Annotated in this window: 212 protein-coding genes, 1 tRNA gene and 2 pseudogenes (2 of these 215 only partly in view); 112 read left to right on the top strand and 103 right to left on the bottom strand. The window is 70.6% G+C overall.

Annotated elements, in window-relative coordinates; translation table 11 throughout:
• On the bottom strand, positions 1–877 hold the 5' portion of the coding sequence (gene ligD / locus AB0J78_RS11635) for a non-homologous end-joining DNA ligase (protein WP_363788836.1). 686 nt of this gene lie to the left of the window's left edge; the window shows 877 of its 1563 coding nt (coding positions 1–877); the start codon lies at positions 875–877; the stop codon falls past the left edge of the window.
• A 124-nt stretch (positions 878–1001) separates the two neighbouring features.
• Between ligD and AB0J78_RS11630 the strand changes: the two genes are divergently transcribed.
• From AB0J78_RS11630 to AB0J78_RS11565, 14 genes are all read left to right on the top strand, one after another.
• Positions 1002–1520 carry a VOC family protein gene (locus AB0J78_RS11630; protein WP_363788834.1) on the top strand — a complete coding sequence of 173 codons (519 nt, stop codon included), beginning with the start codon at positions 1002–1004 and terminating at the stop codon, positions 1518–1520.
• Between the two features lie 79 nt (positions 1521–1599).
• Complete coding sequence (locus AB0J78_RS11625; RefSeq protein ID WP_363788832.1) at positions 1600–2352, top strand: lipoate--protein ligase family protein; 753 nt, start codon at positions 1600–1602, stop codon at positions 2350–2352.
• 210 nt (positions 2353–2562) lie between these two features.
• The gene (locus AB0J78_RS11620; protein WP_363788830.1) at positions 2563–2805 is read left to right on the top strand and encodes a Rieske (2Fe-2S) protein; all 243 of its coding nucleotides are present in this window, start codon (positions 2563–2565) and stop codon (positions 2803–2805) included.
• Positions 2806–2960: 155 nt separating this feature from the next.
• A complete protein-coding gene (locus AB0J78_RS11615; RefSeq protein WP_363788828.1) occupies positions 2961–3161 on the top strand; it encodes a heavy-metal-associated domain-containing protein in 201 nt (66 codons plus the stop codon).
• Between the two features lie 28 nt (positions 3162–3189).
• On the top strand, positions 3190–5418 hold the full coding sequence (locus AB0J78_RS11610) for a heavy metal translocating P-type ATPase (RefSeq protein WP_363788826.1): 2229 nt from the start codon (positions 3190–3192) through the stop codon (positions 5416–5418).
• An 87-nt stretch (positions 5419–5505) separates the two neighbouring features.
• Complete coding sequence (locus tag AB0J78_RS11605) at positions 5506–5742, top strand: hypothetical protein (RefSeq protein ID WP_363788824.1); 237 nt, start codon at positions 5506–5508, stop codon at positions 5740–5742.
• Between the two features lie 137 nt (positions 5743–5879).
• A complete protein-coding gene (locus AB0J78_RS11600; RefSeq protein WP_363788822.1) occupies positions 5880–6296 on the top strand; it encodes a CBS domain-containing protein in 417 nt (138 codons plus the stop codon).
• A gap of 1 nt (position 6297) precedes the next feature.
• The gene (locus AB0J78_RS11595; protein ID WP_363788820.1) at positions 6298–6954 is read left to right on the top strand and encodes a response regulator transcription factor; all 657 of its coding nucleotides are present in this window, start codon (positions 6298–6300) and stop codon (positions 6952–6954) included.
• A 26-nt stretch (positions 6955–6980) separates the two neighbouring features.
• Entirely contained in the window at positions 6981–10127 is a 3147-nt protein-coding gene (locus AB0J78_RS11590) for a HAMP domain-containing protein (RefSeq protein ID WP_363788817.1), read from the top strand.
• 152 nt (positions 10128–10279) lie between these two features.
• Positions 10280–11476, top strand: a complete 1197-nt coding sequence (locus AB0J78_RS11585) for a four-carbon acid sugar kinase family protein (RefSeq protein ID WP_363788815.1) — start codon at positions 10280–10282, stop codon at positions 11474–11476.
• Positions 11473–12465, top strand: a complete 993-nt coding sequence (gene pdxA / locus AB0J78_RS11580) for a 4-hydroxythreonine-4-phosphate dehydrogenase PdxA (protein WP_363788813.1) — start codon at positions 11473–11475, stop codon at positions 12463–12465. The genes AB0J78_RS11585 and pdxA overlap by 4 nt, the downstream gene beginning before the upstream one ends.
• A gap of 23 nt (positions 12466–12488) precedes the next feature.
• The gene (locus AB0J78_RS11575; RefSeq protein ID WP_363788811.1) at positions 12489–13271 is read left to right on the top strand and encodes a DeoR/GlpR family DNA-binding transcription regulator; all 783 of its coding nucleotides are present in this window, start codon (positions 12489–12491) and stop codon (positions 13269–13271) included.
• A 209-nt stretch (positions 13272–13480) separates the two neighbouring features.
• The gene (locus tag AB0J78_RS11570; protein WP_363788809.1) at positions 13481–14605 is read left to right on the top strand and encodes an MFS transporter; all 1125 of its coding nucleotides are present in this window, start codon (positions 13481–13483) and stop codon (positions 14603–14605) included.
• Between the two features lie 134 nt (positions 14606–14739).
• Positions 14740–15528, top strand: a complete 789-nt coding sequence (locus AB0J78_RS11565; protein WP_363788807.1) for an endonuclease — start codon at positions 14740–14742, stop codon at positions 15526–15528.
• 222 nt (positions 15529–15750) lie between these two features.
• On the opposite strand, the gene AB0J78_RS11560 is transcribed toward AB0J78_RS11565, so the two are convergent.
• The 5 genes from AB0J78_RS11560 to AB0J78_RS11540 form a co-directional block, all read right to left on the bottom strand.
• Positions 15751–16167, bottom strand: coding sequence for a nuclear transport factor 2 family protein (locus tag AB0J78_RS11560; RefSeq protein ID WP_363788805.1), 417 nt, complete (start codon positions 16165–16167; stop codon positions 15751–15753).
• Positions 16164–16706: a PadR family transcriptional regulator gene (locus AB0J78_RS11555; RefSeq protein WP_363788803.1), complete on the bottom strand. Its 543-nt coding sequence runs from the start codon at positions 16704–16706 to the stop codon at positions 16164–16166. Before AB0J78_RS11555 ends, AB0J78_RS11560 begins: the two co-directional genes overlap by 4 nt.
• Positions 16707–16720: 14 nt before the next feature.
• A complete protein-coding gene (locus tag AB0J78_RS11550) occupies positions 16721–17695 on the bottom strand; it encodes a nitronate monooxygenase family protein (RefSeq protein WP_363788907.1) in 975 nt (324 codons plus the stop codon).
• A 145-nt stretch (positions 17696–17840) separates the two neighbouring features.
• A complete protein-coding gene (locus tag AB0J78_RS11545; protein WP_363788801.1) occupies positions 17841–18617 on the bottom strand; it encodes an SDR family NAD(P)-dependent oxidoreductase in 777 nt (258 codons plus the stop codon).
• On the bottom strand, positions 18614–20203 hold the full coding sequence (locus AB0J78_RS11540; RefSeq protein WP_363788800.1) for a long-chain-fatty-acid--CoA ligase: 1590 nt from the start codon (positions 20201–20203) through the stop codon (positions 18614–18616). Before AB0J78_RS11540 ends, AB0J78_RS11545 begins: the two co-directional genes overlap by 4 nt.
• 220 nt (positions 20204–20423) lie before the next feature.
• Here AB0J78_RS11540 and AB0J78_RS11535 point away from each other — a divergent pair, with 220 nt between their 5' ends.
• Together AB0J78_RS11535 and AB0J78_RS11530 are read left to right on the top strand one after the other, a co-directional pair.
• Positions 20424–21641: an MFS transporter gene (locus AB0J78_RS11535; protein ID WP_363788798.1), complete on the top strand. Its 1218-nt coding sequence runs from the start codon at positions 20424–20426 to the stop codon at positions 21639–21641.
• Positions 21642–21757: 116 nt separating this feature from the next.
• A complete protein-coding gene (locus tag AB0J78_RS11530; protein WP_363788797.1) occupies positions 21758–22381 on the top strand; it encodes an HNH endonuclease family protein in 624 nt (207 codons plus the stop codon).
• 46 nt (positions 22382–22427) lie between these two features.
• Here the strand turns inward: AB0J78_RS11530 and AB0J78_RS11525 are convergent, their stop codons facing one another.
• Together AB0J78_RS11525 and AB0J78_RS11520 are read right to left on the bottom strand one after the other, a co-directional pair.
• Complete coding sequence (locus AB0J78_RS11525; RefSeq protein WP_363788796.1) at positions 22428–23408, bottom strand: TAXI family TRAP transporter solute-binding subunit; 981 nt, start codon at positions 23406–23408, stop codon at positions 22428–22430.
• The gene (locus tag AB0J78_RS11520; RefSeq protein ID WP_363788795.1) at positions 23398–25458 is read right to left on the bottom strand and encodes a TRAP transporter fused permease subunit; all 2061 of its coding nucleotides are present in this window, start codon (positions 25456–25458) and stop codon (positions 23398–23400) included. The genes AB0J78_RS11525 and AB0J78_RS11520 overlap by 11 nt, the downstream gene beginning before the upstream one ends.
• Before the next feature lie 155 nt (positions 25459–25613).
• On the opposite strand from AB0J78_RS11520, the gene AB0J78_RS11515 reads away from it, so the two are divergent.
• Positions 25614–26234, top strand: coding sequence for an L-threonylcarbamoyladenylate synthase (locus AB0J78_RS11515; RefSeq protein WP_363788793.1), 621 nt, complete (start codon positions 25614–25616; stop codon positions 26232–26234).
• A gap of 43 nt (positions 26235–26277) precedes the next feature.
• Here AB0J78_RS11515 and AB0J78_RS11510 read toward each other — a convergent pair whose 3' ends face one another.
• The gene (locus AB0J78_RS11510) at positions 26278–27390 is read right to left on the bottom strand and encodes an LLM class flavin-dependent oxidoreductase (RefSeq protein ID WP_363788791.1); all 1113 of its coding nucleotides are present in this window, start codon (positions 27388–27390) and stop codon (positions 26278–26280) included.
• 349 nt (positions 27391–27739) lie between these two features.
• Between AB0J78_RS11510 and AB0J78_RS11505 the strand changes: the two genes are divergently transcribed.
• Positions 27740–27943, top strand: coding sequence for a cold-shock protein (locus tag AB0J78_RS11505; RefSeq protein ID WP_125088080.1), 204 nt, complete (start codon positions 27740–27742; stop codon positions 27941–27943).
• Positions 27944–28087: 144 nt separating this feature from the next.
• Here AB0J78_RS11505 and AB0J78_RS11500 read toward each other — a convergent pair whose 3' ends face one another.
• Positions 28088–28645 (bottom strand): FABP family protein, encoded by a 558-nt coding sequence (locus AB0J78_RS11500; protein WP_363788789.1) that lies wholly within the window; start codon positions 28643–28645, stop codon positions 28088–28090.
• 130 nt (positions 28646–28775) lie between these two features.
• On the opposite strand from AB0J78_RS11500, the gene AB0J78_RS11495 reads away from it, so the two are divergent.
• The 4 genes from AB0J78_RS11495 to AB0J78_RS11480 all read left to right on the top strand — a co-directional run bounded on the left by AB0J78_RS11495 (position 28776) and on the right by AB0J78_RS11480 (position 34304).
• Positions 28776–29306, top strand: a complete 531-nt coding sequence (locus AB0J78_RS11495) for a hypothetical protein (protein WP_363788788.1) — start codon at positions 28776–28778, stop codon at positions 29304–29306.
• A gap of 417 nt (positions 29307–29723) precedes the next feature.
• A complete protein-coding gene (locus AB0J78_RS11490) occupies positions 29724–29849 on the top strand; it encodes a hypothetical protein (protein ID WP_281290238.1) in 126 nt (41 codons plus the stop codon).
• A 186-nt stretch (positions 29850–30035) separates the two neighbouring features.
• On the top strand, positions 30036–33194 hold the full coding sequence (locus AB0J78_RS11485; protein ID WP_363788786.1) for an arabinosyltransferase domain-containing protein: 3159 nt from the start codon (positions 30036–30038) through the stop codon (positions 33192–33194).
• A gap of 189 nt (positions 33195–33383) precedes the next feature.
• Positions 33384–34304 carry an AEC family transporter gene (locus tag AB0J78_RS11480; protein ID WP_363788784.1) on the top strand — a complete coding sequence of 307 codons (921 nt, stop codon included), beginning with the start codon at positions 33384–33386 and terminating at the stop codon, positions 34302–34304.
• A 7-nt stretch (positions 34305–34311) separates the two neighbouring features.
• Here AB0J78_RS11480 and AB0J78_RS11475 read toward each other — a convergent pair whose 3' ends face one another.
• The 4 genes from AB0J78_RS11475 to AB0J78_RS11460 are packed head-to-tail and all read right to left on the bottom strand — an operon-like array spanning position 34312 to position 39234.
• Positions 34312–36588 carry a molybdopterin-dependent oxidoreductase gene (locus AB0J78_RS11475; protein WP_363788783.1) on the bottom strand — a complete coding sequence of 759 codons (2277 nt, stop codon included), beginning with the start codon at positions 36586–36588 and terminating at the stop codon, positions 34312–34314.
• A 58-nt stretch (positions 36589–36646) separates the two neighbouring features.
• Positions 36647–37471, bottom strand: a complete 825-nt coding sequence (locus AB0J78_RS11470) for a hypothetical protein (protein WP_363788781.1) — start codon at positions 37469–37471, stop codon at positions 36647–36649.
• A 57-nt stretch (positions 37472–37528) separates the two neighbouring features.
• Entirely contained in the window at positions 37529–38287 is a 759-nt protein-coding gene (locus tag AB0J78_RS11465; RefSeq protein WP_363788779.1) for a CoA-transferase, read from the bottom strand.
• 8 nt (positions 38288–38295) lie between these two features.
• Complete coding sequence (locus AB0J78_RS11460; protein WP_363788777.1) at positions 38296–39234, bottom strand: CoA-transferase; 939 nt, start codon at positions 39232–39234, stop codon at positions 38296–38298.
• A 119-nt stretch (positions 39235–39353) separates the two neighbouring features.
• Here AB0J78_RS11460 and AB0J78_RS11455 point away from each other — a divergent pair, with 119 nt between their 5' ends.
• From AB0J78_RS11455 to AB0J78_RS11445, 3 genes are all read left to right on the top strand, one after another.
• Positions 39354–40247 carry a LysR family transcriptional regulator gene (locus AB0J78_RS11455; RefSeq protein ID WP_363788906.1) on the top strand — a complete coding sequence of 298 codons (894 nt, stop codon included), beginning with the start codon at positions 39354–39356 and terminating at the stop codon, positions 40245–40247.
• 99 nt (positions 40248–40346) lie between these two features.
• Complete coding sequence (locus tag AB0J78_RS11450; protein WP_363788775.1) at positions 40347–41687, top strand: MFS transporter; 1341 nt, start codon at positions 40347–40349, stop codon at positions 41685–41687.
• Positions 41638–42687, top strand: coding sequence for a cyclase family protein (locus AB0J78_RS11445; protein WP_363788773.1), 1050 nt, complete (start codon positions 41638–41640; stop codon positions 42685–42687). Before AB0J78_RS11450 ends, AB0J78_RS11445 begins: the two co-directional genes overlap by 50 nt.
• A gap of 98 nt (positions 42688–42785) precedes the next feature.
• On the opposite strand, the gene AB0J78_RS11440 is transcribed toward AB0J78_RS11445, so the two are convergent.
• Positions 42786–44081: a lactate racemase domain-containing protein gene (locus tag AB0J78_RS11440; RefSeq protein WP_363788771.1), complete on the bottom strand. Its 1296-nt coding sequence runs from the start codon at positions 44079–44081 to the stop codon at positions 42786–42788.
• A 137-nt stretch (positions 44082–44218) separates the two neighbouring features.
• On the opposite strand from AB0J78_RS11440, the gene AB0J78_RS11435 reads away from it, so the two are divergent.
• On the top strand, positions 44219–44614 hold the full coding sequence (locus AB0J78_RS11435) for a DUF5313 family protein (RefSeq protein WP_363788769.1): 396 nt from the start codon (positions 44219–44221) through the stop codon (positions 44612–44614).
• A 46-nt stretch (positions 44615–44660) separates the two neighbouring features.
• Positions 44661–45908, top strand: a complete 1248-nt coding sequence (gene ilvA / locus AB0J78_RS11430; protein WP_363788767.1) for a threonine ammonia-lyase IlvA — start codon at positions 44661–44663, stop codon at positions 45906–45908.
• Here ilvA and AB0J78_RS11425 read toward each other — a convergent pair.
• The 4 genes from AB0J78_RS11425 to AB0J78_RS11410 form a co-directional block, all read right to left on the bottom strand.
• Positions 45905–47488, bottom strand: coding sequence for an alkaline phosphatase D family protein (locus AB0J78_RS11425; RefSeq protein ID WP_363788765.1), 1584 nt, complete (start codon positions 47486–47488; stop codon positions 45905–45907). The two genes, ilvA and AB0J78_RS11425, sit on opposite strands and share 4 nt — an antisense overlap.
• Before the next feature lie 127 nt (positions 47489–47615).
• Entirely contained in the window at positions 47616–48137 is a 522-nt protein-coding gene (locus AB0J78_RS11420) for a lytic polysaccharide monooxygenase auxiliary activity family 9 protein (protein ID WP_132673427.1), read from the bottom strand.
• A 438-nt stretch (positions 48138–48575) separates the two neighbouring features.
• Positions 48576–50156, bottom strand: coding sequence for an NAD(P)/FAD-dependent oxidoreductase (locus AB0J78_RS11415; protein WP_363788763.1), 1581 nt, complete (start codon positions 50154–50156; stop codon positions 48576–48578).
• 78 nt (positions 50157–50234) lie between these two features.
• A complete protein-coding gene (locus AB0J78_RS11410) occupies positions 50235–51536 on the bottom strand; it encodes an MFS transporter (RefSeq protein WP_363788761.1) in 1302 nt (433 codons plus the stop codon).
• 110 nt (positions 51537–51646) lie between these two features.
• On the opposite strand from AB0J78_RS11410, the gene AB0J78_RS11405 reads away from it, so the two are divergent.
• On the top strand, positions 51647–51835 hold the full coding sequence (locus AB0J78_RS11405) for a hypothetical protein (RefSeq protein ID WP_363788759.1): 189 nt from the start codon (positions 51647–51649) through the stop codon (positions 51833–51835).
• A 25-nt stretch (positions 51836–51860) separates the two neighbouring features.
• On the opposite strand, the gene AB0J78_RS11400 is transcribed toward AB0J78_RS11405, so the two are convergent.
• The 5 genes from AB0J78_RS11400 to AB0J78_RS11380 all read right to left on the bottom strand — a co-directional run bounded on the left by AB0J78_RS11400 (position 51861) and on the right by AB0J78_RS11380 (position 59040).
• Positions 51861–52271: a hypothetical protein gene (locus AB0J78_RS11400; protein ID WP_363788757.1), complete on the bottom strand. Its 411-nt coding sequence runs from the start codon at positions 52269–52271 to the stop codon at positions 51861–51863.
• Between the two features lies 1 nt (position 52272).
• The gene (locus AB0J78_RS11395) at positions 52273–53679 is read right to left on the bottom strand and encodes an Nramp family divalent metal transporter (protein WP_363788755.1); all 1407 of its coding nucleotides are present in this window, start codon (positions 53677–53679) and stop codon (positions 52273–52275) included.
• A gap of 207 nt (positions 53680–53886) precedes the next feature.
• Positions 53887–56016 carry an acetate--CoA ligase family protein gene (locus tag AB0J78_RS11390; protein WP_363788753.1) on the bottom strand — a complete coding sequence of 710 codons (2130 nt, stop codon included), beginning with the start codon at positions 56014–56016 and terminating at the stop codon, positions 53887–53889.
• Position 56017: 1 nt separating this feature from the next.
• Entirely contained in the window at positions 56018–57244 is a 1227-nt protein-coding gene (gene frc, locus AB0J78_RS11385; RefSeq protein ID WP_363788751.1) for a formyl-CoA transferase, read from the bottom strand.
• 95 nt (positions 57245–57339) lie between these two features.
• On the bottom strand, positions 57340–59040 hold the full coding sequence (locus tag AB0J78_RS11380; protein ID WP_363788749.1) for a thiamine pyrophosphate-binding protein: 1701 nt from the start codon (positions 59038–59040) through the stop codon (positions 57340–57342).
• 299 nt (positions 59041–59339) lie between these two features.
• On the opposite strand from AB0J78_RS11380, the gene AB0J78_RS11375 reads away from it, so the two are divergent.
• On the top strand, positions 59340–60347 hold the full coding sequence (locus AB0J78_RS11375; RefSeq protein ID WP_363788747.1) for a 2-dehydropantoate 2-reductase: 1008 nt from the start codon (positions 59340–59342) through the stop codon (positions 60345–60347).
• A gap of 70 nt (positions 60348–60417) precedes the next feature.
• On the top strand, positions 60418–61539 hold the full coding sequence (locus AB0J78_RS11370) for an acyl-CoA dehydrogenase family protein (protein ID WP_363788745.1): 1122 nt from the start codon (positions 60418–60420) through the stop codon (positions 61537–61539).
• 249 nt (positions 61540–61788) lie between these two features.
• Here the strand turns inward: AB0J78_RS11370 and AB0J78_RS11365 are convergent, their stop codons facing one another.
• On the bottom strand, positions 61789–62475 hold the full coding sequence (locus tag AB0J78_RS11365) for a GntR family transcriptional regulator (protein ID WP_363788743.1): 687 nt from the start codon (positions 62473–62475) through the stop codon (positions 61789–61791).
• 257 nt (positions 62476–62732) lie between these two features.
• Between AB0J78_RS11365 and AB0J78_RS11360 the strand changes: the two genes are divergently transcribed.
• Together AB0J78_RS11360 and AB0J78_RS11355 are read left to right on the top strand one after the other, a co-directional pair.
• Positions 62733–63515: a hypothetical protein gene (locus tag AB0J78_RS11360; protein ID WP_363788741.1), complete on the top strand. Its 783-nt coding sequence runs from the start codon at positions 62733–62735 to the stop codon at positions 63513–63515.
• A 60-nt stretch (positions 63516–63575) separates the two neighbouring features.
• A complete protein-coding gene (locus tag AB0J78_RS11355; protein ID WP_363788739.1) occupies positions 63576–64919 on the top strand; it encodes an amidase in 1344 nt (447 codons plus the stop codon).
• On the opposite strand, the gene AB0J78_RS11350 is transcribed toward AB0J78_RS11355, so the two are convergent.
• The gene (locus AB0J78_RS11350; RefSeq protein WP_363788738.1) at positions 64909–65976 is read right to left on the bottom strand and encodes a tartrate dehydrogenase; all 1068 of its coding nucleotides are present in this window, start codon (positions 65974–65976) and stop codon (positions 64909–64911) included. The genes AB0J78_RS11355 and AB0J78_RS11350 overlap by 11 nt on opposite strands.
• Before the next feature lie 150 nt (positions 65977–66126).
• On the opposite strand from AB0J78_RS11350, the gene AB0J78_RS11345 reads away from it, so the two are divergent.
• The 3 genes from AB0J78_RS11345 to AB0J78_RS11335 all read left to right on the top strand — a co-directional run bounded on the left by AB0J78_RS11345 (position 66127) and on the right by AB0J78_RS11335 (position 68721).
• On the top strand, positions 66127–67092 hold the full coding sequence (locus AB0J78_RS11345) for a PHP domain-containing protein (RefSeq protein ID WP_363788904.1): 966 nt from the start codon (positions 66127–66129) through the stop codon (positions 67090–67092).
• Positions 67093–67211: 119 nt separating this feature from the next.
• Positions 67212–68207: a hypothetical protein gene (locus AB0J78_RS11340; protein WP_363788737.1), complete on the top strand. Its 996-nt coding sequence runs from the start codon at positions 67212–67214 to the stop codon at positions 68205–68207.
• 28 nt (positions 68208–68235) lie between these two features.
• Entirely contained in the window at positions 68236–68721 is a 486-nt protein-coding gene (locus AB0J78_RS11335) for a MarR family transcriptional regulator (RefSeq protein WP_363788736.1), read from the top strand.
• A 7-nt stretch (positions 68722–68728) separates the two neighbouring features.
• Here AB0J78_RS11335 and AB0J78_RS11330 read toward each other — a convergent pair whose 3' ends face one another.
• Positions 68729–70585, bottom strand: a complete 1857-nt coding sequence (locus AB0J78_RS11330) for an ABC transporter ATP-binding protein (RefSeq protein ID WP_363788902.1) — start codon at positions 70583–70585, stop codon at positions 68729–68731.
• A 209-nt stretch (positions 70586–70794) separates the two neighbouring features.
• On the opposite strand from AB0J78_RS11330, the gene AB0J78_RS11325 reads away from it, so the two are divergent.
• From AB0J78_RS11325 to AB0J78_RS11315, 3 genes are read left to right on the top strand one after another with little or no spacing between them, the layout of a single operon-like run.
• Positions 70795–71616 carry a GPP34 family phosphoprotein gene (locus AB0J78_RS11325; RefSeq protein ID WP_363788735.1) on the top strand — a complete coding sequence of 274 codons (822 nt, stop codon included), beginning with the start codon at positions 70795–70797 and terminating at the stop codon, positions 71614–71616.
• Between the two features lie 22 nt (positions 71617–71638).
• The gene (locus tag AB0J78_RS11320) at positions 71639–72394 is read left to right on the top strand and encodes a hypothetical protein (RefSeq protein ID WP_363788733.1); all 756 of its coding nucleotides are present in this window, start codon (positions 71639–71641) and stop codon (positions 72392–72394) included.
• A 33-nt stretch (positions 72395–72427) separates the two neighbouring features.
• Entirely contained in the window at positions 72428–73117 is a 690-nt protein-coding gene (locus AB0J78_RS11315) for a hypothetical protein (RefSeq protein ID WP_363788732.1), read from the top strand.
• Positions 73118–73170: 53 nt separating this feature from the next.
• Here the strand turns inward: AB0J78_RS11315 and AB0J78_RS11310 are convergent, their stop codons facing one another.
• Complete coding sequence (locus AB0J78_RS11310; RefSeq protein ID WP_132673410.1) at positions 73171–73383, bottom strand: hypothetical protein; 213 nt, start codon at positions 73381–73383, stop codon at positions 73171–73173.
• Positions 73384–73546: 163 nt separating this feature from the next.
• Between AB0J78_RS11310 and AB0J78_RS11305 the strand changes: the two genes are divergently transcribed.
• Positions 73547–74578 (top strand): DUF3616 domain-containing protein, encoded by a 1032-nt coding sequence (locus tag AB0J78_RS11305; RefSeq protein WP_363788730.1) that lies wholly within the window; start codon positions 73547–73549, stop codon positions 74576–74578.
• A 12-nt stretch (positions 74579–74590) separates the two neighbouring features.
• Here the strand turns inward: AB0J78_RS11305 and AB0J78_RS11300 are convergent, their stop codons facing one another.
• From AB0J78_RS11300 to AB0J78_RS11290, 3 genes are read right to left on the bottom strand one after another with little or no spacing between them, the layout of a single operon-like run.
• Complete coding sequence (locus tag AB0J78_RS11300; protein ID WP_363788728.1) at positions 74591–75226, bottom strand: LUD domain-containing protein; 636 nt, start codon at positions 75224–75226, stop codon at positions 74591–74593.
• A complete protein-coding gene (locus AB0J78_RS11295; RefSeq protein ID WP_363788900.1) occupies positions 75223–76650 on the bottom strand; it encodes a LutB/LldF family L-lactate oxidation iron-sulfur protein in 1428 nt (475 codons plus the stop codon). The genes AB0J78_RS11300 and AB0J78_RS11295 overlap by 4 nt, the downstream gene beginning before the upstream one ends.
• A gap of 17 nt (positions 76651–76667) precedes the next feature.
• Positions 76668–77402: a (Fe-S)-binding protein gene (locus AB0J78_RS11290; protein ID WP_363788727.1), complete on the bottom strand. Its 735-nt coding sequence runs from the start codon at positions 77400–77402 to the stop codon at positions 76668–76670.
• A gap of 150 nt (positions 77403–77552) precedes the next feature.
• Here AB0J78_RS11290 and AB0J78_RS11285 point away from each other — a divergent pair, with 150 nt between their 5' ends.
• The gene (locus tag AB0J78_RS11285; protein WP_363788725.1) at positions 77553–78314 is read left to right on the top strand and encodes a FadR/GntR family transcriptional regulator; all 762 of its coding nucleotides are present in this window, start codon (positions 77553–77555) and stop codon (positions 78312–78314) included.
• 113 nt (positions 78315–78427) lie between these two features.
• On the opposite strand, the gene AB0J78_RS11280 is transcribed toward AB0J78_RS11285, so the two are convergent.
• From AB0J78_RS11280 to AB0J78_RS11240, 9 genes are all read right to left on the bottom strand, one after another.
• Positions 78428–79228, bottom strand: coding sequence for an IclR family transcriptional regulator (locus AB0J78_RS11280; RefSeq protein ID WP_363788723.1), 801 nt, complete (start codon positions 79226–79228; stop codon positions 78428–78430).
• A 36-nt stretch (positions 79229–79264) separates the two neighbouring features.
• A complete protein-coding gene (gene pcaC, locus AB0J78_RS11275; protein ID WP_363788721.1) occupies positions 79265–79648 on the bottom strand; it encodes a 4-carboxymuconolactone decarboxylase in 384 nt (127 codons plus the stop codon).
• Positions 79645–80403, bottom strand: a complete 759-nt coding sequence (pcaD, locus tag AB0J78_RS11270; protein ID WP_363788720.1) for a 3-oxoadipate enol-lactonase — start codon at positions 80401–80403, stop codon at positions 79645–79647. The genes pcaC and pcaD overlap by 4 nt, the downstream gene beginning before the upstream one ends.
• Positions 80400–81725, bottom strand: coding sequence for a 3-carboxy-cis,cis-muconate cycloisomerase (gene pcaB / locus AB0J78_RS11265; protein WP_363788718.1), 1326 nt, complete (start codon positions 81723–81725; stop codon positions 80400–80402). The genes pcaD and pcaB overlap by 4 nt, the downstream gene beginning before the upstream one ends.
• A gap of 38 nt (positions 81726–81763) precedes the next feature.
• Positions 81764–82324 (bottom strand): protocatechuate 3,4-dioxygenase subunit alpha, encoded by a 561-nt coding sequence (pcaG, locus tag AB0J78_RS11260; RefSeq protein WP_363788717.1) that lies wholly within the window; start codon positions 82322–82324, stop codon positions 81764–81766.
• Entirely contained in the window at positions 82324–83076 is a 753-nt protein-coding gene (gene pcaH, locus AB0J78_RS11255) for a protocatechuate 3,4-dioxygenase subunit beta (RefSeq protein WP_363788715.1), read from the bottom strand. Before pcaH ends, pcaG begins: the two co-directional genes overlap by 1 nt.
• Positions 83077–83285: 209 nt before the next feature.
• Positions 83286–84041, bottom strand: a complete 756-nt coding sequence (locus AB0J78_RS11250) for a CoA-transferase subunit beta (RefSeq protein ID WP_363788714.1) — start codon at positions 84039–84041, stop codon at positions 83286–83288.
• The gene (locus tag AB0J78_RS11245) at positions 84038–84859 is read right to left on the bottom strand and encodes a CoA-transferase (RefSeq protein ID WP_363788712.1); all 822 of its coding nucleotides are present in this window, start codon (positions 84857–84859) and stop codon (positions 84038–84040) included. The genes AB0J78_RS11250 and AB0J78_RS11245 overlap by 4 nt, the downstream gene beginning before the upstream one ends.
• Positions 84860–84973: 114 nt before the next feature.
• Positions 84974–85459, bottom strand: a complete 486-nt coding sequence (locus tag AB0J78_RS11240) for an NUDIX domain-containing protein (RefSeq protein ID WP_363788711.1) — start codon at positions 85457–85459, stop codon at positions 84974–84976.
• Between the two features lie 206 nt (positions 85460–85665).
• Here AB0J78_RS11240 and AB0J78_RS11235 point away from each other — a divergent pair, with 206 nt between their 5' ends.
• Positions 85666–87111, top strand: coding sequence for an Nramp family divalent metal transporter (locus tag AB0J78_RS11235; protein WP_363788710.1), 1446 nt, complete (start codon positions 85666–85668; stop codon positions 87109–87111).
• Here AB0J78_RS11235 and AB0J78_RS11230 read toward each other — a convergent pair.
• The gene (locus tag AB0J78_RS11230; RefSeq protein ID WP_363788709.1) at positions 87108–88064 is read right to left on the bottom strand and encodes a DUF3048 domain-containing protein; all 957 of its coding nucleotides are present in this window, start codon (positions 88062–88064) and stop codon (positions 87108–87110) included. The two genes, AB0J78_RS11235 and AB0J78_RS11230, sit on opposite strands and share 4 nt — an antisense overlap.
• A gap of 166 nt (positions 88065–88230) precedes the next feature.
• Here AB0J78_RS11230 and AB0J78_RS11225 point away from each other — a divergent pair, with 166 nt between their 5' ends.
• Complete coding sequence (locus tag AB0J78_RS11225; RefSeq protein WP_363788708.1) at positions 88231–89559, top strand: carboxypeptidase regulatory-like domain-containing protein; 1329 nt, start codon at positions 88231–88233, stop codon at positions 89557–89559.
• Between the two features lie 66 nt (positions 89560–89625).
• Entirely contained in the window at positions 89626–90369 is a 744-nt protein-coding gene (locus AB0J78_RS11220; RefSeq protein ID WP_363788706.1) for an SDR family oxidoreductase, read from the top strand.
• Between the two features lie 226 nt (positions 90370–90595).
• Here AB0J78_RS11220 and AB0J78_RS11215 read toward each other — a convergent pair whose 3' ends face one another.
• From AB0J78_RS11215 to AB0J78_RS11185, 7 genes are all read right to left on the bottom strand, one after another.
• On the bottom strand, positions 90596–91720 hold the full coding sequence (locus AB0J78_RS11215; RefSeq protein ID WP_363788705.1) for an MsnO8 family LLM class oxidoreductase: 1125 nt from the start codon (positions 91718–91720) through the stop codon (positions 90596–90598).
• An 18-nt stretch (positions 91721–91738) separates the two neighbouring features.
• Positions 91739–93082 carry an NtaA/DmoA family FMN-dependent monooxygenase gene (locus tag AB0J78_RS11210; protein WP_363788703.1) on the bottom strand — a complete coding sequence of 448 codons (1344 nt, stop codon included), beginning with the start codon at positions 93080–93082 and terminating at the stop codon, positions 91739–91741.
• On the bottom strand, positions 93079–94224 hold the full coding sequence (locus AB0J78_RS11205) for an LLM class flavin-dependent oxidoreductase (protein WP_363788701.1): 1146 nt from the start codon (positions 94222–94224) through the stop codon (positions 93079–93081). The genes AB0J78_RS11210 and AB0J78_RS11205 overlap by 4 nt, the downstream gene beginning before the upstream one ends.
• 373 nt (positions 94225–94597) lie before the next feature.
• A complete protein-coding gene (gene selD / locus AB0J78_RS11200) occupies positions 94598–95596 on the bottom strand; it encodes a selenide, water dikinase SelD (RefSeq protein ID WP_363788699.1) in 999 nt (332 codons plus the stop codon).
• Positions 95597–95624: 28 nt separating this feature from the next.
• Positions 95625–95719, bottom strand: a tRNA-Sec gene (locus AB0J78_RS11195).
• 37 nt (positions 95720–95756) lie between these two features.
• Positions 95757–96740, bottom strand: coding sequence for a sigma-70 family RNA polymerase sigma factor (locus tag AB0J78_RS11190; protein ID WP_363788698.1), 984 nt, complete (start codon positions 96738–96740; stop codon positions 95757–95759).
• Positions 96741–96811: 71 nt separating this feature from the next.
• Positions 96812–97741: a siderophore-interacting protein gene (locus AB0J78_RS11185; RefSeq protein ID WP_363788696.1), complete on the bottom strand. Its 930-nt coding sequence runs from the start codon at positions 97739–97741 to the stop codon at positions 96812–96814.
• 60 nt (positions 97742–97801) lie between these two features.
• On the opposite strand from AB0J78_RS11185, the gene AB0J78_RS11180 reads away from it, so the two are divergent.
• Positions 97802–98809 carry an ABC transporter substrate-binding protein gene (locus AB0J78_RS11180; RefSeq protein ID WP_363788694.1) on the top strand — a complete coding sequence of 336 codons (1008 nt, stop codon included), beginning with the start codon at positions 97802–97804 and terminating at the stop codon, positions 98807–98809.
• Between the two features lie 147 nt (positions 98810–98956).
• Here the strand turns inward: AB0J78_RS11180 and AB0J78_RS11175 are convergent, their stop codons facing one another.
• The 3 genes from AB0J78_RS11175 to AB0J78_RS11165 form a co-directional block, all read right to left on the bottom strand.
• A complete protein-coding gene (locus tag AB0J78_RS11175; RefSeq protein WP_363788692.1) occupies positions 98957–99943 on the bottom strand; it encodes an LLM class flavin-dependent oxidoreductase in 987 nt (328 codons plus the stop codon).
• A gap of 144 nt (positions 99944–100087) precedes the next feature.
• Positions 100088–101110, bottom strand: a complete 1023-nt coding sequence (locus tag AB0J78_RS11170) for a LacI family DNA-binding transcriptional regulator (protein WP_363788690.1) — start codon at positions 101108–101110, stop codon at positions 100088–100090.
• Positions 101111–101179: 69 nt separating this feature from the next.
• On the bottom strand, positions 101180–103492 hold the full coding sequence (locus AB0J78_RS11165) for a glycoside hydrolase family 3 N-terminal domain-containing protein (protein WP_363788688.1): 2313 nt from the start codon (positions 103490–103492) through the stop codon (positions 101180–101182).
• Between the two features lie 300 nt (positions 103493–103792).
• Here AB0J78_RS11165 and AB0J78_RS11160 point away from each other — a divergent pair, with 300 nt between their 5' ends.
• The 3 genes from AB0J78_RS11160 to AB0J78_RS11150 are packed head-to-tail and all read left to right on the top strand — an operon-like array spanning position 103793 to position 106838.
• On the top strand, positions 103793–105091 hold the full coding sequence (locus tag AB0J78_RS11160) for an extracellular solute-binding protein (RefSeq protein WP_363788686.1): 1299 nt from the start codon (positions 103793–103795) through the stop codon (positions 105089–105091).
• Positions 105088–106020, top strand: coding sequence for a sugar ABC transporter permease (locus AB0J78_RS11155; protein ID WP_363788684.1), 933 nt, complete (start codon positions 105088–105090; stop codon positions 106018–106020). The genes AB0J78_RS11160 and AB0J78_RS11155 overlap by 4 nt, the downstream gene beginning before the upstream one ends.
• Positions 106020–106838, top strand: coding sequence for a carbohydrate ABC transporter permease (locus AB0J78_RS11150; protein WP_363788682.1), 819 nt, complete (start codon positions 106020–106022; stop codon positions 106836–106838). Before AB0J78_RS11155 ends, AB0J78_RS11150 begins: the two co-directional genes overlap by 1 nt.
• Positions 106839–107067: 229 nt before the next feature.
• On the opposite strand, the gene AB0J78_RS11145 is transcribed toward AB0J78_RS11150, so the two are convergent.
• From AB0J78_RS11145 to AB0J78_RS11125, 5 genes are all read right to left on the bottom strand, one after another.
• Positions 107068–108975, bottom strand: a complete 1908-nt coding sequence (locus AB0J78_RS11145) for a cellulase family glycosylhydrolase (RefSeq protein ID WP_363788681.1) — start codon at positions 108973–108975, stop codon at positions 107068–107070.
• Positions 108976–109212: 237 nt separating this feature from the next.
• Positions 109213–110052, bottom strand: a complete 840-nt coding sequence (locus AB0J78_RS11140; protein WP_363788680.1) for a carbohydrate ABC transporter permease — start codon at positions 110050–110052, stop codon at positions 109213–109215.
• Positions 110045–111016: a sugar ABC transporter permease gene (locus AB0J78_RS11135; RefSeq protein ID WP_363788678.1), complete on the bottom strand. Its 972-nt coding sequence runs from the start codon at positions 111014–111016 to the stop codon at positions 110045–110047. The genes AB0J78_RS11140 and AB0J78_RS11135 overlap by 8 nt, the downstream gene beginning before the upstream one ends.
• Positions 111013–112320: a sugar ABC transporter substrate-binding protein gene (locus AB0J78_RS11130; protein WP_363788677.1), complete on the bottom strand. Its 1308-nt coding sequence runs from the start codon at positions 112318–112320 to the stop codon at positions 111013–111015. The genes AB0J78_RS11135 and AB0J78_RS11130 overlap by 4 nt, the downstream gene beginning before the upstream one ends.
• 134 nt (positions 112321–112454) lie before the next feature.
• The gene (locus AB0J78_RS11125; protein ID WP_363788675.1) at positions 112455–113477 is read right to left on the bottom strand and encodes a LacI family DNA-binding transcriptional regulator; all 1023 of its coding nucleotides are present in this window, start codon (positions 113475–113477) and stop codon (positions 112455–112457) included.
• Positions 113478–113618: 141 nt separating this feature from the next.
• On the opposite strand from AB0J78_RS11125, the gene AB0J78_RS11120 reads away from it, so the two are divergent.
• The 3 genes from AB0J78_RS11120 to AB0J78_RS11110 are packed head-to-tail and all read left to right on the top strand — an operon-like array spanning position 113619 to position 115518.
• Positions 113619–113774 carry a hypothetical protein gene (locus AB0J78_RS11120; protein WP_363788674.1) on the top strand — a complete coding sequence of 52 codons (156 nt, stop codon included), beginning with the start codon at positions 113619–113621 and terminating at the stop codon, positions 113772–113774.
• Between the two features lie 38 nt (positions 113775–113812).
• Positions 113813–114565, top strand: coding sequence for an SDR family oxidoreductase (locus tag AB0J78_RS11115; RefSeq protein ID WP_363788673.1), 753 nt, complete (start codon positions 113813–113815; stop codon positions 114563–114565).
• Positions 114562–115518, top strand: coding sequence for an aldo/keto reductase (locus AB0J78_RS11110; protein WP_363788671.1), 957 nt, complete (start codon positions 114562–114564; stop codon positions 115516–115518). The genes AB0J78_RS11115 and AB0J78_RS11110 overlap by 4 nt, the downstream gene beginning before the upstream one ends.
• 21 nt (positions 115519–115539) lie before the next feature.
• Here the strand turns inward: AB0J78_RS11110 and AB0J78_RS11105 are convergent, their stop codons facing one another.
• Entirely contained in the window at positions 115540–116478 is a 939-nt protein-coding gene (locus tag AB0J78_RS11105; protein WP_363788669.1) for an NADP-dependent oxidoreductase, read from the bottom strand.
• Positions 116479–116563: 85 nt separating this feature from the next.
• Between AB0J78_RS11105 and AB0J78_RS11100 the strand changes: the two genes are divergently transcribed.
• From AB0J78_RS11100 to AB0J78_RS11060, 9 genes are all read left to right on the top strand, one after another.
• Positions 116564–117385, top strand: a complete 822-nt coding sequence (locus AB0J78_RS11100) for a PhzF family phenazine biosynthesis protein (protein ID WP_363788668.1) — start codon at positions 116564–116566, stop codon at positions 117383–117385.
• 233 nt (positions 117386–117618) lie between these two features.
• Positions 117619–118728, top strand: a complete 1110-nt coding sequence (locus AB0J78_RS11095) for an NDMA-dependent alcohol dehydrogenase (RefSeq protein WP_363788667.1) — start codon at positions 117619–117621, stop codon at positions 118726–118728.
• Between the two features lie 93 nt (positions 118729–118821).
• On the top strand, positions 118822–119775 hold the full coding sequence (locus AB0J78_RS11090; RefSeq protein ID WP_363788899.1) for a TIGR03560 family F420-dependent LLM class oxidoreductase: 954 nt from the start codon (positions 118822–118824) through the stop codon (positions 119773–119775).
• Positions 119772–120926, top strand: coding sequence for an NDMA-dependent alcohol dehydrogenase (locus AB0J78_RS11085; protein ID WP_363788665.1), 1155 nt, complete (start codon positions 119772–119774; stop codon positions 120924–120926). The genes AB0J78_RS11090 and AB0J78_RS11085 overlap by 4 nt, the downstream gene beginning before the upstream one ends.
• Before the next feature lie 17 nt (positions 120927–120943).
• The gene (locus AB0J78_RS11080; RefSeq protein ID WP_363788664.1) at positions 120944–122233 is read left to right on the top strand and encodes an AMP-binding protein; all 1290 of its coding nucleotides are present in this window, start codon (positions 120944–120946) and stop codon (positions 122231–122233) included.
• 11 nt (positions 122234–122244) lie between these two features.
• Entirely contained in the window at positions 122245–122790 is a 546-nt protein-coding gene (locus AB0J78_RS11075; RefSeq protein WP_363788662.1) for a UGSC family (seleno)protein, read from the top strand.
• Positions 122787–123854 (top strand): hypothetical protein, encoded by a 1068-nt coding sequence (locus tag AB0J78_RS11070; RefSeq protein WP_363788660.1) that lies wholly within the window; start codon positions 122787–122789, stop codon positions 123852–123854. Before AB0J78_RS11075 ends, AB0J78_RS11070 begins: the two co-directional genes overlap by 4 nt.
• On the top strand, positions 123851–124957 hold the full coding sequence (locus AB0J78_RS11065) for an alcohol dehydrogenase catalytic domain-containing protein (protein ID WP_363788659.1): 1107 nt from the start codon (positions 123851–123853) through the stop codon (positions 124955–124957). Before AB0J78_RS11070 ends, AB0J78_RS11065 begins: the two co-directional genes overlap by 4 nt.
• 18 nt (positions 124958–124975) lie before the next feature.
• On the top strand, positions 124976–125980 hold the full coding sequence (locus AB0J78_RS11060) for an amidohydrolase family protein (RefSeq protein WP_363788658.1): 1005 nt from the start codon (positions 124976–124978) through the stop codon (positions 125978–125980).
• A gap of 63 nt (positions 125981–126043) precedes the next feature.
• On the opposite strand, the gene AB0J78_RS11055 is transcribed toward AB0J78_RS11060, so the two are convergent.
• The gene (locus tag AB0J78_RS11055) at positions 126044–127546 is read right to left on the bottom strand and encodes an alpha/beta hydrolase (RefSeq protein WP_363788657.1); all 1503 of its coding nucleotides are present in this window, start codon (positions 127544–127546) and stop codon (positions 126044–126046) included.
• A gap of 268 nt (positions 127547–127814) precedes the next feature.
• On the opposite strand from AB0J78_RS11055, the pseudogene AB0J78_RS11050 reads away from it, so the two are divergent.
• The 3 genes and pseudogenes from AB0J78_RS11050 to AB0J78_RS11040 form a co-directional block, all read left to right on the top strand.
• Positions 127815–128729: pseudogene (locus AB0J78_RS11050) on the top strand (IS481 family transposase); the annotation flags it as partial.
• Positions 128730–128846: 117 nt separating this feature from the next.
• Positions 128847–129989: an IS30 family transposase gene (locus AB0J78_RS11045; RefSeq protein ID WP_363788655.1), complete on the top strand. Its 1143-nt coding sequence runs from the start codon at positions 128847–128849 to the stop codon at positions 129987–129989.
• A gap of 7 nt (positions 129990–129996) precedes the next feature.
• A pseudogene (locus AB0J78_RS11040) lies at positions 129997–130104 on the top strand (IS481 family transposase); the annotation flags it as partial.
• Here AB0J78_RS11040 and AB0J78_RS11035 read toward each other — a convergent pair.
• A complete protein-coding gene (locus tag AB0J78_RS11035) occupies positions 130101–130919 on the bottom strand; it encodes an IclR family transcriptional regulator (RefSeq protein WP_363788654.1) in 819 nt (272 codons plus the stop codon). The pseudogene AB0J78_RS11040 and the gene AB0J78_RS11035 overlap by 4 nt on opposite strands.
• A gap of 458 nt (positions 130920–131377) precedes the next feature.
• On the opposite strand from AB0J78_RS11035, the gene AB0J78_RS11030 reads away from it, so the two are divergent.
• The 7 genes from AB0J78_RS11030 to AB0J78_RS11000 all read left to right on the top strand — a co-directional run bounded on the left by AB0J78_RS11030 (position 131378) and on the right by AB0J78_RS11000 (position 138152).
• Entirely contained in the window at positions 131378–133009 is a 1632-nt protein-coding gene (locus AB0J78_RS11030; RefSeq protein WP_363788653.1) for an ABC transporter substrate-binding protein, read from the top strand.
• A complete protein-coding gene (locus tag AB0J78_RS11025) occupies positions 133006–134013 on the top strand; it encodes an ABC transporter permease (RefSeq protein WP_363788652.1) in 1008 nt (335 codons plus the stop codon). Before AB0J78_RS11030 ends, AB0J78_RS11025 begins: the two co-directional genes overlap by 4 nt.
• Positions 134000–134842, top strand: coding sequence for an ABC transporter permease (locus AB0J78_RS11020; protein WP_363788651.1), 843 nt, complete (start codon positions 134000–134002; stop codon positions 134840–134842). The genes AB0J78_RS11025 and AB0J78_RS11020 overlap by 14 nt, the downstream gene beginning before the upstream one ends.
• Positions 134839–135879 (top strand): ABC transporter ATP-binding protein, encoded by a 1041-nt coding sequence (locus AB0J78_RS11015; RefSeq protein WP_363788649.1) that lies wholly within the window; start codon positions 134839–134841, stop codon positions 135877–135879. Before AB0J78_RS11020 ends, AB0J78_RS11015 begins: the two co-directional genes overlap by 4 nt.
• On the top strand, positions 135876–136895 hold the full coding sequence (locus tag AB0J78_RS11010; protein WP_363788647.1) for an oligopeptide/dipeptide ABC transporter ATP-binding protein: 1020 nt from the start codon (positions 135876–135878) through the stop codon (positions 136893–136895). The genes AB0J78_RS11015 and AB0J78_RS11010 overlap by 4 nt, the downstream gene beginning before the upstream one ends.
• An 88-nt stretch (positions 136896–136983) precedes the next feature.
• Positions 136984–137211 (top strand): hypothetical protein, encoded by a 228-nt coding sequence (locus AB0J78_RS11005; RefSeq protein WP_363788646.1) that lies wholly within the window; start codon positions 136984–136986, stop codon positions 137209–137211.
• Between the two features lie 11 nt (positions 137212–137222).
• The gene (locus tag AB0J78_RS11000; protein WP_363788644.1) at positions 137223–138152 is read left to right on the top strand and encodes an SDR family oxidoreductase; all 930 of its coding nucleotides are present in this window, start codon (positions 137223–137225) and stop codon (positions 138150–138152) included.
• 106 nt (positions 138153–138258) lie between these two features.
• Here the strand turns inward: AB0J78_RS11000 and AB0J78_RS10995 are convergent, their stop codons facing one another.
• The gene (locus AB0J78_RS10995; RefSeq protein WP_363788643.1) at positions 138259–139020 is read right to left on the bottom strand and encodes a TetR/AcrR family transcriptional regulator; all 762 of its coding nucleotides are present in this window, start codon (positions 139018–139020) and stop codon (positions 138259–138261) included.
• Between the two features lie 67 nt (positions 139021–139087).
• Between AB0J78_RS10995 and AB0J78_RS10990 the strand changes: the two genes are divergently transcribed.
• Positions 139088–139465: a VOC family protein gene (locus tag AB0J78_RS10990; protein WP_363788642.1), complete on the top strand. Its 378-nt coding sequence runs from the start codon at positions 139088–139090 to the stop codon at positions 139463–139465.
• Between the two features lie 14 nt (positions 139466–139479).
• Here AB0J78_RS10990 and AB0J78_RS10985 read toward each other — a convergent pair whose 3' ends face one another.
• Together AB0J78_RS10985 and AB0J78_RS10980 are read right to left on the bottom strand one after the other, a co-directional pair.
• A complete protein-coding gene (locus AB0J78_RS10985; protein ID WP_363788641.1) occupies positions 139480–140820 on the bottom strand; it encodes an MFS transporter in 1341 nt (446 codons plus the stop codon).
• A 27-nt stretch (positions 140821–140847) separates the two neighbouring features.
• The gene (locus AB0J78_RS10980; RefSeq protein ID WP_363788640.1) at positions 140848–142077 is read right to left on the bottom strand and encodes an FAD-dependent oxidoreductase; all 1230 of its coding nucleotides are present in this window, start codon (positions 142075–142077) and stop codon (positions 140848–140850) included.
• Positions 142078–142374: 297 nt separating this feature from the next.
• Here AB0J78_RS10980 and AB0J78_RS10975 point away from each other — a divergent pair, with 297 nt between their 5' ends.
• Entirely contained in the window at positions 142375–143169 is a 795-nt protein-coding gene (locus AB0J78_RS10975) for an SDR family oxidoreductase (protein ID WP_363788638.1), read from the top strand.
• 254 nt (positions 143170–143423) lie between these two features.
• Here AB0J78_RS10975 and AB0J78_RS10970 read toward each other — a convergent pair whose 3' ends face one another.
• From AB0J78_RS10970 to AB0J78_RS10960, 3 genes are all read right to left on the bottom strand, one after another.
• On the bottom strand, positions 143424–144191 hold the full coding sequence (locus AB0J78_RS10970) for an IclR family transcriptional regulator (RefSeq protein WP_363788636.1): 768 nt from the start codon (positions 144189–144191) through the stop codon (positions 143424–143426).
• The gene (locus tag AB0J78_RS10965) at positions 144191–145426 is read right to left on the bottom strand and encodes a D-arabinono-1,4-lactone oxidase (protein ID WP_363788635.1); all 1236 of its coding nucleotides are present in this window, start codon (positions 145424–145426) and stop codon (positions 144191–144193) included. Before AB0J78_RS10965 ends, AB0J78_RS10970 begins: the two co-directional genes overlap by 1 nt.
• A gap of 69 nt (positions 145427–145495) precedes the next feature.
• Positions 145496–146047 carry an NADPH-dependent FMN reductase gene (locus AB0J78_RS10960; protein ID WP_363788634.1) on the bottom strand — a complete coding sequence of 184 codons (552 nt, stop codon included), beginning with the start codon at positions 146045–146047 and terminating at the stop codon, positions 145496–145498.
• Between the two features lie 117 nt (positions 146048–146164).
• Here AB0J78_RS10960 and AB0J78_RS10955 point away from each other — a divergent pair, with 117 nt between their 5' ends.
• The 4 genes from AB0J78_RS10955 (at position 146165) to AB0J78_RS10940 (ending at position 149815) form a co-directional block, all read left to right on the top strand.
• Entirely contained in the window at positions 146165–146821 is a 657-nt protein-coding gene (locus AB0J78_RS10955) for a helix-turn-helix domain-containing protein (RefSeq protein WP_363788632.1), read from the top strand.
• Between the two features lie 136 nt (positions 146822–146957).
• Positions 146958–147965 carry a TRAP transporter substrate-binding protein gene (locus AB0J78_RS10950; protein ID WP_363788631.1) on the top strand — a complete coding sequence of 336 codons (1008 nt, stop codon included), beginning with the start codon at positions 146958–146960 and terminating at the stop codon, positions 147963–147965.
• 9 nt (positions 147966–147974) lie between these two features.
• Positions 147975–148508 carry a TRAP transporter small permease gene (locus tag AB0J78_RS10945; RefSeq protein ID WP_363788629.1) on the top strand — a complete coding sequence of 178 codons (534 nt, stop codon included), beginning with the start codon at positions 147975–147977 and terminating at the stop codon, positions 148506–148508.
• A complete protein-coding gene (locus AB0J78_RS10940) occupies positions 148505–149815 on the top strand; it encodes a TRAP transporter large permease (RefSeq protein WP_363788627.1) in 1311 nt (436 codons plus the stop codon). The genes AB0J78_RS10945 and AB0J78_RS10940 overlap by 4 nt, the downstream gene beginning before the upstream one ends.
• Before the next feature lie 139 nt (positions 149816–149954).
• Here the strand turns inward: AB0J78_RS10940 and AB0J78_RS10935 are convergent, their stop codons facing one another.
• Together AB0J78_RS10935 and AB0J78_RS10930 are read right to left on the bottom strand one after the other, a co-directional pair.
• Positions 149955–151421 carry a CoA transferase gene (locus tag AB0J78_RS10935; protein ID WP_363788626.1) on the bottom strand — a complete coding sequence of 489 codons (1467 nt, stop codon included), beginning with the start codon at positions 151419–151421 and terminating at the stop codon, positions 149955–149957.
• Positions 151422–151491: 70 nt separating this feature from the next.
• A complete protein-coding gene (locus tag AB0J78_RS10930) occupies positions 151492–152112 on the bottom strand; it encodes a TetR/AcrR family transcriptional regulator (protein ID WP_363788625.1) in 621 nt (206 codons plus the stop codon).
• An 82-nt stretch (positions 152113–152194) separates the two neighbouring features.
• Here AB0J78_RS10930 and AB0J78_RS10925 point away from each other — a divergent pair, with 82 nt between their 5' ends.
• The gene (locus tag AB0J78_RS10925) at positions 152195–153007 is read left to right on the top strand and encodes an oxygenase MpaB family protein (RefSeq protein WP_363788623.1); all 813 of its coding nucleotides are present in this window, start codon (positions 152195–152197) and stop codon (positions 153005–153007) included.
• Positions 153008–153070: 63 nt separating this feature from the next.
• Here AB0J78_RS10925 and AB0J78_RS10920 read toward each other — a convergent pair whose 3' ends face one another.
• Positions 153071–153856 carry a DUF1932 domain-containing protein gene (locus AB0J78_RS10920; RefSeq protein ID WP_363788621.1) on the bottom strand — a complete coding sequence of 262 codons (786 nt, stop codon included), beginning with the start codon at positions 153854–153856 and terminating at the stop codon, positions 153071–153073.
• A gap of 289 nt (positions 153857–154145) precedes the next feature.
• Between AB0J78_RS10920 and AB0J78_RS10915 the strand changes: the two genes are divergently transcribed.
• From AB0J78_RS10915 to AB0J78_RS10885, 7 genes are all read left to right on the top strand, one after another.
• On the top strand, positions 154146–155450 hold the full coding sequence (locus AB0J78_RS10915) for an MFS transporter (RefSeq protein WP_363788619.1): 1305 nt from the start codon (positions 154146–154148) through the stop codon (positions 155448–155450).
• An 86-nt stretch (positions 155451–155536) separates the two neighbouring features.
• Complete coding sequence (locus AB0J78_RS10910) at positions 155537–157054, top strand: histidine kinase (protein WP_363788617.1); 1518 nt, start codon at positions 155537–155539, stop codon at positions 157052–157054.
• A gap of 31 nt (positions 157055–157085) precedes the next feature.
• The gene (locus tag AB0J78_RS10905) at positions 157086–157754 is read left to right on the top strand and encodes a response regulator transcription factor (protein ID WP_363788897.1); all 669 of its coding nucleotides are present in this window, start codon (positions 157086–157088) and stop codon (positions 157752–157754) included.
• Between the two features lie 148 nt (positions 157755–157902).
• The gene (locus AB0J78_RS10900; RefSeq protein WP_363788616.1) at positions 157903–158613 is read left to right on the top strand and encodes an alpha/beta fold hydrolase; all 711 of its coding nucleotides are present in this window, start codon (positions 157903–157905) and stop codon (positions 158611–158613) included.
• Between the two features lie 11 nt (positions 158614–158624).
• Positions 158625–158906 carry a muconolactone Delta-isomerase family protein gene (locus AB0J78_RS10895; protein WP_363788615.1) on the top strand — a complete coding sequence of 94 codons (282 nt, stop codon included), beginning with the start codon at positions 158625–158627 and terminating at the stop codon, positions 158904–158906.
• On the top strand, positions 158903–159256 hold the full coding sequence (gene ligA / locus AB0J78_RS10890) for a protocatechuate 4,5-dioxygenase subunit alpha (protein WP_363788614.1): 354 nt from the start codon (positions 158903–158905) through the stop codon (positions 159254–159256). Before AB0J78_RS10895 ends, ligA begins: the two co-directional genes overlap by 4 nt.
• Positions 159249–160103, top strand: a complete 855-nt coding sequence (locus tag AB0J78_RS10885) for a class III extradiol dioxygenase subunit beta (RefSeq protein ID WP_363788612.1) — start codon at positions 159249–159251, stop codon at positions 160101–160103. The genes ligA and AB0J78_RS10885 overlap by 8 nt, the downstream gene beginning before the upstream one ends.
• Positions 160104–160142: 39 nt before the next feature.
• Here the strand turns inward: AB0J78_RS10885 and AB0J78_RS10880 are convergent, their stop codons facing one another.
• Positions 160143–161396 carry an amidohydrolase gene (locus tag AB0J78_RS10880; RefSeq protein ID WP_363788611.1) on the bottom strand — a complete coding sequence of 418 codons (1254 nt, stop codon included), beginning with the start codon at positions 161394–161396 and terminating at the stop codon, positions 160143–160145.
• Positions 161397–161562: 166 nt separating this feature from the next.
• On the opposite strand from AB0J78_RS10880, the gene AB0J78_RS10875 reads away from it, so the two are divergent.
• On the top strand, positions 161563–163482 hold the full coding sequence (locus tag AB0J78_RS10875; RefSeq protein ID WP_363788610.1) for a primary-amine oxidase: 1920 nt from the start codon (positions 161563–161565) through the stop codon (positions 163480–163482).
• Position 163483: 1 nt separating this feature from the next.
• On the opposite strand, the gene AB0J78_RS10870 is transcribed toward AB0J78_RS10875, so the two are convergent.
• Positions 163484–163693 (bottom strand): DUF2277 domain-containing protein, encoded by a 210-nt coding sequence (locus tag AB0J78_RS10870; protein WP_363788609.1) that lies wholly within the window; start codon positions 163691–163693, stop codon positions 163484–163486.
• Between the two features lie 76 nt (positions 163694–163769).
• Here AB0J78_RS10870 and AB0J78_RS10865 point away from each other — a divergent pair, with 76 nt between their 5' ends.
• Positions 163770–164558, top strand: a complete 789-nt coding sequence (locus AB0J78_RS10865; RefSeq protein ID WP_363788607.1) for an MBL fold metallo-hydrolase — start codon at positions 163770–163772, stop codon at positions 164556–164558.
• A 9-nt stretch (positions 164559–164567) separates the two neighbouring features.
• On the opposite strand, the gene AB0J78_RS10860 is transcribed toward AB0J78_RS10865, so the two are convergent.
• The 13 genes from AB0J78_RS10860 to AB0J78_RS10800 all read right to left on the bottom strand — a co-directional run bounded on the left by AB0J78_RS10860 (position 164568) and on the right by AB0J78_RS10800 (position 177975).
• Complete coding sequence (locus AB0J78_RS10860; protein ID WP_363788605.1) at positions 164568–165635, bottom strand: DUF418 domain-containing protein; 1068 nt, start codon at positions 165633–165635, stop codon at positions 164568–164570.
• A 104-nt stretch (positions 165636–165739) separates the two neighbouring features.
• Positions 165740–166417, bottom strand: a complete 678-nt coding sequence (locus AB0J78_RS10855; RefSeq protein ID WP_363788604.1) for a response regulator transcription factor — start codon at positions 166415–166417, stop codon at positions 165740–165742.
• Entirely contained in the window at positions 166414–167616 is a 1203-nt protein-coding gene (locus AB0J78_RS10850; protein ID WP_363788603.1) for a histidine kinase, read from the bottom strand. The genes AB0J78_RS10855 and AB0J78_RS10850 overlap by 4 nt, the downstream gene beginning before the upstream one ends.
• Positions 167617–167719: 103 nt before the next feature.
• Positions 167720–169057 carry an MFS transporter gene (locus AB0J78_RS10845; RefSeq protein ID WP_363788601.1) on the bottom strand — a complete coding sequence of 446 codons (1338 nt, stop codon included), beginning with the start codon at positions 169055–169057 and terminating at the stop codon, positions 167720–167722.
• 29 nt (positions 169058–169086) lie between these two features.
• The gene (locus tag AB0J78_RS10840; RefSeq protein WP_363788599.1) at positions 169087–170559 is read right to left on the bottom strand and encodes a mannitol dehydrogenase family protein; all 1473 of its coding nucleotides are present in this window, start codon (positions 170557–170559) and stop codon (positions 169087–169089) included.
• 10 nt (positions 170560–170569) lie between these two features.
• Entirely contained in the window at positions 170570–171556 is a 987-nt protein-coding gene (locus AB0J78_RS10835) for a LacI family DNA-binding transcriptional regulator (protein ID WP_363788595.1), read from the bottom strand.
• A gap of 370 nt (positions 171557–171926) precedes the next feature.
• Complete coding sequence (locus AB0J78_RS10830) at positions 171927–173222, bottom strand: hypothetical protein (protein WP_363788594.1); 1296 nt, start codon at positions 173220–173222, stop codon at positions 171927–171929.
• 77 nt (positions 173223–173299) lie between these two features.
• A complete protein-coding gene (locus AB0J78_RS10825; RefSeq protein ID WP_363788593.1) occupies positions 173300–173788 on the bottom strand; it encodes a winged helix-turn-helix domain-containing protein in 489 nt (162 codons plus the stop codon).
• 197 nt (positions 173789–173985) lie between these two features.
• Positions 173986–174468, bottom strand: a complete 483-nt coding sequence (locus AB0J78_RS10820; protein WP_363788592.1) for a DUF1992 domain-containing protein — start codon at positions 174466–174468, stop codon at positions 173986–173988.
• 39 nt (positions 174469–174507) lie between these two features.
• Positions 174508–175017 carry a DUF664 domain-containing protein gene (locus tag AB0J78_RS10815; RefSeq protein WP_363788590.1) on the bottom strand — a complete coding sequence of 170 codons (510 nt, stop codon included), beginning with the start codon at positions 175015–175017 and terminating at the stop codon, positions 174508–174510.
• Positions 175018–175113: 96 nt separating this feature from the next.
• Positions 175114–176028 (bottom strand): ribonuclease Z, encoded by a 915-nt coding sequence (locus AB0J78_RS10810; RefSeq protein WP_363788588.1) that lies wholly within the window; start codon positions 176026–176028, stop codon positions 175114–175116.
• A 43-nt stretch (positions 176029–176071) separates the two neighbouring features.
• Positions 176072–177709 (bottom strand): ubiquinol-cytochrome c reductase cytochrome b subunit, encoded by a 1638-nt coding sequence (locus AB0J78_RS10805; RefSeq protein ID WP_363788587.1) that lies wholly within the window; start codon positions 177707–177709, stop codon positions 176072–176074.
• Positions 177710–177789: 80 nt separating this feature from the next.
• On the bottom strand, positions 177790–177975 hold the full coding sequence (locus AB0J78_RS10800) for a hypothetical protein (RefSeq protein WP_363788585.1): 186 nt from the start codon (positions 177973–177975) through the stop codon (positions 177790–177792).
• Between the two features lie 235 nt (positions 177976–178210).
• Between AB0J78_RS10800 and AB0J78_RS10795 the strand changes: the two genes are divergently transcribed.
• Positions 178211–179332 (top strand): VIT1/CCC1 transporter family protein, encoded by a 1122-nt coding sequence (locus AB0J78_RS10795; protein ID WP_363788583.1) that lies wholly within the window; start codon positions 178211–178213, stop codon positions 179330–179332.
• A gap of 43 nt (positions 179333–179375) precedes the next feature.
• Here the strand turns inward: AB0J78_RS10795 and AB0J78_RS10790 are convergent, their stop codons facing one another.
• Both AB0J78_RS10790 and AB0J78_RS10785 read right to left on the bottom strand, forming a co-directional pair.
• A complete protein-coding gene (locus AB0J78_RS10790; RefSeq protein WP_363788581.1) occupies positions 179376–180359 on the bottom strand; it encodes an aldo/keto reductase in 984 nt (327 codons plus the stop codon).
• 84 nt (positions 180360–180443) lie between these two features.
• Positions 180444–180755 (bottom strand): GNAT family N-acetyltransferase, encoded by a 312-nt coding sequence (locus AB0J78_RS10785; RefSeq protein WP_363788580.1) that lies wholly within the window; start codon positions 180753–180755, stop codon positions 180444–180446.
• Between the two features lie 75 nt (positions 180756–180830).
• On the opposite strand from AB0J78_RS10785, the gene AB0J78_RS10780 reads away from it, so the two are divergent.
• Together AB0J78_RS10780 and AB0J78_RS10775 are read left to right on the top strand one after the other, a co-directional pair.
• Positions 180831–181823, top strand: coding sequence for a pirin family protein (locus AB0J78_RS10780; RefSeq protein ID WP_363788579.1), 993 nt, complete (start codon positions 180831–180833; stop codon positions 181821–181823).
• Between the two features lie 72 nt (positions 181824–181895).
• Entirely contained in the window at positions 181896–182900 is a 1005-nt protein-coding gene (locus AB0J78_RS10775; RefSeq protein WP_363788578.1) for an NADP-dependent oxidoreductase, read from the top strand.
• 5 nt (positions 182901–182905) lie between these two features.
• Here the strand turns inward: AB0J78_RS10775 and AB0J78_RS10770 are convergent, their stop codons facing one another.
• Positions 182906–183706, bottom strand: a complete 801-nt coding sequence (locus AB0J78_RS10770; protein WP_363788577.1) for an NAD(P)H-binding protein — start codon at positions 183704–183706, stop codon at positions 182906–182908.
• A 57-nt stretch (positions 183707–183763) separates the two neighbouring features.
• Complete coding sequence (locus AB0J78_RS10765) at positions 183764–184294, bottom strand: hypothetical protein (protein ID WP_363788576.1); 531 nt, start codon at positions 184292–184294, stop codon at positions 183764–183766.
• Positions 184295–184600: 306 nt separating this feature from the next.
• Between AB0J78_RS10765 and AB0J78_RS10760 the strand changes: the two genes are divergently transcribed.
• Complete coding sequence (locus AB0J78_RS10760) at positions 184601–185767, top strand: fumarylacetoacetate hydrolase family protein (protein WP_363788574.1); 1167 nt, start codon at positions 184601–184603, stop codon at positions 185765–185767.
• Between the two features lie 58 nt (positions 185768–185825).
• Here the strand turns inward: AB0J78_RS10760 and AB0J78_RS10755 are convergent, their stop codons facing one another.
• The gene (locus AB0J78_RS10755) at positions 185826–185984 is read right to left on the bottom strand and encodes a hypothetical protein (RefSeq protein ID WP_165943868.1); all 159 of its coding nucleotides are present in this window, start codon (positions 185982–185984) and stop codon (positions 185826–185828) included.
• Between the two features lie 216 nt (positions 185985–186200).
• On the opposite strand from AB0J78_RS10755, the gene AB0J78_RS10750 reads away from it, so the two are divergent.
• From AB0J78_RS10750 to AB0J78_RS10730, 5 genes are all read left to right on the top strand, one after another.
• Entirely contained in the window at positions 186201–186605 is a 405-nt protein-coding gene (locus tag AB0J78_RS10750) for a DUF5313 family protein (protein WP_363788572.1), read from the top strand.
• Positions 186606–186739: 134 nt separating this feature from the next.
• Positions 186740–187582 (top strand): nitrilase-related carbon-nitrogen hydrolase, encoded by an 843-nt coding sequence (locus AB0J78_RS10745; protein ID WP_363788570.1) that lies wholly within the window; start codon positions 186740–186742, stop codon positions 187580–187582.
• 11 nt (positions 187583–187593) lie between these two features.
• The gene (gene hydA / locus AB0J78_RS10740; protein WP_363788569.1) at positions 187594–188988 is read left to right on the top strand and encodes a dihydropyrimidinase; all 1395 of its coding nucleotides are present in this window, start codon (positions 187594–187596) and stop codon (positions 188986–188988) included.
• 11 nt (positions 188989–188999) lie between these two features.
• On the top strand, positions 189000–190001 hold the full coding sequence (locus tag AB0J78_RS10735) for a TIGR03842 family LLM class F420-dependent oxidoreductase (RefSeq protein WP_363788568.1): 1002 nt from the start codon (positions 189000–189002) through the stop codon (positions 189999–190001).
• A gap of 110 nt (positions 190002–190111) precedes the next feature.
• Positions 190112–191452, top strand: a complete 1341-nt coding sequence (locus tag AB0J78_RS10730; RefSeq protein WP_363788566.1) for a solute carrier family 23 protein — start codon at positions 190112–190114, stop codon at positions 191450–191452.
• Here AB0J78_RS10730 and AB0J78_RS10725 read toward each other — a convergent pair.
• Positions 191449–192105 (bottom strand): helix-turn-helix domain-containing protein, encoded by a 657-nt coding sequence (locus tag AB0J78_RS10725; protein ID WP_363788564.1) that lies wholly within the window; start codon positions 192103–192105, stop codon positions 191449–191451. The genes AB0J78_RS10730 and AB0J78_RS10725 overlap by 4 nt on opposite strands.
• A 332-nt stretch (positions 192106–192437) precedes the next feature.
• On the opposite strand from AB0J78_RS10725, the gene AB0J78_RS10720 reads away from it, so the two are divergent.
• Together AB0J78_RS10720 and AB0J78_RS10715 are read left to right on the top strand one after the other, a co-directional pair.
• A complete protein-coding gene (locus tag AB0J78_RS10720; RefSeq protein ID WP_363788562.1) occupies positions 192438–192572 on the top strand; it encodes a hypothetical protein in 135 nt (44 codons plus the stop codon).
• A gap of 380 nt (positions 192573–192952) precedes the next feature.
• Entirely contained in the window at positions 192953–193510 is a 558-nt protein-coding gene (locus tag AB0J78_RS10715) for a methyltransferase domain-containing protein (protein WP_363788895.1), read from the top strand.
• 286 nt (positions 193511–193796) lie between these two features.
• Here the strand turns inward: AB0J78_RS10715 and acnA are convergent, their stop codons facing one another.
• Complete coding sequence (acnA, locus tag AB0J78_RS10710) at positions 193797–196607, bottom strand: aconitate hydratase AcnA (RefSeq protein WP_363788560.1); 2811 nt, start codon at positions 196605–196607, stop codon at positions 193797–193799.
• A gap of 223 nt (positions 196608–196830) precedes the next feature.
• Here acnA and AB0J78_RS10705 point away from each other — a divergent pair, with 223 nt between their 5' ends.
• On the top strand, positions 196831–197880 hold the full coding sequence (locus tag AB0J78_RS10705) for an EamA family transporter (protein ID WP_363788558.1): 1050 nt from the start codon (positions 196831–196833) through the stop codon (positions 197878–197880).
• Positions 197881–198038: 158 nt separating this feature from the next.
• Here the strand turns inward: AB0J78_RS10705 and AB0J78_RS10700 are convergent, their stop codons facing one another.
• From AB0J78_RS10700 to AB0J78_RS10660, 9 genes are all read right to left on the bottom strand, one after another.
• Positions 198039–202418, bottom strand: a complete 4380-nt coding sequence (locus tag AB0J78_RS10700; RefSeq protein ID WP_363788557.1) for a cation-translocating P-type ATPase — start codon at positions 202416–202418, stop codon at positions 198039–198041.
• A gap of 19 nt (positions 202419–202437) precedes the next feature.
• On the bottom strand, positions 202438–202857 hold the full coding sequence (locus tag AB0J78_RS10695) for a hypothetical protein (protein ID WP_363788556.1): 420 nt from the start codon (positions 202855–202857) through the stop codon (positions 202438–202440).
• A 97-nt stretch (positions 202858–202954) separates the two neighbouring features.
• Positions 202955–203641: a sirohydrochlorin chelatase gene (locus AB0J78_RS10690; RefSeq protein WP_363788554.1), complete on the bottom strand. Its 687-nt coding sequence runs from the start codon at positions 203639–203641 to the stop codon at positions 202955–202957.
• Positions 203623–204762: a uroporphyrinogen-III synthase gene (locus AB0J78_RS10685; RefSeq protein ID WP_363788552.1), complete on the bottom strand. Its 1140-nt coding sequence runs from the start codon at positions 204760–204762 to the stop codon at positions 203623–203625. Before AB0J78_RS10685 ends, AB0J78_RS10690 begins: the two co-directional genes overlap by 19 nt.
• The gene (gene nirD, locus AB0J78_RS10680; RefSeq protein ID WP_363788550.1) at positions 204759–205082 is read right to left on the bottom strand and encodes a nitrite reductase small subunit NirD; all 324 of its coding nucleotides are present in this window, start codon (positions 205080–205082) and stop codon (positions 204759–204761) included. Before nirD ends, AB0J78_RS10685 begins: the two co-directional genes overlap by 4 nt.
• A complete protein-coding gene (nirB, locus tag AB0J78_RS10675) occupies positions 205079–207598 on the bottom strand; it encodes a nitrite reductase large subunit NirB (RefSeq protein ID WP_363788548.1) in 2520 nt (839 codons plus the stop codon). Before nirB ends, nirD begins: the two co-directional genes overlap by 4 nt.
• On the bottom strand, positions 207595–209010 hold the full coding sequence (locus AB0J78_RS10670; RefSeq protein WP_363788546.1) for an FAD-dependent oxidoreductase: 1416 nt from the start codon (positions 209008–209010) through the stop codon (positions 207595–207597). Before AB0J78_RS10670 ends, nirB begins: the two co-directional genes overlap by 4 nt.
• Positions 209007–211082, bottom strand: coding sequence for a molybdopterin oxidoreductase family protein (locus AB0J78_RS10665; RefSeq protein ID WP_363788544.1), 2076 nt, complete (start codon positions 211080–211082; stop codon positions 209007–209009). The genes AB0J78_RS10670 and AB0J78_RS10665 overlap by 4 nt, the downstream gene beginning before the upstream one ends.
• The gene (locus AB0J78_RS10660; RefSeq protein WP_363788542.1) at positions 211075–212469 is read right to left on the bottom strand and encodes a nitrate/nitrite transporter; all 1395 of its coding nucleotides are present in this window, start codon (positions 212467–212469) and stop codon (positions 211075–211077) included. The genes AB0J78_RS10665 and AB0J78_RS10660 overlap by 8 nt, the downstream gene beginning before the upstream one ends.
• Positions 212470–212712: 243 nt before the next feature.
• On the opposite strand from AB0J78_RS10660, the gene AB0J78_RS10655 reads away from it, so the two are divergent.
• From AB0J78_RS10655 to AB0J78_RS10620, 8 genes are all read left to right on the top strand, one after another.
• Entirely contained in the window at positions 212713–213498 is a 786-nt protein-coding gene (locus AB0J78_RS10655; RefSeq protein ID WP_363788893.1) for a Sir2 family NAD-dependent protein deacetylase, read from the top strand.
• Between the two features lie 140 nt (positions 213499–213638).
• Positions 213639–214937, top strand: a complete 1299-nt coding sequence (locus AB0J78_RS10650) for an NlpC/P60 family protein (RefSeq protein ID WP_363788539.1) — start codon at positions 213639–213641, stop codon at positions 214935–214937.
• Positions 214938–214982: 45 nt separating this feature from the next.
• Positions 214983–215555, top strand: a complete 573-nt coding sequence (locus AB0J78_RS10645; protein WP_363788537.1) for an NTP transferase domain-containing protein — start codon at positions 214983–214985, stop codon at positions 215553–215555.
• Between the two features lie 364 nt (positions 215556–215919).
• The gene (locus AB0J78_RS10640; RefSeq protein ID WP_363788891.1) at positions 215920–216954 is read left to right on the top strand and encodes a MoxR family ATPase; all 1035 of its coding nucleotides are present in this window, start codon (positions 215920–215922) and stop codon (positions 216952–216954) included.
• Positions 216955–217037: 83 nt separating this feature from the next.
• Entirely contained in the window at positions 217038–217922 is an 885-nt protein-coding gene (locus AB0J78_RS10635; RefSeq protein WP_363788890.1) for a DUF58 domain-containing protein, read from the top strand.
• Positions 217923–217924: 2 nt separating this feature from the next.
• Positions 217925–218905, top strand: a complete 981-nt coding sequence (locus AB0J78_RS10630) for a VWA domain-containing protein (RefSeq protein WP_363788889.1) — start codon at positions 217925–217927, stop codon at positions 218903–218905.
• A gap of 23 nt (positions 218906–218928) precedes the next feature.
• Positions 218929–219519: an SAM-dependent methyltransferase gene (locus tag AB0J78_RS10625; RefSeq protein ID WP_363788535.1), complete on the top strand. Its 591-nt coding sequence runs from the start codon at positions 218929–218931 to the stop codon at positions 219517–219519.
• A 35-nt stretch (positions 219520–219554) separates the two neighbouring features.
• Positions 219555–220277: an MgtC/SapB family protein gene (locus tag AB0J78_RS10620; protein ID WP_363788533.1), complete on the top strand. Its 723-nt coding sequence runs from the start codon at positions 219555–219557 to the stop codon at positions 220275–220277.
• 39 nt (positions 220278–220316) lie between these two features.
• Here the strand turns inward: AB0J78_RS10620 and trxA are convergent, their stop codons facing one another.
• Positions 220317–220667, bottom strand: a complete 351-nt coding sequence (gene trxA, locus AB0J78_RS10615; RefSeq protein ID WP_363788531.1) for a thioredoxin — start codon at positions 220665–220667, stop codon at positions 220317–220319.
• Positions 220668–220955: 288 nt separating this feature from the next.
• Between trxA and AB0J78_RS10610 the strand changes: the two genes are divergently transcribed.
• The 3 genes from AB0J78_RS10610 (at position 220956) to AB0J78_RS10600 (ending at position 223671) form a co-directional block, all read left to right on the top strand.
• Positions 220956–221660 carry a beta-ketoacyl-ACP reductase gene (locus tag AB0J78_RS10610; protein ID WP_363788529.1) on the top strand — a complete coding sequence of 235 codons (705 nt, stop codon included), beginning with the start codon at positions 220956–220958 and terminating at the stop codon, positions 221658–221660.
• A gap of 98 nt (positions 221661–221758) precedes the next feature.
• Entirely contained in the window at positions 221759–222526 is a 768-nt protein-coding gene (gene fabI, locus AB0J78_RS10605) for an enoyl-ACP reductase FabI (RefSeq protein ID WP_132679804.1), read from the top strand.
• 125 nt (positions 222527–222651) lie between these two features.
• Positions 222652–223671 carry a ferrochelatase gene (locus AB0J78_RS10600; protein WP_363788527.1) on the top strand — a complete coding sequence of 340 codons (1020 nt, stop codon included), beginning with the start codon at positions 222652–222654 and terminating at the stop codon, positions 223669–223671.
• A gap of 61 nt (positions 223672–223732) precedes the next feature.
• Here the strand turns inward: AB0J78_RS10600 and AB0J78_RS10595 are convergent, their stop codons facing one another.
• Positions 223733–224527: a hypothetical protein gene (locus tag AB0J78_RS10595; protein ID WP_363788525.1), complete on the bottom strand. Its 795-nt coding sequence runs from the start codon at positions 224525–224527 to the stop codon at positions 223733–223735.
• 128 nt (positions 224528–224655) lie between these two features.
• Between AB0J78_RS10595 and AB0J78_RS10590 the strand changes: the two genes are divergently transcribed.
• The 3 genes from AB0J78_RS10590 to AB0J78_RS10580 all read left to right on the top strand — a co-directional run bounded on the left by AB0J78_RS10590 (position 224656) and on the right by AB0J78_RS10580 (position 227120).
• Positions 224656–225462, top strand: coding sequence for a DUF3097 domain-containing protein (locus AB0J78_RS10590; RefSeq protein WP_363788523.1), 807 nt, complete (start codon positions 224656–224658; stop codon positions 225460–225462).
• Positions 225463–225536: 74 nt separating this feature from the next.
• Entirely contained in the window at positions 225537–225968 is a 432-nt protein-coding gene (locus tag AB0J78_RS10585) for an NfeD family protein (RefSeq protein WP_363788521.1), read from the top strand.
• 21 nt (positions 225969–225989) lie between these two features.
• Positions 225990–227120, top strand: coding sequence for an SPFH domain-containing protein (locus AB0J78_RS10580; protein ID WP_363788520.1), 1131 nt, complete (start codon positions 225990–225992; stop codon positions 227118–227120).
• A 28-nt stretch (positions 227121–227148) separates the two neighbouring features.
• Here the strand turns inward: AB0J78_RS10580 and AB0J78_RS10575 are convergent, their stop codons facing one another.
• Both AB0J78_RS10575 and AB0J78_RS10570 read right to left on the bottom strand, forming a co-directional pair.
• A complete protein-coding gene (locus AB0J78_RS10575) occupies positions 227149–227553 on the bottom strand; it encodes a PAS domain S-box protein (RefSeq protein WP_363788519.1) in 405 nt (134 codons plus the stop codon).
• A gap of 144 nt (positions 227554–227697) precedes the next feature.
• Positions 227698–228372, bottom strand: a complete 675-nt coding sequence (locus tag AB0J78_RS10570; protein ID WP_363788518.1) for a GntR family transcriptional regulator — start codon at positions 228370–228372, stop codon at positions 227698–227700.
• A 70-nt stretch (positions 228373–228442) separates the two neighbouring features.
• Between AB0J78_RS10570 and AB0J78_RS10565 the strand changes: the two genes are divergently transcribed.
• Positions 228443–229245 carry the 5' portion of an MFS transporter gene (locus AB0J78_RS10565; protein ID WP_363788516.1) on the top strand. The gene runs 478 nt beyond the window's last position, so only the first 803 of its 1281 coding nucleotides appear in the window; its start codon is at positions 228443–228445; its stop codon lies off the right edge, out of view.

The following is a 229245-nucleotide window of genomic DNA, read 5'->3' as shown; positions in this document are numbered from 1 at the left end:
TGTGCCAGAAGCCGGTGGAGTCCACGCCGTTGGGGAAGCGGTGGCTGTTGAGCGCCCGTCCGGCCAGGTACGGCAGCATCACCGGCGCGATCTGAGCGTGGTAGGCGACCAGCTCGCGCTTGGTGATCGGCTCCTCGCCGTCGCGGCCCGGGAAGAGGACCTTGTCCAGGTTGGTCAGGGAGATCCGGCGGCCCTGCAGGTTCCAGGTCCCCTTGGCCCTGAGCCCTTCCAGCTCGGCGAGCTCGGAATCGGTCGGCGGCTCCCAGCTCGGGTGGAGCCGGATCTCGGCCTGGTCGGCCGGCAGGTCCCCGCGCCACATCGCATCCGGGTCGGCGGCGACCTCCTCGTTGGTGCGACCGCTCTTGACCGACCTCGGGTGCTGCTCGGGATCCCAGCCGTCCTCGGCGTGCTCGTCGCGCTTGTGCAGCAGCAGCCATTGCTTCTCGCCGCGCCGGACCAGCACGAACCGCCCGCGCAGCTTCTCGCCGTGCAGCTCGAAGTGCAGGGTGCCGGCTTCGAGGGCAGCGGCCGTGTCGTCCTCTCCCGGAGTCCAGGTGCCGCGGTCCCAGACGATCACGTCGCCGCCGCCGTACTCGCCCGCCGGGATGGTGCCCTCGAAGTCGGTGTACTCGAGCGGGTGGTCCTCGACCTGCACGGCCATCCGGCGCACCGAGGGGTCCAGCGTCGGTCCCTTGGGCACCGCCCAGCTCAGGAGCGCGCCGTCGAACTCCAGCCGCAGGTCGTAGTGCCTGCGACGGGCGCGGTGGCGCTGCACGACGAACCGGTCGCCGGTTCCGGTGGTGCCGTCGCCGCGGGGCTCGGCGGTGCGCTCGAAGTCGCGCTTCCGCCGGTAGGTCGCCAGTCGGCCTTCGTTCACGGGTTCAGCCTGACACGGGCGAGCGCAGGTCAGCGCGTCGTGAGGAGCGGCTCGCCGGAGTTCGGCCTGATCGCCGGGTCGCCGGGTTGGCATAAGATTGGTTGAAAGCGAAAGGAGTTTGACCATGCCGCAGCCGCAAGGGGCCGAGCTGGAGGCCATCCGGACCCGCCGCGACGAGCTTCGCGACCAGTACCTGATGCCGAGTGGGAAGCGTCCGGCGCCGACCGTCAAGGGCTTCCACCACGTCGCGCTGATCTGCAAGGACGTCGAGGAGACCATCCGCTTCTACCAGGAGCTGCTGGGCTTCCCGCTGGTCGAGCTGGTGGAGAACCGCGACTACGCGGGTTCCAGCCACTTCTTCTTCGACGTCGGCAACCGCAACCTCCTGGGGTTCTTCGACTTCCCCGGTCACGACCACCCGCCGTTCGAGGAGACGATCGGCGCGGTGCAGCACATCGCGCTGTCCACCGACGCCGACAACTTCGCCGCCTCCCGCGAGCGTCTCGACGAGGCCGGCATCAGCTACGTCGGCCCGGACCGGGGCATCGACGACAGCCTCTACATCCGCGACCCCAACGGGATCGGCCTGGAGTTCTACCGCGAGGAGCTCGCGGTGTTCAACGGAACGCCGCTGCTGGGCTGACGGTTCCCCGCGTCCAGCGGAGGTCGGCCGCCCGGTTTCCGCTGCGATCGCGGCGTTCTGCGCTGCGTAGACTGTCGCCGTGGAGTTGTTGCGCGGGGCGTTGGGCGTGGGCGGGGATCAAGCGCTGGAGGTGGCCACGGCGCACGCGATGCTGCGGCGGATCAGCGCGGGCGAGGCCGGAGCGGCGCTCCGGATCTACCGGCCCGAGGCGCGGGTGGTGGCCTTCGGCCGCCGGGACAGCCTGCTGCCGGGGTTCCCGGACGCCGTCGCCGCCGCGCGGGACGCCGGGTTCACGCCGGTGCTGCGGGCGCCTGGGGGACGGGCGGTCGCCTACACCGAGAACTCGCTGGTCGTCGACCACGCCGGGCCCGATCCGGGGCGGCTGGCGGGCTTGGAGGAGCGGTTCGTCGGCTACGCCGAGCTGTGGTCCGAGGTCCTCGCTCAGCACGGAATCGACGCGCAGGTCGGGGCGGTGCCGGGGGAATACTGCCCCGGCGCGCACAGCGTCAACGCCCGGGGACAGGTCAAGCTCGTCGGCACGGCGCAGCGGATGGTGCGCGGCGCGTGGCTGTTCAGCGCGGTGGCGATCCTCGACGACGCCGACGTGCTGCGACCGCTGCTCACCGAGGTCTACCGCGCCCTAGACCTGCCCTTCGACGACGACTCGGTCGGCTCCATCGCCGATGAGGCCCCCGGTCGTTTGCTGGACGGGTTCGAGGACTCGGTCATCGCCGCCTACGACCAGCGCTGCGGGCTCGATCCGGCGGCGCTGCCGGAAGAACTGCTGACCCGCGCCAAGGCGCTGGCCGAGGACCACCGCGTCACCGCGTGACGGGCAGCATCAGCATCGCCGGGCCGTTGGGCGTGCGCAGCTCCAGCGACCGGGTGTCGTTGCGTCGCACCGGTGTCGTCACCTCGAGCACGGCGGTCATCTCGGTCCCCGGCCCGGTCTCGGCGATCTCGGTGGACAGCCGCAGCAGCCCGCGCCGTCGGGGAAGTCGCTGACCCGCCGGCCTCGGTACCCGTCGGGGGTGTGGTCCCGGTGCAGGTGCCCGACGGCAGGCAGGCCATAGTGGCCAGGCCGGACGACTCCCCGGTGGTGGCCTTCGACGCCGCCTGCACGCACGAGGGCAGCCCGGTCAAGCCCGAGGTCGCGGAGTTGACGTGCCCTTGCCGCGGTTCGGTTTTCGACGCGCTGTCGGGCTCGGTGAACAAGGGCCCGGCGGCTCGCCCGCTGGCCTCGATGCCGGTCCGGGTGGAGGGCGACCAGATCGTGACCGCGTGAGTCCGCCGGTGGCTCCACGGCAGGTGGCGCTACCCCGGAGGGGTATTCTGAATTGACATCGGACCTGGCTTGAAGAGATACCCCCTGGGGGTATAGATTCGGGGTGTCGGCGCGAGGCGTCGGCGTGCAACCCGCGAACCGAGAGGGATGGACCGATGAGCGAGACGACCTACCACGTGACCGGAATGACCTGCCAGCACTGCGTGGCTTCGGTGACCGAGGAGGTCGGCGCCATCGACGGTGTGACCGACGTGAAGGTCGACCTGCCCAGCGGTGCGGTCACCGTCGTCGGCAGCGCGCTGGAGGCCGCCGTGCGCGCGGCAGTTGAAGAGGCCGGCTACGAGCTGGCCTCATGACGGACCGGACGGCGCGAAGGGAACTGGCATGACCACGGTAGAGCGCTCCGCGAACCGGACCGTCGAGCTGGCGATCACCGGCATGACCTGCGCTTCGTGCGCCAACCGGATCGAGCGCAAGCTCAACAAGCTCGACGGCGTCGCCGCCAGCGTCAACTACGCCACGGAGAAGGCGCAGGTCACCGCGCCGGACGGCCTCGACCCGCAGCGGTTGGTCGAGGTCGTCGAAGCGGCCGGTTACGGTGCCGCGCTGCCCACCGCGGAGCCGGAGCAGGAGGAACCGGCCGACGCGCTGCGGCAGCGGCTGCTCGGTTCGCTGGCCCTGTCGGCGCCGGTCGTGGTGCTCGCGATGGTGCCGGCCCTGCAGTTCACATACTGGCAGTGGATCTCGCTGGTGCTGGCCGCGCCGGTGGTGGTCTGGGGTGGCTGGCCGCTGCACCGCGCGGCCTGGCTGAACCTGCGGCACGGCGCGGCGACCATGGACACCCTGGTGTCGATGGGCACGCTCGCGGCGTTCCTCTGGTCGCTCTACGCGCTGCTGTTCGGGCACGCGGGCATGCCCGGCATGACCCACCCGTTCGCGCTGACCATCGAACGCGGCGATGCCACGAGCTCGATCTACCTGGAGGTCGCCGCCGCGGTCACCACGTTCGTGCTGGCCGGGCGCTACTTCGAGGCGGGCGCCAAGCGTCGTGCCGGAGCCGCGCTGCGGGCGCTGCTGGAACTGGGCGCCAAGGACGTGGCCGTGTTGCGCGGTGGTGCAGAGGTCCGGGTGCCCACGGCGCAGCTGGCCGTCGGCGATCGCTTCGTGGTCCGGCCCGGCGAGAAGATCGCCACAGATGGCGTGGTGGAGGAGGGCGGTTCGGCCGTTGACGCCTCGATGCTCACCGGTGAATCCGTTCCCGTCGAGGTCGGCCCGGGTGACGCGGTCGTGGGTGCGACCGTCAACGCCGGTGGCCGGCTGGTCGTGCGCGCCACCCAGATCGGGTCCGACACCCAGCTGTCGCAGATGGCGCGCATGGTCGAGGAGGCCCAGACCGGCAAGGCGCAGATCCAGCGGCTCGCCGACCGCGTGTCGGCGGTGTTCGTCCCGATCGTGATCGGCCTGGCGCTGCTGACCCTGCTGGGCTGGTTGGTCGCCGGGCAACCGGTGACGGCGGCGTTCACCGCGGCGGTGGCGGTGCTGATCATCGCCTGCCCGTGCGCGATGGGCCTGGCCACGCCGACCGCGCTGCTGGTGGGAACCGGTCGCGGCGCGCAGCTGGGGGTGCTCATCAAGGGACCGCAGGTCCTGGAGTCCACCCGTCGGATCGACACGGTCGTGCTGGACAAGACCGGAACCGTGACCACCGGGCGGATGCAGCTGCTCGACGTGCACACCGCCGAGGGCACCGGCCGCGACGAGGCGCTGCGCGTGGCCGGAGCCGTGGAGAACGCCTCCGAGCACCCCATCGCCCGCGCCATCACCACCGGCGCGCGCCACGAGGTCGGTGAGCTCCCGGAGGTCGGCGAGTTCGCCAACCTGGAAGGTCTCGGAGTCCAGGGGGTCGTCGAGGGGCGTGCGGCGCTGGCCGGTCGCGCGGCGCTGCTGGAGCAGTGGGGCCTGCACCTCGACGGACCGCTCGCGGAGTCCAAGGCGGCGGCCGAGTCCGAGGGCAAGACCGCGATCGTCGTGGCCTGGGACGGCGCGGTGCGCGCCGTGCTGGTCGTGGCCGACACGGTGAAACCGACGTCGCAGCAGGCGATCTCGCAGCTGCGCGAGCTCGGCCTGACCCCGGTCCTGCTCACCGGCGACAACGCGGCGGTGGCCGACGCGGTCGCCGCGCAGGTCGGCATCGACGAGGTCATCGCCGAGGTCATGCCCGCCGACAAGGTCGAGGTCGTCAAGCGCCTGCAGGGCGAGGGCAAGGCGGTGGCGATGGTCGGCGACGGCGTCAACGACGCCGCGGCCCTGGCGCAGGCCGACCTCGGCCTGTCCATGGGAACCGGCACCGACATCGCCATCGAGGCCGGTGACCTGACGCTGGTGCGCGGGGACCTGCGCGCCGCGGTGGACGCGATCCGGCTGTCGCGGCGCACGCTGACGACCATCCGGGGCAACATGTTCTGGGCGCTGGCCTACAACGTGGCGGCGCTGCCGCTGGCGGCGGCCGGGCTGCTCAACCCGATGATCGCCGGCGCGGCGATGGCATTCAGCTCCCTGTTCGTCGTCGGCAACAGCCTGCGCCTGCGTCGCTTCCGCACCACGGCGCGGTAACCGGCTCACCGCACAACGCCCACCCGGTCGATGATCGGGTGGGCGTTCGCGCGTGCCCCGCTTGACCAGGTGCGGTCCAATTGGGGCATGGCGGAATTCAGCACAGCAACCCTGCAACCAGGGCAGATCGAGTCCAACGACCAGGGCGAGCGCATCGGCAGGTCGACCGGTGGTCGACTGGTGCAGCTGCGCCGCCGGCGCGCCGACCGCGGCTTCGTCGTCACCGTGGACGCCGAACCGCGCTCGGAGGTTCCCGCGGAGGTGCTCACGCTCGAGTGGTCGGCGGCCAACTCCGCGTTCGACCGCTTGATGCACGAGTACTGAGTCCGGCGCACCCGGCGTCGAGGCGGGCGAGGGCTCGAACGCCGGTTTCGGATTCTGTATCCGATCACGCGGGTTTCGGTCACACGGGCCTCGGGTAGTGCGGGAACGTCCCACAAACGCAAAAGAGGAGGCCGATCATGACCACGGCTCGCGACATCATGCATCCCGGTGCGGAGTGCATCGGGGAGAACGAGACCCTCTTCAAGGCCGCGCAGATGATGCGCGATCTCGACGTCGGTTCGCTGCCGATCTGCGGGCACGACCGGCTGCACGGCATCATCACCGATCGCGACATCGTGCTCCGCTGTTGCGCGGAGGGCCGCGACCCGGCACAGGTCAAAGCGGGCGAGTTGGCGCAGGGAGCGCCACACTGGATCGATGCGCGAGCGGACGTCGACCAGGTGCTGACGATGATGGAAGAGCACAAGATCCGCCGGATGCCGGTGATATCCGACCACCGGTTGGTCGGCATGATCAGTCAGGCCGATCTCGCCCAGCACATCGGCGAAGACCAGCTCGCGCACTTTGTGGAAACGATCTGCGCCGGGAAGTGAGATGACGACACGGGTGTTCGTGGTAGATGACCACGACGTGATCAGGCGCGGCATCGCCGCGCTGGTCGATGCCGAGCAAGACTTGGAACTGGTGGGAGAAGCGGGCAGCGTGGCCGAGGCGCTGGCCTGGGTGCCGAAGCGGAACCCCCAGGTCGCGGTGCTCGACGTGCGTCTGCCCGATGGCAACGGCGTCGAGCTGTGCCGCGAGCTTCGCTCCCAGCTGCCGGAGCTGCGCTGCCTGATCCTGACCTCGTTCGACGATCACGAGGCCCTGATGGACGCGATCATGGCCGGCGCCAGCGGATTCGTGCTCAAGGGCGTGGTCAGCCAGGAGCTGGTCAGCGCCCTGCGCACGGTCGGCGCGGGCAAGTCGCTGCTGAGCCCGCAGCGGACCGAGGCCATGCTCAACTGGCTGCGCAAGGAGCAGGAGAAGGCCGACCCGCTGCGGGAGCTCACCGCCCGCGAGCGGCAAGTGCTGGAGCTCATCGGCGAGGGCATGACCAATCGCGAGATCGCCGAGCGGATGGTGCTGGCCGAGAAGACAATCAAGAACTACGTGTCGCAGATGCTGGCCAAGCTGGCGATGCGGCACCGCAGCGAGGCCGCGGTGCTGGCCACCGAACTGCGGCTGGACCGCGATTCCCGCAACAAGCACTGAGGCGCCGGAGCCCGAGGAGGGCGTCGATGTCACAACCGCCGGACCGCGACGACGCCGAACAGGTGCTGGCCCGGTTGCTGCCCGCCCTGCGGGAGCTGCGCGACGGCAACTTCCGGCGTCGCCTGGTGGTCACCGGCGACGGTGCCGCGGCGGAAGCGGCCGCGATCTACAACGAGGTGGCTGAGCGCAACCAGCGGCTGGCCGGTGAGCTGCAGCGGGTGGGGGAGTCGGTGGCGCGAGGTCAGCTGCCGGTCGCCCCGGTGGCCCTCGACGGGGACGTCGAAGGCGGGTGGGCGCTGGCGGCGGACTCGGTGAACTTCATGGCCGACAACCTCACCAGCCAGGTGCGCGACATCGCCAACGTCGCCACGGCGGTGGCGGCCGGTGATCTGACGCAGAAGATCGACGTCGACGCGCAGGGCGAGATCCTGCAGCTCAAGAACACGATCAACACCATGGTCGATCAGCTCTCGGCGTTCGCCGCCGAGGTCACGCGGGTGGCCCGCGAGGTGGGCACCGAGGGCAAGCTCGGCGGCCAGGCGCGGGTGTACGGCGTGGCGGGGATCTGGAAGGACCTCACCGACAACGTCAACATCATGGCCGACAACCTGACCAACCAGGTGCGCGGCATCGCCCAGGTGACCACGGCCGTGGCGCGCGGCGATCTGTCCAAGAAGATCGACGTCAACGCGCGCGGCGAGATCCTGGAGCTCAAGACGACGATCAACACGATGGTCGATCAGCTCTCGGCGTTCGCCGCCGAGGTCACGCGGGTGGCCCGCGAGGTGGGCACCGAGGGCAAGCTCGGCGGCCAGGCGGAGGTCGCCGACGTCTCCGGCACGTGGCGGCGGCTGACCGAGAGCGTCAACCGGCTCGCCGGGAACCTCACCACCCAGGTCCGCGCCATCGCCCAGGTCGCCACCGCGGTCACCGAGGGAGACCTGACCAGGCAGATCACCGTCGACGCCTCCGGCGAGGTCGCTGAGCTCAAGGACAACATCAACGCGATGATCAGCAACCTCAAGGAGACGACCCGCGCCAACCAGGAGCAGGACTGGCTCAAGACGAACCTGGCGCGGATCTCCGCGCTGATGCAGGGTCAGCACGACCTCGACGCGCTCGCGCAGCTGATCATGTCCGAGCTCGCGCCGCTGGTGTCGGCCCACCACGGCGCATTCTTCCTGACCCGCACCGCCGAGGACGGCCACCGCTACCTGGAGCACACCGCGGGCTACGGCAGCCCTCCGGCGCGCGAGGGCCCGCCGCTGCGGTTCGAGTTCGGGGAGTCCCTGGTGGGGCAGGCGGCCGTGGACCGCAGGTCGATCCTGGTGGAGGACGCGCCGCCGGACCACATCCACATCACCTCGGGGCTGGGCGCCTCCGCGCCGATCAGCGTGGCCATCGTGCCTGTGCTGTTCGAGGGCGCGGTGCTCGGCGTGATCGAGCTCGCCGGGATCCACCGGTTCAGCTCCGTGCACCTGGACCTGCTGGACCGGCTCAAGGAATCCATCGGCGTCGAGGTCAACACCATCGTGGTCAACACGCGCACCGAAGCGCTGCTCGGTGAATCCCAGCACCTGGCCAGCGAGTTGCAGGCCCGTTCCGAGCAGCTGCAGAACCAGCAGGACGAGCTGCAGCGCTCCAACATCGAGCTGGAGGACAAGGCCGCGCTGCTGGCCAGCCGGAACAAGGACATCGAGCTCAAGAACATCGAGATCGAGCAGGCCCGCCAGGAGCTCGAAGAACGCGCCCGCCAGCTCTCACAGGCCTCGGCCTACAAGTCGGAGTTCCTGGCCAACATGTCCCACGAGCTGCGGACACCGCTCAACAGCGTGCTGATCCTGGCCAGGCTGCTCGCCGACAACATGGACGGCAACCTCACCCCGCAGCAGGTGGACCTCGCCAAGACCGTGCACCAGGCCGGATCGGACCTGCTGCAGCTGATCAACGACGTGCTCGACCTCTCCAAGGTGGAAGCCGGGCAGATGAACCTGCTGCCCGAGGACGTCGAGCTCGGCGAGCTGGCGCGCAGCGTGGAGTCGATGTACCGGCCGGTCGCCGCGGAGAAGGGCCTGGACTTCCGGGTCGTCGTCGCGCCGTCGCTGCCGTTGAGCGTGCACACCGACCGCAGCCGGCTGGAGCAGATCGTGCGCAACCTGCTGGCCAACGCGGTGAAGTTCACCGATCGAGGCAGCGTCGAACTGCGGATCCGCCCGGCCCAGCCCACCGAGGTCAACAGCGGGGCGCTGCGCCGGGCCCGGCAGCGCATCGTGTTCTCGGTGCGCGACACCGGGATCGGCATCCCCGCCGACAAGCTGTCGCTGATCTTCGAAGCGTTCCAGCAGGTCGACGGCACCACGGTGCGCAAGTACGGCGGCACGGGCCTGGGCCTGTCGATCAGCCGGGAGCTGACGACGCTGCTCGGCGGTGAGCTGCAGGTGCGCAGCGAACCCGGCCAGGGCAGCACCTTCAGCCTCTTCCTGCCGAGCGAACCCGCTGTCGACAAGACGCCTCAGGTGTTGGAACCCGCGGGCGATGACACAGCTGTCGAGGTAGTGCCTGCGGACGACGAGACGCTCGCGATCGAGACGCCCGCGGGCGAAGCCTCCGTGGCCGAAACACCGCCGCACCCGCGGGTTCCGTCCGAGGCCGAGAGCAGCCTGGACGTCTCCGTCGAAGGCATCGATCCGCCGCTGCGCTCCAGCGAGCTGATCAACCGGGAGACGAAGCCGCACGTGCACCGCACCGCCGAGCCCGGACAGCGCGGCGCGCTGCAGTTCAACTCGGAGAAGGTGCTGGTCGTCGACGACGACGAGCGCAGCGTGCACGCCATGCGGGTGCTGCTGGAGCAGCACGGGCTGCTGGTCGTGCACGCCGACAACGCCCTGGGCGCGCTCCGGGAACTGCGCAGCCACAACGACATCGTCATCGTGCTGATGGACGTGATGATGCCGCAGCTGGACGGCAACGAGGCCATCCGCATGATCCGCGAGATGCCCCGCTACCGGGATCTGACCATCATCGCCGTGACCGCCAAGGCGATGAAGGGCGACCGCGAGCAGAGCATCGCGGCGGGCGCAACGGAGTACCTGACCAAACCGGTCGACGCCGACCGGCTCCTGGACCTGCTCTCGGAACACCTACCAGCGGGAATGGTCACCGAAGTCGACTAGCGCCCGCCGTCCGCCACATCGCGCACAACGTTGCGCACTGTGCACTCGCTGGATAGGACTATTGCGTGATTCGCGCAGCGATCTCTATGGTTAGACCAAGCCCGACGGGGGGTGCTCGTTGGGTGTTCCGGCGAGCAGAAGAGCAGGTGATCATGGGATCGCGAGTCCTGGTCGTGGCCGATGACCTCAGCGGTGCCGGTGATTCCGGAGTTCCCTTCGCGCTGCGCGAAATGCGCACTCTGCTGGCGTTGGACGACACCGGTGACGCCGAGGTGTTCGTGGCCGACACCGACAGCAGGCACATCGAACCCGATCTCGCCGCCAAGCGCGTGCACGAGGCACTGGACGGGCACGCGCAAGGCCGCGTCGTTTTCAAGAAGATCGATTCCACGCTTCGCGGCAACGTGTCCGCCGAAGTCGGTGCGATCGTCGAGCACGCCGACGGAGCGGGGGTGCTGCTGTGCCCGGCCTCGCCGGCCACCGGTCGCACCGTGCTCGGCGGAGTCGTGCACATCAACGGAATTCCGCTGCACCACACCGATTCCTGGAACACCGAACCCGACGACCCTCCGGCGGACATCGCTGCCGCGCTGGACGGGCTGAAAGTCCGCCACGTCGCCCTGGCCTCGGTGCGCGGCAAGCCCGCGCAGCTGCGCCAACGGGTCGCGCAGCTGCTCACCGAAGCCGACGTGGTCATCTGCGACGCGGTGTCGGAGAGCGACCTGCGCGCCGTGGCCACCGCGGGCTCCGCCGCGGCCGTCCCGCCGCACTGGGTGGGAGCCGCCGGCCTGGCCGACGCGCTGGCCGAACTGCTGCGCCCCGGATACGACATCGAACCGCCACCTCCGGTCGACGGACCCGTGCTGGCAGTGGTGGGCAGCGCCCACCGCGTCTCCCGCCAGCAAGCCGACTACCTCGCCGAACGCTTCGGGCACACCCGTCGGCTCTCGGCGCGCGCCCTCGTCGACGCCGAGCCCGCCGCGCTCGCGCGCATCGGCGAACAGCTCCACGACGCGCTGTGCACCGGTGACGTGCTGGTCACCGTGGATGGCCCGGTGGAAGCGTGCCTGGCGCGAGAGCTCACCGCCGCGCTCGCGGAGGTGTGCGCACCGGCGACCGAACGGGCCGGGCTGCTGGTGCTCACCGGCGGCGAAACCGCCCGCGCCGTCCTCGGCAGGCGCGGGGTCAGCGGGTTACGGCTGCTCAACGAGCTCGAACCCGGTGTGGTGCTGGGCCGCACCATCGAGAAGGAGCCCGGTTACGTCATCACCAAGGCCGGCGCGTTCGGTGCGCCGGACACCCTGCACCGCGCGGTGTCCGCGGTGCGTTGCGGAAGGGCCGTCGCGTGACCTTGCCTGCCATCGCCGTCACCATGGGCGACGCCGCTGGAGTCGGTCCCGAAGTGATCGTGCGCGCGCTCGCCGAACCCGAGCTGCAGGGCCTGGCCCGCCCGGTGGTGATCGGCGATGCCGCCCGGTTGACCCGGGCCGCTGAGATCTGCGGGATCGACGTGCGCGTCAAACCGGTCTCCGGACCGGCCGAGGCCACCGAGGACCCGGACACCATCGAGGTGCTCGACCTCGGCGGCATCCCGCCGGACCTGCCCTTCGGGGAGCTCTCCGCGCTGGCCGGTGAAGGCGCCTACCGCTACGTCGCCAAGGCCGCCGAGCTGGCGATGGCAGGGCAGGTGCAGGCGATCTGCACCGCGCCGCTGAACAAGGCCGCGCTGCATTCCGCCGGGCACCGCTACCCCGGGCACACCGAACTGCTCGCCGAGCTGTGCGGTGTTCCGGAGGTGTCGATGATGCTGTCCACCGGGACGGTGCGGGTCATCCACGTGACCACGCACATCGGGCTCATCGACGCCATCGAGCGGATCGAACCCGGACTGGTCGAGCGCACCGTGCGACGCGGCCACCGCACGCTGGTGGACTCCGGCGTCGCCGCGCCCCGCATCGCGGTGTGCGGCATCAACCCGCACGCGGGGGAGAACGGCCTGTTCGGGCACGGCGAGGAAGAGGCCAAGATCGAGCCGGCGCTGGACGCCTGCCGCGCCGACGGCATCGACGCGCAGGGCCCGCTGCCGGCCGACACGGTGTTCTTCTGCGCCGGACGAGGCGATTTCGACCTGGTCGTGGCGATGTACCACGACCAGGGGCACGGGCCGGTGAAGATCCTCGGCCTGGAAGCAGGGGTGAACATCACCGTGGGGCTGCCGGTCATCCGGACCTCGGTGGATCATGGGACGGCCTTCGACATCGCGGGCACCGGAAGGGCCGAGGCGGGCAGCATGCTGGAGGCCCTGCGCCAAGCGGCGGCACTGGCCGGAAGACCTTGATCCGGTTCTGGGAGGATCGCGACGTGAGCGCGGAAGTCGAAGGACGCCTCTCGGCAGGGCAGCGCCGGGCGTTGATAGAGCGGCTGGTGACCGAGCAGGGCGCGGTCCAGGTCGAGGAGCTGGCCGCGTCGCTGGCGGTCACGCCATCGACGATCCGGCGCGACCTGCAACTGCTGACCGACCAGGGCAAGCTCGCCCGCACCTACGGCGGCGCGATGCCGGCGACCAGCGCGGAACCCTCGCTGGGGCAGCGCACGGCGCTGGCCTCGGCGGAGAAGGACCGCATCGCGGCGTGGGCGGCCGACCAGGTCTCCACCGGCGACACGCTGATCCTCGACGCCGGCACCACCACCGGGAAGCTGGCCCACCGGCTGCGCGATCGCGCCGGGCTGACGGTGATCACCAACAGCGTGATGGCGTTGACCGAGCTGGTCGACGCCGACCCGGTGCAGGTGGTGTCGCTGGCCGGCGAGCTGCGGCACATCAGCCAGGGCTTCGTCGGTCCGCTGGCGGAGCTGACGTTGTCCCGGGTGACCGCGGACAAGGCGTTCCTGGGTGCCGACGGCCTCGATTCCCGCCATGGCATCTGCGAGGCGAGTCTGCTGCAGACCCGCCTCAAGGAGCAGATGATCGCCCAGTCCCGCGAGGTCTTCATCCTCGCCGACAGCAGCAAGCTCGGCGCCAAGCCCTTCAACGCCTGGGCGCCGCTCCCGGCGACGTGGACCCTCGTCACCGACACCAACGCGGACGAGACCGACCTGGCTCCGTTCCGCTGCCTTGCCGGGGTCAGCATCATCACCGTCTGACCTCGGGTTCACGGCCCCGCCGCTCAGCGGTGGTGGTGCGCACCGGGCGGTTGTGGTCTGAACTGACGGTGGTCGATGTCTCCTTCGCCCGGTCAGTCCGGATCACAACCGCCCGCTGCCCGGGATCTCGGCCACAGTGGACTTCGCGGCCGCGTTCCCGGTGTTACCGTTCGCGCGGCTAACGACCGTCGCGGTGTGGAGGTGGCGCGGTGAACTCCCGGGTCGCGCTGTACATCGGAGGGCTGCTCGGGCCCTTCGGCGCGGGCATCGTCGCCGCGATGCTGCCGGAGCTCAGCGCCGACTTCGCCGTGACGCCGAGCGTGGCCGCGACCTCCACCACCGCCTACCTGCTGCCCTTCGCCCTGGTCATGCTCGTGTCCGGCAGCCTCGGCGAGAGGTGGGGGAGCAGCCGCACCATCCGCGTCGCCTACATCGGGTACGCCGTGGTCGCAGTGCTGGGGGCCATCGCGCCGTGGTTCTGGCTGTTCCAGGTCACCCGCGCGCTGCAGGGCGTGGCCAACGCCTTCACCACGCCGCTGCTGCTCTCCAAGATCGCCGCCGGGACACCCCGCCAACGACTCGGCCGCGCGATGGGCACCTACGGCGCGATGCAGGCCATCGGTCAGACCACCGCACCGCTGGTCGGCGGGCTCGCCGCGGAGAGCGCCTGGCAACTCGCCTTCGTCGGCGTCGCCGTCGTCGCCGCGCTGCTCGCCGTCAGCCCGCTGCCACCCGACTCCGAGCCCGCGGGCACCCGCGCGCCTGCGGCGCTGCGCGACGCCTGGACGCCGGTGGTGCTGCTCAGCGGAGGAATCGCCGGCGTCGCCTGGATGTGCTCGGCCGGACTGCCGTTCCTGGTCTCCTTCCGCCTCGACGACGCCTTCGCCCTCAGCCCTGGCGCGCGCGGCCTGGCGCTGACCGCCTACGGCGTCGCCGGAGTGCTCGGCGCCCGGCTGACCGGCAGCGCCGTCGACCGCTTCGGCGTGCGAGCCATGCTGATCACCGGCGTCCTGTCCGCAGCGGTCGCCGTCGCCGCGATCGGCCTGGTCGACTCGCTGCCCGTGGTCGTGCTCGCCTGGGCCGCCGCCGGGGTGTGCGGACAGCTGATCCTGGTCGCCGTGCACTCCACCGTGCTCGGCGGCAGCGGCGGGAGCGGGGCCATCTCGGTGGTCACCGCATGGCGCTTCCTCGGGATGTCGGCCGCACCCGCGGTCTTCACCGGGCTGTACTACCGCGACCCCGCGCTCGGATTCGGGCTCGCGGGCCTGCTGCTGGCACTGATGATTCCCGTTGTTTCCATTTGGTGGCCTCGGAGGCCCCGCGCCTCCGACTGACTTATCGCAGCTCGCAGCGGATTTCGGGCACCGAAGCGTCCATTTCACGCCATCTCGTCACCAGATTTGTGTCACCCAATGGTGATCGTTTCTGTGTCACGCTTCCCCCGACTCGACCACGGGGAGAGGGAATCATGAAGATCACCCGCTGGAAGCCATTATCGCTGCTGTGCGGAGCGGTTCTGGTGGCCGTGCCGACCGCCGCCGTCGCGGTGGCCTCGCCCGCCCAGCCCACCGCCGAGGACTACTACCAGGACGCCATCGGCAAGACCGGCCCCGAGCTGGAAGCCGCCCTGCACGGCATCATCAGCAACGGCGTGACCACCCTGAACTACGACGACGTCTGGGAAGCCCTCAAGGTCACCGACGAGGACCCCAACAACACCGGCAACGTCGTCCTGCTCTACACCGGCCGCTCCCAGGCCAAGGACACCAACGGCGGCGACGCCGACCAGTGGAACCGCGAGCACGTCTGGGCCAAGTCCCACGGTGACTTCGACACCGTGCCCGGGCCGGGCACCGACGTCCACCACCTGCGGCCCACCGACGTCACGGTCAACTCCGACCGCGGCAGCAAGGACTTCGACATGGGCGGCACCGAGTCCGCCGAAGCCCCCGGCAACTTCACCGACGACGACTCGTGGGAGCCCCGCGACGCCGTCAAGGGCGACGTCGCCCGGATGATCTTCTACATGTCCGTGCGCTACGAGGGCACCGACGGGTTCGCCGACCTCGAGGTCAACGACCAGGTCGGCAACGGCAGCGCCCCCAACATCGGCAAGCTCTCGGTCCTCAAGCAGTGGAACGAGCAGGACCCGCCGGACGCCTTCGAGCAGCGCCGCAACGAGGTCATCTTCACCGACATCCAGCACAACAGGAACCCGTTCGTGGACCACCCAGAATGGGTCGAAGAAATCTGGTGACCTCTGAGGTCGTCGGCTGCTTGATCTGCTCGGCGGTGCGGGTAGCGGAACCTGAGGCGGCCCTCCTGCTCCGGGCGCCTCGACTTATGTATGCCAATACACGGCGTCGAGGCGTCCTCACAGGAGAACCGCCTCAGAACCCGCGGCGGTGCGAGTTGCTCTGGTGGGGTGAGGAGGAAGCGACTGCGTCGCTTGCCTGACGTGCGCCATTTGAGTGCCGGCTCAGCCTGGGATGACTCCGTCTTGGACGAGGCCTCGGTAGATGGCTTCGCTGACGACCTGCAGCGAGGACATGGGCCGGATCATCACCGTGAAGGTGGTGATCCGGTCGTGGGCGTCGAGGTGGATGAGGTCGATGCCCTCGACCTGCTTGCCGTCGACGACCGTGCGGAAGTGCAGGACGTGGGCCCGGGTGCTCTCGCCGTCGGGCGTCTGCCCCTCGCCGGGGAAGTCACCGACGTAGCGGAAGTCCTCGAAAGTCCGCTGCAGCACCCGGAAGAGCGCGCGCACGGTGTCGATGCCCTCGAACGGCGTGAACTTCACCGGACTGAAGAAGCGGATGTCCTCGGTGAACTCCTCGACCGCTGCGTCGAAGTCGCCCGCTTCGATGGCTGCGCGAAAGCGTCCTGCGGCGTTCATGTTCCTCGATCCTGGTCGTCGTCGAGTGCTCGGATCGTCTCCTCGCACCACTCCAGCAGCGCCTGCTCGGTGTGGATCCCGCCGCTGAGCACCAAGTGCTGGTGCAACGCCTGGCCGGACAGCTTCGCGGTGCCGGGGAAGTCCCGCCGCTCGATCTCGCGGTAGATCGCCAGCCGCGCGGCGTGCTGGTCGCGATGCCGCGCGATCTCCTCCCGCACCTGCGCGACGTCGCCGAACGACGCGCCGCGCAGCTTGACCGTCAGGTCGTTGCGGGTGGAGGCAGGTTCAGCGATCCAGCGCGCGAGCTCCTCGCCACCGGACTCGCTGACCCGGTAGACCTTCTTGTCCGGCCGCTTCTGCTGAGCGACCTCGTCGCAGTCGACCCAGCCGAGCTCGACCATCCGCTTGAGGCTGCGGTAGATCTGCTGGTGGCTCGCCGCCCAGAAGTACCCGATCGACTTGTCGAACCGCCGCGCCAGCTCGTACCCCGAGCCCGCGCGTTCCCGCAGCGACACCAGGATCGCGTACTCCAGAGACAACGGCAGCCTCCCTCTCAGCCGGCGACGAGCTTCCCGAGCCGGTGGTGGATGAGCTCGACCGCCTCCGTGACGATGCGGTCGACCAGGTCCCCGACGGTCGGAACGTCGTTGATCAGTCCCTGGACCATACCGACGCTCCAGATGCCCAGTTCGGTGTCACCCTGCTCGTAGACCTGGCGGCCCCGGGCGCCGGCGACCAGCTCGCGGACGTCCTCGAACGCGCCGCCGTCGTCGAGCTTGGCGACGACCTCGCGGCTGACCGAGTTGCTGGCCACCCGCGCGGTGTTGCGCAACGGGCGGAAGATCAGCTCGGTGTCTCGCTCGTCCGCCTCGGTGATGCGCTTCTTGACGTCGTCGTGGATCGGCGACTCCTGGGTGCACATGAAGCGGGTGCCCATGTTGACCCCGTCCGCGCCGAGGGTCAGCGCCGCGACCAGGCCGCGGGCGTCGGCGAAGCCTCCGGAGGCGATGATCGGGATGTTGAGCTCGTCGGCGGCCCGGGGGATGAGCACCAGGCCTGGGATGTCGTCCTCGCCCGGGTGCCCGGCGCACTCGAAGCCGTCGATGCTCACGCCATCCACGCCCAGCTGCTGGGCCTTGAGCGCGTGCCGCACGCTCGTGCACTTGTGCAGGACCTTCACCCCGGCGGGCTTGAAGGCCGCGACCTGGTCGGCCGGGTTGGACCCAGCGGTCTCCACGATCGTGATGCCGGATTCGATGATCGCCTGCCGGTACTCCGCGTAGGGCGGTGGCGTGATCGCGGGCAGGATCGTCAGGTTGACGCCGAAGGGCTTGTCGGTCAGGTCGCGGCAGCGCGCGATCTCCTTGACCAGAGCTTCCGGCGTGGGCTGGGTCAGCGCGGTGATCATGCCCAGAGCGCCGGCGTTGGCGACCGCAGCCACCAGCTCGGCGCGGCCGACCCATTGCATGCCGCCTTGCACGATGGGGTGCTCGACGCCGAACTCCTCGGTGAACCTGGTCCGCAGCACGATGCTCACTGCCCTTCTGAAAATCAAAACCACTCCGGCGAGGCTCGACGTTACTGTGCACCGAGTTGCAATGCAACTGGTTGCATAGGTGCGCGATCGGGTGGACTCCCGGAGAGCGCTCGCGGGACGGCGAGAGATCCGCGGGTCAGAAGTTCACGTAGCCGCCGTCGACGGTGAGCGCGTCGGCGGTGTGGTACGCGCTGGCGGGACTGGCCAGGTACACCGCCAGCGAACCGAAGTCGCCCGGCTCGCCCCAGCGGCCGGCCGGAACCCTCGGCAGCACCTTGCGGTGGAAGGCCTCCGAGTCGAGCATCGGATCGGCCAGCGGAGTGCTCACCCAGCCCGGCAGCACCGCGTTGGCGCGAATGCCGTGACGGGCCAGCTCGATCGCGATCGACTTGATCATCGACACCAGCGCGCCCTTGCTCGCCGCGTACGCCTGCCCGCGCGGCTGGCCCTGCCGTGCCGCCAGGCTGGAGGTGCCCACGAGGCTCCCGCCCTCGCCCTGCGCCAGCATCTGCCGCGCCGCCGCCCGCAGCGTCAGGAACGCCCCGTCCAGGTCCACCCGCGTGACCCGCCGGAACTCGCTGAGCTCGGTGTCGACGAAACGACTTCCGGTGCCACCGATCCCGGCGTTGGCGAAGCAGGAGTCCAACCGCCCGAAGGTCTCCACCGTTCGCGCCATCGCCTGCTCGACCTGCTCCTCGTCGCCGACGTCGCAGCGCACGGCGAGCACCTTCCCGCCGTGCCCTTCGAGCTCGCGCGCCGCAGCCTCGTTGCGCTCGGCGTTGGTGCCCCAGACGCACACCGAAGCCCCGGCCGCCGCCAGCGCGTCGGCCATCGCCAGGCCGATCCCGGAGTTGCCTCCGGTGACCAGCGAAACGTGCCCCGTCAGGTCGAACGGATTGGGCTTCTCGCTCACTGGGTGCCGCCTCCCTGCGGGGTGTGGGACTGCTCGCGGTACTGGCTGCGCAGCGTCGTCTTGAGGACCTTGCCGCTGGGGTTGCGCGGCAGCTGCTCGACCACGCGGATCTGCCTGGGCCGCTTGTACCCCGCCAGGCGGGCGCGGCACCAGCTCTCGATGTCCTCGTCGGTCGGCGGATCGCCGGGCTCGCGCGGAGCGATCACCGCCAGCGGGGTCTCGCCCCATCGCGGGTCCGGGACGCCGATCAGCGCCACCTCGCCGACCTTGGGATGTCCCGAGAGCGCTTCCTCGACCTCGGCGCAGTAGATGTTCTCGCCGCCGGAGATGATCATGTCCTTCTTGCGGTCCACCACGTAGATGTAGCCGTCGGCGTCCTGGCGCACCAGGTCGCCGGAGTGGAACCAGCCGCCGCGGAAGGACTCGGCGGTCTCCTCCGGCTTGTTCCAGTAGCCGCTCATCACCGTCGGTCCCCTGTAGACGATCTCGCCGACCTCGCCGGCGGCGACGTCGTTCATCTCGTCGTCGACGATGCGCACCTCGACGTTGAGCATCGGCGTTCCCACCGAACCGATCTTGCGCAACGCGTCCTCGGCGCGCAGCGCCGTGGTCACCGGGCTGCACTCGGTCTGCCCGAACACGGTGCTCAGCTCCGCCTGCGGGAACGTCGCCATGATCTGCCGCAGCAGCGTCGTCGACGCCGGTGCCGCGCCCCAGCTGATCCGCCGCATCGCCGAGAGGTCGTACTCGGCGATGTCGGGCAGCGAGCAGATCGCCTGCCACTGGGCCGGCACGAAGAAGCAGCCCGAGATCCGCTCGCGCGCCAGCATCTCCACCGTCTCGCGGGGGTCGAACCGCCCGGAGGACGACAGCACGATCCGGCCGCCGCGCAGCAGCGGCCCCATCAGCCCCGACACACCGGCGATGTGGAACAGCGGCACCCCGACCAGGTACACCCGGTCGTCCTCGGAGACCCCGTTGTGGATCAGCAGGCTGCAGGTGTGCATCAGCAGGTTGTAGTGGGACAGCACCGCGCCCTTGGGACGCCCGGTCGTGCCGGAGGTGTACATGATGAACGCGGCGGAGTGCAGGTCCACCTCGACCTCGTCGTGCTCGGGCGAGGCAGCGGCCAGCGCCTGTTCGAAGTCCGCCGACTCCGGGCCCGCGTCGCCGCCGCCGACGACCAGCGCGAACCGCGTCTCGGGAGCCTGCCGGCGGGCCTCGGCCACGGTCTCGGCGAGGAACGAATCGGTGATCACCGCGCTCGCGCCGCTGTCGGTGAGGGCGTAGGCGATCTCGTCGGCCACCAGCCGGAAGTTGACCGGCACGCAGATCGCCCCGATGCGCGAACCGGCCACGAACGCCTCGATGGTCTCCAGGTGGTTGAGCGTGGCGACCGCGAAGCGGTCACCCGCGCCCAGCCCGCGGTCGCGCAGCGCGCCGGCCAGCCGCGTGACCCGCTCGTCGAACTCGGCGTAGCTGCGGGAGACCTCGCCGTGCCGCAGCGCGATCTCGTCGGGGATCTTGCGGGCGTGACGCGCGAGCTGGTCGCTGAGCGTCATGCCCTGGCCGGGCTGTGCGGACATCGTCACCTCGCCGTTGAGGGGATGGGCCAACTCATCGTGCGGGCGCGGCCGGAGGCGGTCAAGGCGAAGACTGGGCGTTTTGTCCACCCCGGCGTAATGAACTTCACGCTGCGCGAAGGGGTTTCGGGAGCTCCGGTTGTTCCAGGCCTGGTCTCCGGCGTGCAAGGCTGATCTCGGAGCAAGTGGTCGAGCCAATGTCGCGGCGAGGTGTCAACGGAGAGTGACCGAGAAAGAGCAGCCCTTCGAGCTGAGAACCGTTGCCCTCGCGGCCTTCGGACCCACCCTGCTGTTCGCGACCGGCGAAGGCGCGATCCTGCCGATGATCCCGCTGATCGCCGCCGACCAGGGCGCCGGACTCGGCGCGCTCGGCCTGATCGCGGCCATGATCATGGTCGGTGAGCTCGTCGGCGACCTGCCCAGCGGCGCGCTCGTGCACCGGCTCGGCGAACGCACCGCGATGATCCTCGCCTCGCTGGTGTCGATCGCCGGACTGCTCGGCTGCTACTTCTCCACCAACCCGTGGCTGCTCGGCGCCAGCGTCTTTCTCGTCGGGCTGGCCACGGCGGTGTTCGCGCTGGCCAGGCACGCGTTCATCACCACCGGCGTTCCGCTGCGCTACCGGGCCCGAGCGCTGAGCGTGCTCGGCGGGCTGTTCCGCGCCGGCTACTTCATCGGCCCCTTCGTGTCCTCGCTGGTGCTGGTGATCAGCCCCGAGAAGCGATCGGTGTTCCTCATCCACGTCGGCTTCGCCGTCGCCACGCTCGTGCTCCTGCTGTTCACCGGCAACCTCACCGGCGCCGACGAGCCCGGCAGGCGCGAAGCCCACCACGGCCTGCTGCCCACCATGACCCGCCACCGCGGCGTGCTGCTGCGGATGGGCTCCTGCGCCGCGCTGCTCGGCGGACTGCGCGCCTCCCGCAACGTGGTGCTGCCGCTGGTCGCCGTCGCCGCCGGACTCCCGCCGTCGACCACCGCCCTGATCATCGGCATCGCGGGCGGTGTGGACTTCGCGCTGTCCTACTCCTCCGGGCAGATCATGGACCGCTGGGGACGGCTGTGGGCGGCGGTGCCGTCGATGACCGGCCTGGCCATCGGGCACATGCTGCTGTTCGCGGTCACCGACGTGCCGACCTTCGCCGCCGTGGCGGTCCTGCTCGCGCTGGCCAACGGCACCAGCAGCGGCATCCTGATGACCCTCGGGGCCGACCTCGCCCCGCACCCCGGACCGGCCCCGTTCCTCGGCGCCTGGCGCTTCACCGGCGACTTCGGCCAGGCCGTCGGACCGCTGGTCATCTCCGGTCTCACCGCGCTGGCCGGCGTCGGGATCGCCGGTGCGGGCATGGGAGTCCTCGGAATCCTCGGCGCCGGTCTGCTGCTGCGGTACACGCCGCGCTACGTGCCGCGCCGGCCCGCGCTGAGCCTGCCGAGCGATCGTTAGCTGGGACACATGGCCCGCGTGGTGGAGTGATCGCTGGACACCCCGGATGATCGAATTGGTCGAACACCTCGCCGAGAAGGGGGAGTCGGGTGTCGGCTAGCAAGAAACCTGTCTGGATGTCGGTCGTGGCGGCGGTGCTGCTGGGCGCGATGTGGCTCGTCTTCGAGTCCGGGCTGCTCGATTCGAAGGTCAGCGCGGCGACCGGTCCCGCCGGCGACCAGCTCGCGGAGCTCGCGGTCGCTCCGGCCGGCTCGATGACCGGGTACTCGCGGGAGAAGTTCAAGCACTGGATCCCGCAGCCGGACGCCGGGAAGAACTGCAACACGCGCGAAGCGGTGCTGGCGCGCGACGGCCAGAGCGTCAAGGCCAATTCGGCGTGCGAGGTCACCTCGGGTTCGTGGACGAGCCTCTACACCGGCGAGAAGGTCGCTCAGGCCAAGGGCGTGGACATCGACCACATGGTTCCGCTGGCCAACGCCTGGCGCAGCGGCGCCAGCAAGTGGGACGACGCCAAGCGCCAGCAGTTCGCCAACGACATGAGCCTGCCGCAGCTGGTCGCGGTGGATTCCAGCTCCAACCGCAGCAAGGGCGACCAGGACCCGTCGACCTGGAAACCCACCGCCCAGGGCCAGTGGTGCGTCTACGCCACGGACTGGATCACGGTGAAGAAGAGCTACGGCCTGTCCGTCACCGACGCCGAGAAGAAGGCGCTGACGGACATGCTCGCCACCTGCGAGTGAACTGCGCGGGTGGGGGATCGAGCTCGGCTCCCCCCACCCGCCGCGCTCAGCCGCCCAGTGCCTGCTTCGCGCCCGGGTGCAGCGGCACCGGGTCGCTCCTGGTCGCCTGGCCGCGGTCGATCTGCTTCGCGGAGGGGTGCACGGCCTCCAAGTCCGCCTTCCGGTCGAACAGCAGCTTGGTCACCGCGCAGGCGTTGTTGGCCGCGAAGTCCTCCCGCACCACCAGCAGGTTCGGCACCTCGACCGTGGGCACGTCCGCCGGAAGACCGTAGGTCGCCCCCGGGATGGTGCCCTGCTCGTAGACCGGGCTGATCTTGTTCAGCTCCGGCAGCAGCGGGGTGATGTCGATGAACTTCACCGCACCGCCCAGCGTCGTGGTCAGATCGGTGATCTCCGGCGTCGGCAGACCGCCCGACCAGAACAGCCCGTCGATCGTGCCCGACTTCATCCCGTCCACCGACTTGCCCAGCGCCAGCCGCTGCGCCTGGATGTCGGCACCCGGGTTCAGGCCCGCGGACTCCAGCAGCCGGTTCGCGATCACCTCGGTGCCCGACTTCGGCGACCCCGTCGAGATTCGCTTCCCGCGCATGTCCGCGACGCTGTTGATGCCCGAATCCGCCTTCACCACCACGTGCGTGGAGTTCGGGTAGATCCTGCTCAGCGCCTGGATCGACTGCTGCTGGCCGTCGAAGGAGCCCTTGCCCGCCACCGCGTCGGCGGCGGTGTCGGCCAGGGTGAAGGCGATGTCGTAGTCGCCGGCCACCAGCTGCTGGATGTTCTGCACCGAGGCACCGGTTTCGGCGGCCGTGGCGCGCAGCTTGGTGTTCTGGCTGATCACCTGCGCCAGACCACCGCCGAGCACGTAGTACACGCCGCCGGTGTTGCCGGTGGCGATGGTCAGCCTGCCGTCACCGGCCTCGCAGGACGCCGCCTGCCCGGCGGGTGGTTCCTGGACCTGCTTGCCACCGCAGCCGGTGAGCACCAGCGCCGCCGCGGCCGCGGTCGCCAGCAATGCTTTAATCCGCATCGAGCTCCTCCTTGAACTTCGCCTTGCGGCGCAACACCAGCTGGGCGAGCAGGCCCAGCACGCAGAAAACGAGCCCCACGGCGATGACCGGGGGTTCGAGGTAGAGCAGGCACAGCGCCCCCGGCGCGAACAGCGCGCGCACCAGGGCGGGCACCGGGCCGAACAACCAGCCGCCGGTGACCACGCTCAACGCGCCCACCGCCACGACCGACACCGCCAGCACCCACAGCACGGTCACCGCATCGGCCTGCAGCAGCAGCGCCGCGCCGTTGTCGGTGAGCACGAACGCGATCGGCACCAGGAACGCGGGAAGCGTGTACTTCCAGGCCTGCATCATCGTGCTGATGACCCGGCCGCCGGTGATCGCGGCGGCGGCCACCGCCGCCAGCGCCGTCGGCGGCGTGACCTCGGACAGCACCGCGTAGTAGAAGATGAACATCGCCCGCTCGGCGTCGGCCACCCCGAGCTCGCCGAGCGCGGGGCCGATGACCACCCAGGCGATGATGAACGACGCCGTCACCGGCACCGCCAGCCCCAGCACCCCGACGGCCAGCGCCGAGAACACCACCGTGAGCACCAGGATCACCGTCGGGTCGGACGAGATCGCGTTCGCCGCCTGCACCAGCGCGTCGGCGAGCTCCTGGCCGAGGCCGGTCTTGGTGATCGTCGAGGTGATGATCCCGGCCGCAGCGCACACCGCCACCACCGGCAGCGCCCCGCGCACCCCGAGCGACAGCGCGTCGACCATGCTCCGCGCCCAGTCCAGCACCGCCCGGCCAGGACCACCGGTGGCGCGCACCAGGTTCGAGACCAGCGCGAACAGCGCCGCGACACCGGTGGCGTAGACGACGGCGGCGAACGGCGGGATGTTCATCGCCAGGAACACCACGATGATCGCCAGCGAAAGGAAGTGGTACCCGCCGCGCAGCAGGATCCGCCACGCGCTGCCGTGCTCGGTGTCCACGGCCTCGGCGCCGAAGCGCCGCGCGTCGGCCTCCACCGAGAACACGATGCCCAGGTAGTACAGCAGCGTGGGCACGCACGCCCAGATCAGCACCGTCAGGTAGGAGGTCTGGAGGTACTCGGCGATGATGAACGCCGCCGCGCCCAGCGTCGGAGGCGACAGGATCGCCCCGATGCCCGAGGCCGCGAGCAGACCACCGGCGTTCTCCTGCGGGTATCCGGCGCGGCGCAGGATCGGCCAGGTGATCGATCCCAAGCTCACCGCCGTCGCCGTGCCCGAACCGGACACGGTGCCGAGCAGGAAACCCGACAGCACCGCGGTGCGGCCAGGAGCGGTGCGCGAGCGCTTGAACGCCGCGAAGGAGAAGTCCACGAAGAACTGCCCGGCGCCGCTGGCCGACAGCACCGCCCCGTAGAGGGTGAACAGCACGATGTAGCTGGCCGCGACGTCGAGGGGAGTGCCGTAGAACCCGCTGGCGTCGTTGTAGAGCGCGTTGATGATCTGGCTGAAGTCGACCCCGGCGTGCGCGATTCCCCAGTGCTGCGGGAGGAAACCGCCGTAGTAGGCGAAACCGACGAAGGCAGCACAGATCACCGGCAGAATCCAGCCGGTGGTGCGCCGGGTCGCCTCCAGCACCAACAGCAGCAGCAGCGACCCCGCGAGGATGTCCAGACCGGACAGGCTGCCCTGCCGGTCGAGGAAGGCGTCGAAACCGCCCGAGGTGAACGGCAGCACCGGGTAGAAGCCCACCAGCAGCGCCAGCGCGGACAGCGCCCAGTCGTACCAACCGGGATCGTCGCGTTCGCCGGAACCGCGCCTGCCGCCGGGGCGGTAGGACAGGAACACCAGCGGCAGCGTGCATCCGAGGAAGATGACCAGGTAGAACTGGTTGCCCTTGGTCAGCGGGAAGAAGACCTGCCGCAGCACCAGCAGCGCGACCGCCAGGGCCGCCAGGTAGACCAGCAGTTCCGGTCGGCGGGAGAGCCGACGGGCGGGTTTCTCCTCGTCGTGGGTCGCGGCGATCTCGCCGGGATCGGTGGTGCCTTCGGGAAGTTCCTCGCGATCAGGCCGTGTCGCCCGGCTCATGCTTCGCCCTTTCGGCCCGTTGTGCTCCGGCGGGATGTAACCGAGGTCACTTCCCGGTGCAACAGGATGCGCGGGCGAACAGGGGATGTCCATAGATCGACTCGCCGGGTTCGGTTGCGCTTGGCAACCGTGACAGGACTCCTATGCTGGGCCGCATGGCGAAGTACTTCGACGTTCATCCGGACAACCCGCAGCCGCGCTCGATCGGGCAGGTGGTGGAGATCCTCCGGGGCAACGGACTGATCGCCTACCCGACCGACTCCTGCTTCGCCCTCGGCGCCCAGCTGGGCAACAAGGACGGCATGGACCGGATCCGCTCCATCCGAAACCTCGACGACCGGCACCACTTCACGCTGGTGTGCCAGAACTTCGCGCAGCTCGGCCAGTTCGTGATCATCAACAACGCGGTGTTCCGGGCGATCAAGGCGTCCACACCGGGCAGCTACACCTTCATCCTCCCCGCGACGAAGGAAGTACCGCGCCGGCTGCTGCACCCCAAGAAGAAGACCGTCGGGGTCCGCATCCCCGACCACGTCGCCGCCCAGGCCCTGCTGGCCGAACTGGGCGAGCCGATGCTGTCGAGCACCCTGCTGCTGCCGGGGCAGGAGGAGCCGATGACGCAGGGCTGGCAGATCAAGGACGAGCTGGACCACGTCCTGGACGCGGTCATCGACTCCGGTGACTGCGGCGTCGAACCCACCACGGTCGTCGACTTCTCGACCGACGAACCCGAGGTGGTGCGAGTCGGCGCGGGCGACCCTTCGCGGTTCGAGTGATCGAGGGCCCGGATAGCGGAATCCGAAGCGGCGGCTTCCGCTTTCAGCTCCGCTCGGCGAGCGGGAGCCGGATCCCCTTGGCCTCCAGGCGGGGCAGCACCTCGGCGACGAAGTCCTCGAGCTCGCCGACGTAGTCCAGGAACGCCAGCGTCATGCCCGAGAGGCCGGCCTGGGCGTAGCGCTCGATCTCCTCGGCGACCTCCTGCGGGGTGCCGATCAGCGGGCAGGTCCCGTGCCCGGCGGCGAATCGGGTGCGCAGGGTGTCTATGATGTCGTTGGCAAAGGACTGGGCGTACATGCCCTGCAGCCGCATCAGCTCCTCGACCGCGTCCCAGTCGGCGTTCTCCTCGGCGTAGTGGCGCAGGAACTCCTCGGCCTCGGCGCGGGTCTCGCGGCACACCACGAAAGCCGGCGCCATCACCCCGACGTCGCGGCCGTGCCGGGTGCGCGCGTCCCGCCGAACCTCGGTGACCACTTCGGATCCGTGGCCGGGATCGCTGAGCGCGGTGAAGACGAAATCGGCGTTGCGCGCGGCGAAGGCGCGGCCCTGCGGGCTGGATCCGGCGTTGATCAGCGGCAGCGTGCCGTTGACCGGCTTGGGGCTCGCTCCGACTCCCTTGAGGTCGAAGAACCTGCCGGGCAGGTCGAACCGGCCTTCGCGGGTCCACAGGGCTCGGACGTGGTCCCACCACTCCTGCGCGAGGGCGTAGCGGTCGTCGTGGGATTCGGGCAGTTCCAGGCCCATCGCCTGGTATTCGGGCTGGTTCCAGCCCGCGACGATGTTGAGCCCGGCTCGGCCTTCACCGACGTGGTCGAGCGTGGCGAGCTGCTTGGCGCTGACCACCGGGTGGTTGAAAGCGGTGTGGACGGTGGCGAACACGGTGATCCGCCGGGTGGCGGCGAGCAGTCCTGCCGCCCAGGGGATGGGCTCCAGAACGCTCTCGTGGAAGCCGGAAGTGCCCGGATAGCCGATGAATCGGGCGATGGGCAGGAGGAAGTCGATCCCGGAGTCGTCGGCGAGGCGGGCGAGCCGGAGGTTGTCGGCCCAGCTCGCACCCCACCTGTCGGCGACGTTGGTGATGGCGAGACCGCCGGAGCAGTTGGGGGAGAAGAGGCCGAGCTTGAAGTCCCGGCTGGTGAGCAACGTGCTGGACATGGTTCTCCTCATCCGATTGTGAATGGATTTCACCTCGAACGGGAGGGCTGGGACAAGATCCTCTTCTTCCCGGAACGGCGTCCCCGCACGCGCTCGGACCACCGAGAAAAATGTGACTCCGGTCACTACACGGCCGGGCGAAAGAGGCAGACGTGTCCACGAGGGACCGTGTAGTGTTCGTGTCGGTCGTATTTTTCTGGGGTCGTGTTCGCGCACACTCGCAGGATGGTGATGCGAGCGTGCTGCTTTCTGGTTGTAGCTGGACAAGTCGCCGTTCGATCCGCGGCCCAGGCCGTCACGCAGTGTGACGGTCTGATGTAGTACCGGCTCCCAGAAGGAGAGAGCAAGCATGGCACAGGGAACCGTGAAGTGGTTCAACTCGGAAAAGGGCTTCGGCTTCATCGCCCCGGACGACGGTGGCCCGGACGTTTTCGTCCACTACTCGGCCATCGACGCCCGCGGCTTCCGCAGCCTCGATGAGGACCAGAAGGTGAGCTACGAGGTCAGCCAGGGTCCGAAGGGCCCGCAGGCGGCCGACGTCCGCGTCATCTGAACACGGCGTCTCACGTAACACCGGAACGAACTGCCGATTGAGGTAGCCGTTCCACTTCAAAGAGCCGGTCACACGGCCCGCAGACAAGAAGCCCCGCACTTCGGAAACGAGTGCGGGGCTTCTTGCGGTTCAACCCGATTGGTCTCAACCGGCGGAGCTCACCCGGTGCAGGGCCGCGGAGACGTGCGGAGTCATCGGCTCCCCGACCATCTCCCGGCTCTCGGCGTAGTCGAGGGCGTCCCCGCGCAGCGCGTAGGAGCGTTGCGCCGCCCGAACGTCCTTGGCGGTGGCCGTCGCCAGCACGGTCTCCGTCTCCAGCGTCCAGAGCCCCGGTTGCGCGCTGCCGTAGAAGATTTCGAGCAGGCCGGTGGCGTGCGTCAGCAGCAGCTCCAGTCGGCCGTCGGCGCCGGGACGCCACCAGCCGGTCTCCCAGGCGGCCGGGCGCAGCACCTGGCCCTCGGCGTCGAGCAGCCACGCCTGCGCCTGGTGGCGCAGGAAGGGGCGCCCGTCGTGGGAGATCGTCACCTGCTGGCCGAAGCGGAACGGGCCGTCGATGGTCGGGTAGTCCACCTCGCCCTCGCCGCGCCACACGCCGACCAGCTCCCGCAGCGGCGCGCACGCGTCGTGCAGCGGCGGACCGCTGCCCGGCTCGGCGGTGTCGGCGGGGATCGGCAACCGGGTGAAGTCCTCGGGAATGCTCACCCCGGCAGCCTAGAAGCCGGTGCGAGCGGTGTTCGCACCGACACGGCGGGGCGTGCCGGCATCTGGGAAATCCACAGTGGACATTGCTCGTGGTAGGTGATCGTCCTTGTCGTCACCGGCGACGCTGTGCTTGTCTGCGAGTGTGTACCGGATCTACTGCTTCCAGAAGCTCGCGGTGACCGTGGAAGGCGTCGACTTCGCCGACCCGGCGCTCGCCGACGAACCCGACGTGCGCGAACGAGGTGTTCGCCTCGAACTGCGCGGCCTGTCGGAGTCCGCCGAGGCCGGCTCGATCTACTCCTCCAGGGCGGCGTGGCTCAGCCGTGCCATCTGCCGCTTCGACCTGCTGGAATCGCGGCCGCGCGCGGCCGACCGCATGCACTGGCACCCGGAGATGTCCGACGGTGAGCCCGGCGCGCGCGTCTTCGACGCCGAGCTGTCGGCCGACCCCATCGCCTGGATGGCGCGAGCCCTGCGCGACGTCGGCCCGTTGCTGCAGCGCGCGGGGCTGGATCCCGCCGCGCACGCCGGCGACGTGAGCGCTATGGCCGAGTCCGCGGGCGAGATCACCGACGTGGTCGCGAAGATCCTCGCCGAAGCGCGCAAACCGTGGCCCGAGGTGACTCGCGACGAACGCGGATTGGCGCAGATCAACATGTGACCCCGTTGCACCGTGGATTTCAAGAACGTGCCGGTTCTGAGCAGAACGTGAATTCCGAGGGCTATTCGCAACGCTTTCCCGAGAGAGTGACATCGCTCAAACGGTTGCGAAATGTCCGCATCGGAGGCGACGGCTACGGCCGGGTGGTGGTCTGGTCCCGAGACCGGATCTCGCGCACGCGCGCAGCTCACCGAGGCCCTTCACCGCACGCCCCAACGGGCACCGACTACTCCGTTCGCGGGTCGGCGGGATGACTGACCGTGATTGGAAGCTTCCGGGGGGTGGCGTGGTCGGTCATTTAACTGCCGGTTATCGTTTGTGCAACGGCGCTGCCACCCGACGGGTTGAGCATTTCCCCATGAGAAGCAGGTAGTCGGGTCCAGTGGATCGGGCGCCGCCGAGAAGAGGAATCCTCCCATGGTGCGTGCTGTCGGAACGTTGGCTGTCGTTGGTGCCGGAGTCATCGGGTTCTGGGTCGGATACTTGTTCGACGCCCGGCGCAACCCGATGACCGGTGACCTGGAACCGGCCCTCGCGGCCTGATCCTCCGCTCGTTCCGCGGTGGCTGGTCCGCCCGTCGGTCCTCGGCGGAAGCCGGGTGACGAGGATGCGCCCTCGATGCTCGCCTGACCACGCAGACTCCAGGTTGTCACCCGCCAGGGGTAAGTGGACCGTCGTCACCGTTTAAGCTCTGCGAGGAGCAGTCCTGCGAGGTTAGGTGGCGAGCGCGTGAGTCAGCGTTCGACGCGGTTCACGCGTCGCGACCCGGCGCGGCGAGGCGCGCGCATCGTGGCCGCGGTACTCGGTTTGCTGTCAGCGCTGCTGGCGGTCGCGGTACCGCTTCTCCCGGTGAACCACGACGTCACGACCCTGAAGTGGCCCACGGCCGAAGGCACCCGTTCGGTGTCGGCTCCGCTGCTCACCCACGAACCCCTCTGGCTCAACGCCACCGTGCCCTGCGCCGCGGCCCGCAACCTCGACGACCGCGTCAACGGAGCGGGCGAGCTGCTGGCCACCAACGCGCCGTCGGGCACCTACGGCGGCCTGACCGGCATGCACCTGCAGATCGACAACGGGCAGGTCAGCTTCTTCTCGCGCGGCCACCAGATCGGCGCGGCGGCCCTGCCGGCGGGGGACTGCGCGATCACCGTCAACTCCGACGCGGGGGAGACCCGCGCGGACGTCGCGGGCGTGCCGCTGGGCTCCGCGGGCGGTGACCAGCGACCGCAGCTCACCGGGATCTACTCGCAGCTGGACCACCAGCGCGATGACGTGCGCGGACTGGACTTCCAAGCCGGTGTCGACACCCGCTTCGCCACGACCCCGACGGCGCTGAAGACCACGACCATGGTGCTGGCCGTGCTGTGCTTCATCGGTTCCCTGCTCGCGCTGCGCAAGCTGGAGATCCGCGCACCCGTGCGGTGGCTGCTGCCGGTGGGCTGGTGGCGGCTGGGAGCGCGCGACGTCGTGGTGTTCGCCGCGCTCGCGGTCTGGTGGCTCATCGGCGCCATGACCGCCGACGACGGCTACATCCTGACGATGCTGCGCGCCGCCCCGGACGCCGGTTACGTCACCAACTACTTCCGCTGGTTCGGCAACCCCGAATCGCCCTTCGGCTGGTTCTACGAGATCTACGCGCTGTGGGTGCACATCTCCGCGGCCACCCCGTGGGTGCGGCTGCCCGCGCTGTTCCTCGGCGTCGTCAGCTGGTTGCTGCTCAGCCGCGGCGTGCTGCCGCGGCTCGGCCAGCAGGTCCGGCGCAGCGAATCGGCCGGGTGGGCCGCCGCCGCGGTCTTCCTCGCGTTCTGGCTGCCCTACAACAACGGTCTGCGGCCCGAACCGGTCGTGGTGCTGTTCTTCCTGCTCTCGGTCTGCGCCGTGGAACGCGCCGTGGCCACCGAGCGGCTGACCCCGGCGGCGCTGGGACTGCTGGCCGCCGCCCTCGGGCTGGGCGCGAACCCGCACGGCATGGTCGCCGCGCTGCCGTTCCTCGCTGCGGCCAAGCCGCTGCTCCGACTGCTGTGGCGGCGCATCCGGGAGGTCGGCGCGCTGCCCGTGCTGGCCCCGATCGCCGCGGCCGGTCTGGTGATCCTGGTCGGGGTGTTCTTCGACCAGACGCTGCAGTCGGTGCTGGACTCCGTCGAGCTCAAGACCGAGTTCGGCCCCAACGACTCCTGGTACGAGGAGCTCGGCCGCTACGAGAAGCTGTTCGACAAGTGGCCGGACGGCTCGCTGACCCGCCGCTTCCCGGTCCTGCTGCTGATGCTGTGCATCGTGTCCAGCGGTGTGGTGTTCCTGCGGCGCGGCAAGATCCGCGGAGCTGCTGTGGGGCCGAGCAGGCGGATGCTGGGCATCGCGGTGCTGTGCTTCGTGGTGCTGGCCGCCACCCCGACCAAGCACACCCACCACTTCGGCGTGTTCGCCGCCATCGGCGCGGTGCTGGCGGCGCTGACCGCGCTGGCCACCAGCGCCGCCGTGCTGCGCTCCCGCCGCAACCGGGCCGGGTTCTTCGCCGGGTTGATGGTGGTGTGCGCGTACTCGGTGACCGGCACCAACTCCTGGTGGTACGTCTCCGGCTGGGGCGTCCCGTGGTTCGACAAGGCACCCAGCCTCGACGGACGGCACGCCAGCACCGCGTTCCTGGTCGTCGGATTCCTCGCCCTGGTCGTCGCCTTCGTCGAGCACGTGCGCCACGGCGAGCCGCCGGTGGTGACCCCGACCGCGCGCAAGCGCGTGCTGAGCCTGGGCGCCGCACCGCTGACGATCACCTGCGCGCTGTGCCTGGTCGGCGAGGTCGGGCTGTTCGCCGTCGGCATCGAGAAGCAGCGCGGCAGCTACAGCCTGGGCCCGGACAACGTCAAGCAGATCACCGGGAGCAGCTGCGGGCTGTCGGACTACATCAACGTCGAAGCCGACCCCCGCCGCGGAGTGCTCACCCCGTCGGTCAACCAGCCGCGCGTGTCCAGCGACCCCGCGCAGCCCCCGGACTACCTGCGCGCCGAGCAGCAGGGCTTCCACCGCTTCGGCCATCCCGGCAGCGCGCAGTACACGCCGCCGTTCGGCTACGGCGGTGACGACGCGCCGGTCTGGGGGACCTTCGACACCGACGCGACCGGCACCGGCGAGATCCGCACCCCGTGGTTCGACCTGCCGCCGCAGGCGACCGAGGGCACCACACCGGTGGTGATGCAGTTCGCTGGCTCCTCGACCGGCGGGAACTCGCTGCGCGTGGAGTGGGGCCGCGAACTGCCCGGCGGCTTCGAGATCAGCGGGCACCGGGACTTCCCGTTCAACAGCGGTGCCTGGCATGACGTGCGGTTCGACGCCCCCGGAGCCCAGAAGGTCCGGATCGTGGCGGCCGACCAGCGCGACGACGAGGGCGGGTGGCTGGCCTTCAGCGCCCCTCGCGTGCCGGTGCTGACCACCATGACCAACCTGATCGGCAGCCAGCCGACGTTCGTGGAGTGGCCCGCGGCGCTGGTGCACCCGTGCCTGCAACCGGCGAAGATCCGCAACGGCGTGTTCGAGATGCCGCGGTTCCGGATCGCGGGCGGCGGCATCATGCGCGACATGGGGCAGTCCTGGTCGGCCCCGGGCGGCGGCGGCCCGTTCGGCTGGCTCAACGTCGGCGCCAGCGTCCGGCAGCTGCCCGCCTACCTGCAGGGCTCGCCGAACCGGGACTGGGGAACGATCTACGTGGTCGACCCGTACAACCCGGACACAGTCGGTGCCGAGGCGGCGATGCAGGTGCGGAGCGAGACGCACTGGGGTGACTGGAGCCCGGGTCCGCTCACCGACGCCGTCAAGCTCCCGGGCCGGGTGCCCACCTCGGATGGCCGGACCGATCTGCGCCCGGTGGAGCCGGCGATCATCGGCGACGAGAGCTGACGCCTCGCAGCGCCTCGTGGTGTGAGAGTGGCCATTCGGACACCGCTCCACCGGTTGTGATCGATTAGGATCGCTAACGGGTGGGCGCCCGGGCGATGACGCCGCAGTGAGCGCCGAAAACCGCGTTGAGGAACAGCAATGCTTCGCGCGCGCTTCCACAGTGGACCGCGCGCTGGGGTTGGAGGCGTCGTGTCGGGTGTGATCCAGGGCTTCGGCGTCATCGGCGCCATCGTTCTGGTCGGTTACGTGCTGGGGCGGACCGAGGTGCTCGGCGACCACGGGCGCGAGGTGCTCGCGAAGATCTCGTTCTACGTCGGCACCCCGGCGCTGCTGCTGCAGATGCTCTCCGAGTCCGACGTGCACGTCCTGTTCTCCGCTCCGCTGCTGGTCACCGCGCTGAGCACGTTCGCGGCGGCGGCGCTGTTCGTGCTGGTGGCGTTGTGGCGGCGGTGGAACGTCCGGCGCACCACCATCGGCGCGCTGTGCTCCAGCTACGTCAACGCCGGCAACCTGGGCATCCCCGTGGCGGTCTACGTCCTCGGCGACGCGACCCTCGTCGCTCCGGTGATGCTGTTCCAGCTGCTGGTGATGACGCCGATCGGGCTGACCGTCATCGACTTCGCGCAGGCCGGGGAGAAGACCTCGACGTGGTCGCGGCTGCTGGCACCGTTCAAGAACCCGATCGTGATCTGCTCGCTGCTGGGCGTCTCGCTGTCCCTGCTGGGCTGGCGCATCCCCGGGCCGGTCTCCGAACCGCTGACGCTGCTCGGGCACCTCTCGGTGCCCACCGTGCTGCTCGCCTTCGGCGTGTCGCTGCGCGGCTCGCAACTGCCGGCGGGCGGGGCCGAGCGGTGGCCGGTGCTGGTGTCGGTCGGGCTGAAGTCGTTCGTGCACCCGGTCATCGCCTGGGCGATCGGCGCGGGGCTGTTCGGCATGGAAGGCGCCCCGCTGTTCGCGGCGGTGGTCATCTCCGCGCTGCCCGCCGCGCAGAACCTGTTCGTCTACGCCTCCCGCTACAACGTGGGGGTCCGGCTGGCCCGCGAGTCGATCCTGCTCTCCACGATCCTGTCGGTCCCGGTGCTGGTCACGGTCACCGCCCTGCTGGGCTGACCCGCGCTCAAGCCCGGTGCATCGGCGGCGGGGTGTGGGCCGCGACCTCCGGGGGCGGGCCGGTGAAGGGCTCCACGTCGACGTGCGTGCGCTGGCCCGCGCACCCCTGCGACAGGCGTGAGGCGGGGACGTCCTCGGTGAGGACGTTGGGGTTGCCGTGCGCGCACAACTCCTGGCCCGGCTGTTGCGGATCGGGTTGCGGATCGAACCACGCCCCGGTGGGCAGCACCGCGACACCGGGACGCACCCGGTCGCTGATGCGGGCACCGGCCAGGCACGAGCCCCGGTCGTTGAACACCCGCACCACCGAGCCCTCGGTGATGCCACGAGCGGCGGCGTCGTCGGGGTGCAGCGTGATCGGTTCGCGGTCGGCGACCTTGGACTCGCGGCTGACCGCGCCGACGTCGCCCTGCCCGTGCAACCGGGTCGGTGGCTGGTTGGCGATCAGGTGCAGCGGACCCCGACGCTCCTGCGGCAGCCAGACGGGGTGCCCCGGGCAGTCGTCGTAGCCGAACGACTCGACCGTCGCCGAGTGCAGCTCGATGCGTCCGCTGGGCGTGTGCAGCGGGTCCCCCTCGGGATCCGCGCGGAACCGCACCAGCGGCGGGTTCTCGGGCATCGCGGGAAGCCGCAGCTCACCGTCCGCCCAGAAGGTGTCGAAGTCCGGCAGTTCGTGGCCCAGGGCGCGCAGCTGGTCCCGCCACTTGTCGTAGAGGTGCTCCAGCCAACCCCGGGCGCTGCGCCCCTCGGTGAAGCGCTGCCGCACGCCGAGCCGTTCGGCGAGCCCGCTCAGGATGCTGAAGTCGTCGCGCGCCTCGCCGATAGGGTCCAGGACGCGGTGCATCGCGGTGAGGTGCGTGTCGCGGCGCCCGGCGCCGAGGTCTTCGCGTTCCAGCGTCGTGGTCGCCGGGAGCACGATGTCGGCGTGCCGGGCGGTGGCGGTCCAGTGCGTCTCGTGCACCACCACGGTTTCCGGCCGGGCGAACGCGCGACGCAGCCGGTTGAGGTCCTGGTGGTGGTGGAACGGGTTGCCGCCCGCCCAGTGCACCAGCCTGATGTCGGGGTAGGTCAGCCGCTGTCCGTTGTAGTCGTACCGCGCTCCCGGGTTGAGCAGCATGTCGGCGATGCGCGCGACCGGGATGAACGTGCCGACGGGGTTGGGGCCCTGCGGCAGCGTCGGCAGCCACAGCACCGGCCCTTCGTCGCCGACGTCGGCCATCGAACCGTAGCCGTGCCCGAAACCGCCGCCGGGCAAGCCGATCTGACCCAGCATCGCCGCGAGCGCGATCCCGGCCCACACCGGCTGCTCGCCGCCCCGGGCGCGCTGCAACGACCAGGTGACCGTCACCAGCGTGCGCCCCGAGGCCATCCGGCGGGCCAGTTCGCGGATGTCGTCGGCCGCGATCCCGCAGATCGGGGCCGCCCACTCCGGTGTCTTCGCGACGCCGTCGGTCTCGCCCCGCAGGTAGTCGGCGAAGACGTCGAACCCGGTGCAGCAGCGGGACAGGAAGTCGGTGTCGTGCAGGTCCTCGGCGAGAAGGACCTGCGCCAGGGCGAGCTGCATCGCCACGTCGGTGCCGGGCTCGATCGAGTACCAGCGCCCGCCCGCGGGAACGTCGGCGGTCAGCGGGCTGATCGAGGCCACCGCGACTCCGGGATCGGCCGCCGCGGCGGCGCTGGTGTGCCGGGTGACACCGCCGGGCGAGACCGACAGGTTCTTCGTCGGCAGCCCGCCGAAGGCCACGATCAGGTCGGTGTGCTCGCGCACGGTCGCCCAGCTGTCGGCGTAGCCGAGCACCGCGGCCGAGCTGCCCACCACGTGCGGCAGCAGGACCTGCGAGGTCCCGAAGCTGTAGTTGTTCCGGGAGGACGTGTAGCCGCCGATGGTGTTGAGGAACCGGTGCAGCTGCGACTGCGCGTGGTGGAACCGCCCGGCGCTGCCCCAGCCGTAGGAACCGCCGAAGATCGCCTCGTTGCCCGACTCGACCCGCACCCCGTCCAGCTGCGCGGCGACCAGGTCCAGCGCGGTGTCCCACTCGACCTCGACGAACTCGTCCCGGCCGCGCTGCGCGGAGGGACCCGGTCCGCCGGTGAGCCAGCCGCGCCGGATCGCCGGGCGCATGACGCGCGTGTCGTGCCGCGCGATGCCCGGCACGTTGCCCAGCAGTGGCGAGGGGGCCGGGTCGTCGGGGTGCGGCCGGACCCGGACACCGCCGTCGGCGTCGGCGGCCGCCCGGTAAGCGCCCCAATGCGCGGTCGTCGGCACCCAGCGCTCGGTCGGCATCCGGCTCCTCCCGTGGCCGGAGGTGCTCCGACCTGCGAACTCGTGGTCGGCCCCGATGCTACCGGCGCTCGGAGAACGTCACCGACGCCTCGGCGGAGACCTGATCCGAGCGCACCGACATCGTCCCGTCCTCCTCGCCGCACACCAGCACCGGATCACCGGAGAACACCGGGCGGCGCAGCCGGTAGGACACCGAGCCGAGGCTCCCGTGCTCGCGGGCGAGCTCGGTCATGAGCAGCACCAGCAGCGGTCCGTGCACCACCAGCCCCGGATAGGCCTCGACCTCGCGGCAGTAGGGCTCGTCGTAGTGGATCCTGTGCGTGTTGGCGGTCAGCGCGCTGAACCGGAACAACCGCGTCGGCTCGCCGACGAACCGCTGTTGCCACGGCACGCCGGAGGACGGGAAGTCGGTGGGCCGCAACCGGTCCGGGCTCTTGGTGTCGGTCTCACCGCTGCGGTAGACGTAGTCGACCTCCTCGGCGATCCGCAGCCGGCCGTCCTGGCGGAACTCGCGGCGCTCGGTCACGAACGCCATCTCGCCGGAACGACCCTGCTTGACCTTGACACCGCCCAGCTCGGTGGTCCGCTCGGCGGGAGTGCCCAACCGCAGGGGCTCGTCGATCGTCACCCGCCCGCCCGCGAACATCCGGCGCCGATCGGGCACCGGCGGCAGGAAGTCGCCGTTGAGCGGGTGCCCGTCGGGGCCCAGTTCGGAGTGCGGCGGCCAGGACAGGAAGTGCACCCAGTGCCAGAGCGGAGGCAGCTCGTCGACCGGCGCCGGTACCTCCAGCACGTTGGCCAGCGCCCGCGACTGCTCCGGCTCCATCGAGTCGTGCTCGACCACGGCCTCCGGCCGCCAGTCCCGCAGAAACTCCTCCAACACCCGATACCTCCTCGTCGACCTTCGAGGTGCCCCGGTCATCCAAACATGCCGGAAGCCTCAGCGGAGGTAGACGCGGGCCGGATCCACCTCGTGCCTGAGCGTGCGGAGCTCGGCCTCGGTGGGCGGGGCGATGGTGCTGAGGTCGTCGGCGACCTGGAGGTCCCAGCCGGTGGCCTCGCGGACCTGATCGGCGGTGACGCCCGGGTGGGTGGCCACGAGGCGGAGCTCCTCACCGGCTCCGTCGCGCGCGAGGATCCCGAGGTCGGTGATGACCCGGGTGACCCCCTTGCCGCGCGGGCGGATCCCGTCGGCCAGGGCGCGATCCGGGCCAGGGGAGGTGCAGAAGTCGAGTTCGGCGGTGAACGAGCGGGGGTCGTGGCGCCGCATCACCACGAAGACCTCGCCGGAGTTGGCCATGACCTCCATGGCCCCACCCGAACCGGGCAGCCGGACCGCGGGGGAGTGCCAGTCGCCGATCACCGAGGAGTTGAGGTTGCCGAAGCGGTCGATCTGCGCGGCACCCAGGAAGCCGACGTCGATCCGCCCGCCCTGCAGCACGTAGCCGAACAGCGCGGTCATCGGCAGCACGGCCTCCGAACCGGTGATCAGCACCGCGTCGGCGATCGTCTCCGGCAGCTGGTCGGGATGCGCTCCGCACACCCCGGACTCGTAGACGATCTCCACGTCCGGCGCCACCGTCCGCTGCGCCAGCGACACCGCCAGCGTCGGCAGACCGATCCCGGCGAAAACCGTGTTCGCACCGGCGAGTTCGCGCGAAGCGACCGAAGCCAGCAGCTCCGACGACGTGATGGACATGATCCTCCTCAAAGCCTGCGGCCGTAGTTGACCGGCTCGCTCCACGCCTCGCCCACGGCCAAGCCCGCCCAGCGCTGCTCGCCGAGCTTGGCGACGTACTCGGAGTGGTCGGCCGTGCCGAACACCCACTCGTCCAGCCACGTCCGCAACCGGTCCGGATCGCCGCTGATCCGCGACCACTCTCGGTAGAACTCGCCGTCGCGGTCGTAGTAGCCCTGCACGAACGCCGGATGCGCGCCGCGCGAGCACTCCACCACCGCGTCCACCGCGTGCGCGGGGATCACCGTGCGGTTGGGGTCGGAGCGCACGACCTCGTCGGCCACCACCTCCTCGACCACCACGATCGCCTTGCGCGCGGCGTAGACCGCCTCGGCCTGGATGCCCGTCAGACCCCAGATCTGGGTGTTGCCGGACCGGTCCGCGCGCTGCGCCTGCACGATCGTCACGTCCGGGTTCAGCGGCGGGACCACGTAGATCTGCTCCTCGCCGCCGTCCTGATCCGGATAGGGCGAGGTGACCTTGCGGATGCCCGGGTTGATGCCGGGGACATCGCTTCCGGCGTAGGAGCGCAGCGGGTAGAACGGCAGCCGCTGCGCACCGGCCAGGTAGCGGCAGATCATGCCGTAGTGGCTGTACTCCTCGAAGTCCAGAGCGCCCGCCTCGACCCGACGTCGCAGCTCGCCGAGCGATCCGGCCGTGGAGTTGCCGACGAACGAGGAGATCAGCCTGCTCACGCAGTCACCCGCGATGAGCTGATCGGTGACCACGTCCGCGGTCATCCGCGCGATGGTCAGGTCCCGGCGGCCCTGCCGGATGATCTCGTGCCCGGCCGCGGTCGGGATCAGGTGCGTGAAGCCCTCCAACGACACCGTGGCGCCGTCGGTGACGAACTCGGCGATGGCATCCCGCATCGACGTGGTCTTGTCCGACTTGCTGACCTGCGACATCGATGCCCCCAGGGGTTCTGCGGTTCGCCTGCGCCTCAGCCTGCCACCCCGGATTGAGACAGGTCCAATACCGAATTAGTGTCAGATCCAGAGCGGAGTCGAATAGATCGGGGATGGGTGTGGAGCTGCGCTACCTGACCGCCTTCGTGGCGGTCGCCGAAGAGCTGCACTTCGGCCGCGCCGCCAAGCGACTGCAGATGGCCCAGCCGCCGCTGAGCCAGCAGATCAGGCAGCTGGAGAAGGAGCTCGGCGTGCGGCTGTTCGAGCGCAACACGCGGTCGGTGCGGCTGACCAACGCGGGGGAGTCGTTCCTCGAACCCGCGCGCACCGTCCTCGACGACGTCGACATCGCCGTCGGCGCGGCCAGAGCCGCCGGGCGAGGCGAACGGGGGCGCGTCACCGTCGGGTTCGCCGGGGCCTCCAGCCACGAGGCGCTGCCGGTGCTCACCCGCGCGGTGCGCGCCGCCCACCCGGGCCTGGAACTGGTGATGCGCGGGCAGACCTACGCCGACGTCGCCCTGGCCAAGGTCGCCGACGGAACCCTGGACCTCGGATTCGTCCGGATGCCGGTCAACCAGCCCGGCGTGAACACCCGCGTCATCGAGGTCGAAGAGCTCATCTGCGCCCTGCCCACCGACCACCGGCTGGCCGAGCTGGACCGCGTCCCCATCGCCGAGCTCGCCGAGGAGCCCTTCGTCAGCTTCCCCTCCAACGCCGGGTCCACGCTGCGCGACGCCCTGGTCAAGGCGTGCGTGGCAGGCGGATTCACCCCGCGCGTGGTGCAGGAGGCACCGGACTCCTACACGATCCTCGCCCTGGTGGCGGCCGGTGTCGGAGTCACGCTGACGCTGACCTCCTGCCAGCACATCCAGCAGACCGGTCTGGTCTACCGCCCGCTCGCCGGCGAACCGACCCGCTTGCGGGCCGCGCTGGCCTGGCGCGAGGACAACACCAACGCCGCGCTGCACACCGTCCTCGGCATCGCCGAAACCGCCCTGCCCACCCCTGATTGATCTGAGCTGCGTCTCAAAGGGGTGTCGATTTTGTATTGGACGCCCCCGCGTTCGGCCTGCCACGGTTGCCGCGATCACACCGGGTTCAAAGGGGAACGCATGAGCAGCGCGCGCACGGCGAACCGTGCTGGTTTCGGGGCCTTCATCGGCTCCACCATCGAATGGTTCGACTTCTACATCTACGGCACCGCCTCCGCGCTGGTCTTCGACAAGGTCTTCTTCCCCGAGCTCGACGGCGCCCTGGGCACGCTGGTCGCCTTCGCCACGTTCTGGGTCGGCTTCCTCGCCCGCCCGCTCGGCGGCATCATCTTCGGCCACGTCGGAGACCGGTTGGGCCGCAAGAAGACCCTGGTCATCACCCTGCTGATGATGGGCATCGCGACCACCGCCATCGGACTGCTGCCCGGCTACGCCGAGATCGGTGTGTGGGCACCGATCCTGCTGGTGTGCATCCGGATGGTCCAGGGGATCGGGCTCGGCGGCGAGTGGGGAGGCTCGGTGCTCATCGCCTCCGAGCACGCCCCCAGGGGCAAGTCGATCCTCTACGGCGCCTTCGCCCAGCAGGGCTCGCCGGTCGGCAACACGCTCAGCACCGTCTGCTTCCTGCTGATCAGCAAGCTGCCCGAACCCGACATGCTCACCTGGGGCTGGCGCATCCCGTTCCTGGCCTCGGCCGCACTGGTCGTGGTGGGTCTGTTCATCCGGCTCCGCGTCACCGAGTCCCCGGCGATGGAACGGCTCATCCAGACCAAGAAGACCGCGAAGCTGCCGGTGTGGGAGGTCGTCCGCTCGCACCCGGGACTGCTGGCGTTGGGCATCGGCGCCTGCACCATCGGCCTGTCGGCCACCTACTTCAAGTCGACGTTCGCGCTCGCGTGGGCCACCAGCGACCTCGGGTTCGCCAAGACCGACTTCCTGACGATCATCCTGGTCGCCAACATCGCCCAGATCCTCGTGCAGCCCTTCGGGGCCGTGATCGCCACCAAGATGCGCAGTCTGTCGCGCGCGGTGACGTTCATGCTGCTCCCGGAAGTGGTGCTGCTGCCGCTGATGTTCGTGCTCATCGGCACCGAGAACTACTGGCTCGCCATGATCGGCGTCGCGGTGGCCACCGTGCCGCACTGCCTGTACTACGCGGCGATGGCAGGCATCCTCGCCGGCCGCTTCCCGGCCGAGGTGCGCTACACCGGGCTCTCGCTGTGCTACCAGCTCTGCGGCACCCTGCTCGGAGGAACCACCCCGGTGGTGGGCCAGTTCCTGCTGAGCGCGTCGGGCTCGATCAACGTCGTCATCGCCTACGCGCTGTTCCAGGTGCTGCTGACCCTGGGCTGCATGCTGTTGCTGCTGCGGCGGCCCAGTCATGACGAACGCGACAACCCGGGAGGCGAAGGTGACCAGAGCACGCTGGATCCGGCGGCCGGAAGGGTCCAACTGGGGTGACTTCGGGCCTGACGACAGGCTGGGCCGGATGAACCTGCTGACCCCGCAGCGGGTCCGGGCCGCGGCTGCCGAGGTGCGCGAGGGCATCACCCACGCGCTGAGCCTGCCGCTGACGCTGCCCGGCGGGAACGGGTTGAACCCCAACCGGTTCCCGCCGGTCCTGCGTCCCACCCGCCGCTTCGGCGAGATCAACTTCAACTACGAGCTGCGCCGCAGGGTCGAGGGCGCCACCGACGTGCTCTGCGACGACCTCGCCGTGCTGCACCTGCAGTACTCGACGCAGTGGGACTCCTTCGCCCACGCCGGAGCGCTGTTCGACGCCGACGGCGACGGAGTCGCGGAACCGGTGTTCTACAACGGGTTCCGAGCCGATGAGGACGTCGTCGGGCCGTCCGAACTGGACGAATCCGGGTTCGACGGCCTGCACGAGCGCACCACCTCCACCGGCGGAGCGCTGGGCATCGACAACCTCGCGCGCACCGGGGTGCAGGGCCGGGGCGTGCTCATCGACCTGCGCAGGCACCTCGGCGAGGAACGCACCACCGTCGGCTACGACACCCTCGCCGAGATCATGGCCGCCGACGGGGTCGAGGTCGAGGAGGGCGATCTGGTGTGCCTGCACACGGGTTTCGCGCAGCGGCTCGTCGAGATGGACGGCGACCCCGACCCGGACGTCCTGCACGGCGCGTGCGCGGCCCTGGACGGGCGTGACGAGCGGCTCCAGCAGTGGATCACCGACACCGGGCTGAGCGCCCTGATCGCCGACAACTACGCCGTCGAGAACCTGCCGGCACGCCCGGCCGACCCTCCGGCACCGGCGCTGCCGCTGCACCACCACTGCCTGTTCAAGCTCGGCGTGCACCTCGGCGAGCTCTGGCACCTCACGCCCCTGGCGGACGACCTCCACCGCCTCGCCCGCTCCCGCTTCCTGCTCACGGCCCCACCCCTCAACCTCCCAGGAGCGGTCGGCTCCCCGACCACCCCGGTCGCCACCCTCTGACCTGGAACGTCCACCGGCAACCGCCCGCTCAACATCTGCTTCGGTGATCTCAGCTGAGATCACCTCAGTTGCAAGCCGGTCGGACCGGTGGGACGGGGTCAGTGCGGGGGTGGGAGCTTCGGGAGGTGGCCGGTGGCGTCGAACTGCCAGGGCAGCGGCTCGCCCAGTGCCGCCATGTCCGGGTGTTCGGCGACTTCCCGGGCGTACGCCTCGGAGACCTCGACGCGCGGCATCGACAGGGTGTTGCGGATGCGCACCACCTTCGCGGGTCGCTCCTGCGGGCCTCGCGTGAGGTGCAGGGCGGCCACGATCGCGTCCCGGTCGTTGGCCAGCGCCATCGGGATCCGCGCGCCGTCCGGAACGCCCGATGTCAGCGAGTTGGTGTAGAACGAGCCGAACTCGATCTGGTCCACGCACCCCTGCGTGGTCAGGTCCGCCAGGCCCAGCCCGCACGCGTTGCCGTTGGTGTGCTCGGTCAGCCCGAGCACCACGATCCGCTTGATCGGCGTCGCGTGGAACTTGTCGGCGTTGACCGGTGCGCGGCCGGTGATGTTGGGGTCCATGCCCGCGCCGCTGATGTCCTTGCCGATCTCGTCGACCACGAGCACGTCGATGTCGGACATCAGCAGCTTCGGCATCAGCGACTTCGCCTCCGCCAGCAGCTCCGCTTCGCGCTCCAGCATCCGGTCGGTCGCGACCAGCTCCAGCCGGGCGATGTTCTCGTAGGCGTTCTCCACGACCGCCACCGCGAACTCGAACGGGACCACGTCCAGTGCTGCCGAGGCGGCCTCCGGGATCAAGGTGTCGAACTTCTCGAAGCCGTGCCTGTGCAGCGTCGCCGCGCCCCGGTGCTTGCCCAGGCCGATCGCGATCATCTTCGCCAGACCGCTCTCGTGCGTGCCCCGGAAGTCGGTGTGCGGCTTGACCCTGCCGAGCACCACGACGCTGTCGGCCTGCGCGGCTTCGGCGTCGAAGTGCACCGGTGTGCCGTCGGCGAGGCTGGTGATCACCACGGTTTCCATGGACGAGATCACCGGTGTCCCGACGGTCTCCTCGGTGACCCCGTACTCGGCCAGCACCTGCCGCTGCCCCTCCGCGGTGCCGCCGCCGTGACTGCCCATCGCCGGCACCACGAACGGCTTGGCGCCGTGCTCGGCGAGCGCCCCGACCAGGGCGATCACGATGCGGTCCAGCTGCGCGATGCCCCGGCTCCCGACCGTCACCGCGATGCGCTTGCCGCTGACCGGGTGCGCGCGGTCGTGCTCGGCCACCTGCGCGCGGAGGGTGCCTTCGAGGTCGTCGACCGACTCGGCGGCGTAGCGCTGCTCGATGGGGAGCATCCTGGGCAGCTCGACATCGGCACCGGCCAACCGGACTTTCTCTACGTTGAACATCTCTGTGAGTCCTTCTCAGCGCTGCGACCAGGGGTTCTCCCACCTTGGCAGCTCGAACGACCGGGATCACCCCCGTGTTCGGCCGTGATCACCGCGGCGTGTCCCGGAGGCCGTCCCACGGTCTCTATCGTGGGGGGATGATGCGTCCGGGGCCTGCGCGGTGGGTGGCCTACCAGTACGGCGGCAGGTTGCCCGAGCGGTACCGCGACTGGGTCCTGCACGACGCGACCTGCCGGACGTGGGTACTGCGGGTGCTGATACGGGGGTTGTTGCAGGTCGCTCCGATCGGGGTGGTGCTGTTCCTCGCGCTCGGCGTGCTGGGCGGGGCGTGGCCGATCGCCGCGGGAGCCTTGCTGCTGGGGGTGCTGGTGGTGGCGCGGATCGTGCTGACCAGTTCGGTCGACAGCGTGGACAGCAGGCTCACCCGGTACGGGTTCCCGCCCGGGCACGGGTCGGCCGTGCGCGGACGTCGGGATGCCGAGGCCGCGGAGCGGTACCGGGCGGTGTGGCGGCAGGACCCGCCTGAGACCTGAGCCACCCGGCGGCCGTCTGATTCACCAGCGGCTTTAGTATCAGCAGGTGTCCGTTGAGCTCACTCCCGCCGCGATCTTCCGGGCCGGCACCAGCCTGCGACAGGTGGTCCGGCGCACGCCGCTGGAAACCAGCAGCCGCCTCAGCGCGGAGCTCGGCGTTCCGGTGCGCCTCAAGCGCGAGGACCTGCAGGTCTGCCGGTCCTACAAGGTGCGCGGTGCGTTCAACCTCATCTCCGGGCTCAACGCCGAGGAGCGCGAGCGCGGGGTGGTCTGCGCCAGCGCGGGCAACCACGCGCAGGGCTTGGCGTTCGCCTGCCGCGAGCTGCAGATCAAGGGTCGGGTCTACCTGCCGGCGAACACCCCTCGGCAGAAGCGCAAGCGGATCGCCACCATCGGCGGCGAGTGGATCGAGCCGGTGATCGTCGGTTCCTCGTTCGACGAGGCCAGCGCCGCGTCCAAGGCCGACGCCGAGCGCACCGGCGCGGTGTACGTGCACCCCTTCGACGATCCGCGCACCATCGCCGGTCAGGGCACCGTGGGCCTGGAGATCGCCGAGCAGCACGACGGCCCCATCGACACCGTGATCGTGCCGGTGGGCGGTGGCGGACTGCTGGCCGGGATCGTGCTGTGGCTCAAGGAGCACTTCCCGGAGATCCGCGTGGTCGGTGCCGAGCCCGCCGGTGCGGCGAGCATGCGGGCCGCCTTCGACGAGGGCGCGCCGGTCAAGCTTCCCGCGGTGGACACCTTCGTCGACGGCGCGGCCGTCGGCCGGGTCGGCGACCTCGGGTACGAGGTGGCGCGCGAGCTGGTCGACGAGCTGGTGGCCGTGCCCGAGGGCGCGGTGTGCACGGAGATGATCGAGCTCTACCAGACCGAGGGCATCATCGCCGAGCCCGCGGGTGCGCTGGCCAGCGCCGCTTCCCGGATGCTGGAGCGGGAGCCGCGCGGTCCGGTGGTGTGCGTGGTCTCGGGCGGCAACAACGACCTGAGCCGCTACGGCGAGATCGTCGAGCGCTCCCTGCTGCACGAGGGGCTGCGGCACTACTTCCTGGTCACCTTCTCGCAGGAGCCGGGAGCGCTGCGGCACTTCCTCGACGACGTGCTCGTCGAGGGTCAGGACATCGTCGCCTTCGAGTACGTCAAGAAGAACAACCGGGAGACCGGTCCGGCGCTGGTGGGCATCGAGCTCGACAACGCCGACGACCTCGACGACCTGCTGACGCGGATGAAGGAATCGCCGCTGCAGATCGAGCAGGTTTCCCCGGGCTCGCCGCTGTTCTCGTTCCTGGTCTAGGTCAACCGGCGGACGCGGGTTCGCGCGAGGGCGTCGTCGGCGGTGGCTTCCCAGAGGGTCACCTGCGCGCGGCTGCCCTGGTAGTCGAGCTGGGCGATGGCGTTGCCGAAGAACGGCCCGTCGATCCGGCGCCAGTGCAGCGGCAGCGGGGGGACGCCCGCGCGTTGCGACATCGTCCGCAGCAGGCGGGCCGCGTTGTGCGACCAGGCGGCGTGCAGCGGCCCGCGCAGGGGCTTCGGGGCTTGGTTGTGCAGCGGTGAGCAGGTCAGCTGGGTGATGCGGGAGTTCAGCGCGCGCGGGTAGTCGGCCTCGGCGAAGTAGCTGTGGTGGACGTCGCCGGAGAGCACGCTGATCGTCGCGGGCGCGTCGGTGTCCGCGGCGCGGTCGCCGATGAGTTCGGCGAGGCGGTCGAAGGACGCGCGGAACGCGGCCCAGTGCTCCAGATCGCCTGCCTGGCGGACCTTCTCGGCGAGCCCGGCGTGCTCGCCGGTGCAGGCGCGTTCGTTCCACGACTGCAGGTGGTGCACGGCGGGCGGCAGCAGCCACGGCAGGGATGAGGCCAGCACCAGGTGCCGGCGGTCGGCGGCGGCGATGTCGCGCAGCCAGGCGAAGTCGCTGTCGGAGAGCATGGCGCGTTCGCCGGTCTCCAGGATCCGTCCGCAGCGGGTGTCGAGCACGACCAGCCGCACGCCCCCGAGGTCGCGGTAGTAGCTCCAGCGCATGCCCTTCTCGCCCTGGTCCTCGCGGTCGGCGCGGGCGGCCATCTCGCGCAGCACCGGCAGCGCGTCGCCGTGGCGGCCGACCTCGCGGACCTCGCGGAAGACGGGGTCGGCGGCGAGGTCGTCGGGGCTGAGGTTGCCGATGTGCTGGTAGATCCAGTAGGCGACGAGCCCGCCGAGGAGGCGTTCGCGCCACCAGGGTTGTCCGGAGATCGCGGTGCGCCAGCTCCGGGAGGTGTTCCAGTCGTCGCGCACGTCGTGATCGTCGAAGATCATCATGCTCGGCAGCGTCGAGAGCAGCCAGCGGATCGGGGGGTCCCGCCAGGCGTGCCGGTAGAGGCGCGTGTACTCCTCGAAGTTCACGACCTCATCGGTCGGTGGTCGGCGCAGGCCGCGCAGCTCGGCCAGTTCGCGGCGCACGGGAGGCGTGGGCTGGTCGGCGTAGACCTGGTCGCCGAGCAGCATGATCAGGTCTGGTCGCTCGTCCTCCGGGGTCGCGGCGACGCGGGCGGCGGTGGCGGTCAGCGCGTCGGGTCCGTGGCGGTCGCGGCCTGCGGTGGGCCGGTCGAAGTGGCACGAGCCGAACAGGGCGGTGAGCCGGTCGGTTCGGGTGACCGGGCGGATCACGCTGGGCGCGGTGTCCGGTAGGGGCCAGACCAGGTGGTCGTCGAGTCGCACCTGGTAGGGCGTCGGGCCGGTGACGTGGGTGCTGAGCAGCGCGTAGTGATGGCCGCCGACCTGGAAGGTGTGCTCGGCGGCGTCGAGCACCTCGACGGTGCAGGGCCCGTCGGTCTCCACCCAGACGGTCGCCCGGTTCTGGTCGACGTAGCGCAGCAGGGGGCCCAGCACCAACTCGGTCACCGGTCCTGGATACACCACGTGGGAGCCCGGGGAAACTCGGCGCCGCGGTGTCCACTGTGGTCTGGACGTGAGAAGGCGGGCCCGGTGTCGAGGGGTCGGGCCCGCCTTCTCGTCATCGCGGTGGTGCCTACTTGATGGCGCCGACGTTGACGTCGATGCAGGCGTAGAAGGCGTTGGCGGTGTCGGCGACGTTCCACACCGCGAGCACCTTCTGCGGACCGCTGAAGCCGGACAGGTCGAGGTTGTGCGACAGCTGCTGCGGCGGCTGCTGGCCACCCTGGTCGAACGAGCCGACGAGCTTGTCGCCGATGTAGTACTCCCAGGTGGTGGTGGCGTGCGCGGCGGTCAGCTTCCAGTTGAAGGTGGCCTGGGTGCCGATCGGGGTGGCGGTCCAGCCCTTGGAGTCGTCGTCGAGCTCGGCGAAGCTCTCGTTGCCGCCGCTGCAGCTCTTGAGGCCCTTCGGGCCCTCGACGCTCTGCGGCTCGTAGGTGATGGAACCGCACTGCACGGTGCCGGCGGCGCACTGGGCCTGGCGGCTCGGCGGTGCGTCGACGTAGCCGTGGGCGCTCGCGGTCCCGGCGGGGATCGCGATCAGGAACGGTGCGACGGCGGCACCGACCATGGCTGCGGAGATCTTGCGATTGGGCATTGTCAGCTCCTTCGGGGGAAGTCGCGACAGGGTGAATCGATTCCGAACAGCGGCGCCGATGATCGGTGCCGACTGTTCAGAATTCCTGTCGCGGAAGGGGATTCGCCGAATCAGTTAGTGGTCTGGACCATAATTCGGACGCCTGGTCGAGTCAAGGACGAATCGGCTCCGCTTCCGCGGAGAAACGCTAACAGATGCCTCATGACCTGCGGTGGAATCAGTTTTTGTCGGTTGATCCGAAAATTCCCAGCCGCATTCCCGTTTTTCTTGGACGAATCCATGAAAGCGATCAACAACGTTGTTCCGCCCTCTGAAAACGCCCCGGACAGCCGTCGCTCCCGCGTTCGCCGGAGCCGGGATCGCGTTGGTGTGAACGAGGGCGCGGCGGCGCCGGTGCGGCTCGGAAGGCGCCACGGCGAGGGGCCGCGCGAGGAGGGCTCAGCGGCTGCGCTTGAGGAGGGCGTTGGCCGCCGCGTAACCCGAACCGCCGCCCATGCCCGGACCCGGGTGGGTGGCGGCACCGATGTGCCACAAGCCGGGGATCGGGGTGGCGTGGTTGCCGGCGGCGGGCAGCGGCCGCCACAGGTAGTTCTGGTCGAGCTCGGTGCTGCCGCCGTACGGATCGCCTTGCCCGGCGCTGGGGTTGTGCGCGGTGAGCTCAGCCGGGCTGATGATGTCGACCGCGCACACCAGGTCGTGCAGTCCGGGAGCGTGGTCGTTGAGCCGGTCGAGCACCCGGCGCGCGTATCCCTCGGCCAGCTCGCGGGTCCAGCCCTGGCTGGTGTCGAGCTCCCCGGCGGAGTCGCCGAGCGGGTGGAACGGCAGTTCCTGCAGCTGCAGCCACAGCGATGCCGCGCCCCGGGGCACGCGGGTCTCGTCGAGCAGGTACTGGCTTCCCACCACGACGGTGGGACGGCGCGGCAGGAGTCCCGCTTCGGCTTCGGCGCAGGCGATGCCGGTGCTCGACGAGCCGTTGGTGAGGTGCACGATCGGGAACGCCGACAGCCGCTCGTCGCGCCACTTCAGCGGGGCTGACAGGGCGACGTGGATCTGCATCGCCGCTCGCCCGTACCGGAACTTCTCGGCCTGGCGCACCAGCTGCGGGTTGACGGCGCTGGGCGGGAGCAGTCGACCGTAGAGCGCGGAGGGCGCGACCGAGGCCATCACGCCGCGCCGCGCGCGCAGCACCCGGCCGCCCGCGACGACGCCGATCGCGCGGCCGTCCTCGACGAGGACGCGCTCGACCTCGATGCCGGTCTCGACCTGCACGCCCAGCGAGTCCAGCAGCTTGGAGAACGCGGTCACGAAGTTGCTCGCGCCGCCCTCCACGACGGGCAGACCCGCTCCGTGCAGCCCGGCGGCGAGCAGGCCGGTCATCAGCCCACCGGAGGCGTGGTCCGGTCCCAGCCCGGCGTGCAGCAGCCAGGGCGTGAAGAGGTGATCGACTTCGTGGCCTCGGAACTCGCGCCGGTACAGGGCCCGGCCGCTGGTGGCCAGTTGCCGCAGCCAGCCCTCGGCGCTGCGCACACCACCGGTGTTGATCAGCTTGGCGCCCTGCCACAGCATCGACCAGGACCGCAGCTCGCCGCCGAGCATCCGGTTGATGGCGGCGATGTTGGCGCCGATCCGGTCCAGCATGGACAGGTAGGCGTCCCGGTCGTCGTCGTGCTCGAAGGCTTCGACGGTGGTGGCCGGGTCGCGGTGGCTCATCGTCACCCGGCCGTCGTCGGCGACGCTGGCCGCGGCCCAGGAGTCGGTGTTGCGGTAGACCAGCCCGTGCTCGTGCAGCTGCGGGCCGAGGGAGGCGTAGGCCGGGCCCGCCAGGAACAGCGGGTGCCACGACGAGTAGGTGTCGTGGATGTAGCCGGGGACGGTGCGCTGCTCGGATGCGATGAACCCGCCGAGCCGGTCGCTGCGCTCCAGCACCAGCACCGACCGGCCCGCCCGTGCCAGTTCGGCGGCGGCGACCAGGCCGTTGATGCCGGCTCCGACGACGATCACATCGATTTCGGCGTTCATCGGCCGACCTTCCCGGGGCCCGCGAGCCCATGATCACCACATCAAGCGGAAAGATCTTCGCATTCGAACCTATACCGATCAAGGCTTGGCGGTGGGAAGGGTTTTCGGGAACCCGGGTCGGTGCCACCGTCCACACAGCACCGCCGAGCCCAGCGACAGCACCGCGGCGAGCGCCAGGGCGACCGGTGCGCCCCACGTCGCGAGCGCCACCCAGCCGAGTCCGATGCCGACCACGCCGCTGACGGCCTTCGCGCTGTAGACCAGCCCGTGCACCTCGATGCTGCGGTGCTGGCCGAAGGACTCCCGGGCCAGCGCGGCGAACAGCGGGTAGAAGGCTCCGCCGCCGGCTCCGGCGATCGTCGCTCCGGCCACCAGCCATCCGGCGGAGGCCTGCTCGATGCCGATGAGCAGCAGCACCTGACCCGCGGCTTGGACGGTCACCACCCAGCGCAGCGTGCGGCGGCGACCGAGGCGTGCGGCGATCGCCATCGCCAGCGTGCGGCCCGCGCCGTTGGTGGCCACGAACAGCGCGATCGCCGCGACCGGGGACAGCGGCGCGGCCAGCAGCGCCAGGAAGGCCGCGTCGAACAGGGAGACCGCGGCCGCGCAGAACAGGCTCGCCGCCATCACCGCGAGCGCCGGGGTCCGCAGCGCCTCGGTGACCGAGAACTCCCGCGCGGCGGGTGGGTTCGCCCGCGCCCAGCGGTGGTGGTCGACGTGCGCCGGCCACCAGTGCCGCGGCGGGTCGGCGATGAGCAGGCCGCATCCGGTCACAGCCACGAGCAGCGCGGGGGCGAAGGCGGTCAGCCCGGCCTCGACGTGCCGGGGTGCGAGGGTCAGGGCGATGACGAACGGGGTGGCGCCGTAGGCGAAGGCGCCGGTGACGATGCCGACCCGGGCGGCGGGGTTCTCCGGGAACCACTTCTCGGTGGTGGAGGTGCAGGCGGCGTAGACCAGTCCAGCCCCGATCCCGCCGAGCGCTGCGTACCCGGCGAGCACGCCCTGGCCGAGGCTGAGAACGCCTGCGGCGCAGAGGAAGCCGCCGGTGATGAGCATCGCCCGCGGTCCGGTCCGGTCGTGCTGGCGCAGGTGGGCGCTGGGCAGTCCGGCGCCGGCCTGCAGCACCGCCCAGGCGGCCAGCGTCCAGCACAGGTCCGCGAGGTCGTGCCCGGCGGCCAGCAGTCCGGGTATGGCCGCGCCGAAGGCGTACTGCATGGTTCCGACCAGCAGCATCGGCAGCCAGCAGGCCCACAGCATCGCCGCGCGGGGCAGGCCGGTGAGCTCGCGCGGTCGCTCGCCGACCCGGTAGCGGCGGCCGTGGTGGTCGCGCGCCTCCAGCTTCGGCGTGTGCAGTCCGATCATCGCCCACTTCTCGGGCATCGGTGTCACCGTCCGCTCGGCTCGGGTGTTGCTGCTCACAAGGACTTCGCCAACCGGACATCCCAACGGCATACTGTATGCAAGGAACGAATCGGGAGGAGGTGAGCACAATGCGGATCATCGGGAGCATCCTGCGCCGTCTCGAACGCATGCCGCGTGGATTCGCGGCGGACGGGCGCATGTTGGGACTGGCCACGTCCGCCGCGATCGAATCGGCTCGTCAGGACGACCGGTGCGGTGGCGCGCGGCCCGAGCCGAAGCACGTCGACGAGGGGCGACTCGTCAACGCGCGCGGCTGATCGTCGGTGGTGGTGACCGGTGCGCTCATCTCCCGGCACCACCCCGGACCAGCCGTTCCTGCACCCACACGAAACCGATCGCGAACCCGACGCTGATCAGCGCCTGGTAGATCAGGAACGAAACCGGTTGCGGCGGCAGCGAGAAGCTGTCGCCCACCGCCAGCCTGGTGCCCACCTCCTGCACCAGCCGCGCCAGCGGGAACGCGATCAGCCAGTACAGCGCGACGGGTGCGAACGCGCCGCCGCGCAGCACCCCGCGCAGCCGCAGCGCGCTGCACCCGGCGCCGAAGGCCGCCAGCGGCACCGCCAGCATCAGCCCCGCGGTGACCGCCCACCCCGCCGGTGCGCCGGCGACCAGCGTGAACAGCGCGGTGAACAGCCCGGCGACGGTGCCGATGACCAGTCCTGGGGCGGTGATCCTCGTCGTCTCGGTCATGTCAGCTCACGACCACTCCGAAGCGCACCAGGCTGTAGAACAGCATCCCGAGGTAGAACACCGCACCCGCACCGATGATCAGGTTGCTCCACCACTTCGGGCGGATCGGTTTGGGCAGCATCCTGTTGTTCACCAGCAGCAGCACCACGCAGTAGGCGCCCATCGCGAAGGTGGACAGGAACGCGAGGATGTCCAGGATCGCGCTCGGCCCGTCGGCTGGGCCGAACAGCAGGATCAGGATCCCGAAGATGATCACGCCCCACAGGAACGCGGCGTAGAGGTGCGACATCCGGAAGCGCTTGGCCCCCGGTACGAAGTTGTAGGTCATGTCGGCCTGGCCCCGGGAGAACGAGTCGAACAGCCCGAGCGTCGCGTTGAGCCCGATCAAGGCGATGAACCCGAGGAACACCGTGCCCAGCAGCGGAGAACCCGCTGAGGAGAAGGCGTCCGACATCGCCGACAGCGCGGCCTCCCGCTCGCCGCTCTCGATCAGCGACTTCACGTCGGGGTTCTCCCGCGAGGCCGACTGCGCCAGCACCGTGAACGAGATCGTCACCAGCATCGTGACGCCCCAGAACAGCAGCAGCGCGTCGAAGGTGACCCAGCGCCGCCAGCCCTTCCACTTGGCCATCTCGGCCGGGTCGTCGGTGTCGAACATGAACCCGCGCGAGGGCATGACCTCCTCCTCGCCCGCGTGCCTGAGGCCGCGGATGCGGGGGATGTGCGCGCCCATGCCGGCACCGGAATCGCGCAGGTGCAGCGTGTACCACATCTGCTGCATGCCCGACGGGCCCGCGAAGGCGATGGCGCCGACCACCACGGGGAACCACTCCGGTGACATCGCCGCCTCCGGGAAGTACCCGAAGTGGAACATGCCCGCGATCGTGCTGGTCAGGTCACCGAGGTTGCCCACCAGCGAGGCGATGACCGCCGTGCCCACCACCAGCAGGCCGATGAGGATCGACAGCACGCTCTCCAGCAGGCTGTAGATCACCTTCGCCATGGTGAAGATGACCCCGACCAGCAGCAGCCCGACGCACCCCGACACGTACCAGGGGATTCCGGTGATCTGCTCCAGGGCCGCGGCTCCGGCCGAGAGGTGACCGGGCCAGATGTAGACGGCCATCGCGGTGATGAAGAAGAACCACATGAGCGGTTTCGCCACGCGCGCCGCACCGGAGAAGATGCTCTCCCCGGTGGCCATCGCGTAGCGCGCCATCTCCAGCATCACCACGGCCTGCAGCGTGACCCCGATCAGGAACAACCACCGGATCTCCGGGCCGAAGATCAGCACCAGCCGGGGCCACATGTAGGATTCGCCCATGCCCACACCGAGCGCGACGAGGAACACGGTGGGGCCGAGCAGGTGGATGGACGGCGGCGCGTCGGGGAGCTTGCGGATGGGCATGGGCTCCAGCCCGCCCGCGCTCCAGACCCGGCCGTCGGATTCTAATACCGGTTCTTGATCGTCTCTCCCAGGCGCCTTGTCAGCGTCCACATCGGACCTCCTTGTCCATTGTTTGCTGTGGAGCTTTGCTCGGCGGTGCAGGCGGCGGAACCGGCTCAGGTGAGGTGAGGAGAAACCGGCCCCGCCGCGTGCCTGTCGGGCGGCCGATCAGCCGAGCAGTCCGGCGGACCTGGCCCACCGGTACTTCGCGCCCAGCACCGCCACCGGCTTCTCGGTGGTGTAGGGGAAGGCGACGATGCCGTGGTCGAACAGGTAGTCCGCCGCCTTCTCCACCTCGGTGTCGCCCGCCAGCGACACCACGATCGGCTTGTCGATACCTTCCGCGCGCGCCTCCTCGGCCACGCGGGAAGCCAGTTCGGCGAACACCATCGGAGGAGTGACGATGGTGTGCCAGTAACCCAGGATCAGCGAGTGGATCCGCGGATCCCGCAACCCGAGCCGGATGGTGGCCTCGTAGGTGCTCGGCGGCTCACCACCGGTGATGTCGACCGGGTTGCCCGCCGCGCCGAACGGCGGGATGTAGCGCCGGAACTCCGCGTCGAGGTCCGGCGGGATGTCCATCAGGTCGAGACCGTTGGCCACGCAGGCGTCTGACAGCAGCACACCTGACCCGCCGGCACCGGTGATGATCACGACGTTCTCGCCCTGGGGCGTGGGCAGCACCGGAAGTCCGCGCGCGTACTCCAGCATCTCGTTGAGCCCGGGAGCCCGCACCACGCCCGAGTGGCGCAGGATGTCGTCGTAGACCTTGTCGTTGCCGGCCAGCGCCCCGGTGTGCGAACTGGCCGCTCGCGCGCCCATGTCGGTGCGGCCCGCCTTGAGCACCACCACGGGCTTCTTCTTCGTGATGCTCTTGGCGGCCCGCACGAACGCCCGGCCGTCCTTGAGGTCCTCCAGGTGCATCGCCACTACGTTGGTGTTGTCGTCGTGCTCGAAGAACGTCAGCAGGTCGTCCTCGTCCACGTCGGACTTGTTGCCCAGTCCGACGATCGCCGACACACCCATCTTCGTGGTGCGCGAGAAGCCCAGGATGGCCATGCCGATGCCGCCGCTCTGCGAGGTCAGCGCTACCCCGCCGCGCACGTCGTAGGGGGTGCAGAACGTCGCGCACAGGTTCTGCGGGGTGTAGTAGTAGCCGTAGATGTTGGGGCCCAGCAGCCGGATCCCGTGCTTGCGGGCGACCGCCACGACCTCCTCCTGCAACTCGTGGTTGCCCGTCTCGGCGAATCCGGAGGGGATCAGCACCGCCGCCGCGACGCCTTTCGCGCCGCACTCCTCCAGCGCCGAGGCCACGAACTTCGCGGGCACCGTGAACACCGCGACGTCCACCTCGCCCGGCACCTCGGCGATGCTCTTGTACGCCTTGCGGCCCATGATCTCGTCGGCCTTGGGGTTGATCGGGTGGATCTCGCCCGCGTACCCGCCGTTGATCAGGTTCTTCATCACCGAGTTGCCGATCTTGCCGTCCTCGTTGGAGGCCCCGATCACCGCGATGCTGCTCGGCGTCATCAGCCGCCGCATCGACTCCAGGATCTCCTCCTGGGAGCGCTGCGGCGCCACCGCGGGCTCCTCGGTCTGCAGCACGATCCGCACGTCGGCCGCGGTGGCGCCCAACGGCGTTGCGAAGACCGGGTTGAGGTCCAGCTCGGCGATCTCCGGGAAGTCGCTGACAAGCTCGGAGACCCTGCGCAGCACCTCAGCGAGCGCTGCGGCGTCCACCGGTTCCGCGCCGCGCGCACCGCGCAGCACCTCGGCGGCGGCGATGTCGTCGAGCATCGCCCTGGCCTCCCCGGCACTCAGCGGCGCCAGCCGGAACGTGACGTCCTTGAGCACCTCCACCAGCACACCGCCGAGACCGAAGGCGACGACCTTGCCGAAGGTGGGGTCGGTGGTGGCCCCGACGATCACCTCCTGGCCGCTGACCATCTGCTGCACCTGCACCCCGGCGATCGCGGGGTTCTCGGTGTGGGCGTGGGCGTTGGCCAGGATCTGCCGGTAGCCGGCGCGCACGTCGTCCTCGCCGCTGACGTCGACGAGCACGCAGCCGGCGTCGGTCTTGTGCAGGATGTCCGGCGAGACGATCTTCAACGCCACCGGGCCGCCGAACTCGGCTGCCAGCGCGACCGCCTCGTCGGCGCTGGTGGCCAGGCCCTCACCGGCGGTGGGGATGCCGTAGGCGTCGCACAGCTGCTTGGCTTCGGGGGCGGTCAGCGCGGCCCGGCCCTCGGACCGCACCGCGTCGAGCACCTCCCGCACGCGGGCACCGTCGTATGCCACTTCAGATCACTCCGTTCGCCTTGAGCTCGGCCAGTTCGGACTCGTCGATGCCCAGCCGGTCCCGGAAGACCTCGGCGGTGTGCTCGCCGAGCAGGGGCGAGCGCTGGACGTCGACGGGGGAGTCGGAGAGCTTGATGGGGCAGCCGACCGTCTTGAACTCGCCGCGCTCGGGGTGATCGACGCTGACGATCATGTCGTTGTCGACCAGCGAGGCGTCCTCGATGATCTCCTTGGTCGACAGGATCGGACCGCACGGCACGTTGTGCTCGTTGAGCGCGGCCAGCACGGTCCACTTGTCGTGACCGAGCGTCCACTCCTCGATCATGCTGAACATCTTGTCCAGCTTGGACAGGCGGACTTCCGGCGTGGCCCAGTCGGGATCGTCGATCAGCTCGGGCCTGCCGATCAGCTTCGCGATCGGTGCCCAGCCCTGCGGCTGCACGATGACGTAGATGTAGTCGTTGTCGCCGCCCGGCTTGCAGCGCACCGCCCAGCCCGGCTGACCACCGCCGGAGGCGTTGCCCGAACGCGGGACCTCATCGCCGAAGTCGGCGTTGGGGTACTCCCGCAGCGGCCCGTGCGCCAGTCGTTGCTGGTCGCGCAGCTTCACCCGGCACAGGTTGAGCACCGCGTGCTGCATCGCCACCGACACGCGCTGGCCGGCTCCGGTGCGCTCGCGCTGCAGCAGCGCGGCGAGAATTCCGGCCACCGTGTGGATCCCGGTCCCGGAGTCGCCGATCTGCGCCCCGGTGGCCAGCGGCGGGCCGTCCTCGAAACCGGTGGTGGACATCGAACCGCCCATGGCCTGGGCGACCACCTCGTAGGCCTTGAAGTGCGTGTAGGGCCCGTCGCCGAACCCCTTGATGGAGGCGTAGACGAGCTTCGGGTTGATCTCGCGCAGCTTCTCCCAGGTGAAGCCCATGCGGTCCACGGTCCCGGGGCCGAAGTTCTCCACCAGCACGTCGGATTCGGCCACCAGCCTGGTGAAGATCTCCTTGCCCGCCTCGGACTTCATGTTCAGCGTGATGCTGCGCTTGTTGCAGTTGAGCATCGTGAAGTAGAGGCTGTCGGCCTCGGCGACGTCGCGCAGCTGCTTGCGGGTGATGTCGCCGGTGGGTGCCTCCAGCTTGACCACGTCGGCCCCGAGCCAGGCCAGGATCTGCGTCGCGGACGGTCCGGACTGGACGTGCGTCATGTCCAGCACGCGCACGCCTTCCAATGCACTCATGACTGGCACCTCTTTGCTCCTGAAGCGGCGAAGCCGCTCGGTCGACTCTCGCTACTGGCACCTCAACGCGGAAAAGAGCTCCGGGAACGGGGTTTTCACTTGTACATGGTCTGGTTCATCGTTCCCGGCGCGTAGACCTCGGGATCGACCCAGACGTTGATCAACGAGGGCTTGCCGGACTCGCGCGCGCGTTGCAGCGCGGGGGCGATGTCGGCGGGGTCGTGGACCTCTTCGCCGTAGCCGCCGAGCATCTGCGCGAACTTGCTGTAGGGGATGTCGCCGAGGGTGTTGCCGACCCGGCCGCGGTCCTCGCCGTACTTGGCGATCTGGCCGTAGCGGATCTGGTTCATCGAGGAGTTGTTGCCGACGATGCCCACGAACGGCAGGTCGAAGCGCACCATCGTCTCGAAGTCCCACCCGGTGAGGCTGAACGCGCCGTCGCCGAACAGGCACACCACTTCCTTGTCGGGGCAGGCCTTCTTGGCGGCCATCGCGAACGGCACGCCGACGCCGAGGGTGCCCAGCGGTCCGGGGTCCATCCAGTGGCCGGGGGCCTTGGGCTGGATGACCTGGCCGGAGAAGGTGACGATGTCGCCGCCGTCGCCGATGTAGATCGAGTCCTCGGTGAGGAACTCGTTGATCTCGTGCACCAGCCGGTAGGGGTCGATGGGCGAGGCGTCGGAGTGCTGGCGCGGGAGGCGCTTGGTCAGCGCGGCGTTCTCGACCTCGCGCAGTTCCTGCACCCAGCTCCTGCGGCCGCCCGCCCCGTTGTCGGTGCGTCCGGACGCGGCCTGCGACAGGGCGGTGAGCACCGCGTCGGCGTCGCCGACGATGCCCAGGTCGACGTCGCGGTTGCGGCCGACCGTGCGGTAGTCCAGGTCGATCTGCACGACCGTCGCCTCGGGGGAGAGGCGCTTGCCGTAGCCCATCCGGAAGTCGAACGGGGTGCCGAGGATGATGATCAGGTCGGAGTTCTGGAACGCGTAGCGGCGCGCGAGCTGGAAGTGCAGCGGATCCCCGGGCGGGAGGGTGCCGCGCCCGGCGCCGTTGCAGAACGCGGGGACGTTGAGCTCGCGGACCAGCTTGACCGCCGATTCGGTGGCCCGGCAGGTCCATGTCTGGCTTCCCAGCAGGATGCAGGGCTTTTCGGCCTTGACCAGCAGGTCGGCCAGCTTCTGCACCGCGTCGGGATCGCCGGCAGAACGGGTGGTGGCCCGGTATCCGCCGGCCTGCGGGATGCGGGCCTTGTCCGCCGGGACCTTGGCGTCGAGCACGTCGCGCGGGATTTCCAGGAACGACGGGCCGGGGGAGCCGTGGAAGCACTCGCGGAAGGCCATCGACACCATGTCGGCGGCGCGTTCGGTGTGCGGCACGGTGGCGGCGAACTTGGTGATCGGGTTCATCATGTCCACGTGCGGCAGGTCCTGCAGCGAGCCCATCTTGTGCTGTGACAGCGCGCCTTGGCCGCCGATGAGCAGCATCGGGCTCTCCGCGCGGAAGGCGTTGGCCACGCCGGTGACCGCGTCGGTGGTGCCGGGGCCCGCGGTGACCACCGCGCAGCCGGGCTTGCCGGTGATGCGGGAGTAGCCGTCGGCGGCGTGGGCGGCGACCTGCTCGTGGCGCACGTCGATGACGTCGATGCCCTCGTCGACGCAGCCGTCGTAGATGTCGATGATGTGGCCACCGCAGAGGGTGAAGATCGTATCCACGCCTTCGGCTTTGAGCGCCTTGGCGACGAGGTGACCGCCGGAGATCTGTTCGGGTTCGCCTGCGTTGTCGGGTGCCGTCTGGGCCATCAGCGCTCATCCCCTTGTGTGAACACGCGTCTGCGGTCGTCTCCATACTGCATACCGTATGAGGTTCGTATCAGGGATACCGCAGCGAAGGGCGGGTGTCCATAGGTCGTCGCGGGATTCGTCGTCGTCCGCAGTGCGTCCACAGTCGACACGAGGAGTGCGGATCTGCTGGTCGGCGGTTCGATTCCGGCGTTCTTCGGAAGCGTGAGCGAGCGAGAATCTTGCCCGGTGGTTCACATACTGTATACTGAATGCACCGACACCTGCGCCTGGCCGCAAGACCAGAGCGGAGATCGATTGTGAGAGTCGCTGTTGTCGGCGCCGGTGCCATCGGCGCGTACGTGGGTGCCTGCCTGCATCGGGCGGGAGCGGACGTGAGCCTGCTGGCTCGTGGGGACAACCTGGCCGCGCTGCGCGCCGACGGCGTGCGGGTGCTCAGCCCTCGCGGGGACTTCCAGGTCACGCCCAACGCCACCGACGATCCGGCTGAGATCGGCGCGGTCGACCACGTCGTCCTCGGCCTGAAGGCCTATTCCTACGCCACCTGCGGACCACTGGTCCACCCCCTGCTCAAGGAGGACACCACGATCATCGCCGCGCAGAACGGAATCCCGTGGTGGTACTTCCACGGACTGCGCGGTCCCTTCGAAGGCCACCGCATCGACACCGTCGACCCCGGTGGCGCCGTCAGCCGGGTCCTCCCACCACGCCGCGCCATCGGCTGCGTGGTCTACGCCGCCACCGAACTCGACGCCCCCGGAGTGGTGCGGCACCGGGAGGGAACCCGCTTCTCCATCGGCGAACCCGACGGCAGCGATTCCGATCGCTGCCGCGAGTTCAGCGACGCCATGATCGCCGGCGGGCTGAAGTGCCCGGTCGAGGACGACATCCGCCGCGACATCTGGATCAAGCTGATGGGCAACGTCGCCTTCAACCCGATCAGCGCGCTCACCGGAGCCACCCTCGCCGGGATGTGCCGCCACTCGGGCGTGCGGGAGCTCGTGGCCGCGATGATGCGCGAATCCCTGGAGATCGCCGGCGCGCTCGGCTGCTCTCCCGACATCGCCATCGACCGGCGTCTGGCCGGTGCCGAACGCACCGGCGACCACAAGACCTCCACCCTGCAGGACCTGGAGAGGGGAAAACCCCTGGAACTGGAGGCGATGCTCACCGCGGTCGTCGAACTGGCCGACCTGGTGGGTGCCGAAGCCCCCACGTTGCGCACCGTCAACGCACTCGGCGACCTGCTCGGCCAGCGGCTCGCGCCCGGCGAACCCGCGACGGCCGGGCACATCCCACGGGAGTGAGCATGTTCGACCGCAGCAGCACCCGGGCCCGCCGCGCGCTCGTCGCGGCGGGTCCGGCCAGGGGCCGGCGATGACGGCCCGCAACCACCGAGACGCCCTCGACCGCGTCCTGCGCAGGATCATCGAGCCGCGCGCCCGCGAAACCGACGGTGCAGGACGGTTCCCGCGCGAGAACGTCGACGCGCTCGGCCAGGCCGGTCTGCTGGGCCTGACCCTGCCCACGCGGTACGGCGGCTCCGGTCGCGGCCTCGGCGAAGCCGTCGAGGTCACCGACCGGGTCGCCCGCGTCTGCGGGTCCACCGCGGCAGTGCTGGCCGCCCACTACGCGGCCACGGCGGTGCTGGCCCGCCACGCCGACTCCGAACTCCTGCGCGCGATCGCCGCAGGCGGGCACCTCAGCACCCTGGCGCTGGCCGAAACCGGCAACCCGGGACTGGTCCCGGCGGGACGGGCCGAATCGCGCGGGGGAGTGGTCGCCCTGTCGGCCCGCAAGAACTGGGTCGTCTCGGCCGGTGAAGCCGACAGCTACGTCTGGACCGGCCCGCCCGCCGGGCGGCGCGGCGGGCTGTCGCTGTGGCTGATCCCGGCCGAAGCGCCCGGCCTGTGCGTTCCCGCATCGGCCGACGCGGTCGGGTTGCGGGGGAGCGCCACCGCGACGATCACCGCGGACCCGGTCCTGGTGCCCTCCTCCGCCGCGATCGGGGATGAGGGAGGAGCAGCGCAGGAGCTGCTGGAGGTGATCCTGCCCTGGTTGTGCGCCCTGCAGGCCGCGCTCGCGCTCGGACTGATGGAGGCGGTGCTCGCCCGGGGCGTCGAATGCGTGACCGGCCCGCAGCCCTCCTGGTCCCGCTGGCAGGCCCCGCCTGCCGAGCAACCCGAGGTCAGGGCCGATCTCGCCAGGATGCGGACGAAGGTGGACACCGCCGAGCTGGTGCTCGCCGACGCCGTCCAGCACGGCTGGCACCCCGACGGTCTGCAACGACTGCTGCAAGCCCGCGCGCTCGGCGGCGAGAACGCCGTCCAGGTCGCCGAACTCGGCATCAAGGTGTGCGGTCAGCACGCGTTCCGGCAGGACTACGGCGTGGAACGCCGCTTCCGGGACGCCCACACCGCGGCCCACGGGCAGTTCGCGGTGGATCAGGCCTGGGACCACCTGGGCAGAATCGCCTGCGGCAACGCGCTTTTGGCCTAGGAAGGGGCTGTGAGAAGGAAAGAACGGCCGCTCCCCACAAGCGGCCGCTCCCGGTCCCCCTCCCTGAACGGTGACGCCGGCGCCGGCGCGATGAATCCCCCATCACCCATCGAACCGGCGCCCGGCCACCCGAGCGACCGCCGATCCAACACCGGACGCCCATGTGCCCCAGGCAGGCACCACGAATGGTGCACGAATCAGCTTTCTCGGTGCTTTCACAACGGAGAACCCGGAGCGTGTGGAGTTGATCTAGTCCTCGGCGCTGTGATCGAGGTAGCTCTTGCGGGTGTGCTCGGTGTGCTCGCGCATGAGGCGGGACGCGGTGTCGCCGTCCTTCTTGGCGATGGCGTCGATGAGCGCGGAGTGCTCGTCCCAGGCCTGCTTGCCGCGGCTCTTGGCGACGGGCGTGTGGTACCAGCGGACTCGGCGGTTGATCTGCGCGGCCAACTCGTTGAGGACCTTGTTGCCGGACATCTCGGTGATCTTGGCGTGCAGCTCGGCGTTGGCGGCCACGACCGCCTCGACGTCGTCGGCCTTGAGCGCGGCGAGACCGGACTTGTAGATCTGCTTGAGCTCGGCGACGCCGTCCTTGGTGGAGTTCACCGCCGCCAGCCGGGCGGATTCGGCCTCCAGCAGGGTGCGCACGCCGAGGAGCTGATCGGCCTCTTCGGGGGTGGGGCTGTGGACGAAGGCGCCGTACCCCGGACGTAGATCGACCCACTCGTCCTTCTGCAGCCACTGGAGGGCCTCGCGAACGGGCTGGCGGGAGACGCCGAGCGCCTCGGCCAGTTCCTTCTCGACCAGGTGCTGACCGGGTTTGAGCTCACCGGTGATGATCAGTTCGAGGATGGCCTCGTAGACCGTCTCGCGCAGCGGGACCGGGCGTGCCACCTGGCGGGCGGCGATGCCCTCGGACGGCTTCGAGGTCAGCGACATGCGGTCAGCTCCGGTTGCTCGTACCGACGGTGGCCACGGGCTCAGCCCGTGGTTTTAGCATACAGTATTCCGGACGGTGAGCGTGGAACCGCGAGCGCGGAACCGGTGAGTCCAGTGTGGACCAGCCGCTGGGCCGAACGGATGGATAACCGGTGTGGTCCTGGACACCATCCTCGGGTCGGACTACAACCACCGGTGCCAGGCCCCAGAGCCGAGGTCCGCGGGGAACGATTCGCTCCCCACTGCCGGAGGCGCCGATGAGCGTGCCCGCGTTGCTCCCGTTCGCAGCGGTCGCCGTGCTGCTCGCAGCAGTGGCCACCGACCTGCTCGCCTGCGCCCGGGGCCGCGCCCCCACGCGGCACGACCTGCCCGTGGCCGCAGCGGGGATCGCCGCCGCGCTGGTGGTCGCGGCCGGGCTGAGCATCGGGTCACCGGTGTCGGCCGGGCAGTTCCTGGCGGCCTGGGGTTCGGCGTTCGCGGTCACCGTGGACCTGGTCGTCGTGGTCGTGGTGCTGACCCACCAGGTCCCCGCCGCGAGGAGGCTGGTGGTGCTCGCCGTCGGCGCCTCTGCTCTGACGCGGATCGTGCTGGCCGCCACCGGAGTCACCGGTGTCGCGTGGATCTCGGCGCTGTTCGGACTGCTGGTGATCCTGGCCGCGTGGTGGCTCTTCCGCGGCGGCGGATCAGGCCTGCCCCGGGCCGGGGCGCTGAGCCTCGGCGCGGTGCCGGCGGCGGTGGCGCTCGGCGCCTTCGCGGTCTCGGCGACCGGCGGCGGATCGTTGGTGGTGCTGTGCGCGAACCTGCTTGCGCTGCTCGGCGCGGTCCGGCTGGTGCGGTTGACCGCCCGGCTGTGCGCGCGGGCGCCGGACGCGTCCGTCGGGTTCTCGGCGCTGCTGGTGTTCCTCGGCGTCAAATCCCTGCTCTCCGGGCTGTCCGGGCACGGGCCCGCGCACGACGCCGGGGTGACGGTGCTGTCGCTGGGGATGGCGCTGCTGGTGGCGGCGCTGATGGTGATCACCGCGGTGCGCGCCGAGCGTTGACGGATCGTCGTTCGCGAGCCGAAGATGTCCCCTTCGCTGATCATCCGGGCGGGAGGCGCGTTGAGCACTGGGACGCAGCACACGACAGGTTTCTTCCACGGCCGCACCATCGATGAGCTCGGTGAGCAGCTGCGCCGCGAGGAGCTGCGCGCCGTCGACCTCGCCACGGCCGCGCTCGCCGCGGTCGACGCGCTCGACGGCGAGCTCAACGCCGTGGTCACCCTCGACCGCGCAGGCGCGCTGCGCGCGGCGGAGAAGGCCGACGCCGAGCTGTCCGACGGCCTCGACCGCGGCCCGCTGCACGGCATCCCGGTGGCGGTCAAGGACATCATCGACGTGGCCGGGTCGCGCACCACCATGGGTTCGGCGCACTTCGCCGACCACGTGTCCACATCGGACGCCGAGTGCGTGCGCCGGTTGCGGGAGGCCGGTGCGGTGATCATCGGCAAGACCACCACGCACGAGTTCGCCTTCGGCCCCACCGGGGACCGCGCCCACAACGGTCCCTCTCGAAACCCGCACGACACGGGGCGGATGACCGGCGGGTCCAGCGGCGGCAGCGGCGCGGCGGTCGCGGCCGGGATGGTGCCGATGGCGCTGGGCACCGACACCGGCGGCTCGGTGCGCATCCCGGCATCGCTGTGCGGGATCGCCGGTTTCAAACCCGCCCACGGCGCGATTCCGACCGACGGCGTGTTCCCGCTGTCGCAGACCCTCGACCACGTCGGCGTGGTCGCCGGCAACACCGCCGACTGCCGACTGGCCTACCGGGTGCTGGCCGGACTGCGGCCGATGCCCAGCCGCGAGCACGGCTCGGAGGTGTCGATCGGCTGGATCCCGCCGGACCTGCTGCACCCCACCGACCCCCGGGTCACCGGCGTCGCGCGGACGGCGCTGGACGTCGGCGGGATCGACGTGCGCGAGGTACATCCGAGCGGGCTGGAGGGGATGCTGCGGGCGTTCGGCGCGATCCAGTTCAGCGAGGCTCACGCCGTGCACGCCGAGCGCATCGCCGATGCGCCGCAGCTGTTCACCGACGACGTCCTGGCGATCCTGCGGCTGGCCGGTGAGACCGCGGGCTGGCAGTACGTGCGGGCGCTCGGCGAGCGCGACGACTGGCGCGCCGAGGTCGCCGAGCTGCTCGGCGAGGTCGAGCTGCTGGCCATGCCCACCACCTGCGTCACCGCGCCCGAGATCGACCAGCGCGAGATCGAGCTCAACGGCACGCGGACTCCGGTGCGCGGCTCGCTGATCGGCCTCACCCGGCCCTGGAACCTCGCCGGAGCCCCGACGATCTCGGTGCCAGCCGGAACGGTGGACGGGCTCCCGGTCGGCCTGCAGCTGGTCGGCCGACCGGGACAGGAGGACCGGCTGTTCGCCGTGGCCGCCCGCGTCAGCCGTTGATCGCCTCGGCGATCGCCTTGCCGAGGTCCTCGGTCGCGGCGGTGCCGCCCAGGTCCGGGGTGCGCGGGGCGGTGGCGTCGCCGAGCACCTTCTCGATCGCGGTCACCACGTCCGCGCCCGCCTCGGTCAGGCCCAGGTGGTCGAGCATCATGCCGACCGACCAGATCTGGCCGATCGGGTTGGCGATGCCCTTGCCCGCGATGTCCGGCGCCGAGCCGTGCACCGGCTCGAACGTCGACGGGTAGCGGCCCTCCGGGTTGATGTTGCCCGAGGGGGCGACGCCGATCGTGCCGGTCACGCCCGGGCCGAGGTCGGAGAGGATGTCGCCGAAGAGGTTGCTGGCCACCACCACGTCGAAGCGCTCCGGGGTCATCACGAACCGCGCGCACAGGATGTCGATGTGGTCCTGGTCCACGCGGACCTCCGGGTACTCCCGGGAGATCTCGGCGAACCGCTCGTCCCAGAACGGCATCGAGTAGTAGATCCCGTTGGACTTCGTCGCCGAGGTCACGTGCGGTTTGCCGAGCCTGCGGGCCAGGTCGAACGCGTAGCGCATGATCCGGTCGGTGCCGAAGCGGCTGAACGACGCGGTCTGCAGCACCGTCTCGCGGTCGGTTCCCTCGTTCTGGCGGCCGCCGAGCTTCGAGTACTCGCCCTCGGTGTTCTCCCGCACCACCCAGAAGTCGATGTCGCCGGGCTGCTTGTCGCGCACCGGAGGCGTCACCCCCGGCAGCAGGCGCACCGGGCGCAGGTTGACGTACTGGTCGAACACCCGGCGGATCGGGATCAGCAGACCCCACAGCGAGATGTGGTCGGGAACGCCCGGGTACCCGACCGCGCCCAGCAGGATCGAGTGGTGGTCGCGCAGCCGGTCGAGGCCGTCCTCGGGCATCATCCGCCCGGTCTTGCGGTAGGTCTCGCAGCTCCAGTCGAAGTGGCGGTGCTCGAAACGCACGCCGTACTTCGCGCCGATCACGTCGAGCACGCGCAGCGCTTCGGGCATGACCTCGTTGCCGATGCCGTCGCCGGGCAACACCGCGATCTCGTACTGCTGCATGGGCACATCCCGTCGCAAGGTCGATTGGACACGTTCAGGTTCATCTAACGCGTGGGGACATCGGCGGGGAAGGGGCGTGCGGCAACGGTGGCGGACGACGCCATCACCGGCTACCAAGGACGGGTGACCGATGACGGCGCGGTCTCGGCGCTGCGCGAGATCGCCTTCTGGCTGGAACGGCAGAACGCGCCCACCTACCGGGTCCGGGCGTTCCGCCGGGCCGCTGCGGTCGTGTCCGAGATCTCCGGCCTGGACCGGCGGGTGGAATCCGGCGCGCTCACCGACCTGGAGGGCATCGGCCGCACCACCGCCGCGGTCATCACCCAGGCCCACCGCGGTGAAACCCCCGACTACCTGGCGAAACTCCGCGATGAGGCGGAGGTCCCGGAGCACGGCGAGACCCTGCGCGCCGCGCTGCGCGGGGACTGCCACACCCACTCCGACTGGTCCGACGGCGGGAGCCCGATCGCCGAGATGGCCACCACGGCGAAGGAGCTGGGGCACGAGTGGATGGCGCTGACCGACCACTCACCCCGGCTGACGGTGGCGCGCGGCCTGTCGGCCGACCGGCTGCGCGAACAGCTCGGCGTGGTCGGCGAGCTCAACCGGAGGCTGGCGCCGTTCCGGATCCTCACCGGCATCGAGGTCGACATCCTCGGTGACGGCAGCCTCGACCAGGACGACGACCTGCTCGCCGAGCTCGACGTCGTCGTGGCCAGCGTGCACTCGGACCTGCGAATGGCCTCGGGGCCGATGACCCGCCGCATGGTCGCCGCCGCGCGCAACCCGCGCGTCGACGTGCTCGGGCACTGCACCGGCCGGCTCATCGGCGACCGCAAGCGGCCCCAGTCGACCTTCGACGCGCGCGAGGTGTTCACCGCCTGCCGCGACCACGAGGTCGCCGTGGAGATCAACTCCCGGCCCGACCGGCTCGACCCGCCCCGCGAGCTGCTGAAACTCGCCCGCGACCTCGGCTGCGAGTTCAGCGTCGACTCCGACGCCCACGCGCCCGGCCAACTCGACTGGCTGGTCCACGGCTGCGCCCGCGCCGAGGAGTGCGGCATCGGTCCCGACCGCGTCATCAACACCCGTTCGGCAGCGGATATCGCCACCTGAAAGCCCCACTTGCGCGGTTCTCGGGCGGGCTGTCACCGTACGCGTGAGCCGCCGTTGCGACGAAGCAGCAGGTCCGAGCCCGGTTTTCGGGGCAACGGCACGTCGAGAGCGAGGCGCTCATGCCGGCCACCGAACACGCCGCACCCATCCGGCCGGGCCCCGGCGGGCCGCAGAACCTCGAGCGCTTCCGCGCGGACGTCGCGCGGATCATCGACGACTACCCGCACCAGCCGGTGTTCCCGCTGTTCGTGGAGCTGCGGGACCTGCGCGACAGGGCGATGAAGGTGCTGGAACGGCGGGTGCCAGCCGAACACGCCCGCGACTGGTTCCACACCACCGGACTGGTGTGCGCGGCGATGGCCAACGCCGCCTTCGACCTCGGGCACTCCGTGGCGGCCGAAGCCCAGGCCCGCACCGCGTTCCAGTGCGCCGAGCAGGCGGGCAGCGACGCGCTGCGCTGCTGGATCCGGGGCACGCAGAGCCTGGTGGCCTACTGGGACGACCGCTGCCGCGACTCCGTCGAACTCGCCCAGGACGGACTGCGCCACCAGCCCGAATCCGGCACCGCCCTGGTGCGGCTGGCAGCCGTGGAGGCCCGCGCGCAGGCGCGGCTGGGCGACGCCCACGCCGCCGAACGCGCCCTGACCCGGGCCGAGGAGGCCCGCGAGCGGGTCGTGGAGGCCGACGACCCGGCCGGATTGATGGAGTTCCCGGTCGCCAAGCAGTACGGCTACGCCTCCTCGACCGCCCTGTGGCTCGGCGGTCAGGTGGGTCTCGCGCGGGCCGAGCGTGACGCGATCACCGCCATCGCCGGGTACGCGCAGGAACCCGCCGAGCGGCAGCGCATCGGTGAGCTGTGCCTGGCGCGGCTGGACCTGGCCGCAGCGCGGCTGCGAGGCGGGGAGCTCGACGGAGCTGCCGAGCAGGTCGACCTGGTTCTGGCGGCGGCTGCCGGGCGACGGACCGAGGCCGTGCTGCGGCGCCTGCGCCGGCTCGGCAAGGCCCTGGAACGCACCCCGCTGCAGGCGGCCCCGGCGGCGGTGGAACTGCGCGAGAAGATCGGCTCGTTCTGCGCGGCCCGAGGGGTGTCGCCACTGGTCGGGCAACCTCGTTGAACCTTGAACTGCTGTTAAGCTCTGGAACGTGAGCGACACGCGCTGGTTGAGCGACCACGAGCAGCGCGCCTGGCGGAAGCTGGCCGCCCTGATGGCGGTCGTGCCGGCCGCTCTGGACGCGCAGCTGCAGCGCGACGCGGGACTGACGATGTTCGGCTACTGGGTGCTGGCGATGCTCTCGGAGGCGCCCGGCCACCAGCTGCGGATGAGTCACCTCGCGCAGCAGTCCAACGCCTCGGCCTCGCGCGTCTCGCACGTGGTGTCGCGGCTGGAGAAGCAGGGCTACGTCTCCCGCCGAAAGGCCGAGGACGACGCGCGCGGCAGCATCGCCGAGCTCACCGATGCCGGGATGGACAAGGTCGTCGCCTCCGCCCCCGGCCACGTCGAGCAGGTCCGCTCGCTGATCATGGACGGCCTCGACGACGACCACGTCCAACTCCTCGACGAGCTCTGCACCGCCCTGCTGGCCCAGGTCGACCCGGGCGGAACCCTCTCGGTGGCCCCGCCCGGCTGACCCGCTCTCAGGCCGCTTCGTCGGAGTCCGACTGCGCGGCGAACTGCGTGCGGTAGAGCTCCGCGTAGTGGCCGCCCCGGGCGAGCAGCTCCTCGTGGGTGCCCTCCTCGGCGATCGTGCCGTCGTCGATCACCAGGATCCGGTCGGCTTCCCGGATGGTCGCCAGGCGGTGGGCGATGACCAGCGCCGTGCGACCCGACAGCGCCGTGGCCAGCGCCCGCTGCACCGCCGCCTCCGACTCCGAGTCCAGGTGGGCGGTGGCTTCGTCGAGCACCACGATCGGCGGCGCCTTGAGCAGCAGCCGCGCGATCGCCAGCCGCTGCTTCTCACCGCCGGAGAGCCGGTGCCCGCGATCGCCGACCACGGTGTCCAGCCCGTCGGGCATCGTCTCGATCAGGTCTCCCAGCTGCGCGGTCCGCAGCGCTGCGAGGAGCTCGTCCTCGGTGGCCTCCGGGCGGGCGAAGGCGAGGTTCTCCCGGATCGTGTCGTGGAACAGGTGCGCGTCCTGGGTGACCACCCCGACGTGCTCGTACAGCGACGCCAACGACGCCTCCCGCACGTCGATCCCGCCGATGCGCACCGCGCCCGCGTTGACGTCGTAGAGCCGGCCGGCCAGGTTCGTGATGGTCGTCTTGCCCGCACCGGAGTGGCCGACCAGCGCGACCGTCTGACCCGGTTCGGCGCGGAAGCTGATGTCGTGCAGCACCGGGTGGGCGGGGGAGTTGTCGGCTCGTGCCACCGATTCCAGCGATGCCAGCGACACCTCGCTGGAGGCGGGGTAGCGGAAGGAGACCTGGTCGAACTCGACGTCGGAGGCCCCGGCGGGCAGCTCCCGGGCGTCGGGCTTCTCGGTGATCATCGGCTTGAGGTCGAGGACTTCGAAGACCCGGTCGAAGCTCACCAGCGCCGTCATGATGTCCACGTGCACGTTCGACAGCGCCGTCAGCGGCCCGTAGAGCCGGTTGAGCAGCGTCGCCAGCGCCACCAGCGTGCCCAGCTGGAACGCCCCGGCCAGCACCAGACCGCCGCCCATGCCGTAGACCACGGCGGTGGCCAGCGCCGCCAGCAGCGTCAGCGCCACCATGAACACCCGGCTGTACATCGCCGAGATGATGCCCATGTCGCGGACCTTCTCGGCGCGGCGGGCGAAGCGGTCGGACTCCTCGTCGGCGCGGCCGTAGAGCTTGGCCAGCATCGCCCCGGCCACCCCGAAGCGCTCGGTCATCAGCGAGCTCATCTCGGCGTCGAGCTGCATCTGCTCGCGGGTGATCCGCTGGAGCTTGCGGCCCACCCAGCGCACCGGCAGCAGGAACAGCGGCAGCATGATCAGCGAGATCACCGTGATCTGCCAGGACAGCGTGAACATGGTGGCCAGCACCAGCACCAGGCTCAGCACGTTGGACACCACCGACGACAACGTCGAGGTCAGCGCCCGCTGCGCGCCGATGACGTCGTTGTTGAGCCGGCTGACCAGCGCACCTGTCTGGGCGCGCACGAAGAACGCCACCGGCATCCGCTGCACGTGGTCGAAGACCTCCCGGCGCAGGTCGTAGATCAGACCCTCGCCGAGACGCGCGGAGTACCAGCGCTGGGCGAGGCTCATCGCCGCCTCCAGCACCGCGACCGCGGCCACCGCCAGCGCCAGCCACACCACCAGCGAGAAGTTCCGGGGAACGATGCCGTCGTCGATGATGGCCTTGAACAGCAGCGGGTTGACCACGCCGAGCACGGCGGCCAGCGCCACCAGCACCAGGAACGGCACGATGTCGCGCACGTAGGGCCGGGCGTAACCGGCGATGCGGCGCAGCAAACCGGCGGACAGGCGTTGCCGGGTGACGGACTTGTCGCTCGCGAACGAGCGCATCGTCGACCAGTTGGCGTTCACTTGGTGGTCCTTCGTGACGTGGTGGTGTTGAGCGTTCGGGTGATTACATCCTCGGACTTCGTGTTAGGTGGAAGTCAATGCGGCTCCCGGATGTTCCCCGCGCGCTGCCAAGCGGACGGTTGACCACCACAACGATTCGGCCACATCCCACGGCCGTTCGATGCGCCGGCAGAGGTTGATCTTGAACGATGGGCCTGCACCGCGCGGAGTGCCGCCCCCTGGACGCCTTCCGGAGTGCGGCGAGCTCGGCGAACCGGTCCTGGCTGGTGAAGGAGAACGACCACGTGGTGAAGGGCGCGGCCCGGGACGGTCGAACCGTCGCGGAGCTCGACGGCACGCGACTTCCGCTGCGCGTCGCGGACCGGTTCTTCCTCGCCGCGCACAGCGGGGAGGGCCGCATCTCCCCTCGGATCGACGGGGAACTGCTGGCGCTGGGATGTGCCGGCGGTCTGCTGGCCGAGCTGATCGTCGAGGAGGAGGTCGCCCTGACCCCCGACGTGCGGCCCAGCGGCAACGGGCGCTGCCCGGACTTCCTGTCCTGGACGGTGCTGCGCGAAGTCCGCCGCGAGTCCGGGCACGACCTGCGCACCTGGCTGGAGTACCTGGCGCAGACCGCGGTGGAGAAGGTGCGGTGCAGGCTGGTCCTGATCGACGTGCTGCGCGAGGTCCCGGTGTCCGGCGGGCTGCGCGGCGGTTCGGCGGCCGCGTGGCGCATCGCCGACGAGCAGCGCCGGAACACCACCGCGGAACTCGAAGAGCTGTTCACCGGAACCGAAACCGCCACCGGCAACGGCGTGATCACCGTGCCCGAACGGCTCGCCGAGATCACCTTCGCCCTCCTGGTGCGCGAGACCGGGGCGCTGCGCCACCTGCGGCTGTCCAAACAGGCGCAACGGCAGGGGGCGTTCCGCATGAACTCCTGGGAATCACTGCTGCCCGGCACGTTGCGCAGCCTGGTGCACGAGATCGCCGTCGCCCGCGGAAGATCCGCCATCACACCACGCCACTGAGAAGATCCGAGGAGCGCGACACTTGCCACCTTCGAACGTCTCGGCGGCACTGGCCGGATCCAAGCTGGGCGTGCTGTCGATCGTGTTCTTCACCGTGGCCGCCGGCGCCCCCGCCACCATCGTCGGCGGTGTCTCCGCCAACGGGTTCGCCGTGGCCGGAACACCCGGGTTGCCGCTGGGCCACCTGGCGATGGCGCTGGTCGTGGGAGCGTTCGCCATCGGCTACGTGACCATGTCCCGGCACGTCGACAACGCCGGCGCCTTCTACGCCTACATCGCCAAGGGGCTCGGCGGTGCCACCGGAACCGCGGCCGGGGCGGTCGCCGTGGTGTCCTACCTGATGATCCTCTCCGGGCTGGTCGGCGGGTTCGGCGTCGGCGCAGCGGACTTCGCCGAGCGGCTCACCGGCGTCGCGATGACCTGGTGGTGGTTCTCGGCGGCCGCGATCCTGCTGGTCGCGGCCCTGGGGGTGCAGCGCATCGACGTCAACGGGCGGGTGCTCGCCCTGCTGCTGCTGGCCGAGGTGGCGGTCCTGGTGGTCTTCGACGTGGCGTTCGTGGCCGCACCCGCCCCCGGCGGCGTCGCGTTCGGCGCGCTGAACCCCGCGGTGCTGCTGACCGGTTCGGCCGGGTCCATCCTGCTGATCGCCTTCACCGGGTTCATCGGCTTCGCCAACCTCACCGTGCTGGCCCAGCAGGCGCGCGACCCGCGCACCGTCATCCGCGCCGCCTCCCTGTCGCTGCTGATCATCAGCGCGCTGTTCGCGGCCTCCACCTGAGCGATCACCGAGGCCGCGGGGCCGGGCGAGGTCGTGGCAGCAGCAGACCGGCACTCCACGCGCCTGCTGTTCGTCCTGGCCGCCGAGCGCCTTCCGGTCGCGCTGGTCGACCTGGGAAACGCCCTCTACCTGACCTCGCTGTTCGCCGCGGCCCTGGCCTTCCACCACGTGTGCGCCCGCTACCTGTTCGCCCTCGGACGGGAGGGGATCGGCGCGGCGTGGTGGGCGCGGACGAGCACCCGCACCGCCGCGCCGGTCGCCGGATCGCTGGTGGCGACCGGCGCCGCGAGCGTCGCGGTGCTGGCCACCGGGATGCTGGGACTGGACCCGGTCGTGCACCTGTTCTTCTGGGGTGCCACGACCGGTGCGCTGGGCGTGCTGCTGCTGGTGCTGCTGACCTCGGTCGCCGTGGTCGGGTACTTCCGCCGCGTCGGCGGGCACGGCCACGGCGCGTGGCGCACCACGATCGCGCCCACCGCGGCATCGGTGCTGCTGGCGGTCGTGCTGGTGCTGGCGGTCTCCTCGTACGGCACCACGCTCGGCGTCGGCCCGGGGCACGCGCTGGGCTGGGTGGTTCCCTCAGGCCTGGCGGTGGTCTTCACGCTCGGCCTGGTCTGGGGCGTGGTGCTCAAGCACGCCAGACCGCAGGTCTACGCGCGCATCGGACTCGGCGCGCGGGCGACCGTGGTGCGGATCGGTCCGGAAGAGCTGGTCGGTCGTTGACCGACGGTCGCGGCAGGGCACCCGGCTCCGTGCCCTGCCGTGGCGACGAGACGTCAGGTTTCGGCACCCGTGTAGCGGAACTCCCAGGTTCCATCACCGTTCTTGCCGGCGCGCTCGTAGATCAGCCGCGGGGGCACGGCCTCCGGATTGCGAGCACGAGCGGGAAGGGTGATGCGCGGGATCGGTTTGCCCGATGAGTCGGCCGAAACGGTCAGCTCCTGACCGTCCTGCGGCCCACCGCGGAGCCGGACCCGGATGTCTGGCACGGCGACCCCTTTCCTTCTCCCAAAGACGCGAGGACAACGACATCGGCTAGGACCCGCGGCACCCGTGGCCCGGTTCCCGCAGTCACTTGATCGTGTGGGCGAGGAGGATCGTCCCGTCCCGGATCGAGGAGCTCATCCCCGTACATCCTGGTAGAAACGATTGATGAACGTAGCACGAACGGTGCGATTGACCTTCACCGCCGGTGCGGTCGAGTCCGACACGCACGTCAACCTCTCGGCGGTGCGCACCGACGGCGAGCACCTGTGGATCGCCGGCGACGAGACGGCCACGGTCGAGCGGCTCACCTGTGACGACCCCGGGAAGCCCGCCGAGTACCGCGAGCACGTGAGCTTCCCGCTCGCCGACGTCGTCGACCTGCCCGGCGAAGCCGACGAGGAGGTCGACGTCGAGGGGATCTCCCGCAACGGGCCGTTCCTGTGGGTGGTGGGCTCGCACAGCGCCAAGCGGCGCAAGATCAAGTCGCACCACTCCGACGCCAAGGCCGCCAAGCGGCTCGCCTCCGTCAGCGCCGAACCGAGCCGCCGGGTGCTCGCCCGCATCGCCCTGTCCGACGACGTGCCCGCCGAACGCACCCCGGAGGGCGCGCGCAGCGCCGGACTCGGCAGGGGAGGGCTCTACGAGCTGCTGGCCGACGACGACCACCTGGCGCCGTTCCTGAACATCCCCGGCAAGGACAACGGGCTCGACGTCGAAGGCATCGCCGTGCACGGCGACCCCGGCGAGGAGCGCGTCTACCTCGGACTGCGCGGTCCGGTGCTGCGCGGCTGGGCGGTGGTGCTGCTGCTGGAACCCCGCGAGGACGACGGGGAGCTGGAGCTGCGCAAGCTCAACGGCCACCGCTACGCCAAGATCTTCCTCGACCTCGACGGTCTGGGCATCCGCGACATGTGCGTGCACGGCGACGACCTGCTTCTGCTCGCCGGGCCCTCGATGGACCTCGACGGCCCGGTCCGCGTCTACCGCTGGCCCGGCGCGGCCACCCTCGACGCGGCGGACGTCGTCCACCGCGGCGAACTGCACCGCGAGCTCGACCTCCCGCACGGTGAAGGCGACGACCACGCCGAAGGGATCGCCCTGCTGCCCTCCGGTGAGCTCCTCGTCGTCTACGACAGCCCCGCACCGCACCGGCTGGAGGAGTCCGGCGCGGTGCTGGCCGACGTCGTCCCGCTCTGACCCGCCAGGCGGTCAGGCGTCCGGGTGGACCAGGACGTGGAGGGTCCTGGGTCCGTGCACGCCCTCGACGCGGTTGAGCTCGATGTCGCTGGTGGCCGAGGGGCCGCTGATGAACGTCGTCGGGCGGACCGGGTCCAGGCGGGACAGCGCCGCAGGCACGTCGTCGCTGACCTGGGACTCGCCGACCACGCAGATGTGCAGCTCCGGGACCAGGGTGGCCGCTCGGCGGCCCTGGCCCGGACCGTGGTCGAGCACGATCGTGCCGGTCGAGGCGATGCCCACCGCGGCTGTGGTGATCACCGCGTCGACCTGCTCCAACGCCGCCGTGCCGGCCTCCGCGTCGACGAGCTCGAACTCCTCTCCCAGCGCGTCCGACCACGTCTGTGGTGCCCCGTCCGGGATGAGCAACCGCCGCGCTCCCGCCGCGCGAGCGGTCGCGGCGATCGCCGGTGCGACGGCGTCGGCGGCCACCCGGTCCACAGTGGCCTGGTAATCGGCCACCGCTTCGCAGAACGTCCCCACCAGATCCGCCTGCGGGCGCGTCCTGCGGTAGTCGCGGGGAACGGACGACGGGGGAGTGCGCTCGGCATCGCGCAGCGCCCGCCGCACCCGGCCCAGCACCGCCTCGCGGGCCGAATTCGAACTCATGCCTTGCCTCCTCGGGTCCGCTCCCACCAGGACCGGAACGACTCCTGCGCGGGCGCGGGCGCGTCCCGCGCGTCGGTCCACCGCGACAGCGGCGCGGGCAACCGGCCGATCGTGCCGCGGCGGCCGATCACCTTCCGGCTCCACGACGCCAGCTTCTGCGCCACCGCCAGCCGCTTGGCATCGCCCAGCACCCACGAGGCCACGCCCATCAGCGCGTCCATCGGCTTGTCGCGGGCGCCCGAGTGCTCCTCGACGACGCGAGTCCGCAGGTGCACCAGCAGGTCCGGGATGTCGATGGCCACCGGGCACACGTCGTAGCAGGCCCCGCACAGCGAGGACGCGTACGGCAGGGATCTGTCCACTTCGGACGCGGTCCCGCGCAGCTGCGGCGTCAGAACGGCGCCGATCGGGCCCGGGTACACCGACCCGTAGGCGTGACCGCCGGTGCGCTCGTAGACCGGGCACACGTTCAGGCAGGCCGAGCAGCGGATGCAGCGCAGGGCCTGCCTGCCGACCTCGTCGGCCAGCGCGTTGGTGCGCCCGTTGTCCAGCAGCACCACGTGGAACTCCTGCGGCCCGTCACCGGCGGTCACACCGGTCCAGGTCGAGGTGTAGGGGTTCATCCGCTCACCGGTGCTCGACCGCGGCAGCAGCTGCAGGAACACCTCCAGGTCCTGCCAGCTCGGCACGATCTTCTCGATTCCCACCACGCTGATCAGCGTCTCCGGCAGCGTCAGGCACATGCGCCCGTTGCCCTCGGACTCCACGACCACCAGCGTGCCGGTGTCGGCGACCGCGAAGTTCGCGCCCGAGATCGCGACCTTGGCGCGCAGGAACTTCTCCCGCAGGTGCCGGCGCGCCGCCTCGGCCAGCCGCGCGGGCTCGTCGGTGAGGTCCTCCGGAGCCGGGGTGCCGACCTTGCCCATCTCGCGGCGGAAGATCTCCCTGATCTCCGCGCGGTTGCGGTGGATCGCGGGCACCAGGATGTGGCTGGGGGTGTCGTGTCCCAACTGGACGATCAACTCCGCCAGGTCCGTCTCCCACGCGTCGATCCCTGCCTCGGCCAGCGCTTCGTTGAGCTCGATCTCCTGGGTGGCCATCGACTTGACCTTGACGACCTCGCGTTCGCCGGTGGCCCGCACCAGCTCGGTGACGATCCGGTTGGCCTCCTCGGCGTCGCGGGCCCAGTGCACCGTGCCGCCCGCCTCGGTCACCGCGGTCTCGAAACGCTCCAGGTAGGTGTCCAGGTTGGACAGCGCGTGGGCCTTGATCGCCGCCCCGGACTCGCGCAGCTGCGCCCAGTCGTCCAGCTCGTCGACGACGCCGGCGCGCTTGCGGCGGATCGTGGAGGTGGCGTTGGCCAGGTTGTGCCGCAGCTGCGAATCCGCGAGCTCGCGCTTGGCCGCGTCCGGGAACGAGGGCATGCCCAGGTGGGTGGCGCTCACAGCCGGTCTCCTTCCGTTGAGGCCAGGATCTCGGCCAGGTGGAGGACCCGGACCCCGGAGCGCTGGCGGGACAGCAATCCGCCGATGTGCATCAGGCACGAGGAGTCCCCGGCGCACAGCACCTCCGCGCCGGTCTCGCGCACGTGGCGCGCCTTGTCCGAGCCCATCGCCACCGACACGTCGGGGTTCTTCAGCGCGAACGTCCCGCCGAAGCCGCAGCACTGCTCGGACGCGGGCAGCTCCACCAGGTCCAGCGACCGCACCGCGCGCAGCAGCCGCACCGGGCGTTCCCCGACCCGCAGCAGCCGTGCCGAGTGGCAGGTGGGGTGGTAGGTGACCCGGTGCGGGAAGTAGGCGCCGACGTCGGTCACGTCCAGCACGTCGACCAGGAACTCGGAGAGCTCGTGCACCTTCGGCGCGGTGTGCTCGACGGCCCGGGTCAGCGCGCGGTCGCCGTCGGCGACCATGGCGTGCTGGTGGCGGACCGAGGCCACGCAGGAACCCGACGGCGCCACGATCGCGTCGTAGCCGGCGAAGGCGTCGACGAAGGTCCGCACCGAGGACTTGGCCTGCTTCCGGTACCCGGTGTTGGTGTGCATCTGACCGCAGCAGGTCTGGGCTGCGGGGAAGTCCACCTCGCAGCCGAGCCGCTCCAGCACTTGCAGCGTGGCCTTCGGGGCTGACGGGAATAGCGTGTCGCCGAGACAGGTCGCGAACAGTGCCACCCTCATGGCCGCATCACCGGTTCCTCTCCGTCCGGGGCTCACGAGCATCCTCGCGCACCGCGCGCCACAACACCGGACCTGCGGACCATTATATGGTCCGACCACAGCGGAGACTTACCCTGGGTGCCGTTGACAGCGCGTGCGAAGGGGACCCGATTGACCGGCTTCGAATCCGACGCGGAAGCGGGGGACGCCGAATGGCGCCCGGTTGCGCGCACCCGCACCTACGAGCTGGTCATCGACCGGATCGAGGAGCAGATCGTCTCCGGCACGCTCCAGGTCGGTGACCGGCTGCCCGCCGAACGCGACCTGGCCAAGATGCTCGGCGTCAGCCGAGCCGCGGTCCGGGAGGCCTTCCGCGCGCTGGAAGCCCAGGGCGTTCTCCGCATGAACGTCGGCACCGGGCCCGATTCGGGCACCACCGTGGCGGCCCTGCCCAGCGAGGCGCTGACCCGGCTGCTGCGACTGCACGTGGCGCTGGCGAACTTCCCGGTCGCCGACGTGGTGCGCGCCAGGATCATGCTCGAACGCGAGAGCGCCCGGCACGCCGCCACCCGCGCCCGGCCCGACGACCTGCGCAGGCTCGGCGAACTCCTCGACGAGATGGACTCGCCCGACTGCGACCGTGCCCGCTTCAACGACCTCGACGCCGAGTTCCACGTCGGCATCGCCGAAGCCGGCGGGAACCGCCTCGTCGCGGACATGACCATCGCCATCCGGGAGTCGATGCGGCGACCGCTGCTGGCGGCGTTCGACGAGCTCGGAGACGACTGGTACCCGATCGCCGAGGAACTGCGCCACCACCACCGCGCGATCTACCAGGCGCTGCGCGACGGCGACGCCGATGCCGCCGAGAAGCTCACCGAGTCCCACATCCGCGCCTCCTACCGGCACGGCTGGGCCCAGGAGCTGACCTAGGTGCCGTGAGGAGCGCGGCGGAGCCGGTGTTCTCAGGTGTGGGACTCAGCTCGCACCGCCGCAGGTTCTGCTACCGGCACCGCTGAGCAAAGCAACCACGAAACCGTTCCGGTTCAGCGGACCACCGCGCGCGACTGCGGGGAGACCGCGAGGTCGGCGGCGATGCGGCGGGTGGTGTCCAGCAGGGGCGGCAGCAGGTCCTCGTGCGCGGCTTCGAGAGTGGTCCGGCTGGCGTGCGAGGAGATGTTGGCGGCGGCGACGACCCGGCCGTAGCGGTCGCGGATCGGAGCCGCGATCGAGCGCAGGCCCGCCTCCAGCTCCTGGTCGACCAGCGCCCAGCCCTGCGCCCGGATGCGCGCCAGCTCCTCGATCAGGTCGGCGCGGGTGGTGATGGTGTGCGGGCCCAGCGGCGCGAGGTCGACCTGGTCGAGGTGCGCGTGCAGCTTGTCCTCGGGCAGATCGGCCAGCATCACCCTGCCCATCGAGGTCGCGTAGGCGGGGAAGCGGGTGCCGATGTTGATCGAGACCGCCATGATCCGCGAGGTGGGAACGCGGGCGACGTAGACGACGTCGGTGCCGTCGAGCACCGACACCGACGCCGATTCGTGCACCTCGGAGACGAGCTGCTCCAGGTGCGGCTGGGCGATCTCCGGTAGCGAGACGCTCGACAGGTAGGAGAAGCCCAGCTCCAGCACCCGCGGGGTCAGCGCGAACACCCGGCCGTCGGTCCACACGTAGCCCAGGTGCACGAGGGTGTGCAGGAACCGGCGGGCCGCCGCGCGCGAGAGATCGGTCGCGCGGGCGACCTCCGACAGCGTCATCTCCGGGCTGGCGTCGTTGAACGCGCGGATCACCAGCAGTCCGCGCGCCAGCGACTGCACGTACCCGGTGCCGGTGTCGGACTCGGACTCCATCGGTGATCCCCCTCGTCGGCGCAGCTCCAGGTGAAGTTACTCCGTCTGCTCTTCGGCCAGGATCGTATTGGCGATGCCGAAGGCGGTGTTCGCGCGGGGAACACCCGCGTAGATCGCCACGTGCATCAGCACCTCCTTGATCCGCTCCGGTTCCAGGCCGTTGCGGCGGGCCGCGCGCACGTGCATCGCGAACTCGTCCTCGCAGCCGGTCGCGGCCAGGATCGCCAGCGTCAGCATGCTGCGCGTCCGCCGGTCGACGCCGTCGCCGGTCCACACCTCACCCCACGCGTAGCGGGTGATGAAGTCCTGGAAGTCCTCGGTGAACTCGGTCTTGCGCGCGTTGGCGCGGTCGACGTGCGCATCGCCGAGGACCGCGCGGCGCACCTGCATCCCCGCGTCGTGACGGGCTTCGTCGCTCATGCGGCTCCTCCGAAGTGCTCCAGCAGCAACCGGTTGACGGTCTCGGGCTGCTCGGCGTTGGCCAGGTGCGCGGCCGGCGACAGCACTTCCACCCGCGCGCCCGCGACGCCGGCGGCGATGCGCTCGGCGTGCGACGGGGGAGTGGCGGGGTCCTCCGCACCGGCGATCACCAGGGTGGGAGCGGTAATGCCGGGCAGACCGTCGAGGATGTCCATGCCGGCGATCGCCTCGCAGCACGCCGCGTATCCCTCGGCGTCGGCCTTGGTGATCATGTCGCCGAACTTCGCCCGGATGTCGGGGAGCTCGGCCGCGGCCGGGGTGAACCAGCGCGGCAGGGACGGCTCGACCATCGCGGCCATGCCGTTGGCGCGCACGGTCGCGGCGCGGTCGAGCCACGCGCTGCCGCCCAGGTCTGCCGAGGTGCAGATCAGCGCCAGCCGGCCGATGCGCTCGGGCGCGTGCTCGGCCAGCCACATCCCGGTCATGCCGCCCAGCGACACCCCGGCGAAGTGCGCCTCGGCGATGTCCAGCCGGTCCAGCAGCTCCAGCACGTCGCCGCCCAGCTGCGCCAGCGTGTAGGGGCCGGGCTTGCCCTCGGTGCCGCCGTGCCCGCGCTGGTCGTAGCGCAGCACGCGGAACCTGTCGGTCAGCGCCGGGACCTGCTCGTCCCAGAGGCGCAGGTCGGTGCCCAGCGAGTTGGACAGCACCACGACCGGCGCCCCCTCGGGGCCGGTCAGTTCGTGGTTGACGTTCAACGCTTCTCCAATCCGGTGTGTCCGGTGTGTGCGGCCAGTGCCCGGTCGATGAAATCCGATGCGGCGCCCAGGTAATCGCTCGCCGACGTGGCCGCGATGACGTCCTGTTCGGACAGCACGTCGCGCACCTTCGGCTCGGCGAGCAGTTCGGCCCGCAGCGTGCTGCCGCGTTCGACGGTGCGGCGGCACAGCTCGGCGACGAGTTCCTGGGCTTCGGTGCGGCCGAGCGCGCCGGCCAGCCGGGCTGCGGCGTTCTCGGCGAGCACCAGGCCGCGGGTGAGTTCGAGGTTGGCGGCCATGCGGTCGGGGTGGACGCGCAGGCCCGACAGGAGCTCTCGGGTTCGGCGGGCGGCGCCTGCGGTGAGCCTGAGCAGTTCGGTCAGCGGTTCCCACTCGGACTGCCACGCCCCGGCGGCGCGCTCGTAGGGCTGCGGCATCGCCGACAGCAGCGTCGCCACCAGGCCCGGAACCCGATGGGTCGCGGCGGTGATCAGCACCGACGTGGCCGGGTTCTGCTTGTGCGGCATGGCCGAGGAACCGCCCGGCTTGCCCTCGGTGAGCTCACCGACCTCGGTCTGGGCGTGCAGCTCGACGTCCAGGGCGATCTTGCCCAGCACCCCGGACACCGCGCCCAGGGCACCGGCGAGCTCGGCGATGCGGGTGCGGTCGGTGTGCCAGGGCAGCACCGGTTCGGCCAGGCCGAGTCGCTCGGCGAGTCCGGCCAGCACTCTGGGGCCGTCGGGTCCCAGCGAGGCGAGAGTGCCCGCCGCGCCGCCGAACTGGACGGCCAGCGGCACCCGCTCCAGCCCGGCGATCGCTTCGTCCAGGGCGGTCAGCCAGCCCGCGCAGCGCAGCCCGAACGTCGTCGGGAGCGCCTGCTGCAACAGCGACCGGGCGACGAGCACCGTGTCCCGGTGCTCGTCGGCCAACCGCGCGCACTCCCGAGCCGCTTCCCGGAGATCGCCGAGGATCAGGGCCAGGACGTCGCGGGTCACCAGCATCGCGGCCGTGTCGATGACGTCCTGGCTGGTCGCGCCCTTGTGCACGTGCGGCCGGGAATCCGGGCCGACCAGGGCGGTGAGGTCCTTGACCAGGGCGATCACCGGGGTCGCCGAGGACACCGCGCGCTCACCGATGGCGGCCGAGTCGAACTCCGCGGCACGGCAGTGCGCGGCGATGTCCGCGGCCGCCCCGGCGGGCACGATCCCGGCTTCGGACTGGGCGGTGGCCAGCGCCGACTCGAAGTCCAGCATCGCCTGCAACCACGCGTCGTCGCCGGTGCGCGCCGTCGCCTCCGGGGTGCTGAACATCGCACCGAACAAGCCGGCCTCCCTCGATCCCGTGTGGACTCGCGGCACCATCAGACCGCGAAGAACACCGTCTCGCCACCGCCCTGCAGGCGGATGTCGAACCGCAGGCCGTCGGCCTCGGCGACCCCGATCAGCGTGTCCCGGCGTTCAGCGGGCACCGCCGAGAGCACGGGGTCGGTGTCGTTGGCCGCCTCGTCCGGGAAGTACACGCGGGTCACGACCCGGTTGAGCATGCCGCGGGCCAGCACGGTGACGTCGATGTGCGGAGCCTCGGTCTGCCCGGCCGGGGTCGGCAGCGGACCCGGTTTGACCGTGCGGAACCAGAAGCGGCCCTCGGGGTCGGTGCCGCACCGGCCGAACCCCTGCCAGCCGGAGGACTCCGGGCGCGGGTCGTCGGGGTGGTCGAAGCGGCCCTGCTCGTCGGCCTGCCAGATCTCGATCACGCCGTCCGGGACGGGATCGCCGTTGCCGTCGCGGAGAACACCGCGCAGCACGAACGCGCCCTCGCGGTCGGCGGGGACCAGTTCGGGGCCGTCGTCCCAGAGCAGGCCCTCCGGCAGCGCGAAGAACGGGCCGACCGTCTGCGACGGGGTGGTGGCGGGAGCGCCCATCAGTCGTCGTCCTCCTCTTCCTCGTCCTCGAACACCGTGGCTTGGGGACCGCGCAGCACGATGTCCCACTTGTAGCTCAACGCCCACTCGGGCTCGGTCGACTCCAGGTCGAACCGCGAGATCATCCGCTCCCGCGCCTTCTCGTCGCGCACCGAGTTGAAGATCGGGTCCTGGGAGAACAGCGGATCGCCCGGGAAGTACATCTGGGTGATCAGCCGCTGCGTGAACGCCTGCCCGAACAGCGAGAAGTGGATGTGCGCGGGCCGCCAGGCGTTGTCGTGGTTGCGCCACGGGTAGGCGCCCGGCTTGATGGTGACGAACCGGTAGTTGCCCTCCGCGTCGGTCATGCAGCGCCCGGTGCCGGAGAAGTTCGGGTCCAGCGGCGCCGGGTGCCGGTCTCCCTGGTGCAGGTAGCGGCCCGCCGAGTTCGCCTGCCAGATCTCCACCAGCGTGTTCGGCACCGGCTTGCCGGAGGAGTCCAGCACCTTGCCGGAGACGATGATCCGCTCGCCCAGCGGTTCCCCGTCGTGCTGGGTGGTCAGGTCGTCGTCGTTGTCCGCGCACCGGTCCTGGCCGAGCAGCGGGCCGGTGACCTCGGTCAGGTACTGCGGCAGGTACTGCAGGGGCTGCTTCGGGTGCCGCAGCGTCGAGGACCGGTATTCGGCCGAATCCAGCGGCGCGTGCGAGGCATCGTCGGACGCGTACTCCGGCAGGATGAGACCGGATGCCGACCGAGTCTCATGAACAGTCATGGAAAAGCTCCTTGGACTTCACTGCGTTGTGGTCTCTTTGCTCGGCGGTGCGGGTGGCGGAACCTCAGACGTCTTCTGGCTCCGGGATCCGCGACTCATGCATGCCAACTTCGCTGCGGCTGTCCTCCCCAGAAGACGTCTGAGAACCCGCGGCGGTGCGTGTTGCTCAGGTGGCGAAAGAGGAAGCAACTTCGGTGCCCGCCTCGCGGTTAGACCGTAGCTTTCAGGGCGCGCAGGACTTCCAGCTCGTTTTCACTGGGCGGATCCTGGGTCCCGAGGTCGTCGGCCACCTTGAGGTCCCAGCCGGCGGCCTCCTGGGCCTGCTCGACGGTGGAGCCGGGGCTGAGCTCGGTGAGGGTGAGCTCGCAGGTCTCCGGATCCGGGCGCAGGACGCCCAGGTCGGTGATCACCTTGACCGGGCCGCGTCCGCGCAGGCCCAGCGCTTCGCGGTCGCCCTTGCCGGTCCCGTAGCCCAGCGAGGTCACGAAGTCCACGCGGTCGACGAAGCTGCGCGGGCTCATCCGCATCACGATCAGCACCTCGCGGCACGACGCCGCGATCTCCGGAGCGCCACCCGCGCCGGGCAGGCGCACCTTGGGGTTGCGGTAGTCGCCGCCGATGACGGTGGTGTTGATGTTGCCGAAGCGGTCGACCTGCGCCCCGCCGAGGAAGCCGATGTCGATGCGGCCCGGCTGCAACCAGTAGTTGAAGATCTCCGGGACGCTGATCACCGAATCCGCCGTGTCGGCCAGCACTCCGTCGCCGATGGACAGCGGCAGCCGGTCCGGCTTGGTGCCCAGGGTTCCCGATTCGTAGATCAGCACCAGGTTCGGCGCGTGCGTGCGGCGCGCCAGGTTCGCCGCCGTGCTGGGCAATCCGATGCCCACGAAGCACTTCGCTCCGTCGTCCAGCGACCGGGCGGCACCGACGGTCATCATCTCGTCGGAGGTGAACTCCAGGCTCATCGCGCGCTCCTCTCCGCACCGCGGACCTCGGTCGTCAGCCACTGCTCGAAGCGTTCGCGGTCCCGGCCGATCGGGTCCCATTCCTGGTAGTAGTCGTTGTCGCGCTCGTAGTAGCCCTGGGCGTAGGAGGGGTGCGCGCCGCGCGGCACCTCGGCGACGGCGGTGACCGCCCACTGGGGCAGCACGACGGCGCCGGGCACCGGGGTGAGCTCCTCGACGACCTCTTCGACGGTCACCAGCGATCGCTTCGAGGCCAGGACGGCTTCCTTCTGCACGCCCGTGATGCCCCACATCTGCACGTTGCCCGCCTTGTCGGCGCGCTGCGCGTGGATGATGCCCACGTCCGGGTTCACCGCGGGCACGGCCGTGAGCCGCTCGCCGGTGAACGGGCACTCGATGGGCTTGATGGTGTCGGTCTGGCCGGGCAGATCGGTGCCGGTGTAGCCGCGCAGTACGGCGAAGGGCAGCCCGGAGGCGCCTGCGGCGTAGCGGTTGGCCATGCCGGCGTGGCTGTGCTCCTCGATCTCCAGCGGCACCGGCCAGGAGTTCTGGATGGCGTCGCGGAAGCGGTGCAGCGACCCGACTCCGGGGTTGCCGCCCCAGGAGAAGACCAGTTTGCGCGCGCAGCCCGCGCCGATCATCTGGTCGTAGACGATGTCCGGCGTCATCCGGATCAGGGTCAGGTCCTTGCGGTGTTGCCGGATGATCTCGTGACCGGCGGCGACCGGGATGAGATGCGTGAAGCCTTCCAGCGCCACCGTGTCACCGTCGTGGACCAGCTCCGCGACGGCCTCGCGAAGGCTCAGGATGCGTGCCACCCCGACCACCTCTCGTTGTGCGCATAGTGAACAAGTGTTCTGTATGCGAACGATAGAGGACCCACTGCGGCCAGGTCAAGGGCGGTTTCGCCTGGTTGAAGGGTGTGGGAGCGGTCAGAGCTCGCTGGCGGCCGGGAGTCCGGCGGCGGGCAGGCCGAGGATCTCCACGGCGGCTTCGGCGGCCGCCGTGGCCTGCAAGTACCCGGTCTCGCCCCAGGCCAGAAGGTCACCGGCCTTGCTCGGGTGCACCAGCAGTCGCCGGTAGGTGCGCCCGCTGTCGGGGTCCGGTGCGGGTGGGTAGGCGCAGGAGATCAGCGCGGCCATCCGGACCTGCGCGTAGGGGGAGATGCCGTCGTTGACGCACTGGTAGCCGAGGTAGTGCGGCTCGTCGATGTCGACGGTGACCTCTTCCATGGCTTCGCGGCGCAGGATGTCGACGTAGGCGACCTCGCCCGGCTCCGGACGCCCGCCGGGCAGCGTGTGCTTGGTGCCGTCGAGGCGGATCAGCAGCCTGCCGTCTGGCACGAAGAGGAACCCGTACACCTGCCGCACCGCCAGACCCGCCGGAACGGGGTCGGTGTGCCAGGAGAACTTGGGCATTGGTGCGGGTCCCTTCGACAAGGTGCGGAGAAAAGATCACTTTACCCGAGAGGGCTGTGCGAGCACCTGCGTTCGAAAGGGTGTTTCCGCTGCGCACAGATCTCAAATCAGACATTCGGGATGGATTAAGTTCTGTGACCTGGTTCACAGGGCCGGTTCGGGTTGCTACACCAGATCGGCCGAATCCGCTCCAGCCAGGAGGCATCGTGGCCATCCAGGACCGAGAGGTACCGGAGGCAGGGGCCGTGGCCCGCGAACTGCCCAGCAGATTCCTGCCCGCGGCCAAATACCGAGACCTGCCCGAACCCCGCAAGTTCCGCCAGATCTTCGGGGCCAGCATCATCCTCACCGCCACCGCGATCGGTTCCGGCGAGTTCGTGCTGTGGCCCTACATCACCAGCCAGGTCGGGCTCGTTCTGATGTGGACGGCCGTGCTCGGCTTCTTCATGCAGTACATCCTCAACATGGAGATCGAGCGGTACACGCTTGCCACCGGCGAAACCGCGGTCACCGGCTTCACCCGGATCTGGCCGCCGCTGGGTGTGCTGATCACCGTCATGGCGATCATCCCGAACCTGTGGCCGGGCTGGGCGACCGGCGCGGCCACCATCGTCACCTACGTGGCCGGGGCGGGATCTCCGGTGCCCATCGCGATCGTGGCCATGGTCGCCATCGGCTCCGCCCTGACACTGTCCAAAGTGGTCTACAAGACCGTGGAACGCGTCGAGATGGTCCTGGTCGGCGGGATCGCGGTGTTCCTCGTCGTGGCCCTGTTCGTCGGAACCGGGCTGTCCGACTGGGCCGCGTTCGGCGCGAGCTTCTCCCACGTCGGCCAACTCCCGCCGATGGAGGAGGTCGGCGGGATCGCCGCGCTGCTGGGCGCGATCGCCTTCGCCGGGGCCGGCGGCGGCAACAACCTGGTCCAGAGCAACTGGGCGCGCGACAAGCAGATGGGCATGGGGCAGTACATGCCGCGCGTGACCTCGCCGTTCACCGGCGAGGAGGCCGCCGCCGCGGGGACCGGGCACATGTTCCTCGACAGCGACGAGAACCGGCGCCGCTGGAAGGGCTGGTGGAAGGTCGCCAACGCCGAGCAGTTCGGCACCTTCTTCCTGCTCGGCTGCGGAACGCTGGTGATCATGTCGGTGCTGGCCTACGCCACGGTGTTCGGCGTGCCGCTGCCGGATGACGACTTCGACTTCATCCGCGCCCAGGGCGAGATCTTCGGTCAGCGCTTCGGGGGCTGGTTCCAGACCGCCTTCTGGATGGCCGGTGCGATCGCGCTGTTCTCCACCCAGCTGGGCATCATGGACTGGGTCAGCCGGCTGACCGCCGACACCGTCAAGGTCACCTTCTTCCGCGGCAGCACGAAGGTCACCGAGAGCCGCATCTACTTCGCGGTGATCTGGGTGATGATCATCGCCGGGTCGGCGATCCTGCTGTCGGGCACCGAGGAGCCGCTGGCGCTGATCCTGATCTCCTCGTCGGCCGGCGGCGTCGTGATGTTCCTGTACTCGATGCTGCTGATCTTCACCAACCGCCGGTTCCTCCCGCGCGCGATCCGGCTGGGCGGCTGGCGGATGGTCATGATGTGCGTGGCCGTGGTGTTCTACGGCTACTTCTCCATCGCCCTGCTCGTCGACCAGTTCTAGACGGGGCTGAGCACGATCCAGACCTGACCGGCGTCCACCGGCAGCGGTGCGCCGGTCTGGTCCGCGTAGGTGGTGGGAGCTTCGGGGGACGGCCGGTTCCAGGTGCCCTCGAAGCTCTTGCCGTCGCGCAGCATCACCATCGGACCGCTGCCGATGCTCTCGGCCACCGGAGACGGGTTGCCCGCGGCGTCGCGCACCGCCGAATCGTGCGTGCGGACCTTCTGGACGATCACGGTCGAGACGCCGATCCGGCCGCTGTTGACCGCCGCGTAGGGCTCGCCGTCCATCGAGACCATCCACCGCCGCGACGGGTGGTTGTAGAAGAACCCGATGGTGGCGGCGGGGTAGCGGACCTCGTAGCGCTCGGTGGGCGCGCCGCCGTTGGGAACCTCGCCGATCAGCGGCCTGCTCGCTCCCGGCCACGGTTGCGCCGGCGGCAGCTTGGTCGAGTCGACGAACAGGTTGTGCGGCACCGGGCGGGCGTCGTCGCGGGAGTAGGCCTCGGGAGCGTTGGCGTCGGAGGCGTCGGTCAGCGGGGCCGCCGCGATGATCGGCAGCACCTCGGGGGCCGCGCCCGAGTAGGCCAGCGTCGGTCTCCCGTACTGCGGGAGGATCTCGGCGTCGGTCACGCGGGCGCTGCGCACCGGGCCGACGGTCTGGGGCTTGTGGGTGGCGAAGATGCTCAGTATTCGGCTCAGTCCGCCTTCGACCGGTTCGACGTAGACCACGTCCGCCGCGTCGATGCCCACCGGTGGGCGCCCATCCGAGGAGTTGTCGATCTTGATCGCCACCACGGGCGGTCCGTCCGGAGGCGCTGCGCCACCGCCCTGCTGGCCGGAGGTCGTCCCGCCGCCCTGCGGTGGGGGTGGAGCCGGAGTCGTCTGGCAACCCGTCAGAGCCAGGGTCGCGAGCATGATCAGCGCGGCGAAGGACGCGCATGAGCGGGTGCGCATGGTGCTGCCGAACTCCTTCCCCCCACTTTCCGAGGTTACGTATCCGGAAAGAATTCGCATTTCGATCGAGGTTGTGAGCCTGGGGGAGGCGCGCGCCGAAGTAAGTTAGCATTGCTAATGGTTGTTCGGAGCAACCGTTCTCCCGCGCCGCGAAGAAGGAGGTTCCTTGACCGAGGCACAGCCGCCCTCGACGGTCCGCACGCTGGTCAGCACCCTGTGGTTCCCCGCGTTCTTCATCTGCGGGTTCATGCTCTGCTACCTGCTGCCGATGCACGCGCCGAAACCCCACGACATGCCCGTCGTGGTCGTCGGCGACCAGGCCGCCCACCAGCTCGCCGCGACCTTCCAAGCGCGCATGCCCGGTGGCTTCGACATCACCCCGGTCCCCGACGAGGCCAGTGCGCGCGAGGTCATCACCCAGCGCGAGGCCGTCGCCGGGTACGACCCCACCACCGGTGAACTGCTCTACGCCAAGGCCAACGGCTCGGCGCTGATGATGATCCTGCAGCAGATCTTCACCCCGGTCGCCGCGGCCACCGGACACCACCTGGTGCTCACCGACCTCGCGCCGTCCGCTCCCGGCGACGTGATGGGCACCGGTCTGCTCTACTGCCTGCTGGCGATGAACATCCCGCCTTACGTCACGGTGATGATGCTGCTGCGCGCCGAACTGCGCACCCGTCAGAAGCTCGCCGCGCTGGTCGGGGTCGGCGCGTTCGCCTCGATCGTCTGCTACGCCGCCGCGCTGTCGATGGGCGTGATCTACAACCAGCCGTCGCTGCTGCTGGTCGGTTTCCTGCTGACCCAAGCCGTGGGCTGGACGTCGTTCGGACTCGTGCCGTTGGTCAAGCAGTTCCTGCCCGGCGTGGCGATGGGTCTGTTCGTGCTGCTGAGCATGCCGTCCTCGGGCGGTGCGATCCCGAAGGAACTGGTGCCGCCGTTCTTCCAGGCGCTGCACGGGGTTCTGCCGCTCGGGCAGGCGGTCGACGCGATGCGCGGCATCCTCTACTTCGACGGCGTCGGCGCTGCTCGCGGCATCCTCGGGCTGTGCTGCTGGTACGCCCTCGGCATCGCGCTGGTCGTCGGCCACCAGTGGTGGGTGCGGCGCAAGGCCGGGGCCGACCCGGAAGCGGTGACCGCCGCGGGCACCTACGAGCACGAGGACGACGGCGGCGTGGTGCTGGACCCGGTGTTCGAGGCGCCGAAACCCCGCAGGCACCGCACCCTCTCCGGCGCCGTGCGCGACAGCGGGGGAACCCCGGTTCCCGGCGCGGTCCTGACCGTCACCGACCAGTCCGGGCTGCAGCTGGCCCGCCTGGTCGCCTCGCCGGCAGGCGAGTACGAGGTGCACGACCTGCCCGAGGGTTTCGTGACGGTCGTGGTCTCGGCGCCGGGCAGGCGACCGGCCGTGGACCGGGTCAGGATCCGTTCAGGGCGGGTCGAGGGCCAGGACTTCGAGCTGCCGTCCGAGCGCGCCGTGGCGGCGCGGCAGTAGCCCGCGACCGCCGCCCGGATGCGGGGGCTGATCCGGGTTCGGGTGACGAGAGGTGACAATGAGGTCATGAGCAACACGCGGGTCGCGGTCGTGACGGGTGCCGGTTCGGGACTGGGGCGGGTGATCGCCCGAGCGCTGTTGGCGGAGGGGTACGGGGTGGCGCTGGCCGGGCGTCGCGCCGAGCCGCTGACCGAGGCGGCCGGAGACGCCGCGGGCGCTGAGGTCGTGCCCACCGACGTCACCGACCCCGACTCGGTCTCGGCGCTGTTCGACGCCGTTCGCGAGCGGTGGGGGCGACTGGACCTGCTCGTCAACAACGCCGGCACCTTCGGCCCCGCCGGTGACGTCGGCGAGCTCCCGGCCGCTGACTTCACCGCCGTGGTGCAGGCGAACCTGACCGGCTCGTACCTGTGCGCCCACCACGCGTTCCGGATGATGAAGGACCAGGAACCGCGCGGCGGCCGCATCATCAACAACGGTTCGATCTCCGCGCACGCGCCCCGGCCGCGCAGCGTCGCCTACACCGCCACCAAGCACGCCATCACCGGGCTGACGAAGTCGATCTCGCTGGACGGCCGAGCGCACGACATCGCCTGCGGGCAGATCGACATCGGCAACGCCGCCACCGACATGACCTCCGGCATCGCCACCGGTGCCGCCCAGGCCGACGGAACGGTGCGCCCGGAACCCACCTTCGACCCGCAGCACGTCGCCGACGCCGTGCTCTACATGGCCGGGCTGCCGCTGAACGCCAACGTCCAGTTCATGACCATCACCGCCACCACGATGCCCTTCATCGGCCGCGGCTGAGGCCGTTTGGGACTTTGGACTCGCTTTGCTTGGCGGTGCGGGTAGCAGAAACCCCCGAAGGGGAAAGCACAGCGGTTTCGTGGACTCCGTGCGCCGCTCCTGATGTATTCCGCTTACCCAGGGGGTGGACATCGGCGTCGCGGCGTACTCGCCACGAAACCGCTCAGAACCTGCGGCGGTGCCAGCTGAGTCCCACACCTGAAACGGCGGCTGTGGCCGCCTGCCCCTAGGCCCCGATCCAGGTCTTGGCGAGCAGTTCGTAGGAGCGGACACGGTCGGCGTGCTGGTGGGTGATGGTCGTGATGACCAGTTCGTCGGCCTCGGTCACCCGCTGCAGGGTCGTGAGCCTGTCGGCCACCTCGTCCGGGGTGCCGACGAACTGGGTGGCGAGCCGGTCGGCGACGACGTCCCGCGCTTCGGCGTCCCACTCGAACTCTGCGGCTTCGGCAGGGGAGGGGAACGGGAGGGCGCCTGCACCCGCGCGGATGCTGTGCACCCACGCGCCGTAGGGCGAGGCGAGTTCGCGCGCTCGCTCGCCGGTGTCGGCGACCACCACGTCCGCCGACACCACCACGTAGGGCCGGGCCAGGCGTTCCGACGGCCTGAAGTGCTCCCGGTACGACCGCACGGTTTCCAGCACCGTCGACGGCGTGATGTGGTAGCTCGCCGCGAACGGGATGCCCAGTTCCGCTGCGGTGACGGCGCTTTCACCACCGCTGGAACCCAGGATCCACAGATCCAGGTCGGCGCCCTCGGCCGGGTTCGCGCGCACCGGCTCACCGTCCGGTCCGGGGAAGCCGCCGTCGACGAACCGCCGCACCCGCTCCACCTGCTCCCGGTAGTCCAGTTCCTCGGCGGGGGCGCCGACGAGCTCGGCCTGCTGGCGCAGCCGCGCCGCGTACTTCTCCGATCGGGCCACCGCACGGGGTTTCGGCGGCACCACCAGGCCGTCGACGGTGGAGCCTTCGCTCTCGGCCGGCACGGTCAGCCGTTCGGCGAGCTCCTGCGTGCGCTTCTTCCCCGACCGGCCCACGCCCAGGTCCACCCGCCCGGGGTGCAGCTGGGCGAGGGTGCCGAACTGCTCGGCCACGGTCAGCGGCGAGTGCTGGCCCAGCAGCACCGCCGCCGAGCCGACGCGGATCGTGCTGGTCGCCGCGGCGATCGCGGTCAGCAGCACGGCCGGAGCCGCCGAGGCAACGCCGGGCGTGAGGTGGTGCTCGGCGACCCAGTAGCGGCGGTAGCCGAACTCCTCGGTGCGGCGCGCCAGGTCGAGCGTGTTGCGCAGCGCGTCCTCGGCGGTCTGCCCGGAGACGATGGGCGAGAGGTCCAGGACCGACAGCGGGACTGGCATCGAAAGCCTCCGGAAACCCTAGGAAACGGGCGCGGGCGTCAGGCCGAGGTTCTCGCGCAGCGTGGACCCCGGATATTCGGTCCGGTAGACGCCGCGCTCCTGCAGCAGCGGAACGACCTGCGCGGCGAAGTCGTCCAGCCCGCCGGGAGTCAGGTGCGGCACCAGGATGAACCCGTCGGAGGCGTCCTCCTGCACGAAGCGGTTCATCTCCTCGGCGACCGTGGAAGGACTGCCGATGAACGACTGCCGGGCGGTGACCTCGATGATCAGCTCGCGGATGGAGAGGTTCTTGGCTTCCGCGAGGTCCCGCCAGCTGCGGGCGGTGGCCACCCGGTCGCCGAACATGCGGGTGCTGGCCCTGCCCTGGGTGATGGAGTCGGCGTCGACCACCGGGTCGAACTCCGGCAGCGGGCCGTCCGGATCGAGCTCGCTGAGGTCGGTGTTCCACAGCTGCTCCAGGAACGAGATCGCCGTCGGTCCGCTGACCTGCTGCTTGCGGATGACGGCGGCCTGCTCCTGCGCGTCGGCGTCGGTGTCGCCGAGGACCACCGTGGTCGCCGGGAATACCAGCAGGTCCTCGCGGGAACGACCGTGCGCGGCCAGCCGGGACTTGACGTCGGCGTAGAAGTCCTTGCCCGCCTGCAACGTCCCGTGCCGGGTGAAGATCGCATCGGCGGCCGAAGCCGCGAACTCCCGACCCGCTTCCGAATCGCCCGCCTGGAAGATCACCGGTCGGCCTTGCGGGCTGCACGGCACGTTGAACCGGCCCCGGATGTCGAAGTGCGCGTCGGCGTGCTCGAACTCGCCCGCGCGCGGATCGGCCAGGAACACGCCCGACTCCGCGTCGGCGACGATCTCGTCACCGCGCCAGGAGTCGAACAGCTCGGTGGCGGTGCGCAGGAACTGCCGCGCGCGCTCGTAGCGCTGGTCCTCGGGCAGGAACCCGCCGCGCCGGAAGTTCTCACCGGTGAAGGCGTCCCAGGAGGTCACCACGTTCCAGGCGGCACGCCCGGCCGAGAGGTGGTCGAGGCTGGCGAACTGGCGCGCCACCTCGTAGGGCTCGTTGAACGTGGAGTTGATGGTGCCCGCCAGCCCGAGCCTCTCGGTCACCCCGGCCAGCGCCGCGAGCACCGTGAACGTGTCGGGTCGGCCCACCACGTCCAGGTCGTAGATCCGGCCGGCGTGCTCGCGCAGCCGCAAGCCCTCGGCGAGGAACAGGAAGTCGAACTTCGCCCGTTCGGCGGTCTCGGCCAGGTGCGCGAACGAGGAGAACTCGATCTGGCTCAGCGACCGCGGATCGGTCCACACGGTGGTGTTGTTGACCCCGGGGAAGTGCGCGGCCAGGTGGATCTGCTTGGTCACGACGTGCCTCCAGCGTTCGCGTATCGGTTGACCGGACGGGCCAGCCCGAGCCGTTCGCGCAGCGAGCCCGTCGCGTGCTCGGTGCGGAAGGCCTCGCGCCGCTGCAGCTCCGGCACGAGCTCATCGGTGATCGCGGTCAGGTCGCGGGGCAGTTCGCCTGGGTGCAGGCGGAACCCGGTCACGCCGCGCTCGGCCAGCGGCAGCAGCAGGTCCGCCAACTGCTCGGCCGTGCCGGTGAACACCGGTGCGTCCGAAGTGGATGGTCGGTCGAGTTCGTCCAGCCGTGCCCTGCGGTCCGCGGCGTCGGCGCCGAGGAACACCACCAGGTCGCCGAAGACGTGCGGCGGATCGCCCGAAACGCGTTGCGAGCGAACCGCGTCGACGGCTTCCCCGGCGGCCCGCGGGTCCGGCACGGGGATGAGCACGACGTCGGCGGAGCGGGCGGCGAACCGGTATCCGGCCGGGTCGTCGGCGGTGGCGATCACCAGCGGCTGGCCCTGCGGTGGGCGCGGGGTGATCGACGGTCCCTTGACGTCGAACCACTGGCCGCGGAAGTCGATGTAGTGCAGCTTGTCTCGGTCGATGAACCGGCCGGTGGCCACGTCGCGGATCTCCGCGTCGTCCTCCCACGAATCCCACAACCGGCGCACGACCTCGACGTGATCGGCGGCCTCGTCCAGCAGTTCGTCCGGGACGATCTCGCGGCGACCGAAGTGCGCGTTCTCGCCGGGGCTCGTGCTGACCTGCGGCAGCCACCCCGCGCGGCCGCCGGAGACGTAGTCGAGCGTGGCGACGGCCTTGGAGACGTGGAACGGCTCGGTGTGGGTGACCACGACGTGCGGCACCAGCCCGATGTGGTGCGTGCGCGGTGCCACGCGCGCGGCGATCAGCCCCGCGTCCAACCTGCCGCGCACCCGATCGACGCGTTCGTCGGGTCCGTCCGGGAGGCTGGACTGCGGGCCCAGCGAATCGGCGAAGGTGACGAAGTCCAGCAACCCGGACTCGGCGCGACGCACCAGGTCCAGCCAGTATCCGGCGGTGAACAGCTCGCCGGGTCTGGCGTGCGCGGAGCGCCACGAGGCCGGGTGCCAGCCGGTCCCGTCGAGCGCCACTGCCAGGTGCAACTGCGTTGGTCGAACCATCCTCGTGACCTCCCTGCGTCAACGGCGCGGGTCGAGGGGAACACCGCTGCGACGCGGTGCTGGGGGAGCGCGACGCACCACCGGCGTCGAGCCGGGGACGTGCGGGGAACGGGTGAGAAGCGGCGGGCTCTCGGCCTCTACCGCGGACAGGCGGCGGCGATGACCCGGAGCAGGTCGATGTGGTCCCGCGTGACCAATCGCAGCCGGTGACCCATGAACCCCAAGCTAGAACCACGCCCGAACACCGTCAACGCAGCCCAAGATGTGGGCATCAACGGAACACGCCCCAACCCCTCACCCGGATTACCCCGGTATTCGGGTGCCCGATTACTGCCGTAATCCGGTGCCTGAATACTGCGGTGTTCGGGGTGGTTCAGCGCAGGGTGATTCGGATGTCGTCCGGTCGGCCGGGGAGGACGTGGCCGATCACCGGGGAGCCGGGGACTTCGCCCACCACCAGGAGGCCGCCTGAGGTCTGGGCGTCGGCGAGCAGGAGGAGGTCTTCGGCGCTGGTGCCGCCCGGGTCCAGGTGGGGCCTCACCCAGTCGAGGTTGCGGCGGGTGCCTCCGCTGACGTACCCGTCGCGCACTGCCTCCCGGGCACCCTCCAGGTAGGGCACGGCCGAGACGTCGAGCTCGGCGGTCGTTCCGGAGGCGCGCATGGTCTTGAACAGGTGCCCGAGGAGCCCGAAACCGGTGACGTCCGTGGCGCAGACCGCTCCGGAGCGCAGCGCCGCCTTCGAGGCGCTCCCGTTGAGCTCGGTCATCGCCGCCACGGCGTGGGCGAACCGCTCGCCGGTCTGCTTGTGCCGGGTGTTGAGGACTCCGATGCCCAGCGGTTTGGTCAGCGTCAGCGGCAGACCCGGCCGGGCCGCGTCGTTGCGCAGCATCCGGTCGGGATCCACCAGGCCGGTCACCGCCAGCCCGTACTTGGGTTCCGGGTCGTCGACGCTGTGCCCGCCGCCCAGGTGGCATCCGGCCGCGGCCGCGACCTCCGAGCCGCCGCGCAGCACCTCACCGGCCAGCTCGAACGGCAGCACGTCCCGGGGCCAGCCGAGCAGGTTCACCCCGAGCAGCGGTGTCGCGCCCATCGCGTACACGTCGGACAGCGCGTTGGCCGCCGCGATGCGCCCCCAGTCGAACGCGTCGTCGACCACGGGCGTGAAGAAGTCCGTGGTCACCACGATCCCCGCGCCCTCGTCGGTGCACACCACCGCGGCGTCGTCGCCGGTGTCCAACCCGACCAGCAGCTTCGCGTTCGGTTCGGCGACCTCCGGCATGAGCCCGCCGACGACCTGCTCCAGCTCGCCCGGCGGGATCTTGCATGCGCATCCACCGCCGTGCGCGTACTGCGTGAGCCGATACCCGCCCATCGACGTCCCTCGCGGTCGGGGAACAAGTTGGCGGAGACGGACGGGAATCGAACCCGCCGCGCCGAGGTGCTCGGCGCCATCGGCTTTGAAGGCCGTGGGGGCCACCAGACCCCGAACGTCTCCGGCGCCCACTCTAGGAGCTAATGCCGATCAGCACAGATCAGTCGGTCACCGAGTCCGGGAGGCCGAACTTGGCGAAGTCCACGCCGAAGAAGCACACCACGTGCTCCACCCGCGTCTCGCCCAGTTCGAGCACGTGCAGTTGAAAGGGCCGGAACACGTCGTCGTCGCCTCGGATGTAGACGCCGAAGGCCAGCTGCCCGTTGGCGCGGGTGTGGCGCAGCCGCAGCCCGTCCGGCCCGGCCGGGCACTGCCTGGCGTTGAGCTGAGCGATGCGCTCGCCGCCGCGCACCCACAGCCGGAAGGGAGGCATCTCCCAGACGGCCTCTGCGGTGAACAGGTCGACGATCATCGACACGTCCTTGGCCTCGAAGGCGGCCACGTAGCGCTCCAGCAGCCGCTCCTGCTCGGCGGTCAGCGGTTGCGGCCGGTCGTCCTCGGACGGGGAGACGTCGGCGATCTGGGCGCGGGCGCGCTGCAGCACGCTGTTGACCGCAGCGGTGGAGATCTCCAGGGCGCCGGCGACCTCCGCGGCCCGCCACTTGAGGACGTCGCGCAGGATCAGCACCGCGCGCTGCCGGGCGGGCAGGTGCTGCAGGGCGGCGATGAACGCCAGCCGCGTGCTCTCCCGGAGCCCCACGATCGAGGCCGGGTCGGTGGCGGTGTCGGCGATCATCCCGTCCGGGATCGGCTGCAACCACGGCACCTCACCGGACTCGACCACCTTCTCGTGCGGCACGTCGTCGGCCGGAGCGCCCAGACCGCTGGGCAGCGGACGCCGCTTGCGGCTCTCCAGTGCCGTCAGGCAGGTCGTCGTGGCGATCTTGTACAGCCAGGTGCGCACCGAACTGCGGCCCTCGAAGCGGTCGTAGGACCGCCACGCCTTGAGGTAGGTCTCCTGCACGAGGTCCTCCGCGTCCTGCAAGGACCCCAGCATCCGGTAGCAGTGCGCGATCAGTTCCCGGCGGTAGGAGTCCGCCTGCGCGACGAAGTCGTCGGTTGGCGCGGTCGAGGTGACTGGCATGGCGCTGTCCTTCGGTGTGAGGTGGCCCAACCCATTGCCGAAGACGCTAGCGCGCGAGACCGACAAATGGGTCAGCAACGACCTTCGCGCCAATAGCCCATGAACGCCACCGCCTGCTTGGGGACGCCGTGCTCGTCGATCAGCAATCGGCGCAACCGCTTGATCACGGCCGCCTCACCCGCCAGGAATCCGTAGATCGAACCGGTCGCTCCTTCCGGCACCTCCCAGAGCACCCCCGTGTCGACGTCGACGTCGTCGAGCTCGGTCGCACGCGGGGAGGTGTCGCGGACCGGGCGCAGTTCGCGCAGTGCTCCGGCCACGCCCTCGGTGAGGAGCTTGCCGTGCGGTGCTCCGCCGCGCGGGTACCAGCGGACGTCCACCCCGGCGGGGCGTGCCCACTCCTGCGCGTCGCCGCTGTCGGGGACCTCGACGCAGACCACGCCGCGCGAGTCGGAGGGCAGCGATTCCACGATGGCCGCGAGCGCGGGCACGGCCGTCTCGTCTCCGGCCAGCACCAGGCGGTCGGCGGAGGCCGGGGGAGCCCACTCGCAGCCCCACATCCGGCCCGAGCCGGGCCGGTCCGGCGCGAGCAGGCCGATGACCTGGCCGGGTCGCGCGGCGGCGGCGAAGGTGGAGGCGGGACCGGCGTGGCCGTCGTCGAGCCCGTGCAGCACGAAGTCGACGTCGACCTCCCGGTCGTGGGACCGGAAGTCGCGCACGGTGTAGGTCCGCAGGTCGGGCCGGACCTCGTCGGGCAGGTCCAGCCAGCGCGGGTACCAGTCGTGGCCCTCGGGGAAGTCGTCGAGCGCGCGGCCCGGTTTGGGCAGCACGATCTTGATGCGCTGGTCGTGACCGCCGAACCCGAACTCGGACAGGCAGGCGCCGCCGAAGGTGATCCGCACGAAGCTGGGACCGAGCCGTTGCGCCCGGGTCACCTCGACCGGGAACAGGCGGTATTCCGGCTTCTCGACTGCGGTTCGTCCGGTTCGTGCGACTGTCATCCGTAACCTCCCGATGGTGATGCTAGGTTAGCCTAGCCTTAGAACCATGGGAGGTCGACCTTGCGTCACACGATCCGGGCCGCCGCGCTGACCGCGGTCTCGCTCGCCGCCATCGGCACGCTGTCCGCGTGCGGATCATCGCAGCCCGAACAGACCGGCAACGGCTGGTCCTACACCGATGACCGCGGCATCACGGTGACCCGCCCCGAGCGTCCCCAGCAGATCGTCGCCCAGGTCTCGGCCGGTGCCGCGCTGCAGGACTTCGGCGTGAAGATCGCCGGCACCTTCGGTCCGCTGGTGCGCGACGACGGCTCGGTCGAACCCGAGGCCGGCAGCCTCGACCCCGGGAAGGTCACCGACGTCACCGGCGCCGGGTACGGCGAGGTCAACCTGGAACGGCTCGCCTCGCTGCATCCGGACCTGCTGGTCAGCGGCAAGTACGCCGAGTACCCGGGCCTGTGGCACCTGGTCGAGGACCAGGAGCAGAAGGTCAAGCAGATCGTGCCGACCGCGGGCGTGCAGCAGTCCGGCATCGCGCTGCCCGCGGCGATCGGCAAGTACAAGGAGCTCGCCCGCGCGCTGGGCGCGGACGTGGAGTCGCCGAAGGTCAAGGCCGACGAGCAGGCGTTCAACGCCGCCGCGTCCCGGCTGCGCGACATCGGCGCGCGGATGAAGACCGAGGGCAAGTCGATCCTGGCGATCGGTGGCACGAAGGAGGAGTTCTTCGTCGTCGTGCCCGCCCGCAACCCCGACCTGGACTACTACGTCAAGGAACTCGGCCTGCCGATCACCACGCCGGCCAACCCCGACCAGGCCGGCGGCGGCTACTTCGAGCGGTTGTCCTGGGAGAAGGCCAACGCCTACCCCGGCGACATCATGCTCTGGGACGCGCGGTCGGCGTCGATGACGCCCGAGCAGATGAAGCAGAACCCCGTCTTCGCCGCCACGCCCGCGGCGAGCGCGGACCGGTTCGTCGAGTGGGACGCGGTCGCCCCGATGAGCCACGCCAGCTACGCCAAGATCATGAATGACCTCGCCGACCAGCTCGAATCCCGGCTGGCGGCCTGATCTCGCCTTCGGGTGCTCCGTGACCGGGGGTGAGCACCCGGAAGTTTTGGTCCGAACCGTCCATGATCGATGTCTGGTACATCGGGGACGGTTCGGACCAAAACCGCCTCGCTCCAGGGGCTTCGAGGTCGGGAGCGGGGGATGGTGTCAGTCGCCGAGTCCGCGGACGTCGGCGAGGAGTTCCAGGGAGCGCAGCCAGGCGGCGCGGTCGACGGCCGAGGAGACGACCATGAGCTCGTCGGCCTGGGCCTGCTTGGCGAACTTGTCGAGGTAGTCGTCCACCTCGGCCGGAGTGCCGACCGCGCTGTAGCGGGTCATCCCCTCGATCTGGCGGCCGGCGGGGGAGGCGAGCAGGGCGTCGATCTCCTCGGTGCTGAGGTCGCGGCCCTGAGCCAGCATCCGGCCCGCCCGGTAGCGCTTGGCCTCCAGGAGCTGCTGCTGGGCGTACTCGGTGCTGTCCGCGGCGATCACGTTGACCCCGGCGATGACGTAGGGCTCCGACAGCTGCGCCGAGGGCTGGAACTCCTTGCGGTAGTGCGAGGTCGCCGCCTCCAGCGCGTCCGGGGCGAAGTGCGAGGCGAAGGCGTAGGGCAGACCCAGCAGGGCGGCCAGCTGCGCGCCGAACATCGACGAACCCAGCACGTACAGCGGCACCTTCGTGCCGTAGCCGGGCGTGGCGTTGACCCCGGCGATGCGCGTCTCGCCGGCCAGGTAGCCCTGCAGCTCCAGCACGTCCTGCGGGAACGCGTCGGCCGAGGTGGGATCGCGGCGCAGCGCCCGCATGGTGCGCTGGTCGCTGCCCGGCGCACGACCCAGACCGAGGTCGATCCGGCCCGGGAAGAGGGTTTCGAGCGTGCCGAACTGCTCGGCGATGGTCAGCGGCGAGTGGTTGGGCAGCATGATGCCGCCCGCGCCCAGCCGGATCGTGCTGGTCCGGGAAGCGATGTGGCCGATCAGCACGCTGGTCGCCGAGGAAGCGATGGTCGGCATGTTGTGGTGCTCGGCGTACCAGATGCGGTGGTAGCCCCACCGCTCGGCGCGTTGGGCCATGTCGACGCTGGCGGTGAAGCTGTCCGCGGCGGTCTCCCCCTCGCCGATGTGCGCCAGATCGAGAACGGAGAGAGCCACAGTCACGACAGGATCAGCCTTTCCACACGCGCCACGATCCGGGACCCGTCGTCCCGGCCACCCTGGGCAACGCATCGCCGAGTCACGATATTTCCGGCCGCGGTGTGATCTGGTCCCCGATGCGCGGTGTGGCCGGGTGTGCGCCGTGCGTCAGGCGCGGGGACCGGGCCCGGTGCTGGCGCGCAGGACGAGGTCGGTGGCCAGTTCGACGCGGTTGGTCTCGAAGCGGCCGGTTTCGGCGTGCCGCAGCACCATCCGCGCGGCCTCGGCCGCCATCGTCGCGACCGGCTGGTTGACCGTGGTCAGGGCGGGCGAGATCCACTGCGCCATCGGCAGGTTGTCGAAGCCGATGACGCTGATGTCGTCGGGGATGCGCAGCCCGCGCTGCTCGACGGCTCGGTAGGCGCCCAGCGCCTGCTGGTCGTTGGCCGCGAAGATCGCCGTCGGCGGCTCCGGCAGGGCCAGCAGCTCGCCCGCGGCGTCCTGGCCCCGGTCGTGGGTGAAGTCGCCGTCCACGATCAGCTCGTCGGCGACCGGGAGGCCGGCCGCCATGAGCGCGGAGCGGTAGCCGTCGAGGCGCGCGACCGAGCACTGCAACTGCGGTGGGCCGCCGATGAAACCGATGTGCTCGTGCCCGCGCTCGATGAGGTGCTCGACGGCGGCGCGGGCCCCGCTCCAGTTCGTCGCGCCCACCGACGCGACCCGTGGATCGGGCTGGCCGAGGGAGTCGATGATGATGACCGGGACGCCGAGGCCGTGCAGCTGCTCGGCGTGGCGCGGGCCGAGCTCGGTGACGGCCAGGATGATGCCGTCGGAGCGCCGCGAGGTGAGGTTGTCCAGCCACGCGCGCTCGGTCTTGCGGCCGTCGTGCACCGCCGAGACCACCATGCCCACCCCGGCGTCGTGGGTGACGCTCTCGACGCCCCGCACTATCTCCAGCGCCCACTCGTTGTCGAGGGTGTGGAAGACGAGGTCGATCAGGCCCGCGCGCCCGCTGCCGTGGTTGGCCCGGCGCGAGTAGTTGTGGCGGGTGATGAGCTTCTCGACCCGCTCGCGGGTGTGGGCGGCGACCTCCGGACGTCCGTTGAGGACCTTCGAGACCGTCGGGACCGAGACGCCCGCCTCCCGCGCGATGTCGCTGATCGTCACGCGGCTCTTCTTCGCCTCAGCCACCCTGCCTCCTCGCTCGACCGACGTCACCGTACCTGAAAGTTTCGGAGCAACCGCCCGCACCCGATCACCTCACGGCGTCACCGTCACCGGCGTGTCCAGGACGCGGTCGGCTCCGACCTCCCGCACCTCGCCGACCAGCCGGAACTCGCCGGACAGCCGAGCGCGCGCGCTGTCGCCGCCCACGTGGACCTCGATCAGCCCCGGGTCGACGATGCGCTCGCCGCGCGCGCCGGTGTAGGCGGTCCGGTCGGCGTGCAGGCGGAACGACACCGTTCGAGACTCGCCCGCCGGCACCGAAACCCGCTTGAAACCGGTCAGCTGGCGGACCGGGCGGGTCACCTGCGCGACGGGGTCGCGCAGGTAGAGCTGCACGACCTCGTCGCCGTCGCGGTCGCCGGTGTTGGTGACCGAGCAGGAGATGTCCACCGAGCCGTCGGTGGCGATCTCCGCGGCGCTGATCGTCAGGTCCGAGTAGGCGAACGTCGTGTAGGAGAGGCCGTGGCCGAACGGGAACAGCGCCGTCGGGTCCAGCGAGCTGACCTCGCTGGCGGCACCCAGGGGAGCGGTCAGGTAGGTGCCCGGGTTGCCGCCCGGGGTGGCCGGGATCGACACCGGCAGCCGGCCCGACGGGTTGACCTCACCGGTCAGCACGTCGGCGAGCGCCGCGGCACCGGCCTCGCCCGGGAAGAACACCTGCACCACCGCCGCGACCCGGTCGGCGAACCTGCCCAGCGCGTACGGGCGACCGCTGGAAACCACCAGCACCACGGGTGTTCCGGTTTCCAGCAGCTGCTCCACCAGCGCTTCCTGGTCCCCGGGCAGGCGCAGGTCGGCGGCGTCGCAGCCCTCGCCGGAGGTGCCGCGCCCGAACAGGCCCGCCCGGTCGCCCACCACCGCCACGCACAGGTCCGCCTCGGCCGCGGCCGCCCGCGCCGTGTCGAAATCGGCGCCGCCCTCGGGGAGATCGCAGCCCTTGACGTGGTCGACCTGCGTGGCGATCCGGGCGATCTCGTCGCGGAAGGTCGGCAGGTCGATGCCGTGGGGCCAGTCCGGGTAGGACACGCCGATGTGCGCCGGGAACGAGTAGCAGCCCAGCAGCGCGAACGGGTCGTCGGCCAGCGGGCCCACCAGCGCCACCCTGCCGGGGTCGCGCACCGGCAACGTGCCGTCGTTGGCCACCAGCACCACCGACTCCTCGGCCAGCCGCCGGGACAGGTCCCGGTTGCGCGCGGAGTCGAACTCGCGCGGCTGCGCGACCTCCGGCGACCAGTCCGGGTCCAGCAGGCCCAGCTGGACCTTCTGGTTCAGCACCCGGGTCAGCGCGCGGTCCACCAGCGCCTCGTCGACCTCACCGGAGCGCACCAGGATCGCCAGCGGCTCGACGAAGCAGCGGGCGTTGGGCAGCTCCACGTCCACCCCGGCGCGCAGCGCGGCCGCGCCCGCCGTCCCGGGACCGTCGGCGACGCCGTGCAGCTTGTGCAGGAACGACACGCCGAAGTAGTCGGCGACGACGGTTCCGGTGAAACCGAGCTCGTCGCGCAGCAGTTCGGTCAGCAGCGCCTCGTCGGCGGCCGAGGGCATGCCGTCGACGTCGGTGTAGGAGTGCATGACCGAGCGGGCGCCACCCAGTCGCAGCGCCATCTCGAAGGGCGGCAGGACGACGTCGGCGAACTCGCGCGGACCCATGCTCACCGGAGCCAGGTTGCGGCCGGCGCGGGAGGCGGAGTAACCCGCGAAGTGCTTGAGGGTGGCCACGATTCCGCTGGACTCCAGTCCGGCGACGTAGGCGGAGCCGACCGCGCCGATCAGGTGCGGGTCCTCGCCGATGGTCTCCTCGACCCGTCCCCACCGCAGGTCCCGCACCACGTCGAGGACCGGGGCCAGTCCTTGGTGCACGCCCACCGAGCGCATGTCGGCGCCGATGCTCGCGGCCATCTCGCCGACCAGGTCGGGGTCGAAGGAGGCGCCCCAGGACAGCGGAACCGGGTAGGCGGTGGCGCCCCAGGCGGTGAAACCAGCCAGGCACTCCTCGTGCGCCACGGCGGGGATGCCGAACCGGCTGGACGCGGTGATCTCGCGCTGCAGCCGGGTCAGGGCGGCGGCGCCCTGGGCCGGTTCGATGGGTGCGCTGCCGAACACGCGGGTGAGCTGGCCCAGCCCGTTCTTGATCATCTCGTCCCAGGGCGGGGTGTCGTCGGCGAAGTCCTCCTGGTGCGGAGCGACGCGCTCCTCGGCTCCGGAGACGTAGATCCACATCCCGACGAGCTGGTTGAGCTTCTCCTCCAGCGTCATGCGGGACACCAGGTCGGCGACCCGCTCCTCGACCGGTAGTGCGGGATCGCGGTAGGGCTGGCGGTCCTCGGTCGGGCGCGACTGCGGCATGTGCGGCGACTCCCGTCTTGGTGGTGCGGTCGTCCGGACGACGCTTTCGAAACAGTTTCGGTCGGCGTCTCCGGAAACCAGGGGTCCAACGTTCGACAGATTGCCACATGGTTCACCGAAAGTCCTGTGTTGAGCCCGACAAATCACGGATGGAGCACGGCAAGAAAGTTTTGGAAACCCACTCTTGTAGATCGCTTCGGCGCTGCGGTACGGTCTCGCCGACCGGAAGCCGGGTGTGACCGCGTGCACACCGGCCGCCGGGACTCCGGAAGGTCCGCAACGGTGCGACGGGAGTTGACGATGCGTGGACTGCGACGTCTGTGCGCGATGGGTGCGGCGCTGGCGTTCGCGCTGACCTCCACCGGCTGCGCCGTGCTGCTGCCGCCGAGCGAAGGCAGCGCCGACGTGGTCACCACCTGGGCGATCAGCGGTGGTGGTGAGGAAGAGCTGATGCCCGCCGAGGGCGAGAAGTTCCAGCAGCGAACCGGTCGCCCCATGCAGACCCAGTTCTTCCAGAACGATCCCTACAAGAACAAGCTCTGGGTCTCGATGGGCTCCGGCACGCCGCCGGACACCTTCTTCGGCTGGGGCGGGGGAGCGCTGCAGGCGTTCATCGACGCGGGCAAGGTCGCAGACCTCGGCCCGGCGATGCGCGAGCACCCCGAGTGGCGGCAGAACTTCCTGCCCAGCGTGATGAGTCCCGTCGACATCAACGGCGGCACCTACGGCATCCCCGTCGGCGGCATCCAGCCCGTTCTGTTGTACTTCAACAAGGACGTCTTCGCCCGGGTCGGCCTGCAGCCACCGCGCACCTGGGACGAGCTGCTCGACCAGATCCCCAAGTTCCAGCAGGCGGGTGTCCTCCCGATCGCGCTGGGCGGCGCGGACTCCTGGACCTACCTGATGTGGGAGGAGGCCATCGTCGACCGGGTCGCGGGACCGGAGGCCTTCCGGGACGTGGTCGAGGGCAAACCCGGGGCGTGGCTCAACCCCGACATCATCAAGGCCAACGCCATGCTGCAGGACCTCGTGCGCAGGGGAGCGTTCGGCAACGCCTTCGCCTCCATCAGCGCCGAGCTCGGCCAGCAGCGCACGCTGCTCGCGAGCGAACGCGCGGCGATGATGGTCCACCTCGGTTCCGGTTACTCCGACCTGCTCGGCGACGACGAGAAGTGGGTGCGCGAAGGACATCTCGGCTGGGCGCCGTTCCCCGCCGTCGAAGGCGGCAAGGGCGATCCGGCCAACCTCGTCGGCAATCCCACCACCTTCATGTCCGCGACCGCGGGCCCGGACCAGCGCGAAGCGGTGGAGTTCCTGCGCCAGGAGCTGTCCAGCGACGCCTTCACCGAAGGGCGCCTGAAGCGCGGCGACGTCCCGCCGGTGACCGGTATCGAGGACCAGCTGCGCGCCTCCGAGGACGCCGGCTTCATGACCTTCGTCTACGACCTGGCCAAGAACGCACCGCACTTCCAGCAGTCCTGGGACCAGGCGCTGCCGCCCGGTCCCGCCCAGAACGTGCTGATCAACCTGCAGAAGCTGTTCCTCGACCAGATCAGCCCGGAAGAGTTCTCCCAGCTGATGGAGGAGTCCTCGCGATGACCGCCACCGAGGCGCTGCGCCCGACGGCGCCGGCCACCACCGAACGACGGAGTCGCTCCGCGCGGCACTGGACCGAGCCCTCCACCTGGTTCGCCGCACCCGCGCTGGTGTTCTTCGCGGCGTTCGTCGTCGCGCCCATCGTCGTGGTGATCGTGCTGTCCATGATGGACTGGAACGGCATCTCCGCCCCCGAGCTCAACGCCGCGGAGAACTGGGGCAAGCTGGCCTCCGACTCCGGCATGTGGCACTCGGTGTGGGTGTCGCTGCAGGTGATGATCCTGTGCTGGGTCGTGCAGACCCCCATCAGCATCCTGCTCGGCGTCTACGTCGCTGGGCAGCAGCGGCACCGGGCGGTGCTCGCCGCGCTGTTCTTCCTGCCGCTGGTGCTGTCGTCCACCGGCATCGGCATCCTGTGGCGCAACCTCGTCGACCCGGAGTTCGGGGTGCTGCCCGCGCTCGGGCTGCCCGGCCTGAACCTGCTGGGCGATGCGAGGCTGGCGCTGTTCACGCTCATCTTCGTGGTGTCCTGGCAGTTCATCCCGTTCCACACGCTGATCTACCAGGCGGGCGTGCGGCAGATCCCCGCGCAGCTCTACGAAGCCGCCGAACTCGACGGCGCAGGGCCGGTGCAGCGGTTCTTCCTGATCACGCTGCCGCAGCTGCGCAACACCATCGTCACCTCCAGCACCCTGATGCTGGTGGGCTCGCTGACCTACTTCGACCTGTTCTACGTGCTCAGCGAAGGCGGGCCCGGCGACGCCACCCGGATCCTGCCGGTGAACATGTACGTCACCGGTTTCCAGCAGTACCAGCTCGGATACGCCAGCGCGATCGCGCTGCTGCTGGTGGCGCTCGGCACCGCGCTGTCGCTGGGACTGACCAAGTACTCCGGCTTCGCCCGGATGCGCAGCGACCAGGAGGGCGCGTGATGCTGCGAATCAGAGGTCTGCTGCCCAACGCCGCGGCCCTGCTGTGGGCGCTGGTGGTGGCCGTGCCGCTGTACTACGTGGTGGTCACCAGCCTGCGGGCCCAGGAGGACACCACCGGCGCCAACCCGTTGTCGCTGCCCGGTTCTCCGACGCTGGAGAACTACGGCCTGGTGTTCTCCGACGGGTTCTTCAAGTTCCTGTTCAACAGCCTGCTCACCACCGGGCTGACCGTCGTGGTGGTGCTGCTCGTCGCGCTGCCCGCCGCCTACGTGGTGGTGCGCGGCAAGCGACGTCGGCACCAGTGGCTGTTCCGGATGTTCCTGGCAGGACTGGCGATCCCGCTGCAGGCCACGATCATCCCGGTGTACGTGATGATCGTGGAGGCCGGGCTCTACGACAGCCTGCTGGCGATCATCCTGCCCGCCATCGCCTTCGCGATGCCGCTGTCGGTGCTGATCCTCAGCAACTTCCTGCGCGACATCCCCGAGGAGCTCTACGAGTCGATGTGCCTGGACGGCGCGGGGCAGCTGCGGGTGCTGATGAACCTGGTCCTGCCGCTGTCGCGTCCGGCGCTGCTGGCGGTGGGCATCTACCAGGCGCTGCAGGTGTGGAACGGGCTGCTGTTCCCTCTGATCCTCACCCAGCGCGAGGAGACCGCGATGCTGCCCGTGATGCTGTGGCAGTTCCAGGGCCAGTACACCGTCAACGTTCCCGCCATCATGGCCGGTGTGGTGCTCTCGGCGATCCCGGTGCTGGTGCTCTACATCCTCGGCCGACGCTTCATGATCGCCGGACTCACCGCGGGCGCGGGCAAGTGAGAACCGTGCCGGTCGGCGGCCAGGGGCAGGCCGCCGACCGGCGCCGTCGGGCTTCGCTGAAGGTGGCGGCGTAGCCGCATGCACCAGGAGTGGCGCCCGGACCCAGTCCTCACGGCAGGCCCGCGCGGGGCACGTCGACGTGGACCGCTCGCAGCAGGTGGGGTTGTCAGGCCGGGGAAGAGCGGGCGGGCCTCGACCCCCCGAGAGACCGAGGCCCGCCCGCGGCGTGTCAGGACTTCAGCTCGACCACCTCGACGCCGAACGGCGGCAGCGTCACCTCCGACAGCGGCTCACCGGACAGGCTCCGCAGCGAACCGGTCGTGCGCGGGGACACCGTCGCGTGCTCCGCGTGCTGGCTGACCAGCCACGCGAACCGGCGTCTGTCCTCGTGCACCACGACGTCGGCGAACACCTTCGGGTCGTCCACCACGACCTCGCGGGACACCCCGGCGACCTCGGCCAGCGCGGCGTAGAGCCGGTGGCTGTCATCCGGGTTCACGCGCGTGCTGCGGGCCGCGAACAGCTCCACCGGGTACGTGCACAGCACCGCCTGGCCCTGGCCGGTCGCGCAGCGCAGCAGCGCCGGGTTGCCGTGCGCGTCGGTGGCCACCACCTCGGCCCCGTCCGGGACCACGGGCAGGAACGAGCGGCTGTGCTCGTTGCCCGACACCCGGAACCGCAGCGCCGCACCCCGTTCGATGCCGCCGAAGTCCTCGGCGAAGGTGAACACCACCTCCTCGTCGGTGACCTCGTCGACCACGCCGTAGGTGATCCCCTTGCGCACGCCGAAGGTCTCGTCGAAGTAGGGGATCCACGGCTGCCGGTGATGTCCCACCTCACCGGCGGTGTAGGACAGGTACAGCACCGCGCCCTCGGCGACCCGCTCGCGCAGCCGCTGCCACGTCGGGCCCTGGATCTGCTTCACGCACGGCAGCAGGTAGAGGTCGCAGTCGGCGTCGACGCCGTCGCGCTCCCTCGTGAATCCCACCGGCAGGTCCGCTTCCCGGGCCGCCGCGTACGCCTGGTGCAGCGTGTCGAAGATCAGCGGCCGGTCGTCGTCCTGGGTGAACGGGTACCCGCGTTCCAGGTACTCGGTCACCACCAGGCCCGCGCGCGCGTCGCTGCGGTGACAGCGGGCGAAGTCCACCTGTTCCAGAACCTCGGCGAAGGCGGCCAACTCGTGCAGCGGGGGTTTCGGCGCGCCCGTGTGATCGGTGATGCCGAAGTGCATCTCGAACGGGTGGTGCGAGTACGGGCCCTGACCGATCAGGTCGTCGTAGTCGGTGTTGTTCCACGCCACCCAGCCCGTCGAGCCGCCCAGCAGCGAGTTGTGCAGCGTCTGCCGGTAGTAGTGGCCGGCGTTCTCCGGCGACACCTGGTCGCTGGACAGGCCGAACTCCTCCAGCACCACCGGCTTGTCGGCCACCGCCGACAGCTCGCAGAGGAACGCCGCGATGAGGTGCTGGCGGACCGGGTCGCTGTCGATCCGGTACACGTGCGGACCCACGAAGTCCACCATCGCGCCCGTCTCGCGCACCGAGAACCCGTTGTCCACGCCGGTGACCTCGATGCCCCACGCGCCGTCGCCCAGCGACACCGGTTGGGTGCCGCCACCGGCGCGCACCGCCTGCACCATCAGCTGCGCCCACGCGCTGACCTGCTCGGTGGGCGCCTTCGGTTCGTGGCGCAACCGGCCGTAGATGGGCATCTCGTTGCTGAGCAGCCAGCCCGCCACCGCCGGATGCCCGGCGAAGCGCTCGGTCATCCGCTGGACGAACCACGCCTGCCGGGACACGAGCCACACGTCGGCGTAGAGGTCCCGGCCGCCGCGCCACTCCGGATCCCAGTTGTCGCCGGACATGTGCCCGACCAGGAACGTGGGGATCGAGGTCATGCCGATCTCGGCGTGGGCGTCCAGGAAGTCCTGGTAGTGCGCCACCTTCTGCTCGTCCACGGTGTCCGGGGTGGGCATGAAGTCCGGCCAGTAGAAGAACGACCTGGTCTGCCGCAGGCCGTGGTCGTGGAGCACCCGGAGCTCGTCGCGCACGACCTCCGGCGAGTAGTTCCGCCACATCAGAGGACCACCGGTGCGCGACCAGAAGTTGGCGCCCAGCCACACCTGGGGCTGTCCGGCCACCGTCACCTTCGCACTATTACGTCGCATGAAAACCTCTCCGCGGTTTGCCTGTTCTGTGGTCTTTTTGCTTGGCGGTGCGGGTGGCGGAACCTGAGCGGCTTCGTGGACTCCGTGCGCCACTCCTGATGTATGTCCAATACACGGCGTCGCGGCGTACTCGCCACGAAGCCGCTCAGAACCCGCGGCGGTGCAGGGTGAGTCCCACACTTGAAACTGCGGCTGTTCGGCGGATTCGGGTCATTTGACGGCGCCGGCGGTCAGGCCTTGTGCGAGGTAGCGCTGCAGGGCTAGGAAGCCGATGACGACCGGGATGCTGACGACCAGGGAGGCGGCCATCACCTCGTTCCAGTACACGGAGGTCTCCGTGGAGTACTCGCGCAGTCCGACCGCCAGCGTCCGCGAATCCGAGTCCGTCATGATCGAGGCGAACAGCGTCTCGCCCCACGCCGTCATGAACGCGTAGATGCCCACCGCGGCGATGCCCGGCCGCGCGGCGGGCAGCACCACCCGCCACAGCGCGCCGATCGGGCTGGCGCCGTCGATCAGCGCGGCCTCGTCGAGATCGCGCGGGATCGTGTCGAAGTAGCCGACCATCATCCAGATCGCGAACGGCAGCGAGAACGTCAGGTAGGTGACGATCAGCCCGAGCTGACTGCCGTAGAGCTCGATGCCGGTGTAGCGGCCGATCGTCGCGTAGATCAGGTACAGCGGTAGCAGGAACAGGATGCCCGGGAACATCTGCGTCGACAGCACCACGATCCGGAAACCGTTGCGCCCGCGGAACCTGTAGCGGCTGACGGCGTAGGCCGCCAGGATCGCCAGCGTCAGCGACACCAGGGCCGCACCCAGCGCCACGATGGCGCTGTTGATGAAGTAGTCCGCGAGATCGATCGTCGACCACATGTCGATGAACGGCTCGAAGGTGAGGTGGTCCGGGATCCACTGGAAGCGGTCCCGCACATCACCCAGCGGCTTCAACGCCGAGGTCACCATCACGTACAGCGGCACCAGCGCGAACAGCGTCAGCAGCGTCAGGCCCACGACCCGCAGGACGCGGAACCACCTCGGCTCAGGCATCCTTCATCCTCCGCGATGTGAAGGCCAGGTACCCGGCCGTGACGACCAGCAGGAACAGCAGCAGCAACGTCGACATCGCCGACCCGAGGCCGAAGTTCCAGGTGATGAACGAGTTGTTGTAGATGTGGATCGACAGCAGGTTCGCCGCGTTGGGCACCGACTTGTCGAACAGGATGTAGGGCACGTTGAAGTCGTTGAACGTCCACAGGAACAGCACCAGCACCAGGACCTGGTTCACCGGACGCAGCATCGGCAGCGTGATCGAGCGGAACTGCTGCCACAGCCCGGCACCGTCCACAGTGGCTGATTCGTAGACGTCGTTCGGGATGGACTGCATCCCCGCCATCAGCACCAGGAACGCGAACGGCCACAACCTCCACGTCGCCGTGGCCACCGTCGCCAGGAACGCGTTGTCGCCCAGCAGCCAGAACGTCTGGCCTCCGGTGAGGCCCAGGCCGCCCAGGGTCGCGTTGACCATGCCGTCGTCCTGGTCCAGCAGGAACTTCCAGATCATCGCCGCGGTGTAGACCGGCAGCGCGTAGGGGACCAGGAACAGGGTGCGCAGCACCGCACGTCCCCGGAACGAGCGTTGCAGCAGCGTCGCCGCGAACACCCCCAGCAGCCAGGACAGTCCCACGGTGAGGATCGAGAACCCGGCGGTCACCGCGAACGAGCGCAGCAGGGTGATGCCGACGGCGCTGTTGAAGTCCAGCGCGAAGCTGAAGTTCGACAGGCCGGCGAACGGCGCGTTGAGCCAGTCCCGCAGGTAGAACTGGGTCAGCTCCAGCACGCTCATGTACAGCCCGCCGAGCATCGGCAGCAGGTGCACCAGCAGCTCGAAGCACAACGCGGGGGCCACCAACAGGTACGGCAGCAGCCGACGGCTCGGCGACCACGTGCGTCTCGGTGGGGGTTCCGGCGTCGTCGCCGGCCGGGCGGGGGAGGGTGCGGCGGTGCTGGTCAACTTCCGGTACCTCGCATCTTCTGCTCGGCGTCGGCCAGCGCGGCCCGCACGTCCTCGGTGGTGACCTGGCGGCCCGTGGCGATCTCGGCGAACAGGTCCCGCATCGCCGAGCCCACGGTCGTCTCGAAGTGCGCCTCGGTCGGGATCATCGGTGCCGGTTCCGAGTAGTTGGCCAGCACGTCCGAGAAGACCTCGTCCTCCTCGGTGTGGAAGGCGGGATCGTCGTAGGCGTCGGTGACCACCGGCAGCGTCCCGTACTTCTTGTTCAGCGACGCCTGGATGTCCTTGCTGGTCAGGAACTCCACCAGCTTCAGCGCCTGCTCGCGCTTCGGGCTGTCGGCGAACACGGCGACGTTCGACCCGGCCACGTGGCTCAGCGCGGGCGTCCCGGCCCGCGGCAGCGGATCGGGCGCGGGCAACCGGACCACGCCGTAGGCGTCCTCCGACATCCCGTTGTCCTCCAGCGTCGGGATGACGCTGTTCTGGGCGATGAGCATCGCCGCGTTGCCGTCGGTGAAGTCCTCGGCGGCGCTGGAGGTGTTGCCCTCCTCGGCGTCGCCGGGGCTGACGACCTTCTGGGTCGACATGAGGTCCAGGTAGCGCTGGACGGCCGACACCGCACCCGGGGAGTCGAACTCGGGACCGTTGGCGGTGATGAGGTCGACGCCCTCCCAACGGGCGAACATGAAGGCGAAGTGGGCGTTCTCGGTGTAGCTGGCGCCCGCGATGGTCAGTCCCCAGCGGTTGCGGGCGGGATCGGTCAGCCGTTGGGAGGCGGCGAGGAACTCGTCCCAGTTGCGTGGGGGAGCCAGCCCGGCCTCGGCGAAGAGCTTCTTGTTGTAGAACACGCCGTAGCTCAACCCGTACAGCGGGAGCGAGGTCGGGACCTGGCCCGCCATGCCGGTCGAGCTCATGCTGCTGTCCAGGAACCGCTCCCGGCCGCCGAAGCGCTGCATCAGCTCGTCGTCGAACGGCACGAACGCGCCGGTGGCCTGCAGCGACGCGGCCCAGGTGTTGCCGAGGTTGACCACGTCGGGCCCGACCCCGGAGGTGGCCGCGCCCAAGATCCGGTTGAGCAGATCGGACCAGCCGATGACCTCGACGTTCACCTCGATGCCTGTCTGGGCGGTGAACTGGGCGATCTCGTCGTGCAGGATTTCCATGTCCTGCTCGGCGCTCTCGCCCTGATTGCTGGCCCAGTAGGTGATCGTGTTGGGGTCCTCGGCCGAGCCCGCGCATCCCGTCAGAGTCCCGGCGAGCAGGGCCGCGATGAGCGACACCGCCGCGAGTGAGCGTTTGATCACGAAACGACTCCTCGGCCTCGTCGGACCCGTCGTTGGGCCCGCCGCTCAAAGTAGGGACTTAACCGGTTAACAAGAAGACCCGGTCCGATCTGCGTGACCGATTCGTTACTTTTGGTGTTCGGGTGCTGCTCCGGTCAGCCGAACACCGGTGCCGCAGCGGTGCTCTCGCGCGCGATGAGCTCGCGGGGCTGCAAGCGGGAGTCGTCGGCGACACCCGTTTCGATCAGCTCCAGCAGCATCAACGCCGCTCGAGCCGCGGCAGCGCCCACGTCGTGCGAGAAGGCCGTGATCGCCGGGTGCACCACCCGGCACAGCATCGAGTCGTCCCACGCCAGCACCGAGACGTCCCCGGGGACGCGCACTCCGAGTTCGGCTGCCCGCGCCACCGACGCCACCGCCATCACGTCGTTGTCGTAGATGATCGCCGTCGGCGGTCGCGCCGAAGCCAGCAGCCGCGCCGTGGCCGCCACCCCGCCTCCCTCGGTGTAGTCGCCGGAATCGCGCACCAGCACCACACCGGGCCGTTCCTCCGCCGCCCGCCCGAGTTCCCGCTCGCGGCGAGCGGTGTGGCGCAGCTGCCCCGGTCCCTGGACGTGGCCGATCCTGCGGTGGCCCAGGTCGGCGAGGTGCCCGATGGCGCTGTCGGCGATGTCGTGCTCGTCGACCCACAGCACGGGAATCCCGGCCATGGGCTGTTCGGTTCCGAAGAACACCGCCGGTATCCGCAGCTCCCGCAACAACGCCGGGCGCGGATCGTCGACCCGCAGATCGGTCAGCAGCACCCCGTCGACCCGGCGCTCCGCCCACCACCGGCGGTAGGTCTCCAGCTCGGTGTCCGTATCGGACGCCAGCGTCAGCTGGAGGGAGAACCCGTGCGCCGAGAGCGTCTGCTCCAAACCGGCGACCACCTGCATGAAGAAGGGTTCGGTCCGCAGCACCTCCGGAGACCGGGCGAGCACGACGCCGACGGTGGCGGCCCGGTCGCTCGACAGAGCTCGCGCAGCACTGCTGGCGCGCCACCCCATGTCCGCGGCCACGTCGAGGATCCGCTCCCGCGTCTCCTGGGACACGCCACCGCGGCCGTTGAGCGCGTAGGACACCGCGGCCTTGGACACGCCCACCGCGCGGGCGATGTCGATGATCGTCGGTCGCTTCACCACGCGGCTCCCGGCCGGCAGGCCCCTCGAATCCTCCGGAACACCCGGGAAGTATGCCGGAGGGATGCGGCGCGGGGCTCCGGTCGGGCGGCTCGGTAGGATCCGATCCGCCCGCTCGCAGCTGCTCCCACGGGATGGCTCATGTCCGAAGCACCGCCTCCGACGCGTGATGCCGCTGACTTCGCGTGGTTCGAGCGCGACCGGGTGGTCGTCGTGGAAGGCGAGGTGCTGGCCTCCACCTCGGAACCGTCGGACCCGGGTGCCCGCGCCTTGTTGCCGCCGCGTTCGAGCTGCTAGTTCTCCTGGGAGATCTCGGCGAGCGAAGGGGCTGACCGGTGAGCGCAGGGGAGTTCGAGGGGCTGGCGGCGGTGGTCACCGGCGGCGGGTCGGGCATCGGCCTGGCGGTGGCGCGGAGGCTGACCGATGGCGGGGCGAAGGTCGCGGCGCTGGACCTGGACCCGGGCGCGGTTCCGGCCGGGATCCTCGGTCTCCGGTGCGACGTCACCGACGAGGACTCGGTGCGGAAAGCGGTGCAGGAGGCCGTCGAGCACCACGGTGGCCTGGACGTCGTGGTCAACAACGCGGGCATCGGCGCGCAGGGCACGGTCGAGACCAACTCCTACGACGAGTGGCGCCGCGTCTTCGACGTCAACGTGCTGGGCATCGTGCGCACCAGCCGCGCCGCCCTGCCGCACCTGCGCCGCTCGGCCGCCGCGTCGATCGTCAACACGTGCTCGATCGCGGCGACGGCGGGCCTGCCGGAACGCGCCGCCTACAGCGCCAGCAAGGGCGCCGTGCTCTCGCTGACGCAGGCGATGGCCGCCGATCACCTCGCCGAGGGGGTCCGCGTCAACTGCGTGAACCCGGGCACGGCCGACACGCCGTGGGTGCGTCGGCTGCTGTCGGCGGCGGAGGATCCCGACGCGGAGCTGGCCGCGCTGAACGCTCGGCAGCCCTCGGGCCGCCTGGTCTCCGCCGACGAGGTGGCCGCCGCGGTCGCCTACCTGGCGGGACCCGCTGCCGGGGCGACGACGGGGACGTCGCTGGCGGTGGACGGCGGCATGCAGGGCCTGCGGTTGCGGAAGTGACCGTCCTGGGCCGATCCGGGGTGCGGGTGAGCGGCCTGGGCTTCGGCGGTGCGGTGATCGGCAACCTCTACCGCGAGGTCTCCGAAACGACGGCGGCGGAGACCGTCGCGGCGGCGTGGGACGCCGGGATCCGCTACTTCGACACCGCACCGCACTACGGCCTGGGACTGGCCGAGCGCCGGCTCGGCGCGGCGCTGGCGGGACGGGCTCGGCACGAGTTCTCGGTGTCGACCAAGGTCGGCAGGATCCTCGAACCCGTCCCGAACCCCGGGCGAGCTCGCGACGTGGCGGGCGGGTTCGCGGTCCCCGCCGACTTCGCGCGGCGGTGGGACTTCAGCGCCGACGGCGTTCGCCGCTCCCTGGAATCCAGTGTGGACAGGCTGGGCCTGGATCGCGTCGACCTGGTGCTGCTGCACGACCCGGACGAGCACTGGGCGCAGGCGGTCTCGGAGGCGTACCCGGCCCTGCACGAGCTCCGCTCGCAGGGCGTGGTGGGGGCGATCGGGGTCGGGATGAACCAGTGGCAGATGCTGCGGCGCTTCGTCACCGACACCGACGTCGACGCGGTGATGCTCGCGGGCCGATACACGCTGCTGGACTCCTCCGGCGAGCCGCTGCTGGACGAGTGTGCTCGCCGCGGCGTGTCCGCGCTCGCGGCAGGCGTGTTCAACGGCGGGATGCTGGCCACCGACGATCCCGCCGCCCACGCCGTCTACGACTACCGCCCGGCACCACCGCAGGTGGTGAGCAGGGCGCGACGGATGGTCGAGATCTGCCGCCGCCACGGGGTGGCGCTCCCGCAGGCGGCCATCGCGCACGCCGCGCGGCACCCGGCAGTGGCGTCGGTGGTGCTGGGAGCGCGGTCGCCGGAGGAGGTCCGGCGCAACGCCGAGCTGTTCCACGCGCCCGTGCCCGAGGAGCTGTGGGAGGAACTGGCGGCGGCCGGGCCCTGACCGTCCGGCCGCCGCCAGCGGTCAGAAGCGGATGACCAACCGGCCACGGGTGCCACCGGCTTCGAGCCGCCGGTGCGCTTCGGCGCCCTCCTGGATCGGGTAGGTGTCGGCGACGCGCAGCGTCAGCGCGCCGTCCTCGACCTGCTGCCGCAACCGGTTGAGCTCGGCCTGCTCCAACCAGTAGTCGCGGACGAGCACCGCGTGGTACCGGATGCCGCGTTCGGCTTCGGCGGTGAACCCGCGCACCGTGGCGATGCCGCCGCCGTCGCGGACCGCGGCCTCGACCCGGTCGTTGAGCACCGCCGCGTCCACGACGCCGTCCACACCGCCGGGCGCGATCTCGCGGATGCGGGTGGCGACGTCGTCACCGCGCTCGACGATCTCGTCGGCGCCCAGCGAGGCGACCAGGTCGCGGTCGGAGTCCTTGGCGTCGGCGATCACCCGCAGGCCGTCGGCCTTGGCCAGCTGCACGACGTAGCCGCCGAGGGTTCCGGCGGCACCGGTGACGGCGAGCAGACCGCCGGGCGGCAGCCCGAGCCGGTCGAGGGCGAGGCGCGCGGTGAGCCCGTTCATCGGCAGCGTCGACGCGGCATCGTGACCGGTCCCGGCAGGGGTGCGGGCGACCGACGCGGCCGGCACCACGAGGCTCTCCGAGTAGGCGCCGTGGGCCCCGGACGGGATGACGATGGCCATCACGTCCTCGCCGACGCGCAGGTCGGTCTCGGTGCCCTCGCCGATCTCGTCGACGACGCCGGCGGCGTCCATTCCCGGCACGTAGGGCGGTTCGACATCGCGGTACCGGTCGGGGAACCAGCCGGCGCGACCGGCGGTGTCGGTCGGGTTGACCGCCGCCGCGCGCACCCGGATCCGCACTTCGCCCGGTCCCGGATGCCGCTCCGGCACCTCGTGCACACCCAGGACCTCCGGACCGCCGAACTCGGTGAAACCAACGACACGCATGTCGATCACAACCCGGGACGGGCGGCCGCTATTCCGCGGCGTCGGGCGGATCACGTGACCGAACCGCGCCCGCTAGTGTGCGTTCATGCGGAGGTTCCAGCAGGTGGACGTGTTCACCGACGTGCCGTACTACGGCAACCCGGTCGCGGTCGTGCTCGACGCGGAAGGTCTGTCGGACGCGCAGATGCAGCGCTTCGCGGCGTGGACGAACCTGTCGGAGACGACCTTCGTGCTGCCGCCGACCAGCGATGCGTCCGACTACCGGGTGCGGATCTTCACGGCCTCCGCCGAGCTGCCCTTCGCCGGTCACCCGACGCTGGGCACCTGCCACGCCTGGCAGTCGGTGCACGGCCGGCGCGACGCGGTGATCCAGGAGTGCGGTGCCGGGCTGGTGACGGTGCGCCGGACAGGAGGCGGACTGGCCTTCGAGGCGCCCCCGCTGCTGCGGTCCGGCCCGGTGGACCCGGGACTGCTGGAACGCATCGCCGCCGCGCTGGGCATCGACAGCGGCGAGATCGTGGACGCGCGGTGGGCCGACAACGGTCCAGGATGGGTCGCGCTGCTGCTGTCCGACGCCGATGCGGTGCTGGCGCTGGAGCCCTCCTACCGCGACGACCTCAAGATCGGTGTCGCGGGCCCGCACGCGGCGGGCGGACCCGCCAGGTACGAGGTCCGCGCGTTCTCCCCCGGCGTCGGCGGTTGCATGGAGGACCCGGTCACCGGCAGCCTCAACGCCTCACTCGCCCAGTGGCTGCTGACCTCCGGCCGCACGACGGCCCCCTACACCACCCGCCAGGGAACGGCCCTCGGTCGCGCCGGTCAGGTCCGCGTCGACACCGACGAGCGCGACGCCATCTGGGTCGGCGGAAGCACGATCACCTGCATCGACGGCACGCTCGAGATCTGAGTCCTCGCCCCACCACAGCGCAGGTGACCGAACCGGGCTCGCACGTGGTGCGGGCCCGGTTCGGCCGTTCCGGTCCGTTCCGCGGCTGCGGCTTCCGCGTCGCAGAAGCGGTGTCGCCCAGCCGGGGCGGCCGGGGGCATCGTGAAACGCGTTGCGGGTGAGCGCGTTCGCCGGTCCAGGACCGCGAGGCCCCCGCGGATGTGCCGTGCCGATCGTCCAGGAACGAGGCCCACATGAGCATGACCACGCGTGCCGCCATCTGCCGGGAGCCCGGTCGGCCCTGGGAGATCACCGACGTCGAGCTCGACGAACCGAAGGCGAACGAGGTGCGGGTCCGCTTCCACGCCGCCGGGTTGTGCCACTCCGACGACCACATCCAGAAGGGCGACGCGTTCATGCGCTTCCCCGTGGTCGGCGGGCACGAGGGGGCGGGGGTCGTCGAGGCGGTCGGCGAGGGCGTGACCCGGGTGGCGGTCGGGGACCACGTGGTGTGCTCGTTCATCCCGGCCTGCGGGTCCTGCCGGTACTGCTCGACGGGCCGGCAGAACCTGTGCGACGCCGGGAAGAACGCCTCCACCGGCATGTTCGCCGACGGCACCTTCCGGTTCCACCTCGACGGCGTGGACCTGGGCGGGCTGTGCGTGCTGGGCACCTTCGCCGAGCGCGCGGTGATCTCGGAGTTCTCCTGCATCAAGATCGCCGACGAGATCCCGTTCGACGTCGCCGCCCTGGTCAGCTGCGGGGTGCCCACGGGGTGGGGTTCGGCGGTGCACGCCGCGGGCGTCCGGGCGGGCGAGACCGTGGTGATCTACGGGGCCGGGGGAGTGGGCAGCAACGCGGTGCAGGGCGCGCGTTTCGCGGGGGCGAAGAACGTCGTGGTGGTGGATCCGGTGGAGTTCAAGCGGGACATGGCGAAGGTCTTCGGCGCCACCCACACGTTCTCCGACGCCGCATCGGCGCACGAGTTCGTCGTGGAGACCACCTGGGGAGAGCTGGCCGACCACGCCATCATCACCGTCGGCGTGCTGCACGACGCCGTCATCGACTCCGCGTTGCAGGTCGTCGGCAAGAGCGGGCAGGTCACCATCACCGCCGTCGGCAACGGCAGCATCGACGCCCCCGCCGGGATGTTCATCGGCTACCAGCGACGCGTGCAGGGCGCCATCTTCGGCGGCTGCAACCCGCTGCACGACGTCCCGCGCCTGCTGGGCCTCTACCAGTCCGGGGACCTCAAGCTCGACGAGCTCATCACCCGCAGGTACTGGCTGGACGAGGTCAACCAGGGATACCAGGACATGTTGGACGGCAAGAACGTTCGCGGCGTCGTCGTCCACGAGCAGTGACCCCCGCTAGGAGCAGATCGATGACGAGTGCTGTGGCGGACCTCCGGCTGAAGGCGGTGGCGCTCCTTGGCGCCGCGTGAGAGCGGGGTCCGGATGCGGGTGCTCATGGAGCCCCGCCACGGAGCGCGCTACGCCGAGGTCCTCGCGCTGGCGCGCGCCACCGAGAACGCCGGGTTCGAGGCGTTCTTCCGATCCGACCACCTCCTCGGCGTCGACCCGGACGATCCCGAGTACCGGCCCACCGACTGCTGGACCACGCTCGCCGGGCTGGCCCGCGAGACCAGCCGGATCCGGCTCGGGTCGCTGGTCACCGCCAGCACCTTCCGGCCGCCGGGACTGCTGGCCACCATCGTCGCCACCGTAGACGAGATGAGCGGCGGCCGGGTCGAACTCGGCATCGGAACCGGCTGGTACGGACGGGAACACGATGCCTTCGGCCTCGAATTCCCCACCACCCGGGAGCGGTTCGACAGGCTCGAAGAGGTGCTGGCCGTCCTCACCGGACTGTGGTCCACCGAAACCGGTGCGGCTCCCGGCTTCTCCTTCGAAGGCGAGCACTTCCGCATCGACGACAACAGGACGCCGCCCCGTCCGACGCAGCTGCCGGGCCCGCCGATCATCATCGGCGGTGCCGGACCGAAGCGGACCCCGGCGATCGCCGCCCGCCACGCCGCCGAGTTCAACGGAGCCCTGGGCGGTGACCTGCGCGAGCGCTTCGCGACCTTCGACCGCGCCTGCGAGGCGATCGGCCGCGATCCCGCGAACGCGCGGCACTCGGCGGTGCTGCCGGTCGCCTGCGGCACCACCCGCGCCGACGTCGATCGGCGGGCCGAGGTGATCGGCTCGGAGTTCATGCGCGCCCACGCCGCCATCGGCGCGCCGGACCACCTCGTCGACCGGATCGGCGAGCTCGCCGAGATCGGTGCGGACACCGTCTACCTGCACGTCTACGACATCCACGACCTCGACCAGATCGCCCTGATCGGTGCCGAGGTGCTGCCGCACGTGCCGGTCGCGGCACAGCCGGAAACGGGGGTCACGTCATGACCATCACCACGCGCGCCGCCATCACCACGCGCGCCGCCATCACCACGCGCGCCGCCATCGCCCACCGGCCGCACGAGGGCTGGGAGATCGCCGAACTCGCCCTCGACGAACCCGGATCGCACGAGGTCCGGGTCAAGTTCCACGCCGCCGGGCTCTGCCACTCCGACGACCACATCACGCACGGCGACGCGCCCGTGCGGTTCCCGATCGTCGGCGGCCACGAAGGCGCGGGATTCGTCGAATCGGTGGGCCCTGACGTGCGCCGGGTCAAACCCGGCGATCGCATCGTGTGCTCCTACATCCCCGCCTGCGGCGCCTGCCGGCCGTGCTCGACGGGGCACCAGAACATGTGCGTGAAGGGCCTCAACGCGGGCACCGGCATGTTCCTCGACGGCACCTTCCGGTTCCACCTCGGCGACGAGGACCTCGGCGGTTTCTGCACGCTGGGAACGTTCTCGCAGTACGCGGTGGTGTCGGAGTGGGCGTGCGTGCCGCTCGACGACGACATCCCCTTCGAGATCGGCGCGCTCGTCGGCTGCGGAGTCCCGACCGGGTGGGGTTCGGCGGTGCACGCCGCCGGTGTTCGCGCCGGGCAGACCGTGGTGATCTACGGCGCCGGGGGAGTGGGCAGCAACGCGGTGCAGGGCGCCCGCTACGCCGGGGCGAAGAACGTCGTCGTGGTGGACCCGGTGGAGTTCAAGCGGGACATGGCGAAGGTCTTCGGCGCCACCCACACCTTCGCCGACGCCGCCTCCGCGCACGACTTCGTCGTCGAGACGACCTGGGGACAGCTCGCCGACCACGCCATCTGCACGCCCGGGGTGCTCTCCGAAGAGGTCGTCAACTCCGCGGTGCAGGTCGTCGGCAAGGGCGGCAAGGTCACCATCACCGCCGTCGGCAAGCTCGGCGAGAACACCGTGCACGTGCACGCGGGCAACACCATCAGCTACCAGCGCCAGATCCGCGGCGCCCTGTTCGGCGACTCCAACCCGCTCCACGACATCCCCCGGCTGCTCGGGCTCTACCGCTGCGGCGATCTCAAGCTCGACGAGCTGGTCACCCGCAAGTACCGGCTGGATCAGATCAACGACGCCTACCAGGACATGGCCGACGGCAAGAACATCCGCGGCGTCGTCGTCCACGAGTCCTGAGCCACCGGAGGATCACCTTGGTCACGCCGAGCTTCGTCGCGCCGGACGATCGCGACGCCGTGTTCGACCTGCTCCGCGCCCAGCTCGACGGGCTGCCGGCGCGCTCCGCCTTCTACGCCGAGAAGTTCGCCGAGCACGGCATCACCCCGGCCGCGTTCGACTCGCTCGAAGACCTGGCCAAGTTCCCGTTCACCACCAAACCGATGCTGCGCGAATCCCAGTCCGCCAGACCGCCGCTCGGCGAGCACGCCGCGGCGGAGCTGGCCGACGTGGTGCGCGTGCACGCCTCCACCGGCACCACCGGCAGGCCCAGCTGGGTGGGCGTGACGCGGCGAGATGCCGCGGCCTGGACCGAGATGGTCGCCCGCGCCTTCCGCACCATGGGTGCCACCAGCGACGACGTCGTGGTGCACGCGGCCGGGCTGACCCTGTTCGTCGGCGGGCTCCCGGTGCGCGACGCGTTCGAGCGGATCGGTTCGACGTTCATCCCCATCGGAACCGGGGCGTCGGAGAAGGTCGTGCAGGCCATGGAAACCCTCGGCGTCACCGCCCTGCACTCCACCCCGTCCTACGCCCGCTACCTCGCCGAGCACCTGCGGGCGCGCGGGCGCGATCCGAGGGAGTTCGGGCTGCGCAGGATCTTCGTCGGCGGCGAACCCGGCGGGGGAGAGCCCGCGTTCCGCGAGCACGTCGAGCGGGAGTGGGGTGCGCCGGTCACCGAAGGTCTCGGCAACGCCGACATGGCCCCGGTCCTGTTCGGCGAACGCCCCGGCACCGGCGGCATGCGCTTCACCGGTGGCCGGCACGTGCTCGTCGAACTCGTCGATCCCGACAGCGGCGCGGTGGTCGTGCCGGAGACCGGTGCGCGCGGCGAGCTCGTCTACACCTCGGTGGACCGGGAGTGCTGCCCGCTGGTGCGGTTCCGCACCGGAGACCGGGTGGTGGTCACCGGTGTCGCCGACGACGGGATGCCGCTGATCCGCTGCTTCGGCCGGACCGACGACATGCTCATCGTGCTCGGCGTCAACGTTTTCCCCTCGGCAATCCGGGATCTGGTGCAGGCCATGCACCCGCGCACCACCGGAGCCATCCAGGTCGTGCTGCCCGAAGCCGGGCCGCGCGTCGAACCACCGCTGCGCGTGCAGGTCGAACGCGGCGAGCAGGCCGGCGACCTGGCCGAACTGACCACCCGCATCGAGGAAGCGATCCGCACGCGCCTGTCGGTGCGCGCCGAGGTGGACCTGGTGCCGCCGGGCTCCCTCGAACGTTCCGAGATGAAGACCCGGCTCACCCGGATCGCGAGCTGAGAGGAGCCGACGTGCCCAGCAGAATCCTCGACCCCACCGGAGGCGCGACGAACGCCGGAGCGGAGGCGGCGCAGTTCGCCGAACGCCCTGCCGGTCTCGTCGGCGCCAGGGTGGGCTTGCTGGAGAACACCAAGCAGAACGCCGACCTGATGCTGCGCGAGCTCGCCGAGCTGCTGTGCACCGAGCACGGCGCGGCCGGTGTCGAAGTCCTGCGCACCAAGCGGGCTTTCGCCCAGCCCGCTCCCGCTGAGCTGATCGCGGAGTTCACCGAGCGCTGCGACGTGGTGATCACCGGCGTGGGCGATTGCGGTTCGTGCAGCGCCTCGGCGGTGGCCGACGGACTGCTGTTCGAGCGGGCCGGGCTGCCCGCGGCGGTGATCTGCAGCGACGCGTTCGTGGCCACCGCGGACGCGATGGCCGAGCTGCGCGGCGACCCCGGCTACCGCTACGCCACCACCGCGCATCCGGTCGCGATCCTGACCCCGGACGAGGTGCGGCAGCGCGCCAGCGAGGTGCTGCCCGAGGTCGTGGCGCTGCTGACGAGGGAGGGCTCGTGACCGCGCACGACCCCGACCTGGCCCAGCAGGCCATCGAGCACTGCTACGAGCAGGGCTGGTCAGACGGCTTGCCGCTGGTTCCGGCATCCCAGCCGCTGGTGGACCGGTTCCTGGCCGAGGTCCGGCGCGAACCCGACGAGGTGATCGGTCGGCTGCCGCAGTTCGAGCGGGTCGTGACCGTCGAGCTCGCCGCGATCAACGCCGCGATGGCCGGATGCCTGCCCGAGCACTTCCCGGTGGTGCTGGCCGCCTGGGACGCGCTGATGCGGGAGCGGGCCGCCACCGGTGGCGGCTGGCAGTCCACGAGCGGGCCGGCCCCGCTGATCGTCGTCAACGGGCCGGTGCGCGAACGCCTGGGGTTCAACCGCACCGGTGGAGCGTTCGGGCCGGGCTTCCGCGCCAACGCGACGGTCGCGCGGGCGTTCGGCCTGATCGTGCGCAACGTCTTCGGAGTGCGCCCGCACGTGCTGGAGCAGGCCACCCAGGGGCTGCCGGGGCGCTGGCAGATCTGCCTCGCCGAGAACGAGGAGGAATCCCCCTGGGAACCGCTCGCCGAGGAGGCCGGAGCCCCGGCGGGCTCGTCCGCGGTGTCGGCGACCCTGCTGCGGACCTGCGAGTTCGTCGACAACCGGCACACCGGCGATCCCGAGCAGCTGCTCGCCGACTTCGCCGACACCCTCTCGCGCACCGGGTCCTGGATCTTCCGGCACGCGGGTGCGGGCATCGTGTTCTGCCCCGAGCACGCCCAGCTGCTCGCCGACGCCGGGTTCGGCAAGGCCGAGGTGCGCGCGTGGCTCGCCGAGCGCTGCGGGCGCGAGGTCAGCGACCTCGCCACGGTCGGGAAGGACGGCCTCAGCGACAACGGCGTCCGCCACGCCGACGGCACCAGGCCCGAGGGGTTCGACCGGCTGCTGCCCGGCGACAGCCGCACGCACCTCCCGCTGCTCGTGGCCGGGGCGCGCAACGCCGGGATCTCCATGGTGGTGCGGCTCTTCGGCGAGTGGTCGGGCACGGCGGTGCGGATCGACGACGAGCTTCCACAGCAACGGGGAAGGCAGACATGAGCGAGAAGGTGCGCGCCGCGGTGCAGACCGGGCCGAGGCAGATCGAGATCCGCGAGTTCGACAGGCCGAAGATCGGCGCCGACGACGGGCTGCTGCGCGTGGAGGCCAACGGCATCTGCGGCAGCGACGTCGAGATGTACAAGGGCCACATGACGATGCGCGGCGGGTTCCCGGTCATCCCCGGGCACGAACCGATGGGCATCGTCGAGGAGGTCGGGGACGAGGCCGCGAAGCGGTGGGGTGTGCAGCCCGGCGACCGGGTGGCGCTGGAGGTCATCGTGCCGTGCCGGGCCTGCGGCGACTGCCTGACCGGCCGCTACCAGGGTTGCAAGAACCGCACCATCGGCCACGGCGTCACCGGCGTCGACGTCGCCCCGAGCCTGTGGGGCGGGATGGCCGAACACCTCTACCTGACGCCGAACGCCATCCTCCACAAGATCGACAACACCCTTCCCGCCGAGGTCGCCGCGATGTTCAACCCGCTGGGCGCCGGTGTGCGGTGGGCGGCGAAGCTGGGCGGCATCCAGCTCGGCGACACCGTCGTCGTGCTCGGCGCGGGTCAGCGCGGCATCGCCAGCGTCATCGCGGCCCGCGCGGCGGGCGCGGGCACCATCATCGTCACCGGCCTGGAGTCCGACGCGCACAAGCTGGCGCTGGCCGCGGAGTTCGGCGCCGACCACACGATCACCGTCGACGGGGACGACGCCGAGGACACCGTGCGGCGGGTCACCGAGATCACCGGTGGGGCGATGGCCGACGTGGTCCTGGAGCTCACACCGATGGCTGCGCAACCGGTCACCGACGCCCTGCTGGTGGCCCGGCACGGCGGGCGGGTCGTGCTGGCCGGGTTGAAGGGCAACCGCGAGGTCCCGCTGCGCACGGACCTGATCATCAACCGGGCCCTGCAGGTGTTCGGCGCCTTCGGCGTCGACGCCGAGTCCAACGCCGCGGCCATCCGCCTCATCGAGTCGCGCAGGTTCCCGCTGGAGAAGCTGCACACCCACACATTCGGGCTCGACGACACCGCGCTCGCCGTGGAAACCCTCGCGGGCGAGGTCCCGGGCGAATCCCCGGTGCACGTGTCGGTCCACCCCAACGACTGATCCCGCCGGGAGGAATCCGTGCTGGTCGACGCGCACGCGCACCTGCTGCCCCACGACTACCCGGCCGACGCCCCGGAGTGCTTCCCGCGCATGGAGCCGATCGACGGCGACAGCGCGCGAACCCTGCTGTTCGGCGCGCTGAAGTTCCGCGCCAGGGACGTGTTCTTCGACGCCGAGCGCCGCGTCGAGGCGCAGGACGCCTCCGGGGTGGACCTCGAAGTGCTCAGCCCGATGCCACCGCTGCTGCGCTACGACCTGCCGCCGGCTGACGGCCTGTCGCTGGCGCGGCACGTCAACGAGTTCACCGCGTCCCTGTGCCGAACCCACCCGCAGCGCCTGCTGGGCTTGGGGATGGTTCCGCTGCAGGACCCGGAATCGGCTGCCACCGAGCTCACCGCCATCCGGGGCCAGGGTCTGAGCGGAGTGGAGATCGCCTCCAACATCGCGGGCGAATCCATCGGCGACGAGCGGTTCCTGCCGTTCTTCGCCGAGGCCGAACGGCTCGGGCTGGCGGTGTTCGTGCACGCCATGCCCACCGCCACCAACCGCCTCCCGCCCGCGGCCATGGGGACCTACGTGGTGGGCGTGGAAGGAGCGCTGGCGGCGTCGTCGATGGTCGTGGGCGGTACCGCCGCCCAGTGCCCGGACCTGCGCATCGCCTTCAGCCACGCCGCGGGCGGCTACCCGCTGATGCTGCCGCGCGCCCAGTACTTCTGGGGCGGTTCGTGGAACGAGGAACCCGTCGACCTCGACCGCGCCGTGGCACCCGACGACGGCCCGTCACCGCTGGACCTGGCGCGGCGGTTCTACTACGACTCCCTGGTCTTCGACCACCGCGCGATCCGCTACCTCGTCGACCTCCTCGGTGCCGACCGCCTCCTGGTCGGCTCGGACTTCCCGGCCATGCCCCGCGAGGACCCCGCTGCCCGGACGCTGCGCGCGATGGACCTGCCGCCGGAAGCCCTGCGCCGGATCACCGGCGAGAACGCCTTCGCCTGGCTCGGAATCGACCCGCCGGGATGACCTAGGAGCTGGTCGAGAAACGTGGAGCCGCTGTTGGGACGCCGCCCGCGGGGCGGTACCGGGTCAGCGCCCGACGGCCATCGGGGACATCGGCGCACCGCCCTGCTGCTCCGGCGGTACCGCCGGGCAATGCGTGTCCGGCTTCGGCATGGTCAGGTCGACCAGGTACCGGTCGGCGGCCCGCACGGTGCACTCATTGCGGTCGTACACCCCGTGACCCCAACCGTCGTAGGTCAGCAGCTCGGCGCTGTCGACCTGACGGTCCACGTTGGTCGCCCAGTTGTAGCCGCTCGTCGGATCGTGCAACGCGTTCATGATCAGCACCGGTGCTGCTCCGGTCAGCCTCGGCTCATGCTGCGGGTTCTTGGTCTCCGCCGGCCAGTTGGCGCACAGCGGGACGAACTTCCACAGCATGCTGTAACGCAGCTGCGGCGCGGCATCCTCCTGCGCGTCCCACAACTCCTGGAAGCGTTGCGCGGAGTCGATGCGCGTGTTCCAGTCCGCGCAGAACAGAGCCGTTTCGTCGGGAATCGCCTCCTGCTCGTCGAGGAGGTCTGCTCGGTCGCGCGCTGCCACGTCCGCGGCGCCCCCGTCCCGGAGCCGCTTCAACTCCGTGGCCATCGCGGGCCAGACCGGGGCATAGGCCCCACGGGTCATGATCTCGCTCAGCGCGGTCGGGGTCATCTTCTCGTTCGAGCCGGGCCTGTTCAGCTCACCGCGCCTCGCGCGCTCGTACAAGGTGTCGAACAGCGCGGGAACATCCTCGTCGTGCAGCGCGCACGATTGGGTTTCCGCGCACCACTTCACGAACTCGTTGAAGCTGTCCTCCGCCGAGGCCGCCCCGGTGGTCACGAACTCCTCGGTGCTGAGGCTGTGATCCACCACGCTGTCCAGCAGCAGAGCACGAACCCGGTTCGGGAATCGCTCGGCGTACATCTGACCGGTCAACGTCCCGTAGGAGAAGCCGAAAAGACTGATCCGCTCCTCCGCGAGGCCCGCCCGGAGGGCGTCGACGTCGTTGGCCACGCTCGCGGTGTCCAGGTTGTCCAGCAGCGCACCGCTGTGCTGCCGGCAGCTGTCCCCGAGCTGCTTGACGTACCCTCGGACGCTTTCGAATTGTTCAGGCGTGCCGTCCGGAACGAACTCCGGCATGTCGTCGAGCAGCTCCAGATCGCATCGCACGCCCGCGCTGCGGGCGGCACCGCGCGCGTCGAAGCTGACGACGTCGAACTTGGAGGTGATCTCGGGCGAGAACGGGACCGCGTTGAGCACGGTCGAGACGCCGGACACGCCCGGCCCGCCTTCCAGGTAGATCAGCGATCCAATTCGTTGTTCCGGGCTGGTGGCCTTGCGTCGGGCGACTGCCATCTGAATGGTCTCGCCGTGCGGCTTCGACCAATCCACCGGCACTTCCACCGCGCCGCACTCGACCTCCGGTCTCTCCGCGCAGGGCTGCCAGTTGATCGGCGGCGCTGGTGGCGAGGCGGGCTCGGCGAACACCGGTGCCGCTACCAGCGTGCTCGCGAGCGCTATCGCGCTGACGATGGACAGAACTCGTCGACTCATGTGACTCCTCCGGTTCCCCTCGGGGCCAGCATGGCCGGAGAAGATCGCTCGCGGCACCGGGTCATCCCCGGATCGGCCCCCTAGGGGGTTCGGGAATTGGTCCAGGTGAGGTCGCCGAGTCAGATGTCGGTGGTTGCGGACCAGCTCCTAGGTGTAGTGCCTCGGGAGGTTGTGTACGGGACACGGGGCGGATGATCTTGGAATGAGTGAGGACCTCCGGGTTCGGTGTGGATCACCACATCACACGCCGAACACGCAGGAGGTCCTCGTGTGTCACCGTAACGCCCCGTTGACCGAGACGGGCAGGCTGCGCCTGGCCCGGTGTGTCGTGGAGGACGGGTGGGTGCTGCGGCGGGCCGCGGAGCGGTTTCAGGTGTCGGTGACCTGCGCCAAACGGTGGGCTGATCGCTATCGGGTCCACGGCGAAGCCGGCATGGTCGACCGGTCCAGCCGGCCGTGGCACAGTCCGCGCCGCACACCGACGCGCATGGAACGGCGGGTCATCAAGGTCCGTGTGCTGCGCAGGTGGGGGCCAGCACGGATCGCCGGGCTGCTGGGCCTGAACCCGTCCACGGTGCACCGGGTACTCACCCGCTACAACATCGCTCGCCTGAGGCACCTGGACCGGGCCACTGGCCGGGTCGTGCGCCGTTACGAGCGCGCCACGCCGGGCGAGTTGGTGCATGTGGACATCAAGAAGCTGGGCAACATTCCCGACGGAGGCGGGCACCGGACCGTGGGCCGCCAGGCCGGGAAACGCCATCGAACCCGCACGCCGGGCAAGACACTCGACCGCAACGGCAGCAGTCATGTGGGCTACAGCTACCTGCACAACGCCGTAGACGATCACTCCAGGCTGGCCTACAGCGAAATCCTGCCCGACGAACGCAAAGAGACCGCGGTCGCGTTCTGGCGACGAGCCCAGACCTTCTTCAGCACCTACGGAATCACCGTCGAACGAGTCCTGACCGACAACGGCGCCTGCTACAAGTCGCGCGTCTGGAAAGACACCCTCGCCGGAGCCGGAATCACGCACAAACGCACACGTCCCTACCGGCCCCAGACCAACGGGAAAGTCGAGCGCTACAACCGCACCCTGCTCGACGAATGGGCCTACGACCGCCCCTACGACTCCGAGACCCAACGCCGTGCCGCCTTGCCCACCTGGCTGCACTTCTACAACGGGGCGTTCTAGGGGTGGTCGCAACACCCGTATTTTCAGGGAGTTGCTGTGGTTCCACCTAAGCCCCCCGGGGCATCGGGTCCGTTGACCGAGAAGCGTGATCACTACCTTCGCCTCATGGCGATGGGAATGAACAACTCGGAGGCGTGCCGGACGGTCGGCGTCTCGCGCGGCACCGGCATCCGGTGGCGGTTCGGCCGCACAGTGATCGGCCATGACGGGTCGAAGCGCGTCTACGCTCCGATCACGCCGGCCATTGAGATCTCCGACCGATTCCTGTCCGAGGATGAGCGGGTCACGATCGCGGATCGCCGTGCCACAGGACTCGGCATTCGTGCCATAGCGACCGAACTGGGCCGCAGCCCCTCGACCATCAGCCGCGAAATTCGCCGCAACTGCGACCCACAGACCGGCAAGTATCACCCCTACCGGGCTCAACAGCGTGCGCGGGAACGCCGCGCGCGGCCCGCCCTCGGCAAGCTGGCCACAGATCACGAGCTGCGCGAGTTCGTCCAGCACTGTCTGCGATCACGATGGAGTCCGCAGCAGATCGCCTGCATGCTGCCAGAGCTCTTCCCTCACCGGCCGTCGATGCGATTGTGTCACGAGACGATCTATCAAGCTCTGTACTCGTCAGACCACCTACTGACCCGAGTGGCGCTCAAGCACACGCTGCGTAGTAGACGTCTGCGTCGCAAACGGCGCCGACGCGGCCCCCAGCGGGCAACCAAGTTCGTCCAGCCCGGACAGTCGATCACCGATCGGCCGGTGGAGGTCAACGACCGTGCCGTGCCCGGACATTGGGAAGGTGATCTCATCACCGGCAAGAACAATAAGTCGGCGATCGGAACGCTCATCGAGCGCACCACTCGATTCGTGGTTCTGCTGCACCTTCCAGACGGGCACAACGCCAAACAAGTGCGTGACGCTCTCGTCACGCACTTCTCCGCACTGCCGAACAGCTTTCGCCGCAGCCTGACCTGGGACCAAGGTGGGGAGATGGGCCGTCACCAGAAGTTTAGCACCGCCACCGGTGTCCCGGTCTACTTCTGCCAACCAGGCAAGCCCTGGCAACGCGGATCCAACGAGAACGCCAACGGCCTGCTGCGCCAGTACTTCCCGAAGGGAACCGATCTCACAGTCCACACCGCCGAGCACCTGGCAACGGTCGCGGCCGAACTCAACCACCGCCCACGCAAAGGCCTGGGCTGGACCACGCCAGCACAAGCACTCGCTATAGTGACTACCTCAGGGCATTGACCAGCGTCGTTGCGACGATCTCTCGAATTCGCCCAACCACCACCGCGGCCACACCGCACTGGCGGGCCAACCACCCGCCAGCCGCGTACACAACCTCTCAGGTCAGTACACCTAGGGCTGGGGCACCGGGCGGAGGGGGAGCCTCCTGCCGGGGTCGAGGCCGCGGGAGATCGCGCGGGAGGCTTGGGTGAGCAGGGCGGTGAGTTCGCGCGGGCGTGCTCCGGCGGTTTCGACCACGACGCTGATCGAGGCGATGACCTCGCCGCGCGGGCTGTGCACCGGGACCGCCACCACCATGTCCGGCAGCGTGATCTGCCCGCGCGCTACCGCGACACCGGTGTGGCGGATCTGCGCGAGCTTGCGGCGCAGCTCCGCGGGGTCGACCACCGTCAGCGGCGAGAAGCGCTCCAGCGGTGAATCGAGCACCTGCTCCTGCAGATCGGAGTCGGCGAAGGCCAGCAGCACCAGGCCGGTGCCCGTCACGTGCATCGGCCAGCGGTCGCCCACCCGGCTCGACACCGGGTTGCGCACCCTGGCGCGGATCGCCTCGACGTAGACGACCTCGACGCCGTCCCGGACGCCGAGGTGCACGTTGCCGCGCGTGATCTGGTGCAGGTCCTGAAGGTAGGGGAACGCGGCTTCGCGCAGTTCCAGGCCGCGCGGTGCGAGCGCCGACAGCTCCAGCAGGCGCAGCCCCACCGAGTAGCGGCCTTCGTCGTCGCGTTCCAGCGCGCCCCAGCCGAGCAGTTCGCGCACCAGGCGGTGCGCGGTCGGCAGCGTCAGCTCCGCGCGGCGGGAGATCTCGCTGAGCGAGAGGGTCCGGTGCCGCGGGCCGAACGCGTCGAGCACCGCGAGCACCTTGCCGGCCGCGGTGGGCCGGCGATCGGCCGGATCTCCAGCTGTGGTCTCCACTTCCGGTACAACGGTCATCACGCCGACCCCTTTGTCAACGTCGCCAGCTCGGGTCTGTTGCCTCCGCCCCAGTCTTGCCAGCCCGAGCGCGGCATCACAAGGGACGAGGCGCGCTTTCCGCCACCTCCGCCGCAACGACGCACCCGCTCCGGGACAAACGACGTACCAGCGTTGCGGCCATCGGAGGTGCGGATGTCCCGGCGGCCCGTCACCGCCTCCGGATGGTGCGATCGGGAGGTCGTGGGTGCAGTTTCCCTTTCGTCGGGCGGAACCGGCCTGCATCCGGTGGGGCGGGTTGGTGACTCTGTAGCGGCGAGAACGTGAGCGCGGTCACTGCGGAGAACGACGGCGGAAACGTCCGGGAGCCGCCGTGCTCGTGCCGTGCTCGCCCCACCCCGGATCGGCAGCGGCGCCGTTGAACGAGCGCTCCCGCGCCGGTCCGCAACCGAAGCGGGAGTGCTCACGTGAGAAGCAGAATGCGACCGCTGTCAGCCAAGTGGGTTCCGCCGACGAGAGCGTCACTGGTCTCGGCCGCGCTGTCGGTCCTGCTGGTGGCCACCGCGTGCGGCAGCGGCGGCGGAGCCGTGGACGCCCGTCCCTCCGGGCCGCCGCAGCGCGGCGGGGCGATCACCGCGCTGGCCGACGCCAGCTTCGGCGGAGGCTGGCCCACCGGGCTCGACCCGGCCACCAACACCACCGGCGGCGCCAACATCTCCCAGATGTTCGCGATCTACGGTGGCCTGTTCCAGTTGCGCGCCAAGGGCGACGACGGCAGCGGCGCCGAAGTCGTGCCGCACCAGGCCGAGAGCTACGAGCTGCTCGACGGCGGACGCGACGTGCGCATCACCCTGCGCGAGGGCATCCGGTTCTCCGACGGCACGCCGATGGACGCCGAGGCCGTCGCGTTCAACCTGCGCCGCGCGATGAGCTCTCCGTGCACCTGCCGTCCGGCGTGGCCGCTGGCCGACAACGGCGTGACCGTCGAGGACCCGCGCACCGTCATGCTGCACTTCACCCGCCCCTACGGCGCCGCGATCAACAGCATGCCGACCTCCAACACCAACTGGATCGCCTCGCCCACGGCGTTGCGGACCATGGGCGAGGAGGCGTTCAAGATCAAACCGGTCGGTGCGGGCCCGTTCGTCGTGGAGTCCAACAAGCTGTCCTCCGAGCTGGTGCTCAAGCGCAACCCCGGCTACTTCGAACCCGGCCTGCCCTACCTCGACGAGCTGACCTTCAAGTCCATCGGCGGGGACCAGCCCGCCTACCAGGCGTTGCTGTCCGGACAAGCCCAGGCGTACGAGGGCCTCAACACCACGCCGCTGCTGGAGCAGGCGCAGAAGAGCGGCAAGCTGGTCGTCACCGCCCAGCCCCCGACCTCGCCGTACGTGGTGCAGCTCAACACCAAGTCCGCACCGTTCAACGACGAGCGCGCCCGCGAAGCCATCTACGCCGCCACCGATTTCAAGGCCATCTCGCAGGGCCTGTTCCGCGGCCGGTACCCGGTGAGCCAGTCCTTCACCGGCGCAGGCGGGCTGTTCCACCACGAAGCGGTCGAGGGCTACCCGCCCCACGATCCCGCGCGCGCCAAGAAGCTGGTCGAGGAGCTGGGCGGGCTGACCGTCGAGCTGGGCACCCTCGGCAACTACGTGGCACAGCAGGTCATGACCGCGCTGCAGACCCAGTGGCAGCAGGCCGGCATCAAGGTCACCGTGCACGAGTACGAGCTGTCCACGTTGGTCCAGCAGTTCAACTCCGGTCGATGGCAGGCGATGCTGCAGACCGCGGGCGCCTGGGACCCCGCCGCCGGGGTGGGCGTGGGATTCCGGTTCAACTCGGCCTCGCGCTACAGCGGGGTGGCGGACCCGGTGCTCGACGAGCTGCTCAACAACGCCGCCGCCACCGCCGACCCCGCCCAGCGCGACGCGCTCTACCGGCAGGCGGGCCAGCACATCAGCGACCACGCCTACGCCCCGTTCGGCCTGGCCTTCGCCCCGGCGAACCTCGCCGCGGAGGGCGTGCACGGGCCCGGCCTGACCACGAAGATCCCGCCGATGCTGGTCAACAGCGGGGTGCTGTGGGACGAGGTCTGGAGGGAGCGGCCGTGACCGCAGCGGTGGTGAACCGGCCGCGCATCGGGCGGATGGCCTCGTCGCCGAGCCTGCGGCTGATCGGCAAGCGGCTGCTGATGGCCGTGCCGATCCTGCTCGGGGTGAGCGTCCTGACGTTCTGGGTGCTCAACCTGATCCCCGGCAGCGCCGCCCAGCAGCTGCTCGGCGCCGAGGCGACGCCGGAGCAGATCAGGGCGCTGGAACAGCAGCTCGGGCTCGACCAGCCCGCTGCCGTGCGCTACCTGCACTGGCTCGGCGCGGCGGTCACCGGTGATCTCGGGACGTCGTTGGTCAGCGGCCAGCCCGTCACGGGGCTGCTGGGCGGACACCTCGCGGTCAGCGGTGAACTGCTGTTCCTGGCGTTCCTGTTCTCCCTGGGCGCTGCGATCCCGGTGGCGCTGCTGGCCGCGTTCCGCCCCCACGGCTGGTTCGACCGGTTGAGCATGCTGGTGAGCATCACCGGTCTGTCGGTGGCCAACTACGTGCTCGCGCTGCTGCTGGTGCTGGTGTTCGCGGTGAACATGACCGCGTTCCCGGCGATCGGGTTCGTCCCGTTCTCGGAGGGCGTCGGCGGGAACCTGCACTCCCTGGTGCTTCCCGCGCTCGGACTGGGAATCCCGCTGTTCTGCATGTACACCCGGTTCCTGCGCGGCGACCTGGTCGACCAGCTGCGCGGCGAGGACTACATCACCACCGCCCGCGCCAAGGGCATCGGGCCGTGGCGGGTGCTGGTGCTGCACGCCTTCCGGAACTCGGCGTTCGGGCTGATCACCGTGGTCAGCCTGAACCTGGGCACGCTGATCGGCGCGACCGTGATCATCGAGCAGATCTTCGCGCTGCCCGGACTCGGCCAACTGCTGCTGCAGGCCATCAACACCCGCGACTACGTGGTCGTGCAGGCGTGCGTGGTGCTGTTCGCGGTGGTCACCGTGGCGGCGAACCTGATGGCCGACCTGCTCTACGCCGTGCTCGACCCGAGGATCCGCTATGGCAGTCGCTGACACCGTCCCGGTGCGAGGCTCCTGGACCCGCACCCTTCCCATCGCCCTGCCGGCCGCGATCGCCGCGCTCATGATCGGGGCCTGCTTCCTGGGTCCGCTGGTGCTGCCGGTGCCGGCCCCGACCGGCGGCAACGTCCTGGAGTCCTACCTGCCGTCGTTCTCGGCGGGGCACCCGCTGGGAACCGACCCCAACGGCAACGACATCCTCTCCCGGGTCCTGCACGGCGGGCAGGCGTCGCTGACCGTGGCGGTGTCGGTGAACGTGCTGGGCCTGCTGGCAGGCGGAACCCTCGGGGCGCTGTCGGGCCACCTCGGCGGGGTCGGCGACACGATCATCATGCGGGTGCTGGACGTGCTCATCGCGTTCCCGTCGCTGGTGCTGATCCTCGCAGTGGCGCAGAGCCTCGGGCCGAGCCAGACCAACACGATCCTGGCGCTGGCGTTCTTCAGCGTCCCCGCCTTCGCCCGCATCTCGCGCGCGGCGACCCTGCGGCTGCGGGAGCAGCCGTTCATCGCCGCCGCCCAGCTCTGCGGCACACCGGCCTGGCGGATCCTGCTGCGGCACGTCGCGCCCAACATCGTCCCGCAGCTGATCACCTTCGCGATGCTGGGCATGGGGCTGGTCATCGTCATCGAAGGCGCCCTGAGCTTCCTGGGACTGGGCATCCAGGCACCCGCGCCGAGCTGGGGGAACATGATCGCCCAGGGGCAGCAGAGCCTGTCGGCCACGCCGATGCTCGTGGTGTGGCCGTGCCTGGCGCTGTTCGTGACGGTGCTGGCGTTCAACCTGCTCGGCGAAACCCTGCGATCCCGTTGGAGCGGCGAATGACCATCGATCGCGCCACCCGCACCCGTGCGTCCGCCACCGGTGAGCCGGAAACGCCGCCGCCGCTGCTGGAGGTGTCGGACCTGCGGGTGCGCTTCAGCAGGCACGGCAGGCACGTGCACGCCGTCAACGGGCTGTCGTACCGGTTGCAGCCGGGCCGGATGCTGGCGATCGTCGGCGAGTCCGGTTCCGGCAAGAGCGTCAGCGTCCGCTCCCTGATGGGCCTGCTGCCGCCCACGGCGGAGGTCACGGGCTCGGCGCGCTTGGACGGCGTGGAACTGGTCGGCATGCCGGAGAAGGAGATCCGCGCGCATCGCGGTGCCGACATCGCCATGGTGTTCCAGGACCCCGCCCGGTCGCTGAACCCGACGATGCGCATCGGCGACCAGATCACCGAAGGCATCCGTGCCCACACCGACGTCGACCGCACCCGGGCGCGCGAGCGCGCGGTGGAGCTGCTGCGGCTGGTGCGGTTGGCCGCCCCGGAGCAGCGCTTCCACGAGTACCCCCACCAGCTCTCCGGAGGCATGCGGCAGCGGGTCATGATCGCCATCGCGCTCGGTGCCCGGCCGCGGCTGCTCATCGCCGACGAGGCCACCACCTCGCTGGACGTCACCACCCAGGCGCAGATCATGGAACTGCTGCTGGACCTGCAGGAGCGGCTGAACATGGCGGTGATCCTGATCAGCCACGACCTGGGCCTGGCCGCCTCCTACGCCGAGGACGTCATCGTCATGTACGCCGGGAGGGCCGTCGAGCACGCGCCCACGGCGGACCTCTTCGAGCACGTCCGGATGCCCTACACGCGAGCCCTGCTGGGGGCGATCCCGGTGCTGGACCGGCAAGCCCACACCCTCCTGCCGGTCATCCCCGGCCAGCCGCCCGACCTGGCCCGACTGCCCCAGGGCTGCGCGTTCCGCCCGCGCTGCTCCTCGGCCGGCGACCGGTGCGAGGAGCAGCCGCCGTTCGCCGAGCACGAACCCGGGCACTGGTGGGCCTGCTGGCATCCGGTCACCGACGACGAGGAGGCGAGCTCATGACAGCGGTCGAGCACCGGCCGGCGACAGGCCCGGCACGCACCGGCGAACCGCTGCTGCGGGTCCGCAACGTCGTGCAGCAGTTCACCTCCCGGGGAGTCGGGGGAGTCAAGGGCGGCACCGTGCACGCGGTCTCCGACGTGTCCTTCGACCTCCACCCCGGCGAAACGCTCGGCGTGGTGGGAGAAACCGGCTCGGGCAAGTCCACGTTGGCCCGATCGGTCCTGCAGTCGCCCAGACCGAGGTCCGGCGAGGTGGTCTTCCAGGGCACCGACCTGATGACGTTGCGCAGGCGGGCGCTGGTGGAGGCCCGTCGCGAGATGCAGATGGTCTTCCAGGACCCGTTCGGTTCGCTCAACCCGCACTGGCGCGTCACCGAGCTCGTCGAGGAACCCCTGCTCGGCTACGGGATGCGCAGCGCCGGAGCCCGTCGCGAGCGGGTCGGCGAGCTGCTCGACCTCGTCGGGCTCGACCCGGCCGCCTACGGCCGCCGCAGGCCGAAGGAGCTCTCCGGCGGACAGTGCCAGCGGGTCGCGATCGCTCGGGCCATCGCGCTCAACCCCGCGCTGGTGATCTGCGACGAAGCCGTGTCCTCGTTGGACGTGCTCGTGCAGGCCCAGGTGCTCAACCTCTTCGAGCGGCTGCGCCGCGAACTCGGCCTGTCCTACCTGTTCATCTCCCACGACCTCGCGCTGGTCAAGCAGGTCAGCGACCGGGTCGCGGTCATGCACCTCGGGCAGCTCGCCGAGGTCGGGCCCGCCGAGTCGCTCTACCGGCATCCGCACCACCCCTACACCGCCGCGCTGCTGGCCTCCATCCCGGCTCTCGCACCCGGTGCGGGCAGGGCGCGGGGACGTTCGGCGCCGCTGGCCGGGGAACCGCCGTCGCCGCTGGAACCGCCCAGCGGCTGCCGGTTCCGCACCCGGTGCCCGCGAGCCGAAACGCGTTGCGCGCAGGAACGTCCGGTCCTGCGCGAGCACGCGCCCGGACACCTCGCGGCCTGCCACTTCCCGCTGTGACCGGCGTTCCGCGACGCGAAAAGCCCGTGGCAGCGGGAAACCGGCCGTCCGTACCGTGCGAAGCAGTCGCCGACCCCGGAGGTGTGGCGTGAGCATCGACGAATCCGCGCTGGCGCAGCTGCGCAGCACGCTCGCCGCCGACGACTACGACCTGGCCGTCATCGGCACGGGAACCGACGTGCGCGTCAGCATCACCGCCGGCCCCGCGGCCTGCGAGGACTGCCTGGTCCCCAAACCGCTCATGCGCGGTGTCCTGCACAAGGCCCTCGGCGTGCCCGAGGACGCCATCACCCTGATCTACCCCGGCGAGGATTAGAGGGAGCGCACGTGGAGATCTCGCTCGAAGGCAAGGTCGCGATCGTCACCGGCGCAGGACCCAACATCGGCAGCGGGATCGCACTCGCCCTGGCCAGGTACGGAGCGACGGTCGCGTGCAACGACGTCGACCCCGACGCGGCCGAGACCTGCGCGCGGCGCGTCGAGCGCAACGGCGGCACCGCCATCGCCATCCCCGGCGACGTCACCGACGAGGAGCAGGTCACCGGCTACGTCCGCGAGGTCGTCGAGCGGTTCGGCCACGTCGACATCCTCGTCAACAACGCCGCCGTGCTCGGCGGCCGGGGAGTGCTGGACGAGAGCGCCGAGTTCTTCCGCCGCGCGGTCGAGGTCGCCGCGCTCGGCAACTTCCTCAACACCAAGCACGTCGGCAGGCACATGGCCGAACGCGGCATCCGCGGGTCCATCGTGGCCATCTCCTCCTCCAACGGGTGGTCGGGCACCGCGGGTGTGATCGCCTACGCCTTCCACAAGGGCGGGGTGAACAACTTCGTCCGCGCCGCCGCCATGGACCTCGCGCCCTACGGCATCCGCGTCAACGGGTTCACCCCCACCGCGCCGACACCCGACAACCCGGCGCTCATCGCCGAGCGCGGTCCCGGTGGTGTGCTGGAACGCCCGCGCGCCAACGGGATCGGCGGCGACACCGGGGATGAGCCGTGGCGGCGCCCGTCGCGATGGACGGGGGAGCGGGCCCCGCTGGTCCCGATGGGCACCACGGGAACGCCCACCGACATCGGCCACGCCGTCGCCTGGCTGTGCTCGGACTACGCCCGCCTGATCACCGGATGCGATCTGGTCGTCGACGGCGGCGCGCGCGCCAAGAACTTCGCCTACGCCCCCGCGGCCCCGGCCGACACGGCGGGACCTCTCCCGCTGATCCCCCTGGACATCACCGGAGAACTCGACCGCGAGCTCTAGGAGCGGTAAGAACGCGGCGGAGCCGCTGTTTCCGGTGTGGGACTCAGCTCGCACCGCTCAGGTTCTGCTACTGGCACCGCCGTGCAAAGCAATCCCTGAACACCTCTTAGCCGTCGATCAGCACGGCGAGGCCGTCGAGGATGCGGTCCAGGCCGAACTCGTAGGCGTGGTCGGGGCTGTGGGCGGCCCGGTGCTCGGCACCGGCCGCTGCGCCGATGCGCGCGGCGTTGGGGTACTCCGCGGGATCGAAGACCTCCGCCAGCAGGGGTGCGCTGGTGCGCCACCACTGCTCGTCGGTGGTGGCGCTGTCGCGTTGCGCCGCTTCGGATTCCGCCGCCGCGAGGGCCGTGGAGCGGACGAAGTCGAGCACCAGCGTCAGCGCCGAGTCGATGGCGACGTCGTCCAGTCCCAGGTCGAGGAACGCGCCGAGCTCGTGCTCGTACTTGGTGATCAGCCCCGGACCCAGCGGCGGGCGGCTCGTCGAGACCCGCAACGCCCACGGGTGGAGCCGGTAGAGCTCGCGGTTGCGCGCGGCGACCTCGACGACCCGCTCCCGCCACGGCAGGTCCGCCAGGGGTTCTCGCGGGATCCGCTGGTAGATGCCGTCGAGCATGAGGTCCAGCAGCTCGGCCTTGCCGGGGACGTAGGTGTACACCGACATCGTCGACACGCCCAGCCGCTCGGCGACCCGGCGCATCGTCACCGCCGCCAGCCCGTCGGCGTCGGCGAGCTCGACCGCGGCGTCGACGACCCGGTCGACGCTCAGGCCCTTGCGCGGGCCGCGCTGCGGTGAGCGCTCGCCCAGCTCGTGCCGCCACAGCAGTTCCAGCGTCCGCCCGGGATCCCCGGCGCTGCTCCGCTCAACCACCGCACATCACCTCCGTACAGCGTACACTGTACTACGTACGGGAAAATCGAGCAGGAGGGGGTCGCTCATGCGGATCACGGCGACTGCGGTGTCGCTCAACGTCGAGGACGTGCCGGCGTCGAGCCGATTCCTGGTGGAGCACTTCGGATTCGCCGAGGTCATGGCCGCCGACGGCTTCGCCTCGCTGGCCAGGGAAGACGCCGGGGTCAACGTCGTGTTCCTGCGGCGCGGCCTGGCGTCGCTGCCCGAGGACCAGCGCGACGACCACATCGCCGGGATGATCCTGGCCTTCGAGGTAGACGACCTCGAAGGCGAGCTCGCTCGGTTGCAAGCCGAAGGCGTGGCGATCACCATGCCGCTCACGGTGGAGGAGTGGGGCGAGCGGGCGTTCCAGGTTCGCGACCCCAACGGCGTGATCGTCCAGCTCGTCGACTGGGAGGGCTGAGCGCGGACGCGGGCTCACGCCTCCGCGGCGGGAGCCCGCACCTCGGCCTCCGCGGTGGCCGGCGGGTTGGTCTCCGGCCCCCGGCGGACGGCGAAGAACATCAGGACACCGCCGATGAGCACCAGCACGATCGGCCCGTACTCGTAGGGCATCAGCGCGCTGAGCCCCAGCAGCCAGAAGGTGTAGAGACCGGGCAGGATCAGCCCGAACATGTAGCCGATCCCGTAGCCGCTGGCCCGCACGCTCGCCGGGAACCGCTCGTTGAGGTACACCAGGATCACGCCCAGCGGAGCCGACGGCGTCGCCTTGGCGATCACGCCGAGCAGCACGATGAACCACGCCGGAGCTCCGGCCGGAACCGCGACCGCCAGCAGCAGGAACGAACCCGAGACGGCCACGGTGATCACCAACGCCGCGCGCATCAGCAGCCTGCGTCGCCCGATGCGCTGTCCCAGCACCGCCATGCCCAGGATGGCCGCGATCGTCACCACCGACGAGACCATCTCCACCGTCGTCGTCAGCTGCGGGCTCACGTCCAGCACCTGCACCAGCAGCGTCGGCAGGAACGACACCGACATCTGCGCGGTGAACCAGTAGCCGCAGGTGAACAGGAAGACGCTGAAGATCAGGGCCCGGTGCGTGGTGAACAGCTCCACAACCGGCTGCTTGCGGCCGGACGCGCGCCGCTGCTCGTAAACCGACTCGTCCTCGACGACCTTGCGGTAGTGCATCAGGTACGCCACGCCGAGCGCGAACCCGACGATGAACGGGATGCGCCAGCCCCAGGTGAGGAACCCGTCGTGGCTGAAGGACTCCAGCAGCACGAAGATCAGCAGGTTCACGCAGAGCACCGAGGCGGGTGCGCCGATGCCGATGAGTCCACCGATCCGGCCGCGCCGCGCGGGTTTCGCCTGTTCCAGCGCGAGCGGGATGGGGGCCGAGTAGCCGCCCGCCAGGAAGACCCCGCCCACCAGGCGGAGGATCGCGAACAGGGTGATCGCGCCGTAGCCCATGAACTCGTAGCCGGGCAGCAGTCCCATCACGAGCGTGATGATCGTGAAGCCCCAGCCGCTGATCATGGTGACCCGCTTGCGGCCGATGCGGTCGGAGAGGTTGCCGAAGATGACGCTGCCGATCGGCCTGGCCAGCAGGCCGATGGTGAACAGCAGCGTCGTGAACGTCGCCCGCGCCTCCACCGGCAGACCCGGTGGCAGGAAGTAGCCCATGGCCGCCGGCAGCACGAACGCCGGCAGGTAGACGTCGAAGCTGTCGACGAACATCGAGATCGCGCCGCCGCGAGCGGATCTCCGCTCGTCGGCCTCGGTGATGGGCGTGCCGGAACCGGACAGCGTCATCGCCGACCTCCCGTGGTTGTGGTGTGCTCAGCCGTCCAGGTTCTCCGCCAGCCGTGCGGCCAGCGCTTCGTGATCGACCTCGTGCAGCGATCCCGTTCCGGCGAGGTCCAGCGCGTGCGCGGCGCCGGCCCCCATCGCCGCGCACGGCCCCATGACGCGGATGCTCGACAACGCGGCCGCGTCGCCGTCCGCGCACCGGCCCGCGACGACGAGGTTGTGCACGTCCGGTGGCAGCAACGACCGAAGCGGCACGTAGTGGACGTGGTCGGGGCCGAAGGGCTCCCACACGTAGCCCTCCGGGCGGTCGTGCAGCTCGATCGGCCAGGACGTGCGGGCCACCGAGTCCGGGAACCGGGTTCCCGCGCGGATCTCGTCCGCGGTGAGCTGGTGAACCGCCTTGATCCAGCGGGTCTGCCTGCGTCCCGGGAAGCCGTAGGTGCGCACCCGGGCCCGGCCGAACACCTGCGGGTACTCGTCGCGCAGGAACGCCACGACCCGGTCGGCCTGGGCCTTGCCGCGCAGTTGCGCGCGGGAGGCGTCGACCGGGTCCAGGGGCGCCTCGATGTGGGTCATGTTCAGCACCGCCGTGCCGCGCCCGGGGAAGAAGAACGCCAGGCCGTCGCGGCGGATCAGCCCGAACTCTTCGGCCCGCGCGGCCAGCCGCGCCGAGAGGTCGGCGGGTTCGGGGGCGCGGCCATCGCCGAGGTCCTCTACCACGACCTGCTGCGAGCCGTAGATCTCGCGTTCCGGCAGGTGGCAGGGGAGCCCGGCCTCCCACGCGAGGGAGGCGTCGCCCGAGGCGTCGACGAACCCGGACGCGGCGACCGACACCTCGCCGAACCGGGTGGCCAGCCGCAGGGAGTGGATCCGCTCGTCGCGCGACACCGAGGTCAGCGAGGCGTTGGTGATCACCTGGACGTCGTGGGCCAGCACCGCGTTCTCCACCCACCGCCCGAGCGCCACCTCGTCGTAGTTGACGGTGATGGTGTGCCGGTGGTTGAAGTGGAGGTCGTTGGTGCGGGCCAGATCCCGGAAGATGCCGTCGAAAATGCCGTGCGTCAGCTGGCGGTAGTCCGGTCCGTTGCCGAAAACCCCGCAGAACAGGCCGATCAGCGAGTTGACCATCTGGCCGCCGAGCACCGGAAGCGCGTCGACCAGCACGACGCGCTTCCCGAGCTTCGCGGCTTCGATCGCCGCCGACACCCCGGTGATCCCGGCGCCGAGGACGCACACGTCGGCGGCGACGTGATGGGCCACCGGTCCAGACGGTCTGGTGACCACCCGGACCGGAAGGTCCGACAACGGATGCGGCATGGATCACACCCTAGGGAGCTCCTCCCGCGACGCGGAAATAAACGACGACCGACCCGCCTCATCAACCGGGTCGATAGCCGCAGCTCACCCGCCGCGCGAACTCCCCACCGCACCGCGCAATTGGCCAACACCACGTCCGTCCCCCGGAAACCCCGCTGCTCCGAAGGTGGGGCTTTGGCCCCGGACGCGGGGGTCTGGTTGGCGGAGCGAGCAGCAGCGGGCCCGCATATCCTCGCGGGCATGCAGCTAGATCTTTCGGGACGCACCGCCTTGGTCACCGGTTCGACGCAGGGGATCGGGTACTCCATCGCGCAGGGACTGGCCCGAGCCGGAGCCCGGGTCGCGATCAACGGCCGCACCGCTGAGCGGGTCGACGAGGCCGTGCGGCAGATCCAGCAGGACGTGCCCGGCGCCGACGCTGTGGCGGCGGCCGCCGACGTCACCACCGAGGCCGGGACCGCTGAGCTGCTGAAGATCCTCCCGCGCGTGGACGTGCTGATCAACAACCTCGGTATCTTCGGCACCCAGCCGGCCATGGAGATCACCGACGAGGACTGGCGCCGCTACTTCGAGGTGAACGTGCTCGCCGCGCTGCGCCTCACCCGCTCGTACCTGCCGGGGATGACGGGGGAGGGCTGGGGTCGCATCCAGTACATCGCCAGCGATTCGGCCGTGGTCATCCCCGCCGAGATGATCCACTACGGCATGTCCAAGACCGCGCTGCTCGCCGCGTCCCGCGGCTTCGCCAAGGAAGCCGCCGGAACCGGGGTGACCGTGAACTCGGTGATCGCCGGGCCGACCCACACCGGTGGCGTGGAGAAGTTCGTCTACGAGCTGGTCGACTCCTCGCTGCCGTGGGACGAGGCGCAGCGGCGGTTCATGCGCGAGCACCGGCCGCAGTCGCTGCTGCAACGCCTCATCGAGCCGGAGGAGATCGCCAACATGGTCGTCTACCTCAGCTCCCCGCTGGCCTCGGCCACCACGGGTGCCGCGGTGCGCGTCGACGGCGGCTACGTGGATTCCATCCTGCCCTGATCTCGCAGGTGGGAGTGGTGGACCAACCAGTCCCACATCGGTGCCGCGGCGTCGAACTCGCGCTCGGCGCCGCAGCGGCAGACCGCGCGGATCCTGCCGCCCGGCAGCCACTCCACGCGGTTGGCCAGGGTCTCGCCGGTCGGGCAGAGGGTGTCGATGGCGAGCTCCTGTCGGGTCCGCGATCCGTTCGCGAAGGGCGTGGGAGCTCCACGGTAATCGCTGTTGATCTTGACAGTAAACGGCAGAACCGTGAATCAGGGTTCGCCGATCGCTCGCGAGATGGCGCGGGCGCCCGCGCGCACCAGCGCGCTGAGCGCGTGCGGGCCGGCGCTGCCGTGGCGCACGACCAGCGACACCGCGGCGACGACCTCGCCCCTCTGGTCGTGCACGGGCGCGGCCACCGACAGCGCGTCGTCGGTGACCTGGCGGTCGCTGACCGCGAAACCGCAGCTGCGCGCCTCGGCCAGCATCCGCCGCAACACCGCCGGGTCGGTGGCGGTCAGGTCGGTGAAGCGCGGGATCGGCCCGCCGAGCACCTCGTCCTGGACCTCGGTGGGTGCGTGCGCCAGCAGTACCAGCCCGACTCCCGTGGCCGTGAGCGCGAACCGCCCGCCCACGCGGGTGCGCACCGGGACCGCGCCGCTGCCCGCGATCCGCTCGACGAAGACGACCTCGGTGCCCTCGCGGACCGCCAGCTGCACGTTCTCCCGGGTCACCGCTGAGAGGTCTTCCATCGTCGGCAGCGCCCGCTCGCGCAGCCCCAGGCCGCGCGGTGCGAGCGCGCCCAGCTCCCACAACCGCAGACCCACCCGGTAGGCGCCGTCCTCGCCGCGTTCGAGCGCGCCCCAGTCGACCAGGTCGCCGAGCATCCGGTACGCCGTCGAGGGCGGAAGCCCGGCCAGGCGGGCCAGTTCGGTGAGCGTGAGCGCCGTGCGCTCCGGGGAGAACGCGTCGAGCAGGTGCAGCGTGCGGCGCACCACGGGACCGGTGGCGCCGGCCGGTTTGCCACGCCGCGCGGCCATCACAACCCGATCGTGCGGCTGAGGAAATCGTTGCCGAACTTGCCGTCGGGGTCGAAACGCCGTGCCAGCGAGCGGAAATCGGCCAGCTTCGGGTACAGCAGGTCCAGGTCCGCGGGTTCGGTGGTGAACAGCTTGCCCCAGTGCGGGCGCCCGCCGAAGGGCTCCAGCGCGGCCTCGACGTCGGGCAGCAGCCGCTCCACCGACGCCTGCGCGGGACGCCAGGTGAAGTGGAAGGCCACCGAATCGGAGCCGTGCGCGGGGCTCAGCCACAGGTCGTCGGCGGCGACGGTGCGGATCTCGCCGATGTGCAGCAGCGGAGCCATCTTGTCGGCCATCGGTCGCAATGCCGCCAGCGCCGCCGCGCCGTGCTCGGCGGGGACGAAGTACTCGCTCTGCAGCTCGTCGCCGTCGCTGGGCGTGACACCGGCCTTGAAGTGCGGCAACCGCTCGTGCCACGAGCCCGCGACGCCGAGCTGCTCGGTGAGGTTGTCGATCCCGATGCCGCGCAGCATGTGCGTGGGCGCCTCGGCCGGGCGGGCGCCGAAGAAGTCGGTCCGAGCGTCGTCTCCCACCCGGGCCTTGGCCCACACCTGGACGGTCTGGTCGAAGTCGGTGAACACGCTGACGCTGTAGGCGGCAGCGGTGATGGCGTCGAACTCGCCGAGCAGCGAGTCCCACTCCAGGCCCAGGTGCACCGTGGTGGCGACGTCGAAGGCCGGTTGGACGCGCAGGCCGATGCGGGTCACGACGCCCAGCGCGCCCAGGTGCACCACGGCACCGGCGAAGTCGGGGTCCTCGGGGCGCAGCCGCACCAGCTCGCCGTCGGCGCGCACGATGTCGAGGCCTGCCACCGCCGCGCTCAGCGAACCGTTGCGCACGCCGGAGCCGTGGGTGCCGGTGGCGGTCGCCCCGACGACGGTGATGTGCGGCAGCGACGCCATGTTGTGCAGCGCGCGGCCGGAAGCGGCCAGGTGCGCGGCGAGGTCGCCGTAGCGCATGCCGCCGGGAACCCACACGACGTCGCCGTCGATCTCGACGTCGTCGGGCAGGGCGTCCAGCGAGAGGTGGTCGGCGGTGGTGTCGGCGATGTCGTTGAAGCAGTGCCGCGAGCCGAGCGGTTTGATCCGCCCGGCCTCGGCGACGATCCGCCGCACCTCCTCCACGCTGCGCGGGCGGTGCGTCCGCTGCGCGCCGTAGGTGAGGTTCCCAGCCCAGTTCGTTCCACTACCAGCCACGGGGAAACGTTAACGCGGCGAACGCCGGTGGCGGTACGGACCGCGATCACCGCACCGCCGCCGGAGGGCTCATGCCGAGACGTTGGCGGTGAGCTTGGCGATCGCGGTCGTCAGCTGCTCGACGACCTCCGAGTCGTCGGCCGGGTGGGTCTCGGCGAAGCGGGTCATGGAGCCGGGGATGCTGAGCTTGACCTCGTCGACGATGGCCGCGCCCGCGATGCCGGCGGACTTGCGGGCCTCGTCCTGCGCCCAGACGCCGCCGTACTGGCCGAAGGCGGTGCCGATGACGGCCGTGGGCTTGCCGGACAAGGCGGCGGCGCCGAACGGGCGGGACAGCCAGTCGATGGCGTTCTTCAGCACGGCCGGGATCGTGCCGTTGTACTCGGGCGCGAACAGCAGGAACGCGTCGGCCGCGCCGGCGACGTCGCGCAGCCGGGTGGCGGCGGCGGGCACGTCGGCCTCGGTGTCGATGTCCTCGTTGTAGAAGGGCAGGTCGCCGAGGCCGTCGAAGATCTCGATCTCGACATCGCTGGGGGCGAGGCTGCGCGCGGCTTCGGCGAGCTGACGGTTGTGCGAACCGGAGCGGAGGCTGCCGACGAGCGCGAGGATCTTGACGGACATTGGTATCTCTCCAGGTGAGGAGTATGGTGGAAGTTATGCGGACCGTGGTCCGATTAACTTTGTACCACTGAAGCGGACCGTGGTCCAGTTCCCTGTGGGAGGCGTTACGCTGTGCGCATGAGTGCTGGCACTCCGCGGATCGGCCCGACCGGCGACACCCTGGCCGGGCCGGTGGAACTCGACCTCACGTCCGTCGACGGCGAACGCCGTCCGCGCGCCGACGCCGTGCGCAACCGGGCCAAGCTGCTCGACGCAGCCGCTCGCCTGATGGCCGACTGCGGCGCCGCGAACCTGACCATGGACGCCGTGGCGGCCGAAGCCGAGGTCGGCAAGGGCACCGTGTTCCGCCGCTTCGGCGACCGCAACGGCCTGCTGCTGGCCCTGCTCGACCACGAGGAGCAACGCCTCCAGGAGGCGTTCCTGTCCGGCCCACCACCGCTGGGCCCCGGTGCTCCGGCCATCGACCGGCTGCGCGCCTTCGGGCCCGCCGTGATGCGCCACGAGCTCGACAACCTGGAGCTCTACCTCGCCGCCGAGCCTCCCGCCGAACGCCGCTGCGTGGTGCCCGCGCGCGGACTCCGCCGGAGCCACTTGGCGATCCTGCTGCGCATGACCGAAGCCACGACCGACGTCGAGCTCGCCGCCGAAACCCTGCTGGCCTCCCTCGACACCCCGCTGGTGCACCACCTGGTCGAGCAGCGCGGCTTCAGCCTCGCGCGCCTCGAGTCCGGCTGGCAGGACCTGGTCACCAGGCTCGCGACGCCCTTGCCCTGATCTTCCGCTGAGCGGGAAGATCGATTTGGTGGAAACGCGTTCGCGGTGCGAACCTCCGGCGGCTCAAGCGTGAAGGGAGTTCGCCGGTGAACGACCCGGAGTTCGAAGTGCCGCCCCGGTTTTCGGGGAGGGCTGGATGAACGCCGTCCCGAGGCGGAGCTTCCTCGCCGCGGCCGGGCTGGGTGTTCTCGCCGGGGTCGCGGGCTGCGCACCCGGCGCGCACCGGCCGGTGGCCGCCACCTACCTGACCACGTCCTACGACGACCTCTACCCGGGCGTGGAGATGTTCCTCGGCAAGGCCCGCGAGCTCGGCGGGTTCGACTTCGACGTGTTCCCCTCCGGGCAGCTGCTCGGCGCCGAGGAACTCGTTCCCGGGATGCTGCACGGCGTCGCCGACGTGGTCGTGCAGACCAGCTCGTACGTGTCTTCCAGCTTCCCGATCCTCGGTTCGCTGGAACTTCCCTTCACCACCGAGGACTTCGACCGCTACCTGCGCGCCTGCGATCCCGACAGCGACATGTCGAAGCTGATCAACCAGAGGTTGACCGGCCAGAACATGCGGATGCTCGGCGGCATGGCCACCGGGTTCGAATACCTCTGGACCATCGACAAGCCCATCCGCACGCCCGAGGACGTGCGCGGGCTGAGGATGCGGGTCGCCGGTGAGATCGAGGGCGAGACCGTCAAGGCGCTCGGCGGAGCACCGGTCTTCCTCGGATCCGCCGAGCTCTACCAGGCGCTGGAACGCGGCACGATCGACGGGATGATGAGCTACCTCGGCACCGTGGTCTCCCGCGACCTGCAGGAAATCCTGCGCTACGGCACCGCCGCCCACTTCGGCGCGTACACCGTGGACGCCTACTGCCGCAACGACTGGTACGCCGGGCTCGCGCCGCAACAGCGCCACGCGCTCGACGAAGCCGGTCGGGTGCTCTTCCGCGACGGCACCGCGAAGCTCGTCGACGTCCACGAGCACGAGTACCTGCCCGCCGTGCGCGACGCCGGCGTCGAACTCATCGAGCTCGACGAGGTGCAGCTGCGGCCCTTCCGCGACGCCGTGTCGACCGTGCACGAACGCTGGCGCGACCTGCTGGGTGACCCTGCCGCCGCGCAGCGGGCGCTCCAGCTGATCCGCGACGCCTGAGGAGCGACGATGCTGAACCACCTCCGCCGCATCGTGCTGATCGGCACCCGGTCCATGGCGGTGCTGGCCATGATCACCATCGGGCTGATGATGCTGTCCATCAGCTACGACGTCATCGCCCGCTACGCCTTCCGCGCGCCCACCGACTGGGCCTACCCGCTCAACTCCAGCGCGGTGCTGGCCGTGACGGTGCTGGCCGTCCCGCACCTGTACGCCACCGGCCACCACATCTCGATGGACCTCGTGCACCGCTCGTTGCCCCCGGCGTTGCGCAAGGTCGCCGACGCGGTAACCGCGACCGCGACCGCCCTGCTCGGACTGGTGCTGGCCGTCACCGGCTTCCAGTCCATGGTCCTGTCCTACGGCTACGGGCTCACCGGTTCCGGCACGTTCAGCGTTCCACTGTGGATACCGGACCTGATCCTCGGTGCGGCCGGAGCGTTCCTGCTGATCGTGGCGCTGCTGTTCCCACCCCACGTCGAACCGGAGCTCGCCGCGACCGCAGCGGGCGCCGACACCGCACAGGACGGAGCGAACGCGTGATCCTCTCCCACGGGCTCATCGTGGTGCTGGCGGTCGTGCTGCTGCTGGTGCTGATCGCGGTGCGCGCACCGATCTTCATCGCCCTGTCAGTCTCCGGCATCGGCGGGCTGCTGTGCCTGTCCGGATTCGGCGGGCTGAAGCTGGTGCCGCTGGCCATGGGCGCCCAGCTGCAGGAGTACGCGCTGGTCGCGGCACCGCTGTACATCCTGCTCGGAGAAGCGCTCGCCGTCACCGGACTCGGGCGCGACCTGTTCGGAGCCGCGCACCGCTGGTTCACGCGCGTGCCGGGCGGGCTCGGCGCGTCGGCCGTCGCGTCCTCGACGCTGTTCGGCGCGATGTCCGGGGTCAGCATCTCCTCGGTGGCGCTCATCGGGCGGATGGCCGTGCCCGAAATGCTCTCGCGCGGCTACAAACCGGGTTTCGCCGCCGGTTCGGTGGCGGCCTCGGGCGCGCTGGCGATGCTCATCCCGCCGAGCCTGATGTTCATCCTCTACGCCTCGGTCACCGGCGAGAGCGTCGCCGAGCTGTTCGCCGGTGGCATCGTTCCCGGACTGCTGCTCGCGGTGCTGATGATCGGCTACGTCGTGGTGCGCGCCAAGCTCAGCCCCGACAGCGCGCCCCGCGACGGCGAGCGGTTCAGCTGGCGGGAGCGGTGGGCGGCCATCGGCAAGATCACGCCCGCGCTGGTGCTCATCGCGCTGGTGCTCGGCTCGATCTACACCGGGTTCGCCACGCCCACCGAGGCCGCGGCGATCGGCGCGCTGCTGGCGTTCGCGATGACCGGGCTGGTGTACCGGAAGCTGGGGTGGCAGAACCTCAAGCTCATCTTCGCCTCCACGGCCACCGTCTCGGCGGCGATGCTGGCCATCGTCGGCTCGGCGTTCGTGTTCACCCAGATGCTGGTCGTGGCGCGGGTTCCCGAGGCGCTCACCGACTTCGTGCTGGGCCTGGACGTGCACCCCTACGTGGTGCTGATCGGGATCATGCTGGTGCTGATCCTGCTGGGCTGCCTGGTGGACGCCGCGTCGCTGCTGCTGGTGGTGACGCCGATCCTGGTGCCGGCCATCGAGGAGCTCGGCTTCGACCCGCTGTGGTTCGGCGTGCTGCTGGTGGTGAACCTGGAGATGGCGGTGATCACCCCGCCGGTCGGGCTGAACCTCTACACGATGAAGTCGGTGGTCCCGGAACTCGACCTGGGCGACATCTTCCGGGGCATCGCCCCCTACCTGGTGATCGAGTTCGCCCTGATCGTGCTGATGATCACCGTGCCCGGAACCGCCACCTACCTGCCGAGCGTCATCACCTAGCCAGGGCCCCGCCGCCGCGGCCGTGGCCTTGCCGAAAGGCGGTTGTGGTCCGAACCGTCCATGACCGACGTCCTTTGTGCCCGGTCAATTCGGACCACAACCGCCCACGGCCCGGGAGGATCGCGACGGGTGCCCGAGTTCAGAGCCACTGCGGGCGGCTGGAGCCTCGGGGGAGGAGGACGTGGCGGTAGCGACCCGGGGTCGCCGTCATGCGGACCTGGTCCGTGACGCCCTGGTAGCGGCCGAGAGGGGTGTCCGCGGTGAAGGTTTCGGGATCCAGGTAGGCGTGCTGCTCGCCGCGCCCGGCGGTGTCGAAGGCGTAGGAGCGGTCGAAGATCCCGAGGCTCAGGATCCACAGGGCCGCGCGGGTCAGCGAGACGTGGACCCGCCAGCTGCCGCCCTCGGTGGCGCGCCGCGTCAGGGCCGCGGTGATCCCGGCGGTGAGCAGCCAGGACACGACGTAGTCGTTGACGACCAGGATCGGCGGGAGCATCGGCCGGGTGCCGTCGCCCTCCAGGTTCATCATCCCGACCAGGCTGCCCGCCGTCTGGTCGAAACCCACCCGGTCGGCCCACGGCCCCCGCTCTCCGTTGAGCGTGGCGGTCGCGTGCACGATGCCGGGCCGCAGCTCGGCGGCTTCGGCGGGCGACAGTCCGAGCTCGTCGAGGTGGCCCGGACGCCGGTTGGCGTAGAAGACGTCCGCGCCGGACAGCAGCTCGGCGACCCGGTGACGGTGCGCGCGGGGATCGATCGTCGCCGAGCGCACGCCCACGTTGGCGCTCATGTAGGCGCTCTCGTGCTCGAACTCGCCCGGCCGCCACAGGTTCAGCACGTCCGCGCCGTGCAGCGCGAGCGCGCGACCGCTCCCGGCCCCGGCGATGACGTGCCCCATGCCCAGCGCCCGGACGCCCGACAGCGGCTGCTCGACGCCCGGGGCCAGAGGCTCGGGCTCGGCGTCGCCGATGCGCTCGATCTCCACCAGTGGCATCGTGGCGAAGTGCTCGGTGTGCTGCGGTTCGGCGAGGACTTCCGCGGTGCTGCGCAGCATCGGCATCACGACACCGGCTTCGGCCCCGGCTTCTTCGAGATCGCGGGCGTTCCACCGGCGGATGGCCGCCGCCACCGCTTCGGAGTCCTCCGGCACGCCGAGCAGCCGCTGGGCACCTGCCTTGATCTTCGGGTACAGGTTGAGCGGCATCACCCAGCGGTCATCGGCGGTGGGGTAGAAGCGGAAACCGAAGGCCTGGTTGGAATCTCCGGCGCCGGGATAGCCGTTGAGCAACTCCCACCTGCGGTCGTAGAACGGGCACAACCGGTGCGGCGCGGTGCGCAGGTCGACCTCGATGTCCTGCCCTTCGCCGCCGCGCAGCCGCCACAACCGCGCGATCGCCGCGGACTTGGCCGCGAGCGTGATCGCCGCCGCTCCGCCCAGCCGGAGCGTGCTCGGCACGACCGGGTCGGCGCCCAGGAACCGCACCTGCCCGCCGGTGTCGGCCGGGCTCATCCCGATCCCTGCCAGGACCTCGGCGAACGCGGCGTGGGCGTCGAAGTCGTCGTCGGTGCGGGGCGCGGCCACGGCTGCGGCGATCCGGTCGGTCAGCGTCACGATTGGCTCCCGTCTGGGACGTGACCACCGCCGTGATCGGGTCGCCGCGGTGGTCAGCGGGGACTACCGGTTACTGCGGAAACTCGGAGGTGGCCAGGAAGATCTCGCCGCACCAGTCGACGATCTCGGATTCCGATGCGTTCAGCCCGCCGTCGAGCCACGCGGTGAGCGTCTGGGCGAGACCGCCGACCAGGAAGCTCGACAGCAGCTCCAGCCGGGCACCGCCCTGCACCCCGTAGACCTGACGTGCCTGCGTGCCCAGCAACTGCGTGAACAGCCGCGTCGACTCGGCCCGCCGGTGCGCCAGCGGCGTGCCGGCCAGGAACGGGGAGAACAGCAGTCGGCCGCGACGCGGATCGTCGACGATGAGCCGCACGATCGTGGTCAAGCCGGAGCGCACCTTGCTCTCGGGCTCCTCGACGACGGTCACCGCGTCGAGCGCGGTGGTGGCGATCTCGTTGACGACGTGGTCGTAGACGGCGGTGGCGAGCTCGTCTCGATCGGCGAAGCTCTCGTAGAAGTAGCGGTTGGCCAGTCCCGCCTGCCTGCAGACCCCGCGCACCGTCAGGCTCGGATCGCCGTCGGGGGAACCGAGGAGTTCCAGCCCGGCCTCGATGAACGAGGCGCGACGCTCGGCCTGGCGGTCCGAACCCGTCACGCCGCCGTAGACGCGCAGAGGAGTGGTGGCCACCGAACCATCTTGACATCTCGCACCGCGACTCGTCTCATGGATTTGACAACGACCGTTCCCAGATCTGGTCGGAGGTCGTGCGATGCGACGCGGCAGCGGCGTGGAGGACTCGGTCATGGGAGTCGGCCTGCTGGCCGGAGCGGCGAACGTGATCATGCAGCTCAGCCGTCCCGGCGTCGGGTACGGCGTGGTGGAGAGCCGGGTCGACAGCGGAAACCTGTTCAAGCGCCCGGTCAAGCGCACCCGCACCACGATCACCTACATCGCGGTGGCCACCCTCGGCACCGACGAGGAACGCCGGGCGTACCGGCGCGCGGTGAACGCGCAGCACGCCCAGGTCCGCTCCACAGAGCGGAGTCCGGTGTCCTACAACGCCTTCGACCCGGAGCTCCAGCTGTGGGTCGCGGCCTGCATGTACAAGGGGATCGAGGACGTCCACCGGCTGTTCCGCGACATCTCCGATCCCGCCGAGCTCGACGAGATCTACCGCTTCTCGGCTCCGCTGGGCACGACGCTGCAGGTGCGGGAGGACATGTGGCCCGCCGACCGCGCCGAGTTCGACCGGTACTGGAACGCCCAGCTCGACGAAGTCCACATCGACGACACCGTGCGGGAACTCCTGCACGACGTGGCCGCGCTGAAGTTCCTGCCGAAGCCGCTCAGCGCCGCGTTCGGCCCCTTGAACGTGTTCCTGACCACGGGCTTCCTGCCGCCGAGGTTCCGCGAGGAGATGCGCCTGCCCTGGACGTCCCGCGACCAGGCGCGCTTCGACCGGATCATCGAGGTCCTCTCCGCGGTGCTCGGCCGCTCCCCGCGCCCGCTGCGCCGCTTCCCGTTCAACCTCCTCCTGTGGGACCTGCGCGTGCGCATGCGACGCGGGATGCCGCTGGCCTAGGGGCTGTTGGGTGGAACCTTCGCTCGGCGGTGCGGGTGGCGGAAACCGAGCGCAGCCGTTTCGTCAACGGCGGGACGCGCCGAGGTCGGCGTGGAGGTCCCGACTGGCCGCGGCCATGGTGGGCGTGACGCCGAGGTCGGTGAGCATCTCGGTGGCCGCGGCCATCTCGTCGGTGCGCCGCACCGCGTGCTGGTAGGTGCCGGAGACGATGCGCTCCACAGTGGACTCACCGGCCGCGGTGAAGTCGGCGATGATGTTCTCCCGCAGCAGGTCCCCGAAACCGGCGGCCTCGGCGGCCTCCAGGGCCTCGACGATCGAGGCGGCCATGCCCTTGAAGTAGACGCTGCGCAACAACTTCCGGGTCGCCGCCAGCCCCGCCGGGCCGTCGAGCACCTCGACGTTCGCACCGAAGTCGCTCAGCAGCTCGGCCGTGCGCTGCGCGCCGGATCCGCTGACCAGCATCGGGACCTGGAGCCTCGGCCCGGGAACGGGCGCCATGATCGCCACATCGGCGAACCGCACCCCGTGCTGATCGGCGATCTCGGCCAGCCGCCGCTTCTTCTCCGGCGACGCCGTGTTGAGATCGGCCCACACCGAACCCGGCGGGAGCGAGCCGATTCCGGCCTCCATCGCCTCCACGGCCGCCGCCGAGCGGTTCACGCTGAGCACCAGATCCGCGCCGGTCGCCGCATCGGATTCGCTGGTGGCCGCGATGAGGTCCGGCCCGGCCGTCACCGCGGGGTCGTAGCCGCGCACCACCGCGCCCGCCGCCGCCAGATCGGCGCTGAACGCCCCGCCCGCTTCGCCCAGGCCCAGCACGCCGATCACGGTCCGCTCCGACTGCTCCATCCGGTGCCACCTCCAGTCGCTCCACCGTCGCATCCACCCCGAAAGTAGCCCGTCGGTCAGGCGGTGGCCGGTGAACTGTTCCCAGATTCACGCCCGTGCGGTCCGCATTGGACGTCGTGTCCGGTGCAGCGACATTTGACGTATTCGTCCCAGGTCCGGTGGCGCAGACCGGATGCGACACCGGACCCGCGTCCCGCGGAGGTGGAAGCACTTGGATGGCGGTAGCGGCCCGCCGCGGCCCGTGCCGGGCGCCCGTCGTGCCCATCCGCGTCCGAAGGAGTGCGCAGCCGTGGCAGAGTCAGGCAACAACGCAGGCCCGTCGAAACGAACGATCCTCACCGCGAGCCTCGTCGGCACGTCCATCGAGTGGTACGACTACTACATCTTCGGCACCGCGGCCGCGCTGGTGTTCGGGACGCTGTTCTACCCGCAGTTCTCCCCGGCCGCCGGAACCATCGCCGCGTTCGGGACCTTCGCCATGGGCTTCATCGCCCGTCCGCTGGGAGCGGCGCTGTTCGGCCACTTCGGCGACCGGCTCGGCCGGAAGTCGATGCTGGTCATCACCCTGGTCATCACCGGAGGCGCCACCTTCTGCATCGGGCTGCTGCCCACCTACGCCGCCATCGGCCTCGGCGCCCCGCTGCTGCTGGTCGGGCTGCGGCTGCTGCAAGGGCTCGCCGTCGGAGGCGAGTGGGGAGGCGCGGTGCTCATCGCCACCGAGCACGCCGAACCCCGCCAGCGCGCCTTCTACGGCAGCTTCGCCCAGTTCGGCGTCCCGATCGGCGTGCTGACCTCCAACCTCGCGTTCCTGGCCGTGTCCGGCATGCCCGACGACAGCTTCAACTCCTGGGGCTGGCGGATCCCGTTCCTGCTGAGCATCGTGCTGATCGTGGTGGGAGTCCTGGTGCGCGCCCGGCTCCAGGACACCCACGACTTCGCCAAGGTCAAGCAGCAGGAGGGCGTCAGCAAGATGCCCTTCGGCGAGCTGGTGCGCAAGGAACCCCGCAACCTCGTGCTGTCCTGCCTCGCCTCGATCGCCCCGCCGGCCACCGGCTACATGGTCATCGTCTACATGCTCAACTACGGCACCCAGGCCGCCGGGTTCAGCCGCCCGACCCTGCTGACCCTGATCCTGCTGTCGACGCTGGTGTGGATCGTGGCCATCGTGTTCGCCGCCGTGGCCGCCGACCGCTACGGCGCCAAGAAGGTCTACGTGCTGGGCGCGTTGACCGCAGTGATCTGGCCCTTCCCGATGTTCGCGCTGGTCGACACCGGGAACTGGGTCGCGGCCGGAGTCGCGTTCTTCGTCGCCGCGATCGTGCAGGGCATCATGTCCGGAGCGCAGGGCGGGCTGTTCACCGAGCTGTTCGACGCCCGCTTCCGCTACAGCGGCATCTCCATCGCCTACCAGATGGGCGGCATGATCGGCGGCGCCCTGACACCGATCGTCGCCACGTCCCTCTACGCCGCCACCGGATCATCCGGCCCGCTCGCGCTGTACCTGACGGCGCTGTGCGCGGTGACCCTCGTCACCGTCCTCGGCCTGCGGACCCGCACCGCCCTCACCGCCGTGAAACCCGCGCCGGCCGAGTGAAGCGGCCTTCCGCCTGGAAGACGCGTCCTTGCCTTCGCGCGTTCGGTGGGCCTTAGATTCAGGGTGGGCGACGGCGAGGAGGCTGCATGCGACCACCGGGACGTGCGCCGCTGGCGGGTGCCACCGCCGAGCCGGTCGTGCGCGCCCTGGTCGACGTCTCCGCGGACGGGCTGGCCGTGCTCGACGAGGACGGCCGGTTCGCCGAGGTCAACGCGGCCGGTCATCGCATCCTCGGACTGGGCGACGAAGCCCTGCGCGGGCACCCCTCGCCGTTCGAAGCAGGTCGCGCGCGACCCTCCTCGGACGTGCGCAGGCAGACCGAGTGGCAGGGCGGCGACGGGCGCTGGCAGCGCCTGGAGTACCGGATCTCGGCGCTGCCCGACGGGCGGGCCGCCGTCTGGTTCACCGACATCACCGAAACCCTGCGGGAGCAGGAACGGCTCTCGGCGATCACCCGCGCCGCCGCCAGCGTCGCCGACTCCGGCTCGCTGAGCGCCACCCTCGACGCCGTGGCGCGCGAGGTGTGGAGGACCGCCAACATCTCCGCCGTGCAGATCATGACCATCGAGCACCCGCGCGACGAACTGCGCGTGGTGGGCATGGCCGGGTTCGGCGACACCACCGGATTCACCGAGCGGCTCAGCGAATGCCGGAGGCTCGGCGCCGACGTGCGGTTCATCGACGCCCTCCAACAGCGGCAGGCCGTGGTCGTGCTGCACCGCAAGCGGGTGATCATGAACGATCCGCGCTGGCTGCCGCTCAAGCAGATCATGAGCGAACCCGACTGGGACGGTTTCGTGTCCATGCCGCTGGTGGTGCGCGGCAGCGCGCTCGGCGTCATCAACGCCTACTACGTGCCCGGCGACGATCCCGGGCCGAGCTCGCTGGCGTTCCTGTCGGCGATGGCCGACCACGCGGCCGTCGCCATCGAAACCGCCTCGCTGCTGGCCCAGACCCGCTCCCGCGCCCAGATGGAGGAGCGCCGGAAGCTCGCCCGCGACCTGCACGATTCCGTCGTGCAGCAGCTGTTCTCGATGGGCATGCAGGCCCGCGCGCTGCGCTCGCGCCTGGACCGCACCCGGGAGGGCGGTGCGGACGTGCGCGAGGGCGTCGAGGAGATGGTGGGCCTGGCGCGCAACGCGCTGGCCGACCTGCGCGGGCTGGTGTTCGAACTGCACCCGCTCGACCTCGCCGACCGCGGCCTGGTCGACGCCGTGCGCAGCTACGCCGCCGGGGTCGAGGCCCGCAGCGGGCTCGTCGTCGAGGTGCACGCCGACGACGGTCTGGAGCTGGACCTGGGCGTCGACGTCGAGGAAGACCTCTACCGCATCGTCCAGGAGGCGCTGCACAACGTCGTCAAGCACGCCCGCGCCGCACGGGCCGACGTCGCGTTCGGCCGCTCCGGGCGCGACGGCGGCGGGGTGACCGTGCGCATCACCGACGACGGCACCGGCGCCACCGCCGATGCCGGCAGCGGCGAGAACCTCGGCCTGGTGTCGATGCGCGAACGCGCCGAGCGGTGGCGCGGCGGGCTCGTCGCAGGTGGCAAACCCGGCGGGGGATGGGCGGTCGAAGTCGCCCTGCCCGCCACCTCGAGCCGCTGAGAAGTCCCCGAGGGAGGAAGTGGTGACCGAGATGATCGCGACCGATGTGGTGCGCGTGCTGGTGGTCGACGACCACGCGATCGTCCGCCGGGGCCTGCGCGCCTACCTCGACGCCGAACCCACCCTGGAGATGCTGGGTGAGGCGGTCGACGGGCAGGACGCCGTGGCCCGGCTGACCCAGTGGCACGTCACCGGAGCCCGCATGCCCCACGTGGTGCTGATGGACCTGCAGATGCCGAAGATGGACGGCGTCGAAGCCACCCAGGCCATCGTCCGGGCGCACCCCGAGCTCAAAGTGGTGGTGCTGACCAGCTTCGGCGAGGCCGAACGCGTGCATGCCGCGCTGACCGCCGGTGCCGCCGGCTACGTCCTCAAGGACGCCGACACCGACGAGGTCGCCACCGCCATCCACGCCGCAGCCACCGGAGAGGTCCACCTCGACTCGGCCGTGGCCCGCCTGCTCGCCCGCCGCATGGCGGCACCCAAGACCGGCCTCACCTCGCTGACCAGCCGGGAGCGCGAAATCCTGGTCCTGGTGGCCCAGGGCCTGTGCAACCGCGAGATCGCCGAACGCCTGGTCATCAGCGAACGCACCGCCCGCACCCACGTCAGCAACCTCCTCGGCAAGCTCCAGCTCTCCTCCCGGACCCAAGCAGCGCTCCTCGCCATCCGGGAGGGACTGGTCTCCCCGCCCACCTGACTCGGGCTGGGGAAGGGACGGATGTCTCGGTCCGGTCGGTGCCTCGCGGCGGGTGCTGTGCCGTCAGCGGTCGGATCTGCGGGAGCGGGCGGGTTCGTAGGTTCGTGGGCAGAGCGGGCATCCGACTGGTAGGGGAGAACTCCGGGACATGGACGGGACTTTCGTGCTGGTGCACGGGGCATGGCACGGCGGTTGGTGCTGGGACCGGGTCGCACCGCTGCTGCGGGCCGCCGGGCACGAGGTGCACGCGCCGACGCTGACCGGGCTCTCCGAGCGCTCCCACCTGCTCTCGCCGCAGGTCGGGCTGGACACCCACACCGAGGACGTCGTGCGCCACCTCGACGTGCTCGGGCTGCGCGACGTGGTGCTGGTCGGGCACAGCTACGCCGGTCAGCTCGTCAGCGCGGTCGCCGACCGCAGGCCCGAGGTGGTGACCCGCAGGGTGTACCTGGACGCGTTCGTCGGCTCCGACGGCGAAGCAGCCGGCGATCTGCTGCCCGACCAGGTGCGCCACCACTGGGCCGAATCGGCCATCACCGACGGCTTCGGCTGGATGGTTCCGCCTCGCTCCCTGTCCGTGCTCGGCGTCAGCAAGCCCGACGACATCGACTGGCTCACCCCGAAGCTCACCCCGCACCCCTGGAAGACCTACACCGACCCGCTGCGCCTGACCGGAGCCGAGGCGGACGTGCCCGCGGTGTTCATCGAATGCGTCGACTGGATGCGGGTCTTCCGCGCCCACGCCGCCCGCGCGCACGCCAGGGGCTGGCCGGTGCACGAGCTCAAGACCGGCCACGAAGCCATGGTCACCGCCCCCGCCGAACTCGCCGATGCGCTCATCGCAATCGCCCGGAACTGACGGGAGAACCCGTGGAATTCCTGGTCCGCTCCGAGAACCGGCTCCCGCCGGACACCCCCGAGGAACGACGCGCCGAGCTCAAGGCCGCCGAACGCGCCCGCGCGATGCAACTGCGCGAGCGGGGAATCCTCAAGCGCCTGTGGCGGGTGCCGGGCCGCAACGCCACCATCGGCCTCTACGAAGCCGACGACCCCGCGCAGCTGCACGAGGCGCTGATGTCGCTGCCCCTGTCGCCGTGGCTCGACGTCACCGTCGAAGCCCTGGCCACCCACCCGCAGGAGAGCGGCGCATGACCGAGATGGACGACATACCGGGAACGTTCGTCTTCAACGGGCACGCGGCCCGCCGCGGGTACCGGCTCAACAAGATGCTCATGACCTTCCGCGACCCCGCCGCTCGGCAGCGGTTCCTCGCCGACGAGCCCGCCTACTGCGAGGAGTTCGACCTCACCGGCTCCCAGCGCGACGCCGTCCTCGACCGCGACTGGCAGGCGCTGTGCGAGGAGGGCGGCAGCATCTTCTACGTCTTCAAGCTCGCGATGGTCGACGGCAAGTCCATGCAGCACCTCGGCGGTGCGTTCACCGGGATGACCGAGCAGGAGTTCGTGGCGATGATGCGCGCAGGCGGGAGGACCGGTGGCTGAGGTGATCTGGGGTCTGGCGACCTCCCACGTGCCCTCGATCGGCGCCGCCATGGACGGCGGCAAGACCCAGGACCCGTACTGGAAACCGCTCTTCGACGGCTACCGCCCGGCCCGCGAGTGGATGGCCGAGCGCACCCCGGACGTGGCGCTGGTGATCTACAACGACCACGCCAACGCCCTCGACCTCGACGTGGTGCCGACCTTCGCCATCGGCACCGCCGAGTCCTACCGGGTCGCCGACGAGGGCTTCGGGCCGCGGCCGGTGCCCGACGTCGCCGGTGCCCCGGAGCTGTCGCTGCACCTGCTGGAAAGCCTCGTCGACGACGGCTTCGACATGACCGCGCTGCAGAGCCTCGACGTCGACCACGGCTGCACCGTCCCGCTGTCGGTGTACTGCCCCGACCCGGGCGAGCAGTGGCCGTGCGCGGTGGTCCCGCTGCTGGTCAACGTCATCCAGTACCCGCAGCCCACCGCCGCCCGCTGCTACGCCCTGGGCGAGGCGATCGGCCGCGCCCTGCGGGCCTACCCACCGGACGTCACGGTCGCGATCTTCGGCACCGGTGGGATGTCGCACCAGCTGGCCGGGGCGCGAGCCGGGTTCATCAACCCCGAGTTCGACCGGATGTTCCTGCGCGAGATCGAGACCGATCCCGAGCACCTGGCGGGCCTGTCCCGCGCCGACTACGTCCGCGAGGCCGGTTCCGAGGGCTTCGAGCTGGTCATGTGGCTGATCATGCGCGGCGCCCTGTCCCAGCAGATCCACCGCGTGCACGACACCTACCACGTCCCGGCCTCCAACACCGCCGCCGCGCTGGCGCTCTTCGACAACCGCCCCTCGCCGAGTTGATCAGCCGCTGGAGGTGGACATCGGCCGCAACCGGAGGCGTCAGCCGAGCCAGAGCGCGGCTGCGGTGACCAGGGCGGACGACGCGCGCAGCAGGGTGGGTTCCAGGCCGGTCGGCACGAACTCGGGCGAGTGATTGCCGGGCGCCTTCCCTGCCGCCACCGCCGCGTTCGGCTTCGCCGGATCGGCGTAGAGCGCGGGGTCGAAGCCCCCGAAGTTCCAGAACACCGACGGCACCCCGGCCGCGGTGCCGAACGCGCCGAAGTCCTCGCTGCCGGCCTTCGCCTGCGGCGTGTGCACGAACTCGTCACCGAATTCCCCGGCGAAGGCGCCGGAAACCCGGAGCGCGGCGTCGACGTCGTTGACCAGCAGCGGGAACGCGTTGATCGGCTCGACGTCGGGTTCGCGAGGCGCGCCCGCCGCCGCGGCCTCGTGACGGACGATTCGGCCGATGGCGGCCAGGACGGTCTCCCGCACCTCCGGGTCGAAGGTGCGCACGTTGAGCTTGAGCTCGGCGGTGGCGGGGATGACGTTCTCCTTGCCGCCCGCGTGCACGGCGGCCACGGTCACCACCGCGACGTCCTCGGGGGAGATCTCCCGCGCCACCACGGTCTGCAACCGCAGCACGATCGACGAGGCGATGACGATCGGATCGACCGTGGCCTGCGGCTGCGCGCCGTGCCCGCCCCGGCCGTGCACCGTGACCCGCAGGCTGTCGGCGGCGGCCATGAACACCCCGGGCCGCACGTAGAGGTGTCCGCTCGGGGCCGAGGCGATGTGCTGGCCCAGGGCCACGTCGAAGGCGGGGAAGCGGTCCAGGAACCCGTCGTCGATCATCGCCTGCGCTCCGCCGCCGACCTCCTCGGCGGGTTGGCACACCGCCAGAACCGTTCCCGACCAGGCGTCTCGCCGCGCGGCCAGCTGCTCGGCCGCACCGATCAGCGCCGCCATGTGCGCGTCGTGCCCGCAGGCGTGCATCACGGGTGACTCGTTGCCGTCGCCATCGACGCCGACGGCCGCGCTGCGGTAGGGGACCTGCTCGACCTCGCGCACCGGCAGCGCGTCCATGTCCGCCCGCAGCAGCACGCCCGGCCCGTCGCCGTTGCGCAGCACGCCCACGACGCCGGTCCCGCCGACCCCGCTGGTCACCTCGTAACCGGCGGCCCGCAGGCGCTGCGCCAGCACCCCGGCGGTGCGGTCCTCCTGGAACGACAGCTCCGGGTTCCGGTGCAGGTCCTCGTAGAGCTCGCGGACACCTGCGATGCGGTCTTCCAACCCGGCCAGCAGCCCGGACATACCCGCTCCTCCCATCGTGGGCGACGGAGCCAGCCTCGCACCTCGCACGCGCGCGGCGAAGTGGCGGCCCGCTCATCGGGGGATCGGCCTCGCCTGCGAGGGCCATGAGCGCCATGCTGGTGGTGGCCTGCCGCCGCCGGACAGCCGGCCGTTCTGGGGAGGAAGCATGACCATCGCGGAACAGCCCGCCACCACGACCACGCACCCGCTGGACCCGATGACCACCGAGGAGGTGACCACGGTCCGAGCGGCGCTCGACGACGCCGGGCTGCTCGGCGAGAACGTCCGGTTCACCTTCGTCGCGCTCGAAGAGCCCGACAGGGAAGCGGTGCTCGCCCACCGACCCGGCCAGGACGCGGACCGCCGGTTCCGGGCGGTGCTGCTGGACCTGGCCACCGGCGTCTCGCACGACACCGTCGTCTCCGCCACTCGCTCCACTGTGGACTCCGCGCGCCGGCTGGACCCGGCGGTCGACGGGCAGCCGCCGATCATCGACACCGAGTTCGAGCTGGTCGAGGAGATCGTCAACGCCGACGAGCGCTGGACATCGGCGTTGCGCAAGCGCGGCATCGACCCGGCCACGGTGCGCGCCGCGCCGCTGTCGGCGGGCGTCTACGACGAGCCGGGGGAGCGGGGCGAGCGCATCATCCGGTCGCTGGGCTTCCAGCAGTTCCACCCGGCGGACCACCCGTGGGCGCACCCGGTGGACGGGCTGTGCGCCTACATCGACCTCACCAACCGCGAGGTCACCCGCGTCATCGACCACCGCGAACTCCCGGTCCCGCAAGAATCCGGCAACTTCGACGACCCCGACGTCACCGGGCCGGCCCGCACGAGCCTGCGACCCATCGAGATCACCCAGCCCGAAGGACCCAGCTTCACCGTCGAGGGCCACCGCGTGCGCTGGGAGAACTGGGACCTGCGACTCGGTTTCAACGAGCGCGAAGGGCTCACCCTGCACCAGGTCTCGTTCCACCAGCGGCAGGTGCTGCACCGCGCGTCGATCGCCGAGATGGTGGTGCCCTACGCCGACCCGTCGCCGGTGCGGTTCTGGCAGAACTACTTCGACTGCGGCGAGTACATGTTCGCCCGCTACACCAACTCGCTGGAACTGGGCTGCGACTGCCTCGGCGAGATCCACTACTTCGACGCGGTCGTGGCCGATGACTTCGGCAGGCCGCGCACCATCCGCAACGGCATCTGCATGCACGAAGAGGACTACGGAGTGCTCTGGAAGCACACCGACGTGTTCACCGGCTCGCAGGAGACCCGGCGGCAGCGCCGGCTGGTGATCTCGTTCTTCACCACCGTCGGCAACTACGACTACGGCTTCTACTGGTACTTCTACCTCGACGGCACCATCCAGCTGGAGTGCAAGGCCACCGGCATCACCTTCACCGCCGCCTACCCCGACGAGGGCCACGAGCACGCCACCCAGATCGCCCCTGGCCTGGGCGCCCCGTTCCACCAGCACCTGTTCTGCGCCCGGCTCGACGTGGCCGTGGACGGCCGGCGCAACGCCGTGGAGGAGGTCGAGGCCGAACGCGTCCCGGTCAGCGAGACCAACCCGTTCGGAAACGGGTTCCGGGCCAAGAGGACCCGGCTGAGCACCGAGAGCCGGGCCGCCCGGCTCGCCGACAACTCCCGGGCCCGGACCTGGCACATCGTCAACCCCGGCAGCCAGAACCGCTACGGCGACAACGTCTCCTACGTCCTGCACCCCGAAGGCCGGCCGGTCATGCTCGCCGACGAGTCCGCCTCGGTGCACGCCCGGGGAACCTTCGCGACCAAGCACCTGTGGGTCACCCGCTACCACCCCGAGCAGCGGTACCCGGCCGGCGACCTGGTCAACCAGAACCCCGGAGGCGCAGGCCTACCGGCCTGGACGGCGGAGGACCGCGACATCGACGGCCAGGACATCGTCGTCTGGCACACCTTCGGGCTCACCCACTTCCCGCGGCCCGAGGACTGGCCGGTCATGCCCGTCGACCGCGCGGGGTTCACGCTCACGCCGGTCGGCTTCTTCGACCGCAACCCCACCCTCGACGTCCCGCGCTCGACCGGCGCCGACTGCCACGGGAAGTGATCTAGCGCCCTCTGACCTGCAATGAGCCGAGGAGCTTCGCGGTGGCCCGTTCGATCTCGTCCACCGCCTGGTCGAAGCTCTCGGCGTTGTGGGCGGCAGGCGCCCGAAACCCGGAGATCTTGCGGACGTACTGCAGGGCGGCCGCCCGGACGTCGGCGTCGGTGACCTGCTCGGCGTAGGGCGGGCGGAGGGTCTTGATGCTGCGGCACATGCCCGCATTGTCCGCCTCACCTCCGACAGCGACCAGCGGTAGTTTGGTCCGGGCGCCGACACCGGGGAGGGACGACATGGGGCTGCCGATCTGCGCGACCTGCGGGATGCAGTACGCCGAGGCCCGCGAGGACTGCCCGATCTGCGAGGACGAGCGCCAGTGGGTCCCGCGCGAAGGCCAGCAGTGGACCGACCTGGACGCCCTCCGCGCCGAGCGCAGCGCCGTGCTGCGCGACGAGGGCGGCGTGCTGGGCATCGGCTGCGAACCGAAGTTCGCCATCGGTCAGCGCGCGCTGCTGGTGCGCACCGGCGCGGGCAACGTCCTCTGGGACTGCACCGCCTACCTGGACGACGAGATCGTCAGCGCCATCGACGACGCGGGCGGTCTGATCGGCATCGCCATCAGCCACCCGCACTACTACACGACGATGATCGAGTGGGCCCGCACCTTCGACGTGCCCATCCACCTGCACGAGGCCGACCGGCAGTGGGTCGGCCGCCCAGACCCGGCGATCCGGTTCTGGAACGGCACGACCCACGAGATCCTCCCCGGCCTGACGCTGATCAACCTCGGCGTCCACTTCGCGGGCGGCACGGTCCTGCACAGCGCCTCCGGGAAGGGTTCGCTGTTCACCGGCGACATCGTCCAGGTCATCCCGGACCGCACGCACGTCGGTTTCATGTACAGCTACCCGAACCTCATCCCGGAACGACCCAGCGTGGTCCGGCGGGCCGCCGAGCTCCTCGACGAGCTCACCTTCGACTCCCTGCACGGGGCCTGGTGGGACACGGTGATCCCCACCGGCGCCCACGAGATCGTCCAGCGCTCGGCAGCCCGCTACCTGCGGTTCGTGCGCGAGGAGTGAGGCGCGGACCTACGCGGGCGCGCGGCGCAACGGCACCACCTTCCACCAGGTCGCGCTGCGCAGCGCCCACTCCGCGGGGCCGTACCGGAAGTGGCCCAGCCACCAGTGGCTGAAGGCGGCCTGGACCGCGAGGACGATCAGCGCCAGCAGCAGCGCGGTGGTCCAGTCTCTGGATTCGCGGAGGCCGAGCGGACCGGCCGCTGCGACGACCAGGAGCGTGGCGGTGAGGTAGTTCGTCAGCGCCATCCTGCCGAGCGGTTCCAGCAGCGCCGCCAGCGGTCGTCCGACCCTCGTGCGGAGCACGAGCAGGAACGCCGAGGCGTAGGCGACGGCGCCGAGTACACCGGCCGCCGCCGTGATGCGGGTCGTCAGCGGACCGTCCGGCGGGTACACCAGCTGCGCCCAGACGGCGGGCACGCTCAGCAGCACCGCGATGGCCAGCACCGCGGCGAGTTGTCCGGGACGGCGGTCGACCGTCCGCGCGATCCCGGTCCGGGCGCACGCCAGTCCCAGCAGGAACAGCCCCGGGATGCTGAACATCCCGCCCGACACCACGGTGAACCCGGCGATGGCGGCGAGAACGCTCGCAGGAACCAGCACCCCGGTCGGCAACCACGACGCGGGCAGCAGGACCAGCAGCCCGAAGATCGCGTAAGGCAGCAGCGCTTCCCCGGGCTGCAGCACGTGGTGGGCCGCGCCGAGAAGCCCGAGGACGAGCAGCCTGCGCGCCAGCACCAGGCGGGGACGGAGGGAGCGCTGCTGGGCGCCGTCCAGGAACAGCGAGAAGCTCAGTCCGAACAGGAACGCGAACATCGGGTAGAAGTGCTGCTCCACCAGCATTCCGAGGCCGTTCGAGATGAGGTTCGACGCGCCGTCCTCGGAGCCGTGGGCCATGCGGGTGATCTGCGGGATGTTGACGAGCAGGATCCCGCAGAGCGCGAAACCCCGGAGAGCGTCCCACTCGGTGACCCGACGCGGAGCCGCTTCGCCGCTACCGGTGGGAGGGCGGAAGGGGTGTGGATCGGGGGAGGTTCGGGCCACGACTGCCCGAGCGGATTCACTTCCTGAGGTGCTCATGACCGCTACGGTGCACCGCGGGCGCGGCTCTCCGCCTCGGCCTGCGGGCCGATCTCCATCGGCCGAAAGTCCGAAATCCCGGACCTGGCCGGTCGTCCGAGGTCTCAGCCGGCCTGGTCGGCGGTGACGGCACCGGTCGACCACGCCCACGCCGCGATCTCCACCCGGTTGCGCGTCCCCAGCTTGGACTGGATGTTGGTCAGGTGGGTCTTGACCGTGCCGAGCGAGAGGTACAGCTCGGCGCAGATCTCCTGGTTGGTGCGGCCCACCGCCACCAGCCGCGCCACGCCCAGTTCGCGCTCGGACAGCACCGCGGGCGGCGTCCGCGCCTGATCCGATGCCTCCTGGGTTTCCAGCCGGTGCAGCAGCCGGACCGTCACCGCCGGTGAGATCAGCGCGTCCCCGCGGTGCGCGGCCTCCACGGCTTCGACCAGCAGCGCAGGGCTGGCGTCCTTGAGCAGGAACCCGCAGGCCCCGTTGCGCAACGCCGCGTGCACGTAGTCGTCCTGGTCGAAGGTGGTCACCACCACCACGCGCATCGGTTCGGTGGTCGCCGGGCCGGCCAGGATCCGGGTCACCTCGAGGCCGTCGAGCTCGGGCATCCGGATGTCGACCAGGCAGACATCCGGGCGGAGCCGCCTGGCCAGCTCGACGCATTCGGCGCCGCCGGCGGCCTCGCCGACCACCTCGATGTCCGGCCGGGCGTCGAGGATCATCCGGAAACCGCTGCGCACCAACCGCTGGTCGTCGGCGATGAGCACTCGTGTCGGGGTGTCGCTCACGTCGAAGAGTCTGGCACGCCCAGCACCGGGAAGTCGGCGGCGATGCGCCAGCCGCCGTCGGGGGTGGCGCCCGCCTCCATCGTGCCGTCCACGGCGGACACCCGTTCGCGAAGTCCGACGACGCCGAACCCGCCGTGGCCGCCCACGGGCAGCGCGGCCCGCTCGACCGGCTGGGTGTTGGCGACCTCCGCGCGCAGCCGGTCGCCGGTCAGGTCGACCCGCACCGACACCACCGCGCCGGGGGCGTGCCGCCGCGCGTTGGTCAGCGACTCTTGCACCAGCCGGTGCACGGAGGTCTCCACCTCGGGAGCGAGCCGAGCGCTGCGAGCGGCGGCGGCGACCGACAGCGTCGCGCGCTGGTCCTCGCCGCTGCAGAAATCGCTGACCAGCGCGGCGATCTCGCTGAACAGCTCGCCGTGGCGCCGGGGCGGGCCGTCGACTTCCCGCAGCACCCGGACCAGCCGCCGCATCGAATCGAGCGTCTCGGTCCCCGCGTCGTGGATGTCGCTGAGGATGGAGTCGATCTTCTCGGGCGCCGTGTCGCGGATGGCGCGCGCCGCGTTGGCCTGCACCACGATCCCGGTGACGTGGTGGGCGACGAAGTCGTGCAGGTCGCGCGCCAGTTCCAGGCGTTCGCCCTGACGCACCGATTCCACCGCGCGGGCCCGGCGGGAGTCGAGGACGCGCAGGTAGCAGGCCAGGCCGATCACGCCGCCGGTGGCGAAGGTGAGCAGGAACGAGAAGGTGAGCACGGAGGTGAACTCCTCCGGTTCCCAGCCGAAGGTCCGGGCAGGTCCGGTGATCACGGCGAGGCCGAGCGGCAGCGCGACCAGCGGTACCGGGATCTGCCGGCACGCCCGGCCGAGCAGGATCAGCAGGCAGATCGATTCCAGCACGCCCCAGTTGCCCTCGACCTCGGTCGTCAGCAGCATCGTGGCGGTCAGCCCCAGCGAACCGACCGCGGCGATCCAGGAACGCCGGTTCAGCGAGAGGAACCGGTCGGGGATGAACAGCAGCAGCGCCGCCACGGTTCCGGAGACCAGCGGCGGGATCCAGTTGTTGTCCCCGTCGCGGATGCCGTCGGAGGACTCCAGGTCCAGCAACCACACGAGCAGCAGCGCCGCGCACAACCCGGCGGTGAGCGCGTGCAGGGCGGGGCGGGGGAGGGCACTGCCCTCGGCGGGAACCTCGTTGTGCACGCCGAAAGGCTATGACATGCGGATTCCCCGCCGGATCAGCCGCGCGGACGATGCGGCGGAGCGGGCATCGGCCACGTGGCCGATGCCCGCTCCGGGTGGAGAGTCAGGCCGCGTCGTGGGCGACGTTGAGGTCGCGGTCCTTGGTCTCCGGTGCGACGAGGGAGGCGATGAAGCTGATCGCCATGATCACCATCATGTAGATCGCGACCGGGACCCACGATCCGCCGAACGCGGCCATCAGGCCAGCGCAGATCAGCGGCGCGACGCCACCGCCGACGACCGAGGAGAACTCGCGGCCCAGCGCCACGCCCGCGTAGCGGTAGCGGTTGCCGAACAGCTCCGGGAAGTAGCTCATCTGCACGCCGACCGAACCGTGGCAGGCCAGGATGAACCCGATCACGATCGCCACCGTGATCGCCACCGGTGAGCCGGTGTTGAGCGCGATGAACGTCGGCACCGGAAGCAGCACCAGCGCGCCCATGATGGTGGAGTAGACGCTCTTGCGACCGACCACATCGGACAGCGCGCCGAACCCGAAGGCGGCGATGCCACCGCAGATCGCGCCCAGCAGAAGCACCTTCGGCACGAACGCCTTGTCCACCCCGACCGTGGAGACCAGGTAGGAGGCCATGAACACCTGGTAGGTGTAGGACTGGGCGTTGGAACCGACGTTGAGGAAGAACGCCAGCATCAGCGGCTTGCGGCCCTTGCTGAACGTCTCGGCCACCGGCGCCTTCGTCTCGCCGACCTGCTCCTTGAGCTCCTGGAACACCGGGCTCTCGTTGAGCTTGCGCCGGATGACCAGCGCGGCGACCGTCACCAGAATGCTGCTGCCGAACACCAGCCGCCAGCCCCAGCTCATTAAGGCTTCCTCGGGCAGCGACTGCGCGAGGATCCACGCGACCGCTCCGAGCGCGGTGCCCAGCGCGGCACCGGTCATCACCAGCGACGCCAGCGCACCGCGCTTGCCCCGCCCAGCGGTCTCGGTGAGCAGCGTGGCGCCGCCGGCCTGCTCGGCACCGGCACCCATGCCCTGGAAGAACCGGCACGCGACCAGCAGGACCGGCGCTAAGAGCCCCACCTGCGAATAGGTGGGCAGCAGGCCGATGGCCAGCGTGGACCCGCCCATCAGCAGCAGCGTGGCCACCAGGACCCACTTGCGGCCCAGCCGGTCACCGAAGCGGGAGAAGATCAGCCCGCCCAGCGGCCGCGCGGCGAACCCGACGGCGTAGGCGCTGAAGGAGGCCAGGATCCCGGCGACCGGCGAGATGTTCGGGAAGAACAGCTTGCTGAAGATCAGCGCCGACGCGGTGCCGTAGATGACGAAGTCGTACTGCTCCAGCGTCGTGCCGATCAGCCCGGCCCACGCCGCGCGCCGCACGGCCTTGCGGTCCGGAGGGGCTTCGGTGGTGTCCGCAGTGGAACTTCTTTGTTCGCTCATGGGTCCACGCAATCTTCTCGTGCGGTCCGTTATCCGTCGGCTTGCAGTGCTTCTTCGGTCCCCGCGGCGACCCCGTGGGCGCTGAGCACGTCGACGAGCTCGGCGACCCGCGTCTGGAACTCCTGGTGTGCGGCGATTTCGTCGCCCAGCAGTCCGTCGCGCAGTGCGGCGGCGACGAACTCGCGCGTGCCGGAGGCGTTCGCGCGCGCGGTGCGCAGCGCCTCGGCGGCCGGGTCGACCATCGCCGCGGTGTGCTCGGTGGTCTCCGGCGCGGTGGTGCAGCGCAGGTAGGCGGCCACGCTCAGCGCGAGGTGCTGCGGCACCCGGCCGGCCTTGAGGTGCAGCGCGGCGGGTTCCGGGACGCGCTGGGCGAGCTTGGTCGAGCCGTCGGAGCCGACCTGCCGCGTGCGGTGGCCCAGCGCGCTGTTGCTCCAGCGCGTGAACAGCTGGGCGGAGTAGTCCTCGAAGTCGATGTCGGCGGGCATCGTCAGCGTCGGGAGGTAGTCGGCGCGCATCAGCCGCCGCGCGGCTTCGGCGATGTGCGGACGGGCGGTGGCCTCGGCGATCAGGTCGCAGCCGTCGAGCGCGCCCAGGTAGGCGATCAGCGAGTGCGTGCCGTTGAGCAGCCGCAGCTTCATCAGCTCGTAGGGCTCGACGTCGTCGGTGAAGGTGACGCCGCCGTGCTCCCAGGCCGGACGGCCCGCGGCGAAGTGGTCCTCCAGCACCCACATGCTGAACGGTTCGGCGGGCACCGGGGCCTCGTCGCGCAGTCCGAGCCGGTCGGCGACGGCCCGGCGGTAGGTGTCGGTGGTCGCCGGCACGATCCGGTCGACCATCCCGTTCGGGAAGCTGACCGAGCCGCGCAGGTAGGCGAGCAGGTCGTCGCGCTCGGCAGCGGGCAGGGCCTCGGCGAACTCGCGCACCAGTCGTGCGGTGAGCTCGCCGTTGCCGGTGAGGTTGTCGCAGCTGAGGATCGCCACCGGCGAGGCGTGCGTGGCGGCGCGGCGCTGGAGCGCGCGGGCCAGCCGGCCGATCGTGGTGCGCGGTGCGCCACCGGCCAGGTCGGCTCGGATTCCCGGGTCGTCGAGGTCGAGGGATTTGGTGCGCGGCGAGTAGCTGTAGCCCTTCTCGGTGATCGTCAGCGTGACGATGCGGGTCTCGTGCGCCGACAGCGCGTCCAGGACCGCGTCCGGCTGCTGCGCGGCGACCAGCACGTCGCTGTGCACGGCCGGGACGCCGATCTCGGTGCGCCCCGGGGAGATCTCCACGACCCCGTAGCGCATGTCCTGCTCGCGCATGGCCTGGGCGGTGGTCGCCGAGGAGTTGGCCACGCCGACGATCGCCCACGGCCCCTCGGTGTGCTCTAGCGCGCGGGCGGTGTGCACGGCCTGGTGCGCGCGGTGGAAGTTGCCGAGTCCCAGGTGGACGATGCCCGGCGCGCCCAGCGAGCGGTGGTGCTGCAGGGCGGAGGCGGGCGTGGTGGACGCGTTGAGTCGTTGCATGGCGAACCAATCAGGCGGGCCGGCGGGCGGGGGGAGCGGTCGAGTCGCGCACGACCAGGTGCGCGGGCAGCAGGTGCTTGCGCGGCGGCGGGCGATGTCCGCCCAGGATCGGGCCGAGCAGCTCCATGCTCAGCGTTCCCGCCTTGGACCAGGGGATGGAAATGCTGGTCAGCGACGGGCGCGAGACCTCGGTGAGCGCCACGTCGTCGATGCCGATGACGCTGAGCCCTTCGGGGACCTGCACCCCCAGCGCGCGAGCACCCTTGATCACGCCGAAGGCGACCAGGTCGTTGTGGGTGATGACCGCTGAGGCTCCGGTGGCCAGCACGCTGGCGGCCACGGCCGTTCCGGCGGCGACGGTTTCGGCGTGCCAGTCCAGCACGTGCAGCGAGAGGCCGGCCTCGGCGGCGAGGGCTTCGACGAGCTGCACGCGGCGGGGGCTGGACCAGGAGTGCGTGGAGCCGGAGACGAACGCGATGCTCCCGTGGCCCAGCGCGGCGAGGTAGTCGACGGCCTGGCGCAGGCCGTCACCGGCGTCGGCGAGCACGCAGTCGACGCCGTCGTGCTCCTGGTTGATCAGCACTGACGGTGTCGACCCGCACAGCTCGACGAGTTCGTCGGCGGGCAACCGCGACGAGCACAGGACGATGGCCGAGACCTGGCTGCGCAGGTGCGCGATGGCCTCGCGTTCGCGCTCCGGGTCGCGGTCGGTGTCGTGCAGGACCAGCGTGTGCCTGCGCCGCCGTCCTTCGCCCTGCGCCGCCTTGACCAGCGTGCCGTAGACGGGGTTGGCGATGTCGGGCACGACCATCGCCACCGTGGAACCGGCGACCTGCCCCTCCGGCGGTTTGGTGGTCTGGTAGCCCAGTTCCTGGGCCGCGTCGAGGACCTTGCGCAAGGTGTCCGGGCCGAGCCGCTGCGGGTCGCTAAAGGCGCGCGAGGCCGTGGACAGCGCGACGTCGGCTCGTTTCGCCACGTCGGTCAAGGTCGGCGCCATCGCCCCTCCGCTCCGTCGCACCCCGGCGGTGCGCCGGGCAGAGGAGATATTGACCAATCTTGCGCAAGCTTGTCAACCTCTTGCCGAGCTCGCCCGCCCAGAGCGCGGGGACGGTTGATCAACGGCATCGCCGCGATCAACCGCCGTTCTCACGGTCGAGCGGTGCGTCTGGGTCCTGTTGAGGAATGCGGCGGAGCCGCTGTTTCAGGTGTGGGACTCGGCTTGCACCGCCGCGGGTTCTGAGGTGGTTCTCCTGTGAGGACGTGTCGACGTGGTGTATTGGCATACATGAGTCGACGCGCCCGGAGCAGGAGGACCACCTCAGATTCCGCTACCCGCACCGCCAAGCAGAGTGATTCCTAAACACCTCTTAGTCGAGGGCGGTGCCTGACTGGCCCAGGGCTTCGCCGACGCGGAGCCGGTAGAGGCGGGTCGGTCGGCCGCGCCGGGTGGGTTGCGCGCTGCCCTCGGACGTGACCAGTTCGGCGGTGCCGAGCTTGCGGATCAGCCGCCTCCCGCTCGGATCGGTGATGCCGAGCAAGGTGGCCAGCTCGCTGGGCGAGACCGCCCGCCCGCGCAGCTCGCGTTCCAGCGAGACCAGGCGGGACAGCGTCGTCGGGCTCAAGCCGACCTCGCGGGCCATCCGCTCCAGCTCGGCGCTGTGGTCCCGGTAGGCGAACTCGGTGCGCCGTCCGGCACCTCCGATCGGACCGATGATGACGCCGCTGTCCTGGATGACGAACCCGCACGAGTGCGGCTCGGCCTCGGCGCGCACCGCCGCGCGCTCGGCGAGCGCGATCCCGGCCCGCACCGAAACGCCCAGCCCGAAACCGGCGGCGATGCGCACGTCCATGCTGCTTTCGGCCTGCTGCAAGCCCGGAACCACCTGCCAGCCCGCCGTCGCGCCCTCCAGCAACGCCTTGTGCGCGAACAGGACCAGTCCGCGCTTGCCGCGGTTCTCCACCCACGATCCGGCCAATTGCGGGTCCTGCAGCAGGATTTCACGCAACCCCGCCCGCGCGCGTTCGACGTCCTCACCGTCGCGGACCTGGAAGACCCCGGCGGCGAAACGACGATCCTCGGCCTGCCCCGCCCTCACCCGCAGCAGCAGGTCCTGCAGTTCGGCGCGCACGGATGCCGCCAGCAGGTCTGTGTCGACCACCGGTGCCTCCGCGCGCAGCGCCTCGGCCACCTCCAGGCGCGGGGTGATCACCACGCCGCCGTTGCGCAACGCCGCGCGGTGGTGGGCCACGATCTCCGCGATCGGCTGATCGGTGGCGTAGGGGAGCGCGGAGTGGCGGACGCCGAGCGTGGTGGCGACCTCCTGGATCACGTGGTGGTCGAACGTGTCGATGCTGGCCCTGCGGTGCTCGGGGTAGTCGTTGCGCATCCTGGCGACCGCCAGCGCCAGCTCCAGCGAGCTCGGTCGCGTCACCGCCACCGGGAGCTCCTCGGGTACCTGACCGCGCACGGCCTCGTAGGAACGCGGGCCGATGAGCAGCCCGTTCACCCCAGGCGAGGTGAGCAGTTCCCGCAGCCGGTCCCCGGCGTGGGCGGGCTCCCCGCAGACGGCCCAGCGCAGGGTGACGCCGGAGACGGTGCTCGCTGCCTGGCGGAAGACCTCCTGGTGCCGCGCGTGCACCAGGACGCCGATCACCACGCTCATGTCCCACCCTGGATTCAGTTCGCCGACGAAACTTCACCAGGATTGCGCGATCGCCGTTCGCGGTCAACGCGATCTGTCTAGTCGGTGATGATTCGGATGCGCTCGGCGTGATCGAGCCGATATCCGACGCCGCGCACCGTGGTGATGAGATCCATCTCGGGGCCGAGCTTGTTGCGGAGCCGGCGGACGTGGACGTCGACGGTGCGCGTGCGGGGTTCGCTGGAGAAGTCCCACACCGCCGCCAGCAGCGTGTTGCGGTGGTGCACCCGGCCGGGGTTGCGAGCCAGGAACAGCAGCAGGTCGAACTCCAGCCGGGTGAAGCGGATGTGGGTGCCGTCCGGACGGACGATCTGCCTGCCGGCCACCAGGATTCGCAGCTTCGGCGACTCCACCGGCGTGGCGTCCACCGTGGACTGCGCCGGGATCGCTTCGCGCAGCTCGGCGTTGCGGGTCAGGATCCTCTCCAGCAGGCCCAGGTCTTCGCGGGTGACCACGAATCGGGCGGTCACTTCGACGAGACCGGCGTCCTCCGGGGCGAAGTCGGCTGTGGTCGGGTCCAGCGTCATGGCACGTTTCTCCATCGCTGCGGGGTGTGAACGGACGGGAGCGGAAGAGCTCAACCGCGCGGACACGCAGCGGAGGCGACCCACAGCAGGTCGATGTGCGCACGCTGCACGAGCAGCGGTCCGGAGGCCATGCCACAAGATGGAAGCAGTTCCCACTGCTCTGGTCAAAGCGCTCCCGCGCAGTGGGAACGCACAGGTCAGCGGCGGAACCACCGACGCTTGCGAGGAGCGTCGCGCCGTTGGGCGGCCGGGGCCGGGGTTTCGCGCGGCCCCGTGGCGGGCTGCCGGGACCGCCACCGCTCGACCAGCGCGTCCACGTCGACCGGAGCCACCGCCACCTGCGGACCTGCGGGGAAGCGCAGGTGCTCCACGATGCGCCGGTTGAGCTCACCCGCGGTGTCGCGCACGGCCTGCTCGGTGGTCAGGTCGGCCACGGTCTCCGGCAGGTTCTCGACCTCGCGCCGCAACCTCAGGGGAGTGGGCAGCAGCGCATCACCGGAGAGGCCTTCGCGGCGGATCTGCGCCTTGATCCACCACTGCTCCTCCAGCGGAGCACCGGCACCGGGCAGCGGCTTGCCCGCCCCGGGCAGGTCGTCGAAGTCACCACGTTCCTGGGCGGTGCGGATCTGCCGGTCCACCCACGACTCGAACGGGACCCCGGGAGGCTTGCGTTCGCTCATGCCGCGATTGTCCGGCATCCGCGCAGCGGATCGCCACGGTCACTGGGTGCGGCGCAGGAACCCGTTGAGCAGCGCGGCCTGGCCGGCGTGCTGCAGGTCGTCGGCGATCACGCTCACCAAGCGCACGCCCAGGGTGACCGGCGGGGACCAGCTGGCGTCGATGATCTCGTCCAGGTCGCCGTCGTCGAGGCCGGTGACGAACCGCAGCGTCTGCTCGTGCACGGCGTCGTAGTAACCGGTCAGTAGCTCGCCGGTGGCGCGCACCGACTCGACCTGGTCCGAGTCGTGGCCGTAGCCGGTGTCCTCCTCGTCCAGCGGCAGCGCGAACCGCGCGGCCCAGTTCTGCACCAGCCACACCTGCTCGGTCTCGGCGACGTCGGCGATGTGGTCGTCCTGCACCCGCGCCAGGTGCCACAGCAGCCAGGCGATCGAATTGGACTCGGGGTCGATGCGCTGCGCCAGCGCCTCCTCGTCGAGTCCGGCGACCGATTCGTGCACCACTCCCTGAATCCGGCTGAACGCATCGACGAGCACATCGGCGCTGGTCATCCGGTCCCGCTCCTCACATCCGGCGGCAAACGCTTGCGCACACCGTACGGCGCACCACCGCCACCGGCAGCGGATCCAGGACGGCGTGTTGCGGTGTCAGCGGCGCGGCGGGACCGGGATGCGGTCGAGATCGGACGCGACGACGATCGTGCCGTCGAAGACCGCCGCCGCCTCGTCGTGGAAGCGGCGCGGGTCGGTGTAGCGCTGCGAGAAGTGGGTCAGCACCAGGCACCGCACCCCGCAGTCGGCGGCGACCCGGCCGGCCTGCGCGGCGGTCAGGTGGCGGTACCGATCGGCGAGGTCGGCGTCCTGGTCGAGGAAGGTCGATTCGATGACCAGCATGTCCGCCTCGTCGGCCAGCTCGAACACGCCGTCGCAGAGGCGGGTGTCCATCACGAACGCGAACCGCTGCCCCGCGCGTTGCTCGCTGACCTCCGCCAGCTCCACGGTCCGGTCGGCGACCCGCACCGATCCTTCCCGCTGGAGCCTGCCGATGTCGGGTCCGCGCACGCCGAGCCGGTCCAGCGCGTCCGGCAGCATGCGGCGGCCGTCGGGTTCTTCGAGCCGGTAGCCGAAGACCTCGATGCGGTGTTCCAGCCGCACCGCCCGCAACGATCCGAACGGGCCTCGCGCGATCGTGCCGTCGCTGGTGATCGGGTGCTCGTCGAGCTGGACCGAGTCGTCGTAGGCCGCCGCGTAGCGCAGGTGGCCGAAGAACTTCGCGCCCGACGCCGGGTAGTGCGCGTGCACCGCGCCGCGAACCCGGTCGCTCGACATCCGGTGCACCACCCCGGGCACCCCCAGGCAGTGATCACCGTGGAAGTGCGTGATGCACAGGTGGTCGACGTCGTTGGCGCTGACGCCGGCGAAGGTCATCTGCCGCTGCGTGCCCTCTCCCGGGTCGAACAGCAGCCCCAGACCGTCCCAGCGCAGCAGGTAGCCGTTGTGGTTGCGGGTGCGGGTCGGCGCCTGGCTTGCGGTGCCGAGCACGACGAGTTCCCGGTTGGACACGTCGAGCACCCTATGCGCCGGATCGGCTCGCGCGGACCGGGCCTCAGTCTTCGGGCGGGCGTGGTCGACCGGATTTCACCTGCGATTCCTCGTCCTGTTCCTGCGCGGACTCCAGCGCCCGGGTTTCCTCGGGCGGGTCGGGCCGCAGCAGGCTGCCGGGGACGGAGTGCCCCGCCGCGCCGAGCTTGTTCATCTTCTTGGGCACCGGGGCGCCCTGGTAGTCCAGCGGTCGGGGGTGGCCGTGCTCGTCGACCGGGCCGAGCGGCTGGTGCACCTCGATGAACTCGCCGTGCGGGAGCCGCTTGACGATGCCGGTCTCCACGCCGTGCTCCAGCACCTCGCGGTCGCCGCGCTGCAACCCGATGCAGATCCGGTAGGTGATGTAGTAGGCCAGCGGTGGGAGCACCAGCACCCCGATGCGCCCGGCCCAGGTCGTCGCGTTCAGCGACAGGTTGAACACGAAGGCGACGATGTCGTTCATCCCGGAGATGAGCACGACGACGAAGAACGCGATCGCCATCATGCCCAACGAGGTGCGGACCGGGTTGTCGCGCGGGCGCTGCAGCAGGTTGTGGTGCGCGTCGTCGCCGCTGAGCTTGCGCTCCAGCATCGGGTACATCGCGGCGACGGTGAACACCAGCCCCATGCCCAGGATCAGCGGGAAGAACGGGGATCCGATGGTGAACGGCCCGAGGTAGAGCTCCCACGGCGGCCACAACCGGCCCATCCCGTCGGTCCACATCATGTACCAGTCGGGCTGGGAGGCGGAGGAGACCTGCGACGCGACGTAGGGGCCGAAGTTCCAGATGGAGTTGATCTGGAAGATGCCGCTCATGATCGCCAACACGCCGGTGACGATGAGGAAGAACGCGGCCGACTTCGCCGCGAACACCGGCATGATCCGCACACCCACCACGTTGGACTCGGTGCGCTTGGGCCCCGGGTACTGGGTGTGCTTCTGGTACCACACGATCGCCAGGTGGACCGCGACGAGCGCGAGGATGATCCCGGGCAGCAGGAACACGTGGAACAGGTAGAAGCGCGGGATGATCTCGGTGCCGGGGAACTCCGAGCCGAACAGCAGCCAGTGCAGCCACGTGCCGATGACCGGGATGGACAGCAGAATGCCGGAGGCGATCCGGAGGCCGGTGCCGGAGAGCAGGTCGTCGGGCAGCGAGTAGCCGATGAAGCCCTCGAACATGCCCAGCACGAACAGGCTGACGCCGATGAGCCAGTTGGTCTCGCGCGGGCGGCGGAACGCTCCGGTGAAGAAGATCCGGAACATGTGCGCCACGATCGCGGCCATGAAGATCAGCGCGGCCCAGTGGTGCAGCTGCCGGGCGAACATCCCGCCCCGGACCTCGAAAGAGATGTCGAGCGTGCTCTCGAACGCGCGGGACATCTGGACGCCGCGGAGGTTGGTGAACCTGCCGTCGTAGGTCACCTCGGCCATCGACGGGTCGAAGAAGTACGCGAGGTAGGTGCCGGTCAGCAGCAGGACGATGAAGCTGTAGAGGGCGATCTCGCCGAGCAGGAAACCCCAGTTGGTGGGGAAGACCTTGTTGAGCTGGCGCCTCATCCCCGGTGCCGCGCGGAATCGCTTGTCCAGCTCGTCGGCTCCCTCGGCCATCGAGCGGGACAGCTTGCTCTCGGGCTTCGTCGGCTGGGTCAGCTTGCTCATGTCGACCCCAGGTGTCCCGGATTCACGACATTGCCGACCCAGACTACTGCCTCCGGCGGTGCTGAGCAGCCGAGTTCGTGCTACTTGGGCTGGAACAGCGCCTGGAAGAAGGTGGTCAGCGAGCTCACGACGGTGGTCACCGCGCCGATGATGGTGGTGACCGCGTTGCGGACCGCCTCAGCGGCCGAGACGGGGTCGCGCACGAGCAGGGAGCCGCACACCAGCACCACGACGATCACGATCACGGTCACGGCTTTGGGGTTCATGCGATCAGCCTCCGTCGGTCCGCCCGGCGCCGCAGGAACCCTACCTTGCACCACCCGCCCCAGCCGTCACGCGACGGGGTCACGCGTGTCACGGAACGGATGTGCCGCAGCCGCACAGGTGTCCTCACCCGGGTTGGCACGCCGGTGGCGTGGGCCGGGCTGGGCAGCCCGTCGCCGGAAGGGGTGAGCGGCGAGTCGAGTGGTGACCGCGTGTCGGCGCTGGGAGGCTGCACGCGTGCAGGACAAGATCAATGACGGCCGTTCGATCCGGCGCTGGCGGCGCCGCCTCGCCGACGAGCGCGAGGAGGCCCGCGTCTACCGGAGCCTGGCCGCTCGCCGCAGCGGCGAGGAGCGGGAGATCCTGCTCGACCTCGCCGAAGCCGAGGAGCGCCACGCCCGCTACTGGGAGGACCTGCTCGGCGACGAGATCGGCCCGCAGCGGCGCGGGCAGGTCCGGATGCGCGTCCTGGTGGCCCTGGCGCGCCGCTTCGGCTCGGTGTTCGTCCTGGCCCTGGCCCAGCGCGCCGAAAGCCGCTCGCCGTACCACTACGACCAGGACGTGCCCGCTTCGATGGCGGCCGACGAGCGCATCCACGAGGAGGTCGTGCGCGCCCTGGCCGCGCGCGGCCGCGCCCGGGTGTCGGGGTCGTTCCGCGCGGCGGTCTTCGGCGCCAACGACGGTCTGGTCAGCAACCTCGCGCTGGTCCTGGGCGTGATCGGCGGAAACCTGTCGTCCGAGGTCGTGCTGCTGACCGGGTTCGCGGGCCTGCTGGCGGGAGCCCTGTCGATGGGTGCCGGCGAGTACATCTCGGTCCGCTCCCAGCGCGAACTCCTCGCCGCGGCCGCTCCGGACCCGCAAGCCCGCGCGGTCGTCCCGCACCTCGACGTCGACGCCAACGAGCTCGCCCTCGTCTACCGGGCCAGGGGCATGGACGAGGCCGAGGCGCAGCGCCGCGCCGACGCCCTGCTGCGGCAGCTGCGGTCGACGCTGCCGCACGTCCCCCAGGAATCCGACACCGCCCCCGAGACCGGCCGGGGCACGGAGGCGTCGGCGGAGGCCGCCGACGACCACGAGGTGGTCGGGTCGGGTGTGAAGGCGGCGGTGTCGAGCTTCGTGTTCTTCGCCTCCGGTGCGCTGATCCCGGTCCTGCCCTTCGCCGTCGGCCTGACCGGGTCGGTGGCGATCGTGACCTCGGTCGTGCTGGTGGGGCTCGCGCTGATGCTCACCGGCGCCACGGTCGGCGTTCTGTCCGGAGCCGCCCCGCTGCCCCGGGCGCTGCGGCAACTGGCCATCGGCCTGGGGGCCGCGGCGGTCACCTACCTGCTCGGCGTTCTGTTCGGAGCCACCGTCGGCTGATCGGCGCCGGTGCCGTGGTCGGTGGCGCCCGGGGCTGAGGTGGTCAGCGGTCCAGGCGGGACATCCCGTCCGGGTGGTAGCGCTCGCCCGCGGCGGTGCCGGGCGGGAACCGCTCGGACAGCTCCGCGACGAGCTCCGGGCTGAGGTTGACGTGGGCCGCCTGGACGTTGGCCTCGACGCGGGCGATGCGGCGGCTGCCCGGGATCGGCAGGACGTCCTCGCCCTGGGCCAGCAGCCACGCCAGCGCCAGTTGTGCCGGGGTGATCCCGAGGCGGTCCGCGTGCTCGCGCAGCGGCCGGGTCAGCTCGATGTTGCGCTGGAGGCTCTCCTCCTGGAACCGCGGGTAGCGCTTCTTGCGGACCTCCAGGTTCTCCACGTCGGAGGCGCTGGTGAACGAGCCGGTGAGCACCCCGCGTCCCAGCGGCGAGTAGGCCACCAGGCTCACGCCGAGCTCGCGGGTCGCCGGCAGCAGCTCGGCCTCCGGGTCGCGGGTGAACAGCGAGTACTCCTGCTGCACCGCGGTGATCGGGTGGACCTGGTGCGCGCGGCGCAGCGTCGCGGCGCTGATCTCCGAGAGCCCGATGTGGCCGATCTTGCCCTCGGCGACCAGCTCGGCCATCGCCCCGACGGTTCCCTCGATGGGCGTGGTGCGGTCCAGCCGGTGCAGGTAGTAGAGGTCGATGTGGTCGGTGCCCAGCCGGGACAGGCTGGCGTCCACGGCCTGCCGGACGTACTCGGGCTTTCCGCCGCCGGTCTCCTTGTTGGCGCCGAACTTGGTGGCCAGCACGACTTCGTCGCGGCGTCCGGCCAGCAGCCCGCTGATGAGCTGCTCGTTGTGGCCGTCGCCGTAGACGTCGGCGGTGTCGAGGAAGTTCACCCCGAGGTCGAGCAGCTCGTTGAGCAGCTTCGCCGATTCGGCGTCGTCGGCGGTGCCGTAGACGCCGGACAGGCCCATCGCGCCGTAGCCGATGGCGCTGACCTCGGGACCGTTGCGGCCGAGTCGGCGACGTGGGGGAGTGTCGGGCACGGATCGACTCCTGATCGCGTAGGGGGGTGGTCGTGGCCAGCCTAGCCCCGGTAGTTAGCAGGGCTCACAATCTGGGACGTGGTGTCACAGCTCGAAGCCGGCGCGGCGCTCGGCGGGGACCAGGTCGACGTAGTCGGGGTGCTTGGCGATCCAGCCGCGCACGTACGGGCAGAACGGCAGCACCGCCAGCCCGCGCCCCCGAGCCTCGTCCAGCGCGGCGCGCACCAGCCGGCCCGCCAGGCCCTGACCGCTGAAGCCGTCGTCGATCTCGGTGTGGGTGAACGAGATCTGCCCGGTCTTGAGCTTGTACTCGGCGAAGCCCGCCAGCTCCCCGCCGACGTGGATCTCGAACCGGTTGGCGTCGGGGTTGTCCGTGATCGCGGGCTCGGTGCTCACCGCGGCTCTCCCGTCGTTGGATGATGTTTCAACGATGATTGTGCATGTTCGCGCCCGCTGGAGGAGGCTGAGAACGTGAGTAATGTCGAGAACGAACCCGACGAGCTGCGCTGCGGAGGCGTGACCACCGCTGCTCCAGAACCCGAACTGCTGCGACCGCGCGAGGTTCCGCTCGGCGGTCCGCGCGCGATGCTGGTCGGCCGGACGCTGCCCAACCGCGACCGGCGGATGGTCGGCGCCTGGTGCTTCGCCGACTTCTACGGTCCTGCGGACATCTCAGGTCAGGCCGGGATGCAGGTGCCGCCGCACCCGCACACCGGTCTGCAAACCGTCAGCTGGCTGCTCGACGGGCAGGTCCTGCACCGCGACAGCCTCGGCAACACCCAGCTCGTCAAGCCGGGTCAGCTGAACCTGATGACCGCGGGCCGGGGCATCTCGCACTCCGAGGAGTCCCCGGCGGATCACTCGGCGATCCTGCACGGCGTGCAGCTGTGGGTCGCGCTGCCCGCCGAGGAGCGGGGAGTGGACCCGCACTTCGAGCACCACGGCGACCTGCCGGTGATCACCACCCCCGAGGGCTCGGCGGTGGTGCTGATGGGCTCGCTGCTCGGCGCGGCCTCCCCGGCCAAGACCTACACCCCGCTGGTCGGCGCGGAGCTGGCCATCAATCCCGGTGCGACCATGCGCATCCCGGTCGAGCGGGACTTCGAGCACGCGGTGCTGGCGCTGTCGGACCTGGTGGTAGACGGCCGGGAGGTGCGCACCGGCGACATGCTCTACGTGGGGCGGGGCGGCGGCGACGTGACGATCGAGACAGCAGGCCCCGGTCGGGCGATGTTGCTCGGCGGCGTGCCGTTCGAGGAGGAGATCGTCATGTGGTGGAACTTCGTCGGTCGCACCCACGACGAGGTCGCCCAGGCCAGGGCCGAGTGGGAGAACGGACGCGAAACCACCGACGAGCGAGGGCGTTTCGGTGTCGTGCGCGGATACCCGGAGCCGGCGCTGGCCGCGCCGGAGCTGCCCAACGTGGCGTTGCGGGCGCGGGGGCGCGTCCGAGATCGATCGTGATCGTCCCCCGGCGACCGGCCGGTGCCGCCGCGTAGAGTCCGGGGAAAGTGTTCTGGTGAAAGGAGCAGTTGAATGAGCAAGGGCCTGGAGATCCGCCTCGCGTCCCGTCCGCAGGGGTTGCCGACGATGGACAACTTCGACTTCGTCGAGGTGGAGGCTCCGCAGCCGGGCGCCGGGGAAGTGCTGGTCCGCAACCTGGTCATGAGCGTCGACCCGTACATGCGGGGCCGGATGAACGAGGGCAAGTCCTACGTGCCGCCCTTCGAGGTCGGCGAGGCCCTCCAGGGCGGTGCCGTCGGCGAGGTCGTGAGCAGCAACGCCGAGGGCTACCAGCCCGGCGACCTGGTGCTGCACATGCTGGGCTGGCGCGACTACGCGGTCGTGCCCGTCAAGCACGCCACGAAGGTCGACGCGAACGTCGCGCCGCCGAGCGCCTACCTCTACGTGCTCGGCATGCCCGGCATGACCGCCTACGCGGGTCTCGTCGAGGTCGCCGAGCAGAAGGAGGGCGACGTCGTGTTCGTCTCCGGCGCGGCGGGCGCGGTCGGCTCGCTGGCCGGCCAGATCGCCAAGCTGCGCGGCGCCAAGAAGGTCATCGGCAGCGCCGGTTCCCCGGAGAAGGTCAAGTACCTGCTCGACGAGGTCGGCTTCGACGCGGCGTTCGACTACCACGACGGCCCCGTCCGCAAGCAGCTCAAGGAGGCCGCGCCGGAGGGCATCGACGTGTACTTCGACAACGTCGGCGGTGAGCACCTCGAGGCCGCGATCTCGGCGTTCAACGACTTCGGCCGTGCCGCCGAGTGCGGGATGATCTCGCAGTACAACAACGAGACCCCGCAGCCCGGCCCGCGCAACATGATGATGATCGTGCAGAAGCGCCTGAAGCTGCGCGGCTTCATCGTCGGCGATCACGCCCACCTCAAGGACGCGTTCGTCAGCGAGGTCGGTGGTTGGCTGGCCGAGGGCAAGATCAACTACCGCGAGACGGTCGTGGAGGGCCTGCGCAACGCTCCCGACGCGTTCCTGGGCCTGATGCGCGGTGACAACACCGGCAAGATGCTGGTGAAGATCGCCTGATCAGCTCACTGGGCGGGGTGGTTGCGCAGCCACTCCGCCCAGGTGGTCCGGCCGCGCCGGTCGTTCGGGCACGTCCAGTCCGACGCGATGCGCCGAAGGCGCTTGGGGGCGGGAACGTTGAGCACGCGCGGCTTCGTCCCGCGCGCCTCCCGCCAGGCCGTCAGCGCCTGCTCCAGCGTGAGCACCTCGGGGCCCCCGAAGTCCGGACGCCGTCCCGAAGGCCCCTCGGTCACGCATCCCGCGAGGTGGTCGGCGAAATCGCGCTCGTCGACCGGCTGCGTGAGCAGCGCGCCCGGCAGCGGGATGGCCGGAAGCCGAGCGGCGCGACCGAACATCCGGTCCAGCAGCCAGTGGAACTGGGTGGCTCGCGCGATCGACCACGGCACGTCCGAGACGCTGACCAGTTCCTCCGCGGTGTGCTTGAGCCGCAGGTAGGGCAGCGCCGGTCGGTCGATGCCGACGATCGAGACGTAGACCAGGTGGCCGACGCCCGCGGCCGTGGCGGCTTCGATCAGCCGCGAGGTGCCGTCGACGTCGACGTCCGGTGGGCTGCGCCAGAAGTCCACCGGCAGCAGGTATCCGCGCTGCGCGCCCGGTGACCAGGTGGCCGCGTGCACCACGGTGCTCGCCCCGGCGACGAGCTCCTCGACGCCCGCGCCGGTGGCCAGATCCCCGGGCACCCATTCGACGTCGGCGTCCGTGCCCGGATGGCGGGTGAGCACCCGAACCCGATGCGTCGGCTTGAGCAGGCGAACCAGTTGACGTCCCAGATGACCGGTGCCACCGGTGATCGCGACCGTTTCCATGGGCCGGCACCTCCCGGGATCGACGATCCCACTGGTGCGCGGCCTCCGCGAGCGGCGTCAGCTCCCCAGCAGCGGACCGGCGAGACCGTCGACGACGCCCCCGACCAGCGGCAGCAGGCCCGGCTTCGGCTCCGACGGCGTGCTGGGCTGCGTCGGCTCCGAGGGCTGGCTCGGCTCGGAAGGCTGGGTCGGCTCGGAAGGCTGGGTGGGCTCCGAGGTCGGGGCGGGTGCGGAGGTCCGCGTCGGCTCCGAGGTCGCCGACGGGGTGCTCGTCGGTTCGGTCGTGGTCGACGGCGCGGAGCTGCGCGCGGTGGTCTCCTCGGGAGTCTCCGCGGGCGGCAGGGCGGTCTGCGGTCCCGCCATCGCCGGTGCTGTCGGTGCCGGCGGCGGCATGATCGGGACGACCGGGGGAGTGCCGGGCTGGGGCAGCATCAGCTGCGGGAGGTACTGCCGGGACGGCGCGGCGGCCTGGGCCCGCGCGGCGTTCTCCGGCTCCGGCATCGCGACCTCGTCCGCGCGCGTCTGCGAGTAGTGCGCGCTGGTGGCGGCGATGACGGCGAGCACCGCCGCGGTGGTGTACCCGAGCACCGGTGCGGTGTACCGCCACGCGGCGCCACGCCGGTGGCGTCCCCGCCCGGATCGCGCCAACGACGACCTGCCCACTGCCACTCACCCCACTGCCGGTTGATCCATTCCGCCCACAGACCATCACCCGAACGAGTGAGAGTCGATCGAACCTTACGTCACCATCGCGCCCGTTCGCCAGCACCGTCCTGATTCCACCCGGACGCAGGACGAGCGCACTTCCCCACCGGATGGCGGGCGTGCGAGAAGAGGCGGGGCGCGCGGTGTTCGAGGCGCTATGTTGCGGTCGAGCCGAACGAGAGGTGCCACGTGAAGCTGCTCGACGACGTGCGTGAAGTGCTGCCCACCGACCGCGACGCGGCCACCCTGGTCGGCCGCGTGCACGACCCGCAGGAGTCCGGCCCGTCCGTGGTCGCCGTGCGCGGAGACGAGCTGGTCGACCTCAGCGACACGGTCCCGACGCTGACCGACCTGCTGGAGCACCGCGATCCCGTCGGGCTCGCCCGCGGCGCCGCGCCGCGCAAGAGCTGGCCGCTGGCCAGCGTGCTCGACGCGACGGTCGACGGTGGGCCGGGGCCGAGGTTGCTGGCGCCGGCAGATCTGCAGGTGCTCAAGGCGGCCGGGGTCACCTTCGTCAAGAGCATGCTGGAGCGGGTCATCGAGGAACGCGCCGCGGGCGACGTGACCCGTTCGGCGGAGATCCGCGAGCAGGTGGAGTCCGCGATCGGCGGCACCCTCGCCGCGATCCGGCCGGGCTCGGAGGAAGCCCGCGCGGTCAAGGAAGTGCTGGTGCGCGACGGACTCTGGTCGCAGTACCTGGAGGTCGGGCTCGGCCCGGACCCGGAGATCTTCACCAAGGCGCCGCTGCTGGCGGCCGTGGGCGCGGGCGCGGAGATCGGCATCGCGGAGGGCTCGGACTGGAACAACCCGGAACCCGAGGTCGCGCTGGCGATCCGCAGCGACGGCCGGATCGTGGCCGCCACGCTGGGAAACGACGTCAACCTGCGCGACGTCGAGGGCCGCAGCGCCTTGCTGCTGCCCAAGGCCAAGGACAACAACGCCTCGGCGTCCCTGGGACCGTTCCTGCGCCTGTTCGACGACGGGTTCGGCCTCGATGACGTGCGGAACCTGGACGTGCGGCTGGAGGTGCGCGGTGAGGACGGGTTCGTCCTCGACGGGCACAGCTCGATGCGCGAGATCAGCCGAGACCCCGAGGAACTGGCCGCGTCCGCGCTGGGACCGCACCACCAGTACCCCGACGGGTTGATCCTCTACACCGGAACCCTCTTCGCCCCCACCGAGGATCGGGGAGCGCCCGGCAAGGGCTTCACCCACCAGGTCGGCGATGTGGTGCGGATTTCCACCCCGAAGCTCGGCACCCTCGCCAACCGGGTCAACCGCAGCGAGCGGTGTCCGCAGTGGACCTTCGGCGTGCGCTCCCTGCTCGCCAACCTGGTCCACCGCGGACTGCTCTGACCCCCATCTGCCCCCCGGAGAGCACCACCGGCCCGCGAGGTGGGCCGGTGGTCTTCGCTCAGTTGTGGTCGGACAGCCGCGCGCTGCGCTTCACCTGCGCGGCCACATCGCGGAGCCCCCGCCGGGTGCTCATCGACCCGGTGCCCTCCAGCGCGTCGGTGAACATCACGAACCCCAGAACCAGAACCAGCAGCATTGCCACGACGACGACGAACACTTTTCCTCCCCTTTCCGATTGCGGTATCGAGCTCCCGCAATCCCTCGTTACTACTGGGACGCGCTTCACCCGGCAGCGTGGCGTCAAATCACCCGAATGTGACGCAGATCGCTGTCGGTGGTCGCGTCATGTCGTTCGGCAACGCGTGCATAGGATCGGTTCGCGAGGGCCGAACGGACGGTCCCGAAGCACTGCGACGAGGACTAACCTGGAGCCATGGCGACCACCCCGCCCGCGCCGTCATCACGACCCAACCCGGCGCAATGGGTCTGGTACGCCTTCGGCGGCAAGCTGCCGGACCGGTGCGCCGAGTGGGTGCTGCACGACGTCACCTGCCGCACCTGGGTGTTGCGGCACCTCGCCCGCGCCCTGACCCAGCTCGCCCCGTTCTGCGCCGTGCTGATGCTGCTGCCCGGTCCGATGTGGATCCGGTTGAGCTCGCTGGCCCTCGGTCTGCTGGTCGGGCTGTTCTACTCGGTCTGCTACATGGGCGAGACCGGCGAGCATCGCGCCATCAAGCACGGCTTCCCGCCCGGCGTCGCCCGCGACACCCGCACCCTGCGCCGCGACGTCGACCGCGCCAACAAGCACGGCGTGGGCTACCGCCCCTGGTGGGAGTGACGCGGCTCCTCCCGTGAGCGCAGTGCGTCACCGTGAGTGATCGCACGGTCATTGCGGGTGTTCACCAGGGGGCCTACGTTCGGTTCCATCCGCCCGAGATCCGGCGGTCAGTCCGAGCGGGAGGGGCCTCCTCGATGCCCAACGTCGTTCGCGCAGCACTCGTGCAGGCCAAGTGGACCGGTGACACCGCGAGCATGGTCGACGCGCACGAGCAGCACGCCAGAGCCGCAGCCGCGCAGGGCGCGCGGATCATCGGCTTCCAGGAAGTGTTCAACGCGCCCTACTTCTGCCAGGTGCAGGAGGACGAGCACCACCGCTGGGCGGAGGCGGTGCCCGACGGCCCGACCGTGCAGCGCATGTGCGCGCTCGCCCTCGAGCTGTCGATGGTCGTCGTCGTGCCGGTCTTCGAGGTTGACGGGCCCGGCTTCCGCTACAACACCGCCGCGGTGATCGACGCGGACGGCACCTACCTCGGCAAGTACCGCAAGCACCACCTGCCGCACCTGCCCGGGTTCTGGGAGAAGTTCTACTTCCGGCCCGGCAACCTCGGCTGGCCGGTCTTCGACACCGCGATCGGACGCGTCGGGGTCTACATCTGCTACGACCGGCACTTCCCGGAGGGCTGGCGAGCGCTGGGCTTGGCGGGCGCCCAGATCGTCTACAACCCGTCGGCCACCAGCCGGGGCCTGTCGTCCTACCTGTGGAAGCTCGAACAACCCGCGGCAGCCGTGGCCAACGAGTACTTCGTCGCCGCCATCAACCGCGTCGGCGTGGAGGAGTACGGCGACAACGACTTCTACGGCACCAGTTACTTCGTCGACCCCTACGGCCAGTTCGTCGGTGACCCCGCCAGCGACACCGACGAAGAACTGCTGGTCCGCGACCTCGACCTGGCCGTCGTCGAGGAGGTCCGCCGCAAGTGGGCCTTCTACCGCGACCGCCGCCCCGACGCCTACGGCCCGCTGACCCAGCCCTGAGGGAGCCCGCGATGCGCAGAACCGTCATCCGCGGTGGTCTGGTGATCACCGCGACCGAGGAGATCGAAGCCGACGTCCTGGTCGAGGACGACACGATCGCCGCCATCGCCGCACCCGGCGTGGCGCGGGACTGGACCGCCGACGCGGTGTTCGACGCCACCGGCCACTACGTCATCCCCGGCGGCGTGGACGCCCACACGCACATGGAGATGCCCTTCGGCGGCACCTTCGCCGCCGACACCTTCGAGACCGGCACCCGCGCGGCGGCGTGGGGCGGCACGACCACCATCATCGACTTCGCCATCCAGCCCGTCGGCCGCACGCTGCGCGAAGGCGTGGAGGCGTGGCACGCCAAGGCCGACGACAACTGCGCCATCGACTACGGCTTCCACGGCATCCTCTCCGACGTCGGCGACGGCGTGCTCAAGGAGATGGACGCGCTGGTGGGCGAAGGCATCACCAGCTTCAAGATGTTCATGGCCTACCCGGGCGTGTTCTACAGCGACGACGGGCAGATCCTGCGCGCCATGCAGCAGGCGGGCGAGAACGGCGCGCTGATCATGATGCACGCCGAGAACGGCATCGCCATCGACGTCCTGGTCGGCCAGGCGCTCGACGCCGGGCACACCGATCCGAAGTACCACGGCCGCGTCCGCCACCCGCTGCTGGAAGCTGAGGCCACGCACCGCGCCATCCAGCTGTCCAAAGTGGCCGGTTCACCGCTGTACGTGGTGCACGTGTCGGCGACCGAGGCGGTCGCCGAGATCACCAAGGCCCGACACGAGGGTCACGCCGTCTTCGGCGAGACCTGCCCGCAGTACCTGTTCCTGACCGTCGACGACCTCGCCGCACCAGGGTTCGAAGGCGCGAAGTACGTCTGCTCCGCGCCCCTGCGCCCGGCCGACCACCAGGCGTCGCTGTGGCGGGCGCTGCGCACCGACGACCTGTCGGCGGTCTCCACCGACCACTGCCCGTTCTGCTTCGCCGGCCAGAAGGAACTCGGGCGCGACGACTTCTCCAAGATCCCCAACGGCATCCCGGGCGTGGAGAACCGCCTCGACCTGCTGCACGACGCCGTGGTCGCGGGCCGGATCAGCCGCCGCCGGTGGGTCGAACTGGCCAGCACCGCCCCGGCTCGGATGTTCGGGCTGCACCCGCGCAAGGGCACCATCGCCCCGGGCGCCGACGCCGACCTCGTCATCTACGACCCCGGCGCCGAACAGGTGCTCTCGGCCGAGACCCACCACATGAACGTGGACTACAACGCCTACGAGGGCAGGCGGATCACGGGCCGGGTGCGCACGGTGCTGTCCCGGGGCGAGGCCATCGTGCACGACGGCGAGTACCACGGCCGGCCCGGCAGGGGCCGGTTCCTGCGCCGTGAACCCTGCGGATACCTGAGCTGAGGAGCGCGGCAATGGACTTCGGACTCGTGCTGCAAACCGACCCGCCCGCATCGGTGCTGGTCGACCGGATGCGGCAGGCGGAGGAACTGGGTTTCACCCACGGCTGGACGTTCGACTCCTGCGTGCTGTGGCAGGAGCCGTTCGTCATCTACAGCCAAATGCTCGCCGCCACCCGGCGGTTGCGAGTCGGAACGATGGTGACCAACCCCAGCACCCGGGACTGGACGGTGACCGCTTCGCTGTTCGCCACCCTCAACGACATGTTCGGGCCGCGCACCATCTGCGGCATCGGCCGCGGTGATTCCGCGGTGCGCGTCACCGGCGGAAGACCCACCACCGTGGCCACTCTCGGCACGGCGATGGGGGTGATCAAGGACCTCGCCGAAGGTCGCGAGGCCGTGCTGCACGACACGCCGGTCCGGCTGCCGTGGGTCCGCGACGGGCGACTGCCGGTGTGGATGGGCGCCTACGGGCCGAAGGCCCTGGAGCTGGTCGGGCGCCAGGCCGACGGGTTCATCCTGCAACTCGCCGACCCGTACCTGACCCGGTGGATGGTCGAGCACGTCCGCGACTCAGCGGAGCGGGCCGGACGAGATCCGGCGGAGGTCACGGTGTGCGTCGCGGCCCCGGCCTACGTCGGTGACGACCTCGCGCACGCGCGCGAGCAGTGCCGGTGGTTCGGCGGCATGGTCGGCAACCACGTCGCCGACCTCGTCTCCCGCTACGGCGACGCGGGGGAGGCCGTACCGGCAGCCCTCACCGACTACGTCAAGAACCGCGGCGGCCACTACGACTACACGCACCACGGCCGCGCGGGCAATCAGAGCACCGATTTCGTCCCGGACGAGATCGTCGACCGGTTCTGCCTGCTCGGACCGGTAGCCGCGCACCTGGACCGGCTCGCCGAACTCCGCGAGATCGGCGTGGACCAGTTCGCCGTCTACGCCATGCACGACGCGATCGACGACACCGTCCGCGCCTACGGCGAGGAGATCATCCCCGTGCTCGGCTGACCCGATCCGCGTGGTCGCCCGGCTGCGGCGGCAGTCACACGGGTACCGGTTTGTAGAGTTCCGCTCGATCTAGCGGTCCCGCGCTGCGGGTGGAACAGGAAGGCTCGCCCATGCGGCAGGGACTGGGCTCGAAGTTGGGCATCGGCTGGCGGCTGCACGGCGACGGAGGAACACCGCGCCCCGGTGACGCCGTCGCGCCGGACGAACGGCTCTCGTGGGGCCGGACGATCGGGCTCGGTGCCCAGCACGTGGTGGCGATGTTCGGAGCCACCTTCGTCTTCCCCGTCCTGATGGGACTGGACCCGAACCTGGCGATCATGGTCTCGGGCGTGGCCACGATCGTGTTCCTGCTCATCGTGCAGGGCAAGATCCCCAGCTACCTCGGTTCCAGCGCCTCGTTCGTCGGGGCCGTGACCGTCATCCGCGCCGGAGGTGGGGACAGCTCGGCGGTCACCGGCGCGATCCTGATCTGCGCGCTCGTGCTGGGCGCTGTCGGGGTGATCGTGCACTTCGCGGGGCCGGCGGCGATCCACCGGATGCTGCCACCGGCGGTCTCCGGTGCGGTGGTCATGCTGATCGGCTTCAACCTCGCGCCCGTGGTCGCCGAGACCTACTGGCCGCAGGACCAGTGGGTCGCGCTGATCACCATGGTGATCGTGCTGGCGGCCAGCGTGCTGCTGCGCGGTTTCTGGGGGCGCATCGCCGTCTTCCTCGGCCTGGTCGGCGGATACGCGCTGTCGTGGGCGTTCGACGCGCTCTTCGGTCCGATCACCGCGCCCGACGCGGACGGCAACGTCAGCACCCACCCGAGGCTGGACCTCAGCGGCGTGGCCGACGCGCCCTGGTTCGGGCTGCCGCAGTTCCACGCGCCCTCGTTCGACCTGGCCGCGATCATCGTCGTGCTCCCGGCCGTCATCGCGCTCATCGCCGAGAACACCGGGCACGTCAAGGCGGTCGAGCAGATGACCGGCAGCGAGCTCGACGGCAGCCTCGGCCGCGCGATCTTCGCCGACGGGTTCGCCAGCGCCCTGTCCAGCGCCGTCGGCGGCCCGCCGACCACGACCTACGCGGAGAACATCGGCGTCATGGCCGCCACCCGCGTGTACTCGACCGCCGCCTACTGGGTGGCGGCGATCGTGGCCATCGCCTTCGGGCTGTGCCCGAAGTTCGGCGCGGTCATCGCCGCCACACCCGGTGGCGTGCTCGGCGGCATCACCGTGGTGCTCTACGGGATGATCGGCCTGCTCGGCGCGAAGATCTGGGTGGAGAACCGGGTGGACTTCGCCGACCCGGTCAACCTCCTGCCCCTGGCCGCCGGACTGGTCGCCGGCATCGGCGGGGTGTCGTTGCAGATCACCCCGTCGTTCGAGTTCAGCGGCATCGCCCTGGGCACGGTGGTGACGCTGGTCGGCTACCACCTGCTGCGCGCGGGCGTGGCACGCCGGAGCTAGATGTCCAGCTCCGGGGTGCGGACCACGACTTCCTGAGCGGAGATCGGGCGACCGGGGAGCGGGCGGCTGTTGTCGGCGCGCAACCCGTCGAGCAGCACCGCGATGTAGCGGGCCGGGGCCACGGTGCGCAGCTCCTCGGGCAGCGCCTGCACGCCCTGCAGCGCCAGCGAGCTCAGCACGGCGATGTCGCCGGTGCTGACGTCGTCGCGCAGCGTCCCGTCGGCCTGGGCCCGCTTGACCAGGTCGTCGACCAGCGCCATGAACTCGTTGTTCACGGACTCGGTGTTGGGGTCGGCGTTGATGAGCGCCCGCGCCCTGGAGGACAGGACCGTCAGCCGGACCACCGTGCGCAGCGCCATGCCGCGGTGCAGGATCTGGCTGAGCGCCCGCCACGCGTCGGGCTCCTGCTCGATGGTCGCGCGGGTGTCTTCCAGCACGGAGTTGAAGGCGTCGTGGGCGACGGCCCGGATCAGCGAGTCCCGATCGGGGAAGCGGCGGTAGAGGGTGCCGACGCCGACGCCGGCGGTTCGGGCGACCTCCTCCATGGGTACCTCGGTACCGCGTTCGGTGAACACGGCCTGGGCGGCGGTGATGATCCGGTCCCGGTTTCGGCGTGCGTCTGCGCGCAGTCGCGGCGTCGTTTCGGTGGTCATGATCCTCGATTCGGCCCTGTTGTGCTTCGGGCGGATTGTCGCATGCCGCGTACTCCGTTAAGGGGATGAGTGACGTCCATTTTGCTTCGCGGGGCGAACGATCGCCCTACCTGCGACGTTCACCCGAAAGTGGATGACTCGGCGGCTGCGATGATCGGCTGTTCGAGTGTCGTGCACATTACAGCCGTCTGGTTTGGGAAGTCCGGAAACACGGCCGTAGGATTGGTTCGTACCGGGTTATTACCCAAACCTCCTTCCGATCGACCCGCCTGGGCGGGTATGTGCGTGCGCGCGCTCGGAAGGCGGGGCGGACAGTGGAAGGGAGGCAAGTAGTGGCAACGGTGTGGGTGGCCCTGGCGGCCGAGGCGATCGTTCTTCTGGGTGCGGCCGGAGCGCTGACCAGCTGGGTCAGGCGTTCGGACGAGACCCCGGACCAGGTCATCGAGCCCGTCGGGCAGGTCGCCTGAGGTAAGCGCGCGCACGGGCTTGCTCCCAGTCGGGACAAGCCCGTGAAGCTTTCCCAATCGTTCTTCGAACGCACTTCGTTACAGGTTCCGGCGCAATTCCGCGCCCTTTTTCCGCGGCCGGTCGAGCACTTCCCGGTGAATTGCGGGTTTCCTGATCTTCTCCTCGCACCCCGTGGTGTGCGGCACTGCTGTGCGCCCGGTCGCAGATCGCCCGATAGGCTGGTGCGCACCAACGACCGGCTTCACCGATCGGGAAGGCATCCGTGACCTCTCCACACACGCCCAGCAGCCCGGACCCGACGACGCCCGCTGCGGGGCCGGGGAGCGGACGAGGGGGCGCGTCGGTGCTGCAGAACTACCGGACCTTCCTGGAGCGCGCGGTGAGCAAGCCCGGCCAGGTCGGTGCCGTCGCGCCCAGCTCACCGCATCTCGCGCGCGAGATGGGCTCGGTGGTGCCGCGCACCGGTAGCCCCGTGGTCGTCGAGCTCGGCCCCGGCACGGGTGCCCTGAGCTCGGCCATCGCCAACCGGCTTCCCGCGGGCGGCCGGCACGTGGCCATCGAGCTGGACTCGGGCATGGTCGAACACCTCAACCGGGCACTCCCGTGGCTGGAGGTCATCCAGGGCGATGCCTCGCACCTGGGGGCGCTGCTGTCGGCGGCGGGCATCGACCGGGTCGACGCCGTGGTCAGCGGCCTGCCGTGGTCGATCTTCCCGGCCAAGCTGCAGCACGACATCCTGCAGCAGGTCGGCTCGGTGCTCACCCCCGGCGGTGCCTTCACGACCTTCGCCTACCTGCACGCCCTGGGAATGTCCGGCGCGCGCCAGTTCCGCCGCCGCCTCGACGTCAGCTTCGACGAGGTCATCACCTCCCGAACGGTCTGGCGCAACATGCCCCCGGCAAGGACCTACGTCTGCCGCAGGCCCAACCTCCCCTGACCCACGTCAGGCAAGCGACGGAGTCGCTTTCTCTCCACCCCACCTGAGCAGCCGGCACCGCCGCGGGTTCTGAGCGGCTTCGTGGCGAGTACGCCGGGACGCCGCGTATTCACATACTCAAGGAGCGGCGCACGGAGTCCATGAAGCCGCTCAGGTTCCGCTTCTGGCGCCGCCGAGCAAGATGACCACAGAGTCTTGAACACAAAAGAGAGAACGGGCCCAGCGGGAGCTTGTGACTCCCACCGGACCCGTTCTCAAAGGATCCTGCCAGGGTAAAGCAGGAGGATCAGGAGCGGATCATCTTGCGGAGGACGTACTGCAGGATGCCGCCGTTGCGGTAGTAGTCCGCCTCACCAGGGGTGTCGATGCGGACCTTGGCGTCGAACTCGACCTGGGAGCCGTCGGCCTTGGTGGCGGTGACCTTCACGGTCTCCGGGGTGTCACCGTCGTTGAGCTTGGTGATGCCGGAGAAGTCGAAGGTCTCGGTGCCGTCCAGGCCCAGCGACTTGGCCGAGGAGCCCGCCGGGAACTGCAGCGGGATGACGCCCATGCCGATGAGGTTCGAGCGGTGGATGCGCTCGAAGGACTCGGCGATGACGGCGCGCACGCCCAGCAGGCGGGTGCCCTTGGCGGCCCAGTCGCGCGACGAACCGGAGCCGTACTCCTTGCCGCCCAGCACGACCAGCGGGGTGTCCTGCGCGGCGTAGTTCTGCGCGGCGTCGTAGATGAACGCCTGCGGAGCGCCTTCCTGGGTGAAGTCCCGGGTGTAGCCGCCCTGCACGTCGTCCAGCAGCAGGTTGCGCAGCCGGATGTTGGCGAAGGTGCCGCGGATCATCACCTCGTGGTTGCCCCGGCGGGAACCGTAGGAGTTGAAGTCCTTGCGGTCGATGCCGTGCTCCGACAGGTACTGGCCCGCCGGGGAGTCCGGCTTGATGGCACCGGCCGGGGAGATGTGGTCGGTGGTGACCGAGTCGCCCAGCAGCGCCAGCACGCGGGCACCGGAGATGTCGGTGACCGGGGCCGGGTCCATCTGCATGCCCTCGAAGTACGGGGGCTTGCGGACGTAGGTGCTCTGCGCGTCCCACTCGAAGGTCTCGCCCTCCGGGGTGGGCAGCGCGCGCCAGCGCTCGTCACCCTTGAACACGTCCTGGTAGGAGGACGTGAACATCTCGTTGGTGATCGCCGAGTCGATGGTCTTCTGGACCTCCTGCGGCGACGGCCAGATGTCGCGCAGGTACACCGGGTTGCCCTCGGTGTCGTTGCCCAGCGGGTCGTTCTCGAAGTCGAAGTCCATCGTGCCCGCGAGGGCGTAGGCGATGACCAGCGGCGGCGAGGCCAGGTAGTTCATCTTGACGTCGGGGTTGATCCGGCCCTCGAAGTTCCGGTTGCCCGACAGCACCGAGGTGACGGTGAGGTCGTTCTCCTGCACGGCGGCGGAGATCTCCTCCGGCAGCGGGCCGGAGTTGCCGATGCAGGTGGTGCAGCCGTAACCGACCAGGTGGAAGCCGAGCTTCTCCAGGTACGGCCACAGACCGGCCTTCTCGTAGTAGTCGGTGACGACCTGCGAGCCCGGGGCCATGGAGGTCTTCACCCACGGCTTGCGGGTGAGGCCCTTGTCCACGGCCTTCTGCGCGAGCAGCGCGGCACCGAGCATCACCGAGGGGTTCGAGGTGTTGGTGCAGGAGGTGATCGAGGCGATCACCACGGCACCGTGGTCGAGCTCGAACTCGCCCAGCTCGTCGGAGGAGACCGAGACGGGCTTGGAGATCCGGCCGTTGGACCCGTTGGCCGCGGAGACCAGCTCCGGCTTGGCGTGCGGGCTGATCGACGTCGGGTCGCTGGCGGGGAAGGACTCCTCGCCGGCCTCGTCGAGGGCCGCGTCATCGGTGGGCGCGGCGGTGTAGTCGGTCAGCGCGGTGCGGAACGACTGCTTGGCCTCGGAGACCACGATGCGGTCCTGCGGGCGCTTCGGACCGGCGATCGACGGGACCACGGTGGACAGGTCCAGCTCGAGGTACTCGGAGTACTCCGGCTCGTGGCTCGCATCGTGCCACAAACCCTGCTCCTTGGCGTAGGCCTCGACCAGGGCGACCTGGTCGGCCGGACGGCCGGTGAGCTTGAGGTAGCGCACGGTCTCGTCGTCGATCGGGAAGATCGCGGCGGTGGAGCCGAACTCCGGGCTCATGTTGCCGATGGTGGCGCGGTTGGCCAGCGGCACCGAGGCGACGCCCGAGCCGTAGAACTCGACGAACTTGCCGACGACGCCGTGCTTGCGCAGCATCTCGGTGATCGTGAGGACGACGTCGGTGGCGGTGGCGCCGGCGGGGATCTCACCGGTGAGCTTGAAGCCGACCACGCGCGGGATGAGCATCGACACGGGCTGGCCGAGCATCGCGGCCTCGGCCTCGATGCCGCCGACGCCCCAGCCCAGCACGCCCAGGCCGTTGACCATGGTGGTGTGGGAGTCGGTGCCGACGCAGGAGTCGGGGTAGGCCTGGCCGTTGCGCGACATCACGGTGCGGGCCAGGTGCTCGATGTTGACCTGGTGCACGATGCCGGTGCCCGGGGGGACGACCTTGAACTCGTCGAAGGCGCCCTGGCCCCAGCGCAGGAACTGGTAGCGCTCCTTGTTGCGGCCGTACTCGAACTCGACGTTGCGCTCGAAGGCGTCGGGCTTGCCGAACACGTCGATGATCACCGAGTGGTCGATGACCAGCTCGGCCGGCGCCAGCGGGTTGACCTTGGAGGTGTCGCCGCCGAGGTCGGCGACGGCCTCACGCATGGTGGCGAGGTCAACGACGCAGGGAACGCCGGTGAAGTCCTGCATGATCACCCGAGCGGGGGTGAACTGGATTTCGGTGGCGGGTTCCGCCTTGGAGTCCCAACCGGCCAGTGCGCGCACGTGGTCGGCGGTGATGTTGGCACCGTCTTCGGTGCGCAGCAGGTTCTCCAGGAGGATCTTGAGGCTGTAGGGCAGTCGCTCGGCACCATCGACGGCGCTGAGTCGGAACACCTCGTAAGAGGCGTCGCCGACGTTCAGCGTGCCGCGTGCGCCGAAGCTGTCCTTGCTCGCAGGTGCAGTCACGTTCAACTCCATCTCGCGACGGGCGCAAGTTCGGGAACGATTGCGAGTCTCGCGCACGTCAGCTGAGCGTGCGCGAGGACTCGCGCTCTTCACCGCTAACAGTACGCGTGTCCTATAAAGCCGCTCAACAAAGGGTGACCTGACTGTCGATCGCTTATGCGCTTTTCGTCAAAAAGCGCGGGTGTTTCCACAGCGGGACGCGGCGTTTTCGGTTCTGGAACACCGGGGAGGCCGAATGTTGCCGGCAGCGGGCCTCGTGGGCGCGGCAGTGGCGCCTTTCGGCGGTGTGGCACGCCAGTACCGGAGTTGCGGTTCGGCGTGCTTCGATGTGCCCGTGCGCCCACCGACTCGTGATCCCCGCGCCGTCGGCCTGCCCGTGGCCGTGGCCTCTGCGATCTTCTTCGGCGGATCGGGACCGTTCGCCAAACCGCTGATCAACGCCGGGCTGAGCCCGCTGCACGTGGCCTGGTTGCGGCTGGCCGGGGGAGCGCTGCTCCTGCTGCCGGTCCTGCTGCGCCACCTGCCGGTGCTGCGCCGCGCCCCGCGCCTGATCATCGGCTACGGGTTGTTCTCGGTCGCCGGGATCCAGGTCTGCTACTTCGCCGCCATCGCGACCATCCCGGTGGGCGTGGCGCTGCTGATCGAGTTCCTGGGCCCGGTGCTGGTGCTGGGCTGGATCCGGTTCGTCCGCCGCGCACCGGTGAGCCGCTCCGCGGTGATCGGCGTGCTGCTGGCGGTCGTCGGCCTGGCGTGCGTGGTCGAGCTGTTCTCGGGTCTGAGCTTCAACCCGCTGGGCCTGCTGCTGAGCCTGGGAGCCGCGGCGTGCCAGGCCACCTACTTCCTGCTCTCGGATTCGACGGCGGAGGTCGATCCCTTCGCGCTGGCCGGTTTCGGGCTGCTGCTGGGCGCTGCGGTGGTCACCGCGATCGCACGGCCGTGGGAGATGGACTTCGCGCTGCTGGCGGGTCAGGTGGAGCTGGCCGGACACCACGTCCCGGCGATGGCCGCCGTCGGGTGGGTCGTCGTCGGATCCACCGTGCTGGCCTACCTCACCGGAATCGTCGCCGTGCGCCTGCTGTCCCCGCAGGTCGCCGGTGGCGTGGCGTTCCTCGAACCGGTGGTGGCCACGCTGCTGGCGTGGGTGCTGCTGGCGGAGGCGCTGGGAACGCCGCAGCTGGTGGGCGGAGCGCTGATCCTCGTCGGCGCCTACGTCGCGCAACGCGCCGCACCCTCCGATCGCGAGGCGGGTGCGCTGGCGGGCCCGGTCGGTTCGCCGGCGCCGTGACTCAGGCGGTGCGCAGCGCCGACTTGACCAGGTGCACGACCAACGTCTCGATCAACGCGATGGCCGCGGCGGTGAGGATGGTGGTCAGGAATGCAGGCATCGGTGGCGTCCTCGTCCAATCAGTGTGCTTCGACGCCTCCGACTGTGGGGCAAGCGGGTTAGCCGGGTTCGGAAGGCAGGTGGCCGACGGGTGAACCCGCACCCAATTCCGCAGGGCGAGGCAGGAACGAGCGTCCCACCGGCCACATCTGCCACACCCGCATCGCCAGGGCGACGGACACCGAGACTCCGAGCGCGATGGCCCACTGGTGCGGCAGCAGCGGGCTGCTGCCGAAGAACTGGCTGACCCCGGGCAGCTGCACCAGTGCGAACAGCACCAGCACCGAGCCCGCCGCGGCCAGCACGACCAGCGGAGTGCGCCCGCGCGAGGTCAGGGTCTGCGCCAGCTGAGCCGACACCAGCGCGACCAGTCCCGCCGTGCGTGCCTGCGCGGCGGTGGCCACCGGCCGGGTCAGAGTCCAGGCCAGTCCCGCCGCAGCGGCGGTGGCCACGGCCCGCGCGCCGACCTCGCGCGCCAGCGCGGAGCCCAGCGACGCCTCTGGCCCTTCGGCCAGCAGCTTCTCCGGGGTGCGGTCGGCCGGTGGCCGCACCGCGATGGCGATCGTGGGCAGCACGTCGGTGAGCATGTTGACCACCAGCAGCTGCCGGGCGTTGAGCGCGGCCGACGGGCTGATCAGCCCGGTGCCCAGCGCGTAGCCGATCTCGCCGAGGTTGCCGCCGAGCAGCACCGCGAGAGCTTCGCGCACCGAAGTCCACATGCCCCGGCCCTCGACGATGCCGTCGGTGAGCGTTTCGATGCGGTCGTCGGCGACCACCAGGTCGGCGGCGTCGCGGGCCGCCGCCGTGGCGCGCGAACCGAACGCGATCCCGACGTGCGCGAGGTTGATCGCGGGCACGTCGTTGGCGCCGTCGCCGGTCATGGCCACCACCCGACCGGCGTCGCGCAGGCAGCGCACGATGCGCGCCTTCTGCGCCGGGGTGACCCGCGCGAACACCGCGATCTTGGGCACCTCGCCCGCCAGCTGCTCGTCGTCGAGCTCGTCGAGCTGGGCTCCGGCCAGCACCCGCTTGTTGCCGAGCATCCCCAGCTCGGCGGCGATGGCCTCGGCCGTGCTCGGGTGATCACCGGTGATCATGATGACGTCCACGCCCGCGCGCCCCAGCTGTTCCACGGCCTCCGCGGCGGTGGCGTGCACCGGATCGGCCAGACCGAGCAGGCCGACGAGTTCGAGCTCGTCCACATCGGATTCGGTGAGCTCGTAGTCCTCTCCGACCCGGCGTTCGGCGACCGCCAGCAGCCGGAAACCGCGCAGCGCCAGCCGTTCGACCTCGGCCTCGACGTCGGCGCGGGCCTCGGCGTCGAACGAGCGCGACGATCCGTTGCGCCGCCAGCTCGCGCACCGGTCCAGCACCACTTCCGGGGCGCCCTTGACCGACAGCAGCCGGTCGGTGTGCACGGCGTGGAAACCGCGCGACGGTTCGAAGGGCAGCTCGGCGAGCACCTCGCCGTCAGCGGTCAGCCCGATCTCGCAGGCGCCGTCGAGCACCGCGCGGTCGGTCAGGTGCGGCAGCGGGTGGTCGTCCTGCGGGCGCGGGGTGGCGCGCAGGGCGGCGGCCACGACCTCCCGGTGCACGCTCTGCAAGTCGTGCACGCCGCGAGATCCGCGACCGTCGGAGACCTCGCCGAGCGCGATCCGGCCCTGGGTGAGCGTGCCGGTCTTGTCGAAGCACAGCGCGTCGACCCGGCCGAGCGCCTCGATGGTGGCGGGGCTGCGCACCAGGACGCCGCGCTTGGACATGCGACGCGCCGCGGCGAGCTCGGCCAGGGTCGCCACGAACGGCAGTCCCTCCGGCACCGCGGCCACAGCCAGGCCGACCGAGCGCGCCACGGTCTGCCCCATCGGCACCCCGCGCAGCAGGTCGGAGGCGAACAGCAGCGCGCCCGCGCCGATGGAGACCGGCAGCACCTTCTTGGTCAGCTCCGCGAGCCTCGCTTCGACACCGGTGGAATCGTCGGTCCCGGTGACCTGAGCCGTCGTGCGGCCCAGCTCGGTGTTCGACCCGATCGCGACCGCCACCGCGACGCCGGTACCGCTGGCGATGACCGTGCCCTGGTAGAGCATGCAGGTGCGGTCGGCCACCGCAGGCGCGGTGGTGGGTGCGGCGGTCTTGGCGACCAGGTGGGATTCACCGGTCAGGCCCGACTCGTCGACCTCCAGCGATTCCACCGACAGCAACCGGCAGTCCGCGGGCACGCCGTCACCCGCGCGCAGCTCGACGACGTCGCCGGGGACGAGCTCGTCGGAGGAGACGATCTCGGTGCTGCCGGCTCGGCGTCGCCGCGCCGGCGTCCGCCCGGAGGCCAGCAGCTTGCCCAGCTCGCGGTCGGTGGCGGCCCGCTGGACGCCGTCGATGAGCGCGCTGGCCAGCAGCACCCCGAAGATCAGCCCGGCGTCCACGACCGACCCCAGGCCCGCGGAGATCACCGCCCCTGCGCCCAGCACCGGCGTGATCGGGGTGATCAAACCCTCGACGGTCGCTGCGAACACGCCCACCGGAGCGTGCCCGTTGTCGGGTGGCCGGTGCCGCTCGGCGGCCGCGGACGCCGCGAGACCCCGCTCGGAGGTGTCCAGTGTGGACAGGACGGTGGCTGCGGGCATCGCGTGCCACGGCGTGCGTTCGCGGGGGAGCGGCGGCGGTCTGGTGGTGGCGCGGAGGGCGACCCAGGCGCCGGTTCCGTAGGCGGTCAACGCCGCCGCGTGCACCGGCATCGAAGCGCGTGCGGGGGCACCGGCCGCCGGGCCGAACGCGGCGAACAGCGCGCCCAGCAGCGCGCCTGCCGCCGAGATGCCCGCTGCGTACCTGCTCGCCGCCCGCGCCTCCGCGGCCGAGCCCAGAAGCAGGTCGAGAACCGCGGCGCTGGGGCATATCACGTCCGAGGCCCAGGCGGCGGAGTCCGATGTGGACAGGCCGATGCCGAGGTCGGCGGCGGCCAGGCCGTCGCCACCGAGGTGCGAGACCAGCGCGACGACGGCGCCGTCGTCCTGCAACGCCCGCACCGAGTCGACGAGTTCGGAGCCGCCCGGTACCGCGCCGTCGACCGGCAGCCTGCGCTCCAGTCCGTACCCGGTCACGAGCACGTCGCCGGCCACGGCCCGCGCGGTGTCGACCAGGGCCTCGGCGAGCGGGTCCAGCTCGTCGACCACGACGACCAGCGCCACCGTCCGTCCATCATGGACCATTCCGAGAATCGTCGCGCCACAAGCGATTTCAGCCTTCGCCGCGCGCCGGACCTCCGGCGGATGGGCCGAGACGTCCAGCGGAGCGACCGACCAGTCCCCGCTGCTGCGATGCGCGGTGGGATCGGCGGGGTCGACGAGCTCGCCCGCGCGGGTGAACAGCTCCGCGGAGTCGGCGCCGTCGTCCAACGCGATCACCGAGTCGACCACGCGCCGTCCGGTCAGCAGGGCAGGGGCGTCGAAGACGACCGCGTCCACGCGGTCCAGCAGCCGCAGCGCGTCCGGTTCCAGCACGAGCGCGCCCCGCGAGGCCAGCGACGTGCTCAACGTCGTCGCGAACGCCTCGCGCCCGCCGGCGGCGGGCTTGGGCACCGCGGCCATGAGCGCGGCCAGGGCGCGCTGCGGAGCGCGCGACAACGCGTAGACGGTGATCGCACCGCCCAGCGCCGAGCCGCCCGAGGCGTTGGCGACCCGTTCCACCGGCCCGTCGGGAACCGGGCGCGGACGAGGCCGGTGCGCCAGCGCGGGGCAGGCGTGCGGCAGCGCGTCCTCCCAGTGCTGCCAGGCCTGGTGGCGCGCGAGCGTTTCGCGGGCGGAGCAGAAGCGCCCGCACAGATCGGTCAGCGCCCCCAGCGGGCGCCCGGCCAGGCCCTGCCCGGCGGCACCGCCCAGCGCCAGCGCCAGGTCCAGCGGTGCGCGTCCGATCACCCGCTGCAGGCCACCGCGCATCCACGGGACCGTGTCGACCAGCGACACCGCGGCGGGCACCAGCGGTGAGACCAACCGCGCCGGCAGCAGCGCACCCAGCCCCGCGTAGCCCAGGCCCACCGCGCTCACCGCCAACGCGCCGGCGTCGCGCAGCACGGCCTCGGCGTTGCCCGGGTGCCGCCGGCTGCGCGGCGCCACGTCCTGATCTCCTAGCCCGAATCCGGTCTCGACCTCGCCGATGATCCGCGCGGGTTCGGTGAGGTCGGGCAGTTCGGGGTCGTGCTCGACGACCACACGTCCGAGCACCCCGTTGACCTCGGCGCTGCGGACTCCGGCGAGTTCGCTCAGCCGGCGCTGCACCTCGCGGACGGCGTCGTCGTTGCCGGGCAGGTGCGCACCCCGCATCTCCAGGTGGCTGCGCTGATGTCCGCGCCAGACGCGGCGGTCACCGAGAGAGGTGGTGGCCGTGCGGGCAGCCTGCAACACCGGTGCGGCGATTTCGGCGGCTTGCGACAGCAGCCAGCGCAGCATCGGCACACCCCCGGCGCGATTAGGCCGACTCGTCGCCCTGGCGCGCGTTGCGCTGCACCACGGCTGCTCCGATGCCGATCGCGGCGGCGACGGGCCATTCGATGACGCTCAGCGCCGCCGCGGCCGTCAGCCCGCTGTAGAACAGCAGCTGCTCGCGGGAGGGGAGCGCTCCGCGCACGGCGGTCACCGTCGAGGCGACCTCGTTGCGTCCGGGGATCTCGGGCAACGGGATGTGCGTGGTGTGCAGCTGCGCGGTCACGTACGGAACGGGGATCGAAGCGCCCGATGAGTTCGAGGGCTGCTGAGACTTCGAGGGCTGCTGGGACGTCGACTCGGAGCGCGTGGACGTCTTCTTCGTCGAGGACGCCGACGAGCGGCCCTGCTTCGACGTCGGCTGCCTCCGTCCTCGCTGCGCGGATCCGGTGCTCGTGCTCGCCATGGCGACGACCTCCTAGCGGAAGCGACAACCAATCAATGCTACGACGAACGGAGCACGGACGTCGGATGAACGGCCTACTCGCAACCGGATCGGTCGATCATGCCGCGAAGACGTCGTCCTGCACGGCGCAGCGGTAGCGCTGGGCGACGAGGTCGATCACCGCCGGATGAACGCCGAGCGGATCGGCGACCCCGGCGGCCGGGAGATCGGCGACGCGGCGGTGGAACAGTCCCGGTGCCAGCAGGTAGGGCGCGATGAAATCGTCCGGGCCGCACAGCGCCTCGGTCGCCGGGCTCGCCGTGGTGATGTAGCTGGGGGTGAGCCACTGCCCGCAGCGCCTGCCCAGCAGCCGGGCGGCGGTGCGCACGTCCGACAGCGCGCGCTCGTCGGAGGAACCCGCCGCCGAGAACAGCACCCGGTCGCCCGGCCGCCACCCGGCCGCGCGCAGCCGGTCCAGCAGGGCCTCGGTGATCTCCGGTGCCGGCCCCAGCGGCTCGGTGATCGTCACGTCCTCGCGGCGGGTGGCGCCGATCTGCTCGGGCAGGTCGACCCGCACGTGGTAACCGGCCGCCAGGAACGCGGGCAGCGCCACGACCGGGCCGGGTGCGGACGCGAGCGCGTCGGCCACGGTCGGGCCGATGACGTCGACGTAGCCCACGTGCACCGGCACGCCCAGGCGCGCCGAGGTGGCCTCGGCCAGCTCCTCGACCACCCGCGGACCTCCGGGGTCGCGGGTTCCGTGGGCGACCAGCAGCAGCGGCGGGTTCACAGCGGATCTGCGCATCGCGGGGAGTCCTTCATCGGTTCCAGCGGAAGTCGGTATCCGCGTTTGATCACGGTCTGCACCAGCTGCGGCGCGCCCAGCGCCGAACGCAGCCGGGCCACGGCCTGCTCGACCGCGTGCTCGTCGGCGGCCCCTCCGGCGCAGTGCAGCGCCTCGGCCAGCGCGCGTCGCGACACCACGCGGCCCGGTCGTTCGGCCAATGCGCGCAACAACGTCTTCCCCTGCGGGGAGAGCTGTTTGACCTCGCCGTCGAGGATGGCCGCGTGCCCGCGCAGCTGGAGGTCGTGCCCGGCGACCGGAAGAGTCGGCGAGCGCATCGGCAGCGCCTCGCACAGCGAGCGCACCAGTGCGCCGATGCGGAAGCGCTCCGGGATCACCGCCACCACGCCGTGATCGGCCAGCGGCGCGTGCGTCACCGGACCCACGCAGGCCGCCAGCACCGGGCCGCGCAGCGCGGTCAGCAGCTCCTCGCGGCAACCGCGATCGGCGGCCAACGACAGCAGGCTCGCCGCCGCGGGAGCGCTGGTGAAGGTCACCGCATCGATCTGCTGCGCGCACACCGCGGACAGCAGGTTCTCCAGCGCGGTGATGTCGGCCGGGGCCGTCCACCGGTACACCGGGACCTCGATGACCTTCGCCCCGGCGCACTCCAGCGCCTCGACGAAGTCCGGCAGCGGCTGGCCGTGCAGCTGCACCGCGATCCGCAAACCATCCAGCGGTCCGTCGAGGAGGTTCTCCAGCAGTTCCGCCGAGGACTCCGAACCCGGCGACCACGGGTCGGGCAACCCCGCCGCCCGCACCGCGCCACGCGCCTTCGGGCCGCGGGCCAGCAGCCGCGCCGGGGCCAGGGCCGCCAGCAGCTCCGACCCCACGCCCCAGCCGTCGGCCGCTTCCACCCAGCCGCGGAACCCGATGCCGGTGGTGGCGACCACGGCATCGGGCGGCTGCGCGATGCAGGCGTCGGTGACCCGCCGCAGTTCGGTGTCGTCGGACAGCGGCAGGATCCGCAGAGCCGGGCCGTGCACGACCCGGGCACCCCGGCGTTCGAGCAGGGTGCCCAGTTCCTCCGCCCGCCGAGCCGCGGTCACGGCGACGGTGTAGCCGGTCAGTTCTTCGCTCAAGGGAGCGCGACCTCCACGAACGCCTCGCGCCGCCGCACCGGGAACACCGGCAGTCGCGCGTCGGGGTCGTCCAGGCACTCACCCGTGCGCAGCGAGAACACCTGCTTGAGCATCGGCGAGGCCACGGTGGGCTCACCGCCGCGGTCACCGACGATGCCGCGGCTCATCACCCCGGCGCCGCAGAACGGGTCGACGTTGCCCACCGCGAACAGCTGGTCGTCGTGCGTGCGGAACACCGCCACCGGGTGGTCGCCGACGAGCGCCGGAAGACCGTACTCGGGCAGCAGCAGTTCGATTTCGCAGATCTGTTGCCAGTTCACGAGTGCACCTCCTGGTTCAGGGACTGAAATGCGGGCATCGGCAGGCTCACCGGGCCCGGGCGGATCTGTCCGCGTTCCTCGATGAAGCGGATGGTGGGATCCGGGGCGTCCGGGGCGTTGACGAACGAGACGAACCGGGAGAGCTTGCCCGGGTCGGACAGCACGCCCGCCCATTCGTCGGAATAGGTGTCGACGTGGCGCTGCATCGCGGCTTCCAGCTCGGCGGCGATGCCGAGGGAGTCCTCGACGATGACCTCCTTGAGGTGCTCCAGGCCGCCTTCGAGGGATTCCACCCACGCCGAGGTGCGCTGCAGCCGGTCGGCGGTGCGCACGTAGAACATCAGGAACCGGTCGATGAGCTTGATCAGCTGCTCGTCGTCGAGGTCGGCGGCCAGCAGCTCGGCGTGGCGCGGGGTGAATCCGCCGTTGCCGCCGACGTAGAGGTTCCAGCCCTTGTCGGTGGCGATCACGCCGAAGTCCTTGCCGCGCGCCTCGGCGCACTCGCGGGCGCAACCCGACACCGCCGACTTGAGCTTGTGCGGTGAGCGCAGGCCGCGGTAGCGCAGCTCCAGCCGGATGGCCATGCTCACCGAGTCCTGCACGCCGTAGCGGCACCAGTCGTTGCCCACGCAGGACTTCACCGTGCGCAGCGCCTTGCCGTAGGCGTGACCGGACTCGAAACCGGCGTCCACCAGGCGCTTCCAGATCTCCGGCAGCTGCTCCACCCGAGCGCCGAACAGGTCGATGCGCTGCCCACCGGTGATCTTGGTGTAGAGGCCGAACTCCTTGGCCACCTCACCGAGCACGATGAGCTTCTCCGGCGTGATCTCACCGCCGGGCACCCGCGGCACCACCGAGTAGGTGCCGTTGCGCTGGATGTTGGCCAGGAACCGGTCGTTGGTGTCCTGCAGCGCGGCCTGCTCGCCCTCGAGGATGTGGCCGTTGCCGAGGCTGGCCAGGATCGAGGCGACCGCCGGCTTGCAGATGTCGCATCCGCGTCCCGAACCGTGCTTGGTGATCAGCTCGGAGAACGAACCGACGCCGGTGGCCTGCACGATCTCGAACAGCTCCGCCCGCGACTGGGTGAAGTGCTCGCACAGCGCCTTGGAAGTCACGACACCGCATTCGTTCAGCAGCGTCTTGAGCATCGGCACGCACGAACCGCAGCTGGTGCCCGCCTTGGTGCAGGACTTGACCTCGGCGACGTCGGCGAGCCCGTGCTCGGCGATGGCGCAGGTGATCTGCCCCTTGGTCACGTTGTTGCAGGAGCACACCGTCGCGTCGTCGGGCAGCGCACCGGAGTCCACACCGGACCCGGCGGGCAGCAGCAGCTGCTCGGGCGGGGCGGGGAGCTCGCGGTCCACCAGCGGTCGCAGCACCGCGTAGGCGCTGGCGTCACCGACCAGCACACCACCCAGCAGCACCCGAGCGTCGTCGGAGAGCACCAGCTTGGCGTAGGTTCCCGCCGCGTTGTTGGCGTAGACGACCTCCAGCGCGCCCTCGGTGGTGCCGTGGGCGTCACCGAAGCTGGCGACGTCGACGCCGAGCAGCTTGAGCTTGGTCGACATGTCGGCACCGGGGAAGGTGCCCTCGCCCAGTTCCAGCAGCTGTTCGGCGACGCCCTCGGCCATGGTGTAGCCGGGCGCGACCAGGCCGTAGCAGCGGCCGTCGACCGCGGCGCACTCGCCGATGGCCCACACGCCCTCGACGTCGGTGCGGCAGGCGTCGTCGACGAGGAAGCCGCCGCGCTCACCGCGCGTCACACCGGCGATCTCGGCGAGCTCGTCGCGCGGGCGCACACCGGCGGAGAACACGACCAGGTCGGTGTCGATGACGGTGCCGTCGGCCAGCGTCACGCCGGTGACGTGGTCCTCGCCGTCGATGGACTGGGTGGCCGCACCGGCGTGGATGGTCAGACCCAGTTCCTCGACGAGACCGCGCAGCACCTGCCCGCCGCCCTCGTCGACCTGCAGCGGCATCAGCCGCGGCGCCATCTCCACCACGTGCGGCCGCATTCCCAGCAGCCGCAGCGCGTTCGCCGCTTCCAGCCCCAGCAGACCGCCGCCGATGACGACGCCGTCGGCGCCCTCGGTGGCGGAGTCGCGGATCGCGTCGAGGTCCTCGATGGTGCGGTAGACGAAGTTGCCGGGCAGCTGGTGTCCGGGAACCGGCGGCACGAACGGCTTCGACCCGGTCGCCAGCACCAGCGCGTCGTAGGTCAGCGATTCGCCGTCGGCCAGCGTCACCGTGCGGGCACCGGTGTCCACACCGGTCACCGCGGCGTTGAGGCGCAGGTCCACCATCGGGTCGTCGATGACGTCCTGGCCGGTCAGGCTGAGGTCCTCGGCGCTCTTGCCGTCCAGGTAGGACGACAGCGCCACCCGGTCGTAGGCGGGGCGGGGCTCTTCGCCGAGGACGACGATCCGCCAGGTGTTGGCCTCATCGCGTTCGCGGAGCGTTTCAACGAGCCGGTGGCCGACCATTCCGTGGCCGACGACGACGAGCGTGCGAGTCATGCCGCGCCCTCCCTTTCTGATTCGATGCGATCCGCCAACGAGCTGCACAGCCGGCCGACGTCGTCGACGCAGCCACCGCAGCCGGTGGTCGCCCGCGTTGCCCTGGCCAGCTCGGCGACCGAGCGGGCTCCGCCGTGCCAGGCGGTGATCAGGGACTTCTTGGTGACGTTGTTGCAGCGGCACAGCACCGCGTCCTCGGGGAGCTCCACCGGCGCGCCCGGCACCGCGGCCGGGGTGCCCAGCAGCAGCGACAGGCGGTCGGCCGGCATCGGCAGGTCGCGGTCGTGCAGCTGGCTGATCGCCGCGATCGCGGCCGGGAACCCCAGCAGCACGGCGCCGGAGATCCGCCCGGAGTGCAGCGCGAGCTTGGCGTAGCGGCCCCGCGCCGGATCCGAGAGCGTGACGATCTCGGCGTCGCCGGAGTCCAGGGCGCGCACCGAGCCGATGGAGACCAGGTCGATGCCGCGCGCCTTGAGCCGCGTCACCACCCGGGAACCGGAGCAGGCCGCGTCGCGGCCGGCCAGGTGCGCGGCCAGCACCTCGGCCTGCTCCCACGCCGAGGCCACCAGCCCGAGCGTGCTGCCCCGGTGCTCGGCGCAGTCGCCGATGGCGTGGATGTGCGGGTCGCTGGTGCGCAGCCGGTCGTCGACGACCACACCGCGGTTGACCGACACCCCGGCGCGCTGCGCGAGGGTCACCTCCGGCCACACCCCGGTGCAGGCCACCACCAGCTCCGCGGCCGCATCCGAACCGTCGCCGAGGTGCAGCGTCCCGGCCCGGTAGGAGGTGGCCTTGGCCCCGAGGCGGACGTCGATGCCGAGCTTGCCCAGCCGTTCGGCCAGCATCGCGCCGCCGGCCTCGTCGAGCTGGCGTTCCATGAGGTGCTTCTCGCGGTGCACGAGCGTCACCTGGTGCCCGCGCGCCAGCAGCGACCGCGCCGTCTCGACGCCGAGCACGCCGCCGCCGAGCACCGCGACCGGGCCGGTGGCGGCGTCGATGCGCGCGCAGTCGGCGAGGCTGCGCAGCGCCGTGAGCCGGTCCGCGCCCAGGCCCATGATCTCGGGCATCAGCGGCCGCGCACCCGTTGCCAGCACGAGCACGTCGTAACCGAACTCGCGGCCGTCCTCGCAGCGCACCGTCCGCCGCGCGCGGTCGATGTCGGCCACCGCGCAACCCACGTGCACCTCGGCGTCGAGGCCGGGCAGCGACACCGCGGGCCCGGGCAGCGAACCGTCGAGCACCGAACCCAGCAGCACCCGGTTGTACGCCGGCTGCTCCTCGGCACCGAGCACGGTGATCGGCCCGTCGTGGTCCAGCGCGCGCAGCCGCTCGACCAGCCGGTGCGCGGCGGGCCCGTTGCCGACCACGACCACGCGCCCGGCGAGGCGGTTGAGGGGGAGCACGGTGGTCATGGCGCCACCACCTCCCGGTGGGGTTCGATGCGCACCGCGCTGACCTTGAACTCCGGCATCCGGCTGCGCGGGTCCAGCGCGTCACCGGTGAGCAGGTTGGCCCGCCCGTCGCCGGGGAAGTGGAACGGCAGGAACACCGTGTCGGTGCGCATGGTCGGCACCAGCCGCACCTTGGCGATCGTGCTGCCGCGCGGTGAGGTGACGCGTGCCAGCACGCCCTCGGCGAGTCCGGCCCGGGTGGCGGTGTCGGGGTGGACCTCCACGAACGCCTCCGGGGAGGCCTCGTTGAGCTCGGCGACGCGGCGGGTCTGCGCACCCGACTGGTACTGCGCGAGCACGCGCCCGGTCGTCGCGGTCAGCGGAAACACCTCCGCCGGCACGTCACCGGCGTCGCGATGCTCGACCGCCAGGAACTTCGCCCGGCCATCGGCGTGGGCGAAGCCGTCGAGGAAGAGCCTCGGGGTGCCGGGGTGTTCGCCGTCCGGGCACGGCCAGTGCAGCGCCTCGCCGGCGTCGAGGCGCTCGTAGCTGATGCCCGAGTAGTCGGCCTTGCCGCCCGCGGAGGCCCGGCGCAGCTCCTCGAAGACCTCGCGCGGCTGGGTGGGGTAGCGGTGACCGGGTTCGCCCAGGCGGGTCGCGATTCCGTGCAGCACCTCCAGGTCGCTGCGCGCGTGACCCGGGGGCACCTGCAACCGGCGGCGTCGCAGGACGCGGCCCTCCAGGTTGGTCATGGTGCCCTCCTCCTCGGCCCACTGGGTCACCGGCAGCACCACGTCGGCCAGCTCGGTGGTCTCCGAGGGAACGAAGTCGGCCACCACCAGCAGGTCCAGGGACTTCAACCGCCGCACCACGTGCTCGGCGTTGGGCGCCGAGACCGCCGGGTTGGAACCGAACACCAGCAGGGCGCGCGGACCGTCGTCGGAGCCCAGCGCGTCGAGCAGCTCGTAGGCCGAGCGTCCCGGACCGGGCAGCACCTCCGGCAGCACGCCCCAGATCTCGGCGACGTGCTCGCGCGCGGCCTGGTCGGTGATCATCCGGTAGCCGGGCAGCTGGTCGGCCTTCTGGCCGTGCTCGCGACCGCCCTGCCCGTTGCCCTGACCGGTCAAGCAGCCGTAGCCGCCGCCGGCACGGCCCGGAATTCCCAGCGCCAGCGCGAGGTTGATGAACCCGGACACGGTGTCCACGCCCTTGCTGTGCTGCTCGGCACCGCGTCCGGTGAGCACGTAGGCGCTGCCCGCCTCGGCGAGCATCCGCACCGCCTGCCGCTGCTCGGACACCGGAACCCCGGTGACCCGCTCGACCCGCTCCGGCCACCAGGACATCGCCCGTTGCCAGGCCGCTTCGAAGCCGTTGGTGCGCTCGCGGATGTAGTCGACGTCGCTGAACCCGTCGAGGACCGCGATGTGCAGCAGCCCCAGCGCCAGCGCCAGGTCAGTGCCCGGCAGCGGCTGCAGGTGCAGTGCCGCCTGCTCGGCCGTCGCCGTCTTGCGCGGATCGATGACGATCAGCTCCGGCGAGCGCAGGTGCTGCATCAGCGGCGGCATCGTCTCCGCCGGATTCGCCCCGGCCAGCAGCACCACGTCGGCGCCACCGAGGTCGGTCACCGGGAACGGCAGCCCCCGGTCCAGCCCGAACGCCGCCGTCCCGGCCGCGGCGGCCGAGGACATGCAGAACCGGCCGTTGTAGTCGATCTGACTCGTGCCCAGCGCCAGCCGCGCGAACTTGCCCAGCAGGTAGGCCTTCTCGTTGGTCAGACCGCCTCCGCCGAACACCCCGATCGCATCCGGGCCGCGCTCGGCCCGGATGCGATCGACGCCCGTGGCGATGGTGTCGAGCGCGGTGTCCCAGGAAACCGGGACGAGCTCGCCGTCGCGGCGCACCAGCGGGTGGCGCAGCCGGTCCGGGACGTCCAGAAGGGACGGAGCGGTCCACCCCTTCTGGCACAGCCCGCCCTGGTTGACCGGGAAGTCCGTGGGCCGCACCGTAACCCCGCGCCGCTCGCGCGTGAGGCGGGTCCCGCACTGCAGGGCGCAGTACGGGCAGTGAGTGGCCACTGTGCGGACCTCAGGCACGGCCGGCCTCCGCGGTCCGCTTCGCCGGCAGCCCCGCCGGATCCTGACCCGGCTTGAGCGCACCCCGCAGGTACACCGCCCAGGTCACCAGCACGCACACCAGGTAGTAGGCGAGGAACACCGTCAGCGCGGCGTCACCGCTGGCCGCCGCACCGCTGTAGGAGGAGCGGAACGCCAGGTTGATGCCGACGCCGCCCAGCGCGCCGATGGCACCGGCGATGCCGATGACCGCACCGGAGAGGCGACGCGCCTTGGCGAAGGCCGCGACGGCCTCGCCGCCGGAGGTGACCTGGTCCTCGGCCTCCTTGGCGTAGACCGCCGGGATCATCTTGTAGGTCGAGCCGTTGCCGAGCCCGGTCAGCAGGAACAGCACGATGAACGCCGTGACGTAGAGCCCGAACGAGCCCAGCGCGGAGGCCACCAGCAGCACCGCGACCCCGACGGCCATGAGCACGAAGTTCCACGCCGTCACCCGCGCTCCGCCGATCCGGTCGGCCAGCCAGCCGCCCAGCGGTCGCGACAGCGAACCCATCAGCGGGCCCAGGAACGTCCAGCTCGCCGCCTGCAACGGCGTGAAGTCGAACTCGGTCTGCAGCACCAGCCCGAACGCGAAGCTGTAGCCGATGAACGAGCCGAAGGTGCCCACGTACAGGAAGGAGATCCACCAGGTGTGCTTGCTGCCGCATGCCTCCAGCAGCGCTCCCGGCTTGGCCTTGATGGCATCGACGTTGTCCATGAACAGCGCCGCGCACACCGCCGACACCGCGATCAGCGGCAGGTAGATCGCCGCCACGTACGACGGGTGGGTGTTGCCCGCGAAGGCGATCACGAGCAGTCCGACCACCTGGATGGTCGCCACGCCGATGTTGCCGCCACCGGCGTTGAGCCCCAGCGCCCAGCCCTGCAGCCGCTGCGGGAAGAAGATCGTGATGTTGGTCATCGACGAGGCGAAGTTGCCGCCGCCCACACCGGCCGTGGCGCCGATGAGCATGAACACCCACAGCGGAGTTCCGGGCTGCTGCACGAAGTAGAAGGCCAGTCCGGCGGGCACCAGCAGCACCACCGAGCTGAAGATCGTCCAGTTGCGGCCGCCGAAGCGGGTCACCGCGGCCGCGTAGGGCAGCCGCAGCACCGCGCCCACCAGGTTCGGCGTGATCACCAGCAGGAACTTCTCGGACGCCGTGAACGGCAGGCCGATGTCCGGTCCCATGAACAGCACCAGGACCGACCAGATGCTCCAGATGGAGAAGCCGATGTGCTCGGAGATGATCGAGAAGATCAGATTCCTGCGTGCGACGTGCTTACCGGTGGATTCCCAGAGGGCCTCGTTCTCGGGGTCCCACCCCTCGATCCAGCGGCCTCTCGGGGCCCGTGCGTTCGTGTTCAACGCGGCTCCTCTCAACGGGTTGCTCCGAAGGTAGGAACCAGCTGTTTCCCCGGTGCGTGCCGCGCGTTACCGCCAAGAAAAACGGACTTCACATGATCGCTGCGCGCCCGGTCAGAACGGTCGTGACCGGCAACACACGGCGGCCCGGTGCGCCGCCGGTGACCCGGTCCGTGGCACCTTGTGGAGGTGACGGAACGAGCCTCGGGGGCTGACGACAGCGCGACCTGGCAGCGCGTTCGCGAACTGTTCGGCGCCGCCCGGCGCATCACCGCGCTCACCGGTGCGGGCGTGTCGACCGCTTCCGGCATCCCCGATTTCCGGGGCCCGGACGGGGTGTGGACCCGCAACCCGCAGGCCGCCCGGCTCAGCGACATCGACAGCTACCTCGCCGACGAGGACCTCCGCGCGCAGGCGTGGCGCGCCCGCGCCGAGAACCCCGCCTGGCACGCCGAACCCAACGCCGCGCACCGGGCCTTCGTCGACCTCGCCGCCTCCGGGCGCCTCGGCGCCCTGCTGACCCAGAACATCGACGAGTTGCATCAGCGCGCCGGTCTGGCTCGCGACCGGGTGCTGGAACTGCACGGCACCATGCGCCGCACGGTGTGCGTGCACTGCGGCGCCACGGGAGCCATGACCGATGCCCTGCAGCGCGTCGCCGAGGGCGAGCGGGACCCGGACTGCCGCTCGTGCGGCGGCATCCTCAAGTCGGCGACGGTGTTCTTCGGCCAGGCGCTGGACGCCGACGTGCTGCGGGAGGCCAGGCGCGCATCGCTGGACTGCGACCTGTTCGTCGCCGCGGGCACGTCGCTGACCGTCTACCCGGCCGCGGCCTTCGCGGAGCTGGCGGCCAAGGCCGGGACGAAGCTGATCATCTGCAACGCCGAGCCCACCCCCTACGACGAGATCGCCGACGCGGTCCTGCGCGGCCCGCTCACCGAGGTGCTGCCCGGCCTCGCGGCGGCTCCGCTGATCGACTCCGCCGAGCCGCTGCGGACCTGGGGAGATCCCAGCACGTGGGAACAGATGTGACACGAGTGGTTGACGTTGCAAGGGAAACGTCCGTTTCGTGTGGTGCGCCTGGGACAGGAGTGCCAAACTCCGGCTAATTGTGACTCCGTTCGGCCTAAGTTTCGGTACCGAACGGGTGCATCTGCTGGAGGTGACGGGTGTTGTCGACGACGAGAGGCGCACGCAGGATCGGCGTGCTGGTGCTGCTGTGCGCGGTCGGTCTGTCAGCCACCGGCACCGGCGTGGCCGTCCCGCCGCCCCCGCCCAATCCCAGCGACGCCGAGATCCAGGCGGGCAAGGTCGAAGCCCAGCGCACCGCGGGCCAGGCCGGTGAACTGGCCAACCGCCTCGCCGAGGCCGAATCCCGGCTGATCGGCCTGCAGTCGCAGGTCGAGGTGAAGATGGAGGACGCGAACAAGGCCCGCGTCGACCTCCAGCGCGCCGAGGCCGCCTACGGCCAGGCGCGCGCCGCCGCTGACGCGGCCGCCGCCGAAGCGCGCTCGGCGGCGGACCGGATCGAGGCGCAGCGCCACCGGCTCGACCAGTTCGCCGCCAGCAGCTACCGGCAGGGCAGCAAGCTCGGCTCGATCACCGCCTACGCCGGAGCCCGCGACCCGCAGGAGATGCTCGAACGGGCCTCGCTGCTCGACGCCATCAGCGACTCCCAGCTCGACGTCCTCGACGACCTCGAACGCGCGCGCATCGAGAAGGTCAACAAGGACTCCATGACCCGCGCCGCGCTCGACGAGGCCGAGGCCAAACGCCGCTCCGCCGACGAGGCGCGCTCCGCCGCCGAAGCCGCGCAGCAGACGGCGATCCAGGCCCGCGCGCAGCAGGCCGCGCAGTCCCAGGGCCTGCAGGCCGACCGCGACTCCGCGCAGGCCGAGCTCGACGCCGCCCGCTCCCGCGTCACCGGGCTGCAGGCGCAGCGCGCCGACTACCAGGAGTGGCAGGAGGACAAGGCCCGCGAGGAGCAGGCCGCCGCTGCTCAACCGGTCGGCAACGACGACCAGGCGGGCAGCTCCGCACCGGCGGTCTCCGGCGACGTCGAGGCGGTGATCTCGCGGGCGATGTCGCAGCTGGGGATGCCCTACGCGTGGGGCGGTGGCAACTCGCGCGGGCCGACGCGCGGCATCCGGGACGGGGGAGTGGCCGACGCCTACGGCGACTACGCCAAGATCGGCTTCGACTGCTCCGGGTTGATGATCTACGCGTTCGCCGCCGCGGGCGTCTCGCTGGACCACTACAGCGGGTACCAGGCGGAGTCGGGCAAGCGCGTCCCGCTCTCGCAGATGCGCCGCGGCGACATGCTGTTCTGGGACGACGGCGGTTCCATCCACCACGTCGCCCTCTACCTGGGCAACGGCAAGATGGTCGAGGCGCCGTACTCGGGTTCTCGGGTGCGCGTCACCTCGGTCCGCTACGGCGGCATCACGCCCTACGCGGTGCGGGTGCTCTGACGGCCCGGCTGGTCTCCGGACCAGGGGTGCTGCAAGCATTGCCGGGTGGCGGATTTCGCGGCGGTGGTGCTGGCCGGTGGGGGAGCGCGCCGGCTCGGCGGCGTGGACAAGGTGATGCTGCCGGTGCTCGGCCGGACGTTGCTGGACCGCACGCTCGACGCCGTGGCGGGCGCTGATCCCGTTGTGGTGGTCGGTCCCGAACGGCCCGCGGGCTCGCCCGTCCGATGGACGGTCGAGGAGCCGGCCGGGGGAGGGCCGCTCGCGGCGGTGGAGGCCGGGCTGCGCCTGATCGACGACGCCGACGGGCTGGTCGCGATCCTCGCCGCTGATCACCCGCACCTCACCCAGGACACGCTGGTCCGGTTGCGCACCGCGCTGCGCGACGACCCAGCGGCTCGGGGAGCGGTCCTGTCCGAGCCCGGCGGCCGCGCGCAGTGGCTGGTCGGCCTCTGGCGCCTGCGGTCCCTGCGCGAAGCGATGCCCGCGGAAGTCCGGAACCGGCCGGTCCGAGACCTTCTCGCGCCGCTGGATCCACTTCGGATCGACGCCACCACGGCTGAGGTATCCGATGTGGACACCCCGCACGACCTGCGACGGGCTCGTACGCCGGAACGCTGACCACTCCCGTGGTGCCGAATCCGGGGGAGCGCTGCGTCGAATCGTTAACAGCATCTATGACTTCAGTGTCGAGTGAAATTAATGCTCTTCGAGCAAGGCCCAAACCCCGCCAAGACGAGGAGCGGGGCTCAGCTTCACAGGGGTCATACCGCCGATGGGGTTGAGTGGGCGTTCGATGCGCCCCCTCGTGCGCGAGGAGCGAGCGTCGTGCCAGGATCTTGATCGGCCCGAAACGGCCGCATCGACGAGGAGGCTGGGAGAAGTGACCGAGGCCGGCAACGGTGAGAGCGGGGGCGCCGGAGCGGCTGCGGCGCGTCCAGCGGGTCAGGCGGGTTCGTCGAGCACTCCCGCGCGCGACGCGCAGCTGCTCGAACGCACCGTCTTCGAAGTCAAGCGCGTCATCGTCGGCCAGGACCGCCTGGTCGAGCGGATGCTGACCGGCCTGCTGGCCAAGGGGCACATCCTGCTCGAAGGCGTGCCCGGTGTCGCCAAGACCCTCGCGGTGGAGACCTTCGCCCGCGTCGTCGGCGGCTCGTTCTCGCGGCTTCAGTTCACACCCGACCTGGTGCCCGCCGACATCCTCGGCACCCGCATCTACCGGCAGGGCAGCGAGCGCTTCGACGTCGAGCTCGGCCCGGTGCTGGCCAACTTCGTGCTCGCCGACGAGATCAACCGCGCGCCCGCCAAGGTGCAGTCGGCGCTGCTGGAGGTCATGGCCGAGCGGCACGTGTCCATCGGCGGCGAGAGCTTCCCGATGCCCGCACCGTTCCTGGTGCTGGCCACTCAGAACCCCATCGAGAACGAGGGCGTCTACCCGCTGCCCGAAGCGCAGCGCGACCGCTTCCTGTTCAAGCTCCCGGTCGAGTACCCGACCGCGGAGGAGGAGCGCGAGATCATCTACCGGATGGGCGTCACCCCGCCCGAGCCCAACGGGGTGCTCAACCCCGAGGAGCTGATCCGGCTGCAGGACGTCGCCGCCGGGGTGTTCGTGCACCACGCGCTGGTCGACTACGTGGTCCGGCTGGTGGTCGCAACCCGGATGCCCAACGACCACGGCCTGTCCGACATCGCGGGCTGGGTCTCCTACGGCGCCTCGCCGCGCGCGAGCCTCGGCATCATCGCCGCCGCGCGCGCCCTGGCGCTGGTGCGCGGGCGCGACTACGTGCTGCCGCAGGACGTGGTGGACGTCGTGCCGGACGTGATGCGCCACCGCCTCGTGCTGTCCTACGACGCGCTGGCCGACGGCATCCCGGTTGAGCACATCGTCGGCCGGGTGCTGCAGACCGTGCCGCTGCCGCAGGTCTCGGCCCGACCGCAGGGCGGGCAGCAGCAGGCCGCGCCGGTCGGTCCGGCCGTGCAGCCCGGTTACGGCCAGCCGCCGATGCCACCGCACCAGTGAGGGGAGGGGCAGACGTGGCGGCACCCGCGGACTCCGGCGGTGACCGCCCGGCATGGGCGCCACCGGCCCTGGAGACCGGGCGGATGGAGGTCGCGCTGCGCGCTCTGGAGCTGAGCGTGCGCGGTCGGCTCGACGGTCTCCTGCAGGGCAATCACCTCGGACTGGTGCCCGGTCCGGGCAGCGAGCCGGGGGAGGCCCGCGCCTACCAGCCCGGTGATGACGTGCGGCGGATGGACTGGGCGGTCACCGCTCGCATGGCCGAGCCGCACATCCGGCAGACCGTGGCCGACCGGGAGCTGGAGACGTGGGTGGCGATGGACCTGTCGCCGAGCCTGGACTTCGGCACCGCCGCCTGCGACAAGCGGGAGCTGGCCGTGGCGGCGCTGGCCGCCGTCATGTTCCTGACCAGCGGCGGTGGCAACCGCATCGGTGCGGTGGTGGACAACGGCACCGGGCAGCACCGGCTGCCCGCGCGCGGCGGTGCCGCGCACGCCCGGGCGCTGCTGAAGAAGGTCGCCGAGACCCCGCGGGCCCCGGAGGGCACCCGGGGAGATCTGTCCGGACTCCTGGAATCGTTGCGGCGGCCTCCGCGTCGCAGGGGACTGGCGGTGGTGGTCTCCGACTTCCTGGGATCCACCGACTGGCAGCGCGCGCTGCGCGGGCTGGGTGCCCGCCACTCGCTGCTGGCCATCGAGGTGATCGACCCCCGCGACGTGGAGCTGCCCGACGTGGGAACGGTGCTGCTGTCGGACCCGGAGACGGGCCGGCGGCGCGAGGTGCACACGACGCCGGTGCTGCGCAAGGAGTTCGCCGCTGCTGCGGCCGCGCACCGCGAGGACGTGGCAAATGTTCTGCGCAGGGCCGGGTGCGCTCACCTGGTGCTGCGCACCGATTCCGACTGGATCGCCGATGTCGTGCGGTTCGTGATGGCGCGCAAGCGCGGCTGGTCCGGCGGAGGAGCTGGGTGATGTTGAGTCTGACCGGGTTCACCACGCCGTGGTGGTTCCTGCTGCTGTTCGTGGTCGCCGGCCTGGTCGCCGGTTACGTGTGGGCGATGCGGCGCAGGCAGCGGGATTCGCTGAAGTTCTCCAACCTGGAGGTGCTGGACCGGGTCGCCTCGGGCAGGCAGGGCTGGTGGAAGCACGTGCCGCCGGCGTTGCTGGGGGTGGCGCTGATCCTGCTGACGGTGGCGCTGTCGGGTCCGACGGCCGAGCAGCGGATTCCGCGCAACCGGGCGACGGTCATGCTGACCATCGACGTGTCGTTGTCGATGAAGGCCACCGATGTGGAGCCGAACCGGTTGGAGGCGGCGAAGGTCGCGGCCAAGGAGTTCGCCGACAAGCTCACCCCGGGCATCAACCTGGGTTTGGTGTCGTTCGCCGGGACGGCGACGGTGCTGGTCATGCCGACCACGGATCGTTCGAGCGTCAAGCAGGCGATCGACACCCTCAAGCTGGCCGAGGCGACCGCGACCGGTGACGGGATCAACGCCTCGATGCAGGCCATCGACTCGTTCGGCAAGATGGTCGGCGGTCCGGCGGGTGCTCCGCCGGCGCGGATCGTGCTGATGGCCGATGGCGGGCAGACCATTCCGCGGGAGATGGACGCGCCGCGCGGCGCGTACACGAAGGCCCTCGAGGCGAAGAAGGCCAGCGTTCCGATCTCCACGATCTCCTTCGGCACCAAGCACGGCTCGATCGAGATCGAGGGCGAGCAGGAGTGGGTCGAGGTCGACGACGACGCGATGCAGGAGATCGCGCGGTTGTCCGGCGGCGAGTTCCACAAGGCCGCCAGCGCGGAGCAGTTGCGCGAGGTCTACGAGACGCTGGGTGAGCAGATCGGCTACGAGACCAAGCACACAGACGCCAGCAAACCGTGGTTGGTGCTGGGTACTCTCTGCGCGATCATCGCGGCCGGGATCTCGTTGTTCGCCGGTCGGCGATTGCCGTAGCCGACGACAGGAGCCTCGTCCCCTTGAACACGGCAGCTCGTTTCTTGTGGGAGTTCGTCAAGTCGCCGACCACGACCGCGGCGGTGGGCCCGAGTTCGCGGGCGCTGGCCGAGCAGATGGTGGCGCCGATCCCGCTGACCGGGGATCCGGTCGTGGTGGAGCTGGGCCCGGGCACGGGTGCGTTCACCGAGGTGATCCAGCGCCGCTTGGGCGGGCGGGGCACGCACCTGGCGGTGGAGCTCAACGAGGGTTGGGCCGCTGATCTGGGGCACCGCTTCCCGGGTGTGGACTCGGTGTGTGGGAACGCCCGCAGCGTTCCGGACCTGCTGGCCGAGCGCGGACTGGCCGAGGCCGACGTGGTCGTCAGCGGGTTGCCGTGGGTGGCGCACGCGCCGGTGGACGGGGTTCCGCTGGTGGAGCTGCTGGCGTCGGTGATGGCTCCGGACGGGGTGTTCACGCAGTTCGCCTACACCTGGACGCGGTGGGCGCCGCCTGCGCGCAAGCAGCACGCGGATCTCAAGGCGACGTTCGAGGAGACCGTGGTCAGCCGCACGGTGTGGCGCAACCTGCCGCCCGCGGTGGTCTACCTGGCCCGCAGGCCGCGTTCGTCGTAGCCGCGCGCCGCCGGGAGCGGTGTTAGGTTTTTGGGATGCCTGCTGATGCGGTCGTGTCCGGGCTGGACGAATTACCGCTCCTGATCGAGCTGGGGACGGCGTTGCTGTTCTCCAGCCTCATCGGGCTGGAGCGGGAGATCCGGGCCAAGAGCGCGGGGTTGCGCACCCACGCCCTGGTGGGGGTAGGCGCGGCGCTGTTCATGCTGGTGTCCAAGTACGCCTTCGGTGATCTGCTGGTGTTCGACCGGGTGTCGCTGGACCCGTCGCGGGTCGCGGCGCAGATCGTTTCCGGCATCGGGTTCATCGGTGGCGGGCTGATCTTCGTGCGCCGGGATGCCGTGCGCGGTCTGACCACGGCGGCCTCGGTGTGGCTGGTGGCCGCGGTCGGGATGGCCTGCGGCGGGGGATTGGTGGTGCTGGCGGCGGCGACGACCGGGGTGCACTTCCTGGTGGCGATCGGCTTCCCGTACCTGCTGCGGGCGGTGCGTCCGGCGTTGCGGGAGCCGCAGGTGATGCGGGTGGGCTACCTGGACGGCTACGGGGTGCTGCGCAGTGTGCTGACGCTGTGCACCAGCCGCGGGTGGGCGGTGCTGGACCTGCAGGTCGAGCGGGAGGACTCCGACGAGGAGCAGCGCACGGCGGTGGTGGCGCTGCGGCTGCGCGCCAAGACGCCGGTGGCGACGTTGGTGGACGAGATCAACCAGTTGCCGGGCGTGCTGCACGCCTCGGCCGGTGATGCGGCCGAGGGAGGGTTCTGAGGCGGTGCCGGGCCCGGTCGTGGGCCCGGCACCGGCGGATCATTCCGCTTCGTTCTTGATCTGCTCCATGTCGAGGTCGCGGGCCTGGCCGACGAGGTCTTCGAAGACGTTCTCGGGCAGGGCGCCGGGCTGCTGGAAGACCAGGACCTTGTCCCGGATGATCGCCAGCGTCGGGATCGACTGCACGTCGAAGGCGGCGGCGAGCTCGGGCTGGTCCTCGGTGTCGACCTTGGCGAAGACGATGTCGTCGTGGGTCTCCGAGCCCTTCTCGAAGACCGGGGCGAACTGCTTGCACGGGCCGCACCAGGAAGCCCAGAAGTCGATGATGACGAACTTGTCGTCGCTGACGACCTCGTCGAAGTTGTCCTTGGTCAGTTCGACCGTGGCCATTGGATCCCTCTTCGGATGGTGGGGCAGGTACTCGGGCAACGCCGGTCGCGGGACCGCGCATTCCCCCAGGTTCGTGTCTGTTGCACCACGCTCGTGGTGATCAGTGCGAGCGTGGTGGGCCACCGTACTGGCCGGGGGTGCGGTCTGTCGTGCGCGGGTGGCCCGGTGTGTAGGCACGCCACCAGAAAGGGGCCCCATTTGTGTAAGGAGTCGATGAGCGGTGGGGCTCGCTGAGCGGATAATGTCGCGGCTGAAACGAATCTTGAGGCGTTCGATGGGAGATCCACAGTGGCACGGTCCGTACTGGTGACCGGCGGTAACCGCGGCATCGGCCTGGCCATCGCGAGAGCGTTCCAGGCGGCCGGGGACAAGGTCGCGGTCACGCACCGCGGATCGGGTGCGCCCGAGGGCCTGTTCGGCGTTCAGTGCGACGTCACCGACTCGGACCAGGTCGCGGCGGCCTTCGACGAGGTGGAGGCCGCGCACGGGCGGGTCGAGGTGCTGGTGGCCAACGCGGGCATCACCGACGACACGCTGCTGCTGCGGATGAGCGAGGAGCAGTTCGGTCGGGTCATCGACGCGAACCTGGCCGGTTCGTACCGGGTGGCCAAGCGCGCGGCGAGCAGCATGCTGCGCAACCGGTTCGGGCGGATGATCTTCATCTCGTCGGTGGTGGGGCTCTCCGGTGGTCCGGGGCAGGTCAACTACGCGGCGAGCAAGGCCGGTCTGGTGGGCATGGCGCGTTCGATCGCGCGCGAGCTGGGTTCGCGCAGCATCACGGCGAACGTCGTCGCGCCGGGTTACGTCAAGACGGAGATGACCGACGATCTGCCGGAGGAGCGCAAGAAGGAGATCCTCGGGCAGGTTCCGCTGTCGCGGATGGCCGACCCGGAGGAGGTCGCGGGCGCGGTGCGCTGGCTGGCCTCGGACGAGGCCGGGTACGTCACCGGTGCGGTGATCCCGGTCGACGGCGGTCTCGGGATGGGGCACTGACCCGCTCGGTAGCGGGTGAAGGGACTTCCGGCACAGCGCTGGTGCCGGCCACCTCGGGTGCGTGGGCGCCCGGCATGTGATTTCGAAGGGGTTTATTCGTGAGCGGATTGCTCGAAGGCAAGCGGATCCTGGTCACCGGGGTGATCACCGACGCGTCGATCGCGTTCCACGCGGCCAAGGCCGCCCAGGAGCAGGGTGCCGAGGTGGTGCTGACCGGTTTCGGCCGGTTGAGCCTGGTGGAGCGGATCGCCAACCGGCTGCCCAAGCCGGCGCCGGTGCTGGAGTTGGACGTCACCAACGCCGAGCACCTGGAGACGCTGCCGGAGCGGGTGCGCCAGCACGTCAGCGGTCTGGACGGGGTGCTGCACTCGATCGGCTACGCGCCGGCGTCGTGCCTGGGCGGGGACTTCCTGGAGGCCCCGTGGGAGGACGTGTCCACAGCGGTGCAGATCTCGGCGTACTCGTTGAAGTCGTTGAGCACCGCGACGCTGCCGCTGCTGAGCGAGGGCTCCTCGATCGTGGGCATGGACTTCGACGCGCGCGTGGCGTGGCCGGCCTACGACTGGATGGGCGTGGCCAAGGCGGCGCTGGAGTCGACGTCGCGGTACCTGGCGCGTGAGCTGGGGCCCAAGGGCGTGCGGGTGAACCTGGTGTCGGCGGGTCCGGTGCGGACGATGGCGGCCAAGTCGATCCCGGGTTTCGCGGACCTGGAGGCGGGCTGGGGCGACCGGGCTCCGCTGGGCTGGGACGTCAACGACCCGACGCCGGTGGCCAAGTCGATCTGCGCGGTGCTATCGGACTGGCTGCCCGCCACGACCGGTTCGATGATCATGGTCGACGGTGGTGTGCACTCGCTCGGGGTGTGATCGGTCGTGCGGAGGGGCGCTCTGGAGTGGATCCGGGGCGCCCCTCGTCGTTTCCGGCATCTCGTGGTTCACATCGGGTGCGCCCCGGTTGCGCGGGGATGAATCAGCGGCGCGATGATGGTTCGGTGAGCTTTGATGCGTTGCTGTTCTTGTCGTTCGGGGGGCCGGAGGGCCCGGAGGAAGTGCGGCCGTTCCTGGAGAACGTGACCCGGGGCAGGGGAGTGCCGCCGGAGCGCTTGGACGAGGTGGCCGAGCACTACCTGCACTTCGGTGGCGTGTCGCCGATCAACCGGCTGAACGAGGACATCATGGCCGCGTTGCGGTCCGAGCTGGACGCGCGGGGCAGGGATCTGCCGATCTACTTCGGCAACCGCAACTGGCACCCGATGATCGAGGACACCGTCGGGCGGATGGCCGATGACGGGGTGCGGCGGGCTCTGGTGTTCGCGACCTCGGCGTGGGGCGGCTACTCGGGGTGCAAGCAGTACCACGAGGACATCGTGCGGGCGCGGGAGTCGGTCGGGCAGCGGGCGCCGGAGCTGGTGAAGCTGCGGCAGTTCTTCGACCACCCGCTGTTCGTCGAGGCCAACGCGGATGCGGTGCGCGCCGCCTACGCCGAGCTGGGGGAGCGGGCCGAGCAGGCGCGGTTGGTGTTCACCGCGCACTCGATCCCGCTGCGCGCGGATGAGCGGCCGGGTGCCGACGGGCGGCCGCGGTGGTACTCGCGGCAGGTCGCCGAGGCCGCGCGGCTGGTGGCCGAGCGCGTGGGTGCGGACAGCTACGACGTGGTGTGGCAGTCGCGTTCGGGTCCGCCGCAGGTGCCGTGGCTGGAGCCCGACATCTGCGATCACCTGGAGGACCTGCACGCCAAGGGGGTCGGCTCGGTGGTGGTCAGCCCGATCGGGTTCGTCTCCGATCATCTCGAGGTCGTGTGGGACCTGGACAACGAGGCGGAGGAGGCGGCTGCCGGGTTGGGCTTGGGTTTCGCGCGCGCGGCCACGGCGGGCACCGATCCGCGGTTCGTGAAGATGATCGTGGAGTTGATCGCCGAGCACACCGATGCCGCCCCGGTGTGCAAGCTCTCGGAGCTTCGGATGGCGGGGTCGACGGTCAACGGGGCGCTGTGCGCTCCCGGCTGCTGCTGAGGGTTTTCGGCTGGTGATGGGGGTGTCCGCTCGGTGGAGCGGGCACCCCCATCAACGTCGGTCAGGAGCGGGCGGCTTGGTCGGCCAGGACGCGGACCATCTCGGCGACCGAGGCGCGGCGGGCGGCGCGCACGGCGTCGAACAGTGGGCGCAGGGCGTCGGTGCGGCTGCGCATGGCCGAGGCCGACAGGGCGCCGCCGGGTGCGTCGTCGGTGGCCACCCACAGGATCGCCTCGACCTCGGTGGCGCGCTGGAGGATCCGCAGCGTGCGCTGGGGGATGGTCTCCGGCCAGTCCGGGGTGGGTTTGGCGGCGATGGTCTGGGCGATCTCCTCGCGCACGCCGGGGCGCTGCTTGGCGACTCCGAGTTCGATGAGGGCGGTGGCGGCTTCGCGCATGGCCGAGGCCATGCCGTGCTCGGCTTCGCCGATCGGCAGGTGTTCGGCGGGCGGCAGTTCGCCGGTCTCGAACACCGTCCAGCGCAGGATGCCTTCGGCGATGCGCTCGGGGACCAGTCCCAGTCCGGCTTCGGGCAGCACGGTGGCTTCGCCGATGCGCATCGCGAGCTTGGAGAACGGGGTGGCTCCGCCGAGGCCGCGGGCGTCGCCGGGCACGGGCAGCGCCAGTTCACCGGTGGAGGCACCGGCCTTGCGCAGCGCGGCCAGCAGCAGGGCGGGGCCGGCGGGGGTCTCGTGGGGGCCGGGCAGGTCCAGGCGCGCGGCGAGCTCGTCGTCGGCGGCGCGGAACTCCTGCACCTCGCCCCAGGTCTGCAGGGCATCGAGCACGTCGTCCGACGCGGCCGCACCGTGCAGCCAGGCGGACGACCAGACAACCAATGTGGCGCTTGGGCATGGCACGTCGGTAGAGGGTACGGATCGAAAACCCTTGCTGGGTCCCGGGGGAGGTGTGGTGTGACTCCGCCCATGGCCGGTGGCGCGGCGTGGCGGCACGACGGTGGGCCATGATCGGATTACCGTGTCCGCTCGTGCGGTCGGTTGATTATGGACGGGACATCCTGTCGGGCTCGCGGCGCGAGAAGGTGCCGGAGGTCCCGGCTGAACCGGGGCTGGTGGTCGAGGACCCGGCCAGCGGGTTCTGCGGTGCGGTGCTGCGGGTGGAGAAGGGCAACGTGGTGCTGGAGGACCGGCACGGCAAGCAGCGCTTGTTCCCGATGCGCCCGGCCGCGTTCCTGTTCGAGGGCAAGCCCGCGACGCTGGTGCCGGCGCGCACGAGCACCCCGGCGGCTCCGGCGCGGTCGGCGTCGGGTTCGGTGAAGGTGGAGGGTCTGCGGGCCCGCACGGCGCGCGGCAGCCGGATCTGGGTGGAGGGCATTCACGACGCCGAGCTGGTCGAGCGGATCTGGGGTCACGACCTTCGAGTGGAAGGCGTCGTCGTGGAGCCGCTGCACGGCGTGGACGACCTGCCGGGGCTGCTGGCCGAGTTCGGGCCGGAGCCGGGGCGCCGGGTCGGGGTGCTGGTGGATCACCTGGTGGCGGGAAGCAAGGAATCGCGGTTGGTGGAGGGCATCACCGACGAGCACGTGATGATCACCGGGCATCCGTACGTCGACATCTGGGAGGCGGTCAGGCCCGCTGCGGTGGGCATCCGCGAGTGGCCGGCGGTGCCGCGCGGGCAGGACTGGAAGCAGGGCGTGTGCTCGCGGCTGGGCTGGGGTGAGCCCGCGGAGGGCTGGCGGCGGGTGCTGGCCGGTGCCTCGGGCTTCCGCGACGTCGAGACGCCGTTGTTGACCGCGGTGGAGCAGCTGATCGACTTCGTCACCGCGGAGGGGTGATCCGGCGGTCACACGTTGATCACGTGGGCTGAGAATGCCGGTGGCGCCTGGGGCGAACGTGCCACGATGGACGCATGACTCCTGCGCTGCTGTGGCTGATCGCCGGGGTGCTGCTGATCGGCGCCGAGATCCTGTCCGGGGACTTCGTGCTGGTCATGATCGGTGCCGCGGCTCTGGGGGCCGCCGGTAGTTCGGCGCTGGGCATGCCCTTGGGTGTGGACGTCGCGGTGTTCGCGGCGCTGGCGCTGGGGTTGGTGTTGTTGGCCCGTCCTGCGCTCAAGCGGCGCATGTTCGTGCAGCGCGAGCTCAAGACCAACGCGGACGCCCTGGTGGGGAAGCAGGCGCGCGTGGAGTCCGCAGTGGATGCGCAGGGGGGTCAGGTCCGCATCGACGGCCAGTTGTGGTCGGCGCGGGCTCTGGACGAGACCCAGGTTATCGAGGCCGGCCGCACGGTCACCGTCATGGAGATCGCGGGCGCCACAGCGGTGGTGTGGGCCGAGCCCTGAGGGAGATGAGGCTTCGTGGGAATGGCTGAAGTGATCGTGCTGGTGGCCGCGGTGCTGCTGGTGCTGATCGTCGTGGTGAAGTCGGTGATGGTCGTACCGCAGGCGCAGTCGGCGGTGGTGGAGCGGCTGGGCCGGTTCCGGACCGTGGCGCAGCCGGGGCTGAACATGCTGGTGCCGTTCTTCGACCGGGTTCGGGCGCGCATAGATCTGCGCGAGCAGGTGGTGTCGTTCCCGCCGCAGCCGGTGATCACCCAGGACAACCTGACCGTCTCGATCGACACGGTGGTGTACTTCCAGGTCACCGATGCGCGGGCGGCGGTCTACGAGATCTCCAACTACATCGTGGCGGTGGAGCAGCTGACCACCACGACGCTGCGCAACGTGGTCGGTGCGATGAGCCTGGAGGAGACGCTGACCTCGCGGGATGCGATCAACACGCAGCTGCGCGGGGTGCTGGACACCGAGACCGGCCGGTGGGGGATCCGGGTCGCGCGGGTGGAGCTCAAGGCGATCGATCCGCCTCCGTCGATCAAGGACTCGATGGAGAAGCAGATGCGCGCCGACCGGGAGAAGCGCGCGATGATCCTCAACGCCGAGGGCACCCGGGAGTCGGCGATCAAGACCGCCGAGGGGCAGAAGCAGTCGGCGATCCTGGCCGCGGAAGGCCAGAAGCAGGCGGCCATCCTGGAGGCCGAGGCCGACCGGCAGTCGAGCATCCTGCGGGCGCAGGGTGAGCGGGCCAGCCAGTACCTGCAGTCGCAGGGGCAGGCCAAGGCGATCGAGAAGGTCTTCGCGGCGGTCAAGCGCGCCAAGCCGACTCCGGAGCTGCTGGCCTACCAGTACCTGCAGACGCTGCCGCAGATGGCTCAGGGCGATGCCAACAAGGTGTGGGTGGTGCCCAGCGACTTCGGCAAGTCGCTGGAGGGCTTCGCCCGCATGCTCGGTGAGCCGGGCGAGGACGGGGTGTTCCGCTACGAGCCGTCGCAGGAGACCAGCGACGCTCCGCCGGCCGAGGCGGTGGAGGAGTCGGTGCAGGCGTGGTTCGACACCTCCACCAACCCCGAGGTCGCCGAGGCGGTGCGTGCCGCGGAGGCGGTGGCGCGCAAGGAGGTTCCGCCGGCGAACATGTCGCAGCCGCCGGAACAGGGCTGATCGAGCGGTCGTCGCGTCCCGGTGCCGGTCATCCGGCGCCGGGACGCACTTGTTGGGCGGGCACGGTGACGGGGGTGAACGGCTGGGCGCCCTCGTGGGCGGCGGCGTAGGTGGCCACGGCGCCCTGGGCGTTGCCGTAGGGGTCGCGCAGCACGCCGAACACGCCGGGGAAGACCCGGATCTGGCTGTCGTGGCAGACCACCGGCAGGTTGACGGGATTGCCTTCGAGGTCGGCGTGGGCGGTGCGCATGGCGCGGTGGAATCCCGCCCAGTGCGCCTGCTGGTGTTCGGCGGGCACGATGAGGTCCAGGGTGGCGCCGATGGCTTCGTGGGCGGGGTGGCCGAAGAGCCGTTCGGCGTCGGCGTTGAAGTGCACGATCGTGCCGCTGAGGTCGGCCATGACCGTGGCTGAGCGGTGTTCGGTGTCGTTCATGGCCAGATGATGCGGCCGGATCAGGATGTGCGCCTTCCGGAAGTCACTCTTTGATGGTTAATAACCTCGGTGATTTCAGTGCTGGCCGAAATCAATGCTCCGCATCGCACACTTCCACCCGCACATCACCTCACAAAACCAGGCTCAGACGTCGGTCGGGTCGAGGTAGGAACCGCCTGCGATGCCGAGGGCGCGGACGGTGCCCAGGAGGTGTTCGCGGAGCTGCTTCTTGGCGAGCTCGGCCTCGCCGGCGGCGAGGGTGTCGGCGAGTTGGGCGTGCTGGTGGGTGATGCGCTCGCGCGTCGAGTGGGTGCGGGCGGTGGAGGTGATGCGCATCTGCTTGTCGCGCAAGGTGTTGTAGAGGTCGGTGACGACCGGGTTGCCCGCGGCGCCGACGAGGGTGGCGTGGAAGGCGCGGTCGGCGACGTGCATCTCGGCGTCGCTGAGGTCGGTGCCGTCGCAGGCGGGGTGGTCGGCGAGTTCGCGGCCGACGGCGGTCATCGCCTCGGGGCCTTCGATGGCGAGCTTGTCGATGGCGAAGCTCTCCAGCGCCAGGCGGGCCTCGATCACCGCGCGGGCTTCGGCGGCGCTGACGGGCACGACCAGGGCGCCGCGCTTGGGGTAGAGCTTGAGGAACCCCTCCGATTGCAGGCGCAGGAAGGCCTCGCGGACGGGTGTGCGCGACATCTGGAGGGCGTTGGCCACTTCTCCCTCGCTGAGCAGCTCGCCATCGGGGAAGCTGCCGTCGAGGAGTCCGGCCTTGACGTGCTGGTACGCGCGGTCGGCCGCCGGCGTTTCGGATGCTGTTGCGCTCGACACGTGAGCATCCTACTTCCACCCCTCTTGTATCTATGATGGATACAAGTCTTTTTCAGGGGAGGGGTCGCAGTTGTCCACGACGGTCGAAGCGCCACCGCAGCAGGCGGGCGCCCAGCGGCGAGGTTCCGGGAGCCGCACGGCGTGGCTGGTCTGGGGTGTGGGAGCGCTGTGCTACTGCGCGGCGCTGTTCCACCGGGCCGGGCTCGGCGTCGCCGCCCCCGAGGCGGTGCAGCGCTTCGACGCCGGTCCGGGCGTGCTGGCGCTGTTCTCCGCGCTGCAGCTGGGCGTCTACCTGGTGCTGCAGATCCCGGCCGGGCTGCTGGCCGACCGGCTCGGGCCGCGCAAGGTCATCACCGGCGGCATGGTCGCGCTGGCGGTCGGCTCGGCGGTGTTCGCGCTGAGCGGTTCGATCGTCGGTGGGATCGCCGGGCGGATGCTCATCGGTTTCGGTGACGCGTTCATGTTCACCAACGTGCTGCGGCTGGCGGCGCACTGGTTCCCGCCGCACCGCTACGGCAAGGTCGCCGCGCTGACCGGTCTGGCCGGCGGGCTGGGGCAGGTCGTCTCCACGCTGCCGCTGAGCCTGTCGCTGCACTCGCTGGGGTGGGTGCCGACGTTCCTGGGTGCTGCGGCGCTGACCGCCGCGCTGGGCCTGGCGGCCGCGCTGATCATCCGCGACCGGGACTCCTCGGCGCGCGCCCGCGTCGCCGAGTCCGAGCCGGTGTCCGAGCGGATCTGGCACAGCCTGCGGGCGGTGGCCGCTCAGCGCGGCACCAAGCACTCGTTCTGGACGCACTTCGTGCTCATGGCGCAGTTCGTCGCGATCACCACGTTGTGGGGCGGGCCGTGGCTCAGCGCCGCGCAGGGGCACGG

Origin of the sequence: Saccharopolyspora sp. NPDC049426 (assembly GCF_040676935.1) — a bacterium.
Classification (GTDB): Bacteria; Actinomycetota; Actinomycetes; order Mycobacteriales; family Pseudonocardiaceae; genus Saccharopolyspora.
The sequence above is the reverse complement of the archived record's forward strand: the minus strand, read 5'-3'. Positions and strand labels throughout refer to the sequence as shown.

Coding starts and splice junctions, on each gene's coding strand:
- AB0J78_RS10635 (WP_363788890.1), top strand. CDS start 217,038: ATGGAGGTCGCGCTGCGCGCTCTGGAGCTGAGCGTGCGCGGTCGGCTC.
- AB0J78_RS11435 (WP_363788769.1), top strand. CDS start 44,219: ATGATGCGTCCGGGGCCTGCGCGGTGGGTGGCCTACCAGTACGGCGGC.
- AB0J78_RS10835 (WP_363788595.1), bottom strand. CDS start 171,556: ATGGCGCCGACCTTGACCGACGTGGCGAAACGAGCCGACGTCGCGCTG.
- AB0J78_RS11215 (WP_363788705.1), bottom strand. CDS start 91,720: ATGCCAGTCCCGCTGTCGGTCCTGGACCTCTCGCCCATCGTCTCCGGG.
- AB0J78_RS11085 (WP_363788665.1), top strand. CDS start 119,772: ATGACCATCACCACGCGCGCCGCCATCACCACGCGCGCCGCCATCACC.
- AB0J78_RS11600 (WP_363788822.1), top strand. CDS start 5,880: ATGACCACGGCTCGCGACATCATGCATCCCGGTGCGGAGTGCATCGGG.
- AB0J78_RS11190 (WP_363788698.1), bottom strand. CDS start 96,740: ATGCCAGTCACCTCGACCGCGCCAACCGACGACTTCGTCGCGCAGGCG.
- AB0J78_RS10730 (WP_363788566.1), top strand. CDS start 190,112: ATGCGGCAGGGACTGGGCTCGAAGTTGGGCATCGGCTGGCGGCTGCAC.
- AB0J78_RS10875 (WP_363788610.1), top strand. CDS start 161,563: ATGACCATCGCGGAACAGCCCGCCACCACGACCACGCACCCGCTGGAC.
- AB0J78_RS11240 (WP_363788711.1), bottom strand. CDS start 85,459: ATGCCCAAGTTCTCCTGGCACACCGACCCCGTTCCGGCGGGTCTGGCG.
- AB0J78_RS11420 (WP_132673427.1), bottom strand. CDS start 48,137: ATGCCCAATCGCAAGATCTCCGCAGCCATGGTCGGTGCCGCCGTCGCA.
- AB0J78_RS10750 (WP_363788572.1), top strand. CDS start 186,201: ATGGCGACCACCCCGCCCGCGCCGTCATCACGACCCAACCCGGCGCAA.
- AB0J78_RS11185 (WP_363788696.1), bottom strand. CDS start 97,741: ATGACAGTCGCACGAACCGGACGAACCGCAGTCGAGAAGCCGGAATAC.
- AB0J78_RS10990 (WP_363788642.1), top strand. CDS start 139,088: ATGCGGATCACGGCGACTGCGGTGTCGCTCAACGTCGAGGACGTGCCG.
- AB0J78_RS11400 (WP_363788757.1), bottom strand. CDS start 52,271: ATGACCGAGACGACGAGGATCACCGCCCCAGGACTGGTCATCGGCACC.
- AB0J78_RS11360 (WP_363788741.1), top strand. CDS start 62,733: ATGAGCGTGCCCGCGTTGCTCCCGTTCGCAGCGGTCGCCGTGCTGCTC.
- AB0J78_RS11220 (WP_363788706.1), top strand. CDS start 89,626: ATGAGCAACACGCGGGTCGCGGTCGTGACGGGTGCCGGTTCGGGACTG.
- AB0J78_RS11010 (WP_363788647.1), top strand. CDS start 135,876: ATGACAGCGGTCGAGCACCGGCCGGCGACAGGCCCGGCACGCACCGGC.
- AB0J78_RS11410 (WP_363788761.1), bottom strand. CDS start 51,536: ATGCCCGAGAAGTGGGCGATGATCGGACTGCACACGCCGAAGCTGGAG.
- AB0J78_RS10620 (WP_363788533.1), top strand. CDS start 219,555: ATGCCTGCTGATGCGGTCGTGTCCGGGCTGGACGAATTACCGCTCCTG.
- ligA (WP_363788614.1), top strand. CDS start 158,903: ATGACCGAGATGGACGACATACCGGGAACGTTCGTCTTCAACGGGCAC.
- AB0J78_RS10840 (WP_363788599.1), bottom strand. CDS start 170,559: ATGCAACGACTCAACGCGTCCACCACGCCCGCCTCCGCCCTGCAGCAC.
- AB0J78_RS11160 (WP_363788686.1), top strand. CDS start 103,793: ATGCGTGGACTGCGACGTCTGTGCGCGATGGGTGCGGCGCTGGCGTTC.
- AB0J78_RS10670 (WP_363788546.1), bottom strand. CDS start 209,010: ATGACCACCGTGCTCCCCCTCAACCGCCTCGCCGGGCGCGTGGTCGTG.
- AB0J78_RS11035 (WP_363788654.1), bottom strand. CDS start 130,919: ATGACCGTTGTACCGGAAGTGGAGACCACAGCTGGAGATCCGGCCGAT.
- AB0J78_RS11250 (WP_363788714.1), bottom strand. CDS start 84,041: ATGAGCCTGGAGTTCACCTCCGACGAGATGATGACCGTCGGTGCCGCC.
- AB0J78_RS10805 (WP_363788587.1), bottom strand. CDS start 177,709: ATGAGCAAGCTGACCCAGCCGACGAAGCCCGAGAGCAAGCTGTCCCGC.
- AB0J78_RS11505 (WP_125088080.1), top strand. CDS start 27,740: ATGGCACAGGGAACCGTGAAGTGGTTCAACTCGGAAAAGGGCTTCGGC.
- AB0J78_RS11065 (WP_363788659.1), top strand. CDS start 123,851: ATGAGCGAGAAGGTGCGCGCCGCGGTGCAGACCGGGCCGAGGCAGATC.
- selD (WP_363788699.1), bottom strand. CDS start 95,596: ATGGGCGGGTATCGGCTCACGCAGTACGCGCACGGCGGTGGATGCGCA.
- AB0J78_RS10815 (WP_363788590.1), bottom strand. CDS start 175,017: ATGACCAGCGCCGATGTGCTCGTCGATGCGTTCAGCCGGATTCAGGGA.
- AB0J78_RS11365 (WP_363788743.1), bottom strand. CDS start 62,475: ATGTCGCTGACCTCGAAGCCGTCCGAGGGCATCGCCGCCCGCCAGGTG.
- AB0J78_RS11460 (WP_363788777.1), bottom strand. CDS start 39,234: ATGTCGCAGGTCAGCAAGTCGGACAAGACCACGTCGATGCGGGATGCC.
- AB0J78_RS10575 (WP_363788519.1), bottom strand. CDS start 227,553: ATGAACGACACCGAACACCGCTCAGCCACGGTCATGGCCGACCTCAGC.
- AB0J78_RS11290 (WP_363788727.1), bottom strand. CDS start 77,402: ATGAGGGTGGCACTGTTCGCGACCTGTCTCGGCGACACGCTATTCCCG.
- AB0J78_RS11090 (WP_363788899.1), top strand. CDS start 118,822: ATGCGGGTGCTCATGGAGCCCCGCCACGGAGCGCGCTACGCCGAGGTC.
- AB0J78_RS11140 (WP_363788680.1), bottom strand. CDS start 110,052: ATGCCTGAGCCGAGGTGGTTCCGCGTCCTGCGGGTCGTGGGCCTGACG.
- AB0J78_RS11105 (WP_363788669.1), bottom strand. CDS start 116,478: ATGCGTGTCGTTGGTTTCACCGAGTTCGGCGGTCCGGAGGTCCTGGGT.
- AB0J78_RS11415 (WP_363788763.1), bottom strand. CDS start 50,156: ATGAACGCCGAAATCGATGTGATCGTCGTCGGAGCCGGCATCAACGGC.
- AB0J78_RS10975 (WP_363788638.1), top strand. CDS start 142,375: ATGCAGCTAGATCTTTCGGGACGCACCGCCTTGGTCACCGGTTCGACG.
- AB0J78_RS10925 (WP_363788623.1), top strand. CDS start 152,195: ATGCGACGCGGCAGCGGCGTGGAGGACTCGGTCATGGGAGTCGGCCTG.
- AB0J78_RS11440 (WP_363788771.1), bottom strand. CDS start 44,081: ATGTTCAACGTAGAGAAAGTCCGGTTGGCCGGTGCCGATGTCGAGCTG.
- AB0J78_RS11155 (WP_363788684.1), top strand. CDS start 105,088: ATGACCGCCACCGAGGCGCTGCGCCCGACGGCGCCGGCCACCACCGAA.
- AB0J78_RS11405 (WP_363788759.1), top strand. CDS start 51,647: ATGCGGATCATCGGGAGCATCCTGCGCCGTCTCGAACGCATGCCGCGT.
- AB0J78_RS10960 (WP_363788634.1), bottom strand. CDS start 146,047: ATGTCCGTCAAGATCCTCGCGCTCGTCGGCAGCCTCCGCTCCGGTTCG.
- AB0J78_RS11325 (WP_363788735.1), top strand. CDS start 70,795: ATGGGCCTGCACCGCGCGGAGTGCCGCCCCCTGGACGCCTTCCGGAGT.
- AB0J78_RS10945 (WP_363788629.1), top strand. CDS start 147,975: ATGCTGAACCACCTCCGCCGCATCGTGCTGATCGGCACCCGGTCCATG.
- AB0J78_RS10970 (WP_363788636.1), bottom strand. CDS start 144,191: ATGGCCGCGCGGCGTGGCAAACCGGCCGGCGCCACCGGTCCCGTGGTG.
- pcaH (WP_363788715.1), bottom strand. CDS start 83,076: ATGACTGTTCATGAGACTCGGTCGGCATCCGGTCTCATCCTGCCGGAG.
- AB0J78_RS11030 (WP_363788653.1), top strand. CDS start 131,378: ATGCGACCGCTGTCAGCCAAGTGGGTTCCGCCGACGAGAGCGTCACTG.
- AB0J78_RS10705 (WP_363788558.1), top strand. CDS start 196,831: ATGTTGCCGGCAGCGGGCCTCGTGGGCGCGGCAGTGGCGCCTTTCGGC.
- AB0J78_RS10770 (WP_363788577.1), bottom strand. CDS start 183,706: ATGGAAACGGTCGCGATCACCGGTGGCACCGGTCATCTGGGACGTCAA.
- nirB (WP_363788548.1), bottom strand. CDS start 207,598: ATGACTCGCACGCTCGTCGTCGTCGGCCACGGAATGGTCGGCCACCGG.
- AB0J78_RS11490 (WP_281290238.1), top strand. CDS start 29,724: ATGGTGCGTGCTGTCGGAACGTTGGCTGTCGTTGGTGCCGGAGTCATC.
- AB0J78_RS10820 (WP_363788592.1), bottom strand. CDS start 174,468: ATGAGCGAACGCAAGCCTCCCGGGGTCCCGTTCGAGTCGTGGGTGGAC.
- AB0J78_RS10800 (WP_363788585.1), bottom strand. CDS start 177,975: ATGAACCCCAAAGCCGTGACCGTGATCGTGATCGTCGTGGTGCTGGTG.
- AB0J78_RS11340 (WP_363788737.1), top strand. CDS start 67,212: ATGCCGGCCACCGAACACGCCGCACCCATCCGGCCGGGCCCCGGCGGG.
- AB0J78_RS10690 (WP_363788554.1), bottom strand. CDS start 203,641: ATGCGCAGATCCGCTGTGAACCCGCCGCTGCTGCTGGTCGCCCACGGA.
- AB0J78_RS10870 (WP_363788609.1), bottom strand. CDS start 163,693: ATGTGCCGCAGCATCAAGACCCTCCGCCCGCCCTACGCCGAGCAGGTC.
- AB0J78_RS10845 (WP_363788601.1), bottom strand. CDS start 169,057: ATGAGCGAACAAAGAAGTTCCACTGCGGACACCACCGAAGCCCCTCCG.
- trxA (WP_363788531.1), bottom strand. CDS start 220,667: ATGGCCACGGTCGAACTGACCAAGGACAACTTCGACGAGGTCGTCAGC.
- pcaG (WP_363788717.1), bottom strand. CDS start 82,324: ATGGGCGCTCCCGCCACCACCCCGTCGCAGACGGTCGGCCCGTTCTTC.
- AB0J78_RS11630 (WP_363788834.1), top strand. CDS start 1,002: ATGCCGCAGCCGCAAGGGGCCGAGCTGGAGGCCATCCGGACCCGCCGC.
- AB0J78_RS10905 (WP_363788897.1), top strand. CDS start 157,086: ATGATCGCGACCGATGTGGTGCGCGTGCTGGTGGTCGACGACCACGCG.
- AB0J78_RS10900 (WP_363788616.1), top strand. CDS start 157,903: ATGGACGGGACTTTCGTGCTGGTGCACGGGGCATGGCACGGCGGTTGG.
- AB0J78_RS10950 (WP_363788631.1), top strand. CDS start 146,958: ATGAACGCCGTCCCGAGGCGGAGCTTCCTCGCCGCGGCCGGGCTGGGT.
- AB0J78_RS10580 (WP_363788520.1), top strand. CDS start 225,990: ATGGCTGAAGTGATCGTGCTGGTGGCCGCGGTGCTGCTGGTGCTGATC.
- AB0J78_RS11295 (WP_363788900.1), bottom strand. CDS start 76,650: ATGCCCTCGTTCCCGGACGCGGCCAAGCGCGAGCTCGCGGATTCGCAG.
- AB0J78_RS11395 (WP_363788755.1), bottom strand. CDS start 53,679: ATGCCCATCCGCAAGCTCCCCGACGCGCCGCCGTCCATCCACCTGCTC.
- AB0J78_RS11330 (WP_363788902.1), bottom strand. CDS start 70,585: ATGCGCTCGTTCGCGAGCGACAAGTCCGTCACCCGGCAACGCCTGTCC.
- frc (WP_363788751.1), bottom strand. CDS start 57,244: ATGAGTGCATTGGAAGGCGTGCGCGTGCTGGACATGACGCACGTCCAG.
- AB0J78_RS10920 (WP_363788621.1), bottom strand. CDS start 153,856: ATGGAGCAGTCGGAGCGGACCGTGATCGGCGTGCTGGGCCTGGGCGAA.
- AB0J78_RS11095 (WP_363788667.1), top strand. CDS start 117,619: ATGAGCATGACCACGCGTGCCGCCATCTGCCGGGAGCCCGGTCGGCCC.
- AB0J78_RS11530 (WP_363788797.1), top strand. CDS start 21,758: ATGTCGGTCGTGGCGGCGGTGCTGCTGGGCGCGATGTGGCTCGTCTTC.
- AB0J78_RS11475 (WP_363788783.1), bottom strand. CDS start 36,588: ATGCCGACCGAGCGCTGGGTGCCGACGACCGCGCATTGGGGCGCTTAC.
- AB0J78_RS11605 (WP_363788824.1), top strand. CDS start 5,506: ATGGCGGAATTCAGCACAGCAACCCTGCAACCAGGGCAGATCGAGTCC.
- AB0J78_RS11370 (WP_363788745.1), top strand. CDS start 60,418: ATGACGGCCCGCAACCACCGAGACGCCCTCGACCGCGTCCTGCGCAGG.
- AB0J78_RS11590 (WP_363788817.1), top strand. CDS start 6,981: ATGTCACAACCGCCGGACCGCGACGACGCCGAACAGGTGCTGGCCCGG.
- AB0J78_RS10775 (WP_363788578.1), top strand. CDS start 181,896: ATGAGCAAGGGCCTGGAGATCCGCCTCGCGTCCCGTCCGCAGGGGTTG.
- AB0J78_RS11055 (WP_363788657.1), bottom strand. CDS start 127,546: ATGAGTCGACGAGTTCTGTCCATCGTCAGCGCGATAGCGCTCGCGAGC.
- AB0J78_RS11520 (WP_363788795.1), bottom strand. CDS start 25,458: ATGAGCCGGGCGACACGGCCTGATCGCGAGGAACTTCCCGAAGGCACC.
- AB0J78_RS10735 (WP_363788568.1), top strand. CDS start 189,000: ATGGACTTCGGACTCGTGCTGCAAACCGACCCGCCCGCATCGGTGCTG.
- AB0J78_RS10585 (WP_363788521.1), top strand. CDS start 225,537: ATGACTCCTGCGCTGCTGTGGCTGATCGCCGGGGTGCTGCTGATCGGC.
- AB0J78_RS11020 (WP_363788651.1), top strand. CDS start 134,000: ATGGCAGTCGCTGACACCGTCCCGGTGCGAGGCTCCTGGACCCGCACC.
- AB0J78_RS11540 (WP_363788800.1), bottom strand. CDS start 20,203: ATGTCCGCACAGCCCGGCCAGGGCATGACGCTCAGCGACCAGCTCGCG.
- AB0J78_RS10880 (WP_363788611.1), bottom strand. CDS start 161,396: ATGTCCGGGCTGCTGGCCGGGTTGGAAGACCGCATCGCAGGTGTCCGC.
- AB0J78_RS11510 (WP_363788791.1), bottom strand. CDS start 27,390: ATGTCCAGCACGTTGCTCACCAGCCGGGACTTCAAGCTCGGCCTCTTC.
- AB0J78_RS10700 (WP_363788557.1), bottom strand. CDS start 202,418: ATGCTGCGCTGGCTGCTGTCGCAAGCCGCCGAAATCGCCGCACCGGTG.
- AB0J78_RS11280 (WP_363788723.1), bottom strand. CDS start 79,228: ATGGAGTCCGAGTCCGACACCGGCACCGGGTACGTGCAGTCGCTGGCG.
- AB0J78_RS11615 (WP_363788828.1), top strand. CDS start 2,961: ATGAGCGAGACGACCTACCACGTGACCGGAATGACCTGCCAGCACTGC.
- AB0J78_RS11100 (WP_363788668.1), top strand. CDS start 116,564: ATGCGGAGGTTCCAGCAGGTGGACGTGTTCACCGACGTGCCGTACTAC.
- AB0J78_RS11595 (WP_363788820.1), top strand. CDS start 6,298: ATGACGACACGGGTGTTCGTGGTAGATGACCACGACGTGATCAGGCGC.
- AB0J78_RS10865 (WP_363788607.1), top strand. CDS start 163,770: ATGGGGCTGCCGATCTGCGCGACCTGCGGGATGCAGTACGCCGAGGCC.
- AB0J78_RS11230 (WP_363788709.1), bottom strand. CDS start 88,064: ATGCGCACCCGCTCATGCGCGTCCTTCGCCGCGCTGATCATGCTCGCG.
- AB0J78_RS11560 (WP_363788805.1), bottom strand. CDS start 16,167: ATGAACGCCGCAGGACGCTTTCGCGCAGCCATCGAAGCGGGCGACTTC.
- AB0J78_RS11165 (WP_363788688.1), bottom strand. CDS start 103,492: ATGCCGCAGTCGCGCCCGACCGAGGACCGCCAGCCCTACCGCGATCCC.
- AB0J78_RS11610 (WP_363788826.1), top strand. CDS start 3,190: ATGACCACGGTAGAGCGCTCCGCGAACCGGACCGTCGAGCTGGCGATC.
- AB0J78_RS11045 (WP_363788655.1), top strand. CDS start 128,847: ATGGCGATGGGAATGAACAACTCGGAGGCGTGCCGGACGGTCGGCGTC.
- AB0J78_RS10955 (WP_363788632.1), top strand. CDS start 146,165: ATGAGTGCTGGCACTCCGCGGATCGGCCCGACCGGCGACACCCTGGCC.
- AB0J78_RS11305 (WP_363788730.1), top strand. CDS start 73,547: ATGAACGTAGCACGAACGGTGCGATTGACCTTCACCGCCGGTGCGGTC.
- AB0J78_RS10725 (WP_363788564.1), bottom strand. CDS start 192,105: ATGACCACCGAAACGACGCCGCGACTGCGCGCAGACGCACGCCGAAAC.
- AB0J78_RS10910 (WP_363788617.1), top strand. CDS start 155,537: ATGCGACCACCGGGACGTGCGCCGCTGGCGGGTGCCACCGCCGAGCCG.
- AB0J78_RS11300 (WP_363788728.1), bottom strand. CDS start 75,226: ATGAGTTCGAATTCGGCCCGCGAGGCGGTGCTGGGCCGGGTGCGGCGG.
- AB0J78_RS11565 (WP_363788807.1), top strand. CDS start 14,740: ATGAAGATCACCCGCTGGAAGCCATTATCGCTGCTGTGCGGAGCGGTT.
- AB0J78_RS11015 (WP_363788649.1), top strand. CDS start 134,839: ATGACCATCGATCGCGCCACCCGCACCCGTGCGTCCGCCACCGGTGAG.
- AB0J78_RS11350 (WP_363788738.1), bottom strand. CDS start 65,976: ATGCAGCAGTACGAGATCGCGGTGTTGCCCGGCGACGGCATCGGCAAC.
- AB0J78_RS10985 (WP_363788641.1), bottom strand. CDS start 140,820: ATGACGCTGTCCGGTTCCGGCACGCCCATCACCGAGGCCGACGAGCGG.
- AB0J78_RS11205 (WP_363788701.1), bottom strand. CDS start 94,224: ATGGTTCGACCAACGCAGTTGCACCTGGCAGTGGCGCTCGACGGGACC.
- AB0J78_RS11585 (WP_363788815.1), top strand. CDS start 10,280: ATGGGATCGCGAGTCCTGGTCGTGGCCGATGACCTCAGCGGTGCCGGT.
- AB0J78_RS11525 (WP_363788796.1), bottom strand. CDS start 23,408: ATGCGGATTAAAGCATTGCTGGCGACCGCGGCCGCGGCGGCGCTGGTG.
- AB0J78_RS10695 (WP_363788556.1), bottom strand. CDS start 202,857: ATGGCGAGCACGAGCACCGGATCCGCGCAGCGAGGACGGAGGCAGCCG.
- AB0J78_RS11150 (WP_363788682.1), top strand. CDS start 106,020: ATGCTGCGAATCAGAGGTCTGCTGCCCAACGCCGCGGCCCTGCTGTGG.
- AB0J78_RS11120 (WP_363788674.1), top strand. CDS start 113,619: ATGTCCGAAGCACCGCCTCCGACGCGTGATGCCGCTGACTTCGCGTGG.
- AB0J78_RS10745 (WP_363788570.1), top strand. CDS start 186,740: ATGCCCAACGTCGTTCGCGCAGCACTCGTGCAGGCCAAGTGGACCGGT.
- hydA (WP_363788569.1), top strand. CDS start 187,594: ATGCGCAGAACCGTCATCCGCGGTGGTCTGGTGATCACCGCGACCGAG.
- AB0J78_RS10825 (WP_363788593.1), bottom strand. CDS start 173,788: ATGACGCTGGACCCGACCACAGCCGACTTCGCCCCGGAGGACGCCGGT.
- pcaC (WP_363788721.1), bottom strand. CDS start 79,648: ATGAGCGACGAAGCCCGTCACGACGCGGGGATGCAGGTGCGCCGCGCG.
- AB0J78_RS10860 (WP_363788605.1), bottom strand. CDS start 165,635: ATGAGCACCTCAGGAAGTGAATCCGCTCGGGCAGTCGTGGCCCGAACC.
- AB0J78_RS10830 (WP_363788594.1), bottom strand. CDS start 173,222: ATGAGCGTGGTGATCGGCGTCCTGGTGCACGCGCGGCACCAGGAGGTC.
- AB0J78_RS11515 (WP_363788793.1), top strand. CDS start 25,614: ATGGCGAAGTACTTCGACGTTCATCCGGACAACCCGCAGCCGCGCTCG.
- AB0J78_RS11450 (WP_363788775.1), top strand. CDS start 40,347: ATGAGCAGCGCGCGCACGGCGAACCGTGCTGGTTTCGGGGCCTTCATC.
- acnA (WP_363788560.1), bottom strand. CDS start 196,607: ATGGAGTTGAACGTGACTGCACCTGCGAGCAAGGACAGCTTCGGCGCA.
- AB0J78_RS11380 (WP_363788749.1), bottom strand. CDS start 59,040: ATGGCCCAGACGGCACCCGACAACGCAGGCGAACCCGAACAGATCTCC.
- AB0J78_RS11465 (WP_363788779.1), bottom strand. CDS start 38,287: ATGTCCATCACGTCGTCGGAGCTGCTGGCTTCGGTCGCTTCGCGCGAA.